The organism is Streptomyces sp. GL_140, assembly GCF_057834465.1.
The window spans coordinates 172,685-390,140 of record NZ_JBYQMJ010000002.1; the positions used below are offsets into that span (position 1 = coordinate 172,685).

Here is a 217,456-nt window from a genome sequence, read left to right on the forward strand (position 1 = left end):
GGTGGGCCGGTGCGGGAGGGGGAGGCCGAGGGCCTCGGAGTGTTCGAGGCTCGGCGTGCGCAGGGGTGCGCCGTGGCCGGAGTGCGACGCGGCAGCTCGTACCGCCTTGGCCGGGGCCGGGACGGCCTGTCCGTCCGTGGTCCCCTGCACCGGCGGGCCCGTGTGGGAGCTCTGCGCTGCTGGGAGCTCTGTGCTCACCGCAGCGCTTCGGGGTGCCATGGGGCGTGCCGAAGGCTGGGTGGGCTCGGCCGTCACCGCTGCTGCCGCGCCGGTGGTGGCATGGGGCGGCGCAGCTGCTGATGGTGTCGCGGCGTCGTACGCGGGCCCGTGATCGGAGGCGGCGTCCACGTCGGCCGGGACATTCCGGGGCCGTGTCGTCGGTGCCCCGGTGGGCGGGCGCGTAGCGGGGCGGCGGGTGTCGACGGCTGCGTGGGCCGGGTCGGGCCGGACATCTGATGGAGTCGTGGCTGCGGTTCGGGGTGCGGCGGTAGCAGTGTCCGCTCCCTGCGGGGGGCGGGCGTCCGCGGCAGCGGTGGAGTGTCGGGCGGTGGCCGTCGGTGCGGTCAGGCGTTGCGTGGGTGTCCGGGTGGGCGGCTGCGGGTTTGCGCGGGAGGTGTGCACGTCGGCGAGGGCGCTGGCGCGGTCCAGGTCGGGCGTAGCCTCCAGGCCGTCTCGTTCGGATCCTGCCGGGTCGTCGGCCGGGACATTCCGGGGCCGTGTCGTCGGTGCCCCGGTGGGCGGGCGCGTAGCGGGGCGACGGGTGTCGACGGCTGCGTGGGCCGGGTTGGGCCGGACATCTGATGGGGTCGTGGCTGCGGTTCGGGGTGCGGCGGTAGTGGTGTCCGGTTGCTGCTGGGGGCGGGCGTTCGCTGTAGCGGCGGAGTGCCGGGCGGGGGTCGCCGGGAGGGTCAGGTGTTGCGCGGGTGTCCGGGTGGGCGGCTGCGGGTCGGCGCCGGAGGGGTTCGCGTCGGCGCTGGCGTGGGCCGGGTTGGGCGCGGCCTTCAGGCCGTCTCGTTCGGATCCTGCCGGGTCGTCGGCCGTGATGCGGTCCGGGGTACGCGGTTCGTGGCGCGGCGTGAGCGGGAGGTGCTCCGTAGCGTGCGCGGGGCGCGCCGGGGAGCGGTGGGACGGGACGGACGCGGACGTGAGCGCCGCGCGGAGCCATCGGGGGAGGCGGCGGCCGGGGGCGTCGGGCTGCCCCTGCGGTGTCGGGTGAGCCGTCTCGCAGGGCTTCGCCGCCAGGGCATGGGGTACGTGCCTCCCGGAACGGAGGGCTCGTGCAGCGTCGGCCGGTGTGCCGGCCGCGCTGTCGACCGGTGTGTCGGCCGACAGCGAGGCACGGCCCTGTCGCCGCCGCGGCCGCGCATCCGTCTGCGGCCCGGTGTCCGACGGCTGCTCGGACCGGCCGCGCTCCGAAGCGGGGGCGGTATCCGCGCCCGCCGTCGGCCGCCAGTACAGCTGCGCCGCAGGCCGGTACGTCAGCGACGCGTCCCACTGCCCCGCCCGCGCGCGGAACACCAGCGGAGGCTCACGGTCCATCACCGTTCGTAGCTCACCGGAGAGTCGGTGGTCCTGGAAGGCCGCCAGCCGTTCGGTCACCCACCGTGCGTCCGTGACCGGCCGCACGCCGTCGGCCGTCACCGCACGGACGGCCCGCGCCAGTACCGCGGGGACGCGTTCCACTGCCGGGACCGCGGCATCCACGGTGTCCACGGCGTCGGTCGGCGCCGCCCCCCGGCGGCCCGCGCGGCGGCCGCCACCGGTGATCCGCTGCAGCATGTCAGTGAGTCCCGTCTGCAAGACGCTGGTTGATGTGGGTGATCTGGCGGATGTAGGCGAGGCGCTGGATGTGGTCGAGGTCCAGGAGCTCGCCGTGCGGCCAGTGGAAGTGGTACGCGATGTACGCGATCTCGGAGCGCAGGTCCTCGGCCGCGTACACCTTCATTCCCCCAGGCGGCTGCCCATGTCCACGTCGAACTCGTGGTGGCAGCCGGGGCACACGGTCGAGGCGAGTGAGGTGCCGTCGGTGTTGATCTTCTCGTAGAACCGCTGGAGGAAGGCGAGGTCGGCGGCGAACAGTTGCTCCACCGTCTCCGCATCGACGTCCGTCAGCGTGCCGAGCCGCGTGATGAGCCGGCCGAGCAGCACCACCGAGAGGTAGGCGGGGTTCTCCCGCACCCGCATGTCGGTGAGCGGGAGAAGCTCGTCGCGGGCGGTGGCCAGGCGCATCACGCCTTCCCGGTGCACCGTGCCCTGCCGGTCCACGTAGCCGCGCGGCAGCGTGAAGGGGAACTCGGTGCGCAGCACCGCAGACCCGCCGTGCGGGCCTGCGGCACTCTCACGGGAAGGAGCGGGCGCGGCGGCCGGTGCCGGCACCCCGGTGAAGGGGAGCCCCGCCTCGGTTACGCGCCCTCGCCTCACTTGAACTCGATGGTGTCACACTGGAGTACGACGGTCTCGTCGACCTCGGACGACTGGCCGGCGCCGAGGTCGCTGACGCTCCAGTTGCTCACCCATACCCCACCGAGCGTGGCCGTGCGCTTCTCCTTCTTCTCGCTGTCCTCGAAGACGATGGTGACGTTCTTCTTCGCCTCGCTGATCGTCTCCGCGCGGGACTTGGAGATCCAGTCGGTGAGGGCCTGGTTCTTGTCCAGCCCACGGACGATCGTGATGCTGGGAACGTTCTTCTTGCCGGGCACCTTCTTGGTGAAGTGCGACCCGTTGCTCTCGGCGACGCTCTCGCTCACGACCACGTCGACGTCCAGGCTCAGGCCGCTGACGCTCTTGAGCGATTCCAGCTTGATGCCGTCGATCTGGATGGTGAAGGTGTTGGCCAGGAAGAGAGCACCGGTGGAGGTGTTCTCAGACATGACAGGCTCCTATCGTTCGGGTCGTGCGAAAGGGATGTGCGGGCGGGCGGTGGCGAAGCTGCCGGGTCACCGGGTCACCGGGTCACTCGCCCGCTCCGGCACCGGAAAGGGACTCCTGCGAGATCCGGAAGACGACGAACTCCGCCGGCTTCACCGGGGCCACGCCGATCTCGCAGATGACCTGGCCGGACTCGATGACCTCCGGCGGGTTGGTCTCCGCGTCGCACTTGACGTAGAAGGCCTCCTCCGGCGAGCTGCCGAAGAGGGCGCCGCTGCGCCACTCATTGGTGAGGAACGCGGCGATGTTGCGCCGGATGGTGGCCCACAGGCGCTCGTTGTTGGGCTCGAAGACCACCCACTGCGAGCCCAGGTAGACCGACTCCTCCAGGTAGTTGAAGAGGCGTCGGACATTCAGGTAGCGCCAGGCCGGGTCGCTGGAGAGGGTGCGCGCACCCCACACGCGGATGCCGCGGCCGGGGAAGCTGCGGATGCAGTTGACGCCCGCCGGGTTGAGCTGCTCCTGCTCACCCTTGGTGACCTGGATGCCGAGGTCGAGCGCGCCCCGCAGGACCTCGTTGGCCGGGGCCTTGTGCACGCCGCGGGCCTCGTCGTTACGGGCCCACAGGCCAGCCACGTGGCCGGACGGCGGCATCAGGAAGCCCTTGCCGGAGGACGGGTCGGCGACCTGGATCCACGGGTAGTACAGGGCGGCGTACTTGGAGTCGAAACCCGCCTCGTTCTGGCGCCACTCGTAGACCTCGGTGGGGCCCATGTCCGGCAGCGGGTCGAGGACGGCCATGCGGTTGGCCATGTTCTCGCAGTGGTTGATCATGGCCATCTGGACGGCCTTGACCTGCTCGCGGCTGAGGTCGCCCCGTTCGTACGCGGCCATCAGGTCGGGGGCGACGACCATGGTGACGTCGTCGATGGCCTCCAGGCCCGACAGGCCGGAACGGTCGCTGACCTTGCCGACGTAGCGGCCGACGACATCCTTGGCGGCGACCTGCGCGCCGGTGGCGCCGGGCGCCGGGGCGGCGGGCAGCGCCAACGTGGAGGAGTCGGGCAGTGCGAGCGCGGCACCGGTCGTGGCGGGGGCCTCCTCCACCATGACGAACCGGGAGCGCTCCTTGACCTGCGTCACCACGTACGCGGGCGAGGACTTTTCCGCGCAGACGTCGAAGCTCTCGGCGGCGGAGCCGTCGACCTTGACGGTGAAGGTGAAGATGTCGCCGCCACCGTCAGCGCCGTCGTCGGTCTCGGGCGCGTCGCCTTCCTTGGCCGTCTTCGCCTTGTCCGAGGCGGAGGCGGAGGCGGAGGCGGAAGTGGCACCGGCCGCGGGGCGCTTGGCCTTGGGGTCGGCCGGCTTCTTCTTCACGTCGACCGAGATGTCACGGCCGGCGGCAGCAGCCAGGGCGGCGACGCGGAAGCCGCCGAGCGGCTGCGCCGGGGCAGCGCCCAGGGCCCGGGCACCCTCGGCGGCGTCACCGGCCGCCGAACTCCCGCCGACACGGACCACGTAGCAGGTGCCGCCGCCGTTGGCGAAGTAGCCGTAGACGGAGTGCGCGAGGTAGGAGTCGTCGATGAAGTCACCGAAGGTCCTGCTGAACTGGCCCCAGTTGGTTATGCGGACCGGCTCGTTGAGGGGCCCCTGCTCGGCGAAGCCGACGAACGCGGCTACAGCCGTGCCCACGCCCTCCACTGGTCGGGAGCCGCCCGCGCTCTCCTCTACGAACACGCCGGGAGACAGGTAGGTAGGCATCCAGCCCTCCTTCTTCGAGTTTTCCCGCGGGGGAAGCCGTTTCACGGACCGCTCTTCTCCTGTGGGGAGGGGAAGAGCACACCAACCGTCGGGCCTGAACATGTTTCTCTGGCCGTGCATCTGACGTATTGCCAGCATTCGACTGTGGATTCTGGCTGGATCATGTTCAAGCCGTCGGCTCCGTGTCAAACGAATGCAGGGATTCTGGGAGTTCGCCACAGAATTTGTCATCCAAGGCTTCGACCGGATCATCCTTTGGCCTACGGCGGCGGGCCTCCGAGGCTCGAATCGATTGAATGGGCGACGATCAACTTCAGGATGAATTCGTCAACCTTCGATACGGCCGAGCCTCCGGGAGATTCGGCGCACGAGCAGTACGGCCGTCACCGCGAGGCCCGGAGCCGTGGCCCGGGGCGTCTGCGGATCACCTCATGGAGAATCCGGCAGGATGATGCGTTCCACGTGCTGGCAGGAGCCGTCCGGGTGGCCGCGGGGGTTCATGCAGTGACTGTGGCGGGGCAGACGCACCGGCCGGCGGTACACCCAGTGCGGCGCTCGGCGCCCGGACGATGTGGCAGCGTCCTTAGTCGCGTGCGCGGTCGGAGTGGGCCGCGGGGACAGTTGCTCGGTCTCGGTCTCGGCCAACCGGTTGCCGCCTTGGCTGATCAATCGCCAGGCCGTTGCCAGTTCGCCGGCCCGTCCGGCCCAGTGCCTGCGCGGCCTCGCGAGTCCCGAGGTGCTCGTACACCAGAGACTGCCACTGCGGCAGCGCGTTCGGCTCCGGCGGTAGCCAAGGCGGAGGCTCGATGGAGCGCATCGCAGATTCGCCGGTACTCAGCAGCCTGCTTCCGAACTGCCTGCAGCCGCACTCAACCACTTGACTGGCGGCGGCTGATAGGCCGCCATCTGATCCAGGAGGTCTTCGGGATCAGAAGAAATCAAGACCATGTCCCGGTAGGGCGCGGCGAGGAAACCCTCCTTGGACATGTGGTCGATGAAAGCGACGAAAGGATCGTAGTAGCCGGCGACGTTCAGCAGACCGCACGGTTTACCGTGCAGGCCGAGCTGCCCCCAAGTCCATACCTCGGCCAACTCCTCCAAGGTCCCGGAACCGCCGGGCAGCGCCACGAAGCCGTCGGAAAGCTTCTCCATCTGCGCCTTCCGTTGATGCATGTCCTGGACCACGTAGAGCGGCGAAACCTCCAAGTGGGCGAGTTCCCGGTCCACGAGGCCCTGGGGTATCACCCCGGCCACTCTGCCCTTCTGCGCGAGAACCGTATCGGCAATCACGCCCATGAGGCCGGAGCGTGCGCCTCCAAAGACCAGGCCGATTTGGCGAGCAGCCAACGCGCGGCCAAAATCTTCCGCCGCCTGCATGTATTGCCGGCCCTGCCCAGAAGCCGATCCACAGAACACGCAGATGGTCAGGCCACCGCTCGACTCCACTGCACCGCCGAGGCGCCTTACTGAGATGCCCGATGGTTCACGGCTGAACTCGCCCAAGGGAATTGGCACCTGATCTCCTGGCCGCTCTATGTCCATGGACTGCCGATCTGATGCCAGAGTGGCGAGAGTCGCCTCCTACGGCTTGCCGGGTCACGGACGGCTCGTTTTCAACGCACTCAAGCATCCAGCGACCCGTCAAGGAAGAGGATGGGGGACGCCATTGGGTTGCACATGTTTCAATATTGTGAACATGTGAATATTTCGCCGAACGGGTCTGCAAACAGGACTGCTTGTGGCGAACAGCCGAGTGCGAGGTTTGGCCATGCCTGAGTTCGAGACCCCACCGAAGAAGACCGTGTCCGCCCGCGCCGGTGTTCCGCAGCGGCGTGCCGAGGTCACTGCTGGGCACTCGGCAGCACTGCTCGTCCAGGGAACTGCCTCTGCCGGAGCGGCCACCGCCTTCCTCGGCGGAGCGTCACCGGACCCGGCGCTCCAGAGTCTCAGGGCGGCCCTCGACGAATGGGGCCGCGGCCCCGCGGCCCCCGCACCGGCCCCTGGTGGCGTCGCCGCCGCTGTTCAGAGCGAGGCGCAGCGCCAAGCCGACCTGCGCGGATTCCGGGCCGGTCTCTGGGGCCTTTCCCTCCCCGGCCACCATGAGCTGATGGCGGACCTGCGTACGAGGCCGGACGACACGGCCCGGAGGAAGCTGGCCGTCGTCGAGCAGAGTGAACTGCTGCACCGGATCGCCGCCGGCGACCCCAATGCCCATGTACTCGGCCTCGGCGAGAGGATCCTGGAGACCAGGCGGCGAAGGCTCCAGCTGGAGGAGGACAAGAACTCGTTCGGGCTCCAGGTTCAGGCAACGGTCGGCTCGCACGCCAAGGAGCGCCGCAGCCGGCTGAGGGCCATGGCCGCGGACCTCGCCGCACTGGAACGGTCCGACACCGCGCGGCTCGACATGATCCGGGAGAACTCCCGCGAACTCGCCAGGCTCTATTCGCTCCTGCACTGGGTGGCCGGCGAGGACGCGACCGCCCTCCAGGGGGCGAACTCCGTTGATCTGGCGAAGACGGCGGAGTTCCTCAGGGAGGAGATCGCCGCCGCCCGCGGCCGTTACGCCACCGAGCGCCTGGAGGTCTTCCTCGCCAGGATCGACCGCGAGCCCCTTGCGCGCGAGACGATGCGGGCGATCATCGCGGGCGGCGGAGAGGTGTTCCATCGGATGCGGGCGGCGCACGATGTCAGGATCGCGGGACACGAAGCCGTTCTGGCCGGGCTGCGCAAGCACCGACGGGGGGCGTTCATCCTGAGTCTGGCCTGCTGCGTGCCACGGCCGGCCGCCGGAATCGACGGCGCGTACGAGCGCGGCGCGGCCCTCCTCGCCCAGATGAAGGCACATCAGGCGGACGTCCTCCGGTACGTCGAGATCTGTGAGTCACCGGAGTACGCCGCCCGAGTGGCCGTTGCGTCCCACATCTACGACTGGCGCAGCAGGCACGGGACGGGTGCTGTGAGGTAGTTGACGGGTGGGGCGGGGCGTTCCCCTGACCCGACGGCCTTCGAATCCGCTGCCCCGGGGAAGCAGTGGCAGCCCGTCGGGGTCGCCGGGGTCAGGGGAGTTTGGCGGTCCGGGGAGTTGCCGGGCACTGCTTCCAGGCGAAGTGGTACACGGTGTTGATGTTGCCGTCGGTGGAGTCCATCGTGATGAAGCTGCCGGCGTCCGCGGAGTGCGGTGGCCGGTTCACCCGGAGCTCGGTGTTGATGTTCAGGTAGCGCTGCTCACCGCAAGGGGCGTAGACGAGCGCCGCGACATCGGTGGAGTCACTGGCCTGCCAGTTGTCCTCGAAGGGCCCGGCGAATGGGTGGCTCGCGCGAGCCGTCTGCTGCATGCCCTGGAAGTAGTAGCTGGCCTGCTGCAGGGCTGTCGTGCCCCTCCCGATGGACGCGAAGCCGCGGTAGTCGGCCGAAGCGACTGCGTAGGTGACACCTTGCGGCACATGGACGTTCAGGCCGATCTGGCAGTTCTTGCGGAAGTCGGTGGGGCCGGCTCCGCCGCCCGCCTTCGCCATGTAGTTGCTGTAGGTGACGGTGAACGCGGTCTTGTCCGGAGAGACCGAGATGACCGCGCTGCCGGGCAGACAGCCCGAGCCGATGATGCTCACGATGTCGATCGTGATCCTCCCCGGGGGCGGAACGTCCCCGGCCGGCCCCGCTGCTGGGGTGAGGGGTGAGGCCATGAGCACGGCCGCCGCACTGCTGATGGCCAGGGTGTTGAACACGATGCGCCTCCGGTCATGCCACGAGTCGCCTTCTCGGCAGAGTTGTAGTGCCCATGACAGCAAGCGGGGGGTAACGGTGTACAGGAGCGAATCGGCCAGGAAAGCGGAACCGGCGACTCGCACTCGACGCGGCGCCCGGTTCCGTCGCCTAGGCGGGGGCGTCGTAGGCGTAGTGCCGGGTGTGGTCGAGCATGTCGGCCGGGGTGACGTTGTTCCAGGGGCGCATGGTGTCGTGCAGGCTCACAACGTTCGGTGTGGGAACGGCCGGGAGGTAGGGGGAGTCGGGATTGAGCTGCTGCCACTGCGACCAGAGTTTGTCGATGAAGGCGTGGTGCAGCCAGAACACCGGGTCGTTCGGGGAGGCGCCGGTGGCCATGTTGCCACCGACCCAGACGTGGATCCGGTTGTGCAGGCCGAGACCACGGAAACCGCGCCACCCCTCGAGACGGTTGCGGAAGCCGTCCTTGGAGGCGCTGTTCCACGGCTGGGTGTCATAGACGGGAATGGCCAGGGCCGAGTCGACTTCCTCGCGGGCCGGCAGCGACACGCCGAGGTCGCCGAGGTTGCGCCGCAGGTACTTCCGGTCGTCGACGCCGACGTTGATGGTCCAGGAGCCGGTGGAAGCGGCGAAGGGGCCATCCATCACCTGTCTGTCCCTCTCGCGGCCCGTGCCGCCGAGGAAGTCCGGTGCCCAGAGGGAGGAGGCGGCGGTGTTGTCGGCCGTCCAGTCCCAGTAGGGGAGTGTGACGGAGGGGTCCACGGACTGGAGGGCCTGTTCGAACTCCATGAGGAACTTGCGATGCCAAGGCAGGAAGGACGGCGAGCGGTGGCCCACCCGCTCACCGGCATCCGTATCGCTCATGATGAAGGAGTCATGGGTGGCGACGAAGGTGTCGTACGTTCCGTTGCGCTTCAGGGCGAGGACGGCGTCGACGAACCGCCGCTTCTCGCCGGAGGTGAGCCGGGCCTGGTTCTGGCGTACGGGCATGTGATGGCGCTCCGGATCAGGAATGGTGAACGGGGAAAGTGCGGGTAACCGCTGGTCACCATGCCTACAGGCCGTGCCCGGGGAGCCGGAATTCCACCTCGGGTGGTTGACTCATAATCGAACAAACTGGACAGGGTCCAGACTGGGTGCGCAATGCGCGATCTTCCGCCCTGATGCCCCGATTCCGTCCGGAGTGTGCAAACTTTTCGGCCGATCCGCCTGGTTGGCGAAGAATCTCCAGGGGTGGATGGTTCTGCTGCGCCCCCTTCACGCGGGAAAGTTGTCCGAAAATATGCCCCTGTCATATTCAAGACTGAGGGAGCGGGTGGCGCGGCCCCCGAGAGCGACGTGCAGCTGTCCCTCCTGCAGCCGCTCACCCGCCCGCTCGACCCGCTCGACAGGCGCGGTGGCCGGAACGACGCGATGTTTGTTATCGGAACATCCATGCAAGGTACGACGCGTACCCGGAAACAAGGCCGAATGTGGCGATGACTGCCACGTTGCGTGGATTCCATTTCAGTGAAAGCGACGGGAAAAGTAGAACGAAAACCGTGCCAATCGTATCGGCAATGTACAGACCTATCGGCAGGGATCTCTGATTTGTGGATTCTCCATCGGCCCAGTCGATCACCACCAGGAATCCAGTGAGCAGGATCCAGCAGCTGCATATCCAGCCGCCGATGGCGTCAATGCCGGATTCGGTGTCGTCTTGGAATCCCTGTAGCACGTATAGTCCGATCACGGCAACCAGTGCGCCCGAAATGGCTGAAATAATGGAAAGCATCGCTCAATCCTCACGTGTGGCGGGATTTCCGCCACTGGGAGTCATGGCGGACAATAGGATGGCTGGGATGATGGCAATCACAAAGAAAATGCTCAGCAAAGCTCCGGCAGGTGAGATTCCCAGGGAATGCAGGGGCGTGGTGTTCCCTGGGACGACTGTCAGGCTGACTGTCGTTCCAGTGCTGAGCCGGGGCGTGGCAGTGGGGGTGCCGAAGTCCAGCCGTGAGACATCCCGATCGACGGGCACGGCTCGGAGGCACTCCTCGAGAACACTTCGTGTGCCGGGCATCTTGTCCTCCAACCCCTCGGGCAGGCCGGGCGACATCCAGGTGCCGAGCGGTCCGCAGTGCAGGGCCCCCGCACGGTGGGCATGCCATCGAAAACGGCGAGCCGTACGGAAGTCCTGCCTTCAAGCCGTGACCACGGCTTGCTAGTGCTTGACCTTGAAGGTGAGGCTGTTCGTTCCGGTGATGGGGGCACCGCCCCGGCGGACGCATACCTCGATGCTGTGCCAGCCCTCGGTCCAGGGTCCGAGCGAACCCGGGCGGCTGAAGCCCCACTCTCCCTTCGCGTCGACGGCGCCATCGAGCGCGAGGACGGCGCCCGTCTCGTCAACGGCGTGGACCGTGGTGCCCGTCGCGAGCGATACGGGCACGTTGCCGGTGAACCAGGGCGTGGCGCCCGTGGTCGCGTATCCCTTGGGGGTGAGGAAGTTGGGGCCGGGGACGGCGAGGCCGCGGGTGGCGAAGGTCACGGTGGCGGCCGCGACATCCTTGCCGTCCTTGCGGATGGACACCGTCACGGGGTGGTTGCCCGGCACCCAGGGGCCGGCCTCGGCGCGGCGGACGAAGTCCCATTTCCCGTCCGCACTGATGGGCACCCCGTCCGCGATGACGGTGTCCGCCTCGCGGGCGTGGATGGTGTAGCCGCCGCCGGCCGGGACCTTCGCGGTACCGGTGAAGTACGGCGTGGGGCCGGTCTCGTGCCCATTTACAGGAGCGGTGATCACCGGAGCTGCGCCGCCGTCCTGGGTGGGGTTGTCGACTTCCTTGACCGTCCAGATCTGGCCGCCGCTGTTCGTGATGTAGGCGACACCCTCCTTGTCGATCTTGACGTCGGTGGCATTGCCGAGGTTGTAGACGGCCAGATCGCGGTCGCGCGACACCGTCATGCCCCCAACCGCGGCGCCGGCCACCGTCTGGCCCTCCACCGGGATTCGCCACAAATCACCGTTGCCGCAGATGACGTAGGCGTAGGTGTAAGCGTTCTCGGCGCCTGAATTGTGTCGCAAGAACACGTGGTAGGGGCTGGTCATACCCTTGGCGAACACGACCTTTTCGCCCGTCTCCGTCGAGACCTTCCACAGCACTCCGGCGGCCTGATCGACGACGTAGGCGTTCGGGCGGTGCACGTTGTCCAGGGCGACGCTCATCGAGGTTCCCAGCCCCGTGACAACCGGTGCGCTGCCCGGATATCCCGTCTCCAGATCCATCCAGAACAGCTGCCCGTCCCTGTTCGTCACCGCCGCGTTCAGACCGTCAGTGGTCACTGACACACAGGTGGCGTTGTGCAAGGTGGCGATGGAGCGCGCTTCAGTATTGGTTTCCTGGTCCAGCGGAAGGCGCCAGACCTTGTCGGTCTGGTAATCAGCCATGTAGAGAACCGGAATGCGGCCCGTGTCTCCACCGCCATCCCGAACCATTGACCAAATGTATGTGGGGTTAGCGCCCAGTGAGGTCCGCTGTGACCCGTCCTTGGGGAAGCGGGAGACACCGTACCCTTGCGTTCCTCCATAGAAGAAGTCCCTGTCCGACAGCTCCAGAGAGTACAAGGGATAGCCAGTGGAAATGGATGTGGCCAATCCGGACGAGGAGGCATCGATCGGAGTCCTCGCCATTTCCTCATTGGGGTGGATCGACGGTCCGGAGTGATCTGACTCGGTCATCACGAGCTTCCTTCTGTTGATGGCGGGAAGTTTGTCCTTGCTTGTCTGCCTTCTGCTTGGCTTGTAGGTCCACTCCGGCCCGGTCCCCCTGACGCCAAATGGGTTAAGTTGCCGGTTCGCGATCCCGACGGGCGCGTGTGGGCAGAACCAGGGCCGCCGGGGTCAACGCAGGGCGGCGGCGAGTTCCGGGAGGTAGCCGGCCAGGAAGCCCAGGTCGGTGGCTCGGGCGAAGTCGGGGTGGTTGCGGTACTGGGGCAGGCGGGCCAACGCCTTGCGGCCGTAGTAACCACCGCTGTCGGTGCTGTGCGTGCTGTCGGGCCGGAGGGGTCCACCGGCCCACGCGGGGTCGGCCGCCACGAGGGGGAGCGTGCGCTCGAACAGCCGGTGGCAGGTCTGGAGTCCGCGGCGCAGTACGACGTGGTACGGCTCGTCCGGGCCGATCGGATAGCGCTCGGCGGCCAGAACGCGTCCGGTGTCGATGCCCTCGTCGACCTGGTGGAGCGTCGCGGCGAACTCCCGCTCGCCGCGCAGCATCGCGTACACCAGGGCCACCTCGGGCAGTCCCCGGTACGCGGGCAGCGGGCCGTGGTGGATGTTGAGGATGCGCAGGCCCGCCGACAGCAGCGGCGTCCGGAAGATCATCCGGTTGTTGACCGACCAGACGACACCGTCCGTGCTGGCGGCGGCCAGCTCGGCGGTGAGGACATTGACGTCCGCCACCACCCGGACGGGAACCTCCGGCCGGGCGTGGAGCGCGGCAGCGGGGGAGGAGCTGCACACCATGTCCACCGCCAGATCGCTGTCGAGGGTGCGCTGCACGGCCCGCCAGAGCAGTGCGCCCTCTCCGACGAAGATCATGAGGCGCACCGCAGCGCCTCGACGGTGTCGACGACCCGGCCGAGCGTCAGCCTCTCGCTCAAGGACCCCAGCCGGGCCAGGAACTGCTGCTCCGCGTCCTGCCCCAGCAGCTCGTCGCCGAGTGCGGACAGCATCTCCAGGACGGCGAGCGAGTCGCCGCCCAGCGCGTGGAAGTCGGACGAGGAATTGAGGTCCGTGGTCTCGCAGTTCAGGACACGGGCCCAGATCCCGGCCGTCACCGTTGCCACCTGTCCCCCGGCGGGCAGGTCCGGGGCGGCCGTGCTCCGCGATGGTGGCGCCGCCGAGTCGTCGAACGGGTTCGGCAACGCGTTGCGATCCGTCTTGCCGCTGGCCGTCTCCGGCAGCCCGGGGAGCGTGCGCATCACGGAAGGCACCAGGTGGGACGGCAGCGATTGCTCCAGATCCGCCCGTAGGGCCGCCGCGTCGAAGGCAGCCCCGTCCTCGGCAGGCACCACGAAGGCACACAGCGCCTGCGCGCCGGTGTCGGGCCTGCGACGGGCGACCACCGCGGCTTGGGCGATGCCGGGCAGAGCGGCCAGGGCCGCCTCCACCTCACCGGGCTCGACCCGGTGGCCGCGGATCTTCACCTGTGCGTCGATCCGGCCCGCGTACTCCAACTGCCCGTCGGGCAGGCGCAGCACGAGATCGCCCGTCCGGTAGGCCCTCCTGCCGTCGGGGAGGTAGACGAACCGCTCGGCGGTCAGGTCGGGGCGGCCGAGGTAGCCGCGCGCCAGCTGGACGCCGGTGACGTGGAGTTCGCCCAGCTCGCCGTCCGGGACTTCGTGCGTGTGGGTGTGCGTGTCCAGTACGGCCACGGACGTGCGGTGCACCGGCATTCCGATCGGCGCGGATCCGCGTTCGCCGTCGTCGCCGATCACGGCGACGGTACAGGCCACCGTCGCCTCGGTGGGACCGTAGACGTTGACGAAGAGACAGTCGGGCCCGAAGGAGGCGCGCGCCTGGCGGCCGGCGGCCGCCGTCAGGTTCTCACCGCCGACCTGGAGGGCCCGGATGCCGGTGGGACGGATGCCGAGGCGTGCGGCGAGGTCGAGGTGGGTGGGCGTCATCCCGAGGGTGTTGGCCCGCCGTCCGGAGAACATCTCGCGCAGCTTGACGTGGTCCAGCTCGCCCGGCACCGGTACGACGGCGCCGCCGTGCAACAGCGGCGGGAAGATCTGCATCAGGGAGAGGTCGAAGCCGGGCGAGAAGGAGTACGCGGCCCGGGTCTCCTCGTCGCACCGCATGAAGGGGGACAGCCATCCGACGACGTTGACCAGGCTGCGGTGCTCGACCTGCACCCCCTTGGGCCTGCCGGTGGAACCCGAGGTGTAGATGACGTACGCCAGATCGTCCGGGCCGGGAGCGGCGGCGGTCAGAGCCGCCCGGTGTTCCCGGCCGATCGCCGCGGCGCCGCCCGCCGTCTCCTCGAGGAGGATCGTCGTGCAGTTGTCCTGCCCCGCCTTGACCGCCGAGACCGTCTCCGCGAGGCAGAAGCGGGCCTGCGCGTCGTGCAGCAGCTCCTCGACCCGGCGCGCGGGATTGCGTACGTCGATCGGCAGGAAGGCCGCACCCGCTTTGAGGACGCCCCAGACTCCGGCCAGACCGAGTGCCGAACGGTCCGCGAGGACACCGACGACCTCTCCCGACCTGACCCCGCGGGTGAGCAGTTCGGCCGCGATGGCATCCGAGCGGCGGTCCAGATCCGCGTACGACCACTCCAGGTCGTCACCGAGCACGGCGGGTGCGTCCGGACGGCGGGCGACCTGCTCCCGGAACAGGTCCACGACCGTGCGCTCCAGCGACGGCAGGCCCTCGGGGCCGGGCGCGAGCAGCAGTTCGGCCGCGCCGGGCTCCGCCGCCCGTGCCACGGGCGGTGCGTACGGTGAGGCCGCACCGCCGAGTGCGGCCTCGATGCGGTCCAGGAGCGCCTCGCGGCGCGCGCCGCCGTCTGCCGCCCCGCGGGTGGAGACCACCAGTTCGACGTGCTCGGGCAGTTCCAGCATCGCGATGCTGACCGGCACCAGAGGAGCATGCACCGGCAGGGCGTACACGGTCGTCGCGGTGAACTCCCCGGCGCTGAAGTCCGCCGGCGCCAGGCGGCCGACGTTCGACACGATGGCCGACGCCAGATACCGGTGCCGTGCGAAGGCCGCGGCCCGCGAAGTGGCCACCAACGCCGCTGCCGCGGGAAGCGGCAGTCGGCCCAGGGCCGCTTCCGGCCCGGACGCAAGTTCCTTGCGGGCGGCCAGCGCGTTGAGCAGCCGCCGGTGCACTACGTCCGCGCCCTGTCCGGCCGGGATGTCGAGGAACACCGGCAGGGCCAGGTTGGCCGTGGACGCCACGCCGGGCGCATGGCGCCGCAGATCCACCGGGACCATGATCCGGGATGCGGCGCCCGGTACGGCTCCGGCCACCGCGGCCGCCACCTTCGCGGCCAGCGCCGCATGCCGGCCCGGCACCGTACGCCGCCCCCAACCGGCGTCGCTCCCCGGCCGGCCGGCCAGTGGCGAACGCTGGTCGAGGCCGAGGCGGGGCCGCTGCCCGGTCCTGCCGAGCGAGTCCAGCAACGCGTAGTCGGCCAGCACGTCGGCGGCGCCGACCGGCGGCTCACCGCGCAGGGCGCGGAACACGTCCGCGGCCCACATCGACGCGCCCTTCATGTCCATCACCGCGTGCGAGGCCCGGAAGACCACGGTGCCCGGTTCGCCGGTGAGCAGCAGGACCTCACACCCCGGGCGGCCCTGCGACTCGGCCAGCGGTCCGGTGAGTTCCGGCAGACCCGTGAGGGTCGTACGGTCCAGGCCCCTTCCCTCGGTGACCACGACCCGGGGCGGACGCCCGCTGTCGACCCACATCCTGCCCCGGCGCACCAGACGCGAGCCCGGGCAGGACGCCGAGGCCTCGGCCACCGCCCGGCTCAGGGCCAGGGCGTCGATCTGCCCCGTGCCCTCGACAACCAGCTGGAGCACCAGCAGCTCACCCAGCCGGGCAGCCGCGAGATAGGACCACTCCGTCGCCGAGACAGGTCGTCGGAAGGGCCCCGACGCCGGGCCGGCCGCCCGGCCGCCCGGAGCCCTTCCGGATCGGGCGCCCGTGGCGGCATGCTGCACGGTCATGATCACTGCACCTTTCTGATGAACTCGCTGACGCCGCCGATGCTGTCGATCCAGCCCTCCAGCCTGGCCATCCCCGTCTCGTGGTCCACCCTGGGCGGGACCAGATCCCGCTGCGCCGCCGACGTGTCGTACGTGGCCGAACGGGTCAGTAGAGCGAGCGTGTACCGGGACAGGGGCGGCGAGGAGCGCTTCGCCAGCGGCGGCAGCTTCCACACCATGTCCGAGGCGAAGGCGAGCGCGCGAAGCAGGCCGGGGGAGACCTCCCCGGTCGGCGGCCGGCCGCCGAACCGCTGGGCCAGCAGGGCGAGCATGCTCCAGATCTCCACCGGCTCCCGGTCGGCGATGAAGTACGCCTTGCCGCCCACACCATCGGCGCGTGCCGCCCGCACACAGGCATCGGCGGCGTTCTCGCAGTAGCACAGGGAGGCGTACACCCGCCTGCCTCCGGAGAGGTCGGGCAGGCGCCCCGTCATCATCTTCGCGATCAGCCGGGGCATGAAGCCGAAGTGGTCGCGCGGGCCCCAGACCGCGCGCGGACGCAGCGCGACGGTGGTGAAGCCGTCCCGGTCCGAGGCCAGCACCAGGCGCTCGGCGGCGGCCTTGGTGGCGGAGTAGAGGTTGAGGTGGCGCGCCGGGAAGGGCTCGCTCTCGTCGATGCCGAGCCGGTCCCCACCGCGTACGGCCATCAGCGCGCTGGGGCTGCTGATGAACACGAAGCGCCGTGCCCCGGCCAGCCGGGCCGCCGTCAGCAGACGCAGGGTGCCGCCGAAGTTCTCGTCCCAGAACTGGGCGCGGGTACCTCTGTCGGTGACCCGGGCCGCACTGTGGTGCACGACGTCGATGCCGTCCACCGCCCTGCGTACGGAGGCGGCGTCGCGCAGGTCTCCGACCGCGAACTCGATGCCGGGAACCGTGCGCAGATGGCTCAGGTCGCTCTGTTCGCGCACGAGGACGCGCACCTCGTCCCCGGCGCGTACGCAGGCGTCGACGATGTGGCTCCCCAGGAACCCGGACGCGCCCGTCACCAGTACCTTCACGCGGCAACCCCCTTGGCCCCGGTCCTGCGCCGGCGCCACCACGTCGCGCCGAACAGCATCGTGAGCGCGGCCGTCGCCCACGGCCTGCGCCCGGTGGCCCGTTCCTGCTCCGCGCGCAGCGCGGCCGGAATCTGGACCGCGTGGACGACGATGCTCAAGAAGGCGTCGGTCCACCACAGGCAGGTCAGCGCCACATGATCCCAAGGCAGCACCGGCCAGGCCGCCAGGTAGGCCCACCCCAGCAGCGGTACGGCGCGCAGGGCCAGGTCGGCGGTGGTCGGACGGCGGCTTCCGGTGAGGCGGTCCGCCGCCCAGCCGGCCAGCAGCTCGCGACGGATCTTGGCGTTGTGGCGGATGTCGACGGGGAACGCGGGGTGCGGCAGGAAGTCGTCGATCACCTTGGTCACCGGATTGTTCGCACCCAGCGCGCGCAGCTCGCCCTCGATCCGGGGCCATTGCTCCCGCGCGGTACCGGGGGCGAGCTCCACGCACAGCACCGGCCGCTGCCCACGGTGCGGTCCGAAGCCCACCAGTGCGGTGCGCCTCACCTGCGGGTGTGCGTTGAAGACACCCTCGCAGCGCACCGTGTGCAGGTCGCCGACGGCTGTCCGCACGCGGTGGCTCTTGCGTCCGCAGAACCAGATGCGCCCCGCGCCGTCGATCCATCCGACGTCACCGGTACGGTGCCAACGACGCCCGCCTTCCTGGATCTTGTGCTCGGCGTCCGCCCGGGGCGACTCGAAATAGCCCGCACTGACCGCCCGGCCGCTGACCACGATCTCGCCGACATCCCCGTCCGCCACCGGCAGGCCCTGGGTCCACAGGGGTACCGGACCGTCGCTGACCTCGATGACCTGGACCGAGATGCCGGGTGCGGGCCGCCCCACACAGACACCCAGACCCTCAGCCGGTCCGTCGGCCGGGCCGGCCAGTGCCTCCCGGCTCTCGACGACCGCCATCGGCAGCGCCTCGGTCGACCCGTAGGTGCTGAACACGCGCGCCTCGCGGGGCAGTACGGCGCGCAGCGCGCCCATCAGTCCGGGGCTCACCGGAGCACCGCCGGACACGACCAGGCGCAGCGAGGGCACCCGCGCCCCGGACGCCTCCAGGTGGTCCGAGAGCGGGCCCAGCAGCGCGGGTGAGGCGAACATGGCATCCACACCGAAGCGTTGGATCGCATCGGTCAGCAGCGCGGGATCCGCGGCGCCGACCCGGCCCATGTTCATCCTCGGCACCACCACCGTGCGGCCGGCCACGAGATCGAACACACCCATCAGTGGCATCGTCACCAGAGTGCTGGTCATGTCGGCGGTGAAATGGCAGGCCTCGACGCCGTGCGCCATTCCCTGCAGCATGCCGACGGTGATCTCCACCGGCTTGGCGGGGCCCGTACTGCCCGTCGTGTATCCGATCAGTGCGAGGTCCTGCGGTGCGGACCGCAGCGGCGGCAGTGGCGGCAAGGACGCACCGAGCGCGGTCAGCTCCCCCAGCCCGTCGCCGGTCCCACGGCCCACCTTGATCACACTCTGCACCCCGGCGAAGGCACGCGGGCGCAGGCGCCGCAGGACGTGCGCGGCAGGCATGCCGATGAAGGCCTGGACCCCCACCCGGTGGATGCAGTCCAGCATGCGGCCCAGCCCCATACCGGGATCGACCACCACCGGAACCGCGCCGACGTGCATGAGGGCGAAGACCAGGGTGAGCAGGTCGACGCCGGGGGTCACGAGCAGGGCCGTACGGGTGCCACGGCCGATGCCGTGCGCCTTGAGGGCACCGGCGCACGAGCTGACGTGGGCGGCGAACTCGGCGTAGCCGACCGAGGTGTAGCCGGGCCCGCGGGAAGCCTGTCCGGCGGCCGGATGAATGACGGCTGCCCGGTCGGGCGTGCGGTCGGCATGCCAGGCCAGCAGCTCGGCAAAGGAAGCGTCCTGGCGCAGTCCGCGCGTCTCGCCGGGCATCAGGACGCGGCCTCCTCGGCGTCGTCGGCCAGGCGGTAGAACGAGGCCGCAGAGCTCAGGCCCGCTCCGACGGCGAGGAAGAGGATCCGGTCGTGGCCCGCGAGCCTGCCCGCGTCCTGTGCCTGCCGGAAGCCGTAGGTGAGCGCCGAGCTGTGCGGGTCGCCCCTGAGGCCTTCGACGGCGACCGCGCCGTCGGAAGCCAGGTCCAGCCGCTTGGCCAGGCGGGACGCGAAGTCGGGGGACGGCTGGGAGGTGATCAGCAGCGTACGGTCGAGGGCGGTCGGCGTCGCGACGGCGTCCGCGCCGTACTCGGCCGCCAGCGCGCCGTGCACCGAGTCGACGGCGAGATCGAGCATGCGCTCCAGCACGTCGGCGTCGCGGTCGACGGCGATGGTGTTGCGGCCTTCGGAGCCGGACTCGGCCAGCGGAATGTATCCGTTGACGCCGAGCGCGCCCGGCAGCGAACGGTGGTGCGTCCGGCCGAAGCCGCGGGCACCGTCGACGCGTTCCAGCAGCATGGCCGCACCGGTGCTCGCGTACGGGAACTCGGCCGTGCCGGCCCTGGCCGGATCCATCGAGGGGTGGGTGTCGGCGGAGACCACCAGGACCCGGCGGGCGCTGCCGGCCGCCAGCAGCGCACCGGCGGCCTGAACGGCGTTGAGAACTCCGCAGGCACCGTTCATCAGGTCGAACGAGAACGCGGCACGCCGGTCGGCGGCGTGCAGGTAGTCGAGGTTGATGCCGATGCGCTTCTGGATGAGCGCGGCCACGGACGGCTCGGAGATGTTGGAGTCGCGGTACACGCCGACGTTGATCAGAACGTCGACGTCGGCGGGCGTGAGCCCGGCCTGCCGCAGACAGGCGCTGCCCGCCGAGGCCGCGTACCCGATCGAGCTGCCGGTGTCGTCGGTGGGGCTGAGGGCGGTGGAGGTGATGACGGTCGCCATGTCACGCCTCCAGGGAGGAGACGGTCGCGGACAGGAAACCGGTCACCACACCCGAGGCGGCGGGCACCAGGAGGATCTTGGACCCCTTGGGTATTCGGCGTTCCGCGAGCGCCTGGTGCAGCACCAGGTAGTGGGAAGTGGTCGCGGTGTTGGCGTACTTCTCGACGACCGAGAGCGAGGCGGGCATCGATGCCTCGAAGACCTGCTCGCCCACGCTGTTCATGAAGTCGATGAAGCGGCTGCCGACCTGGTGCTGGACGACGAAGTCGTATCCCTCGTCGGCGAACCGGCGACCGTCGGCGGCCAGCGTGTCGCGGTGGAAGGTCGGCCACAGTGCCAGACGGTCCTCGGCGTGCATCTCTTTGTTGTTCGTGTACATGGCCAGGTCACCGGTCTTGTCACTGGGCATGCCCAGGCACAGGTGGGAGTACTCCGAGCAGGTCATCATCTCGATGTCGTGGATGACGTCCGCATCGTCGGTGGAACGGTCGACGACCACGGCGACGGCCGAGTCCCCGACGGACAGGGACGCGAACTGCGGGTCGCGGCTGTCCTCCATCTCACGTGCGGCGGTGAAAGCGATAGGGGTGATGTGCTCCCCGCTGACCACCAGACCCGTACGCGCCTCACCCGACCGGATCATCCGGTCGAGCAGGTAGACGCCCGTCATCATGCCCGCGCAGGCATTGGAGACGTCGAAGGCAACGGCCCCGACCGCGCCGAGCTCCTGCGCGATCCGATGGGCGAGCGACGGCTCGAATTGGTGGCGCCGACCGTCCGTCGTGCGGCTGATGGAGCAGGAGATGACGACGTCGATCTCGTCGGGCGCGTGGCGTGAACGGTCCAAGCACTCCCGGGCCGCCGACACCGCCATGCTGAGGCAGTCCTCGGGGACGTCGGCCGTGTCGTCCGCGACACGGCGCTCGGCCATACCGGTAATTTTGAAGAGGTCGAATTCCGGCGCTTTCTCCATGCGTCCGAGGAGTTCCGGAGTAGTCATGACCGCCGGGGGAAGATACGCCCCGATAGACTCTAAGCGACTGTTGTACACGAACCTCTCCTGATGATTTCTCGCAGCAGGCCGGCGCAGTGAAAAATGAAAAGAGCGTCGGCTGGGATCTGTTCATGGCGTGTTCTTCGAAGCGGCGATGCTTTCAATAAAGCCTGGATACACCACTTTCCGGACCCGATCCCGCTTCATGGAACCTCGACACTGGTGCTCTGCGATGACGCACCCTACCGCCGCCAGGCCTGCCACCTTGAGTTCCTCTGTCCGACGGCCGCCCATCGTCGACGGATAGTCGACCTGCGGCATGGCGAAAACCAGCGGCTGGATCTGACACCAGGGGGTCGATGTGTATACGACTCCGGCGGGGCTGCGAAGAATCTGAATACCCAATGGATCACGACTTTTGGCGCCTCGAACGCCACGGGTCGACATTGTTCAACCAGCCTTACCAGGAGTTCGCTGTGGCAAGAAAGCGGTCACGGATGGTGGGGATGAGACATCGTCGGAGCGACATCTCTGTCCGAATTTCGCCCCATCAATTGCCCGGCCCCGTGGCCAGGGTCGGGTCGGATCTGCCGTGCACGGCCGCGGGGCCCGTCGGGCCCCTGGCCGTGGCCCGACAGGCCCCTGGTCAGGGTGCTACCACCCTGCTACCTTGCCGGTATGGCCAGTATGAAGAAGCAGACGCAGTTGCGGCTCGAGCCGGACCTCCTCGCCGCCGGGAAGGAGGCCGCGGCGGCCCGCGGTCTCGACTTCAACCAGTACGTGCAACGCCTCATCGCCGAAGACACGACAGGTGTCCGCGCGGCGGCCATGGCCGCCGCCCAGAAGGTCATCGACACGCACGGAGACTTCCTCCGGGACCTCGAGGACGACCTGGACGGGCGGCACGCGCTTCCTTCGCACCAGCAGGGCGCCGCTGCGTGAGCATGTCCCTGCACGTCGATCTGTCCTGGATCCTCGAAGTGGCCGAACGCGCCGGCCATCGGGACCCCACCCCGGACGATCTCGGCGTCCCCATCGCCGCGGTCGCCCGCCACCAGGCCGAACTCCTGGACCAGCCCGTTTACGGCGGCCCCTACGCACGGGCCGCCGCCCTCGTCCACACCCTCGGCCGCTGCCGCTGGCTGGAGCGCTCCAACCTCACCGTCGCCTGCGCCACGGCAGTGATGTATCTGACCGCCAGCGGCATCCATGCCGACCCTACCCGGGAGCAACTCGCCGCCCTGGCCCGCGAACTGTACGACCCCCGCACCAGCGCCGCCCGCATCGCCGAGCTGCTGCGCACCTGGGCCTGAGGCCGACCGCCGCGCCTTCGGTCCGACTTTCCGGCATTCCGTTCCTCCGTGAAGCAGAACGGAGGAGACGGTCGGGTCAATCAACCTTCGGGTACAAACAGTCGGATAACTCGGGCAAGCTGCCGGATCGTGTGGAAATCATGATCACGATCCCCGCCGGGATGTCGAAATCCGATGGCGGTCAAAGAACTGCGGCAATGCGTACGGGTGCTGACTGTCCGCCATGCGAATCCCTCGCCTTGTGCGCCTGTTTCTGCGAAGTCGTCCTCCTTTAAGCGGTGCTCGGAGCGTCCGTTAGGGTGCAGGCGGTAAGTGCCGCTGTCTGCTCCTTCATGTGTATATGGATGGGCGAGAGCGGCATGTCATTTTTCTGATCATTTAAGGAACATGCGCATGCGTCGAATAACCACTGCTCTGACCACGCTCACCGCGGCCGCCGCGGTGTCCTTAGGCCTGCCGATCTCCGCCCACGCGGTGACGATCGGAGAATCCGGCCACATCGCAGCGCTGGGCGCGCCCCAGGACCACGCCGGTATCCGTCAGCCGGTCATTGACTCGCCGCGGAACCAGGGGACCACGGGTCTGACTCCGTACTTCGAGGGTTCTGTGCCTGGTGTGGTTCCTGCGGGTACGACGTTGAAGGCGATGGAGGGTGGGAAGGTTGTTGCGGACAATGTGAAGGTCGACCCGGTGACGGGGGCTTGGAACTTCGTCCGTGACGCGAAGGCCGGTGACTGGTCTGTCGGTGTCCACACGGTGACCGTCACCGCTTCCTTCGGGCAGCATGTCTCGGCTCCCGTCAGTGTCACTTTCACCGTTGCCGGTATCCGTCAGCCGGTCATTGACTCGCCGCGGAACCAGGGGACCACGGGTCTGACTCCGTACTTCGAGGGTTCTGTGCCTGGTGTGGTTCCTGCGGGTACGACGTTGAAGGCGATGGAGGGTGGGAAGGTTGTTGCGGACAATGTGAAGGTCGACCCGGTGACGGGGGCTTGGAACTTCGTCCGTGACGCGAAGGCCGGTGACTGGTCCGTCGGTGTCCACACGGTGACCGTCACCGCTTCCTTCGGGCCGAACACCTCCACCCCCGCCACGGTCACCTTCACTGTCCAGCGCTGATCCTCCACGACCTCCACTCCGATTCCCGGAGAGGCGTCGAATCAACGCCAAGGGCCTTGCCGGGCCGCGAAGCCCGGCAGGGCCCTTGGCGTTGGCTTCGGCAGGCGCAGGAGACGGGTCGTGGCAGCCCCGGTGGTGGATCGCTTTTCGGTCTTCGCCGACATGCCGCCTTGTCCGTGCGGTGCGACACATGCCAAGGTCACGAGCCGAAGACGGGGGCGCAGAATCGTTCCTCCTTCCGTATCGGGAAGGAGCTCCACCCTGCCGCCCCTTCCGGGCGCCGGGTCCGCGCACACCAGGGAGACCGAATGGCACGACAGTGGCTCACTTCCCTTTTTTCGCGGCGCACCCTGGTCACCGCCCTCGCGGCGATCGGCCTGACCGCCGCCCTGACCGCGGCCGCACCGGCGCCCGCCTTCGCGGCGCCGGACGCAAAGGCGGCCGTGATCCCGGGCTCGGTCCTGATCGCGAGCGCCGCGTTCCCGGGCAAGATCCTCTGCGCCAGTCCGACCGATCGGTCCGTCTGGCTGCAGACGGTCGACACCAACAACCCCTACTGCCAGTGGCTCTACTTCGGATCGCTGTTCAACCCGGCCACGGGTCAAGTGATGACCTACACCGGCGGCAACGAAGGAGCCGTCGTCATGGCCGCCTATTCCCCCGGGCGCAGCGACCAGCAGTGGAACTGGGGTGGAGGGGAGGACTGGGGCGGCCGGGCCCTGCAGTCCGGACTGGACAGCGGACAGAACGTGGACGCCAAGTCCCCCAGCGATGACGGTCCGCGCACCGACGCGGTGCACACCCGCGGATGGCGTCATGGCCACCAGCGCGAACTGACCTGGAACATGATCCCCCTCTCCTGAACCGTCCGCGCCGGCTCAGGCCGACGTCGGACAGCGCTTCGCCCCCTCCTTGATGTGCAGGAGGGGGCGAAGTCATGGGGTGGGGTCGTAGTGGGCGTCATGCTGCATCCACTGAGACCACAACTGCCTCATGAATCACGTGAATTGACAAATTCTGGCTGAAAGTATGGCTTGTGTGTAGATGGGTAAGGGACTCCGAGCGAAGAGCGATTGGAGAATCTTACATTGCAAACAAGCCAGATAGTGATTCCAGATGCCGCAGGGCTGCGCTCGGCAACCGCCCTGCTGCAAGACGAAAAGGTGTGTGCCTTTCCTACTGAGACCGTCTACGGCCTGGGTGCGAACGCCCTCTCGGAAGCGGCGATCTCGGCGGTGTACCGGTTGAAGGGGCGTCCGGTCTGGAATCCGCTGATCGTGCATGCCAGGGATGCCGAAATGGCACGGTCCCTCGCAGAGGTGTGGCCTGATATCGCGGACGACCTGGCGCGGCGGTTCTGGCCCGGCCCCTTGACGCTGGTGGTGGAGCGTGCGCGGCACGTTCCGGCATACGTCAGTGCGGGGGCGTCCACGGTGGCGATCCGGGTGCCGGCGCATCCGGTGGCACTGGCGCTGCTGGAAGCGTGTGACCTGCCGTTGGCGGCCCCCAGCGCGAACCGTTCCGAGGGCGTGTCTCCCACCAGTGCCGAGCACGTGGTGCGGAGTCTGCCGGAGGTTCCGCTGGTCCTGGACGGTGGACCATGCCGGCTGGGTCTCGAATCGACCGTGGTGGATGTCACCGGTCGCACACCTCGGCTGCTTCGTCCGGGTGCTCTAGCGCTGGCAGACGTCCGTAGCGTGGTGGGCTTCGTGGAGATGCCCGGTGGGGAGGTTCCGCATCCGGGGGCGGTCCGATCGCCGGGTATGGGGAAGCGGCACTACGCACCGCGGGCCCGAACCGTGCTGCTGGCGGACTTCGACGAGGCGGCGCTGGGGCAGCTGCATGCACCGGTGGGCATCCTCACCTACCGTCCGTCGGATGCCGACTTGGCTGGACGGGTTGCGCAGGTGGAGCTGCTGCCGGCCGATCCTCAAGGATTCGGGGCGGACCTGTATGCCGCACTGCACCGTCTCGATGAAGGCGGTGTCAATACGATCGCGGTCCTGGCCCCGCCCGAGGGCGAGGACTGGATGGCGGTCCGTGACCGTCTCGCCCGGGCTGCGGCATGACGGGGGTCCAGGGGCTGGTGCTCGGGGTCGAAGTCACCTTCAACAACTGCTGCGTGAGTCTGCTGACACCCGACCGGCGAGTGCTCTACGAAACGAATCAGGTGTTCCGTCCCACCTCAGGCGTCGTTCAGGACACCCCTGGATGGTCGGACGAGTTGGCCGCCTTCCACGCCCGGACCCTGCCGCGGATCATGACCGAGGCACTGGCAGTCGCACCCGACAACATTCCACTTGAGCTCTGCTGCCTTTCAGTGGTGTCCGGGAAGCACAACCGCAACGTGGAGCTCGCCCGCCCCATCGTGGAGGAGACGGCCCTGCGCCACGGGGCCACACTGGTCGAAGTCGATCATCATGAGGCTCACCTGCTGATCGCCCTGCTGTACCACCCCGACCTGCGGTTCCCGTACATCGGTCTCACCGTCGCGGGCGGTCATTGCCGCCTCTCGTTGGTTCGTGGCATGGGCGACTACGAGCTGCTCGGCAGCCACGACGCCGCACCGCGCAACCGCTTCGGCCACGGCCGGGCACCCGGCGCCGTGCTCGACCGGTGTGCGGAACTTCTGGGCCTGGTGGCGCCGGGACAGCCCGATGGCGCGATCGCGATCGACATGGTGTCCCAGCAAGCGACGGCCCCGCCGCCTTCAGACGGGTTCGAGATCACCGCACGTGCGAATTCCGCCAACGGATACGACTTCGACTTCCACGCCCTGTACGAGGAAGTGGCGCACGCACAGGACGAGCCTGGCGCCGACCCCCACGAACTCGCCGCCGCCGTCCAGGAACAGGTGATGACCGTCCTGGTCGACAAGACCTTCGCGGCCACTGCCCAATGGGCGGCTCACGGGGTGTGCCTGGGCGGTGGAGTCGCGGCGAACAGCCGGCTGCGAGCGCTGGCCCGCGACCGGGCGGCTCGTGACGGGCGATGGATATGCATCCCCCCGCAGGAGGTTTGTGTGGACAACGCACGGATGATCGCCTTCGCAGGGATGCTGCGGGCGAATGACACCGTAACGGGGGGCCCGTCATGAGGATTCTGATGACCTCCTGCCCCCAGTACGGCCATTTCTACCCGATGGTCCCGCTGGGATGGGCGCTGCGCGGGGCCGGGCACCAGGTGCGGGTCGCCGTTCCGGAGAACTTTGTCGCCGCCGTCGCGCAGAGCGGTCTGCCGGCGGTGCCGGTGGGCGGTGTGGTGCGCACCCGGGACATCATGGGCGGTGGCGACGGGAACCTGCTCGACGCCTGGGCGTCCGATCCGGTCGGCATGCATGTGCAGGCGCTGCGGCTGGTCAGCCGGTTCGCCCTGCACCTGGCCGAGCCGATCATCACATTCTGCCGGCAGACATGGGCCCCCGACCTGGTGGTCCATCCGACGCTGGACTTCTCCGGCCCGCTGATCGCACACGCGCTCGGGGTGCCGGCGGTGAGTCTGTCTCCCGGCCTTCCGATCGCAGAGGCGGCGGTGGCCGCCGCACACGACGAACTCGCCGATCTGTACGGCGAGTGGGGCTATCGGCCCGACGCCGCACCGGCGGCCGTCCGGTTGCAGACATGGCCGGCGAGTCTGCTCGCGAACCCCGGGCAGTCGATGCGGTACGTGCCTTACAACGGGCCCGAGACCCTTCCGACGTGGCTGCTCGGCCCCGCGCCCACGTCGAAGGCATGCCTGACGCTCGGCTCCATCCTGCCCAAGACGGGCGGCCTGGAAGTACTTCCCGGGCTCATCACCGCCCTGCACGACCTCGTTGAACAAGTCGTCGTAGTGCTCCCGCACGAGGCCGCGGAAGCCCTCGCCGACATCATGGTCCTCCCGTCCGGCGTCCGCATCGCCGACACCGTCACCGGTCCGTGGCTGGCCTTGAACATGGCCATGGAGGGATCCGCTCTGGTGGTGCACCACGGCGGTGCCGGTACGACCCAGACCGCGTTCAGCATGGGGATTCCCCAACTGGTGGTCCCCAGAATGGCCGACCAGTTCGACATCGCCGACGCCGTCGTCCGATCCGGCGCAGGCCTCGCCCTTCGGCCCTCCGAGCTCACCCCCGAGACAGCACGCGGGACGGTTGCCGAGCTCATCGGCGACACCGGATACGGACGGGGCGCCGCAGCGGTCCGGCACGAGATGGCCGCACAACCTCATCCGGGCCGGATCGCGGCCATGCTGGAAGACCTCGTCGCCCATCCGCAGCCTGCCCGGAGCCGACCGTGCGGATAGGTCTGTTCTGCGGCGGGTCGGCCGGGAACCACCCCCAGTTCGCCACAGCGGCACGCGATCTGTCCCTGGAACTCGTCCGCCGCCGGATAGGCATCGTGTTCGGCGGCGCACGCATCGGCCTCATGGGAGTGCTCGCCGACAGCGCCCTGGCCGCCGGCGGAGACGTCGTCGGAGTGATACCGCGCTGGCTCGGCGACCGAGAAATCGTTCATGCCCAGGTGTCCCAGCTGCATTACGTGGATGACCTGTCCGAGCGAAAGCGGGTGATGGCTCAGCTCAGCGACGCCTTCCTGGTCCTGCCGGGTGGCGTCGGCACCATGGACGAACTGTTCGAGATGTTGACCTGGAACAAGCTCGGCTTGCAGCACAAACCCTGCGGCCTGCTCAACGTCGACGGCTTCTACGATCACCTCGCCGCCTTCCTCACCCGCGTACACACAGCCGGCTTCCTACCGCCGGAGGCGGGCGACCTCGTGACGGTTTCGGCCGACATCGGCCGGCTGATCGACACGCTCGTCGAGAACGCCGCGCCGGAACCCGGCCCTCAGCCTCCGCCGCCTCCGGAAGCCGATCCCGTCGGATGACCCGTTGGCCTGTTGGCCTGTTGACCTGTCAGGAGGGGCGATGGCGCAGACCACCACTGTCCTCGTGGGCACCACCAACCCCGACAAGGAACGACGCTGGCGTCGCCTCCTGCCGATGGGAACCGAGGTGCTGTTCCCCCGTGACCTCGGCCTGCACCTCATCATTCCCGAGCCGTCCACCTCCACCCTCGTCAACGCCCGACTCAAGGCGAAGACCTGGTCCGATGCCACTGGCCGGGCGTGCTTCGCCGACGATCTCGGCCTGTACATCGATGAGTTGGACGGCGCACCCGGCGCCGCGATGAAGACCTGGGGCGGGCGGGTGGCCGAAGAGGCCGGCGAGGCCGAGCGCCGCGCGGTACTGGCCGCTGCCATCGCTCCACTGGCCCACACCCGCTGCCGCCTGGACACGGCGATCGCTCTCGCACGGCCCGACGGCAGCTCCTGGTCCGCCGTGCACCACACCTACGGACACCTCGACAAGGAGCACGCCCACAGACCGCACCGGGCAGGGGCGCTCCTCGAAGACATCCTCGTCATCGCCCCCTTCGGCAAGACCTTCACCGAGATGACGCCCACCGAACGGCAGCTGGAGGAGGCCGGACTGCGCCGCATCGTCGCCCACGCTCTCAGTCGGCCCGGGGTAACCGCAGACAGGCACGAGCCTTCGTGACCGGGGCCTCCGCCGAAGTGACTGGACCTTGTTGAGCGCACAGCGATTCTCCGGGACGTCATTCCGCGACCGCAGATCACGACGGCGCCAACATGCGCAGGCGTCGGTGCATCGGCGATATCTGCCGGAAAGTCTCGGCCTTGCCGCCGAAATGATGTGCGGAGTATTGACTGCCCTCGGGTAAGAGCGTCTGAAGCTCATCAAGACTCGACGTGGCAGGACCTCTTTTGGCCTAGCCGGTCCGTGTCGTGCGCCTGTTCTCGGGTTCGGGCTGTTCTATCTGACTGTCCCTTTTTCTCGTATGGCTCTCGGAAGGAATTGGTGGTCCGGTGCGCGGGTTTACGAAGCGGCATGGTATGTCAATGGCAGTCTTAGGGGCGGTGAGCTTAAACCTGACTTGCCAGTTATTCGGTTCGATGGGGGTGGGCGGGGTAGCGGCTGCCGCCGAGCTGCACCCGGCGCTGGCGCAGACGAAGCAGGATGCGGCTCCGTTGGTGAGCGGCAAGGTCTTGGCGAAAATCGGCCAGCACATTCGCAAGGGTCCAACGACTGCTTCGGCCAAGGTTGGCGCGTACGGGTTCGGGCAGATGGTCGGAATTCAGTGCAAGGTGACCGGTCAAATGGTTGCCGGAAATAATATCTGGTACCAGGTCGCGCCCAAGTCTCCCAAGCCGGCAGGTTGGATGGCTGCCAAGTACATTCAAACGTCTGGTGCCGTCGCCACATGCCCGCCGCCTCCGATTGTGACGGGACCGACTGGTCCTACCGGACCCGCAGGTTCGACGGGTCCTGCTGGGGCGACGGGTGCGCAGGGTTCAACCGGGGCGACCGGGTCGACGGGTTTGACGGGTCCTGCCGGGCCGACGGGTGCGCAAGGTTCGACCGGGGCAACGGGGGCAACGGGGGCAACTGGGGCAACTGGGGCGACCGGGTAGACGGGTGCGCAGGGTCCGATCGGGGCGACCAGGGCGACCGGGGCTTCCGGGGCTTCGGGGGCCACGGGGGCGCAGGGTCCCACCGGGCCTGTCGGTCCCACCGGCCCCGCGAGCGGGTCCGGTGCGCTCACCGGGTCTGTTGAGTTCGTCGACACCGACGAGACCGACGGGTTCGTCGGCGCCTCCGGCCGGCACGGCCTCGGCTCCTCGGCCGACGCCGTCGGCACGCCCCTACCGGTCCCCGGCAGCATCAGTACCCTCCGCGTGAAGGTGGCCGGCTCGGTCCAGGGCGTCACCGCCACTGTGCTCCGCAACGGCACGTCGACCGGACTCGGTTGCACCACCGACGCCACGGGCATGTGCACGGCGACCGCGGTCACTCCTATCGCTTTCGCCGCGGGCGACGTAGTTGCCGTCCGGATCCAGCACGCCGCGGGCCAACTGAACGACGTCCGCTGGTCCACGGACCTGAAGGGGGCCTGAGAATGGAGGTCCTGACCAGACGGACAACGCTCCTGTACGGGACCGCGTTCGCCTCCGCGTTCCTCATGCCCGCCGGCGCCAGCGCCACCGCCGTCGCCGGCGCCGGCGGCGGCCACGGACCGGTCTTCTCCCTCGCCGCCTGGCAGGAGCGCGTCGGCTCGACCGTACGAGTCGCGAGCCGGCCCGGCGCGGTGATCAAGGTGGCCGAGGTGCTGGACCGCTCGGCCGTCACCCGCAACAACACCGACCCGGGCTACGGAGATGTGTTCACCATTCGCTTCACGGGGCACTCGGGCCCAGCACTGGACGAGGGCATCCACACACTCGACGAGCCTGCTCTTGGCTCCCCGGCGATCTTCCTCAGTCCCGCTCGCCCCGGGCTGGACTACCTGGCCGTGGTCAACACATGGTTGCCGGACACGGCAGCGGAAGGGCGGTAAGCGATGGCGGAACCGTTCATCGGCCAGATCCTCATGGTGGGCTTCAACTTCGCCCCACGAGGCTGGGCCTTGTGCGACGGCCAGTTGCTGCCGATCGCCCAGAACACGGCCCTGTTCTCCCGCCTCGGCACCACCTACGGAGGCAACGGCCAGAGCACCTTCGCCCTGCCCGACCTGCGCGGCCGCGTGCCGATCCACCAGGGGCAGGGACCCGGCCTCTCCCCGCGCCTGATCGGCGAGGTCGCGGGGACTGAGGCGGTCACCCTGACGACGGCACAGATTCCGGCGCACCGGCACAGCCTGACCGGCTCGTCCGTGCGCCAGGACACCAACCACGCCGCTGGGGCAACTCTGGCCAAGGGCGGCATCTACACCACCGAGACGCCCGCTGTCCCCATGCACCCGGAAGCCATCGCCGCGGCCGGGGGCGGCCAGGCGCACCCCAACCTCCAGCCTTTGCTGTGCGTGAACTTCATCATCGCCGTCGAAGGCATCTTCCCGTCGCGGTCATGAGGCCCCCCTCCTTCACCCTCCGGCCGCAGGAGGGCACGGACGACGCCTTCCTGCGCCGGCTCTTCGCCGCCGGGCTGGATGCCTCGCTGGGCCTGCACCTCTGGCCCGAGCCGCAGCGCGAGCTGATGCTCCGATGGCAGTACGAGGCCCGCGAACGCGACTGGAACGAGCGGTATCCACCGGGGAGCCTGGAGGTCATCGAGGTGGACGGCGTACCCGCGGGCCGGATCCGGCTCTCCCGCCCGGACCTGGACGACTGCCGTCAGGTGGTCGACCTCGCAGTCGCTCCGGAGTACCGGCGGCGCGGGGTGGCGACGGCGGCTCTGGCCCGCTGCCCGGGTCCGCTGGCGCTACGGGTCGCCCGCGACAACCTCCCGGCCCGACGGCTCTACGACCGCCTGGGCTTCACCCTCCGGGACGCCGACGCACTCCATCTCTCCCTGCGCGGTCCCACGAATACGGTGGGATCGACTCGATCACCCCGGACGCCGTCAGGAAGCTGAGCTCCGAGAACCTCAAGCAGTGGTCGGGCGGGTGGCAGCGCTGTGCGGCTGCTCGCCTCGGCCCATGGGTGAGGGGTCGGCGGGGACTGCGAGGGACTGGGGGCCGCAGCGCAGGCCCCAGCCCTTGCCCATGTCCTGCTTGTTGTAGGCAGCGTTGTTCTCGAAGACCTGGACGACGACCTCGTCCGGCGGGGTGTCGTCCATGGTTTTGGCGTGGGCGAGGGTGCACACCATCTGGCTGAGCACGATGTTGTCGAGCTCGCCGGTGGCGACCGAGAGCGGTAGGTAGAGGTCGACGGTGCCGCGTCCGGCGAAGGCCGAGGGCTTGCGGGGCAGCGGTGGGATGTGGTTGCTCAGTCCCCGGGCGCGCTCGTCCGCGGTGGGACCCTCCAGGAGGAGGTCGAGCGCCTGCTGCGCGGTGGTCGTCCCGACGGCGGGGCGGGAGACCTGGCGGATGCCGTAGGCGCTGGCGAAGTACAGCTGCGTGGTGCCGACGCCGCCCGCCCGCTGGGGTACGCCGGTGGCGGGGCCGCCCGCGCGCACCGGGCCGGTCGGGCTGATTCCGCAGCCCCCGACTGTCAGGACGGCCCCGGCGGCCAGGACGGCCGCGACGGCGTTCAGGGGGCGGGGGGTGCGGCGGTTCATACGGACTCCTCGGCCACCGGTGCGTCGTCGGACAGGGGCAGGGTGAGGGTGAACACGGCTCCGGCGCCATGGGTGTTGGCGGCCGTCAGCGAGCCCCCGTGCAGGCGGATGTTCTCGGCGGCGATGGCCAGGCCCAGGCCGCTGCCCTCGGACCGGGGGCGGGCGGAGTCCGCTTTGAAGAAGCGGTCGAAGACGTGTGGGAGCGCCGCGGCGGGGATGCCGGGGCCGGCGTCGGTGATGGTGAGTACGGCAGTGGCGTGCCGGGGGCAGGTCCGGCCGCGGACGGTGACCGGTGGGTGGCCGTGGTGGAGGGCGTTGGCGATGAGGTTGGCGAGGACGACGTCCAGGCGGCGGGTGTCGATGTGCACGGGGAGTGCGTGAGGGATGTCCAGGGTGATGCGTGGGTCTGCCGCCCAGCCGCGCAGGCGCAGGGTGGTGGCGAGGGTGGTGCGCAGGTCGGTTTCCTCGGAGTGGAGTTCGGCGCGGCCGGAGTCGAAGCGGGCGACTTCCATGAGGTCTTCGACGGTGCGGGTCAGGCGCCGGGTTTCGGAGGCGACGAGGGAGACGGCCTCTGCGGTGTCCGGCGGCAGGACGCCGGAGGCGGCGTCTTCGTCGAGTACGTCGGTGACGGCGCTCATCGCGGCGAGCGGGGTGCGCAGTTCGTGGGCGACGTCGGCGGCGAAGCGGCGGGCGTTCTCCTCCAGGCGGCGCAGTTCGGTGTCGTCGTGCTGGAGTTTGGCGGCCATGGTGTTGAAGGTGGTGGTGAGGTGGGCCAGTTCGTCGTTGCCGGTGACGTCGAGGCGGGTGTCGAGGTGTCCGGCCGCCACCTGTTGCGCTCCGTGGTGCAGGCGGCGTACGGGGCGCAGGACGCGGCGGGCCGCGAGCAGGGCCGGTACGAGGGCCAGGGCGAGGGCCGGTGCGATGCCGACCTGTGCCGCCTTGACCAGGGCGGCGATGTCGGCGGCCTCCTTGTCCAGGGCGAAGACCGCGTACACGCGCAGGCCGGTGGGGTACGGGTGGCCGCCGACGGTGGCCTGGAGGGGGACGCCGACGGCGAGCCAGGGCTGCCCGTGATCCTCGAAGCGCTGGTAGGCGGCGTCGGCCCCGTCACGTACGGAGTCCCACAGCGCGTCGGGGACGGCGGGTGCGCCCCGGCCGAAAGTCACGGGGGCGGCGTCGCCGATGGCGGCGGTCGTCGTCCAGTCGCGCGAGCCGCCGGCCAGGTCGAGCTGCTGGGTGAGGGTGCGCAGGTCGGCGGCGCTCGGCGGCCACTTCAGGTCGGGGGCGAGGGAGTCCAGCTGACTGCGCAGGTCGCGTACGGCGGCGTTCTGGGTGCGTTGCAGGGTGCTCTCGCGGGCCTCGCGGAAGGTGAGGGTCGCGGTGAGCAGCGAGCCGAAGGCGGTAGCGAGGAGGAAGGCCACGACCAGGCGGGCCCGCAGACCGCTGCTCCAGGCCGTGCGGCGCGGGCGGGGCCGGTTCACAGGGGGCCGAAGCGGTAGCCGAAGCCCCGTACGGTCTGGATGAACACCGGCCGGCGGGGGTCGTCCTCGATGCGGCCGCGCAGCCGCAGGACGCAGGCGTCGATGAGGCGGACGTCGCCGTGGAAGGTGTACTCCCAGACCCGTTCGAGGAGCTGCTGGCGGGTGTAGACCTGGCCGGGGCTGTCCGCGAGGAACATCAGGAGCTTCAGTTCGGTGGGGGCCAGTCCCACTTCGGTACCGTTCTTGAAGACCATGAGGGAGGACCGGTCGATGGTCAGCGCGCCGTGGGTCTCGGGGCCTTCCTGGGTGCGGCGGGGAGCGGCTCGGTCGGGGTCGTCGGGTGCCGTGCGCCGCAGGACGGCCCGCATCCGGGCCTCCAGGAGTTCGCCGCTGGCGGGCTTGACGAGGTAGTCGTCGGCTCCGGCCTCCAGGCCGACGATCATGTCGATTTCCTCGCCCCGGGCGGACAGGATGACGATCGGGACCCGGGAGGCGGCACGGAGCCGACGGCACACCTCCAGACCGCTGATGCCGGGCAGCATCAGGTCCAGCAGGACGAGATCGGGGCCGAAGTCCTCGAAGGCGTCCAGTCCCTGCTCGCCGGTGGCGGCGGTGGCGGTCTCGTGGCCACGGCGGCGCAGCGCCAGTACGACGCCCCTGCGGACCGCGGGGTCGTCCTCAATGAGTAAAACGCGAGCCATGGAACCTTCCAGGCATTTCAGGATGGGTCGCACCATTCTTACTGATCATCTTGTCGGCAGGCGTGACGGCGCTGCTCGTGGTCCATGACGGGACGATGACGAGCCCCGGAATGCCGCCCGACGGCTGTTTGAGTGCTCCACATGAACGACACCACGCACCCCTCCACGACGACCCCCGGCGCCGACGGGACCTCCGCTTTCCGCCGCGGTCCGGTCCGGGCCGTCGTCCTTTCGGCCATCGCGCTCACCACGGTCCTCACCCTCACCTCCTGCGGCTCCACCACGCAGGACAACACCTCCCAGGCCTCCTCCGACCAGGGCGGACAGGCGTCCGCGTCGGCCGGTTCCGAGGGCAGGAAGCCCTCGAAGGTGCTGTGGATGGGCGACTCGGTCGCCGTCGGCGAGGCCCTGCCGCTGGCCGCCTCCCTCAAAGCCTCCGGCATTGGCTTCACCTCCATGGCCGCCGACGGCGGAGGCGGCGTTCTCGGCCCGAAGATGATCACCGACAGCACGTGGAAGGAACTCGACAAGCGACTGGCCGCCGAAAAGCCCGACGCGGTCGCCTACCAGATCACCACCTACGACTGGGGCACCGCCGCCGAGCAGCAGGCCGCGTACGAGAAGCTCATCACCACCGCCAAGGCCGCCGGCGCCCGGGCGCTGATCGTCTCCTCCCCGCCCTTCGACGTGGACTCCGAGTTCTACGCGAAGAAGAAGGCCGACATCGCGAGCGCCCCGAAGGCCGCGCAGGCCGCGGTGGCCGCCCACCCCGACGATGCCTCGTTCCTCGACGCGTCCGCCCTGTGGGGCACCGACTACAAGGGGGAGAAGGCGCAGCGAGCCTCCGACAAGATCCACTCCTGTCAGCAGGGCAGCGCCTCCTTCGCGCAGTGGTTCACGGGCGAGCTCGGCAGGATGGGCAACTTCAAGATCGCCGACGCGAAGACCTGGACGGACGGCGACTGGACCAAGTCCGACGTGTTCTCCGCGCTGAACTGCGCCTGACATGAGCCCCATGCCCACCACCCGGAGCGCGCCGCCGCCGGTGACTTCGCGCAGTCGCCGGCGGCCGGCCGGCGCCGCTGGCCCCGCCGAGGCCCGTCGTACGCACGTCGCGCCGCTGGACGGCCTGCGCGGCCTGGCCGTCCTGGGGGTCTTCCTCTTCCACACGGACGTCTTCCCCGGCGGCTTCCTCGGCGTCGACCTGTTCTTCGTCCTGTCCGGCTTCCTCATCACCGGACTCCTGGTGCGCGAGGCCGCGGGCAACGACGGCCGGATCGACCTGGCGGCGTTCTGGGGCCGCCGGGCCCGCCGCCTGGCCCCCGCCCTCTTCGCCTGCCTCGGCGGGACCATGGTGCTGGCGGCCTTCCTCGGCACCCCGGCCATGGGGCGCTTCGCTCACCAGGACGCCCCCTGGGTCCTGGCGAACCTGGCCAACTGGCACTTCATCACCGAGCAGGTCGGCTACTTCCAGGCCACCCCCACCCGGGTCCTGACCCACATGTGGAGCATCGCGGTCGAGGAACAGTTCTACCTGCTCTGGCCGCCGCTGGTCCTGCTGCTCCTGCGCCGCCGGCGCGGCGACTCCGGTTCCGCCTCCGGCCGCACCCTGGCCGTCACCGCCCTGCTCGGCGCCCTCGCCTCGGCGGCCCTGATGGCCTGGCTGGCCGCCCCCGTGGACACGACCCGCGTCTACGAGGGCACCGACACCCGCGCCTTTGCCCTCCTCCTCGGCGCACTCGCCGCCTCGCCCCCCGTCCAGCGCTGGACGGCCGGTCTCCCGGTCCGCGCCGCGGGGTTCCTCGCCCTGATACCCGGGACCCTGCTGGCCGGCGGCTGGGCACTGGCCTCCGGTACCGGGCAGCCGTTCCTCTTCCGGGGCAGCCTGCTCCTGCACTCCGCGGCCGCGGCCGCCCTCATCGCCCTGCTCGCCCACGCCCCGCGCGGACCGCTCGGCCGGGTCCTGGGCTGCCGTCCGGCAGCGTCACTGGGCGGGCTCTCGTACGGCTTCTACCTCTGGCACTGGCCGCTCATCCTGCTCCTCGACATCTCCGGCCCCACCCTGCACGGCTGGGCCCGGACCGCCTGGCTCGGCGCCCTCTCCCTGACTGCGGCCGTCCTGTCGAAGAAGCTCGTCGAAGACCCCGTGCGCTACAAGGCCCGCTGGGCACACGGCCGTTCGGGCGCCCTCGCGCTCCTGGCCGCCGTTGCGGTGCTCGGCGCCCTGTGGCTGGCACTGCCCCTCCTGCTGCCCGACAGCACCCCCGTCGTCGACGTGACCCGCCTGCCCACACCCTGAGGCGAGTGTCCCCACTTCGACGTGCGTCGCCGGCTCCCGTCCGTATTAGTCCGTTCAGGTGCGCTTTTTGTACATCGCTTGCCTGGAACGAGGGTGTACCGGGAGCAGGTGACTTAGGAGAAGCAGAAGGCAGCCTCGGAGTTGCCGAGTGCATTTCCTATCCAGAAGTGGTGGTTTCCATGTCTCAGGAAGATGGCTCCGGGAACGGGGAAGGCCTCGATTTCTCCAGTGAGGCTGCGGCCCGCACTCCGATCGATGTATTGAATGCACCTCAGCTGGCCCGGAAGCTCAACACGACACTCACGGGCGCCTATGGGCTGGCCATGGATGGCGGTGCCTTCTACGTCGGCCTCCAGGACGGCGAGATCTACAAGTGCTCCTTGGACGGAGCCGAGAAGAACCTGCTGGCCACGATTCCCGGGGGGCACCCGGTGATCCAGAGCATGGTGCTTGGAAGCGGCACGGGATCAGGGGGTGTCCCCTCGCTCTACGTGACGGATCAGCAGTCGACCCTCTGGTGTGTACCCGTCGCCGGGGACGGCGCATTTCATCCCCGAGAGGCTGCTACTGTTCCGGGTATTCGCGGTGTGGCGGTAAGCCCTGATCAGACGTTTGCCGTCGTGGGCGACACCGCTGGCGCCCTTCACCGGATCGACCTGCAAACGGGATACAAGGGCCCGACGCTCGCGACTGGCCTGTCCGCGCCCATCGCGATGGCATTCGCCCCTGGTGACCCCACGGCTGTCTACGTGGCCGACTACAACAGTGGCGATCTGTGGAAGGTCATGATTGACGGGAGCACCGGTAAATCTCTCATTGCGACCGGTCTCGATTCGGCGTACGGCATGACGGTGGTCACCCACTCCGGCCCCAACCACAGTACGTTCGACATTGCTTACGTTGCTTGCTGCAACAGTGATGATTTGTGGCGCGTTCCTCTCATGGGGAACGTACCGACCCCGGTCTCGCGGGAGTTGAACCTGGCGGCCTTCCACTTCAGTGACGGAGGCGATTTGAATTCGACCCCGCAGTTCGACCTCGAGGGCACTGCTTACATCACAACCCGTACCGGGGTGCTGTGGCGGGTTGAGCAGGTGGCGGATCCCGCCAGGCCGGCCAAGCCCGTGATCAATGCGCCCCGGAACAACGGCACCACCGGGAACCGTCCGGACTTCTCCGGTAAAGTGTCTCCGATTCCCCCGGTGGGCACGACCATTCATGCTACCGAGGGTCGTGCCGTAATTGCCGATGGAGTCCAAATCCATCCGGATGGTTCTTGGGCCTTTGATGCAGGCGTCCCGTGGGTCGCCGGGCACCACACCGTAGTGGTGACTGCCCGAATCGGCACGCAGGAATCGGATGCTGCCACTGTGGCTTTCACCGTGTCCTAAGAGTTCTCCGCAATCGGGCTGAGGAAGTCGGAACTGAGCTTTTTTCAGCCCGTACTGAGGCATCGTGAAGGACGAGGATCTCCTTCACGGTGCCTCTTCTTTGACGGGTGCCGCGTCGATGCCGTCCAGCTGGAGCTCTGCCACTGCGTACCCGCTCGGAGTCCTCGGACGCATCGCGGAAAGCACTGTCCTCGGCTGGTACATGCCACGCCTGATCAGATCCCGCAACGCCTATCTGGCCACGACCCTCTGACCCTTGCGAGGGGGATCGGCGACGGCCTGACATACAAGCGTGGCATGTAGCTGCGACGGTGTCAGTCCGTGTGGGCGAATCGATGTCCACCTGGCGCTGCCGTCTTCGACGGAAGGAACGGCGTCATGTCTCCTGGTACGGACAGCTTTGCGGGGGGTCCGGGGAATTCTCTGGATGCGCGGAACTCTTCTCGAGTCACCCCGAGGCCTTGGTTCGCCCATACGTCCGGCATCGTCATCCTGGGGGACACGGGGTATTTCTGTCGCGAAGGTTCGTTTATCGAAGAGGCGAGCATTCATCAGGTGAATCTTCGCGATCCACGGTTGTCGCCGGTCAAGGTTGCCAGTGTCGACAGCGTCGCGGTCGCATTCGGGGTGCTCAGCGGGTCCGATACGGTCCCGGTCACCGCATACGTCGCCGAGGGGGTCGACGACGAAAGGCTGTGGCACGTTCCGCTGACGGGCCTGGAGCAGGATGCTCCCCGCGTCATCGTCGCCGAGGTCGCCACGGAAAGCGGCATGGCGCTGGACGGGAACGGCCATGGCTACGGCGTATGCGCCGGGCGCGTCTGGCGTGTCGATCTCGAGTCAGGTGCAGTGCACACGGTCGTCGACCAGCTCGGGGGCGCGGGGAACTACTTCGGAATGGCTTACAGCCCGGCGCGCTCCTGCCTCTATGTCGTCGAGGCGACCGGGACGCTGTGGCGCGTTCCGCTGGACGGGCAGCAGCCGTCGCAAGTCGCCACCGGGATGGGGCCGGTCGCTTACGGTGTGGCGCTGCAGGAGGAGGTGGATGCGTCCGGTGGCACCTCCCTGTGGGCCTACGTCGTCGGGTGCGGGAAGGTGTGGCGGGTGAACGCCGACAGCCCGGTTGCGATCCCGGTCTCCGAGGACGTCAACCTTGCCGTCCACAACCTCGGCGACGACACGACGACCATCGGCTTCGACTCCGAAGGCAACGCCTGGATCACTCAGTACTCCCTGGCAGTGCTGTGGAAGATCTCGGGGTTGTCCCGGCCGGCTTCGCGGCGGCTGGTCATCAGGACTCCGGCTCAGGGCGGTGTCACGGGTCTTGTGCCGGACTGATCGCCACGAACATCAAGGTGGACCAGGCCACCGGGTGCTGGCTCTTCGACCGTGACCAGAAGGCCGGCCCCTGGACCACGGGCGACCACAGGGTGACGGTCTCCACGAGCCCGGACACCGCCTCCTGCGGTCCCGCGACGGTGGACTTCACCGTCAAACCGGGCCTGGTCGTCACCACGCCCCGGGGCCGAAGTCACGGGAGTCAACAGCGTCACCTTCTACGTCGAACAACCCTGATCGAGCTCCCGCCACCCCTCGGCTCGATGTGGTGCGAGGGGAGACGGGCAGAGTGCGACATAAAGAGGTGATGAGGGCCGACATACCCGTCGAGTGACCGGCTTCCTGAAATTTTCCGGTTGGTGCGTCGGCGCGTTCGCGCCACGGAGTGAAGGCCGTAGTACAACGGATTCGGCGATGCCGGATGAAGGCAGTGGGACGACGGGAATCCGGGGCATGGCTGAAGTCGATCAGTCCCGCACTGTGCCCCACCAATAGAAGTTTGCCGGTACGTGAAAGGAGCCCCTTCAATGAAGGACGTTGTCGTAAAAGGGCATCGCCAGTCCATCAGTGTCGCCCGCGCGGACGGGCGCGGAGCGATCCCTGAGGCGCAATGGTTCGTGTGGAGAGTTCTCTGCAGATGGTTATCCCGGGTGGGCGTCGCCCTCGCCGTGTTGGCCATTTCGGTTGGTGGCGTGACCACAGCACAAGCCGCCGGCTGTCCCCCGAGCACCCCCTACCCGCCCACTCAGTGCGGCATCGAGGTGAGTACCACGACCCCCTTCGCGGGGGGACCCCTGACCATTTCGGCCTCGGGGTTCGCGCCGGGCACGCCGGTGAGCATCGACCTGTTCAGTGTGGTGGTCAACCTGGGGACCGGGACCACGGACGGCAGTGGCAAGCTGACGATGAAGGTGACCATCCCGGCAGACATCGAGAGGGGGAACCACACCATCAAGGCGTCCGGTAAAGGGTCGGACGGCTCGTCCCTCGTCCTCGAGGTGAAGGTCACCGTGATCGAACCCGGGTCGGGTGGGGAAGTGCCGGGCGGCGAACTGCCCGGCACCGGTGTCTCGCAGCTGGCGCTGATCGGTGCGCTCGGCGGGATCCTGGTCGCCACCGGAGTATTGACCTGGCTGCTGGTCCAACGTCACCGGCGGGGCAATGCCCGCTAAGCTTTGCGCACGCCGGTCGTGCCGCCGGATTGTCCTCGGCGCGGGATTGGTCTGTGTGCCGCTCGCGGCGCTGGCCGGTTGGTTACTGGTCCAGGCCCGAACGGCCCAGGCTGATCTGACCGCTGCTCAGGTGGCGGTCGAACGGCTCAGAACCGACCTCGTCGGCGGAGGCCGGCCTTCGGGCCAGGTCCTGAGCGAGATCCGGGAGCACACCCGGGCGGCCCGGCAGGCGACCTCCGGTCCGGTGTGGTCGGCGGTCGCCCACCTGCCCTTGGCCGGCCGGCCGTTCCGCACCGCGCAGGGGATGAGCACAGCCGTCGACCGGATGGCCGCCGATGTGCTGCCCGACGTGATGCGGCTGCGCCAGATGGCCGAGCCGGGAAAGGTACTGCGCGACGACGGCGCGGTGGACCTGGACGGGCTCGCCCAGGCCGACCCCGTGTTGGCGCGCATTCAGCAGAACCTCCACCTGATCCAGGTCGGCCTGAGGGGACTGCCCAGCTCCACGGGTGTCGACCGCCTCGACACCGCGCACAGGCAGCTGACCGGCCAGGTGACGCGCCTGGCAGCGTCGGCGAAGACCGCTGGGACGACGGCGCGACTGCTTGTGCCGGCCCTCGGCGCATCCGGCCCGCGCTCGTACTTCTTGGCGTTCCAGACCAATGCCGAGGCCCGCGGCACCGGGGGCTTGGTCGGCGCCTTCGGCATCCTGACCGCTGATCACGGTCGGATCACCTTCCACGACGTGTCCTCCAACGACGCGATGACAGCCGCCCCTGCCCCGGTCGCCGACTTCGGCCCGGACTTCGAGCGCCGGTACGCGGCCGCCCAGAGCACTCGTCTGCTGGCCAACTCCAATCTGTCCGCACACTTCCCCTTCGCGGCGCAGGTATGGGTCGGCCTGTGGCGGCAGCGCACCGGTCAACAGCTGGACGGAGCGATCGCGACCGACCCGGTGGGGCTGGGCCGCCTGCTGGAAGCCATCGGCCCGGTTGCGCTGCCCGGCGGCGAACAGCTGACCGCCGCGAATGCCGTCGCCCTCACCGAGAGCACCTCCTACGCCCGCTACACCGACCCGCCGGCCCGCAAGCGCTTCTTCGTGCAAGTCGCGCGAGCCGTCGGCGACGCGTTGCTGCACGGCCGCCACGACTCCGCGGCCCTCCTCCAAGCATTGGGACACAATGCCCGCGACGGGCGACTGCGCATGTGGAGCAACGATGGCGCCGCACAGACGGTCCTGGAGCAGAGTGCGCTGGCCGGCAGCGTTTCGCAGGACCCCGGCCCGTTCAGTGCCCTCGTGGTCAACAACTCCGCGGGCACCAAGCTCGACTACTACCTGGATCGCTCCCTCACCTACGAACTGGGACCCTGCCGGAGTGGGAGCCGAACCAGCACGGTCCGGATCAAGCTCGCGAACCGCGCTCCGGCCGGGGGCCTACCCGCCTACGTCACGTACCGCACCGACGAACCGGTGTCGCCACACCCGCTCGGGTCCACCCGGGCCTGGGTCTCGTTGTACGCGAGCGTGGGCGCGCAGCTCAGCCATGCCTCGATGGGAGGGCAACCGCTGCTGATGTCGGCGAGCGTGGAGCGCAAGCATCTCGTACTGACCAGTGAGGTGGAGCTGCCGCCCGGACAGGTGCAGGAGATCGAAATCCAACTGAGTGAGCCTGCCTCGGATCGCGCACCAGTGGTGCCGGTACAGCCCTTGGCCCGGCCGCAGACCACGCGGCTGGTCACCGCATCCTGCCGGGAAGCCGGCTGAGTCCTTGTCTTGACCTGAATTGCGATGGATCCACTTCTGGTGGAGCGGCTTGCGGAGGGGGCAGGCCGCTCCACCAGAAGTCTCAAAGATTTAGTAGGTGGAACCGAAGGCCATGAGGAGCTACATCGCTCATGGCCTTCGGTCATGTCGCGCACGCCGCGGGGGGCGCGGCGCCTGCACCTGGACGCGACATAGGGAGAAACGATTCAGCGTCTAAGTGGTCACGCACCTTCACCGGCTCGCCGCGCACGGCGTGCGAAGATTCCGAGGGCCGCGGCCCCTGCCGCCATGCCTGCGATGGTCCACCACAGGGCAGGATGCTGATCAGTGTTCGCGGACAGTTCGGGGGCCGGCGACTGCGGTGATGGCGAGGAGTACGTGCCGGTCCGGGGCGCCGGGGTGCCGGCGGCCGGCGCCGGGTCCACCACGGGCACGTCGATGTCGAGCGAACCGTGCCCCAGGGCGGGGAAACCCACGTCGACGGAGACCGTCCACGACCCGGGCGGCAGCGCCTCGGCCGTGGTCCAGCCGGAGCGCGCCGAGCCGGGATCACGGACCAGACGCCAGGGTCCCAGTGTGCGGGAGCCGTCCGCGTTGGCCACGTTGACGGTGCCGGCGACGGCTTCGTCGACGACGTCCCCGTCGTTCTCCCAGGTGATGTCGGCGGTTATGTGGCCTTCTCGGTGCCCGGTCACCACCACCTCCAAGGGGCTCCCGTGGGCGTGCGCCGCGTCGGGGGACAGGGAGATCAGGCCGAGTGCGGTCAGGACGGCGGCCGGAAAGGCGATTCGCATGCGCATCGTGGAAGTACTCCGGGTGGGGCGAGGGAACCGGTGGACGACCGCGGAGAGCGGTCGTCCACCGGGGAGGGTTCTCGGACTTGGGAAGGCGGTCCGATCGGTCAGTCGGCCTTCTGCAGGGTCCAGGCCTGCGCCGCGCGGCCGTCCGCGCGCTGGAGGTCGAGCAGCCAGGTCCCGTAGTACGGGCGGTTGCTCACCGTGAGGGCGAAGCCGCCGCTCGGGTCCGTGACGGTCACCGCGCCGCCGCGGGCGGTCAGCCGCCAGGACTGAGCACCGTTGCCGCTGTCGCAGGGCTGCTGTGCGATCCACATGCCGGCGGTGGGGGCGCCGCCCGGCTGCAGGCACTTGCCGGAGGCCGCGGAGCGGATGCGGATCCGACCGTTGCCCGCGTCGTCGAAGTGCCACTGCTGCTGTGCGTAGCCGTTGGCCCGGCCGCCGACGAGGACCGTGCCGTCGGCCGTGCGGCCGCCCCATACTTCGGCGGCCGTGTTGGTGCTGCCGTTGCTGAGGAGGTAGCGGGCGTCCGGGGTGGTCGTGCCCCCGGTGGTGTCCTTTGCCGTCCGGAAGGACGTGGCCTTGCCGGGCCCGCTGTCACGGCCCGAGGCGTCGCGGACGGAGACGGCGACCTTGTACGAGCTGTCGGGATGCAGGTTGTAGATGCGCATCACCGGGGACTTGACCCAGTTCAGGTGCTTGCCGTTGAGCAGGACCTGGTACCAGTCGGCGCCCTCCACCTTGGGCCAGCTCACCGAGGCGGAATCCGACCGGATTTCACCGGCTGTGACGTCAGGTCCGCCAGTGGGAGACTTGGTCGGCTTCGGGGTGGGGTCCGGGTCCGGACTCGGCTTGGTGCCGCCTCCGCCCCCGTCCCCGCCTCCGCCGTTCCCGCCGTTCCCCTTGTTCCGCATCAGGAACTGGTTGTCGGCGATGTTCCAGTGCGTGGCCAGGTAGCTGCCGGGCTTCGGGCTGGTGTGGAAGTAGTCGTCGTGGTTGCAGTCCAGGATGTTCTCGGCCGCCTGGTTGGTGCAGACGTTGCGCATCTGCGGGTAGTACGGGGTGTCCGAGTAGCACATGACGTCGAACTCGTCGGTGCAGTGGGCGCCGTGGCTGGTGTTGGGGGCGCTGTTGTTGACCGCGCCGAGGTTGTGGCCGAGTTCGTGCGCGGCGGTGTGGCCGCCCCAGCAGCCGGAGTCGGTACGGCCGTAGGAGGGGCCGAAGTTGCTCTGGTTGTTCTGGCCGGGCCGCTCGTCGCCGTTGAAGGTGCCGATGCCGCAGTAGACCTGGGTGTCGGCGAAGAGCATGTACTTGCGGTCCCGGCGGTCCAGGCCCTTCGCGGCGAGAGCGGCGTTGGTGGCGCTGAAGTCGGCCAGTGCCGAGTCCGGGAGCTCGATGTTGAGCACGGCCGGGGTGCAGTCGGCGGCCGTCACGTAGCGGATGTGCCTTACTCCGCCGGTCTCCTGGGCGCTCGTCGAGTAGATGAGGTCGGCGTCGGCCGCCCATTTGTGGAACGAGGCCACGTACTCGGAGTAGCGGTCCCGGCCGGGGCCGTGGATGTATGCGACCTGGACGCGGTTTCCGGTGCTGCCGTCGCTGTCGCACTGGACGGTCTGGCCCGCGGGTCCCGTGGCGACGGCCTGACCGGCGGCCGAGGCCGACGGTGCGGGCGCGGCGGACTCGTCGGCGGTGCGGTCGGCGTCGGCGGCGGGCGCGTCCTGAGGACGCCCGCCGCCTTCGCCGGGCACCGGGTCATCGGCGGCGGGGCGGGCCGGATCGGCCGCCGCAGCCGTTGTCTTGACGGCGGGAGCGACGTCCTTCGCAATGTCGACGCCCGTGGGCGGTGCGTCGGGGCCGTGGGTGCACTGGCCACCCCTGGTGCGATAGACCCCGACACAGCGGTCGCCCTTGGGTGCGGGCTCGAGGCCGTCGTAGACCATGCCGCGCGCGCTCTCGTTGGCGGGCGCGCTCGCGAGGGGTTCCGGGTCATGGTCCCGGGTGGGCTCGGCAGCCGGTTCGGCCGCATTTGCAGAGGCCGTCGGGGCTTTCGTGGAGGCCTGGGTGCCATCACCCAGTGCGGAGTAGGCGATACCGCCGGCTATCACCGCCGCCGTGGTCATGGCGGCGGTGAGCAGTATCAACCGCCGGGGTTTCTGGGGGGTTTCGTACCTTCGCCGCCCTGTCATGAGCACCTCATATCCATTGGGATCGGTGGGTGCGCGGAAGCCTGGCAGATGTATAGGGCAGGCATTTTGGGTGTGGGGTGCGGGCTTCGAAAAACCGCTCCACCGGACCACTTGGGGGTTTGGTCCGACGGGGACTCAACTACCAGTGAATAAGCGGATGTTGTCCGTCCAGCAGCTCGCAGCGGTGGACTGTTCGGGGGGTGGCGTTACCGTAGGTAAAGGCTTGATCTGTCGGTTTTGGTGGTGTTGATAGGCGTTCTCGGTACGCGGCGTACGGATGTGTGGTACAGGGTTTGCGGCGTAGGGGGTCCCGGGGACCCCGGGACCCACCCTGCGCTCCCCGTGTCACGCTCGGACGGTCAGGAGAGCCCTGCGCAGAGGTCGCTGTCGGCGGGGCGTGCCTGGCTGGCGAGGCTGGAGGGCTGTGGGGAGGGGGCCGAGGAGGGGGTGGGGGAGGAGGGGGCCGAGGAGGGGGCGGGGGCTCTGGCGTAGTCCCCTCCGGCGATGAGGGTGAGCGGGGTACCCGGGCCGGGTTCGAGGCGGGCACCGGGGAAGAGCCGTGCCAGTGCCTGGGCTTGGGGCTCTTGGCCGGTCCCGTACCGGATCACGGTCTGGGGATGGTCCGAGCGGCTGTCGTTTCCTGTGCGGGTGACGGTGAACCGGTGGGCGCGCAGCAGGTCCGATGCACGCGCTGCGAGGCCTGGGACGGTGGTCCCGTTGTAGACGGTGACCGCGGCGCCCTCCCCGGTTGAGGTAGACGGTGACTCGGTGGGGGCGCTGCTGGTCCGAGTCGGGCTGATGTTCGACGCTTCGATGGTGCGGTCGGTCTTCAGGGCGTCCCACAGGGCGTCGATGTCAGGGTGGACGAGGTCCACGCGCGATCCGTCGTAACGCCAAGGGGCGGTCAGGAACCGGATGTCCGCGAGGTTGATGTCCTTCATCGTCATGGCGAAGGAGAGGAGTTTGTCGGCGGAGCCGAGACCGGGGTCGACGGTGATGGACCGGGTTGCCGCGGTGGCCAGCGGGATCAGGGTCGTGGGCGTGTAGCCCCGCTCCTTGACGGTTCTGATGAGGCTTGAGAGAAAAGCCTGCTGGCGTTTGGTACGGCCGATGTCGGATCCGTCGCCGATGCCGTGGCGCAGTCGCACGTAGTCCACGGCGGCCTTCCCCGAGACCTTCTGTTCACCCTGGTGGTAGAGAAGGGATCCACGGGTGCGGCGGCCGGGGTCGAGGTCCTTCTGGTAGATGTCCTTGGGCAGGCAGACCGGCACTCCGCCGACCACGTCCGTCATGGCGGCGAAGCCCTGGAAGTCGACGACGATGGTGTGGTCCATGCGCAGGCCGGTCAGGGTTTCGACGGTGTTCTGCGTGCAGGCGGGGTTGCCGGACTTGGCTTCGCCGACGGAGAACGCCGAGTTGAACATGGCGTGCCGGCGGGTAGGGGTCCATGTGCCGTCGGGTAACAGGCAGGGCGGGATGTCGACCAGGGCGTCGCGCGGGATGGAGACGCCGACGGCGCGGTGCCGGTCTCCGTAGACGTGGAGCAGGATGGCCGTGTCGGAGCGGCCGATGGAGTCCTGGCGGCCGCCGCCGAATTTGGGGTTGGAACCGGTGCGGGTGTCGGAGCCGATGAGCAGGATGTTCCTTGCGGCCCCGCGGGTGGCCGCCGGCCGGTCGTCACTCAGGCCGCTGCTGTCGATGATGCTCACGCTGCCGCTGAGCTTCAAGTAGAGCGAGCCGACCCCCGCGATGGCGAGCACGGTCACCGCTGTGACGACGGCTGTGATGAGCCGCGTCCGGCTGCGGCCGTGGCGCCTTCTGCCGGACGGGGAGGGGACCCGGAGAGCCAAAGGCTTCCGACGGCTCTGCGCCGAAGTACGGCGGGGTCGAGGGATCGGAGTGAGCGACATGGTGGTTGCGAGGGCATCCGATGAGGACTCTTGGGTCCGACTGGTCATGGGGTACGCAATCGTCCGGGCACCCTGGGGAGGGGGGCGGGGGCCGCACCGGGCGTGAAGGCGCAGGAGTGGCGCGCCGACGAGGAGCGGGTGACGTCGTCCGGCTTGTCCTGCGGACAGCGAGGTCTTCGCGTCACCGCTGATGTCCGAGGCTGTCGTGGGGTGGGGTGCGGGACGTTGTGCGGCAGGCCGAGGGCGCGCGAACGGAGCCGCAGGGCGCCTTGGGCGGACGTCGTCTCGTGCATGACGGTTTAACGATTCTGCGATCACGCGCGTAGCGGTGCGTGATCGATTCGTCACCTGTGGTGCGTTGGGCGCCCGGAAACCGGGCAAGAGGTTTGAACAGCCGTAGAAAAAGGCGATAAACGATGGAAGAAACGATTTTTATCGCACCGGGCACGGTCGGACGAAACGAAGGAAGGACGCTGCGCCGACAGGGGCGGGCCGCTTCTGTTCCGCTGGCCGCGTGGATCCCGATGGAGTGGCGGTGGCCCGATGGACAAGCGCTGTACCGGGTTCATCCTGTCCTACAACCGGCAGGCTGGTCACGGTTTCCTCATTCCCCTGGGCCACGAAGAGCCGCTCTACTTCGAACGGGCGGACATCCACGCTGACTGCCAAGGCCTTTCGGTCGACCAGCAGGTCACCTTCGTCTTCGCTCTCGGCAACGGCCGTTTCGTGGCCAAGGACATACGTCCCTGAGGGGTCAGGGGAGCAGCTGCACCAATTCGGAAAGGTCGTCCTGCCGGGCGCACTCGATGTAGGGGTTGGTGCCGCCCTCCTTGCCGCCGCAGATCCAGTCGGCGCTGTCCACCGTCACTGTCAACGGTAGTTGGAACTGGGATTCGAGGGCCTCTCCCATCGTCGACGTCACGCGATGGGCCATGGCACAGGCCTCCTCGCCACGGGAGGTGACAGCAACGACCCCCAGGCCGTGCCATCCCTGCCCGCAGACGAGGTGCTCGACCGGCGCGGCGGAGGCGTGGCCGGTCGGAGCCTGGGCAGTGCAGGCGAAGAGCAGGACGGCGCCGACTCCGAGAGCGGCGGCCACGGGCATGATGGGCGTGGCGGGGACCCCGGTTCTCGTGCGAAGCCCTCGGGCATTCCATCGGCGCGGCTTCCCGCCGGGCCGCGGCGTTGCCGGCGACCGGACCGGCCACCACCTTCCCACGACGATCCGGGGGTGCCCCGCTCCTCGCCCCAGACCTTCCGATGCCTCTGGTGGATCCACTACCGACATGTCGCACGCCCCGTCATCCCGTGAGTCCGAGTCAGCCGAGCCGGTCCAACACCGGCCCACAGGGTTATAGGTCACCGCTTTCACAGGGCCCCTCGCCCCGGCGGCGACTTTTTCTGACTCTCGAGAGGCCGTAGAGCGCCGTTCCAGGAATTCACGAGGGGAACGAGACAGCCTCTGACTTAGAAGCTTTGCAGACAGCGATGGGCAGTGCCTGTCCCTTGCAGGCGCTTTCCCGCGACGGAAGCCTCTGACGCCATGTCACCGGGAACGGAACTCGTCGGTCCGGCTTGCTGCGCGAACCCTGCCGGTGACGGAGGTGGAGAGACTGATGCTGCCCAGCAAGGTGCCAGTGTTCGCACTGGATCAGGTCACGGTGCGGCGCGGCGGCGCCCTGTTGCTCGACACGCTGAGCTGCTCCGTCGGCGGCGGTGTGTGCACCGCCTTGGTCGGGCCGTCAGGCGCGGGCAAGTCCACGGTGCTGCGGCTGCTCAACCGCCTGGAAGAACCCAGCTCGGGGACCGTGCGAGTCCACGGCAGACCGCTCACCGAGGTCGACGCCCCTGTCCTGCGCCGCAGGATTCAGCTGGTCGGTCAGCAGCCGGTGCTGCTCACCGGCCACGTCCTCGACGACCTACGAGTCGGCCGGCCGGATCTGGACGAACGCCAAGCAGCCGTTCTCCTCGCCCGCGTGGGTCTCCGCCCGACGATGATCGACCGCCCCACGGCCGGACTGTCGGGCGGTGAAGCCCAACGCGTCTGCCTGGCCCGGGCCCTCGCCCTCGACCCGGAGGTGCTGCTCCTCGACGAACCCACGTCCGCCCTCGACGCCGTCGGGGTGCGGGCGGTCGAAGAGACCGTACGGGACCTCGTGTCCGCCGGCCTGACCGTCGTGCTGGTCAGTCACAACACGCCGCAGACCCGGCGCGTTGCCGACCAGGTGCTCGTCCTTCGCGATGGACGGCTGGCCGACTCCGGCCCCGTCCAACAGGTCACCTATCTGAAGGAGGGGACATGACCCCCGCCGTCCCCACCTGGGCCGGAGTCACCGCCTCCCTGGCACTGGTCGCCCTCGCAGTGGCCGTGACCCGGCACCAGTGTCTGGACCTGGGCCGGGAGATCGCCATGGCGGCCCTTCGCGCCGGAGTCCAGCTCATCGGTGTCGGTGCCGTCCTGCTGCTGGTCTTCCGCCACATCGGACCAGCTGGAGCCGTTGGCTGGCTCGCCGTGATGGTGCTCATCGCCGGCCGGGTCGCCTCCCACCGCGCCGCAGGCCTTCCCCACGTACTGGCCATCGCCACGGCCGCTGCCGCAGTCGGTACGGCAGCGACACTGGGTCCGCTCCTCGCGTTCGGCGTGATCGGCACCCAGGCGCGCGTGCTCATACCCGTCGGAGGCATGGTCGTCTCGGGCACCATGCAGACCACAGCGCTGGTCCTCATACGCCTGCGGGACGAGGCCCGCACCGCACGCCCCGCCATCGAAGCACGCCTCGCCCTCGGCCTGTCCGCCGGGGACGCCTTCGCACCGCACCTGCGGGGCACCGTGCGCAACGCACTGATCCATATCGTGGACTCGACCAAGACCACCGGTCTGATCGGCCTTCCCGGCGCTCTGACCGGCCTGCTCCTCGCAGGAGTCGCCCCCCTCACCGCGATCCGCTACCAGATCGTCGTGATGTACATGCTGCTCGCTGCGGCAGCCATCGCCGCGCTCACTGCCGCCCGCCTCGCCGAACACGCCCTCTTCGACGAGGCCCACCGTCTGTGTCCCCTGCCCCCCGACCGCGGGCAGGCCGGCGGGTGACCCCGGCCTGCCCGGGAACAGAGTGTGCGGCAGGATCCGAAAGAGACGGCCTAGTAGGCCACGACCTTGCCGACGCCGCCCGGGACCTGGGTGGCACGCTGGTTGATCTGCCACAGCTGGCCTTCACGATTGCTGACGTAGATCCAGCCGTTGACGGTGTCCAGCGCGAGGCCCTCGCACGTCCCGAGACCGGTGGCCACCACGCGCTGGGCGCCGTCCGCGAGGGTGACCTCGTACAGGCGCCCGTTCAGGTGGTCGATGGTGTACGCCCGGCCGGCGCCGTCCAGGGCCACGCGGATGGTGCTCGCTCCGGGGACGTTGGTCAGGACGCGGTACGTGCGGGCGGCCAGGTCGACCTCGTACAGGTGGCCGCCGCCGTCCTTCCGGCCGATGTAGGCCTTGCCCCGTCCGTCCAGCGCCACTCCGCCGATGCCCTGCCCCAGGCCGGCGACGATCGTGCGCTTCTGTCCGCCCGGCAGGTCGACGGCGATCAACTGCCCGTCGAGCCAGCTGGCGACGTAGGCCTTGCCCGCCGCGTCGAGCGCGACGCCGTACGCGCCCGAGACGTCGGCGATCTTGCGGGACGAGCCGTCCGCCAGGTCCACCGCGAGCAGGCGCCCACCGCCGTAGTCGGTGGTGTAGGCCTTGCCCTGGCCGTCCGACTGGACCTCGCCGATGTCGCCCAGGGCGCTCGCGGCCGTGAGCTGCGCGCCGGTGTCCAGCTTCACCGCGGACAGCTTCACGCCACCCCGATCGCCGACGTACGCCGTGTTCAGCGACGGGTCGACCGCGAGGCCCTCGGACGTTCCCAGACCCGTCGTGATGAGGGTGTAGCCCCTCCTGTTGTTGATGAGCTTCGACAGGTCTTCGAGCTTCGGCATGTCTTCGTCGCCGATGCTCACCTTCGGAGGGCCGAACGCCTTCTTGGTCGCCGCGGCCATACCGGACGCGGAACCAGGGTCCTCGGAGACCTGGCGCTGCGCGGCGGCCACGCCCTGGGTGTTCTGGAAGAGCGGGCCCAGGAAGCCCATGACGTCGAACGCCCCGTGCGCGGTCTGGCGCACGAGCCACGGGTCGCGCTCGCTCTCCAGCTTGCGCACGGCCTCCGAGACGTCACCGGCTCCCGGGGTGTCTTTGTTGAGCGCCTCGGCGGACTTGTCGGCGGAACCGGCTTCGTTTCCGCCGTTGTCGAAGATGTTCTTGAAGGACATGGGCTTCCCTCCCGACCCCTAGAGGGGCTGCTTCTGGTTCTGGTAGTCGAGTACTTCCGGCTGGAAAACCCGGTGTTCTCCGGTACGGACAGCGACGATTTCGGCCGTCCCCTTCTGCATGAACCGCTTTCCTTCGTCGGCCAGGTCGAAGTGGCCGGAGTTGAGGGAGGCCTCGCCGAGCTTCCACGCGATGACCCGGGAGTACTTCGGATCGGCGGCCTGCGGCGGAGTCTCCTTGATCGCCACCGGCTCGGGGTAGTACAAGGCGACCCAGCCGCCGAAGGTGACGGGGAATTCATAGTCGAACTGGCGAATCTGACGCCGCGTCGTGGCCATGACGTCAGCCCGGCTGCTGATTTCGAAGCTGACCGACGACTGATGCTTCCATTCGGTGGTCAGTGAACCGCTGACGGAACCGGTGATCCCAAGCAGGAGCTCTCCCCACAACTCCCCGGTGCCGGTGACGGAGCTGGTGGCCGTGCTGTTGCTCGTCGCCTCCGTCTGGGACTCCGTGTTGACGCCCTGGTTGTCCTTGCTGTTGAGCAGGGTGGTCTTCTGGTACTGCTTCATCTCCATGCTCTTCTGGAGCTGCTGCTGGAGCGATGCGATCGACTTCGCCCCGAAGGTGAGCTTGACCTCCCCTTGGAGCGACCAGCTGATCGTGTTCGAGATGGAGAAGTCGACCGTGTCCGTCACCGTTATTTTGATCGGGTCGGTGCCATTGATGTAGGTCTGCTTGGAGATCATGTCGGGAGGGGGCTGCTGAATGTCACTCCGCTCTTCGACAACCGGTACGCCGACATTCATATAGGCGCGCCACCCGCGCTCGTGTGCGGTCATTTCTTCCGTTGGGAAACCGCCGTATCGCACCTTGTTCAGGGAGAACCCGATCGGGTCGATCTGCTTACCCCCTGACTGCGGGGTCCGCTTGAGTACGTTGCGCAACTGGTTCCGCTGCAGTACGCCGGCGGCCTTGGCCGCGATTTCGAGTTCCTCTTGATTCCGTGTGGTCAGCGGATGGCGCATGAATACGTCATTGATGTAGGCCGTTCCCACATCGTTCCTCGCGCTGCTGTTTCCCATGCCCTTCAGACCTCCCTGCGTCGCAGACCGGTGACCCTACGCATCCGGCGGAAGATGATCATCAAGCGGTTCCCGCCACGGGGCGAGAACCGGACAGACCTCGCTGACCAGGTATTTCGCTGCATGCGGACGGGCGCCTCGCCGGATCTTCCCGGCGCGCGCGGGGCGTCGGTCCTTGATCTTGGGGCCAAGATCCACAAGGGCGGTGTCGCGGCTGTCGCCAGAGTCGGCGCGCAAGAATGTCCGGATCTGCGGTCCCGGGCCCGTCGGCGCTGCCGGGCCGGCCTCATCCGGCTCGATCTGACCTCAGTCAAGAGCTCGACGGCCCGACGCGGGTACTTCTGGACACACCGGATCTTGATGAAGACCTCGTCGAGATGTCAGGCGTCACCGGGCTACATGGACTCCGCGACGCCGTTCACGCCGGTCAGCCGCTTGATCTGTGGCTTCGGCTCCGTGGTGCGATGAGGAACGTGGGCACATCGACCGCAAGGTTCGCGCCGAATCTCTCCTGTTCTTGGACTCGGCTGATCGTCGACCTGCATGTTCAATGAGGGTGAACATTGAGCATGGAGCCGACTTCCGACTTCCGACTTCCGACTTCTCTTCGGAACGGAAGGCCGTGACCGTCTCCGGCGGTGCAAGCCCTCGGCCGAGCGCTGCACATTTCGATGAACCAGCTTGATGTGCAAGAAATTTGGCACCTCTGCTTCGCTGGGCAGTCAAGCAGGTGCCGAACCTTCCCAAGGCCTTTTTCCTGGCAATGGCAAGCCGACCCGGTTGGGTGACATGGCAAAGCCTCCGTCGTGGGTGTGGTGATCTCGCTCGTCACATCGACGCCGGGGGCTTCGCGGTTTGTAAGTCACAGTCGACGGGGGACCCCCCCTGGGTTTCACGCGCGGCGCAGCACCGTGTAGCCGCCGGCAGTACCGAGCTCGGTGTATGTGGCGGCTGGGTGGAGCTGGCGGGCGTAGGAGAGGGGATCCCCGGCCCAGCCTGACGTGTTGTCGATGGCGATGTAGTCGGGGTCGATGCCCCGGGTGTCGCCGATCCAGAAGACGCGGCACCGGTTGGTCAGGCGGCTGATGGGGCCGATGTCGGCCTCGACGCCGGCGCCGTCGGGTATCTGCTCCAGGAGCTGCTCGACGGCTCGGGTGCGGCTGTCGACCCGGTGGGTGACAGCGTGGGTCAGGTCGGCCAAGGGCAGGTTGGTGCTCAGTGCGAGGGCCGTGGCCGCGACTGCCGTGGGGAGGTGGGTGGCGTAGGAGTACAGCCAGGCGCGGGAGGTGCGGCGCGTGGTCACGATGGCGTCGACCAGCGCGAGGATGACGATCGGCATCAGCACGGCGTTGTAGTGCCAGTCCAGGCCCCAGTAGTGGTCGTTGTTGGACAGCAAGCGCCAGCCGATCGTGGGCAGGGCGGCAAGCAGCAGTGGGGAGCGCAGCGCGAGCAGTCCGGTGGTCGGCAGCAGGATCCACAGCAGGGTGCGCAGGGCGGTATCCGGCGGAATGGATTGGGCCGCCTGGCCGGTGGTTTCACCGATCTTGTTCCAGTAGTCGTACCCGCGGGCCGTGTTGAAGGCGGGGATCACGAGGGCGACCGTGAGGACAGTTGCGGTGAGGCCAAAGCCGATGGTGGCCAGCGCGTACGGCTTCATACGGGGTTCCGTGCGCCGCGCGCGCAGAAGGACGATCAGTCCGATGGCGGCTACGGTGGCTCCCAGATCTTCCTTGACCAGAACCAGTGGCAGCGCCCAGCACAAGGCGGTGCGGAACCTTTTGCGCAGCAGGGCTTCCAAGGAGAAGGCGAGCAAGGGCATGGCGAAGGCGATCGCGTGGAAGTCGAAGTCGACGGCTCGCTGAACGCCCCAGGCCAGTCCGTAGGCGAGGCCGATGGCAAGTCCTTGGCGACGGCCCAGTAAGTGGGCGGCGACCCGGGTGATGGGGACGGCGGCGACTGCGAAGAGCAGGGCCTGGGCCATCAGGAGGGTGACGGGGGTGGGGAACACGCGGTAGAAGGGCGCGATCACCGCGATGATCGGACTGAAGTGGTCACCGAGGATGTTGGTGCCCGGCCCCTTCAAGTCAACGATCGGTGCCTGCAGGTGGGCGTAACCGCGAATTGCTTGTTCGAAGATGCCCAGGTCCCACGACATGGTGGCCATGCGACGGAAACGGCAGACGGACAGCAAGGCGTAGCCGATGAACAGGGAGCCCGCCAAGTAATAGGGGTCCCGGCGTGAACTGGTCCACGCACTGAGGGCATCCGTCGGGGCACGCTTCGGGTTCTCCTCGATACCGCCGGTCGTACGGCCCGGCCGCGGGTGGGGCGACGTGCGGTGGGTGTCGAGGCTGGACATGTGGGAACTCCTGACGCGGCACGGCGGCCGCCCCGGTTGGGAGGCACTGCTCCAGCCAGACGATGGTTTCCGATCACCAGTTCCTAAATGTGATGAAAGCCTCCCAGATCGGTCGCAGGGAGAGAGGCTCAATTGGTCCATTTCGCCTCCCCGCTTTCGCTGCCTACTGCGGTTTTGGGGTTGCCTTCGTCCGGTGGGAGTCTTCCGCTTGGTCTGCAGCGCGGAAAAGTCTTCGTGCGCCGCGGCAGGCGTGTTGGCGGGTGGGGGAGAGGGCCGGTTCCAGAGGGTGTCTGTTCATCAGGTCGGCGTCCCGGGCCTTGCGCGGCTAGGGTTGTGATCAGTCCGCACCAACATGGGTGTGCGGGTCAGGTCCGGCGCCCAGGCGCTCTGGGGGCAGTCGGACCGAAAACCAGCCCCGGTATTCCGTCGTCGGAAGGCCGGGGCTTTATGTTTTCCGTGCGCATCGGATCTTGTCGTGGCTCCTGTTGTGCCGTCGCTTCCAGCGCTTGAGCCGACGGCCCCGGAAGGGGATTCGGATGTGCGGGCCAGCACCTTGGTACGCCTTGTCCGCCCAGCACTTCACTCCCGAGGTGGCGAGCGCGTCGACGATCCCGTGCCTCGGCCAGGGTCGGTCGAGACCCCGTCTACCAGGAGCTTCGCCGGTACGTACAGCCTTGATCCTGCACAAGCGGACGTCGCTGTCAGGAAGGGGCAAGGGTCCGCGAATTCGCGCGGCCCAAGTTCCTCCCGGGTACTTCGGCTGGAACTGGGACGCCCTGACCGACTGCCGAACCTCCTCAGGCAAGTACCTGTGCCGCCGATGACGCGCACAGGGACCCGGCTGGTCTTCCCGTCGAGCCGGTCGGCCGCCCTGCGCTCGGACAGGGTGCGGCTCCGCGATGCCGGCCTCCGCCGGTGCGTGATGCCAGGCCGAGGACAACGTGCCACCTACGCGGCGGCGGGCGCCGCCGACGCAGTGTGTCGGCGTAGGCCTGACCGAAGTTCAGACACCTTCACCGGACCAACGCGGCAGCGCCACTTTGAGACATCAAGTCGACGAGTGGCGCACCTCGTAGTCAACTCATCCGAAGCGGGCTGTTACACACAGCTACTTCAAGCCGATTCGGACCGCTCACCAACCAACCAATATGAACATATTGGACGATTCCAGGCTTTCAGTGGTGATGGCCTGATATCTACCCCTTCATAGGGGTCGGATGCAACGATTTCGATTCCATATGGCAGTTAAATGGAAGTAAAAGGAATCACCATGCGCACGTCTCTCAAGTTCGTAGTCGTTCCACTCCTTGCGGCCTCCTTGGCCAGCATCTCCTCGGCCGCCGTGGCGGATTCCCAGACCCAGGCTGAGGAGAAGATATTCACGGCCTCTGGATGGACGCAGGCCAAGTCGCTCGAAAAGGCTCGTATGGCCATTCAGGAATTCGAGCAGGCCGGTTCCGTGCAGTGCACCGAGATGTACAGCCGGTCGCGCATGCGCCTGCGCCTGACGGCCAACGTGTGGATCGCCCAGATCAAGGCTTCGTGCGTGGCGGAAGAAAAGTAATGACTGACCCTGCAGGCCTGTGGCGTGGGCGCTGAGTCAAGGGCTTGACCGGGGCGGAGCGGGTTGCGGTGGACGGCGCGTGCGCCCGGGGCTCGCGCACTAGGACCGCTCCCGGTCCAACCCGCTCCGCCCCTGCCCGCATGAGCGAGCTGGTTCCATCTGCAACATTCGATACTGGCCGGAGCGATGAGTGTCTCCTTTCCCTGAAAAATTCAAGCATGGCTCGTGTGCTCAAAAGGTCAGAGCCCGTTCGTTTACGCCAGCCGCTGTCGCGATTGGCGTGCTGCTCACCTTGTTCGCGCCTGGCCAGGGGTACGCGGCAGTGGACAACCCTCCAGAAGACCCTGAAGTGGTGAGTCTTCCCAACGGAGGGAAACTTGTACTCCCCTACAGCAAAATGCCGACATACGCAGGTGTGGATGGGTTTCCGGGTCAGAGTGTCGAGTTGAACGTGCACTGGCGGGACGCTCTGAAGGCCCTCAGTCAGGACCATCCGGTCGAAGTTTCCGATGGGGAAAAAGCCGTCGACGACCCTTCGGCCGGACTCATGGAGGGGATACGGGAGGCCCAAAAATTGAGGGATGCGTTACAGCAACGCGTCCACGAGTTGTTTCCGGCAAAAGAGGAAGATCTGCTTCCTCGGCTTTTCGATATCGAAGTCCGCGATGTGGCGAGTATTCAGCGGGATTGGGTGGACCGTAAGGTTTCCTATCTGTGCTCCCAAGGAGACGCGGCATGTGTTTTCGTTGGAGGGATCACCCAAAGGGCCCCACTCATCAATGCGTCCGGGTTCATCTCGGGCCCCGCAACATTCACAAAGACAATCACTTCCACCACGACGTCTTCCAAAACCAAGCATAAAGGGTGGAGTCTGGGAGGGGCTGTGAATGTCGGCATCTCGGCTTCCCCTCCTGGCGTAAACGCCGCGGGGCTGTCGTTCGAGTATTCGAACAGCGTGTCGGATTATGCTTCTTACGCCAAGACCACAAGTGTGACAATTTCTCGCGAAATACCGGGCGGGTGGTGGGGGTATGAGCAGGTCAGGAAATCCGCCGGGGAGTACACGGGGTTCTTCCTGATCAGCGCGAAGAGCACTGCGACCAAAGAGGCAGCCAGCCTTGACCCTGGAGACAATCCGCTGGTCCTGGCAATCCCGGCAAAAGTAACCGTAAAAGCGAGTGGTGATGTTTCTCCGGTCGTCATGACGATGGTGCGACTGAAGGACGAGAACTGATCTCCTACGGAATGTGGGAGGTCGGTGGCGGAGGCTGCGGCGTCGCCGGAGTTCAGGTGGGCTAGGGCCTGTGTGATGTCGTGATCAGTTGGCGGCTTTGAGGAGGTCGTCGATCCAGATCATGGCGGCGCGGAGGTGGAGGCCGGCGAGGTAGCTGTCTGGGGTTTTGTCGTAGCGGGTGGCGATCCCTCGCCAGGCTTTCAGCTTGTTGATCAGGCGTTCGACGGTGTTCCGTTCCTTGTAGAGGTCGGCGTCGTGGACGATGGGCCGGCCGCCCCGGCAGCCCTTCTTCTTGCGGTTGGCGGCCTGGTCTCGTTTCTCCGGGATGACGGCCTTGATTCCGCGTTTGCGCAGGTAGGCGCGATTGCCACGGGACGAGTACGCCTTGTCCGCGGCGACCGCACCAGGTGTCGTGCGGGGGCGGCCGACCGGCAGGCGGACTCTGACCTTCGCGAGTACGGGGACGAACTGCGGACTGTCCCCGGCCTGCCCGGCGGTCAGGACCAGCGCGAGCGGACGGCACCTGCGGTCCGCGGCGAGATGAATCTTGCTGGTGAGGCCGCCGCGGGACCTGCCGAGCAGGGCTTCCTTCAGTCGGAGCCTGTGTCTGCGCCGGATGCGTCGGCGTTCGTCCTGTCCGTTCTGTTCCTCCGTGCTGCCCCCTTTTGCCGGGCTGTCTCCTGCTCCTGCACGGCGTCTTCCAGGGCCTTCATGAGGTGCTTGCTGACGCGGAGCCCTGCGGCGTCGTGGTGGGCGCGGACCGTGGTGGAGTCCACGCTGACCAGCGACAAGTCCGTCCTGCCCACCCGGGCACCCTCGGCGATCAGGCCTTCCAGCAGGGCCGTGAACACCCCGGCGTCCCGCCACACGCGAAAGCGCCCGTAGACAGTGGCCCAGGGGCCGAACTCGGCAGGCATCTCCCGCCACTGCCCACTGGAACGGAACCGCCAGATCACACCCTCGAACTGCTCCCGCAACCGCTCCGGATACGGCCCGTACCTACCGATCGGCAGATACGGCTCGATGAACTTCCACTGGGCATGGGTGAGTTGCCTACGCGTCACAACCCCAGTCCTACCTGATTCCACCCCTCAAACAGGCCAGAACCCAGCAGTTGATCACGACATCACACAGGCCCTAGGGCGTGTCGTCAAAGTGCCGTCGTCGCCCGAGGGGCGGCCCCGCGGCCTGGGTGAGGGTCGGTGACGCCCGAGGCCCTGCGTACCTGGATTCGGCAGGCCGAGGCGGACGCCGACGAGCGTGATGACCGGCCCACCACCGCCGAGCGCGAGGAGCTCGCGGCCCTGCGCAAGGAGAACGCCCAGCTCAAGCGGGCGAACGAGATCCTGCGGACCGCCTCGGCTCTTTTCGCCGCACGGCTCGACCCGACCCGGCACAGGTGACGGCGCTCTTCACCGAGCACCCGCACCTGGAGGTCGAGCCCACCCTCCGGGAACTGCACATCGCCTCCTCCACCTACTACCGCTGGCGCCAAGCGGAGAAGGGGCCCTGCGAACAGCGGCGGCAGGACGCGGAGCTGACCGAGCAGATTACCCGGATCCACACCGAATCCGGCGGCATCTACGGCTCCCCACGCGTCCCACGCCGTCCTCAAACGCGAGGGCGTCCACTTCGGCCGCAAGCGCGTCGAGCGAGTGATGCGCGAGGCCGATCTCGCGGGCGTCAGCCCCCGCCGCACGGGCTTCACGCGCCGGGGCCCGAAAGGCCACCCTGGCCCCGGACCTGGTCGAGCGCGACTTCACCGCCCCCGCGCCGCACCGGTTTGGGTCACCGACCTGACGATGATCTCGACCGGAGGGGCCGCAGTGGCTCTCCGCGATCCGCGACACGTTCTCCCACCGGGTGGTGGCCTGGGAGACCTCCGCCCGCGCGGACGCCGAGCTGGTCCTTTCCTTGCTGGGGTACGCGCTGGCCAGCCGGGCGTCCATGGGCTCAGTCGGCGAGAGTCGCGCCAACCGAGCGACGGCCGAACAAGCGAATCTGAACATCCGTCGCCCTGTCCTGACCAGCTGATCAGCACATCCCGCACACCGGGGGAGCCTCAGCGCGGGATGCCCACCGGCGGGAACCACAAGTCGCACTGGGCCAGCTCGCCGGGCCGACTTCGTCCGGGCCGCTCGCGGATCGGGTACCGCCAGGTCGGAGCCGCGGTCGGACCCCGTGGGGATACCGCGGATGACGAGGCGCTTGAGCGATTCGCGGGCGATGTGGAGGCGTTCCAGAGAAAGTTCGGCTTGGTGGGCGAGGGGAGGAAGGCGAGGCATGACATATGACCACTGTCATCCACTCGATTGTCCGGCCTTCACCCATAGGTGGGCCGCGCACAGAAGGAGTAGTCCCCATGACATCAGGGGCTGAAGCAAACGCGATCGATTATTCGAGGGTAGGCCGGCCGGTGATCAGGACGCCGCTACAGGGTGGTGTTCTAGGTGGGCAGCCTGATTTCACCGGTACGGTAAGTTCTCCGGTGCCTCCCAATACGACCATTCACGCGGTCGAAGGGACCACAGTGATCGCTGACGGTATCCGGATCGATCCAGTGACCACGGACTGGATCTTCGACCGGCAACCGTGGGGGGTTCCTTGGCCTTCGGGCGAGCACACGGTGACCGTGACCGCGCGGTGCGGGGAGGCCGTCTCGGAGCCGGTGACGGTCACGTTCACCGTTGATGCGGGCTCGGTGAACGTGACGCCTGGCGGGCCGCCGAGTGTGAAGCTGGTGAGCGGCGGCGCAACGGGCTATCCGGGCGTGCACATGCAGAACAACGGACATGGCGCGGTTCTCCCGCAAGACGTCACGGTGGTACTGCCGACGGGCAAGCGCCTGCGGTTCGTGCCCGAGGCAGGTCCTGACTACCAGCTGACCGTCATGGCGGATGGGAAGACGAAGTACTACATCGGGGTCTTGTCACCGGATAGGCAGACTCTTACCTTCCCGAAGGTTGATCTGGCCCCTCCGGCTGCGGGTGCGACCTCGGTGGCGTGGGTGGCGGTGACGGCCGGCAACGATGCTCCCCCCGGCGACACTGCGCTGGCCTTCACGATCGGCCGTCAGACGTCGGATTCCACTCCCGTCGTTGTCGCAGACGGCGCGTTCTCGGTAAAAACCGGTGGGCCGCCTGATGTGCACCTGGTGGCTGGCGGCATGCCCGGCTATCCGGGAGTGCACCTGCGCAACGAGGGAGGGGAACCGGCCGCGCTGCAAGATGTCATGGTGCTGCTACCCAGGGGCAAACACCTGAGCTTCGTGCCTCAGGACGGAGTCCAGTACGAGCTGACGGTGATGGGCGACAACGGTGCCAGGTACCACCACATCGGGCTGATATCCAGCGATAAACAGAGCCTTTCATTCCGTCGGGTCAACGTTGCCCTGTCCCGCAGAGGTTCAACGTCAATAGCATGGCTGGCAGTGCAGGCAGACGCCGATGCGGTCATGGCGGACACGGTCCTGGAATTCTCCGTAGGAAACCATCGGATGGTATCGAACCGCATCCACATCACGTCGAATTGACCCGGTTCTAGAAAACTGCCCCAGAGTAAATCCGGATATTCTGCGCTGGATCATGACACAGCATCAGGCATGATGCTGTCCGGTTTCATGAGGGGAACTCCTGGCAGGGCGGCGGCTGTCTGCACCGGCCTCTCTGCCAGGAGTCCCGTGCGCCATCCGCTCCCCATGCGTGGGGTCCGTGTGAGGCGCCCCGAAATTTCCGGACACCGACCCGATAGGGTTGCTGCGAACTGGAAACGAGGAAGTGCAAGTGGCGCCAGCGAAGCCGGGAAATCGCGCTGTTGCGGGCAATCGGTGCGTCGCGCCGGCAGGTGGTGCGGTCCGTGCTCATCGAGGCGGCCCTGCTGGGGTTCGCCTCGTCCAGCACAGGCTTCCTCCTCGGCATCGGCGTCGCGGTGGCCCTACGACCGCTCCTGAATGCCTCCGGCGCGGACCTGCCCGCCGGCGGGCTCGTCGTCAGCCCCACCACAGTCATGGCGGCCCTGATCACCGGTGTCCTGGTGACCGTGCTGGCCGCCTGGCCGCCGTCCCGCAAGGCCGCAAAGATCGCCCCGGTCGAGGCGCTGAATTCCATTGACGCGGCCCCTGCTCCGCGGAGTCTGCTGATCCGTAACGCTCTCGGCGCAGCCGTCACTGCTCTCGGCGCCGCCATGCGCAATCCGCGCCGGACCGCTGCCACGGCCTCGGCCCTGATGATCGGTGTCACTCTGATCACCGGTATGACGGTGGTGGGGCATTCGACGCAGATCGGCATGGACAAGATGGCGATCAAGGATCTGCGTGCGGACTACAAGGTCACAAACTCCCAGAATCTCGGCCTCCCCGTCGGCATGACGGAAGAGATCGCCGCCGCGCGGTGTGGAGGCGGCCGTACCCATCCGTATGGCCGGCTTCGAGGCAGGCGACAGCGTCCTCGGCATCGCTGCGACGGACCTCAGCACACTCGACACGGTCACCAGCCTCAGGTTCACCCAGGGTTCGGCCGACGAACTGCGACCCGGCGCCATAGCAGTGTCCCGGACCATGGCGCGGAAGGCCGACAACCAGGTCGTCGGCAATGCGCTGGGCACAGCCGACACCGTTGACCCGCACCTCGAACCGCTCAGGAACAGCGAGGTGCTGGTCAAGTCCGACGGCAGCAAATTCTGGAGGCAATCGGCGCCCAGTAGGACCGCCAGGACGGGCCCTGCCACGTTGCCGGTCCGGGGCCGGTCCAGGGCAGTCATCCGAAGGAGCCGACGGCCTACTACCGGACCATCACGGCTGTTCCTGGACGCCATCCGTCGGGTACGGCGGGGCGGGTTCCACCACCTCGTGGTATGCCTTCCAGATCAGGGGAGGGAGGGTGCTGCCCCGCTCGGTGTCGGGGCCGCCCACGCCCTGCATGGGCAGCAGCTGCGTGACGTCGGGCTTCGTGCGGAACATCGTGACCGAGGTGCTCAGTTCCGGCGTCGTGCCGATGAACCAGGCGGAGTTCATGCGGTCGTTGGGACCGGTCTTGCCCGCCCAGGACGGGACGTAGGTCCGCTGGTCCTTCGGAGGTCCGACCGCGGCCCACCCCACGTGGCGCAGCGCCGCGCCCACGATCGCGGCCGTGTCGGGGCTCATGGCCTGCCGCGGTTTGGGCCGGCTGAGGCTGTACACCGCTGTGCCGTGCCGGTCGACCTTGGTCACCGAGTAGGGCTCGGTGGCCTGGCCCTTGTTGATGAAGGTCGCGTAGGCGCTGGCCAGCCGCACCGCGCTGGGGGTGGAGGTGCCGATGGAGAAGGTCGGCTCCAGCTTGGCCATGCTCTCCTCGCGCAGTCCCGACGCGACCGCGAGGTCCTTGACCTTCTCCAGCCCGATCTTCTTGCCGGCTTCCACGAACGGTATGTGCTCGGATTCCACCAGGGCCGAGCGCAGGTGCGCGGATGCCGTGGGCGTCACCGACGCCCTGGGTTTCACGGGCTCCGGGCCAGGGGTCGCGGCCGGGGGCTTCATGCCTTCGAACTCCTGCTCCAGAGCGGCGGCGTAGACGAAGGGCTTGAATGCCGAGGCCGCGGGCACGCCGGAGGTGTCCGCGTTGTTGGTGAAGTGCTCGATCGCGTCGGAGCCGCCGTACACCGCGACGATCGCACCGTCCTCGGGGCGGATCGAGGCGGCGCCGACCTGCACGTACTCGTCCTCCACACGCTTCTTCGGGTCCAGCCGGTCCGCGCGCACCTGCTCGACGGCCTTGGTCAGCGCGGACTCCTTGTCCTTCTCGAAGGTGGTGTGGACGCTGTAGCCGCCACGGGCCAGGTCCTTGTCCGTGATCCCGCTGCGGCTCTTGAGGTACTTGTTGGCGATATCGACGAGGTAGCCGGTCTGCCCGGCCTGGCTGGTCGGCTTGACGGGAGGTTTCGGCTCGGGGAAGTCCGTGTACTTGGCGCGTTCCTCGGCGCTCATCGAACCCGTCTTGACCTGACGGTCCAGAATCCAGCTCCAGCGGTCCTCGGCGCGCTGATGGTTGCCGGCGCTGAGGGACGGGTCGAAGCTCTCCGCGCCCTTGAGGACAGCGGCCAGCAGGGCGCCCTGACTGGGGTTCAGCTCCTTGGCGGGGATGCCGTAGTACGCGTACGAGGCCGCCTGCACGCCGTACGAGTCGCGGCCGAACCAGGAGGTGTTGAGGTACCCCTCGAGGATCTCGGTCTTGGTCCGCTGGTTGCTGATCTTCAGGGAGAGGAAGAGCTCCTTGATCTTTCGCTGGGCGGTCTGGTCCTGGCTCAGATAGGTGTTCTTCACGTACTGCTGGGTGAGCGTCGAGCCGCCCTGGGTCTCCTTGCCCTTGACGATGTTGACGGCGGCGCGGCCGATGCCCGTCACCGAGACGCCGGAGTCGCTGTAGAAGTCCTCGTTCTCCGCGGCGATGACAGCGTGCTGGACGGAATCGGGCACCTGGGAGAGCTTCACGTCCTGCCGGTTCACATCGCCCACGCTCACCAGCCGGCTGCCGTCCGCCCAGTAGTACACGGTGGCCTGCCGGCGAGCGGAGTCGTGCGGATCCGGGATCTCCACCTGTGTGTAGACGGCTACGAAGAGGCCGGCGAGGGCGCCGACGAAGAGCAGGAACAGCCCGGAGACCAGCTTCCAGGAGGGCATCCAGCGCCGCCAGCCCCGGCGGCCGCGCCTGGGCAGGTCGATGCGGAGGCGACGGGCCTTCCGGCCGGCGTTCTCGCGGCTCCTCGCCCGGCCCGTAGGGCGCCGCGTGCGCTCCGGGCCCTCCGTCCGCTCCGGGCCTCCGGTCTTGTCCGTACCACCGGTGCGGTCCACGCGGCGTTTTCGGGGCAGCCTCATAGGGGGTGCGGGCCTCCTTGATCGCGAGCCGTCACGTCGGGGGCGGTGACGGACTCGGCAAGGAGGATGATCAAATTGCCTTCCTGGTTGGGTCGTTCGCGAAATATTCACGCGCAGCACAGGACGCAGGGCGTGCACAGCGGGCTCCTGGTCGGAGTCGGCCTTCGACCCGGCTGCTCCGTGATGATGCGAGGCGGACCGTGCCGTGCGCGTGGCGATTCGGCACGGGCCACCTGTCCGAACAAGCCGGAGGAGTTCCGCCCATGCACGATCCCGCGTCGTTCACCGACGATGAGAACTGGTCCGGCGGGTTCTACGAACTGGCCATCGAGATCGGTGACAGGAGCGACGAGCTGCTCCAGCTCGGGCTCTGCGCCCTGTGGCGGGCCGCTGCCATCGACGGCTGCTACGGCAGACGCGATCGCGAGCCCGGCGAGCAGGATGAGGCTGCCTGCACCGTGTCCTCACTGGCCGAGTTCGGTCATCTGCAGGGGACCGTCACGCTCCCGAGCGGCCACCGGGTCGTCTGCGGCTGCCTGGCCATCCGCGACGACGACGGCACGGACTGGCTCGAGTTCTACCTGCCCGTCGGTGCCTTGTCGCGTGTCGACGCGAAGCTCGGCGGGTTCCCGTTCGGTCAGGACGGCGGAGCGGAATCCCTCGACTGGCGGCACACCCTCGACAACTGGCTCGCCGCCATCGGGGCGGACATCTTTCAGGAGGTTCCGTTCCGGCTCGGCCTGATCGGCTTCGAGCTCTCCGGCGAAACCTGCGCCGAGCAGCTCAACGGCCGCGCCCCCGAGGAGCGCTGGGACGGGTACCTCCTGCCTGCCGGCGGACGACTCAGGTTCGACCCCGCCAACCGATGACACCGGATCCATCGCGATGGTGACACGTCGCCTGTCCGGCCGCCGGAGCGGGCCTTCGCCCGGACGGGTGCGCCGGTCAGGGAGCGGGGACGGGGCCGCCGGGCCGGAATCGCTCCACCCCTACGATGTGCCGCACCTTGACCGGGCGCACGATCACGGAGACCCGCTGCTCTCCCGGCATGATCCACTCGTAGCGCTCCGTGCCGAGGTACTTGCGGGCCAGCCGGTCCATCCGGTCGTGCGCCTCCTCGCCCTGGATGAAGCGGGCCACCACACCACTGATCTGCACTCGGTCGAAGGGATCGGTGGCGTCCGCGTGCGAGAGATAGACGCGGGGGTCGAGGCGAAGGTTCTCCTCCTTCACCCGACCCACCGAGGTGGTGAACGTCAGCTCCCCCTCTCCCTCCAGATCCACCCACATGGGGCTGACCTGCGGTGCTCCGTCGGCGAACACGGTGCCGACGTACCAGATGTTGGGGGCTCGCAGCCGGGCGCGGACAGCATCGTCGAATGTCGCAGCAGTCATCCTGCGAAGCTACCAACCACGCACGTCCGGACGGCTGAAACGGAAATACTCAACCCTGCCAAGCCTCGCGCTCATGCGCCCCGCCGGCACAGCAGCTACCCGGGCAGACTCTTGCTCAGCCGGATGCGTCGGCTACCTGGCAGCGCTGCCGGCGCGGGTACCGAAGGTCACGTCCTGGACGGTGACCTTCTTCCTGGGGGCGCCGTCGCGGTAGCCGTTGGCGTTGTCCGTACCGGCCCGTGCGACGTTCTCCAGGATGTCCATGCCGCTGGTGATCCTGCCGAAGACGGTGTAGCCGGGGCGCAGCTGCGAGTCGCCGTAGACCATGAAGAACTGGCTTCCGTTGGTGCCCGGGCCGGCGTTGGCCATGGCCAGGGTGCCCTTGGTGTAGGTGGCGTACGAGTTCCCCGGTGCGGTCGAGATCATGGAAGTCCAATCGCAGATGGGCGCCCGCTCGCGGACGTCATGGGGCGGGCTGCTTCAGCCGCTTCGTCAGCTGCTGAAGCAGCCCGCCGCTCGCTCATCAGCGGCGTCCCTTCGGGTGGGTGGCCGGGTGGTCGGTCGGGCTGTCGGCCGGCGGAACGAGGCGATCACCCGAGGGGGTTCCTGGTCCACGCCTGTCAACGGAATCCGCCAGAAATTACCGTTCGTTGAAAGGCCGGCGTACGCGGTAGTCGGAGTTGTTGCGGTCCCGCTGAGCACCCCCAGCCTTTCCAGATTGTCGCCGATACCGGAAACTGCTTCGCTCATCTGCAACTGCGGGTCGCGCAGATTTACCTGACAGACCTTCCCGCCTTCGACGACGATGTACCCCACATCGTCCACGACAACGATTTCCGGAATACCGCGATCGAAGCCGAGTAAATGCTTCGAAGCAAGGGCGGAATTCTCCGCATCCACGGGATTGCAGGACCGCCCGCAAAATTATCCGCATCATCCGAAGACATGTCATCAACCTCTTCATGAGAGACAGCGCCCGTCGGACAGAGACAGATCCATCCACACGGCCAGCGCTGTCGTACCTGCCGACGCCGCTTGTAGGTCGCCATCGCCCGACCCCCTCGGTTTCCAAACCGACTCCTGAATCTCGCCGAGGGCCGGTCGCTCAACGGCGGCCTCCGTGGACGCCGCGACGGGCGGCCCTGCTCGAACAGCACGCGGCAGATCGGCGTGCGGTCCGGCCGCGGACAGGGCCCGGCCCACCAGGCGTGCTCGGCGCACAAATGAGGCTCGTGGCCGAGAGGGGCAACGCGCCAGCGGCGACATAGGACGCCCACAGACTCAACATTCCAGCCATTGGTCCCCAAAACCGATGGCCGCTGTCGCCCACCACGTGCAGCACTGCCCGCGGGATTGTATCGGCGCTTCACGGAAGAGGTGGCTCGGTGGGGAGACGGTGGATCACTTCCTGACCGTCCAGGAGAGGAAGCGAAGCGGCCTGATTCCGGGCCCTGATGTTTGGGAGAGACAAAGTGGCAGGGAAAGACATGACAACGAATTCGGCCGGAGACGCTGGACGAGCGGACGGGGGATCCGGTGGCCAGTTCGGGGTCACCTGGCTGGACGTCGGGAAGAAGATCGGACCCCTGACGGTCGATCGAATCGGGTTGTCCTTCGAGTCCCCTGACGACGTTTGGCTCTGGATCGACGCCGGGATGTCGGCGGCAGGCCTGACCCTTGACGTAGAAGGCCTGGGACTGGGCGTCTCACTCTCCAACCTCTCTCCCGAGTTGGCGCTGCGGGGCCTCGGCGTGGACTTCAACCGTCCTCCCGTCCGCCTCGCGGGTGCCTTCGCGTACTTCCCGAAGGCTGACGCGAATTACCAGTGGCACTTCGAGGGAGCCGCGGTTCTGGCGACTCCGGCTGTGAGCGCCGAGGCGATGGGCCTCTACGGAAAGATCGCTCAGCCACCGAACCTCACCACGATGTTCGCGTTCCTCAAGGTGATGGGCAAGGACGGCAAGGGTCTGGGTCCGCCGCAGCTCCAAATCACCGGGTTCTCGGCCGGATTCGGCTACAACAGTGCTTTGAGGATGCCGTCTGCCGAAGACGTGTGGACCTTCCCCTTCATGCAGGACATCAAAGACCCGGATTCGCAGCAGAGCCCTCTCCAGGCCCTGGAGGCGCTCACCTCCGGTTCCAACCCCTGGGTGAAGCCGCAGGACGAGACCTACTGGGGTTCGATCGGCCTGACGGCGAATTCCTGCAGGCTGGTCGACATCAGCGCGGCGGCGGTCCTGGAATTCGGTCCGGAGCAGTGGGCACTTGGCCTGCTGGGACTGGCCGGCGCCAAGTTCCCCCCGGAGGGACCGGAGACGTTCGCCCGTGTCGAACTGCAGCTGGCCGCGGAATACTCCTCAGCCACGGGTCTCCTGGCGATCGGCGCCTCGCTGACGAAGAACTCCTTCCTCATCGACCCCGGCTGCCGCCTCACCGGTGGCATGGCCTTCTACCTGTGGCTGGCCGGCCAGCATCACGGTGACTTCGTGTTCACCCTGGGCGGCTACGGGCCCCATGCCAACGAGATGCCTGCCCACTACCCCAAGGACATCCAGCCCATCGGCTACGCCTGGTCCGTTTCAAGCGCGGTCCAGGCGAGCGGCGGGGCCTACTGCGTACTCCGCCCGTCGATGTTCATCATCGGCGGGGCGCTCTCCGTCGATGTGCGCGGTGACTTCGGACCGGCCTCGGTTCACGCATGGCTCAAAGCCACTTTCGACACGAAGATCGAATGGAATCCCTTCCATTTCTACCTGACCATCAGTCTCTCGGTCGGTTTCCGGGTGAAGGTGTGGATCTTCTCCGCTTCCGGGGAGGTCAACGTATCCCTGGGCCTGTGGGGACCTGCGTTCGGCGGCAGCGCCACCGTGAGCCTGCCCCTCGGCGCGCACATCTCCATTCCCTTCGGCGCCGACAGGCAGAGCGCGCCGCCTCGGCCGGCGGACTGGAAGTCCTTCGCCGATCAGCATCTGCCGAAGGAAGCGTCCAGCCGCATGCAGCTCACCGCCCTGGGCGGCGTCGAGCCTCGGCAGGGTGGTCAGACCAGGGGCGTGGACGATTCGTGGATCGTCGGCTCCCACGGATTCTCCTTCGGGTTCACCACCCCCGTCCCGCTCACCAAGATCACGGTCAATACGACCGACCTGGTCAACAATGGGGCAGCGCTCAACATCCGGCCCATGGGCAAGACGGGGCTGACGTCCCACGCGACGATCACCGTGCGGGACACCACCGCACACGGGCCTCTTGACCTGAGCCGATGGAATGTGGCGCCCCAATTTGCCAACACCCCGAAGGCGCTGTGGGGCCCGGCCTTCAACTCCGGCGCCGAATCCGGGGACGCCGGTGTCCTGAACACCCCGGTGGGGGCGCTTCTCACGGTTCCCGTGCCCAGCCAGCCGGCGGGTTACGGCCCGTACGCGGCGAAGAACCTCAGGGAGTCCGCTCCTCTCGCGGGGCGCATGCCGATCCACGGCAACCCTGCGCCGAGCGGCGCCGTGCCGACGCCCGGAAGCCAGGGGGTCATCGGAAGCATCGCCTCATCAGTCAGTGGTTCTGCCCGAGCCGCCCTCAACAGTCGGCTCGGTTCCGACTACCAGGTTCACGAAGAGGGCGACGGATCGCTGTACGAGAACGAAGTGAGCAGGGGGCTCTTCCTCGACTACCCCATGGCTGTCGGCCCCGAGCCCAACTAGTGCGGGAAATCAGTCATGAGCCATGTCGACATCGCACCCCACTACATCAGGACCAGGTGACCCCATGACCTCGCCCACCATCCGGGACGAAAGTTCCGACGACGCCTCGGTGACTTTCATCGATCGGAGCATGCCCGACCTCAAAGGCGGCAACTACGTCATCACCATCGACCACGAAGTCAGTGGAAACGGAGTAGCGAGCGATACGAGCAGCCTCCCGCCCACGGTCAGGGAGTTCAACGTACGGGCCCCCAGGTTCTCCCTGGACTCCAAGCTGGTCCACTCGGCGCTCCCGCCCGGCGGCTCCATCAGCGACTGCCGACTGATCCTGCCCCACCTGAGCATGACCCAGAAGACGCTGCCCTGGGCCCAGCACCTGATGGACAGCCAGCACGGCCAGAACAGCGTGGACGGGGGCCGGACGAATCCGTGGCTGGCCCTGCTCATGTTCCGAGCGGGGGAGCTGCCGGACGACCCCGGAGCGACGGGCGCCACCAAGGTCCGCAAAGTCAGCGATGTACTGGACAGCCACGCATGGGGCGGCGAGGCCGTCGGGCCGCTGATCGACTCGACCGCCGTGGCCACCGACATCCTCGGCGGCGATTGCCGGACCGTGGACGTCCCGGCCGACATCTTCTACGCGGTGGCTCCCCAGCTCTCCGAGGTGGGCTTCCTGTCACACGTGCGAGTTGTGCGCAAGGGGCAGGGCGTCCGATCCCAGCACGGCAGGGACGTGGTCGACGAGGCGGGCGAGTACAGCGTGGTGATCGGCAATCGGCTGCCCACCGACTGGGGCACCTACGTCTGCCACCTGGTGTCGTTGGAAGGCCATGTCGGGCACCTGACGCCGGGCAGCGTCGAGCTGCCACTGCGGCTGGTCTCCCTGTACGCGTGGTCGTTCGCCTGCGCCGGCGACGGGGGCACGTCGTTCAAGGAACGGGTTGAGGCACTGGCCAAGCCCGGAGAGTCGGCCGGGGCCCTCGACCTGGCGCTCAAGCTGCCGTTCACCAAGCAGGGAAGCAGCGCGGCCGACAACGAGGCAGGCGCGCGCATGGGTCTCGGATACGTCCCGATCCTCTACTCCGTGGACACGGGGGAGAAGCTCCTGTCCTGGTACCGGGGGCCGCTGACCCCGCAGGCGCCCCAGGACGTGAGCCCGTTGGACGGCGCCCAGGGAGGTTCGAAGACCTCCGCGGAGAGCCTGCTCATCTACAACCAGGACCACGCGGTGTTCGACGTGTCCTACAGCGCCGCCTGGACTCTAGGACGGTTGCTCGGGATTTCCCGGAGCACGGGTCGAAACGCGCTCTCGGGTCTGTACGAGGGAGCTCGCAGGACGATGAACGAGGTGGTGGCTCGGCTCAGTACGTCGGCTGAGATCACCGGCCTGGACTCCCGCACGATGACGACCCCGGAGGCACTGGCCGACGCGACACCCGCCCGATCCCGGCTCTTGCGGCAGCTGGCCGAGCACTACGGCACCTCCCCGGTTCGGGAAGACACCACCGGCCCGGCCGAGCTCCTGCCCCCGGGTGCGGCCGGGGTGGCAGCGGCCCTTGAACGCGACGAGGTCAGAAATTTGCTCAGGGAACGCGTCTCGCGTGCCGCGGAGAGCACCGCGGACTTCTTCGACGCGCTGCGCCTGCTCAGGGGCGTTCCCTTCAATTACCTGGTCCCGGACAGCAGGCTCATCCCGCAGGAAAGCATCCGCTTCTTCTACATCGACAAGTACTGGATCAGGGCGCTGCTGGACGGCGCGCTGCACACCGGCATCAGCACGGACCAGGACAGGGAAGTGGTCGAGTTCCTCAGGGAATGTGTCATGGACAAGCTGGAGGCCAAGTACGGCGCGCAGCCGGCAGCCGGCAGCCTCATCAGATCGCGGTTGGTGACCGATTATCCGGGACTTGTCGTGCAGGGCCGGACCGCGAACAACACCCTGGTGCCGCTGACCCGTCAGGAAGTCATCGCGCCCGGATTGATGCTGGTTCTGCACGAGGGTATTCCAGCAACGCTGGCCCTGCGAGTCCCTCCTCAGAGCCTGACGGTCGGATTCACCAGCGACATCCCGCCCTTCGAACACAACCGGACCCTTCAGAAGCGCTACGTGACGGACCAGGACGCGGCCCCGCACCACAAAGAAGGCGGCGAGATCATCGATGGCGGTGCCATCAACGCCGATCTGTACATCAACAAGCGGGCCGGCCTCTCGGCGGACGTCGTCGACATCTCCCGGCTGGCCGCCGCGGCATCCGGCGCCGCTTATGGAGCATCTTCCGCCGTACTCGCCATGCAGCTGTGTGCCGAGCCGCCTTTCGAGATCGATTTCACACCGCCTGCGGCCCGGATCTCCGGCGAGGGCGAAAGGAGCCAGTCGTGACCTCCAACACCCCGGTGATCGTGCCCGTCAAGATCAGCGCATTTGCGATCAACGCGGCAGTGCAGCAGGCCGATGATCCCGATTCGGTCGGGACCACGATGCCCCTCGATTTCACCAAGCCGGCCTTCGACTACCCGGAAAAGATTCCTTTCGGCGGTGGGAAGCCCGATCTGGGCGTGCGCGTCCACTGGCAGCTTCCGCTGGCGCACCTGCACGGCGTACAGGAAGCCGGTGGCGTGGTCTTCCCGGAGGCTCCCAACAGATGGCTCGTCACCCGGATCCTGCGAGAGGGCGACCCGAGGCCCGGAGGCGGAGTGACGACGGGCACCGAGGTCAAGAAGAAGTACTTTCTCATTCAGAGCGACTATCTCGACGCCACCGGAGAGAACTTCTGGTCCAGCTCGTACGGTGTCATGAATCCGCAGACCCACGCTCTTACGCCCACCACCGTGACTCAGGGAACCGACCAGACGCAGGCCGGCAAGGTGTGGCACCTGGAGGACTGGAACAGTGCCACGGCCGATCAGCGGGGTCCCGTACTTCCCTCGCTGACAGCGGTCGGGCCGGGAATCGCGAGCTTCCATGCCTACCAGCCGTTCAACACCGCGATCTTCTCCTTCGTCGACTTCTACGTGTCCGCCGACAACAGCGACAACGACACCGACGCGACGGCAGTCGACCGCGGTGTGGTGTCCTACGAGGTGGTCGGCTGGTATTCGGATCCGACCAAGGACATCCTGAACAACGACCAGAACAGGGGCAAGGACCTTTCGCAACTCCTTGACGAGCTCGGATGGACCCTGCAGAACGGCGTCGGCGCCGATGTGATGCGAAGGTCCCTCTATTTCGGTACGGCCATCGGCGTGCGATGGGACCGGAACTCGGCCAGCGGTCAATCCGACCAGCACGACAAGAGGCCCGGCAATGCCGAAGAGGTCAGCATCGCCGTGGGCAGCAGCACCGCGGAGGCCATGACCGCGCTCCCTCAGAGCGACGACGGAGACATCATCTCCGCACGTCTCTTCGAGGCCTTCATCGCCGGTGAACTCGACCAGCTGGACGCGGACCCGGGCGGCTTCGACGAAACGATCCACGCCTCCTGGTTCAGCCGTCGGGACTCCGACTACATCTTTGAGATCAGTGACAAGAAGGATGCGGACAACCCGCACCAGACCCCCGACGCGGAGCTGCAGAAGGAGCAGCAGTGGCTTGCCGATCTCAACCGGAAACAGCGTCTCTTCGACGTCGGAGTACACCAGCTGCAATCACTGCGCCAGCGCCTGTACGACATCTGGTGGCTGACCATTCCGGACCCGGACCCGAACCTGGAGAACCCCGGCAACCACCGGCCCCCGCCGCCCGGTGACGCGGACAGCTACCAGCGACAGCTCGACCCGAACACCGCGGGCACGGTGGCCAACCAGGTGCGGCGCCTGCGCGACTACCTCTACGGTCCGAACGGCCACGCCGGTCTGCACCTCCAGCTCCCGCACGGTGACACCGCGATCGACCTGGAGAAGAGCATCGCCGACTACGCCAAGTCGAAGGACCTCGTGGAGTGGCGCGAACTCAAGCGGCTCCCCCGGGCCCCCTTCTACGCCCCCATGGACCCCGTCATCGTGCTCAAGGGGACCGGGACGCTCGACAACACCGACGTCGAGCAGCCGGACACAGCCCTCGTCTGCCGCCGGACCACGGATCTGATCGCCAGCTACCAGGTGAACAACGCCCCCTACACGGAGAGCGGTGTACAGGCCGAGGAATGCGCGGAGTTCGATCCGGCGCTCCGCGACGCGCTCGCGGCCGCGAATCTGGAGGCCCTGCTTCTCGCCCGCGCCGCCGTGGACGGCAGCGCGCTGGAGGACAACCTCGCGCACCAGGACTTCAAGACGGCGAGCAGCCAGACGGCGCACCCGGACCAGTTCACCGTCCGCTGGCACCAGCCGTGGCGGCCGGCCTTCATCCTCTGGGAGCTCATGTACTACCCGCTGCCCTTCGACAAGCCGGCGGAGTGCTCATGGGTGTTCGACGCGGCCTCGGGCCGGTACCGGCTGCACCCGCCCGCCAGCGGGTTCCAGTCCCAGGAACACCGGGGTATCACCGTCAGGGGAAAGTCCGAGCTGGGCCCGCTGCCGGACGTCCTCGGCGCAGGCCGGGCACGGCAACTCATCCAGATCCACGACGACGCGTCCGAGGAAGTGCTGGAAGCCCTCGCCCAGTTCGGCGTCGAGGTGGGCAAGGGGTTCCTGTCCCAGGCCACCGAAGGACTCACCGAGCGTGCGATGCTTCAGCGCTCTCCGGGGGTGGCCATGTTCCCGGATCCGGCTCATGATCCATATGACCTCATCAACCTGATCGGGCAGCCCCAGTCCTCCTCCGTCCCCTGGCCCGGCATGAACGACCAGGGCTTCGAGCGGGTCATGCCGTTCGACCCGTTCAGGGGCGGCCAGTTCGTCCTCAGCCGACTGGCCGTCATCGACACCATGGGCCGGGCCCTGAACGTCTCGTCCGCCGACACCGCAGCCGTCAACTACTGGCACCGCAAGGCTCTCTACCGGGCTCCGAGCGTCACCCCCGACAGCGCCGCCGCGACACTTCCGCTCCCGCCGGACAACGAGCACCACGACGTGCCGCAGGATCTGATCATGCAGCTGACGCCACGGCTGGCCCAGCCCACACGGCTGGAGTTCGACTTCGTGGACGCCGTCGACGACACGATCGTGGTGGACGACCCGCCCACGGTCATCACGGCGGAACACCCCGGACCCAACCCCGTGGTCGGCTGGCTCATCGGCAACGACGCGGCCAAGACCCTCATGGTCTACGACCCCGAAGGCACCCCTTGCGTTCACGCGCGTCTGGGCCGGGGCCCCCATGGGGACGCCGCCTACTGGCAGGTGGTCCCGGGCTACCCCCTCAGTCTCTCCGACGTCCTCGACGAGAACAGCACCTGGAGCCGGGCCCATCCCCAACTACAGGGCTTCTTGGCACCCTGGTTCAAGGCAAACGATTCGGATTGGCAGCTCAAGGCCTTCCACGACCTGCTCGGTACCATCAACAGCTACCAGAGCAGCCACATGGCCAACACGGAGAACGTCCCCCTCAAAGGCCAGGCCGGACGCCCCGTCGCCCTGCTGCGGGCCCGGCTCTCCCTCGGCATCGACGGGGTGCCGTTCATCGACCCGGGCTGGGGCAACTACATCACCCCTCCGGCCCTCGGCTATCTGGACCCCGCGCAGCGGGACAAATGGCGGTGGAACCTTCGGCTCGGTGGTGCCCAGCACTACAGCACCGACGGCCTCGTCGGATACTTCACCCACGGCCTGGACGCCGGCCAGCGCATCGACCCCAGCCTCAAGGCCGACTACCGGTCGCTGCGCACGGCGCCGGGCATCCCGGCCGGCCAGGTGTACACCACGCCGATCGACGCGAAGGAGCTCGCGCTTCCCGTCAACACCGCACCGACGCTCGACACCAGTGGAGCCGGTCAGGTCCAGGCGCCGAACGCTCCCGTCGCGGGCTTCGTGACCATCCTGGCGGACCCCTGGCGCTCCTTCCGCGCGGTGAGTGATGTCTTACCGGTCACCACGCTTCGGGCCCTCCCGGAGGTATTCATGCGAGATCTCCACAAGGCGGCGCTGACCATCCCCGTCGGTCCCGTCATCACCGGCTTGCGCAAGCGGACCGACCAGCCCGAACAGGGGGATCACACGGATCCCGACAAGTCGATCCTGATGCCCGTTCCCTCTCCGTGGACCGGGGTCTGGGACTGGCTGGAGGCGGTGCCCGGTGGCCATGACGCGGGCGCGTGGAAGTGGTACAGCATCTCGTCCCCCGACGTTGCTCCCCACCTGGACGTTCCCCCGCCGTTGTGTGCCCGCACCGGCTATTTGTACCTGTCCAAGCCGACCGGCGGTCTGTCGCGCGGAGCCAGGACGGAGACCGCTGACAGTGGCACTTCGTCCATCTCACAGGAGGAGCCCAAGAAATGATCAGTGTATTCACGAGCAGTTCGGGACTTCGGTACTCGGTGAGCACCACGCCCGAGTTCCTTGCCGCGGGCGGTACGGCAACCGTCACGGTAGAGGTCTCGAACCCTACGCAGTCATCGATTCTCTGTCCGGGCCTGACGGTTCGGTTTCCGGAGGAGGGCATGACCACCGTGCCGGAGGCGGTTCTGCCGTCCATCAGCGATGACTGGGAGGTCACGAGCTCGCGGGAGAACGCACCGGATTTCACCTTCGCTCCACCGTCCCCCGACACCCTGGTCGAAGCCGGCGAGGAAATCACGATCAGACTCGACGGGATCCTGCTCAGTCAGACCGTCGGGCGTGTGAGGCTCACCATCGCAGAGGGGGCGGAGGAGCATCACGTCCCGCTGAGCAAAATGCCTCCGCAATTCAAACTCGAAGACTTCGCCCCGTCGAGCTCTGCCGTCCGGAGCGGGGAGAAGGTCACGCTCTCCTGGGTCTGTTATGCCGGAGCGTTTGTCGCGTACACTCTCACCTTTTGGTCGGGTCAGTCCCAGAAATCCTACGGCGACAATCAACTTCGACACCAGGTCGGCTGGCAACTCCGCGGCGATGGCAGCGGCTTGGCCGATGTGACGTTCACACCGGATGAGCCGGTCACGGATGTGGTCACGGCTTTCCTTCTCACGGCGAATACGAAGGAAACCAATCCGGACTTCGTGAGCCAGTCCACTGTCGTCATTGTCACCGGGGGCAACCTTCGTGCCGGAAACCTGGCGGCAAACGGCAGTGTCGACATGATCGGTGCCGCATCCGGAACCGTCCCCAGCATCGCCCCCACGGACGGATTCCTTCAGGCCAGCACCTCGGGCACGAAGACGGTCAGTGTGACTCTCACCCCTCCCTCGGGCCAACCGGCCGACCCCGGCTCGCCCTACACCGTCAAAGGTCAGGACACGACCAATGGCCAGTACAACGAGACACTCCTCATCCCCGTCCGAAATGGCAGCGGCATCGGTCTCGGGGGTGATGGGCAGGCCACCTGGATCCCGATGGCCACTGGCCGTCACGTCAAGGAAGACGACCCGGCAGCCGCCGAGAACATTCCGTCAACATTTTCCCACCCGGAGGTCCGGTCATGACCGTACATACCCTGACCAGCCGCGCGGGTCTGGAGTACACCGTGAGCACCGATCCCGAAATGATCGCTGCTCAAGCTGACACCACCGTCATCATCACCATTACCAACCCCACGTCGGAGCCGATCCCGTGCGAACGTGTCGCGCTCGGGCCGGCTGCGACCAGAGGTCTGGTTCTCGACCACGAGACCGTTGTTCCCCTGGTGAGCAACAACTGGAAGGTCGGTACCGAACGCAACGCCTTCGTCTTCTCGGCACCGGGTATGTCGCTCGAACCCGGTCGACAAGTCACCGCCAGGCTGGAGCACGTCCGGATTCCCGAACCTGGAGAAACCGAACTGGCACTCACCCTGGATGGGGTCGAATCGCACGGCATCACGCTCGCGTCAATGCCTGGCGGATACAGCCTCGGCCTTCTCTCGCTCAGCGCATCACAGGTCAACCGCCTCCAGCCGGTAACGGTGTCGTGGGAGTGCGCCTGGGACGGTGCCAACAAACTTGTCATCTACGACCTGTACTACAGCGCCGACGGTCAGACCACCATTCGGAACACGATCGACAACAGCGACACCGGACCTGGCGGCAGCATTGTTGTGAGTGCTGACGGGAAAACTGCAACCATCACAGTGCATTCGGAGCCCCTCACCGGCATCGCGACCGGTTTTCTCCTCTTCGCGCATTTCCAGGACGCCGCAAGCAGCCGGACGGGAGTGGTGTCGGTCAGCGGCGGAGACGTCGTCGCGGGAACTCTCGAAGTCGACACGGCGACTTCAATGCTCGGTACACCGCTCAAGGTGGACCTGCCCCATGTGAGCAGCTATTTCACGGCGATGACCGACGGTTTTCTCACCTGTGCGGTCGAGGAAACGAACAATGACGCACACAGGATGAGTGTCTACGTCACCCCGCGGGCCCCGTTGTCCCATCAGCGCAAGTACATGATCGAGGCGCACAGAATGGGATCTGCGGCTGACCCCACACGCAAGAATATTTTCATCCCAGTGGAGAAGGATTCGGACGTGTACTTCTTCTGCCCGCCGGGCGACTTCAGATTGGCCACAGTTGTCTGGCATCCGCTCGGGGCAATGGCCAACTCATTCTTGTACGTCAATCCAGAGGAGTGATTTCTATGTCTTCCGTGGGTCGGGATGAAGATGTTCTGCTCAGCTATGAGATCTCAAGTCTGCCTGAGGCGTCCATCAATGCGACGGTCACGCTGCACGTCAAGGTGAAGAACGAGCAGTCGAAGACGGTCAGGCTCAACAAGATCCTCATCGGTATTCCCGTAGGAGTCGGAGAAGAGCACTCCCTTACCGATAAACCGGACAGCATCAACCCGACCACCGGATCCGGGTTCGGCGGGTGGTCGACCGCAACGGATCGGAGCAAGCACCAATATGGCGTCGGGACGCTTGTTCACAAACTCTGGCCGTTCCCCTCGAAGAGGGGTGAGCGCGAGTTCCTGATCAATACGGTTCAAGTCAACGGCGAGCCCGGTGTTGTCACCCTCACCATCTCGGAGACGAGCACTCTTGCCGCGAGCGGTGATCCGACTCTTCGATCCAGGACAGTTGATTTTCTCAAAACAGGCGCGAACGACCGCTTCCAGAATTTTATGCCCGCTCCGATTCAGAACATGCTGGTGAAGGCCGGTCAGAACGTCAAGCTGACCTGGGACGATGCATTTACTGATTACCACTACAGCGTGAACCCCATTCAGGGGCAGAAGACGTTCAACCTGTCCCTGGATTACGACCAGCTGAGTTCACCCACGGTATTCGATTCCGACCGGGTGACCGCAGATTCTGCTCCACTTCACCACACCACCATGTTCGCCCTCCGGGCCAACCTCACCCAAGAGGATGGAAAGACCTTCCACAAGCCGCTTTACCTTCTGGTTTCCGTGGCCGATCCGGACCTTCGGCTCGGTAATCTCGCCCTCGACATCGGATCCTCGCTGCTGAAATCGACGTATTCCGGTCAGCTCGCGCTGAACGAGACGCATACGACCACGACCAGCGGATTTCTGATGTGTACGGCCACGAACGCAAGAGGATACTCCTCGAGTTTCGAGCCGTATATTCTCGAAGCGGTGGTGGATTCGAGCACGACGTGGCGGATCATGTCTGATGACCACTACGAGATGGACCACAACACTCAGATGTGCATTCCCCTGGGAAAGGGCCAGCGGGTGAAGCTCTCGCAGACCGGATCCGGCACCTACACCACCACGTGGCACTCTCTCGGAAACGGCGTCGTGACCCTCTGACCGCCGATGTCCGGTGACCGGTGGTCTCGGCCGGCGGGGATCCGTCCGAGGCCACCGGGTACACGACGAGCACCGACGGGGGGACCGGGGTTCGACTCGGCCCCAGTCCCCTGAATCCGGGGTGCGGGAGGCTAATCGACCGTGAAGGTGGTGATGGAAGTCGACCGGCGTGATGATGCCCACTGAAACGGGGCCGGTCCTGCTGGCGTTACTCGTCGTAGCCGAGTTGGCGTCGTAGTCAGTGATGAACGCATTGCCCTGAGAGTCCAGTGCCACGGCCGAGAGCGAACCAGTCCCCGCAGAAACGATCAAGCCCGGTTCGGGAGGGACAACGGCCGAGCCTGGACATAGAAGGAGGCACGCAAGCACCGGTGAAGGGGATCCGGCCGCCTGTATCCCTGGTATGGCTCGAGAGGATGACTGAAATGTCCCAGACGGTTGACACCCCGACTTCTGCGTTGCCCGTCCTCCAGGGCGTGTCACTGCGCCCGATCGACGCCGCACGGTCCCCTCTGGTTCATCAACTCGGCACGGGACTGGGCGATGCGAGCGGCGTGGCTCTGAACGACAAGATCTACGTCAGCACGAAGAACGACGGGATCTGCCGTCTTCCGCTGGCGGGGGGTGCCAAGGAACAGCTGACCGCTTCCGCCGCCGGCGGCATGGCTCTGGACGCCGGCTACCAGTCGGGGACCCCCGCGCTCTACTACTCGGACTTCTGGGATGGATCGGTGCAGAGTGTCCCCCTGGTGGAGGGCGTGCGGCCCGTTTCGATCGTGGGCCTGAGCGGTCCTTGTGGCCTTGCCCTGAGCGACAACGGCAGGCGCCTGGCCGTATGCACGGTGGACGGCGACCTGTTCTGCGCGGATCTGGCCCAGAACGATCCGGGCGCCCCACTCGCGTCGAACCTGGGGACCCACAACCTCGGTGTCGCGCTCGACCAGGGCAACACGCCGCGGAACGCGTACGTCTGCAGCCGATACGGCGGGCAGCTGTGGCAGGTGGCGCTGGACGGAAGCGGCAGGACCCTCCTGGCCGTCGGCATGGACTCACCGTGCAGCGTCGCCGTGTACTCCGACGGGGTGCGGACCCCCTCCGCTTACGTGGCCTGCGAGAACGGTGACTTGTGGTGCGTTCCGCTGGGCGGCTCACAGCCACTGCGGATGGAGCGGGAGCAGCATCTGGTGGCGTTCAACCTGGGTACAGCACGTGCCGTCGAGCTCGACGCGGAGGGCAATGCCTACGTGGCGAACGCCGAGGGGACGCTGTTGCAGATCCGGGACGCGGTCTCAAGTGGAGACGACCCCGATCCCTCCGGCGCTCCGAGCACGCCGGTCATCACGACCCCGCGCAGCGGGGCGATCACGGGCATCAGGCCGGACTTCAGCGGCACCGTGCCCGGACCTTTGGCCGCGGGCACCACAGTGCGGGCGAGGGAAGGGGCGACGACCATCGCCGAAAACGTCCCGGTCGACGAGGCCACTGGGCAGTGGATCTTCGACCGTGACCCTGCGGTGGGCCCGTGGACGATGGGCGAACACACGGTGAGCGTGGTCGCCGAGCACGGCGGTAGGACCTCTGATCCCGCGACGGTCACCTTCTCCGTCATCGACCCCCGTCAGCCGGTCGTCACCAGTCCGTACAACGGGTCCACCACCGGTCTCACCCCCTACTTCGAGGGCATCGTGCCCCGTCCCGTGGAGCCGGGCACCTATGTCCGCGCCACCGATTCCGTCGGCGACAGGACCATTGCCGACAGGGTCCGGGTCGACCCGGCCACTGGGGCCTGGAACTTCGTCCGTGATCCCGCGGCGGGCACCTGGGCCGTCGGCCCGCACACGGTGACCGTGACCGCCGTCGACGGCGCCGACGTCTCCGTGCCGGCCGGTGTTGAGTTCACTGTCGATGGTCTCCAGCAGCCGGTGATCGTGACGCCGAGGAATGAGGCGACGACGGGCCTGGCGCCGTATTTCACAGGGAACCTGCCTGGTCGGATGCCTGTGGGTACGACGGTGTGGGCGGTGGAGGAGGGCACGGGCAAGGTCATTGCCGAGGGTGTGCGTGTCGATCCGGTTTCGGGAGCCTGGGACTTCGTGCGCAGGGCCGAGGCGGGTGCGTGGACTCCTGGTGTGAAGACGGTGACGGTGACCGCGGTGTACCGAGGGGTCAGCTCCCCGCCCGCCACCGTGGTGTTCACCGTCCGGGACTGATGCCCCGCCCCGAGCGAACAGAGATTTCAAAAAATTCTGCGCGAGGCGAGGGGGGAAAGTGAGAGGGCGACATAGAAGGCTGTGACACCGCACACCACCTGTGCCGCTCGACCCCGCCGATCGGCGGCAGTCGAGCGGCCGACCGGCGGCAGTTCCGACACCATCGTCGGCCCCGCCAGGCAGGGCCCGTGGGCAGCGCTGCAGGAACGCACTACCTGCACCCCACGGGCCCTGCCCCTGTCACGGCCCCGTTCCGCCGGCCCGGAGGCATGGGCACTCGGCCGGGCACGGATTCCCGGGGCCGGGGTCAGCTCTTGGCGCCGGCCGGACACTGCTTCCAGGCGAACTGGTAGATGGTGTTGATGCTGCCGTCGGTGGAGTCCATGGTCATGAAGTTGGTGGTGTTGGGGGAGGCGGATCCCTGGTTGACACGGAGCTCAGTGTTGATGTTGAGGAAGCGCTGTGCCCCGCAGGGGGCGTAGACGAGGGCGGAGACGGGGGTGCTGTCATTGGCAAACCAGCTGTCACCCAACGGCCCCCTGAAGTTGTGGGTCGATTGAGCTGTCTGCGACATGCCCGCGAAGTAGTAGTTGGCCCGCTGCATGGCTGTTGCCCCGCGGTTGAGGGAGGCGAAGCCGCGGTAGTCGGCCGATGCGATCGCGTAGGTGTAGCCCTGCGGGACATGGACGTTCAGCGCGATCTGACAGTTCTTGCGGAAATCGAGGGGGTTGCTACCGCCTCCGGTGCGCGCCGTGTATTCACTGTAGGTAACGGTGAACGCGGTCTTGTCCGGAGTGACAGCGACGGCCGCGCTTCCCGGCTTGCACCCCGTACCATTGACGCTCGCGATGTCGATCGTGATCTTGCCCGGAGGGGTGGTGAGCGGGCCTGGCGCCGCTGCGGGGGTGAATGGTGTGGCCATGAGCACGGCCGCCGCACCGCTGATGGCCAGGGCATTGAACATAGTGCTCCTCCGATCATGCCGCGAGCGATTCCGCGGCAAGAAATTGTTGCGTCCATGACAGCAGGATGGTTGTGGCGGTGTACAGGTGCGAACTGGCCAGGCCAACGGAACCGCTGCTTCCACGCCAACTCGGGCACTCCCGGCCGGAGGCCGGCCGGACGCCGAAAGGGGCCCGAAGATCAGGCATCCGGGCCTCGACCCGAAGTCAAGGGCTTGCCAATGGGCCGTCCAGAAGATGAGGTTGAGAAGTAGCCATCGGGGTGCGCATGACAGAACCGGTACGCGCCATCTCAATGCCCTTACGAATCACGCAGTTGCACCCCCTGATCACGAGTTCCCAGACGCGAAGAGAGGCCATCCGTATGGCGGAGTCACAGCAGGCGACCACCGGGCTCAAGGCACAGTACGCGGCACAGGTGACCGCCGACTTGGACCGCAGCGCCAAGGAGCAGGAACGCATCGTGGCCGAGTTGGCCACCCTTCAGGAGCGGCTGATCGAGCTGCGAAACGACCATGCCCTGCTCCTGAACATGCACCGGACCCTGAGCGGCGACAGCCGCACGGCAACCGAACGTGCTCCGGAGTCGGGTGAAGCGGCGGTGGCTCGTGTGCCCCGCCAGGTTCAGGCCGAGCCGGCGCCGAAGAAGGCCAGGATTCAGCCCGAGAGCGCTGAGGCGGACAAGGCGGCTGCAGCGACCTGGAGCACGCTCGTCGATCTCGTGCGCAACCATCTCGGCGAGCAGTCCGAACCCTGCTCCGCGGCCGAGATCACCGCCGCACTCACGCAGGCCCACCCCGACCGCCGGATCAAGGACGCCGTAGTGCGCACCACGGCGGAGGGGCTGGTGGCCAAGGGCCTGGTCGACCGCACCAAGCAAGGAAAGTCCGTCTTCTACACCGCGGCGACCGACCACGGCACGACGGGCTGAAAAAGTCCGCCGAGGCGTGACTCACCCCTGTGGAGGCTGCTCTGACCCAAGAGCAGCGTCCAGCAGGTGGTCGTCGAGATCCACCACGAACTTCTCGGACCGCCAGGGGGCGAGTGCCTTGCGAGCCCAGCGCAGCCTCACCGCCGGAATCCGGCCGCCCATGTACGACAGGTCGATGCACTCATGGAGCAGCTCGGCCGCGGCCCGAGGATCTCCCGAGTCCACCCTCGCGAGCGCCAGGTCGGCGACGATAATCGCGCGGTGCGCGAGCGGCAGGTCGGACGGGGACGCCTGGAGCGTTCGGCCGAGGAGGTCGTGCGCGGTGTCGACGTCTCCGATGAACAGCGCGCACACACCTTCGGAACAGTGCAGATGCCAGGGGCCGAAGGTGTGCCCGGACGGGTCGTCGAACGGTGCGCGGTCCATGCCGTAGGCGGCCAGGGCCAACGCATGCTGTGCGAGCCGCCGCTCTCCCGAGCGGGCCGCCACGATCGCCTGCCAAGCATGGGAAAGGGACCGGACCGCTGTGTACGGGCCCTTGTTCGTGTCGCGAACCGCCGCGTCCGCCAACCGTCGCGTACGGTCCAGGCCGTGGGCACCATGCAGGGCCACGAGAGCATGGTCCAGGTGCACGGCGGCCCGTCGCCAGGGTTCCTCCAGCAGTTCGGCCTCACGAGCCGCAGCCGAGTACAGGGCTTGCGAAGCCACATCGTCGTGCAATTCGAATGCCAGCCGCCCCGCCAGAACATACGCCGACGTGACGGCGGACCGCAGACTCGGCAGGACGGGTTCCGGCACGGGCATCGCCAGCAACCGTCGGCCCGCTTCGACGACGGGAGCCAGCATCAACTGCAGGCGCAGGAAAGGGAGGCTGTCCAGTTGGCCTTCGATCTCCGCCACCGCCGCCTGCAGGCCCGCGGCCAGCTGCTCGTCCGCTTGCTCGGGGTGGGCCGGCACGGTGGCCAGAATGGAGGACATCTCAGGTGCCCCGAGAGTGATGAGGCCTACGCCCTTGTCCGTGAGGGTGCGTGCGACCGTGCTGCGCAGCGCTTCCACCTCGGCTCGGCTCACACCCATGTGTTCAAGAGCGTTGAGGGCTTCGGCGAAGTCAGAGCCCGGTCCGAGCGCGATGTCGCCGGCGGTTGTGCGTGCGTAGAGACGGCAGAGCAGTAGCCGATGTCTCTCGTCGGGCAGCGTGGGCGAGGTCGCGCTCTCCCAGCGCGATACGGACCGCTGCAGCCCCGTGATGGTGGGTGCGGCGCCTGCGGAATGGCCCAACGCGGCGGCCTGCTCCCGCAGGGCACGCGAGCAGTCGGACAGCGACATGCCTCTGCTGCGGCGCAGAGCCTTGAGAGCCGCGGCCCCTTTTGCTCTGTCGTCAGAAGTCATCTCATCCAATATGGCACGAACAAGTTCCGTGTGGGGTATGCCGATTGCTCTGTGGCCTGCAGTGGCCGCACCGCTCCGGCCGAGACCGGATGCTCATCGCCGGGCAGACCCACGCAGAGGCAGCGGGCCGTCCGTCTGACGTGACCGTTTTCCGGCGGAGTGTGAAGGAACGCAGACCGTCAGGCCGGGCCTTGATACGTGTTCACAAGCGCGCAGGATGGCTGCACTCGCAACACATCGGCTCGTTGACGCCTGTTGCCGGGTCTGACAGGGAATGGTCGACTTGTAGCACCTCGCTGCTGTGCCTCTGGGGAGCACGCTTCGGAGGTGGGCCAGTCACCGCTGGTGAAGCGTTTTGACTCAGCAAGCCCGTCATGGCGACATGCCATCGATCTGTGAGGAAAGCCATGTACAAGCGTTTTCGACGCATTCTTGCGGGCATCGGCGGACTCGTTCTTGCGGTGGGAACGCCGATGATGGCGACCCCTGCTCATGCCGCCGCCCCGTCAATATCGTGCAGCGGTCCTATGACTGAGACGTGGGACCCGGGCCTGTTGCTGCTGACCGTCAGGCCGGTGCACTACACGGCCCAGATCGACTACACATGCACGTCCTCCGACAGCACGATCCATTCAGGACAAATCAATGTGGATGCCACGTACGCCAACAGTTGCGCCGTCAATGCCGGGGCCGTTGTCGCAACGATCACCTGGAACGGCGGGGGCAAGGGGGCGCCACGGAGCACCCTGAGCTTCCCGATCGCCACAGGCGTCAATGTTCTCGGCGCGCTCCAGGCCTACCTCGCGACGGGTACCGTGACCGACGGTGTGTCCGCGGGCAGTACAGCCACCATGCTCAACGCGTTCACCGGCCAGGGCGGTTCGTGTCTGAGCCCTTCCGGGCTCACGAGCCTGACGGGGACCAGCACCCTGACCATTCTGTGAAATCGAGTGATTGACCTGGTGCTCCTCGCGCGGTCGAAGATCCAGGTCAGGTCCGGGACAGTGGCCATCTCCTCGACACTTTCCGGATGTTCCAGCGTCCGCACCGCGCGTGGCGGGAGTTCGGCCCGGCGGAAATCACGTCGGTGCGCGTGTGCCCCGGGTGCCGCCGGGGGTGCTTACGGCGTAAGCAGAGCCGGGGCAGCCGCCGTGCCGGACCTTCCCCTACGCGCCCCGGCGATCGGACGAACGCGTGCCATGGCGGTTCACGACGAGGGGAGCGCACGGACCGGCGACTACAAGAGGGGGTGACGACGATGCTGCCCCTGCCGCCGCCCGGCCGCAGTGAACCGAGGAGGCACAGCCATGGGATGGCAACATTTTGAAGCAGCGTTCACCATCGGTGACAAGGGGTACTTCCTCCACAAGGGGATGTATCTCGAATATCAATGGGGTGCGGGCGACATGGCGCGGGCGGCGGGTCAGCGGGGGAGGGTGGATTATGTTCGAGATCTCATGCCGGGCTTGCCGTATGACTTTCAGTTCGGAGTGGTCGCGGCCTTGGGTTCGGATCCTTCGCACATCTATCTGGTCAAGGGCGGGAACTATGTCGTCTATGACATCTCCCGGAGAGAATTAGAGAAGCAGCCGCAGCCGCTCTGTGGCCCGGATGGACTGTTCTCCGACGTTCCTGCCGACACGATCGTCACAGGTGGGGCGAGTTTCCAGCTCGGAGGCGACCGGAACTGCTACCTGTTCACCGCGGACGGCAAGGTGTACCAGGGCGACCTCGACAGCGGTTCGGTCGAAGGTCCTGAAGCCATCACCCAACGCTGGCCCCTGCTGGGCAGCAACTTCGGCGACACCGTTGAATGTGCGATTCCGTCGCCCGGCGGCGAGGTCCTGTACGTGTTCAACGGCGAAATGTATGCGGAGATCGACCCCATTCACAACGGTGACGATGCCGGGGCCGGGGGCAACAAGAACCGGGCCCCGGCCTCCTACCAGGAGGAGGACTGGCCCGGCATGCGCCGGATGGTCTTCGACCGGCCCGGCGGCACCAGGTTCCCGGCGTTCTGGGGGGACGCAGCGCGCCCGACGTTCCATGTTTGGGGTGCCGGCGGCGGGGGCGGCGCTGCGGGAGGTTCTTCCGCGGGAGGGCATGGCGGCGGTGGCGCCTACCTTCGGGCCGACCTCGCCTACTACTGGACGGCCCCGTGGAACGAATTGTGGACAGAAGTGGAGGTGACCGTCGGCAGCGGCGGAACAGGCGCGGCGGACGGCTCGTCCGGCGGCGCGGGCGGACAGCACTCCTTGATCACCGTGAACGACCCTTCGTACAGCGACTCATGGGTGGAGGTCGGCGGCGGAGGCGGGGGCGGCAGTGCTCAGGGCGGCCGCGGTGGGGACGGCGGCGCGGGCGGGTCCAGCGGCTCTCGTTCCCACGACCCCAACGGAGGTGGCGGGGGCGGCTCGCTCCAGGCCAATGACCTGGGCGCGGCTCCGGAGAACGGCGGCGACGGGACCGGGGCCGGAGCCGGTTCCGGCGGAAACGCGGGCGGCAACGGAGGTGCCGGGGGCGGCCAGGCCTCACCCGGTCAGAGCGGGCCCGCCGGTGGAGGCGGCGGACAAGGCGCATCGCAAGGCAGCGCCGGTGGAGGCGGCGGCCGGGGCATCTCCACAGGTGGTGGCGGAGGAGGCTCGGAGAGCACCGGCGGCGGAGGCGGCGGAGCCGGCGGCAGCAGCGCGGTGACGGCCGAGACGAATCCGCCTCATGGGCCGTGGGCATGGGTCACCGGCTTGGGTGCCAGTGGTCAGCTGCCCAACGCCCGGAATGAGGCGGGCTACGAGAGCGGGGCCGGCTGTGGTGGCGACGGTGCGGCCGGCGCGGGCAGCGGCCGCGATGGTGGCAGTGGGCTCGTCATCATCACGTGGTGACACGGCCGAACGATGACGTGGTGGTGTCGCGCGACGTCGAGGACGAAACACGACGACGCGTGAACGTCGGCGGTGAGCCCGCAGAACACGGCCCCTGCGACGCCAACGGCCGCAGCGGCCGTGCCCTTGACCGGATCGATCGGCCGCGTCGAGAGGGGTGGTGCGGCAGTCGCGACTTAGAAGGGCAGCAAGGATCGGTAAGGGACGGTGGCGACGATGTGCCACATCGGATCATTGGCGAATGTTCGCCAAGGGCAGGGAGAAACCGTGGCGGCAGATGGAATGATATTCGATTTAAATTTCCAACAGGTCGGCCAGAATGTTGACTTTACGGCTACTTGGTCGGCCCAGGGCTCGGATTCGGTGAGTCTCGGTGGGCTTTTTTCGGCACTCGGCTGCGATATCACCCAAATACCGCCCGGCTTCCGCGGTCCGAAACTCGTCAGTGCAGGGTTGAGTTGCAATAGGATTGGCGGGAATCGCGTACTCGTCGTGTATGCAAAAACTGCCGACCCGCACGCTCTCGATATCGTATTCGCCCACCTGGGGCTGGGGTCCGATGCGCCCTCCGTGTATGCTGGTCAGGCGGCAATCGAGATCGGAATCGGACTGGCCGAAAACCTTCCCCTCGTTGGTGGCGTTCTGGCGGGCGAGGACTTGAAGCTGGACTACCTGGGACTTGCGTTCCTGTCCGGTGCTCTCAAGAAAGAGCAGATCCAATTGCTCAACCAGGCCATCGGCACGGTAAATCCCAGCCTGCCTCGGTTCAACGAGCACGACTACAGCGGAGGCCATCCCATGGTCTTTGTGGGAGTGAACCTCCCAGGTGAATCGAAGAGGACGATTCTGGAAGCCGGCAGTTTTGTTGCCTAGGCCGCCTCTTCCGGATCTTGTCGGTCCCGTCCGCGTCGTCCGGCGCGGACCCCGACAAGATCCGAAAGAGACGGCCTGGCGCTGTGGCCGGCAAACCCCCTGCCGCTCACAGCGACGGCAGGAACGCGGAACGCCCCGGGGGTCCCGGCACCGCGCACGGCGCGCGGAGAGCCTCGGCAACTGAGGTGGAGACCTGCGTGGCCGCCATTCCAGGCGCGGTGGAGGGTGTCTACTCTGACCATTACGCCCAATAATGTCCAGATCGCATAGTGTGACAGGCGTTGTTGTGTGCCGTGCTCTGCCGACTGGGGGATCTCCGTGGTGCTGGTGAACAAAGCGGTCATCATGGCGGCAGGAGTGGGCACCCGGTTGGGACTTCGGGGCCGTCCGAAGGCGATGACGCCGGTCAACGGCGTCCCCATCCTGCACCGCGCACTGCGCGAGCTGTCGGCGGTCGGCGTCCGCGAGGCCGTGGTCGTCGTCGGCCACCTGGCCGACGACATCATCAACAGCGTGGGAACGCACTTCTGCGGCATTCGGATCGACTACGTCCGCACATCCGCCTTCGCCCACACCAACAACGCCTTCTCCCTCTGGCTGGCGCGCCACCACCTGGATCGGGATGTCTTCCTCCTCGACGGCGATGTGCTCTTCGACGAGGCCCTGCTGCTCCGCGTGGCCAAGGCCGAAACAGAGCTGGCGATCGCGGTGGCTCCCTGGGAGCCAGGGATGAACGGCACCCGGGTCGAGCTCCAGGGGAACAAGGTCACCCGAATCCATCTCGCTCACCACCAGGACCAGGACCAGGACCAGGACCAGGACCAGGACCAGGAGCGGGGAGGACCCCTCGCCGCATCGTTCAAGACGGTCAACGTCCATTTGCTCCGCTCCGGGTACCTGGCAACTGAGTTCCTCCCCCGCCTGGAGAGACTCATCAGCGGCGAAGGCGGAACCCATGCCTTCTACGACGTGGTGATCGCCGAAAGCGTCCACCTGGGGCGGACCGCCGCCCAGGGCATCGACTGCGCGGACCTGCGGTGGCAGGAGGTCGACGACGACGGCGACCTCGCCCGCGCACAGTACGGCTTCGCGTCCTTAGAGGAGCGCCTGGAGCTGATCCGGGGGCAGCACGGCGCGTATTGGCAGTACCCGGTGACGGACCACAGCCTCCTCCACAACCTGCATTTCCCCTCGGAGGAGCTGTGGCAGGCCCTGACCGCCGCCCTGCGCGTCGCCGTGGCCCACTACCCGGTGGGTCAGGACGCGGTACGGGAACTCCTCGGCGCCGCGATCGGTCAGCCCATGCGGCATCTGGCCGTGGCGAACGGGGCGTCGGAGCTGATCAGGATCCTTCCCCGCCTCTTCGACCGGGTCGTGCTCACCGTGCCCGGCTTCAACGAGTACGAGGCCGTGTTCGACCCGGCGCACACGAACCTGATCGAACTGCCGGCCCCTGACTTCGAACTCGATCCCGAGCAGATCCAACGGGCGGTGTCCGACTCAGGCGCTCAGGCCGTCATCGTCACCTCACCCAACAACCCGACAGGGCGGGCGGCGCCACAACAACAACTGCTCACCCTGACGCGGCTGCTCGCGGAATCCGGGGCACGGCTCGTGGTCGACGAATCCTTCGTGGATTTCTGCGCCGAGCCGCGCAGCCTCGAACCGCACCTCGGCGAACACCCCAACCTGGTGATCGTCAAGAGCATGAGCAAGGCGTACGGAGTGGCCGGCCTGCGCCTGGGCTACCTCGCCTCCTCCGACACCGACTTCACCTCAAGAACGCGCCGGCAACTGCCCATCTGGAACATCAACGGTCTTGCCGAAACCTTCCTGCGCCTCCTGCCCCGGTTCGGCGAAGAGTTCCGTCACAGCATCGAGCGGGTCCGCGGCGAGCGGGCGGAGCTGTGCCGAGGCCTGGCGGCCATCGACGGGCTCGACGTGCTCCCGTCGGACGCCAACTTCGTCCTGGTGCGCCTGCCATGGCCGTGGACCGGCCCCGCGGTGGTGCGCGCGCTGTTGGAGCGGCACCAGATCCTGGTCAAGGACTGTGCCGGGAAGTCCATGAAGGACGGCGAGCGGTACGTGCGCATCGCCAGCCGCACCGAGGCGGACAACCATGCCCTCGTGGCGGCGCTCGGCGCCGTCCTGGACCGCGCTCCCGCATGACGGCGACGCAGCGAAACCTTCCGGCACATCTGCCAGATGTGCCGGAAGGTTTCAGTTGGCCGTATCGAAGGATTCACCCCAGCTGGCTGTGTACGCGTTGGTCCCTCCCCAGTGCAGGAAGGCAGGCACCTTGGGTGCCGGTGTCATCGACTCCACGGCAATGAAGGCCTCGGGGGAGACGTAGTAAATAATCGCCCACCTTCCACATCCATTAAAACCTGAGAGTGACAGGAACAGAGAGAGGAGAGGTGCCTTTTGCGGTATCTGATCGATCTCTCCGGCCCACGTCACGGTGGGTGCTGTGCTCGGTTGCTGAGATGTGAGTCCTTGTAGCTTGAACGGCTTTCCCGGGCGGACGAACGTGGCCCCTTCCAGTGCGACAGCCCCGAAGACTTCCCGTCCGGCAGGAAGCTCGGCCCAGACTTGCAACTGTTTCGCAAGGCCCGGCTCGGTTGTTGAATGTTGGGGAGGCCAGGATTCCAAGGTGGCTACGGACGTCCCACTGCGAGGAATGTACTGGAAGAGCGGCCCGAAGAACTCCGACAGCTGACTGTTCGTGTCAGTCGTCGAGTCGTCGATGAAGAACATTTCCAGGCGAGGGGTGGCGGGGAATCCACCCTTGTAGTAGAAGCATCCCCATCCGAGGAAATGGTTGTGAATTTGCGAGCTGCCGTCCAGTCGGATACAGAAGAGCGGGTCACCTGACGGTGTACCGCTCACCCAGTCGACGTGTATGTCCGGTACGGCCAGATCGCGCAGAATGAAGCTCTGACCCGGAGCCATTTCCTGAGCCATTTCTACGTGAAAGCAGGTGCGATCTGAAGGAAGCTTCGCCAAGCGATTGAGCTGATCTTTTAGTGAAGCCAGATCGTCGGAGCGTTCCGGAAGGAAGGAAATGGGTTCGAAGGCGCCATCGGACTTAAGGTCGAGAACCGGTCCGGAATAATTGCGCATCTGCTCTTCCGGTAGTGGGAAGAAGTCGAGTCGCGGAGCTCCCGGAAGGCCTCCTGAGTAGTAGAAGCATCCCCACTCGTCTCCGCCGAGCTGCCATCCGGTGTTGGCGCAAAAAAGAGGATCGCCATGTGGCCTACTTGTTACCCACGACACCTCGGTCACGCTATTGGTCAGACCTTCGAGCTGGTAGGTCCCCCCGGGTCGCCACTGGAGGTACGGTGATCGGAAGAGAAAACGTCCGAGCGGGAGAGCGGCCCATCGAGTCAGTTGCGATCCAAGCCCCGCTACCGTCTCCCTCCGTTCGGCAGGCCCGCCTCGCACATTCTTCGCGTACGCCATGGTCCAGTCGCTGTAAAGCAAAGGCGTTTCAAAGCATGGCCCGACGTAGGTGTTCAGTTCCGATTGCTCGGCGGGAAACATATCGAACATCGGGGCCGAACCGTACGGATTGGAATAATAGAAGAAGAACCAGTGGCTCGTCGGTGGTGGAACGATGTCATCGATGTGCCTGAGCATGGCCAGGGCGAATACGGGAGAGCCGCTGGGCTTACTCGCAGGCCACCTTGCCCTGATGGTTCGGTAAGGCTCATTCACATCGATTCCAATGGTGAATTCCATTCCCGGGCGGTATTCGCTCGGCGATGTGACACTGGTCCACATTGCAGACGATCGCGATCGCAGACTCAACTGCCCGAGCAAGGATCGAATCCCGCTGTCAACGGCCGGTGTGGAGACTGTCCCTTTTTCCCTGCGTGACATGTTGACGCTCCCTGTGAAGGTAATACCGCTTTTCCTTGGTCCCTTCCCGTGGCATCGTTCTATGTCATTGATGCGGCTTTCCCCCTCGCCCAGGGCAGCGCACGTGCGTCCAGTGCTTTTTGCCTTGCCGGCCTCCAAGGCCGGGCCTCGGCATCCGGCACGCCGCGGTGGGCCCTGAGCCGTGCTGGAGGTGTGAGGACTACCAGGTCACGACAACGAGGCCGGGACCTCCCGGCTCCCCGGGGGAACCGGGCCCGCCTGCGGCACCGCCCACGCCGACCCCGTGCACGTAGTCCGGGTAGTTCGCGCACGCGGGCACCCGGCCCTGCCCTTCATAGGCCGTGATCTTGCCGGTCCAGGCGAAGAGGGTGCCTCCTCCTGCTCCCCCTCCTCCGCCACCGCTCCCCGATCCGTTGCTGTTCTGGCCGCCGGCCGTCCCGCCGCCGCCGTGGCAAAAGCCATCGCCGCCCCAGCCGCCACCGCCGCCGGTCTGGCCGGCCGACGCGTCCTGCCCTGTGCTGGAGGGGTCGGAGTAGTCCGCTCCTCGACCTCCGGTACCGGGGTGCTCTCCCGTACCGTCGCTGCCCTTCTTGGCCAGTTCGGGTCCGACAGGGGGGATGAAACCACCGGGCGCGCCATCGCCCCCGGTGCCCGCGCCCGGACGGGAACCGCCTTGGCCTCCGCCTCCGCCGCTCCCTGCGTAGATACTGGGCCCGGAGTGGGAGTCGTCGTCCAGGGAGAAGACGGAGGTCGGGCTTCCACCTGTGCCGCCCTGGAGCCCGGCGTGTCCTCCTTGACCGACCACGACGTCCAGCTTGGTCGCCGTCCTGTACTCGACGGGGCCCGCGATGTACGAGCCCCCGCCGCCATTCCCACCCACACCGCCGCCGCTGCCGCCGTTTCCACCGGCTCCTCCCGCGCCCCAGAGTTGAACGGAGGGGCGCATGTTGCCGTGCATGAAGAACGTCGTGGAGCGGGTGGCGGTCAGTTTGCGCATGCCGGGCCAGGCGCCGTTGTTGAACGGCGTGGCAGGCAGGTTGCGGTTACCTGAGGCTCCCGCTTGCGACCCGTTCTTGACCGGGTCGGTCTCCGCGTAGGTGTCCGAACTGCCGTTGTTGCCGAAGAGGTAGAGGGTGCTGGAGTCGGGGTTGGGCAGGGCGTAGTCGACTCGTCCGCCGAAGCCGCTTCGGCTGAGCATGGGCCAGAGGTCGGCGATGTCGTACGGGCCGTCGGCGCTGCCGTCGTCGAAGGTGCAGCGGTAGACCTGCCGGCCGCCGAAGAGGTAGCACCGCTGTTGGTTGCCGCTCTCGCCCAGGCTGGAGAAGGCGACGGAGGCAGTGACGGCGAAGGCGGCGGGGACGCCGGTGAACAGGCCGTCCGGGCCGCACAGCAGCTGGGGATCGGACTGCTCCAGCACTTTGCGCTCGAAGTCGTAGATGATGTAGTTGCCGTCCTTCACCAGGTAGATGTGAGCCGGGTCGGAACCGCAGGCCGCATCCAGGTCCTGCGCGTAATCCTCCGGCAGTCCCGGCATGACGTCGTCGATCCGGCCGAAGGCTGTCTTCTGCCCTTCCGGCCGTGCTTTGGCGGGATCACCGGTGCCCCACTGGTAGCGCACGTAGTACGCGTCCGACAGGAAATATCCGGACGACCCGTGTCCGTCCGCATCGCGGATCGTGAAGGCCGTGTCAAACAATGCCCGAGATGTCATCGAAGGTTCTCCTGATTCGTCGAATCAATGCCGTACCAACGCAGACGGATGGAGGTCCTGCTAGCCCATCAGGGTGAGTTTTCCGGTGAAGTTCGTCGCGCCATTTCGGATTTGCGCATCCAGTGACAGATCGGCAGTGGTGGTGTTGCTGATGGGGAAGGATCCGGAGCTGCTGACCGATCCTGACCAGCCTGTTGAATGGCTCAGGGATACCGATACCCGGTCGATGTCGAGTCCCGCTATGCCGTTCGGAAGGGGGGTTCCGAAGGTCGTGTTGAACCAGGTTGCGAAGTCGGCGAGCTTGATGTCGAAGCCCGACCCGGAGGCGGTCCAGGCGCTGCCCGATTTTGTGCCCGCAACGATCAGTGAAGAATGTCCGAGTGACATCCTGCCGGCCAGCTCGACCGTCGCGAGGGGCTGGCCGCTCTGGCCTGATAGGCGCATCTCGACATCGGTCATCTCCACGCCGCCGCCAAGGTCCCAGTTCGTCTGCAGTCCCAAAGCCAGGGTGTACGCGCTGGGTGTGTTGGCGTCGCAGGTGATGTGGACAAAATTGACGTGTGCCGAAGACGAAACTCCGGTCCCGTCCAGTGCTCCTCCGGGGATGAGGGCATTGGCGTTCGACGGGTTCCACAGGACCGCCGACATCTGTCGTTCGGGCATGGAGAGCTGAGCATCGAGCTCCATGCCGCCGAACGTGCAACGCGCACCCACGGTGCATCCCACGCGCCATGTGGTGCCGCTCTGATCACGCGAGGCCCCGAACCGCAGCGGGGTGATGGTGTCCAGCGCGAAAACATTCGGAATGATCTGATAGTGGAGCCCATTTCGCAGGCCCAGCGAAACCGAGACCTCGTCCCAGCGGTCCAGTCCCGGATCATAAAGCGCGGACACCTGCGTCAGCATGACAGTGTCCAGTATGCCGGAAATCACTCCGGAAAATGCCGAGAGTACGCCGTCGACGATGCTCGGGTCTTTTGCGAGGAACGGAAGCGCCCGAACTGCACCCTCGTTTGCCAGCTGAAGACCGGCGGGGAAGTATCCAGACATTCCGATTCGCGTGGATCCCGGATTCTGCAGCCATACGACCGGGGGAGTTCCCGACCCTCCGGTCGTTGCGAAGGCCAGGCCGGCCGAAAATCCTGAATCCCGTTCTCCGTCTGCTCTCGGCACGGAGGAGAACCGCATCATCAGGAGCGTGAATCCCTGTCCGTGCAGTTTCGTCAGGTCCGCCGACAGGAAGGGTGTGTTAATTTTCCACGAGTTCTGACTCGCGAAGGCGTAGCCCGCCTCTATTCGGCATCCGGTGATGTACTGCTTCTGTGCGTCTGCAGTGAAACTCACCGTCACGGGAGCCTGTGGGTCGAAATGACTGATGGTGATTTTTCCGGTGAGCTGCAGACCCGTGGAGTCGAATTTCGGCTGAGTGGTGACAGTCAGACTGTCGGTTCCCAGGTACGCGGAGAACATGGCGCTCACGTCAGGAATGCCCACGTCACTCGCTCGGATCGTGACGGACCCGCTGGACAACTGGTTCGTGATCAACTTGCCCAGCTGGTCGACAGTGATTGCCATGACGCACGCTCCAATGGTTTCCAGGGTCAGTGCCGACCCGCGGATCAAAGATCCACACGGCAGGACGCGCCGGCGCCGCCTTCTGGAGGCATCCCCGCGTCACCCAGGCCCTCATATGTCGCGCTCGACCGGATGCCCCTCGCGTCCCCCTCCGTCTTTGGGGAGACACCGCGCGCCGTGTGCCCCGGCAGCGGTCGGATGCGAGGGAATCGGTCGGCCTCGGCGCCGGTGGCCTCTGTCCCTTCACCCGCACGGGCATGGGGCCCGCTGGAGAGGAAGGGGAGGAGTGGCGGCTCCCCGCTGTGCCAGGCCCGGCGGACCGCCGGTTCCCCCTCCTCCAGTCGCCCGCCGGCCTGGTGCGCTCACGCCCTCCGGGGCCCAACGGGGGTGCTGCCTAAGCGTCTATCGGCGCACAGGTGGCATAGATGTAGGCGGTCCACAGGTGGGACATGGGAATCTCGATGGCCCAGCTGGATGTCTTCGTGCAATTCACCGAGTGGGTCTGCTCAAACTCTCGCATCTTCTTACGGGCGTCCAGAGCGGACTCCACAGACGTCCACGAATTGCCCATGAACACCTGCTCGCTGCTGGGCTGAGATGCCGCCATGGCATGTGAGGAAATACCGGTCAGAGCGACTGCGAGAAGGGGAATAGCGGCAAACTTAAGGGACTTGCGCATGTAGATTCCTTTTTGCTATTCGGCGGGTTGCGGAATCGGAATCGTTGCATGCGCTCCCTGCGGGTGGGGAACATCGGGCCATTGATGGCAATGCAAGCCAAATAGCTGAGTATGTGTGGATCTACCCCTTTGGTGAAGTCCGATTGATCGTGGATCGTCACTGTCTGCAACGCCTCCCCGGAATCAAGTGACCACGGGGCGCCCGGTCCCCGAACTGACACGTCTCAAAAGTGATCTCGGAGGGGAAGCGGGCGGCCTTCGGCCGGATCGCCGACCTGATGCCGGGGCTGCCGGACGACTACTCCCGTGATCTCGACGCCGGGAGGTGGCTGGGACGGCGGCGGACTGGGTGGTACTGGAGCGACAAGACCCCACCGGCGTCCGCCAGGAGCTCTACGCCCACCTACTGGTGCACCACGCACCACGCCCCGCGCGCTGATGGCCGCAGCGGCCGCCGGCAGTCCCGAGCACGTCGACTGCGACCGGCTCTCCTCCACCACCGCCCTGCGGGCGGCCCGTCGGCTGTCCCAGAGACTCGACGAGCTACGCGCGCCCCGATACGGTCGCGTCATCGCTGCCGGGACCGCCCCTGACCGGTACCGCCCGGGGCCGTGCCGTTCCCCGGTTCCGGGTGTCCGGTGATGTTGCTCGCGATGAAGTTGGTGCCTCCCGCACCGCCTCCACTGCCGCCGGTGGCGCGCTGCCGAACGCAACCAGAACGCAGGCCGGCCGACGCTGAGGGACAGCCTCCGCGATGCTCTGGCCCTGGCCGCTGAATCATGCTGGCCGTGCCATCAGCGGGTGGAGCAGGCCGAACACAGCTGCCCCGAATGGATGAGCCCGAACGCACCAACGCCGTCGTACGCGCTCTGGGCCGTATGCACCCAGGGGTCCCGGTGCTCGGTATGGTGCTGGGCCACCGCACCATGGACTGGCACCGTCATCCGTACAGCCTCGGTGCCTTCGACGGTGACTGGATGCCCGACTCCAGCGCTGACCGCACCGCGGGGCCGTCTGCAGCGGCCGGGATGCAGCCCGTTCGCTCTTGGACCGCATTGGCCCCACGGGGCTGTGCAGAGAATGATCTCGAACTGATCGCGGAGGCTCTGCCGAAAAGCCGCGACGATCCCGCTGCTCGGCCCGGAAGCAATGGCCGCCAGCGGCGACACGGACTGGGTCACTGACCACCTGTCACGCGTGGGCAAGCTGGACGCGGGCTGATTCATAACCTGATTGATCATGTTGCGTCGCAGGCCAGGGGCAGCCCGAAGAGCGCGAGCGGGAGGATGAACGGCGAGCCGCCCCTTCAGACAGAACCGCGCGTACGGCACTCCTCGGACTCGGAGCCATGAAATCCGCACAGGAGCGAGGGGGCTTCTTGAGGAACGGACATAGGAACAGGCAGACCTGCGGGCACACGTCATCCAGCAAGAGAATCGGAGCAAGCCATGAAGGAAATACTGGTCGGCCAGCGCCACTCTTCCATCTCCACGGTGGCGGGAAATGGGAAGGCCGACTACTCCGGCGATGGTTGCTGCGCGTCCACGACTGGTCTCAACCGGCCCCGAGGCGTCGCGGTAGACGCGCACGACAACGTCCGCAGCGTGGCGCCGGGGCTGCAGAAATCACTTCTCCTCAATCCATCTCTCACCATCCCTGGAGTAATCGTGCACACCACCTGGCTACAGGCATGAAGACTCGAAGCCTTTCCATCGCGGCCAGGGTGTACGGCTACCCGCCGACCCACAATGCGGGATCGGAGTGGATGCTCCACTCGATGCTGCGCCCGCTGATCGAGCGCGGCCATCGGGCGACGGTATGGCTGTCGCATCCCGGCGAGCTGTCGAAGAGCTACGAAATCGACGGAGTGAAGGTCGTCCCCTATCAGCAAGGTATCGACTTTGCTTCCGAGATCCAGAAATCAGACGTCCTCCTGTCGCACTTCGAGAACGTCCCCATCGTGTCCGCGCTCTCCAAGTCGTACGACATCCCCGTGGTCGCCATCTGCCACGACAACTTCCCCACCAGCTTTCACAATGCGGCCGGGGCAGATCTGGTCGTGTACAACAGCGAATGGATCAGGAGGGACGGCGAGATCTTCTACTCGCGCTACCCGCGGGAGTTCCTGCCCAAGCAGACCGTCGTCGTCCGCCCGCCGGTCTTTGCGGAGGACTACCGCACCGAGCCGGGCGATTGCGTGACCCTGGTCAACCTCAACTCCGACAAGGGCGGTGGCCTCTTCTGGCAGATTGCCGCATGGATGCCGGAGTTGCATTTCCTGGGTGTCTGCGGGGCATACGGCGAACAGGTCAAGCCACCCATGCGCCTGTCGAACTGTGAAGTGATCAGCGGCGTGACGGGGAAGGACATGAGCGCGCGCGTCTACAACAGGTCGCGGATCATTCTGATGCCGAGCCTCTACGAGTCGTGGGGCCGCGTGGCGATCGAAGCGTGTGCGTCCGGCATCCCGGTGGTCGCCCACCCGACTCCCGGGCTGGTGGAATCCCTCGGAAGCGCGGGGATCTTCGCCTACCGCGATGACCTCAACGCATGGGTGCACGCCGTGGAGTCCTTGCGGGACCCGGAAAACTGGGAACGGGCTTCCCGTCGGGCCAGGCAGCGGTCCGACCAGCTGAACCCTGACTCCGACCTCGAAGTCTGGTGCGATGCCATCGAAGAACTGTGCAGCACGAGTATCGGCGGCCGCGGCGCCAACCTCAGTCGATCGGGCACGATCTCACAGGCTCTGTCGAACGCGAGGTGAGCCGCGCGATAAGTACTTCAGCAGGTTCTTGATGTCTGACCTGCGGGTTTCGCTGGGCGGCTGGAGTGCAGCGGGTTGCGGTGCGGTCAGGCGTGGTATTCGTCGGGCCGCCCGCCGACCGTTCGGGGCCGAAGGGGCGGGGCAGGGCGGTCAGCCCTGACCCTGCCACAGCGCCCGACAGGGCGACACAAGGGGCTCGCCCGGAGCCCCCTTCCACAACGGCGGGCAGCGCCACCGTCCCCGCCCCCGTAAGGACCGGTGCAAGAGGCCACTCGGACAGGGAAAACGCAACTTCGACATGGCCCGCAGAGGCAGCTACCTTCACCTCGTCTTCGGCGATCGCCCACGGTCGCACAGAAGTTCCATCGGGCTGAGCCACCCGCGACGCGATGAGTTGGTCACGCCCCACGAACCCTCGCCCCCATGCCTGAGCCACCGAACCGGGTCCATACAAGGCACCCCCAACCAGGGAGAGACGCATGCCCCATCTCGCGCTGTACACATTCGGCGTCCTGAAGTCGCCTCTCGCCGATCCCGCACCTCTCACGTGCGAACTCCACGACAGCGGTAAGGCCATCTACCCGGAGATCAGCCAGCACCCCGGGTACCTCGCTCATGCTGAAGCGGCAGACGGCGACCGGGGCACATACTTCGACTTGGACTGGGGTGCATGGGGAGAGTTCGCCGTACCGACCTGGTACGACAAGGGTCGTACGGTGGAAACCACCGCCCTGGCCGCGACCCTCTCACTCTGAACCGACCTGCGCCCCGCCTTCGACGCCATCTACACCGGTCTGCACCGTGAGGCGCTGAACAGGCGTTACGACTGGTTCGAGAGGACAGGACATCCGGCTTACGTGTTCTGGTGGATCTCCGACGGTGTGATACCCGTCTGGCAGGACGGGATTTCCAGGCTGGAGCACCTCCACGCCCACGGCTCGGCACCGCACGCCTTCACCTTCCGCCACCCGTTCGCCCCGGACGGAACTCCGACCAGGTTCGCTGACAAGGAGGCCTGAGCGACTGGGTTCGAACGAGGCGGCTTCGGGACGTCCTCCTTGGCTTCCTCAGCGCCGCCGGCCCAGGCATGCCCTGCACCCGCGGCGCGCCCATCCGTCCGTCGCCGCTGCGGGGCAGCCGGCGAGGGGTATCGGCGGCGGAGCGACCTACAAGGACTCCGAAGGGTGTGGGGGCGGGGGCAGCCCTGATTCCACCAGCTACCAGGAAGGATGACCGTGATGTCTGAGACCGACGGCAACACCGCCGCGAGTCCCTCGTTCCAAGAGGACGCTGCCAAGACTCCCATCGATGCCGCATGTTCGGCCCTGGCGACGAAGCTCAACACTTCCATGGGCGGTCAGACGCTCGTCATGTGTGGGGAGTCCTTGTACGCAGACATCCAAGGGCAGATCTTCCAGTACGCGCTGGACGGCACCAAACAGAAGCCGTTGGCACAGGTCCCCGGCCAGATCTGGACCATGATCGTGGATGACGGTTCGCGATCCGGAGGAACGGCGACGCTGTACGCGGTGGCCGCCGACCGCGTCTGGCGTGTGCCGCTGGCCGGGGCCGACGCGGGAACGGCCAGGGCCGTTGCCACCCTCAACGGCGGGTTCGGTATCGCGGTGAGCCCGGACGGGACGTACGCGGCGGTGACCACCGCCAACGGGCTGCTGTTCCGCGTGGACCTCCAGACGGGCTACCACGGTGAGCCGATCGCGACCCAATTGGGGGCCGCGTACGCCGTGGCCTTCGACCTGGAGGACGACCCCACGTTCGTGTACGTCGCGCAACACGGAACTTCCAGCGGCAGTTCCAACGTGCTGTGGCGAGTACCCCTGGACGGCAACGGTGACAAGACGGCGGTGGCCCAGGGATTCGGCTACATGTACGGCCTCAAGGTCATGCCCCACCAGGGCCCGGGTGGCAGCGTCACCTCCGTGGTCTACGTCTCCTCCCAGGCTGGGGACCTGTGGCGGGTGCCGCTGGGCGGCAGCTCGACCGTGACCGTGTCCCGGGACCAGCACCTCGCGGTCTACAACCTCGGTGACGGGCGTGCGCCGGTGCAGTTCGACGCCCAGGGCGTGGCGTACGCCGTGGCCGGCCGGCTGCTGTGGCGCATCGAACAGGTTGAGGACCCGGCGGCGCCCCCGAAGCCGAAGGTCGGCATGCCAGTGATCAGGACACCGCGCGATGGCGGTGTGACGGGTCCCCGCCCTGACTTCTCCGGCACCGTGCTTCCGCCGGTACCCGCCGGCACCACCATCCACGCCACTGACGGGACCACCGTGATTGCCGACGGTGTCCCGGTCGACCCCGTGACCACGCACTGGCTCTTCGACCGGCTTCCGTGGGCGGAGGGTTGGCCGGCGGGCCAGCACACGGTGACCGTGACCGCTCGGTGCGACGGAGCGACCTCCGACCCGGCCACGGTCACCTTCACCGTCGATCCGGGTTCCTTCGACGTGACCCCTGGGGGACCGCCCGGTGTGCACCTGGTCCGCGGCGGCGCGCCGGGATATCCGGGTGTCCACTTGCACAACGGTGGGCAGGGGGCGGTTGCGCTGCAGGACGTCACTGTGGTCCTGCCGTCCGGCAAGCGCCTCCGGTTCGAGTCCGAGGCGGGTACGGACTACCAGCTGAGCGTCATGGATTCGCAATTCAACGTGAGCAACCACATCGGAGCGCTGTCGGTCGACGGACAGAGTCTTGTGTTCCGGCAGGTGGATCTGGCTCTTCCAGTGGCAGGTGCGGTCTCGGCGGCGTGGGTGTCGGTGACGGCCGCGAACGACGCTCCCGTAGGCCCGACGGCGCTCGCCTTCACTGTGGCCCGCAAGCAATCGGTCTCCACGTCCATCGTCGTGAAGGGCGGCGGGTTCTCACTGTCGCCGGGCGGGCCGCCGGATGTGCATCTGGAGCGCGGCGGTGCGACGGGCTATCCGGGAGTGCACCTGCGCAACGAAGGCGAAGGCCCGGTCGACCCGCAGGACATCGCGGTGAGCCTGCCGGTAGGCAAGAACCTCAACTTCGTACCGGAAAAAGGGGTCCAGTACCTGCTGACGGTGATGGATGCCAACGGGACCCTGACCCAGCACATCGGCCTCGCGTCCGCGGACGGACACAGCCTTTCATTCCCCCAGATCGATCTCGCCCTGCCCGGCAAGGGGTCGACGTCAGTGGCGTGGATCTCGGTGGCCGCAGCTCCCGACGCGCCTGTGGGAGACACGGCTCTGGACTTCTCGGTCGGTGGAGAGGGATCGGCGTCCACCCCCATCAAAGTCGGCTGAACGCCTTCTGGAATCCGTCCCGGACCCGAGGGGCTTCTAGAGGGTGGCTATGCGGAGCGGTTGCCGCTAGAGACGGCGACCGTACCAGGCGTGCCTTCAGCGCCATGATGAACGCCGTGCAGTCGGCCTCGGACGCTGAATGCGTTCTGGCAGGGCCCCGGTTGGCAGCGCTGCTTCCGGCCTTCCCGCCCACCGGCCCGCGGCCGACGCTGGCGATGGCGGCCGGCTTCTGCGTCGAGCGCGGTGCCGATCCGGCGGCCTGCGCCGAGCCGATCCTCGGCGGCGTCCACCAGGACCTGCTCGACGCTCTGGAGTTCGCACGCCGCTGGACCTCCACCGGCGCAGCCGAGAACGAGCTACCAGAGCCGGACGAGAAGATCATTGACGACGGACTGCTGGCGCGCCTCGGCGGCGACCGGCACGAGGCCGCGCGGCTGGCGCTGGCCTGGTGCTCGGTCGAGGAGTGGCAGCCACCTTCGCTGGCCGTGCTGTGTCGCAGCACCGAGGTGCGCCGTCGGCATGCATCCGAGGTCCTCCCCACCTGCCGCGACCTGGCGGCCCTGGCGCGGCACGACCTCAAATGCCTGGCCCATGCCTTGGCAGTCTTGGACGACGAGCCCCTCATGGTGTTGCACAAGCCGACCGGGACCGGATTCGAGGTGAGCATCGGCGGCATCGGGGACAACTTTCAATTGCACACGCTGCTTGCCCACGTCCTCGTCGGCGGCGGGCAGGTGCCTGGCACTGCTCCTTCCGCAGCCGGCGTTCGCCCGGCCACCGACCCCCGGCCCGCCCAGGGGCGCACCCAGACCATCACGACCGGCACCTTCGAGCTCCTCACCGGGGACGGAGAGCGGATCTGGAACGAAGGACTCCCTGACGACATCCCGGTAGTGGAGGGACGCCGCCTGCTCGTGCTCGACGAGCCTACATACCGGCGCAGCTGGAACGCCGACCGCTTCTTCCCGCATCTCCCGGGCACGGCCGAACTGACCCGCGTCCTGACCGCAGACGAGACGCGGGCGTGGTTCGCCCACACATCGCTCGGCAATGGGATCCCCGGGCCTTCCTGACTCGGTGGGCCGGGCCGTCACTGCTCCAGGCCTGGCGGGTGGGGCCAGAAGCCGGGCCCCGGGACTGGTCCCCACACCGGCCGTGCGGACGGTGCGGGATGGGTCGTGGACTTCACCCGCATCACCGTCGTTGCCGGCGTCGTCTACGTCGCGTTCGTCGTCGGCACGGGAGATGGCTTTGTGGCGACGCGACCGGGAAGGCCGCCCGCACACCCCCGGAGCTGGTTCATCACGTTCAAGCTTGCCGAACACCTCGATACGGCCGGCATCGTGGCCCCGATCGGATCCGTCGGCGACGCATACGACAACGCCCTGATGGAGTCCACGACCGGCCTGGATAGGACCGAACTGATCAGCCCTCCAGCCACGCTGGAATCGGCAGCAGTGGACGGATGGCCGCCCACTCCGCGTCCGAGATGTCTGACGGATAGCGGGCAACCCGCCAGCCGTGATCGACGGCATTCCCGTACGCGTGCGCGATGCAGTCACACGATGGAATGGCGGGGTTGGACGCCCTGCGCCCCGGGCCTGCGGACGACGCCACGCTCGTGACCGCCGCCCAGCTGCGGGAGGTCGTGAAACGACTGGTCAGCGCCGGGCACTGGAAGCCGGGCGATCCCGAGATCCTGATCGTGATGGACTCCGGCTACGACGTCGCCCACCTCTCCCACGCTTTGAGGAATCCGCCCGTTGTGCTGCTCGGACGACTGCGCTCGGACCGGGTGATGCTCCGCGACCCCGGTCCCACCCGCTCAGGGCCGAAGGGCGGACGGCCCCGCGGCACGGCGGCGTCCTGTCCTTCGCCAAGCCCGACACCTGGCACGAGCCCGGCGTCACCACCGCCACGGACATCACCCGCTACGGCAAGGCGGAGGCCATGGCACGGGACCGGATGCATCCCAGGCTCACCCACCGCGGCCCCTGGCTGGAGCACGCGGAAAGAACTACCCGTCCTGCACGGCACGTTGGTGCGGCTCAAGGTTGACTACCTGCCCGGCGCCCTTGGGAACGTCCCTCCGAACCCTGCCGGCTCACCCCCGCCCGGGTGAGGCGGGGGTTTCGCAACGTCCGAGCGACCGCGGCCCGCCCTGCAGCCGCACCGAAACCGTCCCGCCCGGGCCCTGGACGACCTCTGGGCTCGAAGAACGAACACAGGGCCAGGCACCACGACGTCGGCAAGACGGTCAAACGCGCCGAGTCGATCAAGGAACACCGAGCCAGCCGACGTTAAACGTCAAGCTCAGATAGTGAGGGGGTTGGTGGTGTAGAGGCCTTGGGTGATGCGGGTCTGGAAGTGGGTGAGTGTGTTGTTGGTGTGGGGGCTGTAGTCCTGTGTGCCTGCGGTGAGGGTTTTGCTGTTTTGCAGGGCTGTGTCGAGGCGGTGTCGGGCTGCTGCGCTTGTGGTGGTGATGGTGGTGGTGATGGTGGAGATGGCGTTGGGGTTGGTGGTGGGGTTGGGTTGGTCGGCGGGGGTGGTGGCTGTGGGGCTGATGGGCAGGTCGCTGTCGTTGGGGACTGTTTCGTAGCCGAGGCTGGTGTTTACGTTGATGGGGGGGATGTCGTGGCCGAGTTTGGCGTCGGGGACTGTGACGCGGACGCCGGTGTAGGCGTCGAGGAGGCCGCCGGATGTGAGGTCGGGTTTTTCGTCGAGGCCCAGGGATGTGCCCCAGAGGGCTTCCGGTACGCCTTCGGAGACGGGTTGGACGCTCCAGCCGTCCTTGGCGAGGTCGACGGTGCCCACGCCTACGTGTGTGATGGTGACGACGTGGTTGGAGGTGAGGCCTTTGGCGTCGGGTCCCATGGGCCGGACGTGGAGGGCCCGGGAGTGGTCCATGGTGCCTTTGCCGTTGATCGGCAGTTGGTCCGAGCCGTTGACGGTGATGTCGGTGGAGGGAACCACGCAGTGCGTCGAGAAAGTGAACCCGTGGATGGAGACGTTCCACGTGTCTGTGGAGTCGGAGCCCTTCACGGCGAGGGTTTTCTGTCCGGAGTCCGGAGTTCTCGGGACGGGCAGCATGCCCGACTCGACCTTCGCGAGCATCCGCCCGTCACTCGGGAGCATCTTTGTCACAAACGTGTCCCACGAGAGCCAATCCGGACGCTGCGGACGATCTTCACCGAAGGGGAAGGACGGACGAATATCAAACGGCAGCTTCACCGTTGCGATACCACCGAAATGCGGCAGCCACACGGAGCACGTGGCGGACACCTCCACGCTTTTACTGAATATCCAGAATTTAATCTTCCCGCCGAATTTTGCCTGGAGGGACAGTTCGACATGGAAAGGAGACCACTGGACGGCGAAGTCGAGAGACAGCGAGAAGTACAGCTTTATCTCGAATTTCCACAATTTTCCAGTCAGGCTGATGTCCCATCTACCGCCGACTGCTATGCCGGCGTTGGAGAACATCAGGTACTCTTGGGTAGAAGCCTCAAAAACAACTAATCCGAGTATGTTTGCCCTGCTGGTGATTCCGATTCTCGGCGGAGCTGGCGGATAATGAACAGGCACTTTGAAGTTGCTCGGATATCCACCTGCGGTGAGCACCCACTGGCCCCTGTAAGTTCCGCCGATGTACGCGTAGAAGTATATACCGCCGTTGAGAGCGAACCAGTTCTCATTGATCAGATAACTACCGTGGGCGAGTGTGGCACCGAAAGCTACCAGCTCGGCTGATATCTCCGCTTCGACGGCAGCCTTGATGGCGAAGATATTCTTGAATTCCGCCATTTCCAGTGTGCCGATCAGGGCCGCAGCCCAGTTTCCGCCCTGCGGGATAGAGACGACGAGAAGCCCCCAAATATTGAAGGCTTCGACGATATTTGCCTCGATCCCGGCCGTGAGCCAAAATCCACCGTCCTGCGGCGTTACCCACGCGACATTGTCACCGTGAGCGGGCACGGTGAGATGGCGCACCAGCTCCAACGGGCCCATCGTGGTGCCGGACATGAGCGAGGACACGAGCGGGAAATTCAGCACGGTGGCAGGATCCGGCACGCGCAGCTGGCTGTTGACTCCGAGGCCGAAACAGAGCCCCGTCAGCATCACCCCCGGGAAGACCTCTATTCCTTCCGGCGGAGCATCTCCCGTTTCGGAAGTGAGCTGAAGCTGCATAAAGACGAACATGGAAGTAATCGCTGGATCGATGAGGCGTATGTATTCACCGAAGGCTTGTGCGCTGAATGAAGGCGTCGAGAGAACGATGCCGCCTTCTACCTGCAATTGGTAGTTTGGGTCTGTTGGTGGCTCGTGATTGACGAAAGCGCCGGCGAGCTGTACCGGAGGGCGATCAAAGTCGATTCCCAGGCCCTGAAGTTCCACCGTGGGTTTAAAGGTGCCGAGTGGGATGCCGACACCGAGCCCGTCTACCTCGACGTTAAGACCTGAAGTCGACAGAGTCGCATCCAGCAAGAGCCTTATATCGCTGGAAGAACCTTCGTAAGACAGGCCGATGCGTTGGATAGCTAAGGGTCCTAGCTGCTTGGAATAATCTATCCAGACAACGCCAGATCCGGTAGAAGTCCGCTGCACCGGAGAATCAATATTTTCATCGGAGGCTCGGGCTGACAAGTCAGCCCCAGGACTCATTTTAGCTGTGTCATCCATCTTTTACTCTCACCTACCCGTATCCTTATTTACTCCAAGAACAATCGGTCTCTGAAGGCCGCCTGGCCAGCAGCTCGACCCTGCGATACAAAAGATGCCGCTTCAAGTGCGATGGGCCCGTATCACCCTTCTCTCCCTCGCTGGTACTTCAGCCTCGTTGTTTCACGGCTGCAACCGGTTGAGATTTCCGCTTTTGTGGTGGCGTGTTTTTAGGTGGTGGGCTTGAGGGTCCCGGTTCCGAACGGGTACCAGGCGGCGCGGTAGGTGCCTATGCTGCCGGGCCAGCTGATGTTGATGTCGCTCTTTTGGGGGATGGGGAGGAGGATTCGGTTGCCGGTGAAGGAGCCGCTGGGTTCCTGGTGGCGATAAAGGGAGTTTTTGATTTGGTAGGTGGTTTGTGTTCCGCCGGGCGGGGTGACTTTGATGACGAGTGCGGAGTTGCTGCCCTGGGCGGTGCAGAGGAGGAGTCCGTCGGTCATGGCGGTGTGGTTACCGAAGGTGGTGATGAGATGCGGGTTTCGGAGGATGTTGACGGTGTAGTCAACGGTGAGCTTTCCGAGATCGACATCGCTGTTCTGGACGGTGACGAGTGCAGTTTGGGTGTGGGCGCTCGATGTTTGTCCGGTTTTATCCCAGAGAGTGAGGATGAGTTTGAAGATAGTGGTGTGGGAGAGGGCGAGGTCGTTTCCGCCGCCGGGGCCTGTGTATGTGCCTCCACCGGCGGTGTTGAGCGCGGTGATGTCAAGTGGTTTACCGTTGAGTTGGTCGTAATCAATTTCGAGGGTGTAGTAGGCCTTGCCTGAGGTCTTGCCACGTTCGAATCCGACGGGGTTGCACCTCCAGCTGAGCTGGGTCTGCTGTCCTTGTTTGACGAGGACGTGAGCGGGGGCGAAGCTGTTGAATTCGGTTGCTGGTGCAGTTTTAGCGAGAGGGATGTCTTGATGGACTCCGTCATCCGTTTTCGAATTATATTCGGTGATGGTGATGGCGGTCTGCGTGAGGTCGTCTACATTTAATGCAGCGCTGACGTTGACGTTGACTGCGAAAACGAGTGAGCTTTTGGCTTTGAGATATTTGTTGCCGCCTTTCGGGGTGAGTTTGACGATGGGTTTTTTGTTCTCGTCCCTGACGACGGCGACTTTCCAGTCTTTGTTGGGGTTGGGCGGGGTGACTGTGGCAGCCATGGCATCTTTGTCGGTGCAGAGGTTTTGTGGTCCGTCGCCGGGGTTGAGGCTGATGTCGATTTCGTAGCAGGGGATGTTTTGATTTGTGTCGTTGGCGAGAGTGAAGTTGAGAGTAAGGTATTTGCCGGCTTGGACGGGGTCGGGGTTCGTGGAGAAATCGGTGAGAGGGATGTAGAGTTTGGGGTCGTCGGTGATGTGCATGGTGTGTCCTCCGTGGTGTTCTCTTATGCAAGGTTTCCTGTGCCGAGGGAGTGCCAGATGATTTTGTAGCCGGTGGGTGGTACGCCGGGGAGGCTGAAGGTTATCTTGCTGGATTTCCTCACAGGGACGGTGAAGTTTTTATTGTCTGCGCTGGTGTAATCGAAGCTGTTGGAGCTGATGGCGACTTTGATCTCGGGCTCGCCGCTGGGTGTGATGCGGGCGAGGAGCGCTCCGTTTTGGACGGAGCCGAAGAGGAATCCGTCCGTGGGTGCTGTGTATGAGGTGTTGGGCTTGAGAGGGGTTTGGGGGTTTTGGTTGGTGAGAAGCATTTTGGTGGAGCCGCTGACACTGATGTGCCCGACTTCGATGTCGCCACCGGTGACGACGGCTGCGGTGGTGAAGTCGGAGTAGAGGGGACCGCCTTGGTCTGGTTGGTAGGTGGCGGTGAGGTGGAATCCGATGCCGACGCCGTTGAGGGGTTGGGTGGGGACTACGTAGTAGGCGAGTTTCTTGTTGTTGGGGTCGGGTGTTTGGCACTTCTGAAGGTCGTCGTTGTTGAGGGTGACGGGCTGTGTTTGGGCGCCGGAGTTGATGCTGTAGGTGAGGGTGTAGCTGAAGGGGGTGCCGGAGTCGTTCTTGGGGCCGTGCCAGCGGAGGTTGGTGGTGTGGCCGGCCGGCACAGTGAGGGCGTCGGGGTAGAAATCTTCGACGATTTGGTCACTGGGCCATCCGGCTACGGATTTTTGGGTGCCGAATTGAGGGGCAGCGTGAAGATATGAGACCAGGTCTTCGGTGAGATTTCCTGTGCCGTTCGGTTGGCTGCCGAGCGGCTGCCAGGTCAGGGTGCAGTCCTGGCTGGGGAAACCGAATTGGAGGGTGCTGTCTTTCCCGACGGGGATGGTGAAGTTCCGGTTGAATGTGCCCTCGCGCTTGTCGGGGGAGGTTTCGGGGAGCACCAGGTGGAACATGGAGGGCATGCTGGGATGTCCCCCTTGGCCGTCGCTGGGTGGGTTGATTGTTGCCCAGAGTTGGTCGGTGGAGGCGGAGACGATGGAGCCGTAGAGGATGCCATCGGTGGGTGCGACGTACTGGGTGTTGTTAGAGAATCCTTGCTGGCCTGGGGTGAGGATCTGTGCGGGGCCGGCCACGCTGTTGATGGAGCCGGCTTCGAGGTCTCCGCGCTGGACGAAGCTGGCCGTGGTGAGGACCTTTTTTGCCTCGTCGCCGGCGTTCTTGTAGACGGCCCCGAGTTGGTAGCCGACGACCAGACCGTCGAGTGCCTGGGTGGGGTAGGTGTAATCGTTCAGATTCTTGTCACTGGTATCTGTGACGGCGTACTGCTTGAGATCGTCGTTGTTCAAATGCACGTCTTGGGCGTCGACACCGCCGGTGTTGTAGGTGAGGGAATACTGAATGAGATCATTCTTCGCGGCTACCCAGTGGAGGGTGGCTTTCCCCCCTCTTTCGACGGCGGTGGTATCTGCATAGAAACCGGTGAAGGTGCCGTCGTCACCATCCGGCCAGAATCGGACGGGGATGAGGACGGAGGGGCCGCCGATGGCGGCGGGTGTGACGGTGATCTTGAGGCTGGAGGCGGCGCCGCCGGCGGCGCGCCGGATGCCGGCCAGGGTGAAGGTGACGCGCGCGCCGGCCGGGACGGTCGAACCGGTGGGGGTGGCGCGGTAGGTGCCGGGCTTGGTGGGAGTGATGCTCCAGCCGGGACTGGCGGTGGCGGTGATGGTTTCGGGATGGGTAGTGAGGGCGTTCGCGCGGGCCGAGGTGGTCACGGGGAACGCGAGGGTGATGCCGGTGCAGGCGATGGGAGCCGGCGTGGGGTTGGTGACGTGCAGGGTGAGGGTGACCTGGTCCTGCTGCGGGCTGGGTTCGCTGGTGGTGAGGCGGTAACACAGTCCGCTGGCGCTCGTGAAAGTTTGACTGATCATGATTCGCACTCCGGGTGGGTCTCGATGGTCGGTGCGTTGTCCTGGGCGCGCTGGTATTGCTCTGCGGGGGGCGGTGTTTCGCCCAGCGCGGTGGCCAGCGTGAGGTAGCCGGTACGGGCTACGGGGTTGCCCTGGTCAAAGTGGGCGAGGGTGTCGGGGGGCGTGATGGGGTAGTGGTCCCACGCCAGGGCTGCTTCTTTTTCTTTGCTTCCGACGTCGGGGGTGTGGACCTGGGACCAGTCCCAGGTGCCGGACCAGTTTTCTGGGCGGGGCATGACGACAGCAGTCGCTTGCTTGATGTCGCCGTTGGCGTCGCTTTGGCCGGTGGGAACGGGTCGGGTCGCGGCCAGGATCGGGCCCATCCGGCAGGGGATGCGCAGGCGGGAGAGAGGGGTGCGGACGTCTTCGTCGGGCAGGCGCAGGGTGGCGGTGGGAAGGATGTCGCTGACTGCGTTGATCTCCCCCCAGGGGTGGACCAGCATGGTGACGTAGGCGACGACCGGGTTGGTGGGGTCGGGGTCCGTCCCGTGCTTGTTGGGGTTTTCCGGCATGGGCGCGAGGTTGACCGGCAGGGCAAGGTCCTGCGCGGTGATCTTCTGGGCGTAGCCGGAGTCCTGTCCGTCCGCGGTGCGGAAGACGGTGTAGTCGGTGGGTTGGTCGGTTTGGACGTGGCCGTCGGAGCCGGTCTTGTGGGTGAAGTAGCCGATCAGGCCGTCGGTGGTTTCGAGAGCGCCCTGGGTGTTCCTCTGCTGCCCGCCGAGGCGGATATTCCACTTCCACGCCTCTTTGAGGTAGTCGGGGGTGGGGAAGTCCAGCACCGGAAACGGCGATGTGCCCCAACTGGGATCGGTGATGGGAAGGGAGGCACTATCCAGCATCAGGCGCGCCCGGAGAAGGGCAACGGGTGTGCCGACCAGGGGGGCGACCATGCTGCTGGTGTTTGGCGTGGGTGGAGCGGTGAGGGCACTGTCGCCGATGCACTGCACGAGGGAGTCGAAGGCTGCGGTGCCGCCGTTGCGTAGGCCGGTGAGGAAGCCGAACAGCTCAGGGCATTTCTGTGCGAAGTCACCATTCTTGTCGGTCGGGTCGTCTCGGTAGGGATAGTAAGGAAGGCTGGCCCAGTCGATTGCGGGTGTCTCGACCGAGTTGTTGGTGCCGATGCCTTTGCGGCCTTCCATGATCCCGACGCCATCGCTGTTGTGGACCAGGAGTGCACCGGTGAGCTGGTTCACCAACAGCCAGCCCACCACGGGGGAAGGCGCGGGGGTTTTCGCCGTGGCCACGACCGGGGGGTCGTTGATGACCACACCGGATTGGGTGTGGGAGGTGTTCGGGGAGACGAAGTCGAACCGCAGTCGGCTGGGCTCCGCAATCCGGGGCCCTACCTGCACGTAGATCGGCCCAGCCCCGACATCGCTCGTGTTCACGTAGATCGGCAGCTTGTCGGTACCGAGGGAGGGCTTGAGGGTGCAGGCGATCGAGGGGATCCGCTGATTGGGCTTGAGGTCACTGCCTTCTTCTGCACCGGAGTTGATGAACTGGAAGTTGCGGCCCATGCTGTCCACGACGCAGGCGAAGGTGAAGGCGAACTGTGCTCCGCCCGCCGGCGTGAACTTCATCGCCGCGGTGATCATCTCGTCGGGGTCGGGCAGGGGGAAGCCGCTGTCGGGATAGTCATAGGAGGCGAGCAGGTCACTCACACGACCTGAGGAGGTGGTGTCGGAGGGATCATTCGGGTTGGGTTTGACACCCGCGCCACCCATCCGCTGTTCCAGATTCTGGAGAAAACCATCCATCATCTGAGAGATCGCACCCTTCAGCACCTCCGGCAGCTCCTCCAGCGCTTCGGCGGGGGCATCGTCGTAGAGGCGAACATGGCGGGCCACCGCACCCTGGGCCAACTGGTACGGCAGGTCGGTCAGAGCCGAGCGCCCCAGGAAGATCAAGGGAGCGATGTCGCCGGGAGAGCCCTGCTTCGCCAGTTCGTACCGGCCACGGTTCGCATCGAACACCCAGTGGAAGCCATCGCTGGTATTCATGGGGACCGGGAAGTATTCGATCCTCCACAGCAGGTAGACCGGCTCCCACGGCTGGTGCCACATGCCGGCGAAGAATCCGGGGCCGGTGTCGTGCCCGTTCGCGTCCTTGAACTTATCGGAGACGCCGTTCGAAATTGTGGCGAGGTCGGTGAGGAGGTCATTGTTCGTGGCCGTGCCGTGCGCAGCGGCCCGGGACAGGAGAGTGAATTCCAGGAACAGGCCGGCGAAAGCATCCTGCACCTGGGGGGGAAGCTGGCGATGCCAGTCAGGTACCGAGGGCGCCGCGGGAGGCGGCTGCAGGTTTCCATTGATGCTCATCTGAGCCGTCAGTTGGTCACGGGAACGGCACGGCAGCACGTCCGGGTATTCGACTCCCTTGTCGGCGTTCACACCGTCCATAAGAACCACAGGGTCATAGGGGGTGTAGAAGGGGGGGAGGGAAATTCGTTTGAGAACGCGGTGGACTCCGTTCTTATTCTCGCAATTCGGGTCCAGCCCATGAGCCTTCTCGTACTGCAGAACACTTGCCTGGAATGCATCCTCCGTCGCCCCGTACGGGATCGCCGCCGTACCTGTGATGAGCGAATTCATCTGGTCGTTCACGCTCTTCAGGCTTTGCGCAAGCTTTTCGATTTCGGGTTTGGCTTCTTCTGCGAAGCCAGGAGGCTTTCCGTACTCGGTGCCGCGGCCCTTGTCAGGCATCTGGCTTAGGCGCCACGTGTTATACAGCCGGTCCTGCAGTCCCGTCTTATTCCGGGCCAGCAGATTGTACTTGTACTGGTTCGTGTTGAGCTCGGCGAGCCAAACCCGCTCTTTCTCCAGTTCATCGTCGTTCGTATTCGGCTCGCACTCCGGCGCATCGATGATCGTCCAGGCGTAGTCCGTGCCTTCCGGCGTGAACCACGTACTGTGCACGGTGTCGTCGAACTCCTGCGGATTCTCATCCAGGGCCGTCATACGGTCGGCAAGAAACGCATGGAACAGCCGGTCTTCCGCACAATTTTGGCCCATCTCGGCGGAGCCCGCCTCCGATGTGTCATGTCCGACCGCGAGCTGGGCCTCCGTCGCTGAATCAGGCAAGTTACCCTGCAGATACGTTCCCGATGTCCACGGCAGGCGCAGCGATGTTCCGGCATACACCGACAACGTGTCCGTCCCGCTGCGGCCGGGAGCCCAACCCAGCTGCTGCAGGAGCGCCCCCAGATCTGTTGCACCAGCAAGAAGGTCCTTGGAGGGGTCTGAATACCAGCCCATCACCAGATAGTCGAGGGTCGACTGGTCGGCCACACCACTGAGGTCGTCATAGAAGGAAAAAACTCCCTTGTGGTAGGGCTGGAACCCGCAGAACGCTAAATGCCCGGGCCCTAACGCGGTGAGGAAAAGAGCATCAGACTTCTTCTCGCTCCACCCCGCTACGTCGAACGGCCGCCCAATGTGACCCTCTTTCACATCGCCCACATTGTAATGACCGTCGCTGTAATCGTATCCATTCTTCACCGTAAACGGATAAGAGGAGCAGTTGTCCTCCGACCACGGATATTCACCAAAATTACTATCGTTGAAGTTGGGGTCATCGGAGTCGATGAGATAGTCACTCTCCACCACCCACGCCTTAAATGATGGATCGGAATCCCACACCCCGGCCAGGCTGGACCGGACCACGAGCCACCGGTTAGGAACCAGCGGGAAATCCTCCAGGTTCGACTCCTGAGGTGTGCGCAGCGCATGCGGCAACGCCCAGTGCAGGTACGTTCCCTGGGCAGGGTTGAGGTACGAGCTCACGTCCGGGTACGGCTCGGGCGGGGTTCCCAGGTCCTCAGGGCGGGAAAAGTCGAGTTCCCAGTGCCCGAAGCTACCTTCACGATCACTTGTTGTATCGTTGACCAGGTATGCCTTGACTTCGACAGGAACGATCAATGGATTACTAGTCACAATAAGCTCCGAATGGTAAGAGGGTGCGCCTGTGTTTACGGCTGGATAAATTTTTGGCGGCTCGGCGTCTGAATCAGCTCCACCGCGAAGCCGGCTGGCGTGAGAGTTTCCCCACTGTTGAGCTGGCCATATCCCTGCAACGTATGGGACAAGTCCGGGATCACGCGGTGAACATCAAGCGTCCCCGCCGCAGAATTTCCTGTACGAAGATAATCGAGGAGGCCTTTCGAGTTTTGATTGTAAGGCGGAAATGTGTCATTGTCTCCAACCGTGCCACCCGTCTTGTCGCCCGGCAGGAGCACTCTCACGTCCAACCAGAGACTGTCGACACCGTCGTGTTCCTCTGGCTGTGCGCCCAGATAAAGGTCCTGGTGCGGTTCGCTGAACATCACCGTGTCCGGTACATCCTCGAAAAGAACCAGCAGGAGATCGGGGGCCAGGTATTCGTGGCGCACAATTTGGACCGTATTCCCGCCCTTGTCTCCTTCGATGAGCATCCCGGGCCAGTCGCTGGCGAGCCGGGATCGCAGCAGCAGACCGGCCTTCGGCCAGTCCACCGTGTTGGCCTCAACTTGAAGCCGGGAAAGGATGGTCTCCTGCAGGGCTTTATCGGAATCAGATTGGGCGCCGGCGCTGACGAACCCATCGAACAGTGCAGTAATCCAGGTGGAGTCGACGTAGAAGAAGCGCACGCTCTCCTTGGGAAGCATCCTCTGATCGGCCACCAGGTGATCGAAGGGGACGAGATCCAAAGCGCCCAGAGAGTTCAGGACGTCCCCGACCTGATCCATCTCGCCCTGGAGCGCGTTCGTCACCATCTCACGGACTTCATTTCGGGCAAGAAGAGCACGCAACTGCTCACCTCGTGACGGCGCTGCCCCAGCATCAGAGGCAGAGGCAGAGGCAGAGGCAGAGGCAGAGGCAGAGGCAGGCTGCCGGTGATTCCGGGTCAGACGCTGGGCCAGGCCGCCCTCAACCAGCGTGTGCCACCGGTGGGTGGCGGGCGAGTGGCGGGACAAGGCCTCTGCAGTGGTCAGCGTGTCCGGATCCAGACCGCTCACCTCGGGGGGAGTCGTCAAACGACGCACGGCCAGCGCAGCAGCCCTGCGTGCCTTACTCCAGAACGCTTTCTGTGCGGTCCGTGCCTGTGCGTGCGACAGCGCCAGCTGCCAGCCCGTCATCCACGCCACTGCATACGACAGATCAAACACACCCCAGTTTTGGATGTAGACCAGAAGCCCATCCGTCGTGCTGGGGTTGGCGACATCGTCCTGAGCGGACTGTGCCTGTGGGTCACGCGCCAGCGAGGGCGGGACGAGACCGGGGGGAAGCTGGGTCTGCGGTACCGGGGTCAGCGGCCCTCGGTACCAGGCAAAGGTCTCCTCTCCCTCAGCGGTGAGATAGGACAGCGGAACATAACCCCACTCAATCCGCTGCTTCGCCTCGCGCTCCTCAGGAGTGTCTTGGGCGGTGGGAGGCGGCAACCGCAGAGCAAGGGCATGCTGCGCATCCGGGTTCGGGCTCTCACCCGGCAGCGCCAGCTCGTGGACCACCTCAGAAAAGTGCCCCCCGTCCACCTTTTGCGAGGTGAAAGACCACGACACCAGCGACACAAGGCGCACCGTCGTGGCAGTATCGGGCAGCACCTGAGGTCCACCTGCGGGCGTCAGACAGTCGACGAAGCCTTCCAACGACACCAAATGGGCAGCATAGTTCCCCGTCGTCCGCGGGAACCGGTTTGCCACGATGACGCTGAACTGGCCCAGATCCGTCATTTCATCCAGCTGCATCCTGGCCTTCGCCAAGGTTGTGGGCGTGTCGGTCACGTTACGCACATGCGCCAGATACGGCAGTTCGTCATACCGAGGAACAACACCCGCAAACACCTTCGCCGGCACGTCGATCGTGCGGCACGTGCCCTTCAAGACGTCATCGATTACTGAGTCGGTCAGGATATTCGGAACGCGGATGGTCTTGTCCTTCAGTGACAGCAGCTGCTCGACCGTATAGGTCGTATCGACGAGGCCCTGCGCGTGGGGGTCATTCGGCAGCTCGTTCTCGGCGAAGACAAGCAGCGCCAGCCACGGAACGCCCTCCCCGCCCTCCTGCAGCATGACCTCCCAGGGCAGGATGATCCGGTTCAGGCTCACGTGTGCCAGTTCGTTGTCGAATTGGCCGGTAGCCCCGGACGGCGGGTGGGTTGCATGCACAAAACTGGGATCGAAAGTGAACCGTGGGCCGTGAATGGAGAATGGCTGCGTGACCATAGGGAACTGGTCGACGCCATTTTCTCCGAAATGGCTGATGGATTGTCCGTCTTTTTGCACCTCTTGGTGAATGTCGATCTTATAGTTGCCTACCGTCAGGGACGGGACATAGGAATCGTAGAAATGAATGGTGCGTGGTGTCGCCATGATGGATTCTCCCGCGTCCGTGGTGTTTAGACAGTGAGGGGGTTGGTGGTGTAGAGGCCTTGGGTGATGCGGGTCTGGAAGTGGGTGAGTGTGTTGTTGGTGTGGGGGCTGTAGTCCTGTGTGCCTGCGGTGAGGGTTTTGCTGTTTTGCAGGGCTGTGTCGAGGCGGTGTCGGGCTGCTGCGCTTGTGGTGGTGATGGTGGTGGTGATGGTGGAGATGGCGTTGGGGTTGGTGGTGGGGTTGGGTTGGTCGGTGGGGGTGGTGGCTGTGGGGCTGATGGGCAGGTCGCTGTCGTTGGGGACTGTTTCGTAGCCGAGGCTGGTGTTTACGTTGATGGGGGGGATGTCGTGGCCGAGTTTGGCGTCGGGGACTGTGACGCGGACGCCGGTGTAGGCGTCGAGGAGGCCGCCGGATGTGAGGTCGGGTTTTTCGTCGAGGCCCAGGGATGTGCCCCAGAGGGCTTCCGGTACGCCTTCGGAGACGGGTTGGACGCTCCAGCCGTCCTTGGCGAGGTCGACGGGGCCCACGCCTACGTGTGTGATGGTGACGACGTGGTTGGAGGTGAGGCCTTTGGCGTCGGGTCCCATGGGCCGGACGTGGAGGGCCCGGGAGTGGTCCATGGTGCCTTTGCCGTTGATCGGCAGTTGGTCCGAGCCGTTGACGGTGATGTCGGTGGAGGGAACCACGCAGTGCGTCGAGAAAGTGAACCCGTGGATGGAGACGTTCCACGTGTCTGTGGAGTCGGAGCCCTTCACGGCGAGGGTTTTCTGTCCGGAGTCCGGAGTTCTCGGGACGGGCAGCATGCCCGACTCGACCTTCGCGAGCATCCGCCCGTCACTCGGGAGCATCTTTGTCACAAACTGGTCCCACGAGAGCCAATCGGATGACAGTGGTTGGCTGCCGAACGGGATTGACGGGTGGATACCGAACGGCAGATCCAGCCTTACCTTTCCACCGAAGGGAGGCATCCACACGGTGCCCTTGATGGACACTTCGAAACGTTTGCTTAATATGTAGAGCTTTATGTAGATTCCGAGTTTTACTGACACGTCGATGCTGGCATGGAAGGGGGACCATTGGACTTGGAAGTCCATCCCAATCGAGAAGTACAGTTTGAGTTTGATTTTCCATACTTTTCCAGAAAGGCTGAAGTCCAAGCTGGCGCCGGCTGCCAGGCCGACGTTGGAGATCATCAGATATCCCCTGGCTGCCACCTCGAAGTCGACTTTTCCGTTGAGCACCTTCAGCGAGTAGCTGGCTCCGATTCTCGGCGGAGCTAACGGGTAGCTTCCCGGCACGTTGAGCGTTGGGGGGTACCCGCCTGCGGTCAGCACCCACTGACCCTTGTTTGTCCCGCCAATGTATACATAAAGATCTATTCCGCCGGTGGCGGTCACAAAGTCGTCACTGAACAGGTAACTACCGGGGGCGAGCGTGGCGCCGACGGCCACCAGCTGGGACGATATCTCGGCCTCCACAGCAGCCTTTACCTTGAAGATGCCCTTGAACGACACCATGTCTAGAGTGCCGATCAAGGCGGCGCTCCAGTCGCCGCCCTGCGGGATGGAGACGACGACAAGTCCCCAGATGTTGAAAACTTCGACAATATTCGCCGCGAGTCCGGCCGCAAGCCAGAAGCCACCGTCCTGCGGTGTAACCCACGTCAGATGCAGATCCTGGTCGGGCATCGTGAGGTTGTTCACGACCTCCAGCGGGCTGTTGGGTATCTGGCCGCCGGCCATGAGCGGGGTCACGAGCGGGAACTTCAGCACCTTGGCAGGATCTGGCACGTGAAGCTGGCAGTTCATCCCACCGCCGAAGCAGAACCCCGTCAGCATCACACCAGGAAAGACCTCGATTCCATCCGGCGGGGCCCCCTGCGTTGTGGACGCCAGCTGCATCAGTAAGTAGAAGAACACCAACGGGTAATCGGCCAGGTTTTCCCCAGATTTCGCCCGCGCATAGGCGCCAAGAATCTCAAAGTTCAACCCTGGGATGGAGAGGGCCAGGCCACCCTCGGCAAGGAAATCGTATTCTCCCCTGTCGTGGATGACGGCAAAACCGCCCCCAATCTGCACCGGGCCTTTCACATAATTCAGGCCGAGCCCGTCCGGCCAGCCCCCAGCAAATGACCAAGAATAGTCAGGATTAGTCGTAATACCGAGATGGAAGTCCAGCAGCTCAAATGTGACCCCATCGCCTTCGACGTTGCCCTTATCGTCTGGCTTCCCCCCAAACGAGTACGTGCCGTCCAGCCACACGACGAACTGGAAGGCTCCGGCAATCGTCTTGTAGGTGATCCCGATGCGACGCAGGTAGAGACCTTTTAGCGAAACTCCAAGATCTGTCCATGAGGGCTCGGAGTCCACACCTAGATAGGGAATCAAGATCGTCGAGTCAACGGATCCGTGGGCCGACCCAATTCTAAGGCCCGCTCCAAACGTAAGGGTGAGAAAGGCGAACCCTGGAGTTTCTTTGAGCTGACGGTCACCTGGAGTGCCCTCTATCCCTTTTCCAGGGAAGCTGATCGGGCAATTCGGCGCGAGTTTCTTGAGATTCTCGTTCAATGCATCAAGGTTGGCTTCGCTGAATGTTCCCGTGGCTAGCCCTGTGCCGACGTAATCCAGGCCGATATCGTATTCTACCCCCACGCCGCCTCCGATAAGGGCGAGAAGCGACAAGTAGGCCTGGGGGACAGCATTTGGGTCGTGTTTACTGGCGGAAATCACAGCGTAGGCGGTGAGTTGCGTAAGCGGGTCCTTGATGCCGCCGAGGACAAAGATGAATTGCTTGTCGCTTGATTCTCCGTAAACCAGTAGGGGTTCATCTGGATTGTTGACGCTCCCTGTCTGCTGCGTACTTACCGAGGGTTCGAGAGAAACCTTCGGCATGGATGCAGGAGTAGTGCCGACGGAAATCTTGTAGCTTGCCAAAATTTCCGCGACGGTTTGTTGGCTCGCTTTGATGTTGGTCATGCCGTACCTCCGGACAACATGCCGTGCGCCGCCGCTACGGGTATAGGAACGGTCTCCCATCTTTCAAGGCCCGCGTGGATTCACGAGTCTGTCCATCCCTATGGATCACAGACTCGCGTTTCTCCCCAGGCTCAGGAAGACGGATGTCGGACGCTGTAGTTCTGTAGTGGGTAGTGGGTCATGCCGATGAACACTGCGTTTGTTAACCGACCTCTTGTATGTGCTGGTCCGCTTGCTTCCCCTCGCCTCTCACGGAAAAAACCTCATCCTGGCGTCGCGGGTACAGCTGACCGGTCCGGCGCTCGACGCGCGAGGAGGGCGCCGTCACGTTGTCGGCGGGGTGGGAAAATCTTCAGGTTGGCTGTGTCCGGGAGGGGCCCGACCGTGTCGTCCACGCCGCCGGCGTCACCGTCGTACAAGGACAGGCCTACGCCAACGGTCTACGCCGGCGGTGCACCCGACCCGGGGACAAATGGCACCTCGACGAGGCGTTCATCAAGATCAACGGTGAGTGGAAATACCTGTGCGGCCCGTCGAAACCGAAGGCAACGTCCTCGACATCCTCGTCCAGAACCACCGGAGCAAGGCCGCAGCCAGGCGTTTCTTCCGCCGGTTCCTCAGGACGACCGGAACAGCGCCCAGGGTGATCGTCACGGACAAGCTCCGTGCCAACGTGCCGCCCAGCGCGAGGTGATGCCCTCGGTGGAGCACCGCTCCCACAAAAGGATCAACAACCCGGCGGAGAACTCCTTCCACCACCAGGAGCTACAGGGTGGGGACGCGATATGGATCACCGTGATCTCGTGGGCCAGGGCCTCATCCGCCCGTTGGAATCGGGCAACCTACACGTGTCCCGCCCTCTTACAGCACCGTGAGTACCGGCGTCGCTGCATCGATGTCTGAACCCTCGATGTAGTTCAGTCATGGCTGACTCCCTTCATTCATGTCCAGCACGCACTTCTATGTACTGCGACAAACAATCTCCCTCGCCGCAATGTGAGGTGATGAGCCCTCCGTGGAGCACCGCTCGCACGATGTCGAAGGCGTTCATCGCGTCCTTCCAGCGGTTGGACCAGCGTTGGCATCGCGTTGGTGGTCGAGATGATCTTCTCGCAGAAGTCGGCCAGCTTCTCGAGGGCCTGGGCCTCATCCGCGGCGGTGTAGACGGGCTTCAGGTCGCGGGCGACGGCGTCCCAGTCCGCGCGGGCGGCGTAACGCAGAGTGGTGCGGATGAGGTGGACGAAGCAGGTTTGGACCACGGTGGCGGGGAAGACGGCACTGACCGCCTCGGGCAGGCCCTTCACGCCGTCGCAGACGAGCATCATCACGTCGCGGACGCCGCGGTTTTGCAGCTCGGCCAGCACGGTCTGCCAGAACTTGGCGCCCTCGCCGCCGTCACCGGCCCACGGTCCGAGGATTTCGCGCATTCCGTCGCAGGTCACTGCGAGGACGACGTGGATCGGACGGTTCGCGACCGCACCGTCTCCTTCGACGTCTCCATCCCATAGACCTCGGCGAGGTGGGCGACGCTCTCCCCGGAGGTGAGGCCTTTCGCGGTCAGCGGCAGGACCATCTCCTCAATGCAGCCGGTCCCGGGGCACCTGCACCGTCATGGCGCAGACCTCCGTCATCACCTTCCTCGGCCGGTAGCCGTTGCGGGCATTGCCCCCCCGGACCGGGGGGCGCGGCCGCCGGTGCGGCCGGCCTCCTCGGCCAGATGCAGGTCCATCTTCGCCTCAAGGGCGGCCTGCATCAGGTGCCGGGTCAGCTCGGACAGCAGCCCGCCCTCGCCCATCAGCCCGAGCCCGCCGTCCCGGACCGGGTCCGCGGCCAGGTCTGCCAGCTCGTCCAGCAGTTGCGGCCCAGCCCCGGGCCGGCCCCCGTTGGTCTCACGGTGCTTCGTCGTCGTCCGTGCCACATCGGCACTGTCAACGCTCCAGCCCGGCACCGCAAAGCGACTTGCCGTCAGCGTCCTCGATCAGGTGGCCCGTCTTCGCGTCCATCAGGTGTCCCTTCAGAGCGGGTGCCCACCTGATTCATGACCCTCCCCGCCTCGACGTGAGGTTGGAAAACCCTCAAAGGTTCCGAGGGGGATGGCGTGGGTGGTGACATACGAGGGGGGTGAGGAAGTTGTGCCCGGTTGTTGTTTCTTGTGGGAGGAGCCGGGGTCCATTTCGCATAGACAGGGAGTGAAGGATATGACGAGCGACATCGGTGGGCCGGTTTCCCAGGGGCAGGTGCCTGAATGGGCCTTGAGGAGTCCGATGGCTGACCTGATCTCTCAGGCTGCTTCCGTGGCACAGGGCACGACGGGTAACTCCTCGCCGTCGGATGGATTCGACAGGTGCCATCGGTACGAGGCTACCGGCGCGCAGGACTCGTTTATTGTCCCGGCGGGTGTCACCAGTGTGGACGTCCGTATGTGGGGTGCCGGTGGCGGGTGGAGCGCAAAGCATCAAGGCCAGCCTGGGGCGGGGGGATATACCCGCGGCACGGTTGCCGTCACACCGGGAGAAACCCTTTCCCTGGCTGTGGGTAAAGCCGCCTCGGGCGTCACCGGTGGTTTCCCCGGCGCTGGCCAAGGTGGTCCCAAAGGCGGCCAGTACGCAGGTGGTGGCGGGGGCGGCATGAGTGCCGTGTGGCACGACGAGAAGCCCAGTACTCCTACCCTTATCGCCGGTGGTGGTGGCGGCGAAGACTATTGGAGCTTCCAGTTCGGTGGTGGTGGCGGCGGCGTGAGAGGCGGCGACGGTGCCGGAGCCGCCCCAGGTCATGGCGGTGGTGGTGGCATTGGTGGCTCGGGAGACGGGGGATCAGTGTCCAACGCCGGTGATGTCATTGTCGGTGGTGGGCAACGAGGAGGGAACAGCCGGCTCAATGGTGGTGGGGGATCTGGCTGGGGAGGAGGCGGCGGCGGCACCGGCAATTACACCAACGGCGATGGTGGTGGTGGCGGTGGCGGTGGCGGTTATTGTTCGGGTTCTACGGTAACCAATGGCATCACCATCGCCGGCCTGTCCGGCAGTGGAAGTAATTCGAATAATGCCCCTAAGCAGGATGACCCGCAGTATACGGGCACTGTGGGTATGGGTGGCAGTGATGGTCTGGTGGTAATTCAGTGGAATGACTTTTCGGTGGTTGCGGGTGGCCCGCCGGATGTGACGCTTGTGCCTGCCGGGGCGTCCGGGTATCCGGGTGTCCATGTGGTTCATGAGGGGGATGGGCAGGTCCCGCCGCTGGATGTGACGGTGAAGCTCCCGGCGGGTGCGCTTCTCAAGTTCCAGCCGCAGCCGACATATTTGGTTTCGGTGATGAATTCAGTCACCGGCGTAATCACCAACTATGACGCCACCGTGTCTGGCGACGGGCAGACGCTGACCGCTCCCCAGGTCGATCTGACGCACGCGGGACTCGGTGGGAACGGGACGTACGTCGCAGTGTGGCTGGCGGTGACGGCTGATGGGAAGGCGCCGGCGGGCACGTCACAGCTGGGCTTCACCATCGGCAATGTGGCCTCCCAGTCCACCCCCGTCAACGTCACCTGACCACCGAGTTCACCGTGGCGCCGACAGCCTCCGATGTGACACTCGCTCGCGGTAAGGGTCTGTCAGGGAGAAGTGCGCGGCTTCCCCATGTCCCGAGGGGAAGGCGTCCGGGCGGGGACTACAACCCGGACAGGCGGAGGGCGCCCGTCCCCCGCTTCGTGGCCTCCCCCCGGGGCGTCACGGACGCACTGGCCGAATAGGGCCGATTACCAAAGGAATGTTGCTCATGAAATCCTACTTAGCGGCTTTCTCCGCCCCTATTGTCGATACCCCGTACGCCGGCGGCAAGCGCTGGCTGCCGAGTCTGTACTGCCTGTACGGGCAAGGCAACGGTGAACAGGTCATGTGTGACCGCTACGAGTGGGACTCGGCCAAGGGGAAGCCCTGGCAGGGCGATCAGCCCGCCGACACACACTCCCTGGATGCCCTGGACGATGGCTACAACCTGTTCAGCGACGACGGCACTGGCAACCTCCTCAACGCCGGCAAGCCCGTCGACGCCGCCCTCTGCCTGGGAGATACGAGCACCGTCTATCTCTTCCAGGGCGGGAACTGCATCACCTTCTCCATCAACAGGCCCACGGGAAGCCGGCGAGACACCCAGGGCTTCACCCAGTCAATCGCACAAGTGTTCGGCTACCCCTTCGATAACAAAGCAAAAGTCTTCCCCTTCGACGGGGTCGACGCCGCACTCTACTCACCCGCGGACAATAAAATCTGGTTCTTCCGGGGCACCCAGTGCGAGTCCTTCGACGGCGACACCTACCAGCCGGACCACTGGGATCCGTCCAACGGCAACGGCGGCTGGGGCGACTACGACCCCGCGATCAACTCCACCTGGGCCAACAATCCCGGCGACTTCAGCAACGGCATTACCTGGGCCGCCGCCTCGAACCTCGTCACCGACCCAACAAACCATCCAGAAGGCAGCTACCAAGACCGGGGCTACCTCGTCAAAGACACCGATTGGTGTCCCGTAACCCCCAGCACCCCCACCGGCTTTCTTCCCGGCATCATCAAGCCCGGCGACCAGGCCCTCGCCATCCCCGACGGCGTCAAAATGGTCATCCTCGAACTCTGGGGACCCGGAGGAGGGGGTGGCGCTGGTGGGGCTGGCGACAACGGCGGCAAGGGCGGCAACGGCGGCGCCGGTGCCTACATCAGGCAAATCATCAGCCTGGCACCAGGCCAGAAGGTGCACATCGGTAAACCAGGTGAATCCACCTACTACCCTGCCGACGGCGCCCCCGTCCTCCTCGCCGCCGGCGGGCGGGGGCGGGGGCGGGGGCGGAGGCTTCAAGGTCAGCAGCGGCAGAGTCCCCTTCGGCCTAGGCGGAGACGGAGGCCATGGAGGCGGCGGCGATGACAGCGCCGGAGGCAACGCCTTCCCCGGCGCCGGCGGCGGAGGCCGCGGAGGCCTCGGCCGCGGCGGCGGCGGAGGCGTTGGAGGCAGCGATGGCAGCGGCCGCGGCGGCAGCGGCGGCAGCGCCGACAACAACAACGGCGGCGGAGGCCAAGGCGGTGCCGGCGGCAGTGGCCACGCCATCAAGGGCAACAGCGGCAAGGGCAACAGCGGCACCGACGGCGACAACGGCGACGGTGACTGCAAGGCGGCGGCGGCGGCGGCGGCGGCGCCCAGGGCCTGAGCCTTTATCCCACCCAGGCCGATTTCAAACCATCTGCGGAAGGAGACCCGCGTACCCCTTATAGGACGCTCAGTAACAGTAACAGCGCGGGATTCGGCGGCATCGGCGGTGGGGCAAACGCCCAGGGCAGTCCTGGCGGCAATGGCGCTGCCCGTATCACCTGGTAGACCCCTTGGCAGAGACGGGCAGTCCGTTCCCCGACCGCACTGAGCGGTCGGGGAACGCCGACTGCCACGTCTCAACAGCAGAAGACTGCTCGATGTGCCTGCCATCCCTCAACGCCCACCTCGGGTATTCAGCTGAATTGGGCGATCTGACGGCCCGGTAGCAGGAAAGGTGCCCTGGCCTGCAAGGATGCGAGTGAGCTATGCCGCTTGGGCCAGGGTCGTTGCTGTGGGTTGGAAGTCGTTCTCGTAGGCGATCGGAGATCGCTGGCCGAGGCGGGAGTGGCGGCGTCAGGTGTTGTATCGGGTCAGCCAGGGGAAGGCCTCCAGACGCGCTTCACGCTCGTTCGCCCAGCCTTTGCGGCCCTTGAGAGTCTCCCTCTTGAAGGTCGCGTTGAAGCTTTCAGCGGCGGCGTTGTCCGCGCTGGACCCGATCGCGCCCATGCCGTGCCGCACCCATGCTGACCTGCAGATTTCAGCGAAAGCCCGACGCGTATATTGCGTTCCGTGGCCGGTGTGCATCACCGCTCCGGTCAGGCTCCCGCGGGTCCGCTCGGCTGCCGCGAGGGCGTCGGTGACGAGCTGGGTTCGCATGTGATCGGAGATCGCCCACCCGGTCCCCGCCGTGGAACATCTCGACCTGCTCCAGAACCTCGATCAGTCCGGTCGTGTCGTAGCTTCCGGGCTTGAGGTGGAAGCACAGGCGGGCCAGCCCCTCGACCGGGGTCGGTGGTGTGGTATCCCAGGGCGGCCATCGAAACCATGGGCTGGGCACCCCGCTCCAACGCGGCCCGGATCGTCTCGGCCTGGGCGTCGTCCAGCATGGGCGGGCGACCGGTGGCCGCACGCCGACGCAGACCCGAAGCGCCGCCTTCCTCGCACACGCGCCGCCACCGCCGCCCGCTTTCGGCGCACACCCTCCCCGCCCGCGCGATCTCAGCATTCGAGGTGCCCTCCTCGAACAACTCGACCGCCCGAACACGACGCGCCTCCGCCAACTGCGGCCGTGACAAAGGGGGAACAGAGGAATCAGTCACAGAGGATGAAGGTCGATAGGCCACCCCGACAGCCAAAATGGTACGCCAGCGAACTGGCGTACCCGTCACGAAAGATCGACGTTAAAGGCAAAGCATTCCGCGAATGGCCACCCAATAGTCGGGAATATCCATCGGGATGTTAATCATGTCAAGCACATTCATACCTTTCTCCGCAATTTGAAACTGCTCGCTAATTGCGGAATATACTATCCGTGGCCGGGTCGCGAGGTCTTCCCCCGGAGGGGTTTAGCTCAAGATCACGCAGCAGCGTTGCATCTAAAGGATCACCATAAACGCCACATATCCAGATTCGAAATCTCCATGGGTTCATTCATCATGCCAATCACGCTTCACCCCATCACGATAGATGTGCAAATTTTGACTACCCACCAGCAAGGCGAAAGCGGCGAACTGCAAGCCGCGACGCCATTGGATGGTCGACCGTGCCGCAGGCTCGATCGAGGTCGACGGTGCTGAGATTACCAAACTTCCCAGGGTGCATCGGACGCCAAATTTTCACGTAATTGGTAGAATGCTCAACCGGACTTCAAGAGTTGCCGTACGGCGACGGCCCTTGGAATCAGTCGAATCACCTCGTGAGGCTTGTGAATAGCTCTCCCGGCGTGCATCACGCCTATTGTTCAAATGTGTTCCAGAGTTCTTTCGAGCTAAGAGAAGTGTAAATACCTGGCTCCTCCTGGGTAGCGCAATTTTCCCCGCCTCGGGAGACGATGCCGATCTGGATCGGTACCTCACGCCCCGGGATCTTCCTGAAAAGCGGTCCTCCGCTGTCGCCACGACATGAGCCCTTACCGGCGACTCCGGCACATATGTCGATCTCAGGGTTGAATTCGTCGGATCCGTAACTCGCTTGACATTCAGCCTGGGACAAGATCGGTACCGTAACCTGCTGCATCCGATCAGGAGAATGCTCGAGAACGTCGTCGGTCAGACCCCAACCTGCAACGACAGCCTGTGCACCGGGGCGAATAAGGGCATCAGTCCCTGGGGTTGGCATTTGAACGGGCGTGATTCCCTCAACGGGTTTGTCGAGTTCGATGAGCGCCATGTCATATGACTCTTCGCTACGGGGGTCACTCTGGTCGTAACGGGGATGTATTTTGAAACTGACCGCGGCGCGCACTTGTCCCTGCTGGGTGTTGGAAAGGACGGTACGCCCCACGGCTACACTTACACCATCGGGGTCTCTGCCTGTCACGCAGTGTGCTGCAGTCAGGATGACATTCGGTTTATAGAGGGTTCCGGCACAAAATTGCATTCCGCTTTCTGGGCCGCTGTTGATGAGCAGAGCAGCCATGGAAGGGTACTGGTCATTTTTAACCCCGGTTCCACCTATGATAGGCCGGATAAGCCGGATAGGTTGAGCTGAGCTGCGCTGCTTGCGAGTAACTTCCAGGAAGCGTCCCTGGGAAGGTTCGCTCGTTGAATTCTGTGCCCCGCCGGGCTGGTAGGCAGAAATGCTGCCCCTCTCGGCGGCGCTGGAGGCGGGGGCAGTTAATCCGAGCGTCGGAAAAGCTACGGCGACTGCCACTCCGAGGCGCGCCCAACTTGACTTCATATCAATCCTTCTATGGGCCTACGGAACAGAAGCCGATGAGCCATCGGCATCCGCAGGCAATCACACACTGGCTCACCTATCATCGACGCATCCGATGGCCGATCAGTCAAACTCAGGTCGCATCTTGTAATCAGACTCAGGTCTCACCTCACGATGCGCCGGGTGTGTCAAGTCAACGGCTCTGACAATATTTTCGTAGGCGTTGATCGCTCGCTGGGGTGGATCAGTTGAGCAGGATGCGGTGGCGGAGGAGGTGGAAGCCGGCTCGGCCGTACATCTAACGCTTGATCAGTTTCGTCCTGGTGTTGACTCCTTCGGCTCCGCCGTTGTGGAACGGCTTCACAGCTGCGATGCCCCGACCTGCTGGACCTCGATGACCGCGGTGAGCATGGCCAAGAGCGCTCGGGGAGACCGAAAGCGGGCGCGAATCCCGAGTGGCGGGCCGCGCGGAGGGCATGTAGTGCGGAGAAGCCGGGTGTCGGCGGGCGCAGGTTCCCTAAGGTCTGTCGTCAAGGCTCTTGTGGTCGATCGTTGCGATCATTCCTGGACGGGTCCGAGCCTCGGTTGTGAGAGCGGGCCGTGTTCTGTCACGGTCGAGGGGCTGTAGACCTTGATCGAGCGGGTCGCCGCCGACCATCCCACCGTCCGCAAGGCCTGGGTCGACGGCGGCTACCGCCAACGCCTCGTCGAGCACGCCGCAAATCTCGGCGTCGACATGCACATCGTCTGCCGCGACCCCACCGCCAGGGGATTTTCCGCCCTGCCACGAAGGTGGACCGTCGAGAGAACCCTCGGCTGGCTCATGAACCGCCGCCGCCTGGCCCGTGACTACGAAGCCCATCCCGGCCACCGGTCCCGCCTAATCTACCGGCCGTGCCGGGACGACGGCCGCCGCGACGGCCGCAAGAGGCCCCCTGATGATCCGCGATGTTTTTACGTGAGGTTCAGTAGGTTTTGTCAGTGTCTAGGGTGGTATTTCTTCAAGTGGGAGTGAGTGTCGTTGCTGATATGGGGTACCGATGTGGTGCCGTCATGTTTGCTGTCCGGGCCGGTCGTTTTGGTACTGATCGGGTTGGCGTGCGCCAGGGTCGCTGGAGTCGCTGCTTTGCTCCTGGCATGTCCTGAATTTGTGACCATGCAAGCATCAACCCGTGTTTAAAAGGTGCTTGCCCCTGGTTCATCCAGGAATATGTTTCCGCCGTGCCCTCCCACAGAGCCCACGAGCCCACCCTATTGCGCTTCCTGCGTGGCAGCATGCCCCAAGCACGGCCCCCTGCCACGCTATCAAACCCGGGACTCTAAAGGATTGAAAGCGGCCCTAGCGACCCAAACGACACCGACAGGATCACGAGACGCGGAACCGGAAGGAATCCTGCAATGGCAAGTGACATCGTATTCGATAAATCGGGCGACAACTTCAAAATCCACCTCAACCGGGCGGCGGTCCAGAAACTCGAATCCGCGCAATCCGACTTCAATGACGATCTGATTGCGGCCGCCCAGCAATACCTGGACATAGCAAGCGTCATCTCTGAAATTAAGTGGGACATGACAGGATTGACTGCCGAAATCGTTGGAATGTCGAATACTGATTCGACAGGACGGGTCAGCGTTCATGGAACCCTGCCCAAGGGACACCTTGCCGGATACTCTTCCGACGACAGCTATCCAGGCTTTTCGGTGGTTGCGGGTGGTCCGCCGAATGTAACGCTTGCGCCTGCCGGGGCACCCGGATATCCGGGTGTACATGTGGCTGGGCAGGTCCTGCCGCTGGATGTGACGGTGAAGCTTCCGGCGGGTGCGCTTCTCAAGTTCCAGCCGCAGCCTACATATTTGGTTTCGGTGATGAATCCGCAGACCGGTTTGGTTACTAACTTTGACGCCACCGTGTCTGGCGACGGGCAGACGCTGACCGCTTCCCAGGTCGATCTGACGCAGGCGGGGCTCGGTGGGAACGGGACGTACGTCCCGCTGTGGGTGGCGGTGACGGCTGATGCGACGGCGCCGGCGGGGACGACACAGCTGGCCTTCACCATCGGCAGTGTGACCTCCGAGTCCACCCCCGTCAACGTCACCTGACCACCCTTGTTCACCTTGGTGCTGCGGGGTGCGCTGGTGCGGCCGTGACTAGGTCGGTGCGTGGATGGAGGCCGGAGCGTCCGGAGCATCGTGCCTGGTCAGGCCCGAGGGGCAAGCCTGATCGCCACGGCGACACCTCTTTCTCCGCGATAGCCGGAGGAAGAGGTCTGCTTTCTTTTCAGGGCCGGGCCGGCCTTCACCACCACCGTCCAGCCCAGCTCAGTCCAGCGCGGACCGGCCCCGCCGGAAGGTGTTCCCCCGACACCTGCCGCCTTGTCCCAGCCGGGCTACGCGTACGCGATCCGCATGTCGGTGGTGGTGAGGATGGCGGGTCGGACGGTGCCGGGTCCGTAGCGGGCGCGGTCGGTGACGGTTCGATGGCCGGGGCCCGGGTGTGTGCGGTGGGTTCGATCAGGGTGCGGCTGCGTCTGCTGGCGGTGCGGTCGGCGTACCGGACGGTCAGCGTGAGGTTCCCGGCCGTCTGGCGTTCGTCGCGCAGCGGGGCGCCGGGGCGCTTTCGGGGAGCTCGGTGGGGTAGAGCTGGTCCATGCTGCCCTCAGGCAGGTAGCGGCGGGAAGGCGATCCTCTCGTCGTGGAGCTCGAAGAGCACGGCGGTGACCAGCCGCAGGAGCGCGTCGTCGTTCGGGAAGACAAAGACCGTACGGATCGTCGCGGGTCACCATCTCCGCCGCTTCCTTGTTGATCACGCCGAACACATTGCGCAGGAAGTGAACCCTGCAGAGCTGGGCTCAGCGACCGCAGCCCCTTCTGCTGTTGAGACGTGGCAGTCGGCCTTCCCCGACCGTTGGGTGCGGTCTGGTGGCGGACTGCCCGTCTCTGCCAAGGGGTTACCAGGTGATGCGGGCGGCGCCGTTGCCTCCAGGACTGCCCTGGGCGTTTGCTCCACCGCCGTTGCCGCCGCATCCCGTGCTGCCGCTGAGTGTCCGATAGGGGGTACACGGGTCTCCGTCCGCAGACGCCCCGAAAAGGGCCTGGGCGGGATGGAGGCTGGGGCCTTGGGCGCCGCCTCCGCCTCCGCCTCCGCTGTAGCCCATGCCGGCGTCGTTTCCGTCGGCGCCGTCGGCACCGTTGCCGCCGACCCCGCTGCCGCCGCCGCCCGCCTTGCCACCGCCGCCGCTGACGCTGCCGCTGCCGCCGGCCCCGCCGACCCCGCTGCCGCTACCGTGGCTGCCGTTGCCACCATGGCCGCCGTCGCCGCCGCCAGCGGCTGAACTGCCGTGGCCGCCGTTGCCGTGGCCGCCGTTGCCGCCGCCTCCGCCGAGCTTGCCCCCTCCGCCTCCGCCTCCGCCGCCGCCTCCGCCGCCGGCGAGGAGGGTGGGGGTGTCGGCGGGATAGCTGGAAGAGTCACCCGGCTTGCCGATGTGGAACGCAAGCGAGGTGGTCTTCGGCGGGACGGTGACGGTGTCGCGGAGGTAGGCGCCGGCTCCGCCGCTGCCCCCGCTGCCACCCCTGCTGGACTTGCCCCCGCTGCCTCCGCCACCGCCGGGCCCCCAGAGTTCAATCACCACCGTTGTGATGCCCTCGGGGATGGGGAGGGTATGGTCGCCGGGAGTAGTGAAAACCCTAGCGGTTGTCGTGCTGGGGGTGACGGGACACCAGTCAGTGTCTTTGACGAGGTAGCCGCTGTCCTGGTGGGTGCCTTCGGGCTCGGTTACCGGATCGGTGACGAGGTCCGAGGCGGCGGCCCAAGTGATGCCGCTGCCGAAGTCGGCGGGGAGGCCGGTCCAGGCGGAACCGATCGCGGGGCTGTAGTCGCCCCAGCCGCCGTTGTCGTTGGACGGATCCCAGTGGTCCGGCTGGTAGTTGTCGCCGTCGAAGGACTCGCACTGGGTGCCCCGGAAGAACCAGACCTTGTTGTCCGCGGCTGAATAGAGTGCGGCGTCGACCCCGTCGAAGGGGAAGACCTTCCCCTTTTTGTCACCGAAGTCATAGCCGAACACTTGTGCGATTGACTTGGTGAAACCCTGGGTGTCAGGCCGGGTTCCCGTGGGCCTGTTGATGGAGAAGGTGATGCAGTTCCCGCCCTGGAAGAGATAGACGGTGCTCGTATCGCCCAGGCAGAGGGCGGCGTCGACGGGCTTGCCGGCGTCGAGGAGGTTGCCAGTGCCGCCGTCGCTGAACAGCTTGTAGCCACCGTCCAGGGCATCCAGGGAGTGTGTGTCGGCGGGCTGATCGCCCCACCAGGGCTTCCCCTTGGCCGGGTCCCATTCGTAGCGGTCACACATGACCTGTTGACTGTGGCCCGTCCCGTGCAGGCAGTACAGACTCGGCAACCAGCGCTTGCCGCCGGCGTACGGGGTATCGACAATAGGGGCGGAGAAAGCCGCTAAGTAGGATTTCATGAGCAACATTCCTTTGGTAATCGGCCCTATTCGGCCAGTGCGTCCGTGACGCCCCGGGGGGCCACGAAGCGGGGGACGGGCGCCCTCCGCCTGTCCGGGTTGTAGTCCCCGCCCGGACGCCTTCCCCTCGGGACATGGGGAAGCTGTGCACTTCTCCCTGACAGCCCCTTACCGCCGTTCGTACCAGGTGTGCCGGTATGGGTGGGGGGCTCCGCGCACCACGGCCATCAGCCGGCCCTCGGTGCCGGAGGTCCAGCCAGTAGGGCGGGTGTCGGAGCTCCGTATGCGGGCCACTGAAGGCCTCGTTCGCCCGTTGCGGCGGCGGTCGGCCACGCGGTGCAGAGGCGGACGGCCCCTGGGGGCATCGACCGCGTGGCGGGCCGGGCCGCCGGGCCGGGGGTAGCAGAGGGTCAAGCCGTCGGGAGTGGCACGGCGGCTTCGGGTGTGCGTGAAGTCGGCCCATCAGCGGCACCAGTTGTGGCGGGACGGCGGTGTTCAGGCTCTTGCCTCCCGAGGTCCGAGCGGGAGCCGGTGCCGGCTGTCCCCGTGGTGTCCGGAGAAGCTGGCCGGGTATCCGGAGCAGGGGCGGCCGCGCACGGTTGGGTGGAGGACCAGGGTGTGGACTGCATCGAGGGTGGCCACACTGATCGGCCGGAAGTGCCACGTCTCCTACAGCGTGTCGGGCGCGGGGGCTACGTCTGCTTCGAGGACGAAGCGGGCTTCATCCGACGGCCGCCCAAAGGACGGACCTGGGGCCGCCGCGGCCGCACCCCGGTCGCGACGGTCAGCGGACGACGCTCGGGACGGCTGTCGGTGGCCGGGCCGATCGCCATGCGGCCCGGCTCCCGCACTCGGCTGTGCCACCGCCTTCGCACCCACCCGGCTGGCAAAGGCGCACGTCGCAGCATGGGCGAGCGGGACTTCATCTCGCTGGTCGACGGCGTCCACCAGCTTGTCAGAGCACCGATCGTGCTGGTCTGGGACCGCCTGAACACCCACGTCTCCCGCAGAATGCGGGACCTCGTCGCCGAGCGGGCGTGGCTGACGCGGTGCTGCTGCTGGCCCACTCACCCGATCTCAACCCTGCCGAGGGTGTGTGGGCGCACATCGAACGCAGCCTGGTCAACCTCGCAGTCATGGCCCTCGACCGCCTGGAAGCACTCGTCCGCAACCGACTCAAACGCCTCCAGTACCGGCCCGACACCCTCAACGGCTTCAAAGCCGGCACCGGCCTCACCCTCGAGACCCCATCGTCACCTTGAAAAGCCGAAGTCAGTAACGTCGCACTCCTCGTCTGTCCTCCATTGGCAACACGGTCGTCCGAATGAGGACTGTGCCATGGGCGACGGGAACGGATAGTAGTTCTCATGAGTATTATCCGAAGTTGGGCTGCTGTGCTTGTCCTGACCGGTGCCGGAGCAGCCGCCCTCGTGGCCTGCGGCTCCTCCCAGAATGCGAGCACCGGCCCTACCCGGTCGAGCACAGCGACGGCCGAGCAGGCACTGGGAACGATCGCGCGGCTCGCCGGTGAACGCGTGATGACCGCGGACACGGTAGCCGCGGCGAAATGGGGAACCACCCAGCCCATCGACGACCCGGCACGCGAGAAGACGGTCCTGGACGGTGCCGCTTCCCAGGCCGCGAAACTCGGGATCGACCAGGCCACCGTCCAGCGGATCTTCAAGGACCAGATGGCGGCGAACAAGGACGTTCAGCGCGAGCTCTACGCGCAGTGGCAGGCACAGCCCGCCGAGCAGCCGACCCACCGCCCCGACCTTGCCATCCAGGTCCGCCCGGTCCTGGACCGCATCGGTAGCCAGCTGCTCACTGCCATCCAGGCTGCCCAGCCCCTGCTGTCCAGCCCCGACTGCAGCGCACTGCTGGAACGGGAGAAGACGACGACCTCCCGGACCATGGGCCTGGACGCCATCCACAGGGCTGGCCTCGACCGGGCTCTCGCCCACACGTGTCAGAGCCGATGAGGACGCAGCCACCGCCAGTGGTGACGACTCCCATCGAATCCGCAATCGGTGGAAGCCGTGGAGCCACGCGATGGTCCGCTCCACGACCCCACTGATGGATGCCGAGGCGGGCATCCGAACCGAAAATCACATGATCAACGGCTTCCGTTGAGATCTTTTAGGGGGCCGTGCACCGGGAGGTGACGCCGTCGGCGGAACGCCGTCCCCATAAAGATCTGAACAACCGTGTGGAGAGCTCGCACCAGCCCACCCGCCAGCGTGAACGCGCCGAACCAGATGACGGGCACTGCTGGCATGCCCGTCACAGCCTGAACCCCATGCCACTTCCGGCCGCGACGCACCACGACGCACCAACACTGGTCGCCTCCGCTGGGCGGAAACCTGCGTGCGCGGCCTGTACGGCATCCGGGCGTCACTTTACGGTGAGCTTGACCGTAGCCGAGTGAGCACCTGCAGCAGTGACACGCAACTGCTGCACTCCCTTTTCCCGGAAAATCTCGGAAAGAGAATAACTGGAGTCGCCTTTGACTTTGGCAGTAGAGTGCAAATTAGTCCACTTATCCCCCTTCTTGTGCTGTAAAGTTACTTCTTTCCCTACCAGCGTGCAGAGGAATGCATGGCCGGTAAATGTGACCTTCTCTCCGGATTTTATGGAGGAATGCTGTGCCTTGATTGTCAGGGTTTCTTCAGCCTGGGAGGTGGATGGAGCCGGGTGCGGAACGGCTAGTGCTGCCGGGCTGGAGATTGCAAGGGTCAGGGGCAGGGCAATGACTGCGAGAGCCATGGCTAAACGGTTTGGTATGACGGTCATGGTGAACTCCGGTTAAGGTGAATTCCGACTTTTCTGGCGGCATTTCCATGCTCCCGCACCCCGGCTGGCCGGGCTGTCGGAGCAGGGGCGGTGTCTCCGTCCCTCCCGCACAGGGCTACGGAGAGCTCATCAGCTGCTGCGCCGACGGCACCTGGTCTTTTACTGGTGCTCCGGCGTGCGCCCCTGCGTCCTTAACCTTGTCGATAATGCCCTGGTACTGCTGGGCCGCTGCGTCAGAGTCGCCGCTCTTACTACTGTGGAACTTGTGGGGTAGGTCTTTCAGGCCCTCGATGCCCGATCCGAGCGGAGCGAGCAGCTTGGACAGTGCCGGGTCAGCCGCGGCGTTGCGCTTTGCCGCCTTGAGGCGGTCGTATGCGAACACGCCCGCAATCCCGGCTTTCACCAGAGCCGTGGTCCGGCCGGGGTGGCCCTTCTTGAACTTTCCTGCCTTGTAAGGTTCCACGATAAATTTGTAGGTCGCACCCGCAGCCAGGCCCGCGTCAACCGCGAAACGAGTTTTAGCCAGATGCCGTTCCTCTTCGGTGGGCTTGGGCGAAGGTTGGGAGTTGGTTAAGACCCCGTGGGGAGCGCTGCCCAGGCTGTCGGCGAAGGCCGCCGAGCTGCTGCCGGCCAGCGTGCAGCAGAGAGCAAGTGCGAGAGTTAAGCGCCGTATCGAAGCCATTAAAGTCTCCTCACAGAACGGCTCCGGGGACAGTCGCGTAGAACAGTCCCCGGAAATATGGCTTACAGCTTCACCCACAGACCACAACTCCGCCATTCGAAACGGACTCACCAGCGCTTTTTCCGTCTGGGGCCGGGGTTGGAGGCAGCGGATGCACGGCGTTTTCACGTGCTGTCACGTTGTCGGTCCGGGTGGGGTGCCGGTGGTGCTGCATGTGCCGTCGTCGTACCGGGGTCACTGGTGTCCGATGGAGGTCATCGCGCACCTGCGTGTGGCTGTGCGTCCGCTTCCCGCTGAGCTTCCGTGAGTTCGAGGAGCTCATGCTCGAACGCGGGGTGATCGTCTCCTACGGGACCATCCGCCGTTGGTGCCGGAAGTTCGGGCAGGCCCACGCCAACTCACTGCGCGGACGACGACCGAAGCCCGGTGGTAAGTGGCATCTGGACGAGATGTCCATCAGGATTGACGGGGTGTGGAAGTACCTGTGGCGGGCCGTCGACGGCGACGTCCTCGACATCCTCGACATCCTCGTCCAGAACTACCGGGACAAGGCCGCGGCCGGGCGGCATCCCACCCCACTTACGGTCCCACCGGCATCTGATGCCGACCGACCGCTTGGGCGGGGGCGGGCTGTGTCAGGTCGCCGTGCATCTCAGCTATGCGAGCGATGCCGGTGCGCGTTGATCGACCGGGCTCTGTACCTGTCCCGGGACTGGGACTTCGACGACGAACGTCGCGTCCTGGCAGGTTTCCCGGACGAGGTGGCCTTCGCGGCCAAACCGCAGCAGGCCGCCATCCTCATTACCCGAGCCCGGGCGCAGGGCTTCCCGGCCCGTTGGGTGGCCGGTGACGAGGTCTATGGAGGCCGTGCCCTGTGCTTATCCATGGGTGAGCTCGGGTTCAAGCCGTTTCGAGAGCGCCGCGGTGTCGGCGAGGCGGCCCCGCCGGGCCTGGCAGCCGCCGCGGACCGGATACGGCGCGGTAGGGGACCGGCATTACCACTGGGCGATGATTGAAGTCATCGGCGACGACACCCTGCACCGCCTCGCCGGTCGATCTCGTGCTGAGACGCCCAGCGCCGCACAGACTCACGCGAGACGCCGAGCGATTCGGCGACCTCGGTGGATAGATCCGAGCGGTGCTGTGTCATTACTGAGGTTTTCAGGGTGGGGTCGGTGGGTTGATGGCCAGGCCGGTGGCGGTGAGGCAGCCGTCGATAAGGTGGGGTCGGAGCTGGATTCTGCGTAACTCGCGGCGGAGTTTGCGGTCGAGGTCGTCTGGGGTTCCGAAGGCGGTGTTGGCCGTGGCTCTGCGCACGAGGGACCAGACGGCTTCGACCGGGTTCAGGTCTGGTGCGTATGCCGGGAGGCGGATGGTGGTGAGCCAGTCGTGTTCGGCTTCGTAGCGTTTCAGCCCGGCGGTCAGATGGGTGTTGAGATTGTCCCAAATCACCACGATGGGTCCGCCGAGCTGGATATGTGCCCGTACCAGCAGGTCGCGGTAGTCCTGCCAGGAGAAGCTCTTGCGGGCGCCCTTGAGCAGGAGATGGTTGCGGGGCCGGTGGATGAGGCGGCTCGGCTCGCCGGGTTTGTAGCAGCACAGGGCGGCGACCGAGGTCCGGCGGCGGGAGCGGCCGCGGACGCGGATGACGGGGGTGTGTCCGCGCCGGCCCCAGGTGTGGGCACGCGGCGGAGTCATGGAGAAGCCGGCTTCGTCCTCGAAGACGAGCCATGCCCCGGACGCCGCCGCGAGGCTTTTACCTGCGGCCAGACCTCCTTCTTCCACAGCTCGATCGCGTGCTCGTCGCGCTCGAGTGCTCTGCGGGCGGGCGCCTGCCAGGACCAGCCGTGCCGTTTCAGCAGCCGCCACACCGTCGCGACCGACAGCGTCAGCCGCAGCCGGCGACGGATCACCGTCTGGACCCGGACCAAGGTCCAGCGTTCATCCTCGAAGCCGTGCGCTGAGGGGCCCTTGCCGAGTTCCTCCTCGAGCACGGCGAACTGGGTATTGGTGACGGTCGGGGAGTTTGCCGGGCCCGTCGAGCGCAGGGCCTCGATGCCGCCCTCGCGCCAGGCACGACGCCAGCGTTCCACCGACCGCACACTCACCCGCAGTTCCTTCGCGATCACGGCGGTCTTCTCACCCGCCACGAACCGCTCGCCGGCCTGAAGCCGGATCCCCTCACGAAACGCCCGACGCTCAGCAGTCAGGCCCCCACCCTCCGGATAACGCATACCACCTGCATACCGCAAGGATCATGAACCGTCACCACCCGACGACAACCCGAAATCCTCAGTAGATGTGCAGCCTGGCCACGAAGTGCGGGGTCAATCCAGGGCGTCTCAACAAGATCCTGTTACGAGCTCTTAGGGCGTGCAGATCTTTAACTCGTCGTTTTGACCTTGGTCTGGGTGGAGTCGGGAGCGAGGAACGTTGCGACGTCGGCTGGTGTGCGAAGGCGGGCGGTAGAGGGGGTGATGTGGTGACCGTGTGCTTCCAGGAGTGGTCGGACCTCCTGTTTCGCGCGGCTGATGGTCATGGCGGTGACGTCGAAGAGTTGGCCGAGTAGGTCCATGGTCGCGAGTTTCCGCAGGTGGAGCACGGTGGCCAGGACCCGGTCGGCTGGGGTGAGCTTGGCTTTGGCACCTGCGCCAGGGGCCATCAGACGCTCGTGACCGCGACGTGTTCGGAGCACTTGCTCGCGTTGAAGTTCCAGCGCTGGAGTCAGCGTGGCGATGAGCTCGCTGAGTTGTTGGCGGGTCATCCCGGTCAGTTCTGGGTCCTGCAGTGAACACCGTGTGAGGCGAGGCGGTCTGTTCGCCGGGGCCTGGACTGACGTGTTCTCGGTCGTCGCCGCGTCCATCGGATGCTGGGGGTGGAGGGTGTAGTTCCAGTCGCCGTGGAAGCGGTGCCGGGTGATCGGCAGGGCGGCGATCTCGTCGTCGCTGACCTGGATGCCGGTGGGGTAGGGGTTGGTGTCGAGTTCGGCGTGCACGGTCAGGCCGGTTTTGGTCGTGGTCGCCGCGATGCTCTCGACGATGACTTCGTGGCTGGTCAGCGGCCTTCCACGCCAGTTCATGGTGATGTGGGAGAACAGCCGGTGAACCTTCCCCTTGATCGTGGACACCTGGAGACTGGGACCCGAGGTTCCAGAGGAAGTAGCACCAGGTGGGAAGCAAGTACACGAAGCGGTACACCGAGGAGTTCAAACGGGACGCGATCGCGCTCGTCGACTCCACGGGTAAGACGGTCACCGCCGTCGCCCGGGACCTGGGCATCAGCTCGGAGTCCCTGCGCGGCTGGTACCGCCAGGCCAAGACGGACCGGGGCGAGGGACGGCCCGGTGAGCTCACCATGGCCGAGAGGGAGGAGCTCAAGCGGCTGCGCAAGCTCGCCGCCGAGCAGGCCAAGACCATCGAGGTACTGCGAAAAGCCGCGGTCTTCTTCGCGAAGGAGAGCGATCGGTGAACGACACGTACGCGTTCATCGAGGCGGAGAAGACCACCCACGGCGTCGCTTTCCTCTGCAGGCTGCTGAAGGTGGCCCGCTCCTCTTTCTACGCCTGGCTCGCCGCGGCGAAGTCCCGGGCCTCCCGCCTGGCAGCCGACGAGGCCCTGGTGCACGAGATCGCCGTCATCCACGTCGCCTCCCGCCAGACCTACGGTGTCCCGCGCATCCACGCCGAACTGCGGCGGCTGGGACGGTGCGTGAACCGCAAGCGCATCGCCCGTCTGATGCGCGAGCACGGCATCCAGGGCGCCCACCGTCGCAAGAGACGATCGCTGACCCGGCCTGACAGGAAGGCGAAGCCGGCACCGGACCTGATCAGCCGCGACTTCCACGCCGAGATCCCCGGCGCGAAGCTGGTCGGCGACATCACCGCCCTGCCCACCGGCGAGGGCTGGCTCTACCTCGCCTGCTGGCTGGACCTGGCCACCCGCGAGGTCGTCGGCTACTCCATGGCCGACCACCACCGCGCCACCCTCGTCGTCGACGCGTTGAAGATGGCTGCCGGCCGCGGCCGCCTCAGGCCCGGCTGCATAGTGCATTCGGACCGCGGTAGCGAATACACCAGCAACCAATTCCGGTGTGAAATAGCCGAGTTGGGCCTCCGCCAGAGCTGCGGACGCACCGGATCCTGCTTCGATAACGCCGCCGCGGAGAGCTTCTGGGCCCTACTCAAAGAAGAGATCGGCACTCGCGTCTGGCCCGACCGGGCCACCGCCCGTGCCGAGGTCTTCGACTTCATCGAGACCTTCTATAACCGCCGCCGGCTCCGCAAGCACAAGGTCTTCGGCTACCTCACCCCAGCCGAGACCCGACAGCGGCAACAGCACACCCTCGCCGCGTAACGAACGAGTGTCCGAGATCACGGGGAAACTTCACGGTGCTCGATCCGGTTCCACTTGGAAGTGCCGGGAGGCAGGTGGCAGACGGTGACCGTCATGCCGGCCTCGGCAGCAAACCTGGCAAGTTCGGTCTTCCAGGTGCGGGTGCGATAGCCGTTGGAGCCGCCCGCGTCGGCGGTGATCAGCAGTCGGCCGGCCGTCGGGTAGGTGGCCCGTCCGGTGGCGTTCCACCAACGGCGGATCGATTCGACGGCGAACGCGGCGGTGTCGTGGTCGGTGCCCACGTTGACCCAGCCGGTGTTCGCGGCGACGTCGTAGATGCCGTAGGGCACTGCTCTGCCCAGCTCGCGGTCGGGGAAGTCGTGGGTGTCGACTCGCACCGGCTCGCCTCTCGGCTCCCACTCACGGCCGTTGTTCTTGAATGGGCCGACCAGTTCCTTCTTCTTCGTGTCCACGCTGATCACAGGAGCCCCGCAGTCCTGATGGCCGCGGGCCTGCTCGTTGAGGTACTGGAACTGTGCGTCCCGGTCGGGGTGCTGCTTGCCTTCCAGCGTCTTGGCGTTGCTCTGCAGGCTGAAGCCCTCCTCGCGCAGGAGGTCGCCCACCGTGTCCGCGGAGATCCTGTGGCCCTGTCGGGTCAGCTGCTCAGCGAGCTTGCGCGTGGATTTGGTAGTCCAGCGCAGCGGCGACATGGGATCTCCGCGGACGTCGGGCTCGACCAGCGCAAGAAGTGCCTCCCGAACAGCCGGGTTCCGCTCGGCGACGCGTTTGCGTCCGGCACCGGGCCGGCGGACGCGTCCCAAGGGGGCCTCTCCGGAGCCGAGTTCCCGTACTCCGGCAGACACCGTGGCCTCACGGACACTGGCGGCACGAGCGACCGCTCGGATCCCGCCATGGCCGAGAGACTGGGCCTCCGCCCCTATCAGCAGGCGACGCTGCCGCTCATCCAGATGCGGCAAAATCACCGCGAACTTGGCTGCCAGCACGGCCCGTTGCCCTTTCAACCCGCTCATGCCAGACCAACGAACCACCGAGTGGAAAGCTACGAGTTAAAGATCTGCACGCCCTTAGCGTTGCGCCTCTGGCTTACATACCCAGCACGAGGGCCAGGACCGCCAGATGTAGCAACATAAGTCGGCCTTTTTCACAACCTTTGCCAGTGTGCTTGGGTCAGGAGTAAAGGTGGAAATATCGGTCGTTCCGGTAGCCTTCTCAACTACCGAGACCGCCTGGTCGGGCATGCCGTCAGAGGGCGGGATCGCGGCATTGGCCGGGACGGCTGAGCCGATGAGTACCACTCCTGCAATGGCGGACATCGCGGCAATGGTGAACCTGCTGGTACGGCGGCGAGTTGTAATGGCTTGCACCTCTCATATTCTTATTCAGATTTGCGGTTCGGGAGCGGCAGGCAACCGTTATTTGGCTCCCTGGAACACCGTGTTGCGCGGGCTTGTGACGCCGAACGCCCAGCTGATCCGTATGAGTTCGGCGCATCCGTCACGAGCGTAGAACAGCCTTCCCCCTCCGCGTCATCTTCCCTCCCCCGTAGGCCTCCCCGTGCCCGATCACCGCTGAAGATCATCTTTGCGGCCGATCTACATGCGTGCCATGGTCTTTAGTCTCAGAAGGCTTGGGTCTTCCGACCTGCAGGGAGCCCGTCGGGGGCCGGCGCAACGCCTCCAGCAGGACCGCGGCTGGTGCGGTGGTCGACCAGCCCGCACAGAACCTGCTTGCGGTGGGCGAGCCTCATCCGCTGCACCCCAGCGCGGTGAGCTCGGCGGCTTTGGCCTGCTCCCGCTCGGTCAGCGTCCACCGGCCCGGGTCGTACTGGAACCCCGCGGCCTTGATGCGGTGTTCGGAGCTCGGCGGGCCCGGTCGTCACACTCGGCGAGGAGGAGTTCGGCGAGGAATCCGAGGTAGGACATCTGCTCTTGTTTGGCCTTCTCTGCGAGCTCGGGGAACTGGGACCGGATGGTGGGCAGCCGCGCCATCCTGCATGCCTGGTCGACGGCGGTGGTGGCGGCCTGCTCGGCGAGTCCTCGCCGGCGGTGAAGGGGCACGGCGTTCTCCTCAAGTGGTGGGGCGGTCGGATCGGCGGAGCCGCAAGAGCCGGTTGTAGTGGGCGACGGAAGGCAGCGGGCGTGTGTCAGGCGGCAGACGGGCCCGAACAGCAGCGGGCAGCGGAGCGATACCGGGCGGACTTCCAGGGACGGGCGGCTGCGCGGGCTCCTCAGGCTCGGCGTCGGCCGCCTCGCGGGCCTCCAGGTAGTGGTCGGGTTCGAGGCGGGTAGCGCCGCGGTCGATGAGCCGTTCATGCCGGGCGACTTCCTCACGGCCGACGTAGACCACCATTCCTCCGGCAGGGTCGCCAGCAGCGGCTGCTCGGCCGCGAAGTACTCGCCGATGGTGCGGGGTCGGGAGGGGATGCATCGGACGTCTTCCTCCTGGTCCCACCGGTCGATCATCGCGTTGAGCTCGGCGAGCGTGTCGACTTCGGGGACGGGGACGAGGTGGTTGCGGCGGAACCAGCCGATCCGGCCCTCGACTCCGCCCTACTCGTAAGCTCCGCGGATGCCGGGCGTGGTGATGTCCCAGGTGAACACCTGCGACGGTGCGGTGGCGACCAGCTCGGGCACGGCCTTCGCCGGGTGGGTGGCCTGGCGGCGGCGTTCGCCGCACTGGCTCCGCTCCCGCCGGATCCGGTACATCGTCGGGACGGAGCAGTGGCAGCGGCCGGCGTCCAGCTCGCGGGCCCAGATCTGGGCCGGTGGCAGCTCTGCGTACTCGGGCGAGTTCATCAGCTCCAGCACCGCGGCCCGCTCGTCCGCGTCCAGCGCTGAGGGCGGCGTCGGCCTCGGCGCGTGCTCGCGCACCGGTGAGGGCTTGAGGCTGCGGTCATGGGTCGCCCGTGAGCGGCCGGTCAGCCGACACGCGGCCGTGACGCCCAGCTCGCCCTCGATCCCGCTGAACGCGGCGGTGGACCAGATTCTCCAGGGCCCCCGCATCACGTGCGGCCCGCCACTCGGTGACGTGCGAGTGGTACAGACGCTCGCGGCGCAGGACCGGGCTCTTCTCGTTCTTGGGTGCGGCGTCGTACTCGGCCACGATCCGCAGCTTGCACTTGGGAGAGAAGGTGCGACGCTTCGGCCTCGGCGCTGGATCTATGCCGGGGTGTTCTTGCTGGTCATGAGGGGTGGTAAAGAACCAGCCTGACCCGGCAGCCCGGCGGTCCTCCGCGACCACCGGGCACCTGGCCATGCCATCACCCACCCTGACCTGCTGTTATTTACGCGTCAGAGTCAAGTTAGCGTTGGAGTGGGAGCGCCAGCGAATCAGACACGTCGTTGTCTTTAATGCTTGCCGTAAGGTAAATCGCAGATCCCGAGAATGAATCGCCCTCGGGCGGATACGGGAAGCGTGGAAGACTATCATCAATTGACAGTAGTTCGGTATTGATTTGAACTACCTGATCCTTCGTTAGTCCGCTACTCACCCAAAGTAACCCGATGCCATTCAGCACTGCATCGTATTTCGGCGGGACGCCTCCGCCGACGAGGGGGAGGAGGTCTGACAGTGCAATATCGAGCGTCACTCCGCCTTCGACCGCCCATACCCCTGAATCCAGTTTTACGATAGCGCCTTGAAAATGAGATGTCCGGAAAGTTACCGCCATCACATTCTTTGCACCTGACTGGTATACGAAGCTGGCCTCACTGAGCTCCGGGAGGAGCTGTTTGAGATCATCTGGAACAGCTGCCATATCAATGCCGAATGCACTTGCTATATCGGTGAGTTTCAGGGGGTCTTCTGGCGAATTCAATGACGCGCTTAGTCGCCACCCATCGCTGGACTTGGTGAAGCTTCCATCGAAGTAGACGGGGTCACTGTCGCTCTCTTGATTACAGAAACCAAGGTTGGCGCTCAGAGAGAACTCGTCGTCAAGGTTTTCTATCTCAAGGTTGATATCAACCAGGGAGCCGGCAAAGCTGGTTTGCAGCGCTGCAGAGAATCTCCAGTAGGTTTCTACCGCGGGCCCGTATACGTGCTCAACCCGCAGGCCGACGGCTTTGAGACTGCTCAGGTAATCCGGGATCTGCAGATTCTTGCCCGGCCATTGTTGCGTCAGGTATTGAAGAAGCGCACCGACCGAAATATTGGCTGCTTGTCCGATGAAGCCCTTCGTTCCGTCGTCTGTCGTGAATGTAAGATCGAGGCATATACTTTGCCCGTCGATGGTAATGCAGTTACCATCGTCCAGCTGTACATGCTTGCTGCGGTTAGGTGCGGCCGACTCGCTTGGCAGCTGGAGCTCGACTTTCCTCCTTGACGCCGCCTGGCGCAACGGGTAATTAAGTTTATTTTTCGGCCAGCCACCGGCGGGCGGGGTGGGCGGGTTGGGCGAGTTGAGGAGATCATATGTAATACCGGGAATATACAACTCCTGTGGTTCGATGGTAGACCACGCAGCATTCGTGACTGCCTGAGGGTAAAATGTTCCACTCCGGCATAGGCTTCTGTATTTATCCCAGAATGTGCGCAAGTATTTTCTGTTTCTCTCCGCCGCCTTCGAGGGCGAGGTTTGAGTGGTGGGAGGAAGGTATACTGTCCACGCTTCCTGCATCGCAATTATTTGCCCCATATTGTGATGGTTCGTCATGCTTCTGATGAGATGCTTCTCGAAATGGTCTTCTGGGTCGTCCACTCGGAACGCCTGGAGATCTTCATGATCCTTGTTTGGCCCTATTATCAGGTTCGCTGGGAGCCAGCAAATTATGCCTGCGAATTCTTCCTTCAGGGCATTGTAGTCAGTATTTCCGCTGTTTCCGTCGTGGTATATGCCCCCGTTCTTCAGTAAGTCGATAAAGGCCTTCAGGTCATCCTTATTAGCGATGCGCTGCAGCGGATACTCGTCAATGACGTATTTGATCGCATCGAAACCTCCAGCCACCTCCTTGTCCAGCTTGACATCGGGGGTGCAATAGTATTCATATACTGTAGAGTTCCAGAACGGTCTCAGAGTGGTTGCCCAAGGCAGCATGTGATGCCGCTCCAGTGCAACGAAAGGGCTGTTTGGCTTCCTCGCTGCCTGGAGATCTTTGGCATCGCGCTGCGCCATGGGCTCCACCGCTTCCTGCCCGCTCCCATCCTCGAACACCGAATTTGGTCGGTACTTGCCCTCGGTGAAAAGGAGATTTATTCCTACCATCTCATTTGTTCCTTCCCTGGTGTTTCGAAGGTTCCTCGGGTGAGAAACCTCTGTTGAGGTTATGCGGTGAAGAATCGTGTCCTTATATGTGCGCGGCGGAGTGGCATCCCTCGCCGATGTCTCCTTACCCACTCCTCAGGCAGCAGGCGCTCCCGCTCGGCCCAAGGGGAAAACGCCTCCCGAGCAGTCATCACTGCCGCCTGACCGAGGACAGTCGACCGACTGCCCTGCGAGAAGGCATCACGCCAGGAAGGCATCGGAATCTCCAAAGCCGGCCACTCAAGCCCGTTCCAGGCTTGAGCCCACCTGCATGCTGCACACCAATCCATGGTGTTACTCAGGTTCAACCCGACCAGGAAATGCGGGCGGCGCCGTTCCCCCCGGGGCTGCCCGTGCCGCTAGGGCTGGAAAGACCGCCTGCGCCGATGCCGTCGCCGAGCTGGTTGTAGGGCAGGCGGGAATCGCTGTCCGAGCACGGTTCGTAGACGGCCCCGTCGGGATAAAGGCTCGCGCCCTGAGCGCCGCCGCCGCCGCCACCACCACCACCGCAGGCGGCGGCAGTGGCGCCGTCGCCGCCGCCGTTGCCGTCGTTGCCGCTGGCCCCGCCCGAGACGCCGGGGATGCCGGTGGCGCCGGCGCCGCCCTTGCCACCGGTGCCGCCGTTGCCGCCGCCGCCGGTGCCGGCGCTGGCGCGGGCTCCGGTGCCGGGGCCGTTGGGGCCGCCACCAATGCCGCCGCCGGTGCCGCCGGCGCCACCGGCCCCGCCATTAATCCCGCCGCCGGTGCCGTTGCCGCCGGAGGAGCCGGCGTAGAAGCCGCCGTTGCCACCGCCGTTGCCGCCGTTGCCGCCGGCCCCGCCAGTGCCGCCGCCTAAGCCGAAGTAGGTGCCGCCGGCGCCGCCGTTGCCGCCGTTGCCGCCTGCTCCGGCGATGAGGTTGAAGGCGTTGCTGTAGTAGTAGGTGCAGTCGCCCGGGGCGCCGACGTGGACGCCGCTGGGGCCTGGTGATGCGGTGGTGGTCTGTTTGATGTAGGCACCGGGGCCGCCGTTGCCGCCGGTGCCGCCGTTGCCACCCGTGCCGGCGCCGGCGGCGCCGTTGCTGCCGTTGTTGCCGCCGTTGCCACCGGGTCCCCAGAGTTCGAGGGTGATCTGCCTGGCGTTGTTGGGGATGGTGAATCTGGGGTCGCCCGGGTCGGTGCACAGGGCTCCGCCACTACCCGTGGCGCCGGCCGCGCTGGGGGTGACAGCGCACCAGTTGTTGTCTTTGGCGAAGTAGCCGCTGTCCTGGTACACGCCGTCCGGGTCCTCGTCGGCGACGATTGTGGTGGCGGCCCAGGCGATGCCGTTGGTGAAGTCGGCAGTGAGGCCGGTCCAGGCGGTGCTGATCGGGGCGGGGTACTGGTTGCTGTCCCACTGGTAGTCATCGTCGGCGACGGGTACGCATTGGGAGCCATTGAAGAACCAAATTTTGTGGTCGTTCGGGGAGTAAAGGGCGGCGTCGACCGAGCCGAACGCAAACACCTTCCCGCTACCGGAGTCGTAGCCGAAAACGTCCTGGATGGAGCGGGCGCTGGTGTCAGTGTTTAGTTCTGATCCGGTGTCCTTTTCGATGGATACCCGGAAGCACTGGCTTCCCTGGAAGAGCCAGATCTGCGACGCTACACCCAGACAGAGAGCGGCATCCAGCTCCTTCGACCCGTCAAGGCCGGCAGGGTTGTCGGGTGTAAAGATGCGCTGGTTGATCAGGTCGGAGAGATTTCCGGTGTCGGCGGGCGTGTCGCCCCACCAGGGCTTTCCCTTGGCCGGGTCCCATTCGTAGCGGTCGTAGGAGGCCTGGCTGCCTGTTCCGTAAATGCAGTACATGCTCGGCATAACCGCGGCATTATTGGCATTCGAATCCGCGCCCGGCCAAGGATTATGCTTACGCGCGGAGAATGCTGCGCTATAGGATTTCACATCAAACTCCTTTACCATTTTTACGCCGAAATTTCCTTAAGGGGCTGGGTCGGCGGGGATGATGCACCGGACGCGACGCGTGGAGCGACACGCGGTAGCGGAGCCCCAGACGCCCGAGAGCTGGACGCCAGCCCCTGACACGCTTCAGTTTTCACACTTGTATGTGCGGCCGACGTCGCTACCCCTCGCACGGGCATCGTCAACTTGGCGGTCGGGGTCCGTGAGGTGAGCCGCGGGTGGTGCCGACGCGATGAGATAGCGTCCCGGCACATGACGGCCGAAGACAACGAAGTGAAGTCTTCCCGTGATCTCGGGCACGCTGCCGTTACGCCGCGAGGGCCTGGTCTTGTCGGTAGCGCAGGCGTGTCTCGTGGGGTATGAGGTAGCGCCATTGGATGTGCTTGCGCAGGCGGCGTCTGTTGCAGAAGCTCTCGACGAAGTCGAAGATGTCGGCGCGGGCGGTGGCCCGGTCGGGCCAGAAGCGGGTGCCGATCTCCTCTTCGAGTACGCCCAGAATCTCTCCGCGGCGGCGTTGCCGAAGCAGCTCCCGGTCCGGCCCACGCTCTGCCATTGTTCCAACTCGCTGATTCTGTCGCGGAGTTGACAGAGGCGTATTCCGATCCGCAGTCGCTGTGGATCACGCAGCCGGGCTCCGGACGGCCCAGCGCATAGGCCATGTCCAGGGCGTCGACGACGAGGCCGGCGCGGTGGTGGTCGGCCATCGAGCACCCGATCACCTCGTGTGTGGCCAGGTCCAGCCACGAGGCCGGGTAGAGCCGGCCTTCGGCGGTGGGGACGTACGTGATGTCCCCGCCGATCTTCGTTCCGGGGGGCGGGCGGCGGTGAAGTCCCGGCCGATCAGGTCCGGCGACGGGGCGGCCTTGGTGTCGGCCTTGGTCAGGCTGCGGCGTCCGGTGCGCCGGCTGTGCCCGGCGATGCCGTGTTCCCGCATGACCCGGGCCACCCGCTTGCGGTTGACTTCTCCGCGTGGATGAACCGGCACACCGTGCTCACTGGTCGCTCTCCTTCGCGAAGAAGGCCGTCTTAGATTCAACCGGTCAAGGCAACGCTCTCGGCTGGTGTCCGGAATCCCAGGCGCTTTCGCGGACGGTTGTTGAGCTTCGTCGCTATGGCGTCGAGGTCGTCCTGGCTGAAGGCCGACAGGTTCGTCCCCTTGGGCAGGTACTGGCGGAGCGGCTTGTTGGTGTTCTCGTTGGTGCCTCGTTGCCAGGGGTTCCGTGGTGCCGCGAAGAAAACGTCGATACCGGTGTCGGCGCTGAGGCGCTTATGAGCTGCCGGTTCCATGCCGCGATCCCAGGTCAGCGTGCCGTGCAGGTGGGAATCCATGCGTGCGTAGGCTTCGGCCAGCGCGGGAACGACCACGGCGGTGTGGCGGCTGAGGCACGCCCCAGGCGAGCGGCGATCGCCCGGTAGGAATCGCCGGCATACAGCCTGCGGGAGACATCTCGTCCGACATCCCCGGTCGACCCAGTCTCGCCACTTGTACGGCCGGGTAATGCTTCCCCACGGGGACTCCGTTCTCCTGGACCATCAAGATCCAAGTCTCTCCGGTGTCCAGAACCCGGGGTCAAGGCCCGACCACCGACGACGCCCCCCCGAGCGAAGAGCTGCGTACACACGGTGCCAAACGCCGTCGTTACTGAGGTTTTCAGGGTGGGGTCGGTGGGTTGATGGCCAGGCCGGTGGCGGTGAGGCAGCCGTCGATAAGGTGGGGTCGGAGCTGGATTCTGCGTAACTCGCGGCGGAGTTTGCGGTCGAGGTCGTCTGGGGTTCCGAAGGCGGTGTTGGCCGTGGCTCTGCGCACGAGGGACCAGACGGCTTCGACCGGGTTCAGGTCTGGTGCGTATGCCGGGAGGCGGATGGTGGTGAGCCAGTCGTGTTCGGCTTCGTAGCGTTTCAGCCCGGCGGCCAGATGGGTGTTGAGATTGTCCCAAATCACCACGATGGGTCCGCCGAGCTGGATATGTGCCCGTACCAGCAGGTCGCGGTAGTCCTGCCAGGAGAAGCTCTTGCGGGCGCCCTTGAGCAGGAGATGGTTGCGGGGCCGGTGGATGAGGCGGCTCGGCTCGCCGGGTTTGTAGCAGCACAGGGCGGCGACCGAGGTCCGGCGGCGGGAGCGGCCGCGGACGCGGATGACGGGGGTGTGTCCGCGCCGGCCCCAGGTGTGGGCACGCGGCGGAGTCATGGAGAAGCCGGCTTCGTCCTCGAAGACGAGCCATGCCCCGGACGCCGCCGCGAGGCTTTTACCTGCGGCCAGACCTCCTTCTTCCACAGCTCGATCGCGTGCTCGTCGCGCTCGAGTGCTCTGCGGGCGGGCGCCTGCCAGGACCAGCCGTGCCGTTTCAGCAGCCGCCACACCGTCGCGACCGACAGCGTCAGCCGCAGCCGGCGACGGATCACCGTCTGGACCCGGACCAAGGTCCAGCGTTCATCCTCGAAGCCGTGCGCTGAGGGGCCCTTGCCGAGTTCCTCCTCGAGCACGGCGAACTGGGTATTGGTGACGGTCGGGGAGTTTGCCGGGCCCGTCGAGCGCAGGGCCTCGATGCCGCCCTCGCGCCAGGCACGACGCCAGCGTTCCACCGACCGCACACTCACCCGCAGTTCCTTCGCGATCACGGCGGTCTTCTCACCCGCCACGAACCGCTCGCCGGCCTGAAGCCGGATCCCCTCACGAAACGCCCGACGCTCAGCAGTCAGGCCCCCACCCTCCGGATAACGCATACCACCTGCATACCGCAAGGATCATGAACCGTCACCACCCGACGACAACCCGAAATCCTCAGTAGACGGTGCCGACGAAGCGAACACACAAGCGCACAGGGTTGCAAGGCGTGCACCACGTTATCCGCCTGGCTCCTCTTCCTAAAGCCGACCCTGGGCATTCCAATGGAGGTGCCAACCCAGGCTTCTTGGCCAGATGCCCGTAAATGGCCGAGAAGCGGGGAGTGTTGGGGAGCAGATGCCGGGCGGCGCCATGGTGGCGAGCCTGGCGTCTGCGGCGATCCTTCCCGGGACGTTGTCCACGGCTGTCACCTTGCGAGGAACCCTCCAGATGGGGCCTGCACATCTCCGTCCACTTCTGCCGCTTCGGGTACATCGCCCCACGGAAAGAGCAATATGAAGAGTCACGCCATGAGTGCAGCGCGTCCCTTAGCAGGTGCCGACCGTCTGGCGGCACCGATCGACTGTTCACGCAACGAATTTCTCCATCCGCATCCGATCGCCGGTACGCGGCGTTGGCCTCGGCTGCGTGCCGGTGACATCTGCCGGTACCAGTCCAACCCGCAGCTGCTCACGCACCTCTCCAAGCGGTTTGGGTGCGAACCGGAGCAGCTCCGCCTGCACCATGGCGCCGAGGCTGCACTCAAGGCCATCTTCGCCGCGATTGCCCGCATCCCCGATGCCACGCTGTTGTTGCCCGAGCCGGGCTGGGATTACCACAACACGCTCGCCCGCCGGTATGGGATCCGCACCCAGCAGTACCGCTATCTGGAACAGGGAGACCGGTACGTCCTCGACCTGTCCGACCTGCTACGGCAGATCGAGCAGCTCGCCTGCCCGGTGCCGCTGATCGTCTCCCCGTCGAACCCGCTCGGCTGCAGGCTCCCGGACGAAGAGCTGATGGCATTGGCGGAAAGCGTCGCTGGCGCCGGATACTGCATCGTCGATCAGGCGTACGCCGGGTTCGGAGCGGTGCCAAACCTGGACTGGTCGATCGGGCAGCTCCTGGCCGGCATGCCCTCGACCGTGCTGGTGCGCACCATGTCGAAGTACTACGGAATCCCCGGCCTGCGTGTCGGGTTCACCGCCGCCGATCCGCGCACCCACGAGATGCTGGGCCTGGACCCGGACTACCTCGGCTTCAGTGCCTTCTCCGACAGGTACGCGGTGCGCTGCCTGGAGGCCCATGACGACTTTGCGCGTATCGCCGACGCGACAGTGGAGCAGCGGCACGCGCTGGAGGCGGGCCTGACGGCGATTCCCGGGTTTGCCGCCTACCGATCGGACGCCAACTTCGTGTTGGTGCGCACGCCGGGCCCCGCCTACGCGCGGTGGCTGGACAGTTGGGGAGTCAAGGTCCGGACGTTCAGTTCACCCTTGGCCGACCGGGTCCGGATCACTGTTCCACCGGAAGCCCACGTTCGGTCGATCCTTGCCGCCACCGAATCGTTTTCCCACCACGCCCCCATCGCTTCCACCACGACGCCGAGCGGGTGATGACGCCATGCAAGCACAGCTCAGCCTCAGCCAGCTGCAAGACCTTGCCAAGGCCGGAGCGGTCGACACCGTCGTCGTGGCACTGACCGACATGCAGGGCCGGTTGCAGGGCAAGCGCTACCACGTCCAGCACTTCCTCGACGAGATCGCCGACTCCGGCGCAGAAGCCTGCGCCTACCTGTTGGCCACCGATGTGGAGATGCGGCCCATCCCCAACTATGAGCTCAACTCGTGGGAAACCGGCTTCGGTGACTTCGTGCTCCGGCCGGACCTGGCCACCCTTCGCATCGTGCCCTGGCAACCCCGGACAGCACTGGTGCTCTGCGACGCGAGGTGGCAGGACGGCGAGCCCGTGCAGGCGTCACCACGCCAGATCCTGCAGCGCCAGCTCGATCGGCTCGCCGAGCGAGGCCTCCTCGCCTACGTGGGCACCGAGCTGGAGTTCATCGCGTTCCACGAGTCGTATCAGGAGGCGCGCCGCCGCCGCTATCACGGCCTCACCGCCACGAGCGACTACAACGTGGACTACTCGGTGCTGGGGACGGCCGGCATGGAGCCGCTCCTGCGACGCCTCCGTGGCGAACTGGTGGCCGCAGGACTGCTGGTTGAATCCGCCAAGGGGGAGTGCAACCTCGGCCAGTACGAGGTGGTGTTCCGCTACCAGGATGCGCTGACCACGGCCGACCATCACGCCATCTACAAGAACGCCGCCAAGGAGATCGCCGCACAGGAGGGCATGAGCCTCACCTTCATGGCGAAGGCGAACGAACGCGAGGGCAACTCCTGCCACGTGCACTTCAGCCTCCGTTCGACCCAAGGCGAACCGGTGTTCGCAGCCGGCTCCCACGGCTCGGAGATGTCCCCGCTCATGCGGCACTTCCTGGCCGGCCAGATGGTCGGTCTCGGCGACCTCACGCTGCTCTACGCACCCAACGTCAATTCCTACAAGCGGTTCACTGAAGGCAGCTTCGCGCCGTCCCGTATGACGTGGGGCCGGGACAACCGTACGTGCGCGCTGCGGGTGGTGGGGCACGGCCCGTCGCTGCGGGTGGAGAACCGAGTGCCGGGCGCCGACGCCAATCCGTACCTCGCCCTGGCCGGGATGATCGCCGCCGGTCTGTATGGCATCGACGCGGAGCTGGCACCCCCGGACATGGTTGCCGGCAATGCCTATGAGTCCGACCGGCCCAAGCTTCCGGCGAACCTGCGTGAGGCCGCGGAACGCTTCGACGGATCGGTCCTGGCCCGTCAGGCCTTCGGCGACGAGGTGGTGGACCACTACGTCAACGCCGCCCGAGTGGAGATCACCGCCTCTGAGACAGCCGTCACCGACTGGGAGCTGATCCGCGGCTTCGAGCGACTGTGACCGAAGTCGGACCGCGTCGTCGGCCATCCATAGAGAGTGAGACGCCCCATGTCTGCGACTTCCGCTCCCCGACCCAGGACCGGTCCTGACCGGTTGGCCGTCTTGCCGCCTGCCCCGGTGGCGCTGTTTGTGTACGGCACGCTCACCTTCCCCGACGTCCTGCGTGCACTGCTCGGGCGAGTGCCGGCGACTGAGGAGGCGAGCATCGAGGGCTGGCGGGCAGTGGCGGTCCCGGACCGCAGCTATCCCGTGCTGGTGCCGGGTACGGGGTGGACCCACGGCCTCGTGCTGCTCGATCTCCAACGGCCGGAATGGCAGATCGTCGACGCCTACGAGGACAGCATCTACCAGCTGTGCAGGCTCCAGTTGACCCCTGCCCGCCACCAAGCCGTCGGCTACGTCAGCCGGACCGGGCCGGCCACTGACCCCCAGGCCTGGGATCGAGACCGCTTCGCGGCCGAGGATCTCGGCACCTACCTGGTGGGATGCCGTCGGTGGCGCCTGCGCGAGTTTCCGACTCTCTGAGGCGGGGCCTGAACGGCGGACCTGGCGGTGGCGTTGAGATTACTCGCTTAATGTACACACTAGTTCAAGGAGACGATCTTGCTGTCCCCTGATAGTCACGTCCACAGTGAATGGTCTTGGGATGCTCACCGGGGATCGATGGAATTAACCTGTGCCCGCGCGGTGGAATTGGGCCTGCCTTCGATCGCCTTTACCGAGCATGCGGATCTGGGGCCGCAATTAATCCCACCGGGGACTGTCATCCCTGATGAACTTAAAGATTTTTTGGCAGATGGCTTTCTGATCGCGCCGCAGTTCGATCTCGACGGATACTTTGAGTGCCTGGAGCGGTGCAGGCACATGTTCCCTGAACTTCGTATCCTTTCAGGCGTCGAGCTGGGGGATCCGCACTGGCACGTCGAGCGTGCAAGGGACCTGTTGCGACGCGGGAGGTTTGAACGCGTACTCGGATCGATGCATTCATTTCGGTTCGGTGGAGGTTCCAGCGACTTTTGCTGGGGGTACAGCGAGGTTCCGCCAGGCGACGGACTCCGCAGCTACCTGGAGGAAGTCATCATCATGATCAGAGAGTTTGACGACATGGAGGTTCTGGCGCATGTCGACTATCCCGTACGGTACTGGCCAAGTGGCGGCATTCCCTATGACGTATCGCACTTTGAAGAAGAATACCGGGCGGTGCTCCGGGAGCTTGCGAAAAGCGAAAGGATACTCGAAGTGAATACGCGAGTCCCTATGGATTCTTGCATCGTCCGCTGGTGGTACGAAGAGAAGGGCGCCGGAATTTCGTTTGCCAGCGACGCGCATGACCCGGACTCGCTCGCATTCGGATTCACGCAGGCGGCATTGATGGCTCAAGCGAATGGATTCAAGCCGGGTCGCAGGGCCGATGAATTCTGGCGACGCACTTGATTCTGGCATACGGGTACATCCACCAAGGGATCACGGCGGCACCGTCAGGGCTGATTCAGAGTCGGGCGCTGCCGGTATCGCTGCCGGCCACGAGCTCGGACCTCTACGTCGTACAGGAAATCACCGTTGTCCGATGGAGGTGATCTCGCACTGCGTGCGGCTGTACTTCCGCTTTCCCCTCAGCTTCCGTGAGGTGGAGCCCTGTACCCCCGATGCCTGGCGATCCATCTACACCTCCGCGCTGTTCAGCATCCGACGGTCCGAAGAGTCCCGCCGGTTCTACGACCGCAAACGCGCCGAGGGTAAGCGCCACACCCAAGCCGTCCTCGCCCTCGCCCGCCGCCGCGTCAACGTCCTCTGGGCCCTTCTGCGCGACGGACGGTGCTACGAGCTCACGCCGCCGACCGCCCTCGCGGCTTGACAGACAGCATTAGGAATCACTGAGATCTGTCGAACTCTGCTGCTCGGTCTGCTGGGGTCGTCACTCGTTGGTGGGATGCGGTCCGGCGTGTCGGAGTGGGGTGCGTGGCCGTGGACAGCGATGGTCGCGGTGAACTCGGTTCTGCACATGCGCGGTTGGCTGCTTCGGCTTTGGGTGTGTCCGAGCGGACGGTGTCGAGCTGGCTGTCGGTGGCCCGGCGTGAGGGGCGCCTGTCGGCCCGGAAGCCCGCGCGGACTGGTGTGAGCGCGGCATGTCCATGCGTGTTGGGAGGGTGATCACAAGCGGATCCCGGTACGCGTGGGTCTCGAAGGTTCTGCGGCCTGTCCGTGGGTGACGTGGTTCATCGATGTCGCGACGAAGGAGATCGTGGGGGTGGCGGTTACCCCGCACCAGCCGGCGAGAGACGCGGTCCTGCAGTCCCGGCCTGTCATCGCCGTCACCAGTGGCGAGGGCCTGGCACTTTTCTGAGGACGACCTCCCGGCTGAAGGCCGCCAGGAATCTCTACACCGTACCGACGGCCCGGAAGTGTCAATCCCCTTGTTGGCATCCGTGAGATGACGGATGCATAGAGGACGCCGCCGCTCCGCGACTTCGCTGCAAGGACTCTCCCCTGCAAAGTCAAGCACAGGCGGCCCTGCTGTTCTTGAGGGGCAGCTGTGAACCCGCAGGCCTTCGCCTGGTCTCAGGTTGGGAGGGCCCCCAGGCGCTGCAGTGGCGGGTATTTCCGGCACAGGCTTAGGATGATGCATGACATGGCTGATTTGTGACGGTATGTGCGTTTTGAGCGCTAGTCACATCAGCCGCCCTCACCTCTTGAGAGGAGCTTGAAATGGGCGCGTTAGACAAGTTCAAGGATCAGGCGCAAAACAAGGCCAAGGACGTCACCGGGAGTGTCGGTGACGAGGTTGACGAGAAGACCGGCGGCAAGTACGAGGAGCAGGTCGGCAATGCCCAGGGCAAGGCGCAAGACGCCCTGGGCATCGATGATGAGCAGCAGGAACAGGAGTAGCTCCTGACGTGCGGCTGCGGGTCCGGGGGTACTTCCCGAACCCGCAGCCCCCTCAGTGCTCTGCGCAACGCCGCTTCCGACGGGCCTGCCCTGATGCGTACTTGTTCGACCACGAGGCGCTCGACGAGCGCGGCGAGCTGATCGTCGTGCACAAGCTGCCCTACAGCGATGTCACGCAGTGCTCCGCCGAGGAACGCGCCACGAAGTTCGGCGCGGATGCCCCTCAAACGCGGCGCGCGATCACCTCCATGCACACGCGGTAACGCTCGCTGACCGAGTACCGCAGGGGCTGGAAACCGTGCTCTTCCAGCAGGTCGCAGAGACGCTGACGGCTGAAGTTGTGGAAGTGCTCCAGCTCACCCCAGTACGGGTTGACGTTGCCCGCGTCGAGCAGCCGCCAGGCCGCACAGTTGTAGTTGGGCATCGACGCGAAGATCACGCCGTCCTCCCGCAGTAACCGGTGCGCGGCGGCCAGGCCCTCACCGGGGTAAGGCATGTGCTCCAAGACGTCCGCCAGACTGATGACGGAGTACCGGCCGGGCTCATCGAGCGTCGTAAGGTCGGCGCAGCGGGCCTCGACGCCGAGCTGTCGGATCCCCTCGGTGGTCGACGGCCGCAGATCGAGTCCCTGAGGCTCAAAACCCCATTCCTCCGCCGTGAACAGGAGTGACCCGTTGCCGAAGCCGACATCGAGCCAACGGCCGTCCGCGACGTACTGCGCCACCCGCTCCACGATGCGCGCCGATACGTAGCGGTTCTGCTCGAACGACGCGCCCGGCTGCTGGTTCGGGTTGGTCGAGGAGAAGACCTCCGCACAGACCTCGTCCGAGAAGTAGCCGTTGGTGAAGACGTGTGCGCAGCCGGTGCAGCGCATCCACGTCATGACTGGCTCGACCACCGGCTTGTACAACAGGTGTTGTGAGCAGTCCCCCGTCCGAAGCGTGGAGATGCCCGGGTCGGAGCAGAGGGGACAGGCGTCGTACATGACTCGCGGCTTGGGCGTGGTCGATGCTAAGGCAGGGAGGGATGCGATCACTTGATTGGCGAGCATGCCCGAAAGGTAGTGATTATCCCGCTGGGTGGCATGCCGACGCGCCCTCCTCCCCACGAGTGTTCCGCTCGCGCCGGACCCGGATCGCCCGCGAGGCTGCCCGTGGCGTGCGTCATTTCCTGGAGGAAGCAGTTCCCAGTAGTGAGCAAGAAGCGCAATACGAGCAAGCGGTACACGCCCTGGCGACGGTCGTCGACGTGGCTACCCCGCGAGGTGATCGGGTACGCGATGGCGGACCACCACCGCGTCGAGCTCGTCGCTGGTGCGCTGAAAATGGCCGCCGGCCGCGGGGGCCGTCTTCTCGTGAGGCCGGCCGCGCGGCAGCTTCCCGTCGTGCCCGCATGCGGTCACCCGGATGGTGCCTTCCACCGGTAGAGGTGCTCCGGCCGCCCGGCGGTGCCGTACCGCAGCTCCACCCGTACCGTGCCGTCGGCGGACAGGTCGGCGAGGTAACGCTGTGCCGTCGTACGGGACAGGCCGAGGCTGAGGGCGATCTCGCTCGCGGTGACCGGGGCGTCGGCCTCACAGACCGCCGTCGCGACCAGTTCGGCGGTGGGCGAGCGACGTTTGCGACGTCCACCAGAGACACGGTCCGTGCCGCACAACGACCGCAGGGCGCGGTCGACTTGCTCCTGGTTCAAGGTCCGGCTGCCCAGGAGCTGCGCTCGGTAGCGGGCATACGACTCAAGGCGCCTCGCCAGTGTGCTCGCATCGAACGGTTTGATCAGGTATCCCACCGCGCCGCGACCCAGCGCCAGCCGGATCTGCGGCGCGTCCGCGGCGGCCGTCACCATGATGACGTCGGCGCGCAGTGCCGGCAGCAGGGAGCTTCCCAACTGGTCCGGCAGGTACTGGTCCAGCAGGACGAGGTCGGGGCGCAGACGCTCGTCGAGCTCGGCCGCCTGCCGGGCGGTGCGCGCGGTGTCGACCACTTCGAATCCCGCCACCCCGGTGACGTAGCGCGTGTGTAAGTCGGCCACGCGGTAGTCGTCGTCGACGACGAGTACTCGGATCATTGCTCGGCTCCTCGGAAGGGTGTTCCGGTCACGGCCTCCACGAACCCGTCTGGGCTTCCTGGTGGCTCCACCACCTCCGGGACGCGGGCGATGAAGACGGCCCCGTGGTCGGGGCCGCTGCGCCGCTCCAGCTTCAGCTCACCGTCGTGCTTGGCGACGAGCTGGCGGGCAAGCGGCAGTCCCAGCCCGTGCCCCGCACGTTCGCTGTCCGGCCGGGTGGTGAAACCGTAGGCGAACAACTGGTCAGCGACGTCGGCCGGTACGCCGTCTCCGCTGTCGACCACGGCCACGTGCAGCGTGTCTTCCTCGGCCAGCACGTCGAGCTCCACCCAGGCTGGTACGCGGGAGCCCTCGGCGGCGGCCCGTGTGGCGTTGTCCAGCAGGTTCCCCACCAGGGTGACCACACTCAGCGGATCGGTGAGCCTGCGCGGCAGATGGGACCCGGGCATCAGCCGCAGCTCGATGCCCCGCTCCGAGGCCACGGCCGTCTTGGCCGCCAGCAGACCGCGCAGGTAGGGGTCGACGATCCGCCCGCCGTCACGGCTTTCGGTGGCCAGCGGCGAGGCCGACAGCTCGCGCAGGTGGATCTCGGCCTCCTCGTAGGCACCCATGGCCAGCAGGCCGGAGAGGGTGTGGAGCCGGTTGGTGTACTCATGGGCCTGCGCGCGCAGGGCGTCCGACAGTGCTCGCAGCCCTGCCAGCTCCCGTTCCAGCTCGTCCATCTCCGTGCGGTCACGCAGGGTGAGGACGTGGCCGAGGTCCTGGTCTCCGCGGCGTACGGGCTGCGCCGTCACGACGAGCAGCCGGTCACCGACTGCCAGCAGGCTCTGGCGCAGCTCCTGACGGGACGAGAGCACCCGGAGCAGAGCCGTGGGGATCCCGGCTTCGGCCATGGGTGTTCCGGGTGACGGTGTCCCGCCGAGCAGCCGCGACGCCTCCGCGTTGCACACGGTGACGTTCCCGCAGTCGTCGACCGCCAGCACTCCGTCGCCGACTCCCCCGATGACCGCCTCGTGCTTGCGGAGCAGATTGGCCAGATCCGCCGGTTCCAGACCGAGGGTCTGCCGCTTCAGCCACCGGGCCAGTCGTACGGCTGCTGCGGTCCCCAGCAGCAGCACGCCGCAGGCGAACAACGCGGCGGCCCAGACCTTGGGTGCCGCCGCCGAGTCCGCGGTCCGCAGCTGGATGCCGACGGCGACCTCGCCGATCACCCTGCCGTTGGCGCCTGTCACCGGCACCTTCGCGCTGGCCTCGTCGAGGCCGCCTTCCTGCACCCAAACCGACTCCTGGTCGCTGAGCGTGGAAGAGCCGGTGCTCACCGGTTTGCCGACCTGGGAGGGGTTGGGGTCGGAGTACCGGATGCCGTGCGCATCGGTGACGACGATGTAATGCATGCCCGTGCGTCGGCGGATGTGCTCGACTTCCTGCTGCACGGAGCCCTCGGGGTCCTTGCCCGATTCGATCCGGTCGATGACCAGCCAGGTATCGGCGGTGGTACGCCCGACGGCTAACGCCCGCTGGATGTACTGCCGCTCCGCCTGGTCACGTAAGAGCACGGCAGTCAGGGCGAACCCCGCGCCGAGCACGAGCAGCAAGACCACGACCTGTGCGAAGAGCATTCGGGTGGTGATGCGCGGTGTGGTCCGGCGACTGAGATAAAGCATATTTTCAGACTACGTGACCGATTTGCTGCCCCGTGCGCACCCCCGCCCACCGCCACACCCGGAGGCTGTGGCGGCCCGGGCCGGTCAAACGGTGGGTCCCTCCGCGGCGCGGACGCTCAGCCGGAACTCCAGGCGCGCCACCGCCTCTTGGGCCGCCGCCACGGCCTTGTCCGCGGTCGGCCCGAGCGCGCGTGCCCTGGCCACGCGTGACTTGGACGTCGTGAGGACACCGATCTTCGAACCGAGGGGGACGAGGAGGCCCACCTCGCTCACACCGGGCACCGCCCGGGCCCGGTCCGCCCCGGCGACCTCTTCGAGCAGGCCGGAGGTCTCCAGCCCCGCGAACCAGATCGCCGAGCTGGGAAGCGTGCGCACCTCGGCGAGCGTAGCGCGGATCCCCGGCAGCACCTTCTCCCCGAGGGTCTGCCGCACGGCGCAGTCGTCGAGGTCGACACCGGTCGCGTCGAGGGTCAGGGACGGAATCTCGTCGCCTCCCGTGCGGACGTGCGTCTCGATGACCCGTGGGCCCGCAGCGGTGAGGATGATCTCGGTGTGGGTGGGGCCCGACTCGATGTCCAGGGCGTTCAGCATGCGCTCCACACAGGCCTGGACCTCCTGCCGCTGCCTGGCCGGCAGCTCGGCCGGCGAGACATGGCCCAGCTCGACGAAGGTCACCGGGTCCGAGTACTTGCGGGTGATGCCGACCACCTGGTGCTCGCCGTTCTCCGAGAACGCCTCGACGCTGAACTGCGGGCCCTCGTGGTACTGCTCGACCAGCACGCCTGTGTTCGGCAGGCCCAGGTAGCTGCCGCCGGCCCGGTCGAAAGCCGTGGCCAGCTCGCCCTCGTGCGCCACCTTGGAGACGCCTGCACTGCCAGCACCCGATATGGGCTTCACCACACACGGCATCCCGTGTTCCCGTACGAAGGCGCGCAACTCCTCCAGATCCGCGACCCGCGCGTGGGCGGTGGGATCGACACCCGCTTCGCGCAGCCGTGAGCGCATGGCCTCCTTGTCGTGGACCAGGGCCACCGTCTGCGGAGAGTGGGTGGACAGACCGAGCGCCTGGCCGATCGCCGCGCAGCGGTCCTGGTTGCGCTCACCGAAGGCGGCGATCCGGGTGAAGGGCTGCAGGGCGTGCGCGGCCGCGGCCAGATCGATCCAGTCCTGGTCGGGTGCATCGCCCCGGATGCCGATCACCCGGGTGTTGCCGCCCGGTTCGCGGACGTTGCCGACGTACTCCAGCTGGACGATCACCGTGGTCTCGGCGCCGGGCATGGCCCGGCGTATCCGGGCCGGAAAGTCGCGGCCGGGGCCGACGACCAGAACGTGTTCAGTCATGACGACTCATCTCTGTGATCCGTGGGGAGTGTGCGCGATACGGGCTAGGGGCGCCAGGCCGTGTTGGTGTGCCACCAGTCCGTGAGCTCGTCCAGGCGTGCGCGGACCTGTTCGGCGCCCTCCGCCTGGATGAAGGCGTGCGCCGCCGCGTCGGCCACGTGCTCGACGCCCTGTCGCGGTGTCCCGGCCTCCAGCAGGAGCTCAAGATCGATGCCCGGCACGGGACAGGGCTCTGCGGGCGGTACGAACCTGCCGTGCCCGGGCGCCAGGAGAAGCCAGCCGATGGCCGCGGAGGGAGCGGTCGGCTGGCACTCCAGCGCGAGGGGGGAGCCGCATTGGGCCCTCAGCCCTTCCCTGGCCAGCTGGATGCCGAGCCCGCGCTCGTAGGTCTCGGCGATCAGTGCGCCGCCCGCCCGGCTGGCGATCTCGCACAGGACGGGTACGCCATCCTCTCCGATCCATGCTTCGAGGTGGAAGGCGAGGCCCAGCGGGGAGCCGGGAAGGGCGGCGATCACCTCCTCCGTCATGCCCAGCAGTGCGGGGACGCGGCTGTCGTCGGGGTCCAGCAGGACGCTGCCCACGTGCGTCTCGTCACGGATGCGCTCCGCGAGCCCGCCGGTATACCGGGAGGGCCAGGCGTGGACGGTCCGGCCGTCGCGCATGATGCCGTCGACGTGGAAGAAGTCGCCGTGCGCGAAGCTCTCGGCCATCCACTGGCCCGGCAGGAAGGGGACCGAGTCGGGCTCACGGCCGAGGAAGGCGGTCAGGTCCGCCGGGGTGCGCAGGATCGCGACACCCACCGACCGGGCCCCGGAGCGCGGTTTGACCACGACGGGAAATCCCTCCGCGTCGATGAAGTCGAGCAGGTCCATCGGGTCATCGATCGGAGCGAAGGCCGGCACGCGGACACCGGCCGCCCGGGCCAGCTGCTTCATGACCACCTTGTCGCGGTAGGCGGTGGCGGACGCGGTGCTCTGACCGGTCAGCCCCAGCCGGGCCCGCAGCCGGGCGGCGCGCAGTACGTCGCCCTCGCTGGTGCTCGCGACGAGGTCGACCCCGTACTCCCGGGCCGCCTCCTCGGCGGCCTGTTCGGTGGCCCAGGAGTCGTAGTCGGGGACGAGCCGGTGATGCGGGAAGTGCTCGGCCAGGATGTCCTCCGCGCCGGCCACGGCCTCGGGGGTGGTGACCAGGACGATGTCCTGCGCGGTGTTGTCCAGCCACTCGTGGAGCGGACGTTCGGTCAGCGGCTGACGGGAGAGCAGCAGCACTTTGGGCATGGTTCAGTTCCTTGGCGCGGAGGCGGACGTGACGGGCTGCAGGTTCCCCTGGACGTGCACCAGGCTGGCCCCGGGTGTTCCTGTCTCTACGTGCTCCACGGCGCCCACCACCAGATGGTGGTCGCCGAGCGTGATCTGGTGGTGCTTGGAGCAGACCAGCCAGCACAGGCAGTCGTCGAGGAGCGGCACACCGTGCGGGCCGGTGCGCCAGTTGGTGGGCGGTGCGAAGCGGTCGGTGCCAGAGGTGGCGAAACGTTTCGCTATGTCGGACTGGTGGGCACCCAGGAGCTGCACCGCGAACCAGTCGGAATCCTTGATCAGGTCCCATGTGCTTGAGGTGTCGGCCAGTGCGAAGGACACGAGGGCCGGCTCGGCACTGATGGACGTGAACGAAGTGATGGTCACCCCCGCCGGCCCGGCGCAACCATCCGCGGTGAGGACCGCGACCCCGGACGCGTGCGACCGCAGTACCGAGCGCAGATCCGCTGCCTCGACGGTCACAGCAGACCTCCGGAAGTGGTGAAGGAGGGACGCGGCAGTCCGAGGTTCTCCCGGAGCGTGCTGCCTTCGTACGAGGTGCGCACCAGCCCGCGCCGCTGGAGCTCGGGCACGAGCAGCTCGACGATGGCGTCCAGACCACCGGGGTGGTAGTCGGGCATGATGTTGAAGCCGTCGGCACCCCCTCCGACGAACCATTCCTCCAGCTCGTCCGCGATCGACTCGGGTGTGCCGAGCAGGAAGCAGTGGCCGCGCCCGGCTGCCACCGACAGGTAGAGCTCGCGGATGGTGAGTCCCTCGCGCCGCGCCTTCTCGTAGATCATCTGCTGCTTACCGGCGCTGCCCTCGGTACTCGGCAGCTCAGGCAGCGGACCGTCGAGCGGATAACCGGAGAGGTCGACCATGCCGAGCTGGTACGAGAGCATGCCCAGGCCGACGACCGGGTCGACGAGCTCCTGCAGCGTGGCGTACTTGTCCTCGGCCTCGGCCTGCGTACGGCCCACCACGATGAACGCTCCCGGCATGATCTTCACGTGGTCGGGGTCGCGGCCGTAGGCGGCCACCTGCCTCTTCAGCCCACGGTAGTAGTCCTGCGCCTGCTCCAGGGTCTGTTGCACCGTGAAGACGACCTCGGCCCACCGGGCCGCGAAGTCCTGGCCGTCGGGGGAGGAGCCGGCCTGCACGATGACGGGGTGGCCCTGGGGCGGGCGGCTGACGTTGAGCGGTCCCTGGACCGAGAAGTGCTCGCCCCTGTGGCCGAGTATGTGGAGCTTCTCGGGGTCGAAGAAGCGCCCGGATTCCTTGTCGTAGAGGAAGGCGTCGTCCTCCCAGCTGTCCCACAGCCCGGTGACAACCTGCATGAACTCGCGGGCCCGCTGGTAGCGCGCCGCGTGTTCCGGCTGCTTGTCCAGGTTGAAGTTGCGGGCTTCCGCATCGGTGGCGGAGGTGACGACGTTCCAGCCGGCCCGGCCCGCGCTGAGGTGGTCGAGCGAGGCGAACTGGCGGGCCACGGTGAACGGCGCGTTGTACGTCGTGGAGGACGTGGCCGTCAGACCGATGTGACGGGTGTGCACGGCGAGCGCGGACAGCAGCGTCATCGGCTCGAAGTGCACCATCCGGCCCTGACGGCTCAACTCGTCGGCATCCGCGTACTTGGTGCGCACTCCCGCACCGTCGGACAGGAACACCATGTCGAACATCCCCCGCTCCGCGGTCTGCACCAGCGAGCGGTAGTAGTCGAAGTCGAGGCCGCCGTCGGGGCGGGCGTCAGGATGTCGCCAGGCGGCGACGTGGTGCCCCGGTGCGGGCAGGAACGCGCCGAGCTTCATCATGCGACGGTGAGGGCTCACGTGGATCTCCAGAGGGACAGAGGTACGGGCTGGTGGTGTGCCTGCGTCAGCCGAGGCGGCGCAGGGGACTGCCGTCGAGGAACGCCTGGATGTCCTCCACGGCCTGGCCGTAGTAGGTCCGGTAGTTGGCCTGGGACACATAGCCGAGGTGAGGGGTGGCCAGGAGGCGCGGCGCCGTCCGCAGGGGATGGTCCGCGGGCAGCGGCTCGACGTCGAAGACATCCAGTGCCGCGCCGGCGATCCGACCTTCGCGCAGGGCGGCCAGCAGGGCCTCCTGGTCGATGATGGCCGCGCGGGAGGTGTTGACGAGGTACGCGGAGGGCTTGAGCAGGGCGAGCTCGCGAGCGCCGAGCAAGCCGCGGGTGCGCTCGCCCAGGGCCAGGTGTACGGAGACGAAGTCACTCGTGGAGAGCAGCTGCTCCTTGGAACCGGCCAGCCGGACGCCGACCTCGTCGCAGCGCGCCTGGGTGAGGTTCTGGCTCCAGGCCGTCACCTCCATGCCGAAGGCGCGAGCGACCTGGGCGACCCGGCTGCCGATCTTCCCCAGGCCCAGCAGGCCGAGGCGGCTGCCGTGGAGGTCGGCGCCGACGGTCGACTGCCAACGGCCCCCGCTGCGCAAGGCGTTGCTCTCGGGTACGACTCCCCGGGCGAGCCCGAGGAGCAGGGCCCAGGTGAGCTCGACCGGCGGGGTGGAGGAGCTGGCGGTACCGCACACGGTGACGCCGTTGCGTTCCGCTGCCGCGAAGTCGATCACGGAGTTGCGCATCCCGGATGCGACGAGGAGCCTCAGCCGGGGCAGCCGATCCAGCAGGGAAGCCGGGAAGGCGACGCGTTCGCGCAGGGTGACGACGATGTCATAGCCGGCGAGCGCGGCCGCCAGGTCCTCCTCAGTGGTGAAGTGCTCGGTGAAGCCGACGACCTCCACCCGATCCTGGAGAGGGCTCCAGTCGGCGATGGTCGTGGCGACGTCCTGGAAGTCGTCGAGTACGGCACAACGCAGGCGCATGTCAATTCTCTCCCTTGGGTTTCGTACGCGCGCCGATTCCCGGCGCCAGGGGCACGACGAGGGACCCGCGGTCGATGCGGATGCCGTCGAACGGGTCGCCGACGAGCCCGAGGTGACCGTCGAGGTCCAGGTGATCGGCCAGGCCCGCCAGCTGCGCCATGGCGGTCACGCCGAGCGCGCTCTCCACCTTGCAGCCGAGCATGACCTCAAGACCGCACTGCCGGGCCAGCGCGATCATCTCGCGGGCCGCCAGAAGGCCGCCGCACTTGAGCAGTTTGATGTTGATGCCGCTCGCCCGGCCGCGCAGCCGCAGGACGTCGCCGGGGCCCACGCAGTCCTCGTCGGCGAAGACCGGTACGGGCGAACGCTCGTGTACGTACGCCAGAGCCTCGTCCGGGGGTCCCGCGGCGACGGGCTGCTCCAGCAGCTCGACCCCGTGCCGGTGCAGTTCCTCGGCGACCCGCACGGCCTGCTCGGGCGTCCAGGACCCGTTGCCGTCGACCAGGATCCGGCCCCCGTAGACCGAGCGCAGCACACCGGCCCGGCTGCCGTCGTCCTGTGGGGTGAGCTTCAGCTTGACGACCGGCCACTCGGCCAGTTCCTTCCCCCGGGCGAGAAGCTCCTCGGCCGGGCCCGCGCCGATGGACACGGCCGTCGGCGGGGTGGCCAGCCCGGCCAGCCCGAGCAGCCGCCGAAGCGGCTGGCCGCACGCCTTGCCGAGCAGGTCGTGCAGAGCCATGTCCACGGCGGACCTCGCCGCGGGCGTCACCCCGGCCGCCGTCAGCCGCCCGAGGACACGGTGCAGCTCGTACGGGGAGAGACCCTTCACCAGGGGGGCGCAGGCGGCGATCTCCCCCGCGTCGGCCCCACGCGCCGTGCCGTAGCCGGTCAAGTCCTGGAAGGACAGCTCGACCACCACCTGGCGCACCTCGGTCGTGACGCCGGTGTTGCTGGCGAACGGCTCCGCGAGGGGGACGGACACGGTCCGGTGGGCCAGCCTCATCCCAGGGCCTCCTCGAAAGCCGCGACGACACTGCATGCCTGACGGAATGTCAGATCACGGAAGCCCTCGGGCTCCACCGGCACGCCCGGATCCCGGGGCGTGCCACCCACCCGCACCCCGCTGTCGGCCTTGAACCGCCCCCGCAGATAATCCGAGAGCCGCTCACCGTGCGAGGACAGCCAGCCCAGCGACGTGTCGTAGGCACGGTCAGGGCCGCCCGCCAGGACATCCTTGAACAGCCCCGCGAGGAGCTCGGGGTCTCCCGGCGAGGTACTGGACGGGCAGAGCATGAAGGCCTGGGCCGGCAGCAACACGAAGGCCAGCGGATTCGCCTCATCGAAGTGCTCGACCAGCGGCGTCGTGATGGCCCGCAGCGACCTGACCGTCGACTTGCGCACCAGATACCCGCCGCGCCGGGGCGGGCAGCCCGCCATGGCACGGGCACCCCAGTGCAGATGGGTGACGAACGGGCTCTCCGGCGCGGAGCCGGCCGGACGATCCGGGTGGTGCGTGTCCAACAGCCCCCACAGCACCGTGCTCAACTGCAACGACATCACCGGAAGGACCGGCGGCAGCTCACGTATCTGACCGAAGAACCAGCGGGGCTCCGCCAACGCCCGCACGGTCAGCAGTACGGCCTCGGCGAGCGCACGCGCCGACGGGAACCGGTGCCCGTCGATCACGAATCCCGCGCCGTCCCGTACCACCTCACAGCGGCCCACCTCACCGTCCAGCCGCACCGACTGCCGGATCAGCTCCTGCAGCCGGGTGCCCTTCCGGGCCGTGGGGTCGGCCTGGTCGATCAGCAGGGTGAGCATGTCGACGACCAGCGGGCCGTTGTCGACCAGCGTGGTGGCCCACTGCCTGAAGGGGTAACCCGGGATCGCGAGCATCCGGCGCCAGTGCACTTCGACCAGCGGAACGAGCTCCCCGTCCACCTCCGTCTGGGTCAGCGGGCAGAACAACGGGCGGCTGCGGTCACGACGGGCGAAGCCCTGACCGTCCCACGTGTACAGCGGCAGGGGGCGCCGCCGCCCCTGATCGATCAGCGAACCCGGCTGGTACGTCTCGTCCCCGCCCTCGGTATCGGCCTCCGTACGAGTGAACCCGTAGATGAGGGGGTAGCCGTAACCGCTGCCGCAGATCGCGGTGTTGAAGTCCATCGGGCCGGAACGCCCGAGGGCGATGTCCTCCCAGTTGCCCAGGTGCCCGGTGCGCGGCGGCAGCAGCTCTTCATGCCGGTCCAGCAGGTCCAGCAGCGTGCCGATGCGCAGGTCGTGCGTACCCGCGTGCACCGGAACGAAGCTCTTCGCACCGGCCGCCAGCTCGTCGGAGTGCGCCGCTGTGCTCAGACCCAGCTCGCCGAGAATGTCCGTCGTGATCACGCCGCAGTACCCTTCCGTAGCCGTTCGAGCAGATGCGGCAAGGTGCCGCCCGCCAGCAGGACGTCCCACTCACCCGACGAGCGCACGTCGGCGCGCACGGTGAAGCGGACCTGACCTGCGGTGACCTGCGCCTCGCCGGATTCCCGGACCGTGTCCAGCGCCAGATCGAACTCCTCTCGGCCGGTCAGGCCGAGCTCCGCCCAACTGCGGCCCTCGGGAAGCAGCAGGGGAAGGATCCCCATCGCGCAGAGGTTCGCGCGGTGGATGCGTTCGAAACTCTCGGCGAGAACCGCCCTCACCCCGAGGAGCCAAGGGCCCTTCGCCGCCCAGTCCCGGGACGAGCCCATGCCGTAGCTGCGCCCCGCGAGCACGATCAGCGCCGTCCCCTCGTCGGCGTACCGCTGTGCGGCGTCGAAGACGGGCAGCTTCTCCCCGCTCGGAACATGCAGCGTCATGCCACCCGCATCGCCCTCGCCGACCAGCCGGTTGCGCAGGCGCGGATTGCTGAACGTACCGCGCGCCATCACCTCGTGATTGCCGCGCCGAGAGCCGTAGGAGTTGAAGTCCCGCACCCCCCGCTCCCGCAGATGGATCCCGGCCGGCGAACCGGGCGGGATCGCCCCGACCGGTGAGATGTGGTCCGTGCTGACGTCGTCACCCAGCACGAGCAGCGCCCGGGCACCCTCCAGCGCTCCGGAACGCCCCGTCGCGTCCACATAGGCGGGCGGCCGGACATAAGTGGAGTCCTCGTCCCAGCCGAACACGTCCGACACGGGCGCGGGGATGGCATCCCACGCGGCCTGCGGCGCGCCGTCCTGCGCGAACACCTCCGGCGTGACGTACGCCGACTCCAGCGCGTCCAGCTCTTCGGCCTCCGGCCACAGGTCACGCAGGTACACCGGTTCACCGTCGCGGCCGGTGCCCAGCGGCTCGGTCTCCAGGTCGACACGCAGGTGACCCACCAGGGCCAGCGCCACCACCAGGGCCGGTGAGGCGAGGTAGTTGGCCTGTACGTCCGCGTGGATGCGCGATGCGAAGTTGCGATTGCCGCTGAGGACCGAGGCCACCGTCAGCCCTTCACGTCCGACCGCCTCACCGATGCCCTCGCGCAGCGGACCGCTGCCGCCGTTGCAGGTCATGCAGCCGTACCCGGCGACGTGGAACCCCAGCGCCTCCAGATCGGTGAGCAGCCCCGCGTCCCGCAAGTACCGGGTCACCGCCCGGGAGCCGGGCGACAGGCTGGTCTTCACGTGGCCCGGAACGGTCAGGCCGCGCTCGACGGCCCGCCGGGCGAGCACCCCGGCCGCCAGCATGGCCTTCGGGTTCGAGGTGCTCGTGCACGAGGTGATGGAGGCGATGACGATGTCGCCGTCGGTGAGCCCGCCGACGGTCCGCGGCTCGGGATGCAGCGCGGCGAAGGAACCGGGCAGCTCACCGAGGGAGATCCGCTGGTCCGGACGGCTCGGCCCGGCCAGGTTCGGCCCCACCTCGCCGAGGTCGAACTCGATGACACGGCCGAACCGGGGCTCCTCCTCCCCCTCGTTCAGCAGCCGCTGATGACGGTGGTACTCCTCCGCGAGCGCGACCTGAGACGCGGGGCGGCCGGTGCGCCGCAGATAGTCCAGCACCTCCGCGTCCACCGGGAAGAAGGCGGTCATCGCACCGTACTCGGGCGCCATGTTGGCGATCGTGCAGCGGTCGGGAGCCGACAGGGCTGCGACGCCGGGACCAGTGAACTCCAGCATCAGGCCGCGCACGTCCTGCGCGCGCAGCCGCTGCGTCAGAGCGAGGACCACATCGGTCGGCGAGGTACCGGCGCGCACGGCCCCGGTGAGCCGGACCCCGACCACCTCGGGGACCTGGATCGGCTGGGCCATCCCCAGCATCAGGGCCTCGGCCTCCAGACCGCCGACGCCCCAGCCGAGCACACCCAGACCGTTCACCATCGTGGTGTGGCTGTCCGTGCCGATCACGGAGTCCGGGAACAGCACACCGCCGGGCCCCCGCGCCACCGAGGTCGTCAGGTGCTCCAGATTGACCTGGTGCACGATGCCGCGGCCCGGCGGGATGACCCGTAGCCGGTCGAACGCGCCCTCGGCCCACTTCAGGAACGCGTACCGCTCCTCGTTGCGCTCCATCTCGCGCGCCTCGTTGCGGGCCAGCGCATCCGCGCTCCCCGACCAGTCCGTCTGCACCGAGTGATCGACGACGACGTCCACCGGAAGCCGGGGGTTGACCCGGCCCGGATCCGTCACCCGGTCCCGCAGTGCGGCGAGATCCACCAGCAGCGGAATGCCCGTGTAGTCCTGGACGAGGATGCGAGCCGGCCTGAACTCCATCTCCAGATCGGGACGGTCGCCCGCCGCCAGCCGCCTGCCCAGTACCGCGGCCTTGCCACGCTCCCCGGACCGCAACAGCGACTCCAGCAGGACCCGCCCCGAGAACGGCACGGAGCCGAGATGAAATCCGCTCTCCGCGGCGAACGGGGCCAGGCTGAAGACCTCGGCCTCCTGCCCGGCAAGACGAGTCCGGCTGATCATGGGGAACCTGTTTCCTCTCTCTCGCACGGCGCTCAGTGGGCCGAGGCCGGGAACTGGCGCCCGTGCGGCCCCACGTAGTCCAGGAGCGGCCGGATGAGCACGTTGTTCGACTGCTGCTCCAACGCCTGTGCCACCCAGCCCGCGGTCCGGCCGACGACGAACAGCGCGACCGCCAGATCGTCGGGCAGCCCGAGCAGCCGGTAGGCCAGACCCGCGTACAGGTCCACGTTCGGCGCGACACCGTGCCGGTTCAGCGGCCGCATCGCCGCCGCCACCGCGTCCAGGATGTCCAGACCACGGGAGTCGCCGCGCTCCTCGCTCAGCTCCAGCACGGTGGCGCGCAGGTGACGCACCCGCGGGTCCTCCGTACGGTAGACCCGGTGGCCGAACCCCATCACCGGCTTGCCCTGCCGCTGCAGCTCGGCGACGTGCTCGCCCGCCCGGTCGGGGGAGCCCACCTCGTCGATGAGGCCCACGACCCGCTCCGCCGCACCCCCGTGCACGGAGCCCGCGAACGCCGCGACGGCGGCGGTGATGGCCGCCGTCATCCCGGCCCGGCAGCCGATGGCGACACGGGCCGTGAACGCCGAGGCGTTCGAGCTGTGGTCGGCGTGGACGATCAGCCCCTTGTTGATGAACCGCGCCGCGGCGGGACTCGGCCGCTCGCCGAGCAGAGCCGTGAGGAAGGCCTCCGCATGCGACGCCTCCGCCGGGGGCACGACCGGCTCACGTCCGTTGCGGAACGCGTGGTGCGCCGCGACGATCATTGGTATCTGGGCGATCAGCGCGATACCGGCGTCACGGGCCTGCTCGTACGTCTCATCGGTGCCGTGGTCGCGCTGCGGACCGAACGCCCCGAGCGCGGACACACAGGTACGCAGCGCCTCCATCGGATGGGCATGGGCCATCGAACGGGCCAGGTCCAGGATCGGCCGGGGCAGCACGCGGGCGGCACGCAGCTCCCGTTCGAAACCCTCAAGCTCGGCCGCGTCCGGCAGCTCACCGTGAACCAGCAGGTACGCCGCCTCCTCGAAGGAGGCACGTTCGGCCAGGTCGTGGATGCTGTAGCCGCGGTACTCCAGAACTCCCGCGGCACCGTCGATGTGCGTGATCGTGGTGTGGTCGAAGCTGACGCCCTCCAGACCACGGCGCACGCAGGAGCGCTCGCCGGCAGCAGAGGAGGTAGCCGCGCTCGGGGCACGGCCCTCGGCGAACTCGCGGATCGCCGGGACCGAGCGCAGCGCGAGGATGAGCTCGTCATCGACGGGAACGCCGTACTTGTCTTCCAGGGCCACCATCAGCGAGACATGGCCGAGTGAGTCCCACTCCCGGATCGACTGGTACTCAAGGTGGTCGGTGACCCGCTCCTCGGCGATGCCCAAGGTGTAGGCGATCAGGTGGTCAACGCTGCTCATGATTTCCCTTCCGGGGATGGACGGTGTTCCGGGGTCATATGCGGGCCAGTCGCCCGTCGAGCCACGTGCGCAGCGCCGAGCGGTCCACCTTGCCGTTGCCGTTCACCGGCATGTCGTCGATGGCGTGCACGGACCGCGGCACCATGTAGGCGGGCAGGCTGGAGGCGCACGCATCGGCCAAGCAGGTCGTCTCCTCGACCCCCGACACCACCGCAGTGATCGTTTCCGTGTCGGGCCACAACAGGCACACGGCCTCCACGGCCCCGGCGCGGCGCAGTGCGGCCTCGATCTCGCCCAGCTCGATCCGGTGGCCGCCGACCTTGACCTGCTGGTCGTTGCGGCCCACACAGACGAACTGGCCGTCCCGCTCGCGCACCAGGTCACCGGTGCGGTAGTAGGTCAGGCCACCGCGCTCGAAGTAGCGCTGCGCGGTCAACTCGGGCGCCTGCCAGTAACCGGGCGTGGTCTGCGGCCCGGCCATGCACAGCTCACCCGTCGCACCCTCCGGGACGGGCCTCAGCTGATCGTCGACGACGAGTGCCCGCAGCCCGTCGTACGACTGTCCGATGGGCACGTTGTCGTGGACGCACTCCGCCGGGCTGGTGCGCGGATCCCAGCGGTAGGCCGTGCAGGCGATGGTGAGTTCCGTCGGCCCGTACAGGTTCTCCACGGTCGACGACGGCGCCGCGGCCTGCCACGCCTCTGCCGTGGCCCTGGGCAGCGGCTCGCCGCAGAACAGGCTCCAGCGGAGCGTGGGCAACGTTCCGGGGCCCAGCACCCCGCGTTTGCGCAGTACGGCGGCGAGCGACGGCACCGAGAACCAGACGGTGATCCCGTTGCGCTCCAGGTACTTGAACGGGGCGAGGAGCTCGATGGACTCCATCGAGCACACCCGGGCCCCGTTCTCCCATGCCATGAACAGATCGAAGACCGAAAGGTCGAAGGTCTGGTCGAAGGTCTGGGTGAGCCGGTCCTGCGGGGTCAACCGGTAACGCGCCTGGTTCGAGTCGAGGAACGCCCGTACGTTGCCGTGCGTCACCGGCACCCCCTTGGGCACACCGGTGCTGCCCGAGGTGAACAGCAGGTACGCGGGGTCGTCGGGCGACACTTCGGGCAGCCGCTCCAGCGGGTCGGCCGCAGCCAGGTCCACGGCATCCAGAACAGTGCCCGCACCGAGGCCGACGGCATCGGCCCGAAGGGTGTCCGGAAGCAGGATCACCGGCTGCCGGGGCAACCCACGTATCAGGTCGTGGAGTTGAGGAAGCGAGGCCGCGTCGACGATCAGCGCGTCGACATCCGCGCGCTCCAGCATGGTGCGCGTCCGCGACAGCGGGAACTTCCGGTTCATCGGCACGAAGGCGGCACCCGCGCACAGCGCGGCGGCAACTCCCAGATAGGAAGCCTCACTGCGGTACGCGAACACCCCCACCCGACGAGGCCGGCCACCGGTCGCCTCGACGAGCCGGGCAGCCCATCGCAGGGCCGTGCTCGCGGCCTCCTCGTAGGTGTAGTCACGGCGCCCGATGGTCAGCGCCACATGGCCGGGCCGGACCCGCGCGTGGTGGAGGAGGCCACTGCCCAAGCGTGGGTCGAGCACTGCATTCATGTCGGGATCGCCGGCCACGTCAGTCATGTGATTACAGTCCATTCTTCACCCCGTCCATATTCATGCGCCGTTCGGCTCGCTGGCTCGATGGGGAGTACGGGACGAGACGTTAGTTGGGCCTGCGAGAGGTCGGCGCAGTTGAGCGCGCAGTTCTGGTTAACCTCCTTAATCGAGAAAATCCCGTTCTGTGCACGGATCCTGCGCCCGTGCTCCCCGGAAGAGCACCGCACGGCACCGTGGGATTTACGGGAAGAACGGGTTTTCCGCAGTCAACTCACATTGCGCTCGCAACACGAAACGAGTTGCCGCGGTGTCCTAGCCTCGCCGGTAGATCAGAGCGAGAAGAGCCCTCAATGAAACCCATCCCTGTCGGCCGACGGATTCCGGCCGACGCCGACCGTCACGGCACGGCCGCCACCACGACCTCCACGAAGCGGCAGGGGGCCCGGTCGTGCTGACGCGACTGCTCCTCCCGGCCGGACCCGCGCGGCTCCTCACCGTCATCACCATGGTGATGAGCCTCGGCCAAGGTGTCTGGGGCGCGATCAGCGCCATCTACGCGGTCACCATGCTGCACCTGACACCGGGCCAGCTCGGCATCAGCGTCAGCGTGGCAGCCGTGATCGTCCTGGTCTCCAGCATCCCCCTGGGCCACCTGGCCGACCGAGCCGGCCCCCGGACCGTCCAGATGTGGAGCTTCCTGGCGCTGGCGCCCCTGACGGCCGCACTCCTGCTCGTCAACGGCTTCTGGGGCTACCTCATCGCCACCTCCGCCCAGGCCATCGCCTACCGGGCCGGCAACAACGCCCGCAAGGCCATGATCGCCGGACTGGTCCCCTCCACCGACCGGGTGCGCGTCCTGGCCCACATCCGCTCAGCCATCAACGTCAGCCTCTCGATCGGCGCCTGCCTCGCCGGTCTCGTCATCGCGACCGGCGCCAGGCCCGCCTACCAGGGAGCAGTCGTCTTCGCCGCCGTCGCCTTCCTCCTCACCGGCCTGCTCACGGCGAAGGAACGCCCGGTGCCCCCCGTGCCGGCAGCAGCCGGGCCCGCCCTCGCCGTTCTCCGGGACAAGCCCTTCCTCACGTTCAGCATCCTCGACGGACTGCTGACCACGCATGCGCTCCTGCTGGACGTCGTACTGCCGCTGTGGGTCATCACGCACACCGGCGCCCCCCGCTTTATGAGCGCGGCCATCCTCCTGGTCAACACGGCCTTCGTCGTCGGCTTCCAGAACTGGGCGGCCCGCGGCACCGACGGGCTGAAGGCCGCCGCGAGGGCCAGCCTGCAAGGAGGCGCCTGCGTGGCCGCCGCCTGCGCCGTCTTCGCCCTGAGCAGCGGAGCCTCCCTGATCCCCGCATGCCTGCTTCTCGTCGCCGGAGCCCTCATCCACGCCCTCGGCGAGGTGAGGCAATCGGCGGGCAGCTGGACCATCGCGTACGACCTGGCCCCCGACCACGCCCAGGGCCAGTACCAGGGCACGTACAAGATGGGCGCCGACATCGGCAGGATGTTCGCTCCCGCGATCTTCACCTGGCTGGTGCTGGAGCACGGGGCCCTCGGCTGGATCGTCCTGGCCGCCGCCTTCATCGCGCTGGGCACCACGATGCCGGTCGTCGTGGGCCGCGTGCTGAACAAGCGACCCTCCGCGCGGGAACCGGCCCCGACCGGCTGATCGCCGCACAAGAATGCGCGGCCGCCCACCGTAAATCGATACACGAAATACGAGGATCAATCGATGATGTGCAACATTGCCCCGCGGAGCATGAACCTCCAGGGAGTCTGCCTGGTGGACAACTCCACCGGATGGGCCGTCGGAGACGGTGGCGTGATCTTCGCAACGCGCGACGGCGGAATTACCTGGACCTCCCAGGGAGACACCGACAAAGACCTGCGCATGGTGTCCTTCTGCGATACCGAAACGGGATGGATCGCCGGCCGTGACGGAATAATCCTGCACACCACGGACGGCGGAACCCACTGGGAAGAGCGCGAGACCGGCACCAAACGCAATCTCTACGGGATCTCGTTCGACCGGTCCGGCCGCACGGGCTGGGCCGTCGGTGACGGTGGCGTGATCCTTGCCTCCTGCGACGGCGGTGTCACGTGGCAGCCGCAGGAAGCCCCCGACGGCACCCATTACACCCGCTGCTTCGCTTTGGACGAGCGCGTGGCGTGGGTCATCGGCAAGAAGGGGACGATCATCGCGACGACCGACGGCGGTGCGACGTGGATCAACCAGCCGACCCCCACCGACGTCGACCTGCGCGGCATCTACGCCTCTTCCCCCGACCTGTGCTGGGCGGCCGGGCGCGGCGGCACCCTACTGCGTTCCACCGACGGCGGAACCACCTGGAACCACGCCGACAGCGGAACCCCCCTCGACCTCTACGGCCTGTGGGCGGCGCCCGACGGGCTCCATGTCAGGACCTCGGGTGATGACGGGATCATCCGCGGCTCCGACGACGGGGGCAGGACCTGGTCGCCGCAGACCAGCGGCACCCTGAAGGACATCGTGTCCCTGTCCTTCGCGCCGGACCTCAGCCACGGCTGGGGCGTCGGTGACGGCGGCATCATCCTGACTTCCCCGGACGGAGGCCGGTCCTGGAAGCGGCAGCTGGACGGCGTCCACAAGGATCTCGTGGCGGTCCACGGCGCAGGTTCCTCCCGCTGGGCGGTTGGTGAGGACGGCGGCGTCGTGGTCACGCACGACGCGGGAACGACCTGGCACGGTGGCACGACCGGCTCCGACGAGGTGCTCTGGAGCGTCCACTGCCTGGACGACGAGCAGCACGGCTGGGCGGTCGGCGGTGCCGGAACCATCGTGGCGACGCAGGATGGTGGCGCGACCTGGACCGGGCAGGACAGCTCGGTGGAAGAGCCCTTGTTCGGCGTGCACTTCGCCGACGGCGGCCGTCACGGCTGGGCGGTCGGCAGTGCCGGAACCATCGTGGCGACGCAGGATGGTGGCGCGACCTGGACCGGGCAGGACAGCTCGGTGGAAGAGCCCTTGTTCGGCGTGCACTTCGCCGACGGCGGCCGTCACGGCTGGGCGGTCGGCAGTGCCGGAACCATCGTGGCGACGGACGACGGTGGCGCGACCTGGACCAGCCAGGACTCCACCGTGACCGCCCACCTGACGGCCGTACACGCCGTCGACGACACCACGGCGTGGGCCGTCGGCCGCTCCGGCACCCTCTTGGCGACGCAGGACGGCGGCGCGACCTGGAACCGTCGGACCACCGGAACGGACGTCGCACTGTGGGACATCGCGTTCTCCTCCTCCGGTAGCGACGGATGGGCCGTCGGAGACACCGGCACCGTGCTCTCCACCTCGGACGCGGGCGACCGGTGGAGCACCCAGGACTCCCGGGTCATCGACAACCTCAAGGGCGTGTGGGCAGCGCCCGGCGGCAAGTGCGCCCATGCCGCTGGCGACGGCAGCGTGCTCGTCTCCACCGAGGACGGCGGCGCCAGCTGGCAGGCGAACATCGCCAGCACGGGCCGCAACCTGTACGGCGTCTACCTCTTCCCCGGTGGACGCGACGGCTGGGTGGTCGGCGACGGCGGCACCGTCGTGGCCATGCGCGACCGGCAGCGCTGGACCCCCCGCCGCAGCGGCACGGCCGCCAACCTCTACTCCGTCGCCGCACCCGACACCCGGTCCGCGTGGGTAGCGGGCCGCGGTGGAACCATCATGGTCACGCACGACTCCGGCGCCACCTGGCAGCGCCAGGAGACCGGGACCATCAACGACCTGCTCGGGGTGTACATGTGCCCCGACGGCCTGACCGGCTGGGCGGCGGGCGACCGGGGAACGGTCATCGGCACGCGGGACGGCGGCGCCACCTGGTTCCCCCAGACCAACCCCCGGCCCAAGAGCTCCTACTGGAGCCTGGACTTCGGCGATGCCCGAACCGGCTGGGCCGTGGGCACCAGCGGTGCCATCGTCGCCACGCGCGACGGCGGGCAGACATGGGAAGCACAGGACAGTGGCACCATGGACGACTTGATCGACGTCCACGCCGTCGACCCGCTGACCTGCTGGGCCATCGGCCACTGCGGCATCATCGTGGGGACCCGGGACGGCGGCCGCACCTGGCGGCGCCACACCAGCAACACGACACAGAACCTCACCGCGGTGAGCTTCTCGGCCGACGGCCGCACCGGATGTGCGGTCGGCCGCAGCGACACCGTCCTGACCTCCCACGACAGCGGAGAGACCTGGCAGGTGCGGACCCCCGGGTCCGGCATGTCACTGTGGGACGCCCACGTCACCTCAGCTCAGGAATCCTGGATCGTGGGTGACGAGGGGACCGTGCTGGTCACCTCCGACGCTGGACAGACCTGGGTCCAGCACTTCTACAGCCCTGAAAAGGACTCAGCCGCCTGAGGCAGCCCGAGCAAAGGATTCCCAATGAAGTTGTCAAGCTCGCCCGGTGGCGCACTGTGAGCGTTTCATCCCAGCGTGACAGGGCTGGGCGGTGCGGTGATCTCGAAGGCTCGGCCGTCGCGTATGAGGGCCCACAGAACGTTCAATCGGCGCCGTGCGAGGGCGATGACAGCCTGCCTGTGGTTCTTGCCCTCGGCTCGTTTGCGCGTGTAGAACGCTTTCGAGGTGGGGCAGCATCGGGCGGCGACCTGGGCGGACATGTAGAAGACCCGCAGCAGGCGGCGGCAGTACCGCCGTGGCCTGCGCATATTGCCGGTGATCCGTCCGGAGTCCCTGGGGACGGGTGCCAGGCCGGAAACGCCGGCGAGACGGTCGGGACTGCCGAAGACGCTCATGTCGCCACCGGTGTGTGCGATGAACTCCGCAGCCAGGACCGGGCCGATGCCGGGCATGCTCAGGATGACTTCGGCGTGTGGGTGGTCGCGAAACCGGCCCTCGATCAGGGCATCGGTCTCAGCGATCTCCTCATCGAGGGCCATCACCTCCCTCGCGAGCTTGGCGACGACGACTGCGGCCAGCTTCTCCCCGGCGACAGCGGTGTGCTGGGCTTCGGCGGCCTCGATCGCGGTGTCCGCGACGAGTTTGTAGTTGCGGACCTTGCGGTTCTTCAGCCATTCGGCGAGACGGTTCTTTCCGATGCGTCGCAGGGCCGCGGGGGTCTGGTAGCCGGTCAGCAGCACGAGGGATGCCTTCGAGGTGCTGTAGTCGAAGGCCCGCTCCAGGGCGGGGAAGTACTCCAGCATCTGGGCCCGCATCCGGTTGATCGTCCTGGTGCGGTCGGCGGCCAGGTCCAGGCGTCGCGAGGTGAGGATCCGCAGGTCCACGGCGATGTCGTCGCCGCGGTGCATGGTCTGCAGGTCGCGGCGCATACGCGCCTGGTCCGCGATGACGAAGGCGTCCTTCGCGTCCGTCTTGCCGTCGCCGCGGTAGGACCCGGAGGCGTGGTGGACGGTGCGGCCGGGGATGTAGAGGACCCGCTGTCCGTTGTCGGTCAGCAGGGCGATCATCAATGCGGCACCGCCGGCATTGAGGTCGATCGCCCAGGTGACCGGCTCACCCTGGCTCAGCTCCAGTACGTCGGCGAGCAGTTTGAGCAGTGTGGTCTCGTCATTGGCGACCCGTCGCGACAGCTTCCGCTGGCCGTCGGTGTCGATCACCACGCAGTGATGCTCGGCTTTGCCCGCGTCTGTTCCGGCCCACAGTTCGGGCACGGTCACCTCCGAAGTCGTTCCAGTACCGGTCCCAGCAGACGACCTCGCCAGCGTGTCCTTACCAAGCGATCTTGTCGCGCGCATCCCAATGAGTGGTCGAGTCGTCGCGGGATGCCGGGCGGCCAATCCTTTGAAGCCACCACTGGGCTGGAGAACCACAGCCACACCCGACATCCCCGGGTCTTCCGATCCTACGAGTGACCGGAATCAACCCACCAACAACGTAAGGAAGAACATGAACGACAGCAGCGCATTCAAGGACGTTCCGCCGACCACCCTCGCGGACGTGCTGAGCCGTGAACAGGTCATGGACATCGGCATCCGCCCCCTGTGGTCCGCCACCCCGCGCGTGGCCGGCCCCGCCTTCACAGTACGGTGCCCCCCGGGCGACAACCTCATGCTGCACACGGCCATCTACCAGGCCGAACCCGGCTCGGTCATCGTCGTCGAATCCGGCGACCTCGACTACGCGCTGGCCGGCGGCAACGTCTGTGCTGTCGCCCAGCGCCGGGGCATCGCCGCCTTCGTCCTCGACGGAGTCATCCGTGACCTCGCCGAGGTCCGCGAGATGGGCTTCCCCGTCTTCGCCCGAGGCGTCATTCCCATCCCGGGCACCAAGAAGGCGGTCCAGCCCCTGAACGAACCGGTGCGGTGCGGCGGCGTGACGGTGCACCCCGGCGACATCGTGGTGGCCGACGAGGAAGGCGTCGTGGTCGTCCCGGACGCCCGCCAGGACGAAGTGCTCCTCGCCGCCCAGGCCAAACTGGCCAAGGAAGCCGAAGAGTCCCTCGACGACTGGGAGCAGACGCACCGCGCCCGCATCAACAAGGCCCTCGGCACATCGGGAATCCAGGTCTGAGGAACGGCCACGGCCGGTCCGCCTCGCGGGGAGGCGGACCGGCCCGGCACCCGCTGGAGGGACTGCATGAAGCTGCTGGCGTTCTTCGACACCTGGGACGGCAGCGATTCGAAGGCCCTCGACCGGATGCCCCTGTGGACCCACGCGGCATGGGCGGCGGCGGTGACCGCCGCCGGCGTCACCGCTGGCTGGGCCGCCGCCCGGATCCGCCTGGGTCCCACCAACATAGGCGTCCCACCCGCCGCCCCGGGCCCTTCCTGGCCCTACCTCACCGCCTGGGCCCTGGCGGGCCTGATCGCGGCCACTCTCCTCCGCGCTGCCGCCACCAAGGTCCGCGTACCAGGACCGGGCGAACTGTGTACCCTGTTGCTCTGCCTGGGCACCTCGACCACCCTGGCCGGGCGCCCGTCCGCCCCGACGATGTGGGTGGCGACCGCCACGCTGATACTTATCGCGGCAGCCTGGTCCGCCCGCTCTCTCCGCTGCCCCGCCGGGACGCCGCTCAGGTGGTCGTGGGCGTGCAGTTGGCGAAGAACAAGGTCATCCACAGGCTGTACATCGGAACCCTGGTGACCCAGTCGGATGTCTTCACGCACTCCACCGAGTTCGCCTCCTCGAACTTCCGCAGCCGCTGCTCGGCGTCCATCTGCGACTTCACGGGCGTCCACCCGCGGCCCAGGAACGACTGCACGCCGCTGGCGTCCTGAGACGCCGCCATGGCATTCGACGAAACGCCGGCCAGGGAGAGCGCGAGAAGCGGAACGGCCACAAACGTAAGGGACTTGCGCATATTGATTCCTTTGGTGCTATTTGTCGTACACAGAACGCCGGAATCGTCGCACGCAGCCCTCACGGGAGGCATACATCAGGCCATACCCGCTATTCATCTCGATGTCTCAAAATGTGCCAATCTGCCCGTTTAGTGACGCATAAGCACCTCGGCCCGTCACGGTATGCAGCACGCATTCGGCGCTGCGTAGCGCATCACCCCCCGTCCCGCCGCCCGGCATGTCTCAAAAATGACCGGGCCCATGCTGATCACTTGTCTTCCGCCACGCACGTAGCCCGCACGTGGGCGAACCGCATATGGGCCATGAGGTTCAGCTTGGACCGGCTGGACGTCACGGTGCACTGCACGGAATTGCTCAGCTCGAACTCACGCGTCTCCTCGGCCGTGGCCCGGGACTCCGCCGCGGCGGTCGAAGAAATGTGCCGGCCAGGGGCGCTGTCACGTTGTCGGGGGAGAAGTGCGCAGCTCCTCGTGTACCGAGGGGGGAGCGCCCGGGCGGGACTACAACCCGGATGGGCGGTGGCGCTCGGCCCCCGCTTCGTGGCCTCTCTTCCCGGGGTGTCACGGACGCACTGGCCGCATAGAGCCGGTCACCAAAGGAGTGTTGCTCGTGAAAGCTTATTTGGCGGCTTTCTCCGCCCCTCTTGTCGATACCCCGTTCGCCGGCGGCGAGCGCTGGCTGCCGAGTCTGTACTGCCTGTACGGAACGGGCCACAGTCAACAGGTCATGTGCGACCGCTACGAGTGGGACCCGGCGTCCGGGAAGCCCTGGTGGGGCGATCGGCCCGCCGACACGCACTCGCTGTATGCCCTGGTCGGGGGCTACGACCTGTTCACCGACGGCGGCACTGGCAACCTCCTGGACGCAGGCAAGCCCGTCGACGCCGCCCTGTGCCTGGGAGATGTGAGCACCGTCTACCTCTTCCAGGGCGGGAACTGCATCACCTTCTCCATCAACAGGCCCTCGGGAAGCCGGCTAAACACCCAGGGTTTCACCAGCTCCATCAAGGATGTCTTCGGCTACGACTCCGGTGATGGAAAGGGGAAGGTGTTTGCGTTCGGTTCGGTCGATGCTGCCCTGTACTCCCCGAATGATCACAAAATCTGGTTTTTCGATGGTTCCCAATGCGTACCGGTCGCTGACGACAATTACCAGTGGGACAAAAGCCAGTATCCCGTCCCTATCAGCACTGCGTGGAGCGGTCTTACTGCCGACTTCAGCAACGGCATCGCCTGGGCTGCCACCACAAACCTTGCCAACGAGAACCCAGATGGGGTGTACCAGGACAGTGGCTACTTCGTCGAGAACGACAACTGGTGCGCTGTCACCCCCAGCACGACCACCGCCACGGGTAGTGGCGGGGCCCTGTGCACCGATCCGGGCGACCCCAGGTTCACCATCCCCGGCAACGCCAAACAGATCACCCTCGAACTCTGGGGACCTGGTGGTCACGGCGGCAACGGTGGCTGGAACGGCCAGGACAACTTTGGCGGCGACGGCGGCCCCGGCGGCAATGGTGGCAATGGCGGCCCCGGCGCCTACATCAAACAGATCACCACTGCATCACCGGGTCCCAGCGGCGTCCATATCGGCGCCCCGGGCGACTGCACCTACTTTTACAGCAACGCCTGCAACCTCATCGCGGGCGCTGGCGGCGACGGCGGCGACGGCGGCCACGGCGGCATCGCCGGCAGTTATGCACCCTCGGGTGGCGGGGCGGGCGGCCACGGCGGCAACGGCGGCGGCTACGCCGGCTCCTACGCCGCTTCCTCCGGCAGCAGCGGCACCGTTGGCGTCGGCGGCGACGCGCCCGTCGGCGCCGGCGGCGTCGGCGGCGGTATTGGTGGCGGCCCCAACGGCCCCGCCACCAGCTGCGGGGGCCCCGCCGCCGGCGCTGCCGGAAGCGCCGGCGGCCACGGCACCCTCGGCGGCGGTTGGGGCGGCAACAGCGGCCAGGGCGGCGCCGGCGCCGCCGGCATCCCCGGCGTCCGGGGCGGGGCCGGTGGCGCCCCCGGCTCCGGCGGCGGCAGCATCGGCGGCCAGGACAGCGAAAGCATTGGCTCCGGCGGCGGCGGCGGTGGTGGCGGCGGCGCTCAGGGCGCGAGTCTTTATCCCGAGGGGGCGGTCTACAAGCCGTGCTCGGACGGCGATTCCAGCCTGCCCTACAACCAGCTGGGCGATGGTATCGGTGCAGGCGGCCAGGGCGGCGCCGGCGGCCAGGGCGGCGCCGGCAGTCCCGGGGGGAACGGCGCCGCCCGCATTTCCTGGTCGGGTTGAACCTGAGTACCACCACGCCAGGTGTGCAGCATGCAGGTGGGTTCCAAGCCGGGAACGGGCTTGGGTGGCTGATTGTCGTTGCCGTGCCCGGCTGGTTCGGTCTCACAGGGTTCGGGAGTCCGGAAATGTGAGGTTCGGTCGTGATGGCACTGGGGCGAACCATTGACCTGGTCAGCAATCCAGCCCGGCTGATGAATCGAGGTCAAGGAGTTGTGCTCCGCCGGCGGAGTGGAATCGTTTCATCGCGTGTTCGCGTTGCCCGTGACGCGGGGCCCTTGTCGAGGTGACAGGGGCCCTTCACCGGTGGAGGGGATGTCTCGGGGCGGCTGAGTGACAGGCTGTGGGCAGTGCTGGCGGAGGAGGGGGAACGTCTCGGCCTTGTACCGGAGGTTGGACCGGGCCCGCGCGGATGGCCTGCTTGAGGATCTGGGCGTGGGGCGTGTTCCCTCAGCTTCGACACTGCAGCGTGTGGTGCGCCTTGACCTGCAGGCCGGGCGGGTGCTGGAGGAGGCGCGGCCGGCGTGGGGTCGGGCTGTCGCGGAGCCGGGGGTGGGGGAAGACGGTGGTGGGGATGAAGCCGGGCCTGCCGCAGATGGGCGCTTCGCTGCTGGACGCGTTGGGGCTGTCGGCGGGGTCTCTGTCGCACCGTGCGCAGCCGGCGGACCGCGCGCTGGGGGAGGCGTTGCGCCGGCCCGGAGTGCTGTTCCTCCATGACGCGCAGCGTCTGTCTCCGCCGCTGCGGGACTATCCGGCTGCTGTGGGACGAGCCGGGTACGGCAGCGGCGTTGCTGTTGTGCGGGGCGGGCGCGTAGCGGGTGATCGCTCGGGCGCCGGCGTTGCGGTCGCGGGTGTTGACCTGGCACCAGGTCCCCGGCCTGGACCAGGAGCGGCTCGGGGAGACGTTGGCGATAGGGATGTGCGCCGGTGCTTCACGGTCCGGCGCTCGCCGCGCTGCGCGGACCGGCGGTTCAGCAGCTGTAATCGGCTGCGGGCTCAGAGGCGGCTTTCGCGGGGGGAGTGCCTGGGCAGCTGCACACCCGCTCGGACCTGCCCTTCAACGACCTCGCCCGATGGATCACCCCCGTAGTGGCGGGCTGGATCAACTACTACGGCCGCTTCCGGCCGTGGGAACTGCATCCCTTCGTGATGCGCATCAACGCCTACCTGGTGCGCTGGATCCGCCAGAAACAAAAGCGGCTCAAGGCCAAACGCAAGGCCCTCGCGAAGATGCGGGAGACCGCCCGGCGATACCCCCGCATGCTACTCGGCAGTGGGCGTGTGGCATGTGCAAGGGCTGCTACGGGCGTTGCCAGGTGTTGGCGTTTTGGGCGCTGAGGGTGTGTCAGGTCATGGTGGGGCCGGTGGCGGTGCGGTGTTCAGGCTGTGGTGGACGCGCCGGTGATCTGGTTCCAGATGGTGAAGCGGATGGTCATCTCAAAGCGGTGGTCGGGCGCGGTCATCAGGTGGCGGCGGGGGCGGAAATGGGGTGAGATGCCGCTGAACGCGGCCAGGAACCGTTGCGCCCCGCCGGTTTGGCAGGAGGATGTCGAGGACGTTGCCGTCGGTGTCCACGGCCCGCCACAGGTACTTCTGCACCCCGTTGATCTTCACGAAGACCTCGTCGATGTGCCACTTGTCGCCCGGCTGCGGACGGCGCCGAAGAGAGCTCCCGCTCAACCTGACGACGCCAGACGACGCCTTGTCCAGTCCTGTCGTAACGCCCCCAGCTCAACGGCCCTGCCCCGTAGTGATCTGATGTCGTCGGAAACATCATGCTACGGAGCAGGGCCGTCTTCAGGATCAAGGAAATCGGGCTATGAACCCATGTGCATAAGCCTCCAGGATGCGGGTCAAGTTAGCATCGTGGGTGTGACCATCCGCCGCCCATGCAGGCGTCCATGGCCTGCCATCCGTACCACCACGAGTTTGAGCCAGGCTTATCGGATGGACACATCATCCAGTTGTAGACATATGGGGACTGGGCTCCTTCGGCATTCATCACCAACGTGTCCTGGAATACGAAGAGCATTGCTCCGTGCCCCTTGTAGCCCATCCCGCTCCCAGGGGTCACCCGGCAAAGCGCCTGCAGTTTCCTGTTTTCTTGGATGTAGGGGGAAAGTTTGGCATCTGAGAGTCCCGGCCACATATCGGAGATGGCCCCAGGACGCGTAATTCCGGGAATATCTGTTGGAAAGTGCAGGAAATCATAGCCATTTTTTGGATCAAGGGCCGCTAGTCTGTTGTTTCCTGCGACCAGGGTGAGGAAGCCATTTTCGTCTATGGTGGCGCAAGAGATTCCGTATTTCCAGTTGCGTTTCTCGTCCTCGCCGAATTCTCCGTTCATGATTCTGTTAATGCCGGTGAAGGAGGTGGTGAAATTCGCAGGTCCTGTGATGAGCTGGTCTCTGCCAGGGCTCACCACAGCGTAATTGACACCGTTAAATGCTAACCAATTGCCATTAACGGGGTTGCGGGCGCAGGTGTCTAGCGTGTCAGGGAATTCCGGGTGTCCCGCGAGGGCCCGGAATCCGTACCAGCTACTGTTGACAAACTCGGGGGCTATCTGGAAGGTGTTTCCGTCGGGTGGCGTTGAGAACAGGAATGTCGGGGATCCCCAACTCAGGTTGACGTTGGTGGCGGTAAAAAACCATTCATTGCCCTGTATGTTGATTGAATTTACGGTAAATCCCTCGTAGTTGTTCTGCCGAGGCGGAGGGTTCCAGCCGTCGGGCGGGGTGTAGCTCGCGTCCGTTGATGCCCCCACGGGTGGCAGGGGGATAACGCCTGATACCTTGACCTGCCCGTTCGAGGACTGGTCCGACATTGCTGTAATCACAATCATTTCAGAGTCGCAGTAAGCGTCTATGAGTGTGGCCAGCGGATCAAGTTCTTCGAACGCGTCGGTGGCAATCTTTAAAGTCCGGCCGAAAAGTTCTCGCGCAGATTTCAGGTAGCCAACGGCCGTTCTGTCCATGTGGATGGTGTAATTAAGGCCGTGCACTTCGGCGACGATGTGGTTGGCGCTTCCTGCGTACGATCCGGAGGTCGGGGTAAAGGGTTTGCCGCACTTGCCCACGGCAGGCAGATCATTGCGGTCTGGCATGATTATCTCCTTGAATCTGCGAGTGTCTAGAGACGGCATTGCATGTTAAGGTGCTGGCTGGTTCAGGGTTTAACCCTGCCCGGATTTGGATTGCTGAAGGCTCTAATTCGTTTTCAGTTTGTCAATTTATCGACCCCCTCGAATTCAGCCTGAGCGAACAACGTGACAGCGCCCTGCCGCATGTTGCGCTCCGGTTCCAGCCCTTCCCTACCTGGACGGTGGAGTGGTCAGCGCCGGACGGGAGCCGGCCTCCCCGTGCCGTGTGGCCACGACGACGGATGGTTGTCCTTGCGGCAGCGTCCGCCGCAAGGATCGTTGGAATCCGGCAGCCTGCACGTGTCCCGCCCTCCCACAGCGCCGTGAGTACCGGCGTCGCTGCATCGATGCTTCTGAACCCTCGATGCAGTTCACTCATGGCTGACCCCCTTCATTCATGTCCAGCACACACTTGTATGTACTGCGACAAGCAATCCCCCTCGCCACAATGAAGAGGCTTTCGACGGGGACCCGGTGGTGCCGGGCCGGGGGCGGCCGATTCTGTACTGCCCGTACGGGGCGGGCGACAGGAGAGGAGGCAGCGGCCTGCTGCGCCTGGCCCGTTGCACCGCCGTCCCGGAGGTCCATGCCATGGCCCACAAGGCGGAGTGGTTCATGGATCACCGCAACGCGGACGGCTCGCTGGGTGCGATGTATGGCCACGGGGTGCGTGTCCTGGCCCGCCACCTCGCTGCCATCGGCCGCCGCCAGGCGGCCCCCTCACCCTCGCCACTTGCGCCGGGGCACGCCACCTTCACGTTCCCGCCGGACCGGATGCCCACCAGGGTGATGTCAGCGTTGCCATGGGCATCCTGGTCCTTCCCGGACCGGAGCGGATCACCATGACCGTCGGCGCGCGATGCTGGCGCGCCCTCCACCTCGAGTCGGCAACCCGCACGCCGTGGTCTTCGTGGACGACCTCGACCACGCTGGCACTCTGGCCACCGTCCCTGCCGTGGCACCGGAGAGCGCCGACCCGCGTGGCGTGACCATCGAGTTCGTGCGCAGCCTCGGTTCCAACCAATTGGTGCTCCACGTTCACGAACGCGGGTCTCGGAGTTAGAGGTCCTGACAAAGGCGTTGGATGTGTCGGTGGGGGATGAGGCAGGTGGTGGGGCCGAGGAAGGCTTCGTGGATGTCGTCGCGTCGTTCCCACCGGATCCGGAGCTGGCGGAAGCCGTGGAGCGAGGCGATGGTCCGTTCGATAGCCCGGCGCTGGATTCCGAGGCCGGCTCCGTGTGGGATACCGCGGCGGGTCGATCACTGGTTTGATGCCGTGCGCCCGGACCGGGCGGTGGTATTTGTCGTGGTCGTAGCCGCGGTTGTCGAGGAGCGTGCCCGAGGACGCCCCTCCGCCTGTTTCGGCGCCGGCCCGGGCAGCAACGGTGCGATGAGCGACCACAGTTCATCCGACACGGTCCACGGTCGCGACTGACGTTTCCCCACGGCCAGACCAACAACCACCCGGACCGAAAGTCACATAATCAACGGCTTCTGTTAGGACCTCTCAGGGCCGGACCTGACCACCCGCGAGATCATCGGGTACCTGATGTCCGATCACCACCGCGCCCACCTCGTCGTCGACGCCCCCGACATGACTGCCGAGCCCAGCCACTTCGCGCCCGACACAATGATCCACAGCAATCACGGATCTGAAAACACCTCCGATCAGCCCCGAACCAAAATAAGTGAGCCGGGACACCGGCAAACACAGGCCGGACCGGAAACCGCTTCGACAACACCGCCACGGAGAGCTTCTGAGCAGTCCTGAAAGAACAGACCGACACCCGCCTCCGACCCGACCGGGCCACCACACACCCCACGAAACACACCCGGAGGCGAGGTCGGTGACCAGCCGGGTGGCGGTCGCCGACTCCCTCAGATAGAGCAGTGTCCGGCGGGAGTTGAAGTTCAGTAGCGTGTCCACGATCTTGTCGAGTTCGGGTCGGGCGATGTCATCCCGGCTGGCGGAGACCGCCCCCGACGTGGCCGCCGCATCCGGACCCGTTCGCCTCTGCACCGTGTGGCCGACCGCCGCCGCAACGGGCGAACGAGGCCTTCAGCGGCCCGCATACGGAGCTCCGACACCCGCCCTACTGGGCTGGGCTGACCGAGGCCCCACCCGGCTCCTCAGCAGCGAACGCGACTGCCACGATGGCCAGGACGGTGCGGAGGCAGACGGGTGAAGGGCGCCGGCCACGAGGATCCCCCGCTGGTTGGCCGACTCCTCCGCGCCATGGCCTCCGGCACCGAGGGCCGGCTGATGGGTGGTGCGCGGAGCCCCCACCCATACCGGCACACCTCGTACGAACGGCTCGGGTACATCCGCTCCACGGCTGGCGGAGTGGAGCTGGCAACTGCCCTGGTCAACGTTGAGCCCTTCGGTGCCTCCTGAGCTTCTGAAAGTCTCACAGCCTGTTCCGAGGGGGATGGCGTGGGTGGTGACATATGAGGGGGTGAAGAAGTTGTGCCCGGTTGTTGTTTCCTGTGGGCGGAGCCGGGGTCCATTTCGCATAGATAGGGAGTGAAGGATATGAGGAGCGACATCGGTGGGCCGGTTTCCCAGGGGCAGGTGCCTGAATGGGCGTTGAGGAGTCCGTTGGCTGGCCCGACTTCTCAGGGTGGTTCCGTGGCACAGGGTACGACGGGTAACTCGTCGCCGTCGGATGGATTCGACAGGTGCCATCGATTTGAGGCTACCGGTGCGCAGGACTCGTTTATTGTCCCGGCTGGTGTCACCAGTGTGGACGTCCGCATGTGGGGTGCCGGCGGCGGGCTGCCCGGAAAACATGAAAGCCAGGCTGGGGCGGGTGGCTATACCCGCGGCACGGTTGCCGTCACAACAGGAGAAACGCTTTCTCTGGTTGTGGGTAAAACCGGCTCGGTCGCTACCGGTGGTTTCCCCGGTGGTGGCCAAGGTGGTCCCCAAGGCCACTCGTACGCAGGTGGTGGCGGGGGCGGCATGAGCGCCTTGTGGCACGACGCGAAGCCCAGTACTCCTACCCTTATCGCCGGTGGTGGTGGCGGCAGCGACGATGCGAGCCTCCTATTTGGTGGTGGTGGCGGTGGCGTGAAAGGCGGCGACGGCGCCGGGCCCAATGCAGGTCACGGCGGTGGTGGTGGCATTGGAGGCTCGTGGGACGGGGGATCAGCCTCCAACGCCGGTGATGTCATTGTCGGTGGTGGGCAACGAGGAGGGAACAGCCCGGGCGCTGGCGGTGGGGGATCTGGCTGGGGAGGAGGAGGTGGCGGCACCATGGTTTCGGGCAATTCTCATGGTGGCGGCGGTGGTGGCGGCGGTTACTGTTCGGGCCCTACGGTAACCAATGGCATCACCATTGCCGGCCTGCCCGGCAGCGCGAGCAATTCGAACAATGCCCCTAAGCAGGATGACCCGCAGTATACGGGCACTGTGGGTATGGGCGGCAGTGATGGTCTGGTGGTAGTTCAGTGGAATGATTTTTCGGTGGTTGCGGGTGGTCCGCCGGATGTGACGCTTGTGCCTGCCGGGGCGTCCGGGTATCCGGGTGTCCAGGTGATTCATGAGGGGGCTGGGCAGGTCCCGCCGCTGGATGTGACGGTGAAGCTCCCGGCGGGTGCGCTTCTCAAGTTCCAGCCGCAGCCTACGTATTTGGTTTCGGTGATGAATCCGCAGACCGGTTTAGTTACCAACTTTGACGCCACCGTGTCTGGCGACGGGCAGACGCTGACCGCTTCCCAGGTCGATCTGACGCAGGCGGGGCTCGGTGGGAGCGGGACGTACGTCCCGGTGTGGGTGGCGGTGACGGCTGATGCGACGGCGCCGGTGGGGACGTCACAGCTGGCCTTCACCATCGGCAATGTGGCCTCCCCGTCCACCCCCGTCAACGTCATTGCCAGCAGCAGTCTGCCCCAGACCCCGGTCATCACCTCCCCGAAGAACGGCAGCACCACCGGTGACCGGCCCGACTTCACCGGCACCGTCCCCGCCCCCGTCGAGCAGGGCACCTACATCCGCGCCACCGAAGGATCGACGGTCATCGCCGACAACATCCCGATCAAGGCCGACCGGACCTGGATCTTCGACCGCGCTGCCCAAGCCGGACCCTGGACCCCCGGCACCCACACCGTCACCGTCACCGCCGTCCACGGCGCCGACACCTCGGCCCCGGCCACGGTGACGTTCACCGTCGTCGACCCCCGGACCCCGGTCATCACCACCCCGAAGAACGGCGGCACCACCGGTGTCCGGCCCGACTTCACCGGCACCGTCCCCGCCCCCGTGGACCAGGGCACCTACATCCGCGCCACCGAAGGGTCAACGGTCATCGCCGACAACATCCCGATCAAGGCCGACCGGACCTGGATCTTCGACCGCGCTGCCCAAGCCGGACCCTGGACCCCCGGCAGCCACACCGTCACCGTCACCGCCGTCCACGGCACCAACATCTCCGCCCCAGCCACCGTCACCTTCACCGTCGCTCAGGGCTGATTCATAGTCGTGGTGATCATTTGGCTGTGCAGGTCAGGCCGTGCGAGGCGGCGGGCGGATGGTCAAGGTCCTGCCGCGAATGTCTCCTTCACCGGCTGAGCCCCGGAGCGCAAGCGGATCATTCTGGCCTGAAATATGACATGTCATCAGATTTGCTGGTGTTAGGTTCATAAAAGAACTCCTGGTGGAGCGGCGGGTACACCAGTCGCCCTGCCAGGAGTTCTCTGTGCCGACTCGCCCGCCGTGTCGTGCGATTGCCTCGCGCACATGGACGGCAACGCCGCCGATCATCCCGACCGGCAGCGCCCGTATCCGTCGGACATGACGGACACGGAGTGGGCGGCTTTGCGGCCCTTGCTGCCGACGCCATCCCTGACTGGAGGGCACTGTCACGTTGTCGGTCCTGCGGTCACCGGCTGGTGGTAGGAATTCTTCACCGCCGAGCGCCGCTACACCTCGTGGGTCGGTCTCCACGGCAGCAACCCCGCAGCCCAGATCACCCTGATCCAGGAGAGCGAGGGCGGGGACCGGGTGCTCAGGAGGTGGCCACCACCGGCAGAGCAACACCCTGGTCGGTAGGTGGGCTGTGCGGCGGTCGCGCGGATGAGTTCTCTGACGTCGCTCACGTGGTGATGCTTGGCGTCGGACTATTTGTGCCCCTTGAGGGAAGGAGCCTGCCAGGATGGTGGAAACTGTCTGTCCCTCTTTCGAGGAGGCCGAGTTGACCAGTTCCGAGGCTAAGGGGCCCAAGTTGCCGCCGACCTACCCGCCGAAGACACCTCCGCCCCAGAAGAAGCCGGCGGAGGCTCCGCGGCCTCAGCCCTCGACGAAGTCAAAGACGGAGGCGGAGGTTGCGGTACGGCGGCCGCGCATGATCGTGCGGAATCGGCGAACAGCTGCGTTTACGTTTAGGGCTGACGAGTGGGCGGCGAAGAAGGCCGCACGCCAGGCCGTGGAGACCGTACGCGGTTGGGACTATCCGGCCTTGAATGAGAGCGACCTCGAAGTCGCCGTGCAGCGGCTGGTTACGGCCGCTGTTGCGGACGGTGGGAAGCGGCTCAGCGTGCACCTCGGAGACCAGGATGAGAAGGTCCTTGTTGCCGTGCTCAGCCACGTAGCCGGGACGCCCGACGACGGCATGCTCGGCGAGGTCGCGGCGCTGGCTACAGTCGACTCGGCCGGTACGGACTCCGGGCCGGATGGCCGACGGATGTGGGCCGTACTGGACGCGACGCTCCAGCGCCCGCGGGCTGGGAAGACAGCAGCGTGAAGGCCGGGAACACCTGGTGGCCCGCCTTCTGACTCGCCCCTCCAGCCTCTGTCCCGAACGGCGGCTGGCGTCTGTCAGTGCCGTCCGGCGCTGGTCGGGCGGGGCCTCCTCGTGCCAAGAATTCAGGGGTCTCGTGAACGGCGAGAGCGCCCTGGGCAAAGTGCTCGAAGCGGCGCTCGTACTGCTTGACGATGCGTTCCTCGCGGCGTACGTACCGGCAGCGCCGTCGGCTCCGCCGCTCTGTCCTTGAGGAAGCGCCCGTACTCCCTCAGGTCTGGACTGATGTGCTGGTACGTCGGGGCCCCCAGGCCGTTGGCGAAGCCGGCACGCAGCAGGCGCCGCGCGGTGGACAGCCCGGCCGGGTACTCCAGAAGAGCGGGACCGTCCGTGTCCAGGCACTGCTCTTCCCGTACCAACCAGTGCCGCGATTGGGCGACCAGCTTCAAGGCATCGAACTGGGAGTCGATCAACCTGGGGACGCTGGACTCGGCGGAAGCCGAGACGGCACTGGCCCAGTTCTCCGACCGCTCATGAACACGCCATCCGGGCACGCCTACGCCGGACCCGAAAGGAGGCTCGACGGGGCCTTCGTCTTGCAAAACACACAGGGATGCGTACAGTTCCGGCCTATCTCCAGGGGCTATCAGGCTCCGCGGCGCCTATTCCGGCCGCAGGGACGGCGGCCTGGCCGTGCGTTGTCCACGAACGTTCGCCGGGTCGGGTGACAGGGGCGGTTGGAGTTCGCGGTAGGGCCGAGGAGAAGACCGGACCGGCTGCCGACCACCTACCACCGCACCCATGGCATCCGCTATTCCACGGCTGCTGTTCCATCGGAGACGACCAGCTGCGGGGTGTGACCCGGCGCCGCAAGGGCGGCGACCACAGCCTCGCGGCACTGGAGTCGATCCGTGCCGCCCGGCCCGACGGCGCCCCCATCTACGTGATCATGGACAACCTCTCGGCAAACAAGACGCCGGCCATCCGGACCTGGGCGGGCAAGAACAAGGTCGAGTTGTGCCCGACACGACCAGCGCGTCGTGGGCCAACCCGATCGAGGCCCAGTTCGGGCCCTTACGGAACTTCGTCATGGGCGGTTCCAACCACCCCAACCACCCGGCGCTGGCCCGGAAGCTTCAGGACTACCTGCGGTGGCGCAACGCGAATGCCCGCCACCCCGACGTCCTGGCCGCCCAACGCCGCGAACGTGCCAAGGTCCGCAGCGAACGCCGGCGGCGCTGGGGACGACCACGGCCTCAAGCCGCCTGATCAACCCCGGCGAACGTTCGTGGACAACCTAGCGGTGTCACCGGAGGCTTGCTGCGCAAGATTCCCGTTGGCGAAGTACTCTCCGCCGTCCGCTTGAATGCAACTTGGGAGACAGCGCGCCGCGAAGGCACACGGGTAGTTCCGGGCCAGCAACCCCGTTGATCATGCTGCCCCGCCGGGGATCCTCAAGATCCCCGGCAGAGTCAAGCTAAGGCTCCCCGCGCGTGCCGCCGAAGATCCACTGACACCATGAATCGGGCCGGGATGCCGATGGCCCCGGCACGTGCGGCTGCTGTCCTTGAACCGGGCGTCACGCGACCATGCCGAAGCCCTGGGGAGCGCCCTGTACCACGCGGACCCGTTTACCGGTCAGCCGAGCATCGCTGGGACGGCAGGGGGGGAGAGATGGGCAGCGCTCCAAGAAAGGGTGGTTCAGCCTCCGAAGCGGATGCGGTAAGCCCACTTCTCGTTCGTGGCAGGCAGCGCTTCAAAACACATGCCTTCTTGCCCGGTGGCAACGGTGTCTCCAGCCGCCTTCCAACAATTCCGGCCGCCACTATCACAGCACACGATTTCGCGTGGCAGGGCATCGCTGGCGTGGCTGGTCACGGCCGAGCTGCCTATCAGGCCGACGGACATGAGCGTGAGCACGAAGAATCTTTTCCACATAGCATTCGTTCCTTCAGAGTCGTCGTTGGCGCGGGCAGCCCAGTAGACTGCACTATTTCTTTCCGGTGGCTGACCAATACTAGGACGCACCTGACGAGTGATCAAAATTGTGCACCTTGAGGGCCCTTAGAGGTCCTGACAAAGGCGTTGGACGTGTCGGTGGGGGATGAGGCAGGTGGTGGGGCCGAGGAAGGCTTCGTGGATGTCGTCGCGTCGCTCCCATCGGATCCGGAGTCGGCGGGCCGGCGACGGACGGGATCTTCTTCAGCAGCACCAGGTGCAGTTGGTCCCACACGCCGGCGTCGTTCCGGGCGGCCGGGCGCCGCCAGCAGGTCATGCCCGATTCGAAGCCCAGCTCCTGTGGCAGGTACTCCCACTGGATTCCGGCATGGAGCACGAACAGGATCCCGCACAGGGCCTGCCGGTCCGGGACCCGAGGACGCCCTTCCGCCTCTTTCGGCGCCGGCGGGGGTCGGTTCCGCATGGGATGTCGAAGCCGCTCCTGGAAGGAGCTCGGCGGGGCGTCTGTGGCTTCAAGCGTAGGCGCCGGCTGCTCGGTGCGCGGCGAGTTCGACGCGAAGGTCGGCCACAGGGGGCCCTTTCCGTAGTCACCACTGCAGAGGTTGTTGAGTGGTGAAGTGACTTGTCGGTCAGTTACCGGTTGGGTCACGGACAGGGCAAGGGCTCGGCCGGCTCCTCGTTGTCGGTGGTCGATCTTGGTGTCGGCTCGTCTGTGCGGCACGGGTGCCAGGTCCGGGGCGCGCCCGGGAGGTCGACGGCGGCTGTCAGCCGTGGCGGCGTAGACAGCCCGGATCCCGGGCCAGCACGGTGCGTGTCACTCACTACCGCGCGTCAATTGGACGTCTATTGCCGTGGGGGAGGCCTTGGCGGCCGGTCCGCACGTGGTGGTGCGGGATCCGCTCACGCAGTGCCCGCGTCACGCAGGGCCGCCAGCCCTCACTGCCTTCCGGGAAGTTGTCACGTCTGCGGTACGCCGGGCTGGCAGAGCGTTTGGGGTGTTCGAAGGAGTGCGCCGCAGCGACTGTCGCCGGGTTCCGGGGCCAGGGCGGCGGTGTACACATCGGGGGAAGTAAGGGGGGAAGTATCGAGGGAAATATGAGGGGACGTATCAGGGGAAATATGGGGGGAGGGTTCAGCGCCGTCGGGTTGGTGTTCTGCCTGTTCAGCTCCCGGTTTTTGGCCGGTGAGTGCGCGGACTTTCTTTGTGTGGGTGTGGGGAGTCGTTGGAGGGTCGAGAGGAGCGAGGCTGCCGGGTCGGCGCTGCGCGTAGCTCTTGAACGGGTTCCGTGGCTGGGGCAGGTCCGGCGTGTGATGGAAGTGCTGGGGCTATTTGAGGGGAGCTCGTGCTGAGGTCTTGATGGGGGCGTTGTCGGGGTTGCATTGGTTGGCGGGTTCTCGCACGGTGTTGTTCTGCTGACCTGTTCGCAGCGCTTCCGATAGGGCTTCAGCCAGTCAGGCCTGTCATCGGCGTTCCGCCGTAGCGGTTGTGTGCTGGCACTGGTTGAAGTCTCTGCTCTGGCGCGGGGCGTCCTTGCTGTCTCGGCCACCGTCGCGTACGCGTGAACGGTGTCGGCCCCTGGGTGATTTCATCCGGAGCCGGTTCACAGCAGCTGAGCTGCTTGCGATCTTGCTCCCGACCCGCGTGGTCTTCCGGGGCGGTGGTGTCGTCGGAGCCAGCTGTGTCTATTCGCTGGTGGTGCCGCCCGCGCCGAGGGCCCGGCGCCTCGGCCTCGGGGCGGTCTCTGGGGCCTGTTCCCAGGCAGGAGCCATGGGATCGGGCCAAGGGCGGCGAATCCGGCCGCCAGGCGGCCGTGTCGGGTCGGCCTTTCCGGGCCGGAGTCTGTCAAGCGGGTCCGGAGCCGAACGGGCTACTGCGTCAGTACTTCCCGAAGGGCACTGATCTCCCACGCTGGTCGTCCACGGACCTCGAAGCCGTCGCCATGACGATCAACAACCGGCTCCGCAAGATCCTCGGCTGGCGGACACCGGCCGAGGTCTTCGAGGAACAGCTACGCTCGCTGCAACAGCCCGGTGTTGCAACGACTGGTTGAACTCGCCGAATGCACTCCGCCGCCTACAACAGCCTCTGCGACCGGCTCGGCGTGGTCCAGTCCATGGGGCGAGTGGGGTCCTGTTTCGACAACGCCGCCGCCGAGGCGTTCAAGTCGACGATCAAGGTCGAGTACGTCCACCGGCACAGGTTCACCACCCGCGCCGAAGCCCGGATCAAGATCGCCACCTGGATCGCCGACTTCTACAACACCAGACGCCGCCACACCCGTGCCGGCGGACTCCCGCCCACGGAGTTCGAGGAGAAGATCAGCCAGCAACGCGGCCAAGCCCACCAGAGGGCCGAAGCGGCATGGACGAGGGCTCTACGTTTCCTGGGGATTGACAGAACCCCCCACCCCTGCGCGCGCCGACCGGAGTGCACGCATGCCCCCCCGAGCAGGGGCAGCTATCCAGCCACCGCTGATGAAGCTCACTGGGTCCTCGTGTCCATCAAACTCGGGGCTCATCCGCGGCCTGCTTCCCGGTCTCGGCCCTGGTGCGGCTGACCGCGTGCCAGCTGACACCGGCAAGGAGGCCACCGAGGAGAGGGAACACGACGAATGCCCATAGCTGGTTGAGGGCCCAGCCGTGCTGGAAGACGGCGGTGGCGAGTGAGCGGGCGGGGTTCACGGAGGCGTTGCTGACGGGGATCGTGATCAGGTGCACCAGGGTCAGGCCGACGCCGGCCACCAAGCCGCCCACCGCCACGGGGAAGCCGCGGGCGGTCGTGGCAAGCACGATGAGCACGAACACGGCGGTGGCCACGACCTCGGCCAGGATGACGGCGCCGAGGTTGTAGTGGTCGGGGGAGTGGACGCCGAAGCCGTTGGACGCGAACCCTGCCTCGCTGACGGAGACGATGGTGGGCTTGCCGTTTTGGTCCTTGGCGGTGAAGCCGGCCTTGCCCTGGCCGATTGACCAGATCAGCAGCGCTCCGAACAGGGCTCCTGTAACTTGCCCACCCAGATAGGCGGGCAGCAGCCGGACGTCGGTCTTGCGGATCGCGACCATCGCCGCGGTGATGGCGGGGTTGATGTGGCAGCCAGAGATTGGACCGATCAGGTATGCCGCTGCCAGCAGACTGAGCCCGAAAGCGATCGCGACGCCGAGCACGCCGGCGCGCTCGGCGTCGAAGACTGCAGTCCCCACCCCGCCGACGATCAGGATCGCGGTGCCGAGGGCTTCGGCGAGGAAGATACGTAAGGGTGGCATGAGTGCCTCCTGGTCTGGGTTGCGAGGCATGATCACCTCAGGTTCCCCGACCGTAGGCACAGGTGTCGCCGCGACGCCCGTCGGCGGACCCGTCCGGGGGAACACCCGTCATCACCGGGGAGCGGTACCGTCCAGCCGGTCCGCAGCTCAGTGACGATCCGTCATGTGGACTGTGGGCGGAAGAACGTCGGGTCTGTGCCGGAATCGGTTGAGCCGGTTTCGGGCGACGGCTTCGAGCCGGTCGAGGGCGACGGTGGCAAGGCTGGTGAGGCGTTTGACGTGGACCCACAGGAACTCGACCGCGTTGAGCTCGGGTGTACGAGGGCAGGACGAACACCGTCAGCCAGTCCCGGGCCGCGATCAGCTCGCGAATGACGTACGGGACATGGGTGTCGAGCCTGTCCCAGCCGAAGGGCCGACCCAGCCTCCGCGAGGCGTTCGCCTGCGGTTCCAGATCGGCCACCAGGACCCGGTGCCCCTGCGCGGCGAGCGCGCCCGCCATGTTCACCACCCACGCGGTCTTGCCCACGCCGCGGTTGTGGTTCCCCGCCGCGACCCGCCTACTTGACAAACACACAGGCATCCCGAGGCGCGGCAATGCCGGTATCACGACCTGGCCAAGGCCCTGCTGCCACACCGACTGCTGCTACCACGATGAACCTCCAACGCCTCAACACCTGGTGGACCCAGGCCCCGCGGGCCCGCACTCGACTAGCACACCCGGCAGCCCTGCGGCCCATCGCATAGAGCTCGATGGGCCGAATTCACCAACGGTGTAGTCATAGCTGGCGGGGCCTTCTCCGCGTTCCGGCCTGGCCTGCGTCAGCGGACATCACATCGGGGGCCGCGGGCGCCACGGTGAACTCGGTGGTCAGGTGACGTTGACGGGGGTGGACTGGGAGGCCATGTTGCCGATGGTGAAGGTCAGCTGTGTCGTCCCCGCCGGCGCCTTCGCATCGGCCGTCACCGCCAGCCACACTGGGACGTACGTCCCGTTCCCACCGAGTCCCGCGTGCGTCAGATCGACCTGGGGAGCGGTCAGCGTTTGCCCGTCGGCAGATACGGTGGCGTCATAGTTGGTGATTACGCCGGTGACTGAATTCATCACCGAAACCAAATATGTGGGCTGCGGCTGGAACTTGAGAAGTGCACCCGCCGGGAGCTTCACCGTCACATCCAGCGGCGGGACCTGCCCATCCCCCTTATGAATCACATGTACACCCGGATATCCGGGTGTCCCGGCAGGCGCAAGTGTGACATTCGGCGGGCCACCCGGAACCACCGCCACCGAAAGATCATTCCACTGGATTACCACCAGACCATCACTGCCGCCCATACCCACAGTGCCCGTGTACTGCGGGTCGTCCCGCTTAGGGGCATTATTCATTTGGCCGGCAATGGTGATGCCATTAGTTACCGTAGGGCCCGAACAATAACCGCCGCCGCCGCCGCCGCCGCCACCACGACCATCGCCGCCGCAGCCTCCTCCTCCCCAGCCAGATCCCCCACCGGCAGCGAGCGAAGTATCCCCTCCTCCTCCTCGTTGTCCACCACCGACAGTGGCATCACTGGCGTTGGAGGCTGATCCCCCGTACCACGAACCTCCAATGCCACCACCACCGCCAGAACCTGGGATTACTCCGGCGCCGTCGCCACCTTTCACGCCGCCACCAGCACCACCAAAATTGGAGTTATCCGTGTCTTCGCCGCCACCACCACCGGCGATAAGGGTAGGCGTAGTGGGCTTCTCTTCGTGCCACAAGGCGCTCATTCCGCCCCCGCCACCAGCTTGGTACGCACCGTAATTGGGACCACCTTGGCCACCACCGGGGAAACCACCGGTAATACCCGAGCCAGTTTTGCCCACAGCCAGAGAAAGCGTTTCTCCCGGTGTGACGGCAACCGTGCCGCGGGTATAGCCACCCGCCCCAGGCTGTTGTGATCGATGCAGTGTGCTTAACCCGCCACCGGCGCCCCACATGCGGACGTCCACACTTGTTACACCCGCCGGGACAATAAACGAGTCTTGTGCACCTGTAGCCTCATACCGATGACACCTGTTGAATCCATCCGACGGTGAGGAGTTACCCGTCGTGCCCTGTGCCACGGAAGCAGCCTGAAAAATCAGGCCGGCCAACGGACTCCTCAACGCCCATTCGGGCACCTGACCCTGGGAAACCGGCCCACCAATGTCGCTCGTCATATCTGCACTCCCTGCTTGTGCGTAAGAGACCCCGGCTCCGCTCACAAGAAGCAACTACCGGGCACAACTTCTTCACCCACTCGTATGTCACCACCCGCGCCATCCCCCTCGGAACCTTTGGAGGGTTTTCCAACCTCACGTCGAGGCGTGGTGAAGGACGACTAACGGCCTTGACGATCTGGGTGATCCGGTCGGTTCTTGCGGTTGGCGGCCGGCCCGGCGGTCAGCACTGGTCCCGCAGCCGCTCGGGGTACGGCCCGAACCCGCCGATCGGCATTGCAGGCCCCACACCCTCACGGACACAGAACCGAAGACGATCACAACCCCACGCAGTCCCTGGTTACACGATCAGCACCCTGCTGGACGCCCACCCTCTTCACCCGGTCCTGACCTCGATGCCCGGAGTCGGATTCAGGACCGCCACCGTCCTCCTGGTCACCGTCGGAGACGGCACCAGCTTTCCCAACGCCGCCCACCTCGCCTCCTACGCCGGCCTCGCCCCGACGACGAAGTCGTCGGGGACCTCGATGCACGGCGAACAGACACCCAGAGGCGGAAACCGGCAGATCAAACGCGCCATGCTCCGCGACGGCTAAGAGCCCCGAACACCCACCATCACCCTCGCCGCATGACCACCCCGAACAGCCTCATGCCCGGCACCATGTCCTTGACAAAGGGCATAGAGACACCCCCCGGCTCACACTCACTCGTTTGGTGGCGAGGGGGCTTCCGATTCGTAGGACGTAGAAGCCGCCAGGTCGTTGGACCGGGCTTGGCTGCTGACCTGCACCATAAACTGAGAAAGGAGTGTCGCAATGTTGGATCTGGGTTACCTTAATGGGACCGCACCCGGAGCTGAAAAATCCGCTCTTGCAACGCATTCAAACGAGCTGATGGCTCGAAGCGCAATCGATGCTTCACAATCCCCACTTGCATCCAAGGTTACCGGTCCCCGCAATGGCACTGGCATCGCATTTTCAGGCGTGGATTTCTTGCACGTTGGTTCCACAAGTGACGGAATCAACAAGATTCCAAAGGGTGAGGCGCAGGTAAGCGAGTCAAGTGCGGACGCAAACTGCTATGCCATGGATCTTGATGGCGGTGGAACCACGGGGCGCATTGCAGACCTTTATGTAGCAGATTACCAACGCAGTAAGATCTGGCTTCTCCCTCTGGATCAAGGGATCGAGGCAGCACCCCGCTCCATCACCACCGTAAGGGATGCGTGCGGCATTTCAGTGACTGCTGACGGCCGGAATGCAGCCGTAACCAACCGAAGTGGTGAACTGTACTGGGTCGACCTTGAAACGGGATATACGGGGTTCCCCATCGCCACGGGGCTGGGGTCCTGGTGCCGTGTCGCCCTCGATGAAACAGGAAACGGTACGGCTTACGTTTCCGACAGTTCCGGGGGTGTGCTCTGGAAGGTTCCCATGGCTGGCGGGGACAAAGCAGTCGTCGCGACCGGGATGTCTCGGCCGCAGAATTTGTTTCTGCGACACAATTCCGGCCCCGGTAATGCGTTCACGTATGCCTATATCGTGACGGCGAGTGGGGACATGTGGCGTATTCCAGTCGGTGGCGCACCGGTTGCGGGCGATGGTTTTTCAGGGTACCAAGTGTCACGCGACAGGGATTTAGCAGTCTTTAATCTCGGTAATGCGGGTGCCGTAACAATCGATGCCGAAGGTGTGGCGTATATCGCGTCCGACGGCATGGTGTGGACCGTCAAGGAAGTCGACGATCCACTCCCGGAGAACGGCGCTACGGGAGAATTCTCGGTGTCATCATCGGGAGACACCACTATCTCCCAAGGGGGTGGGCCCGGGTATTCGGGTGTTGCGTTGCAGAACACGGGTACTGCACCGGTATCCCCAAGGGATGTGACCGTGACCCTCCGCTCTGATAGGGGACTACGGTTTGAGAAGCCGGGCGGCACGGATTTTCTGCTGACCGTGATGGGTTCCAACGGAACACTGGAGAATTATGCCGGGACCACGTCCACCAACGAGCAGACGGTCACCTTCCAGCAGGTTGATCTGGCGCTTCCGACGGCGGGTGCGACTTCCGCCGCTTGGGTAGTAGTCGCGGCATCCCCGGGTGCCCCGGTAGGCGTGACGGATCTCAATTTCTCGGTCGGCGAGCAGCGCTCTCCTTCAGGGGCGATCCACGTCGTTAGCGGACAAGGCCTGTTCGATGTATCGCCCAGCGGTCCGCCCAACGCCGTGCTCACACGGGGTCATGGTGCTGGATATCCGGGGGTTACGCTCCGCGGCCAGGGCACGGAACCCATCCCCCCGCAGGACATCACGGTCACGCTGCCGCCAGGCATGGGGTTACGGTTCGTGCCCGAAGGCAACCCCAGTTACGTCCTCACCGTCAAGTCTGGTGACCATTCAACATTTCACGCCGGGATGCTCGGGCACGACGGTCAGACTCTCACCTTCCCTCAGGTCGAATTGGGGCTCCTTGGCCAAGGTTCCGAGTCCAGGGCCTGGCTGGCTGCAGCTGCCCTCAGCGATGCCCCGTTCGGGGTAACGAGTTTGTCCTTCACTGTAGGCAGCCGGAGTTCTCTGTCCACTCCCGTTCAGGTCGCCTAATCCGATCTCTCTATTCTTTGCAGCATCCACTTCAGACGCAGGCGTCACAAAAGCCCACTTCGTAGCACCCAAGAGCCATCTGGAAGTTTCACCATTATCGCTAATCGTGCACAATGGATCGCCAAATAGTGCAACACTCCGCAGAATTTTCCACCCCGTCCCTAAATTTCAATTAGATATTCCTCTTGACCGGAAAACGAGGTAATCGGAATGACCGAGGTAGCCTTCAAGCCCTTTTTAAGGGATGACGTTCCCGCCGTTCCCTGTGAAATCAGTTCAGAAATCCAGGGTCTGCCACCCACTATGACCGACATCCTCTGCCAAGAGTTGTCTCACATGCGAAGCGTGTGCGATCGGGACGGCTTGGACGTACTGGAGACCGGTTGCATCAGGAACTCCGCGCCGGGTCACCACCTCGCGGATGGTTGGTCTACATTGGCCTTTGCTCAGCATGTTCGGGACTATCAAGGGCGTCTAACCTCTGTCGATTTAGATACATCGGAGGCGCGTCAAGTCCTGGCGACCTCAGGGTTGTCACACAAGGCTAACTTGATTTCTGGAGATTCCGTCACGCATCTTCAAAAGCTTTACGAGCAAGGGCGAAGCTTCGACTTCATCCTGCTGGATTCCGGCAACGACCCCGACCTAATTTTCTCCGAATATCAAATCGCGGTGAATCTGGTGCGCCACCCCGGCTTGATCGCTATTGATGACGTGCAGTATTATCCGGATTCTCACGGGACCAAGGGGGCGCTTGTCGTCCCTTACCTGGAGAGGCGGAAAATTCCATTTCGCGTCAAGCGTCGATGGGGCGGCATTGGGTGGATTGACGTTGTTATCATTGATATTCCGTAAACGCCTTCGGTCTGTGGACCAGGGAGGCGCGTACGACTGCAGGATTTAAATTGAACGGGCAGATTTTGGACGTTCGACCTGGGCTGAGTCGGGCGGTGTGGTCGGCTGATGATCCGCTTCACCATCTGCAACCACACCACCGGCCTGCCCGCCACCGGTTGAACCGCGAGCCACTCCCGCCCCTGGCGCACCCTGACGCATTATCAGCCGACCACAGCGCCTGACAACGCGACAACGCCCCTTCACCCAATCTCAGCACAGGAGCCGGATTCCCCATTAGTCTCGTGCAGAAGGATAGGCAGAAGGATAGGGAGAGTCGATGACTAATAGTCCAGCAGAAATCCAGAAGCGGCTGGCCGCCATGGTTCCAGGTGGCACCCAGCACGTCGAAGCCCGCAGCCGGTCCGCGTTCATGCTCGATGCCCTGTTCTACGACCTGATGGTCCTGTTGAAGCCGTCTCTGTTCGTGGAAGCGGGTGCCTTCGAAGCCCATGCCTCAATGCATGTGGCCGCTCTCTTGCCGGAGTGTCAAGTGGTCGCCTTCGAGGCGAATCCATATGTATACAAGGGATTCTCGGAATCGAAGGATTACTCGGCAGCACGTGTGGATTATCGCCACCAAGCACTCGTCGACTCAACGGGAAGCAACAGGGTCTCATTCTTCGTTATCACCTCCAGTTCAAGCGGGCACGACGACCGGATGGAGAGCTACAACTCGCTGCTCAAGCGGACGAGCAACAATTGGCTCGGGGTCAATGCATACGAAGAAGTCTCCGTCCCAGCGACAACTCTTGACCATGAGTTCGGAAACAAGACCGGCCATTTCGCCATGTGGATGGATGTCGAGGGAGCGTCGAAGGAGGTCTTGTCGGGCGCGCATCGATTTCTTGACCGTTGTGACATCGCGAAGATCGAGGTGGAAGAGCACTTATTTTGGGAGAGTCAATGGCTTGTCGGCGACGTCGTGGCTGAGATGGCTCGCCACGGGATGGAGCCACTGGCGCGGGACATCGAGGGGGAGGGGGGGAGACAGTACAATATGCTCTTCGGAAGCCGGCGGTTTTTGTCACGCTCAGACACGCAGAACTGTATCTCTTACTATATGGCCGAGGGTGGCAGGGGCGGAGTGACAGGTCATCACTAAAAGTGTGACCCGCCAGTTGTTCTCAATCCAAGGAACTCAAGGACAAGATCGGAATCGCGGCCGCGTGCCGCGTCATGAACGTCCCGCGCCAGTCCTTCCACCGCCGCCGCATCACGCCGGCCTCGCCGAAGCCGGCCCCGGTGCCGCATGCGGAGCGCGTCCAGCCCCAGGTCCTGACCGAGGCCGAGCGGGCCGAGGTGCTCGCGGTGCTGGCCTCGGACCGGTTCGCCGACGCCGCCCCGGCCCACGTGTATTCCACGTTGCTGGACGAGGACCGCTACCTGTGCTCGACGACCACGATGTACCGGCTGATCCGGCACAAGTGCGGACACGCCACCGACCGCCGTGACCAGGCCGTCCACCCGGCCCGAGCCAAGCCCGAACTCGCCGCCAACGGCCCGCTTGAAGTCTGGAGTTGGGGCATGACGAAACTGAAGGGCTCGAGGGTTGTACACCAGCTTGTGCTAATAGGGGATGATTGCTCCTGTCTGGTCCGATCCCTGCCCTGAATGGAAAGTGACGCATAGCGATATCGAGGCAGGGCACTGAGGCACCCGGACTCCCTCGCGTCGGCGATCAGCGCGTCGATCGGTGCTGTCAACTTGCACTATTCATGGGTGAGTTAGGGTATGTGAGAGGCGCTCGTGTCGCCGGGTTGCGGTGCTTCGAGGGGCGGTGCTCCACCGAGGGCATCACCTCGCGGCGGGCGGCTCCGTAGGAACGCAGCTTGTCCGTCACGATCGCGCGGGGCACGTACTCGCAGTCCTTGAGGAGACGGCGGAAGAACCGCTTCGCCGCCTGCGCGTTCCGCTTGTTCTGGACGAGGATGTCGAGGACGTTGCCGTCCTGGTCGACGGCCCGCCACAGGTAGTGGATCTTCCCGTTGATCTTGATGAGCACCTCGTCCGGGTGCCACTTGTCACCCGGCTGCGGGCGCCGCCGGCGCAACGCGTTGGCACAGGCCTGGCCGAACTTCAGACACCAGCGCCGAACGGTCTCGTAGGAGACGACCACGCCCCGCTCCAGCATCAGCTCCTCGACCTCGCGGAAGCTGAGGGGGAAGCGGAAGTACAACCACGCGCAGTGCGAGATGATCTCCACCGGGTACCGGTGGTTCCTGCAGGTCGGAAGACCCAGGCCTTCCGGGACTAAAGGCCATGGCACCTATGCGGATCGACCGAAAAGATGATCATCGACACTGATCGTGCAGGGGGGCCTACGGGGAGCAGGGGAGGCTATGGCAAGGAAGATGAAGACTGTGCGAGATTCAAGTCTTCACCCTCCTTGAATCGAGAGCTGGAGGGCGAACTGGGCTTACTCTGCTAAAGGTCGAGATTTACGCAGCAGTGGCAGCTGAAGATGCGGTTACGCTCGACTGTATCCCTCCAGGGGTTTGATGGGGGAACGATTCTGCGTGGAGCTACAGACTCTCCAGAATCGTGGATGGAGTTTGTGCTCGTGATGGATGCGCCGAACTCATATGAATCGGCTAGGCGTTCAGTGTTCGACACTGCGGGTCTACGCAACACGGTAGTCAAACGGCCATGTGCACGTTGAGCGCCGGGTTGGATGCGCCTTCCCGATCTCGGTCATAGCGGCAAGGATGTGTACCCCGCTGCATGTGAAGAGGGTCTCTGGAGCTTCCACTCCTCCAGGGATCGTCGCCCATACACGGCTGAGCGGGGACCTTCGGCAAGCCATCCGTTCGGGGCGCCTATTTGACCAAGGAGGCCGCTGTGAACGGCAGTCCAGAGTTCGGACGCGAAGCGGCTGGTGGCGTACTGCGGGCGCTATGAGCAATACCTGGCCCTGGATGAGACACGCCGACAGGCCGACTTGGACGTTCCGGTCTTCCGCTGGAACTACAGCACGATGATCGCCGAATAGTGAACGGGAGAGGATGCCTTGTGGAGCAGGTGATGCATGTGGTCGCCGACCGTTTCGCCACCTTCGCTGACAATGACGCAGTCATGGCGTTGGGCGCGGTACGGCAGGCCGTACGGACCGGAGTGCTGCCCTTTCCCGTTCCCGCCGTACTGGCCCCGGGGCAGGGCATTGACGCAGACCAGTGGGCCCATCTCGGGGAGGAGATCGCCCGCAGCGGGCTGCCCGAGCCGCCCAGCCTGGCCCCCGGCCCCGCCGCACTCACCGCGCCCGCCCAGGTGCTCAAACTGCGGCAGCCCAATGTCCTGCTGTCGGACCTGCGGGAGTGCGGCCCCTTGAGCTATGCGGCGGATCTGGTCGTCACCGACGGCACCGAAATGATCCTCGACCACACCGCTGACCGGCAGCACATCCCCGGCCTGCTGCTGATGGAAGCCTGCTGCCAGATGATCATCGCGGTGACGCGGCGGTTCTTCGCCGCCCACGGGCACGAGCACTACGCGGTCATGCAGCATTTCGACATCGACTTCCAGCGCTTCGTCTTTCCCCTGCCCGCCGAACTCGTGCTCTCCATCAACACGCACGGCGACGGCACCGACAGCTGCGACCGGATGCCGTTCGCCGTAACGATCGACATCCTCCAGGGCGGACAGGCATGCGCCCGGGCGCACTGGAACTACCGCGCCTTCCGGCCGGCGACGGTCTTCGCCGCCGAAGCAGGCCAAGCCGTCAAGGCCCTGGCCGCGGCTGAGGCCCGCGTCCCGAGCCCCGCATCACAGAGAGCCAAGCCATGACGAATCTCCTGCCTTTCGGTATCACCGGGACCGGGTCCTACCTGCCCGCGCAGACACTCACCAACGACGAGGTCGCCGCCCATTTCGAGAAGCCCGGCCAGTGGATCCAGGAAAAGACGGGCATCACCAGCCGCCGTGTCGCCACAGAGGGCGAAACCGTGACCCACATGGCCGCCGCGGCAGCCGGCAAGGCACTGGCCGCCGCGGACGTTCCCGCCGCCCGGGTGACGCTGATCGTGGCTGCCTCCTCCACTCCCGGTCAATTCGTCCCCGGGATCGCCTGCGGCGTCCAAGGCAGCCTCGGCGCACACCGGGCCACCGCCCTGGACGTGAACGCCGCCTGCGCGGGCTTCTCCACCGCCGTACACACCGCACTGGCCTTTCTGACCGCCGGCCTGACCACCGGACCGGTCCTGGTCATCGGATCCGAGCGATACTCACCGCACCTGGATCGCACAGACCGCCGTACCGCGGCGCTCTTCGGGGACGGTGCCGGCGCGGTGGTCATCGACGCCGTCCCCGCCCCCTACGGATTCCTGCACTCCACCATCGGCTCGGACGGCAACAAGGCGGACTACGTCCAGATCATCCTGGACGGCCGCCGCTCCCGTGATCCCTACACCCTGGTCATGGACGGCCGCTCCACCCGGGCCTTCATCGAGGACCGGCTGCCGCGCGCCCTGGACGAAGCCCTGGACGCCACCGGGATGTTGCTGACCGACCTCGACCTCGTTATCCCGCACCAGGCCAATGTCCACCTGGTGAACCAGGTCCTGGCCAAGGCAGGCGCCGCCCCCCAGCAGGTCTTCATGACCGGCCAGGACTACGGGAACACCGGAGCCGCGTCGGTCCCGATCACCCTGGACGCCGCCCAGGCAGCGGGCCGGCTCCACGACGGCGCGCACATCCTGCTGACCTCGATCGGCGCGGGAATGACCTGGGGCACCGCCATCCTGCGCTGGCAGACCATTCCCGGCTCCCCCTCCGGCCGGTGAGCACCCGATGGCCCGCATCCCCTACCCGGCACGGCCCGCCACCCCCCTCGACCGGCTGCCCGCGCCGCTGAACGCCTTTCGCATGCTCTCCCACGCCGAGGCCCTGACCGGCCCGGCCATCGACCTCGGCCTGGCCCTCCTCGGCTCCACCGCCCTCACCCCTCAGCTCCGGGAGATGGTCATCCTGGCCGTCGCCGCCCGTACCCGGTGCCACTACGAGATCCTCCAGCACACCCCGATCGCGCTGGACGCCGGAGTAACCCCCGTGCAGCTCGCCACTCTCACGGCCCTGCGCCCCTGCCACCCGCCGCAGTTCACCGACGCGGAAGCTGCCGCCCTGTCGGCAGCCGCGGAACTCACGGCCAACCGGACCCTGGCCCCGCCCGCCCTCAGCGCCCTGCAGCGCCACTACACCAACCGGGAAATCGTCGAGCTCACCATCACCGTCGGCTACTACGCCATGCTGGCCGGGCTGATGAACGGACTCGACGTGGACCTCGATCCCGCAGGTGAACACTTCCTGCCCCTGGCCAACCACCGAGAGGGGAACACAGGGGGGCCAAAAGGATCCCTGACGGCCACTCACTGACCCCTTTTCATCCCGGCTCCTGGAGGGTGAAAGGGCAGGTCAAGTGGGGTGGAGGTGACGTGGCAGGGCCCCTGGTCGTTGGCGTGCTGACTTCACTCATCACACCGGCGTCCGAGGGGCCCCTGTTGGTTGCGCTTCTTCCACGCTCGACGTCCCCTCAGCTTCTGTGAGGTGGAGGAAATGATGCTGGAGCGGGGCGTGGTCGTCTCCTATGAGACCGTTCGGCGCTGGTGTCTGAAGTTCGGCCAGGCCTATGCCAACGCGTTGCGCCGGCGGCGCCCACAGCCGGGTGACAAGTAGCACCCGGACGAGGTGTCCATCAAGATCAACGGGGTGTGGAAGTACCTGTGGCGGGCCATTGATGCCGACGGGCAACGTCCTCGACATCCTGGTCCAGAACCGTCGTGACAAGGCTGCGGCCAGGCGTTTCTTCCGCCGGCTCCTCACTGTCACCGGACAGGTACCAAAGGTGATCGTCGCGGACAAGCTCCGCTCCTACGGGGCCGCGCACCGGGAGCTGATGCCCTCGGCCGAGCACCGCTCCCACGAGGGGATCAACAACCGGGCGGAGAACTCCCACCAGCCCACCCGGCAGCGGGAACGCGCGATGAAGGGCTTCCGCAGTCCAGGCGGGGCGCAGCGGTTCCTGTCCGCGTTCACTGGGATCTCACCCCACTTCCGGCCAGACGCACCATCAAACGAACAGCCGCCGACAATGTGACAACCCCGACGGCCCCCCTCCCCGGACACGGACCAACCCGAAGACCGTCCCAGATCACCGAACAAGGTGACAACGCCTGATCAGCACCATCTGGCGATGCCCCGCGTGCCACCGCTTCCGCGAAGACGCATTCGGTCAAGGACCAAGACCGAGCTCTGTTCCAGGGGATTGACATGACCCCGGATTCCAGGCCTGGTGCTGTCGATTCCACGCTCGGTCAGTCGCGTGCACTGAGGTCCTCCCGAGATGCGGGGAAGGTACGCCGACGGGCGAGGGGCAGTGACGGTGGCTGCACATACAAGGGTGAGGACTGAAGTGTGTCTGGGGGCTGGCATCCGGCTCTCAGACATCTGGGGGTCCGCTGGGGCGTGTCGCTCTATGCGTGGCGTCCGGTGCGTGATCTCCGCGGCCCAGTCCTTAAGAATATTCCGGGGTTAAAGAGGTAAAGGGAGTTTTGATATGAAAGCCTACAATGCGGTGTTTTCTGCGCGCAAGCATAATCCTTGGCGGGGCGCGGATTCGAATGCCCATGGTGCTGCGGTTATGCCGAGCATGTACTGCATTTACGGAACAGGTAGCCAGGCTTCCTATGACCGTTACGAGTGGGACCCGGCCAAGGGAAAGCCCTGGTGGGGTGACACACCCGCCGATACCGGAAATCTCTCCGACCTGATCGACCAGCAAATTTTTACACCTGACAACCCTGCCGGTCTGGATGGGTCGAAGGAGCTGGATGCTGCGCTCTGTCTGGGTAAGTCGTCGGATGTCTGGCTGTTCCAGGGAAGTCAGTGCTTCCGGGTCTCCATCGAAAAGGACACCGGATCAGAACGAAACACCGATACCAGCGCCCGCCCCATCAAGGACGTTTTCGGCTGCGACTTCGGTGACGGGAAGGTGTTTGCGTTCGGTTCGGTCGACGCTGCCCTGTACTCCCAGAACGACCACAAAATCTGGTTCTTCAATGGCTCCCAATGTGTACCCGTCGCCGACGATGACTATCATTGGGACAACAGTCAGTATCCCGTCCCTATCAGTTCCGCCTGGACCGGCCTCCCCGCCGACTTCAGCAACGGCATCACCTGGGCCACTACCAAAATCGTCGCCACCAAAGAGGACGTAGACGGCGTGTACAAGGACAGCGGATGTCTCGTCAAAGGCACCGACTGGTGTCCCGTCACCCCCAGCACCACAACCTTGGCGATGTCCCTCTTCACCGACCCCGGCGACCACACCCTCGCCATCCCCGAGGGCGTCACATCAGTCACTCTCGAACTCTTGGGACCCGGAGGAGGAGGTGGCACCCGCGGCAGTGGAAATAGGGGTGGCGGCGGTGGCAACGGCGGCGCCGGTGCCTACGTCAGGTACGTCATCACCCCGAAGCCAGGCCAGAAGGTCCACGTCGGCGCCCAAGGCGACTCCACCTACTATCCCACCGGCAACACCCCCATCGTCCTCGCTGGCGGTGGCGGTGGTGGTGGCGCCGGCAGCGGCGGGGGCGGCTTCGGCGCCCAGGCCACCAACGGCCAATCCGGTGGTGGCGGCGGCGGCGGCAACGGCAAGGACGGCGCAAGCAACACCGGCTACGGCAGCGGTAGAGGCGGGAGCGGCACCGGCGGGAGCGGCACCGGCAGCGGCGGCAGCAGCGACGCTGGCGGCGGCTACGGCGGCAGCGGCCACGGCAGCGGCGGCGGCGACGGCGGCGGCGGCAGCTACGGTGGCGCCGGCGGGGGCGGTGCCCAGGGCCCGAGCCTTTATCCCACCCAGGCCGTTTTCAAGGCGTCTGCCGAGGGAGACCCGCGTACTCCCTATCAGGCGCTCAGTGGCAGGGCGGGATTCGGCGGCGACAGCGGGGGAAGCGGGGTACAGGGCAGTCCTGGAGGTAACGGCGCCGCTCGCATCAGCTGGTAGACCCCTGGCTGAGACGTGGCAGTCCGCCACCAGACCGCACTGAGTGGTCGGGGAAGGTCGGCTGCCATGTCTCAGTAGCAAGATGGGTGTTCGACGTGCACTGCAGCGGGTATGTCACGTGTGTGCCGGAATAAGTGGGAACTTTCGGGAAGCTGTGGTGGTCGGCGGCGTGGCTGGCGGACGCTGCCAAGGACAGGGAGTAGTGGGGACCGAGGCCCCACGATGCGGTGGAATAGCCGCTGACCGGCTGTAACGCAACGGAACCAGGCACTGCCCCGAACGCCGCTAACCACCCACCCCCACACACGCGACAGCAGACCTTTAGCGGGAAACGACACCGGCCTTCAGCAGAAGAACGACACCCCGCAACCCGCCCACCAGCAAAAACACCTACTGAAAGCTCTGTCGCCAACCACTGAAAATCACACGTCGCGCATCACGCGACCTCCTCGTGGCCAGCCTCTGTGAGTTGTGAATCTGCAGTGAGTTGTCAGCGGGGAGCCGTCTGTTGTCACTGGCCGTGGAGCGCTGTTCATGCTGGTGGCGAGCTCGATGTGGCGGGTCCGTGACAGGCTCCTGCGCAGTTTCACGGGACGGGTCGCTGAAGTCTTGAGGCACTGTCACCTTGTCCGACGGTCTGGGATGATCTTTTTGTCGTCCGGGTCTGGGGAGGTGGGCGGTCGTGTCGTCCGTGGTGCCGTCGTACAGGAACCACCGCTACCCGGTCGAGGTCATCTCGCACTGCGTGTGGCTGTACTTCCGTTTCCCCCTCAGCTGCCGCGAGGTCGAGGAGCTGATGCTGGAGCGCGGCATCGTCGTCTCCTACGAGACCATCCGGCGGTGGTGCAGGAAGTTCGGCCAGACCTACGCCAACGCGCTGCGCCGCAGGCGCCCGCGCCCCAGTGGCAAATGGCACCTGGACGAGGTGTTCGTCAAGATCAACGGCGAGCGGAAGTACTTGTGGCGGGCCGTCGACGCGGACGGCAACGTCCTGGACATCCTCGTGCAGGGACGTCGGGACAAGGCCGCGGCCAGGCGTTTCCTCCGGAAATTGATCAAGATCAGCAGCGCGGTGCCGCGGGTGATCGTGACGGACAAGCTCGCCTCCTACGGGGCCGCACACCGGGAGGTGATGCCCTCAGTGGAGCACCGCTCGCACAAGGGGTTGAACAACCGGGCGGAGAACTCCCACCAGCCCACGAGGCAGCGGGAACGCACGATGAAAGGCTTTCCGCAGCCCCGGCGGAGTACAGCGGTTCCTGTCCGCATTCACCGGGATCTCACCCCACTTCCGCCCCCACCGGCACCTGATGCCAACCGGCCGCTACCGACTCGAAATGATGATCCGCTTCACCCTCTGGAACCACATCACCGGCCTCGCCGGCCTGCCCGCGACAGCCTGAACCAGAACAGCTCCAGGGCCCCGCACGCCCCCAGCCGTTCACGCCCCCGGCAAGGTGACAGTGCACGCTTCTGACGGCCCATCGCACGTGAGGTGACCCCCGGAATGTGGACACAGGGGTCATGCTGCGAGTGAGAGTTTAACTGTCTTGTGGTGCTGCTGTTCGAACTCCATTGGGGAGAGGTAGTCCAGCGCGCTGTGGCGTCGGCGGGCGTTGTAGTAGGTGAGCCACTGGAAGATCTCCAGCCTCGCCTGACGGAACGTCGAGAACAGCTTCCGGTGCATCGTTTCTCGTTTCAGGCCCTGCCAGAAGCTCTCGGCCAGGGCATTGTCGTAACTGGAGCCGACCCGGCCCATGCTCCTGCGGATGCCGTACCGATCGCAGACCTGGGCGAACGCGGCCGAGGTGTATTGCGATCCGCGGTCCGCGTGGAAGATCACTCCGGTGACGTCGCCGCCGCGGGTCGCGACCGCGGCCTGGAGTGCGTCGATGACGAGCTCGGCCCGCATGTGCGGGGCCATCGACCATCCGAGTACCCGGCGGGATCGGATGTCGATGACGCAAGCGAGGTAGAGCCATGCGGTTCCGACCTGCACGTATGTGATGTCGCCGCACCACTTCTCGTCCAGCGTGCCGGCGGTGAAGTCCCGCTGGAGCAGGTCTGGCACCGGCGGCGCCAGGCGGTCCGGGATCGTGGTGCGCTTCTTTTTCCGCAGGTGGCGGCCGACGATGCCGTGCTTGCGCATCAGCCTGGCCACGCGCTTGCGGTTGACCGTGTACCCAAAGCCCCGCAGTTGGGCATGGACTCGGAGCGCGCCGTAGTTTCCGCGGTGTTCGGCATGGATTTCGCGGATCTCGGCGACCAGGGCGTCCTCGGTTCCCTGCCGCTCGGCCCGCGCCTGGGCGCCGGCGATCCACCGGTAGTAGCCCGAGCGGGAAACTTCCAGTACCCGGCATATCCGCTTGATGCCGTACATCTCGGCGTGGGCGGAGACGAAGTCCCAAGCGGCGGTCCTCACTTCATCTCCCGCGCGAAATAGGCGGCTGCCCGTCGCAGGATCTCCCGCTCGAGCTGCCATTCCTTCTCCGCCTTGGCCAGCCTGGCGTTTTCCGCCCGCAGCCGGGCCAGCTCGGCCTCGGTGTCCTGCGACGCGCCGGAGGCGACCGGACGGTCTTCGGCGTCACGCACCCAGGTCCGCAGCGTCTCGGGGTTGACGTTCAGATCGGCCGCGACGTCCCGAAACGTCCGCCTGCCGGCCGAGGCCCGCCACAACGCGACCGCGTCGGACCGGAACTCCGCACTGTACTTCGAGGGCCTTGCCACGTGGATTTACACCTTCCAGGATCAACAAGATCCATTGTCAGGTGTGTCCACACCACGGGGATCACCTCAGGACTTCCCCGATGGGGGAAGTCCCGTGCTTTTTGGTGGCGTCAGCTTCGCGTCCAGGTGTAGATCCGTCTGATGTCCCATCGGGTTTGGGGGCTGTTGGTGGTATTCGGCTGAACGTTCCATATTTGAGGACCTGGGCATTGACGGGTGGCGTGAGCAGTCTCCGCTTGCGCTGTGGGGGTGGTTTGCCTCGGCGACTGTTGACAGAGACCCCGGGACGTCTTGGCGGAGGTGCGGGGTCTCTGTCGTGCCGCTTCGAGGAACGGCGCCCGCATGCCGGATTCCCACGGTCGGGCCCTCTTCGCGGGGGCCGTCCCTGGCGGGGTGATTCCTTGGCTCCGGTCTGCTTTCCTCCAAGATCTGGGTATCGAGTGTAGTGGCGTTGGGGCCGGTTGTGTCCCTGGCATATGAACGTGGCTCAAATCCTCATGTGGTGGCGGAAAGCTGAATCGGTCATGCGTGTGGACTGGGCAGGGGTGAGTGCCGTGTCCTCAGCGGGGGCGTCGGCCTTGGCGGTGCGGGTGGTTCGTTTGGGTGGGTTGGCTGGTGTGGTGCGGTTCCTGGGGGTGGTGGGGCTCGTTGTTGTCGCTCGGAGGCCAGTGAGTGTGGAGGGATTTTGTGGTGGACCTGGGTGCGGTGGGGGATGGGCGGGGCGGTCTGGGGTGTGGGGCGGTCGGTGGTGCGGGGGAGGTGCCGGGCTGGTTTGCTGAAGGGGTTTCGTGGCGGTGGGAAGCGTGGCAGCAAGCGGTCGGGGCGGGCCTGTTGGGCGAGGGGGCGCTGGTGCGGTTCCATTTCGCGTCGGACGGTTCGATGTTCTCCGTCGCGGCAGGCGCGGGCGGCCGGGTACTGGTTGACGGCGAGGAGCTGACACCGTCGATGGCCGTCCGCTTACGGGCCCAGACGCCATTACTGGAAGGCCTGGTCCGGTACTACGAGAACAGCCAGACCGCCGGGCACGGCATCGAGGACGGCCCCCCGGACGGTGTGACCTGGATCGAACGGGCTGCTCGCCGGCCTGGACGGAAGGTCCGGTACGGGGCGGCAGCGCCGGCTGTCCGGCTTGGTGTCCGATGCCGGTGATCTGTTTCCGGGTGCTATCAACTTGTGGTGTTCATCGGTGAGTTCGGGTGTGTGGGAGGTGCTCGTGTCGCCGGGTCGCGGTCAGGATGCTGCTGTGCAGCCGGTGGTCTGCTTCCAGGTGATGAATCGTTCGGTCATTTCGTGTCGCCAGGGGGCGGGCGGCGAGGAGGTGGCGTCCAGGCCTGGATCACCGCACGCGGAGAGAAGGTCGCGATCCAGACCGGCGGACGCTGGGTCGTCGAGCGCACGAACTCCTGGATGAACAACTTCGGAAAACTCCGCCGCTGCACCGAACGACGCAAGGCCACGATCGAGTTCTACATCGCTCTGGCCAGCATTTTCGTCACCGTCCGCCACCTCATCCGCCGGGCCTGGACCCACTACCGATGGGACACACGACCCCGCACCTCACGCATCCGATGACCTACTGGCGGACGGTCTTAGCAGACCCGTAACTTCATGGATTTGGCTTTTTAAGAACGAGCTGGAGGGTGCTCTCGGGCTTGATCTTGTAGTAGGCCACGGTGTGCGCGTCCTCCAGCACCTTGCCCTGGAAGGTCAGAAGCTGCTGGTCCGACGGGATCCCTTCCTTGTCCTGAATCTTGGCCTTGACGTCTTTGATCTTGTCCTTTCCTACGACCTCGAGCGTGATGGTCTTCCCGGTCAGCTCCTGGACGAAGATCTCGAAGGGTGTCTTCTTCGGGGGAGTGCCCACGCCGCTGCCGCTCAGGACGACGCAGCCGTTGTTGCCGTTGTTGCCGGCGCCGTTGCCGCCGTCGCCGCCCTGTCCGGTGCCGGCGGGGCAGGCGCTCGGTACCTTCGCACCGGGTGCGCCTCCGGCGGCGCCGGTAGAGCCTCCGCTGCCGGGGTTCCCGTTGTGGAGTTTGGCGTGGGTCCCCTTGCCGCAGCGCACGGCGGTGCCACCGGTTCCTCCACCGGCTCCTAGGCCGCCGGCCTTGCCGCCTACGCCGCCGTTGGCCTGAGCCTTGATGTCCTTGCCGACGGTGATCTGGGAGGTATCCCCGTTCTCCCCGTTCTCTTCGCTTGGACCGCCGGCCCCGCCGGCCCCAACATGAATGAGCAGGCGTTCGCCGGGTTGAACATTCAGGGTGCAGTGGACGGTGGCGCCTCCGCCTCCACCGCCTCCGGAGCCGCCGAACTCGCCTCCGCCGCCTCCGCCGCCTCCGCCGGCGCCGGTGACGGAGGTGGTGATACGGGTGACACCGGGCGGCACATCGAATTCGTGGTCGCCCGGCGTGCTGTACAACACCTTGCCGGCCGGCGCTGCGGAACTGGAGCTGCCTGGCGTGGTGTACGGCGCCTGGGCCGCATGGACAGGAGCAGCTACGACCGCAGGCAGCAGGACACCGACCGTGGCCGTGACCCCGGCCAAAACCCGCCGGGCACGAAGACCTGAAAAACAAAAGGCAGAAGGCATAAGCGTTCCCCAAAGGTCAGGACAGACCGTTGACGCCGAGGCGCGTCGTTCCCCCAACTGTCTTGCTCCCGTAGTGAGAAGGGCCAGAGTTGCGGTGGGGGCGTGTGGGGGCGTAACCGCGTGTTCTTCCGTGCGCGGGCGCCGGTCACAAGGGGGGCGCAATCCGCCAACGGTCCACTTTTCACCCGCCACCGACAAGGACCGGGTCAGGTTCTGGCGGGCGATCGCGCGGGGGGTGAGCTCGGTGGACGCCGCGGCTGTTATCGAGGTCTCGCCTGCGGTGGGTTCGAGGTGGTTTCGGCATGCTGGCGGGGTGAATCCGTGCCTTGGTCCGATCGTCTCCGGCCGGTACCTGTCGTTCGCCGAGCGGGAGGAGATCGCGCTGCTGCGGGCCCGGAATATCGGGGTCCGTGCCATTGCACGGTGTCTGGGTCGTTCGCCGTCCACGATCTCGCGGGAGCTGCGGCGCAATGCCTTCACGCGGAGCTACCACCTGGAGTACCGGGCCTCGCTGGCGCAGTGGCATGCCGAGCGGCGGGCTCAGCGGCCGAAGACGGCGAAGCTGGTGGCCGACGAGCGCCTGCGCGAGTACGTGCAGGACCGGCTGGCCGGGCACGTCGTCCACGGCCTGGACGGCCGGGTCGTCGAGGGACCGCAGGTGCCGCCGTGGCAGGGCAGGAACAAGCCCCGCCGTCAGGACCGGCGCTGGGCGACCTCCTGGAGTCCAGAGCAGATATCGCAGCGGCTGAAGGTGGACTTCCCTGAAGATGAGTCCATGCGGATCTCCCCGGAAGCGATCTACCAGGCCCTTTACGTCCAGGGACGCGGGGCTCTCAAGCGCGAGCTGGTCGCCTGTCTTCGTACCGGACGCTCACTGCGGGTCCCTCGGGAGCGCACCAGGCAGAGTGTCCGCGGGCACGTCACCGCTGACGTGCTGATCAGCGAGCGGCCGACCGAGGCCGAGGACCGAGCTGTCCCGGGGCACTGGGAGGGCGATCTCATCATCGGCACCGGCCGGTCGGCGATCGGCGCGCTGGTCGAGCGCAGTACGCGGTTCACCATGCTGCTGCATCTGCCCCGGATGGAAGGCTTCGGCCTCGAACCGCGCACCAAGAACGGGCCGGCGCTGGCCGGCCGCGGTGCCGAGGCCGTGAAAGGCGCGATCACCGCCACCATCACGACGCTGCCCGAGCAACTACGCAGGTCGCTGACGTGGGACCGGGGCACGGAACTGGCCCAGCACGCCCAGCTTCGCGTCGATGCCGGGCTCCGGGTCTACTTCGCCGACCCCCACAGTCCCTGGCAGCGGGGTACCAACGAGAACACGAACGGTCTGCTGCGGCAGTACTTTCCGAAGGGGCCGGACCTGTCGCGCTGGGGTGTCGAAGAGCTCCAGGCCGTCGCCTTCACCCTCAACAGCCGACCCCGCAAGACCCTCGGC

156 protein-coding genes and 31 pseudogenes are annotated in these 217,456 nt (G+C 66.4%); 98 read left to right on the top strand and 89 right to left on the bottom strand.

Annotated features, from left to right (window positions below; translation table 11 throughout):
• Positions 1–1,780: 1,780 nt before the first annotated feature.
• The 5 genes from AC3IYJ_RS40440 to AC3IYJ_RS40460 all read right to left on the bottom strand — a co-directional run bounded on the left by AC3IYJ_RS40440 (position 1,781) and on the right by AC3IYJ_RS40460 (position 6,057).
• The gene (locus tag AC3IYJ_RS40440; protein ID WP_489403209.1) at positions 1,781–1,945 is read right to left on the bottom strand and encodes a DUF6760 family protein; all 165 of its coding nucleotides are present in this window, start codon (positions 1,943–1,945) and stop codon (positions 1,781–1,783) included.
• On the bottom strand, positions 1,942–2,421 hold the full coding sequence (locus AC3IYJ_RS40445) for a hypothetical protein (protein ID WP_489403210.1): 480 nt from the start codon (positions 2,419–2,421) through the stop codon (positions 1,942–1,944). Before AC3IYJ_RS40445 ends, AC3IYJ_RS40440 begins: the two co-directional genes overlap by 4 nt.
• Positions 2,418–2,870: a phage tail protein gene (locus AC3IYJ_RS40450; protein WP_489403211.1), complete on the bottom strand. Its 453-nt coding sequence runs from the start codon at positions 2,868–2,870 to the stop codon at positions 2,418–2,420. The genes AC3IYJ_RS40445 and AC3IYJ_RS40450 overlap by 4 nt, the downstream gene beginning before the upstream one ends.
• A gap of 82 nt (positions 2,871–2,952) precedes the next feature.
• Positions 2,953–4,629: a phage tail sheath family protein gene (locus tag AC3IYJ_RS40455; RefSeq protein ID WP_489403212.1), complete on the bottom strand. Its 1,677-nt coding sequence runs from the start codon at positions 4,627–4,629 to the stop codon at positions 2,953–2,955.
• Positions 4,630–5,463: 834 nt separating this feature from the next.
• Entirely contained in the window at positions 5,464–6,057 is a 594-nt protein-coding gene (locus tag AC3IYJ_RS40460) for an LOG family protein (protein ID WP_489403351.1), read from the bottom strand.
• A gap of 340 nt (positions 6,058–6,397) precedes the next feature.
• On the opposite strand from AC3IYJ_RS40460, the gene AC3IYJ_RS40465 reads away from it, so the two are divergent.
• On the top strand, positions 6,398–7,594 hold the full coding sequence (locus AC3IYJ_RS40465) for a hypothetical protein (protein ID WP_489403213.1): 1,197 nt from the start codon (positions 6,398–6,400) through the stop codon (positions 7,592–7,594).
• Positions 7,595–7,685: 91 nt separating this feature from the next.
• Here the strand turns inward: AC3IYJ_RS40465 and AC3IYJ_RS40470 are convergent, their stop codons facing one another.
• The 10 genes from AC3IYJ_RS40470 to AC3IYJ_RS40515 all read right to left on the bottom strand — a co-directional run bounded on the left by AC3IYJ_RS40470 (position 7,686) and on the right by AC3IYJ_RS40515 (position 20,938).
• Positions 7,686–8,354, bottom strand: a complete 669-nt coding sequence (locus AC3IYJ_RS40470) for a DUF4360 domain-containing protein (RefSeq protein ID WP_489403214.1) — start codon at positions 8,352–8,354, stop codon at positions 7,686–7,688.
• A gap of 148 nt (positions 8,355–8,502) precedes the next feature.
• Positions 8,503–9,342, bottom strand: coding sequence for a tyrosinase MelC2 (gene melC2 / locus AC3IYJ_RS40475; RefSeq protein WP_489403215.1), 840 nt, complete (start codon positions 9,340–9,342; stop codon positions 8,503–8,505).
• A gap of 430 nt (positions 9,343–9,772) precedes the next feature.
• The gene (locus tag AC3IYJ_RS40480; RefSeq protein WP_489403216.1) at positions 9,773–10,126 is read right to left on the bottom strand and encodes a hypothetical protein; all 354 of its coding nucleotides are present in this window, start codon (positions 10,124–10,126) and stop codon (positions 9,773–9,775) included.
• Between the two features lie 429 nt (positions 10,127–10,555).
• Positions 10,556–12,070: a hypothetical protein gene (locus tag AC3IYJ_RS40485; protein ID WP_489403217.1), complete on the bottom strand. Its 1,515-nt coding sequence runs from the start codon at positions 12,068–12,070 to the stop codon at positions 10,556–10,558.
• A 162-nt stretch (positions 12,071–12,232) separates the two neighbouring features.
• On the bottom strand, positions 12,233–12,928 hold the full coding sequence (locus tag AC3IYJ_RS40490; RefSeq protein WP_489403218.1) for a formyltransferase family protein: 696 nt from the start codon (positions 12,926–12,928) through the stop codon (positions 12,233–12,235).
• Entirely contained in the window at positions 12,925–16,065 is a 3,141-nt protein-coding gene (locus tag AC3IYJ_RS40495) for a non-ribosomal peptide synthetase (RefSeq protein ID WP_489403219.1), read from the bottom strand. Before AC3IYJ_RS40495 ends, AC3IYJ_RS40490 begins: the two co-directional genes overlap by 4 nt.
• A 2-nt stretch (positions 16,066–16,067) precedes the next feature.
• Positions 16,068–17,102: an NAD-dependent epimerase/dehydratase family protein gene (locus AC3IYJ_RS40500; RefSeq protein WP_489403220.1), complete on the bottom strand. Its 1,035-nt coding sequence runs from the start codon at positions 17,100–17,102 to the stop codon at positions 16,068–16,070.
• On the bottom strand, positions 17,099–19,060 hold the full coding sequence (locus AC3IYJ_RS40505; protein WP_489403221.1) for a fatty acid CoA ligase family protein: 1,962 nt from the start codon (positions 19,058–19,060) through the stop codon (positions 17,099–17,101). The genes AC3IYJ_RS40500 and AC3IYJ_RS40505 overlap by 4 nt, the downstream gene beginning before the upstream one ends.
• Positions 19,060–20,007 (bottom strand): hypothetical protein, encoded by a 948-nt coding sequence (locus tag AC3IYJ_RS40510; RefSeq protein ID WP_489403222.1) that lies wholly within the window; start codon positions 20,005–20,007, stop codon positions 19,060–19,062. Before AC3IYJ_RS40510 ends, AC3IYJ_RS40505 begins: the two co-directional genes overlap by 1 nt.
• Position 20,008: 1 nt before the next feature.
• Positions 20,009–20,938: a 3-oxoacyl-ACP synthase III family protein gene (locus tag AC3IYJ_RS40515; protein WP_489403223.1), complete on the bottom strand. Its 930-nt coding sequence runs from the start codon at positions 20,936–20,938 to the stop codon at positions 20,009–20,011.
• Between the two features lie 741 nt (positions 20,939–21,679).
• Between AC3IYJ_RS40515 and AC3IYJ_RS40520 the strand changes: the two genes are divergently transcribed.
• The 13 genes from AC3IYJ_RS40520 to AC3IYJ_RS40580 all read left to right on the top strand — a co-directional run bounded on the left by AC3IYJ_RS40520 (position 21,680) and on the right by AC3IYJ_RS40580 (position 31,848).
• A complete protein-coding gene (locus tag AC3IYJ_RS40520; protein WP_489403224.1) occupies positions 21,680–21,943 on the top strand; it encodes a hypothetical protein in 264 nt (87 codons plus the stop codon).
• Between the two features lie 2 nt (positions 21,944–21,945).
• Positions 21,946–22,314, top strand: coding sequence for a fic family toxin-antitoxin system, toxin component (locus AC3IYJ_RS40525; protein ID WP_489403352.1), 369 nt, complete (start codon positions 21,946–21,948; stop codon positions 22,312–22,314).
• A 393-nt stretch (positions 22,315–22,707) separates the two neighbouring features.
• Positions 22,708–23,433, top strand: a complete 726-nt coding sequence (locus tag AC3IYJ_RS40530; RefSeq protein WP_489403225.1) for a hypothetical protein — start codon at positions 22,708–22,710, stop codon at positions 23,431–23,433.
• A gap of 308 nt (positions 23,434–23,741) precedes the next feature.
• A complete protein-coding gene (locus tag AC3IYJ_RS40535; RefSeq protein ID WP_489403226.1) occupies positions 23,742–24,296 on the top strand; it encodes an RICIN domain-containing protein in 555 nt (184 codons plus the stop codon).
• Between the two features lie 225 nt (positions 24,297–24,521).
• A complete protein-coding gene (locus tag AC3IYJ_RS40540; RefSeq protein WP_489403227.1) occupies positions 24,522–25,502 on the top strand; it encodes an L-threonylcarbamoyladenylate synthase in 981 nt (326 codons plus the stop codon).
• Positions 25,499–26,530 (top strand): Kae1-like domain-containing protein, encoded by a 1,032-nt coding sequence (locus tag AC3IYJ_RS40545; protein ID WP_489403228.1) that lies wholly within the window; start codon positions 25,499–25,501, stop codon positions 26,528–26,530. Before AC3IYJ_RS40540 ends, AC3IYJ_RS40545 begins: the two co-directional genes overlap by 4 nt.
• Complete coding sequence (locus AC3IYJ_RS40550; RefSeq protein WP_489403229.1) at positions 26,527–27,717, top strand: nucleotide disphospho-sugar-binding domain-containing protein; 1,191 nt, start codon at positions 26,527–26,529, stop codon at positions 27,715–27,717. The genes AC3IYJ_RS40545 and AC3IYJ_RS40550 overlap by 4 nt, the downstream gene beginning before the upstream one ends.
• Positions 27,708–28,301, top strand: coding sequence for an LOG family protein (locus AC3IYJ_RS40555; protein WP_489403230.1), 594 nt, complete (start codon positions 27,708–27,710; stop codon positions 28,299–28,301). Before AC3IYJ_RS40550 ends, AC3IYJ_RS40555 begins: the two co-directional genes overlap by 10 nt.
• A gap of 40 nt (positions 28,302–28,341) precedes the next feature.
• Complete coding sequence (locus AC3IYJ_RS40560) at positions 28,342–28,974, top strand: non-canonical purine NTP pyrophosphatase (protein WP_489403231.1); 633 nt, start codon at positions 28,342–28,344, stop codon at positions 28,972–28,974.
• A 1,199-nt stretch (positions 28,975–30,173) separates the two neighbouring features.
• Positions 30,174–30,392: a hypothetical protein gene (locus tag AC3IYJ_RS40565; protein ID WP_489403232.1), complete on the top strand. Its 219-nt coding sequence runs from the start codon at positions 30,174–30,176 to the stop codon at positions 30,390–30,392.
• A 2-nt stretch (positions 30,393–30,394) separates the two neighbouring features.
• A complete protein-coding gene (locus AC3IYJ_RS40570) occupies positions 30,395–30,832 on the top strand; it encodes a DUF6916 family protein (RefSeq protein ID WP_489403233.1) in 438 nt (145 codons plus the stop codon).
• Positions 30,833–30,835: 3 nt separating this feature from the next.
• Positions 30,836–31,345 (top strand): phage tail protein, encoded by a 510-nt coding sequence (locus tag AC3IYJ_RS40575; RefSeq protein ID WP_489403234.1) that lies wholly within the window; start codon positions 30,836–30,838, stop codon positions 31,343–31,345.
• A complete protein-coding gene (locus tag AC3IYJ_RS40580) occupies positions 31,342–31,848 on the top strand; it encodes a GNAT family N-acetyltransferase (RefSeq protein ID WP_489403235.1) in 507 nt (168 codons plus the stop codon). Before AC3IYJ_RS40575 ends, AC3IYJ_RS40580 begins: the two co-directional genes overlap by 4 nt.
• A 12-nt stretch (positions 31,849–31,860) precedes the next feature.
• Here the strand turns inward: AC3IYJ_RS40580 and AC3IYJ_RS40585 are convergent, their stop codons facing one another.
• From AC3IYJ_RS40585 to AC3IYJ_RS40595, 3 genes are read right to left on the bottom strand one after another with little or no spacing between them, the layout of a single operon-like run.
• A complete protein-coding gene (locus tag AC3IYJ_RS40585) occupies positions 31,861–32,493 on the bottom strand; it encodes a GerMN domain-containing protein (protein WP_489403236.1) in 633 nt (210 codons plus the stop codon).
• Complete coding sequence (locus AC3IYJ_RS40590; RefSeq protein ID WP_489403237.1) at positions 32,490–33,974, bottom strand: sensor histidine kinase; 1,485 nt, start codon at positions 33,972–33,974, stop codon at positions 32,490–32,492. The genes AC3IYJ_RS40585 and AC3IYJ_RS40590 overlap by 4 nt, the downstream gene beginning before the upstream one ends.
• Positions 33,971–34,675 carry a response regulator gene (locus AC3IYJ_RS40595; RefSeq protein ID WP_489403238.1) on the bottom strand — a complete coding sequence of 235 codons (705 nt, stop codon included), beginning with the start codon at positions 34,673–34,675 and terminating at the stop codon, positions 33,971–33,973. Before AC3IYJ_RS40595 ends, AC3IYJ_RS40590 begins: the two co-directional genes overlap by 4 nt.
• A 141-nt stretch (positions 34,676–34,816) precedes the next feature.
• On the opposite strand from AC3IYJ_RS40595, the gene AC3IYJ_RS40600 reads away from it, so the two are divergent.
• From AC3IYJ_RS40600 to AC3IYJ_RS40615, 4 genes are all read left to right on the top strand, one after another.
• Entirely contained in the window at positions 34,817–35,680 is an 864-nt protein-coding gene (locus tag AC3IYJ_RS40600) for an SGNH/GDSL hydrolase family protein (protein WP_489403239.1), read from the top strand.
• Positions 35,681–35,690: 10 nt separating this feature from the next.
• Positions 35,691–36,974 carry an acyltransferase family protein gene (locus tag AC3IYJ_RS40605; RefSeq protein WP_489403240.1) on the top strand — a complete coding sequence of 428 codons (1,284 nt, stop codon included), beginning with the start codon at positions 35,691–35,693 and terminating at the stop codon, positions 36,972–36,974.
• A gap of 179 nt (positions 36,975–37,153) precedes the next feature.
• Positions 37,154–38,365, top strand: a complete 1,212-nt coding sequence (locus tag AC3IYJ_RS40610) for a hypothetical protein (protein WP_489403241.1) — start codon at positions 37,154–37,156, stop codon at positions 38,363–38,365.
• A 555-nt stretch (positions 38,366–38,920) separates the two neighbouring features.
• Positions 38,921–39,703 carry an SMP-30/gluconolactonase/LRE family protein gene (locus AC3IYJ_RS40615; protein WP_489403242.1) on the top strand — a complete coding sequence of 261 codons (783 nt, stop codon included), beginning with the start codon at positions 38,921–38,923 and terminating at the stop codon, positions 39,701–39,703.
• Here AC3IYJ_RS40615 and AC3IYJ_RS40620 read toward each other — a convergent pair.
• A complete protein-coding gene (locus AC3IYJ_RS40620) occupies positions 39,681–39,854 on the bottom strand; it encodes a hypothetical protein (RefSeq protein ID WP_489403243.1) in 174 nt (57 codons plus the stop codon). The two genes, AC3IYJ_RS40615 and AC3IYJ_RS40620, sit on opposite strands and share 23 nt — an antisense overlap.
• Before the next feature lie 376 nt (positions 39,855–40,230).
• Between AC3IYJ_RS40620 and AC3IYJ_RS40625 the strand changes: the two genes are divergently transcribed.
• Together AC3IYJ_RS40625 and AC3IYJ_RS40630 are read left to right on the top strand one after the other, a co-directional pair.
• Positions 40,231–40,875, top strand: a complete 645-nt coding sequence (locus tag AC3IYJ_RS40625) for an ML domain-containing protein (RefSeq protein WP_489403244.1) — start codon at positions 40,231–40,233, stop codon at positions 40,873–40,875.
• Positions 40,876–40,930: 55 nt separating this feature from the next.
• Positions 40,931–42,640: a DUF4012 domain-containing protein gene (locus AC3IYJ_RS40630; protein WP_489403245.1), complete on the top strand. Its 1,710-nt coding sequence runs from the start codon at positions 40,931–40,933 to the stop codon at positions 42,638–42,640.
• 221 nt (positions 42,641–42,861) lie between these two features.
• Here the strand turns inward: AC3IYJ_RS40630 and AC3IYJ_RS40635 are convergent, their stop codons facing one another.
• From AC3IYJ_RS40635 to AC3IYJ_RS40645, 3 genes are all read right to left on the bottom strand, one after another.
• Positions 42,862–43,434, bottom strand: coding sequence for a hypothetical protein (locus AC3IYJ_RS40635; protein ID WP_489403246.1), 573 nt, complete (start codon positions 43,432–43,434; stop codon positions 42,862–42,864).
• 107 nt (positions 43,435–43,541) lie between these two features.
• Positions 43,542–45,575 carry an RICIN domain-containing protein gene (locus AC3IYJ_RS40640; RefSeq protein WP_489403247.1) on the bottom strand — a complete coding sequence of 678 codons (2,034 nt, stop codon included), beginning with the start codon at positions 45,573–45,575 and terminating at the stop codon, positions 43,542–43,544.
• Positions 45,576–45,979: 404 nt separating this feature from the next.
• Complete coding sequence (locus tag AC3IYJ_RS40645; RefSeq protein WP_489403248.1) at positions 45,980–47,386, bottom strand: LCP family protein; 1,407 nt, start codon at positions 47,384–47,386, stop codon at positions 45,980–45,982.
• A gap of 687 nt (positions 47,387–48,073) precedes the next feature.
• On the opposite strand from AC3IYJ_RS40645, the gene AC3IYJ_RS40650 reads away from it, so the two are divergent.
• Positions 48,074–48,280: a cold-shock protein gene (locus AC3IYJ_RS40650; protein ID WP_489403249.1), complete on the top strand. Its 207-nt coding sequence runs from the start codon at positions 48,074–48,076 to the stop codon at positions 48,278–48,280.
• 4 nt (positions 48,281–48,284) lie between these two features.
• Here the strand turns inward: AC3IYJ_RS40650 and AC3IYJ_RS40655 are convergent, their stop codons facing one another.
• Positions 48,285–48,629 carry a hypothetical protein gene (locus AC3IYJ_RS40655; protein ID WP_489403250.1) on the bottom strand — a complete coding sequence of 115 codons (345 nt, stop codon included), beginning with the start codon at positions 48,627–48,629 and terminating at the stop codon, positions 48,285–48,287.
• A gap of 517 nt (positions 48,630–49,146) precedes the next feature.
• Here AC3IYJ_RS40655 and AC3IYJ_RS40660 point away from each other — a divergent pair.
• Positions 49,147–49,833, top strand: a complete 687-nt coding sequence (locus AC3IYJ_RS40660; protein ID WP_489403251.1) for an ABC transporter ATP-binding protein — start codon at positions 49,147–49,149, stop codon at positions 49,831–49,833.
• Complete coding sequence (locus AC3IYJ_RS40665; protein WP_489403252.1) at positions 49,830–50,621, top strand: ABC transporter permease; 792 nt, start codon at positions 49,830–49,832, stop codon at positions 50,619–50,621. The genes AC3IYJ_RS40660 and AC3IYJ_RS40665 overlap by 4 nt, the downstream gene beginning before the upstream one ends.
• A 50-nt stretch (positions 50,622–50,671) precedes the next feature.
• On the opposite strand, the gene AC3IYJ_RS40670 is transcribed toward AC3IYJ_RS40665, so the two are convergent.
• Both AC3IYJ_RS40670 and AC3IYJ_RS40675 read right to left on the bottom strand, forming a co-directional pair.
• Complete coding sequence (locus tag AC3IYJ_RS40670) at positions 50,672–51,832, bottom strand: NHL repeat-containing protein (RefSeq protein WP_489403253.1); 1,161 nt, start codon at positions 51,830–51,832, stop codon at positions 50,672–50,674.
• A gap of 18 nt (positions 51,833–51,850) precedes the next feature.
• Entirely contained in the window at positions 51,851–52,915 is a 1,065-nt protein-coding gene (locus AC3IYJ_RS40675; protein ID WP_489403254.1) for a gluconolaconase, read from the bottom strand.
• Between the two features lie 54 nt (positions 52,916–52,969).
• On the opposite strand from AC3IYJ_RS40675, the gene AC3IYJ_RS40680 reads away from it, so the two are divergent.
• The gene (locus AC3IYJ_RS40680) at positions 52,970–53,383 is read left to right on the top strand and encodes a hypothetical protein (RefSeq protein WP_489403255.1); all 414 of its coding nucleotides are present in this window, start codon (positions 52,970–52,972) and stop codon (positions 53,381–53,383) included.
• A 424-nt stretch (positions 53,384–53,807) separates the two neighbouring features.
• Here the strand turns inward: AC3IYJ_RS40680 and AC3IYJ_RS40685 are convergent, their stop codons facing one another.
• Together AC3IYJ_RS40685 and AC3IYJ_RS40690 are read right to left on the bottom strand one after the other, a co-directional pair.
• A complete protein-coding gene (locus tag AC3IYJ_RS40685; RefSeq protein ID WP_489403256.1) occupies positions 53,808–55,274 on the bottom strand; it encodes a DUF2079 domain-containing protein in 1,467 nt (488 codons plus the stop codon).
• A gap of 463 nt (positions 55,275–55,737) precedes the next feature.
• Positions 55,738–55,890 (bottom strand): annotated as a pseudogene (locus AC3IYJ_RS40690) (IS5/IS1182 family transposase); the annotation flags it as partial.
• Between the two features lie 654 nt (positions 55,891–56,544).
• Between AC3IYJ_RS40690 and AC3IYJ_RS40695 the strand changes: the two are divergent.
• Both AC3IYJ_RS40695 and AC3IYJ_RS40700 read left to right on the top strand, forming a co-directional pair.
• Positions 56,545–56,838 (top strand): hypothetical protein, encoded by a 294-nt coding sequence (locus tag AC3IYJ_RS40695; RefSeq protein ID WP_489403257.1) that lies wholly within the window; start codon positions 56,545–56,547, stop codon positions 56,836–56,838.
• 190 nt (positions 56,839–57,028) lie between these two features.
• Complete coding sequence (locus AC3IYJ_RS40700) at positions 57,029–58,072, top strand: hypothetical protein (RefSeq protein ID WP_489403258.1); 1,044 nt, start codon at positions 57,029–57,031, stop codon at positions 58,070–58,072.
• 84 nt (positions 58,073–58,156) lie between these two features.
• On the opposite strand, the pseudogene AC3IYJ_RS40705 reads toward AC3IYJ_RS40700, so the two are convergent.
• Positions 58,157–59,136 (bottom strand): annotated as a pseudogene (locus AC3IYJ_RS40705) (IS5 family transposase).
• Between the two features lie 138 nt (positions 59,137–59,274).
• Between AC3IYJ_RS40705 and AC3IYJ_RS40710 the strand changes: the two are divergent.
• The 4 genes and pseudogenes from AC3IYJ_RS40710 to AC3IYJ_RS40725 all read left to right on the top strand — a co-directional run bounded on the left by AC3IYJ_RS40710 (position 59,275) and on the right by AC3IYJ_RS40725 (position 62,689).
• A complete protein-coding gene (locus tag AC3IYJ_RS40710) occupies positions 59,275–59,475 on the top strand; it encodes a transposase (protein ID WP_489403259.1) in 201 nt (66 codons plus the stop codon).
• A 210-nt stretch (positions 59,476–59,685) separates the two neighbouring features.
• A pseudogene (locus AC3IYJ_RS40715) lies at positions 59,686–60,366 on the top strand (hypothetical protein); the annotation flags it as partial.
• A gap of 68 nt (positions 60,367–60,434) precedes the next feature.
• Positions 60,435–61,604, top strand: a complete 1,170-nt coding sequence (locus tag AC3IYJ_RS40720) for a hypothetical protein (protein ID WP_489403260.1) — start codon at positions 60,435–60,437, stop codon at positions 61,602–61,604.
• A gap of 314 nt (positions 61,605–61,918) precedes the next feature.
• Positions 61,919–62,689, top strand: a complete 771-nt coding sequence (locus AC3IYJ_RS40725; protein WP_489403353.1) for an FtsX-like permease family protein — start codon at positions 61,919–61,921, stop codon at positions 62,687–62,689.
• 172 nt (positions 62,690–62,861) lie between these two features.
• On the opposite strand, the gene AC3IYJ_RS40730 is transcribed toward AC3IYJ_RS40725, so the two are convergent.
• The gene (locus AC3IYJ_RS40730; RefSeq protein WP_489403261.1) at positions 62,862–64,919 is read right to left on the bottom strand and encodes a transglycosylase domain-containing protein; all 2,058 of its coding nucleotides are present in this window, start codon (positions 64,917–64,919) and stop codon (positions 62,862–62,864) included.
• A gap of 263 nt (positions 64,920–65,182) precedes the next feature.
• Between AC3IYJ_RS40730 and AC3IYJ_RS40735 the strand changes: the two genes are divergently transcribed.
• On the top strand, positions 65,183–65,788 hold the full coding sequence (locus AC3IYJ_RS40735; protein ID WP_489403262.1) for a hypothetical protein: 606 nt from the start codon (positions 65,183–65,185) through the stop codon (positions 65,786–65,788).
• 76 nt (positions 65,789–65,864) lie between these two features.
• Here AC3IYJ_RS40735 and AC3IYJ_RS40740 read toward each other — a convergent pair whose 3' ends face one another.
• The 3 genes and pseudogenes from AC3IYJ_RS40740 to AC3IYJ_RS40750 all read right to left on the bottom strand — a co-directional run bounded on the left by AC3IYJ_RS40740 (position 65,865) and on the right by AC3IYJ_RS40750 (position 67,214).
• Positions 65,865–66,314, bottom strand: coding sequence for a TIGR03618 family F420-dependent PPOX class oxidoreductase (locus AC3IYJ_RS40740; protein ID WP_489403263.1), 450 nt, complete (start codon positions 66,312–66,314; stop codon positions 65,865–65,867).
• A gap of 132 nt (positions 66,315–66,446) precedes the next feature.
• Positions 66,447–66,788, bottom strand: a pseudogene (locus AC3IYJ_RS40745) (peptidylprolyl isomerase); the annotation flags it as partial.
• Positions 66,789–66,806: 18 nt separating this feature from the next.
• Positions 66,807–67,214, bottom strand: a complete 408-nt coding sequence (locus AC3IYJ_RS40750) for a hypothetical protein (protein ID WP_489403264.1) — start codon at positions 67,212–67,214, stop codon at positions 66,807–66,809.
• A 572-nt stretch (positions 67,215–67,786) separates the two neighbouring features.
• Between AC3IYJ_RS40750 and AC3IYJ_RS40755 the strand changes: the two genes are divergently transcribed.
• The 7 genes from AC3IYJ_RS40755 (at position 67,787) to AC3IYJ_RS40785 (ending at position 81,978) form a co-directional block, all read left to right on the top strand.
• The gene (locus AC3IYJ_RS40755) at positions 67,787–70,009 is read left to right on the top strand and encodes a DUF6603 domain-containing protein (RefSeq protein ID WP_489403265.1); all 2,223 of its coding nucleotides are present in this window, start codon (positions 67,787–67,789) and stop codon (positions 70,007–70,009) included.
• Positions 70,010–70,073: 64 nt separating this feature from the next.
• Positions 70,074–72,389, top strand: coding sequence for a hypothetical protein (locus AC3IYJ_RS40760; protein ID WP_489403266.1), 2,316 nt, complete (start codon positions 70,074–70,076; stop codon positions 72,387–72,389).
• Positions 72,386–76,381 (top strand): hypothetical protein, encoded by a 3,996-nt coding sequence (locus AC3IYJ_RS40765; RefSeq protein ID WP_489403267.1) that lies wholly within the window; start codon positions 72,386–72,388, stop codon positions 76,379–76,381. The genes AC3IYJ_RS40760 and AC3IYJ_RS40765 overlap by 4 nt, the downstream gene beginning before the upstream one ends.
• Positions 76,378–77,502, top strand: coding sequence for a hypothetical protein (locus AC3IYJ_RS40770; protein ID WP_489403268.1), 1,125 nt, complete (start codon positions 76,378–76,380; stop codon positions 77,500–77,502). Before AC3IYJ_RS40765 ends, AC3IYJ_RS40770 begins: the two co-directional genes overlap by 4 nt.
• A complete protein-coding gene (locus tag AC3IYJ_RS40775; protein WP_489403269.1) occupies positions 77,499–78,623 on the top strand; it encodes a hypothetical protein in 1,125 nt (374 codons plus the stop codon). The genes AC3IYJ_RS40770 and AC3IYJ_RS40775 overlap by 4 nt, the downstream gene beginning before the upstream one ends.
• A gap of 5 nt (positions 78,624–78,628) precedes the next feature.
• Positions 78,629–79,768, top strand: coding sequence for a hypothetical protein (locus tag AC3IYJ_RS40780; RefSeq protein WP_489403270.1), 1,140 nt, complete (start codon positions 78,629–78,631; stop codon positions 79,766–79,768).
• 554 nt (positions 79,769–80,322) lie between these two features.
• On the top strand, positions 80,323–81,978 hold the full coding sequence (locus AC3IYJ_RS40785) for a hypothetical protein (protein WP_489403271.1): 1,656 nt from the start codon (positions 80,323–80,325) through the stop codon (positions 81,976–81,978).
• 307 nt (positions 81,979–82,285) lie between these two features.
• Here the strand turns inward: AC3IYJ_RS40785 and AC3IYJ_RS40790 are convergent, their stop codons facing one another.
• Positions 82,286–82,942: a DUF4360 domain-containing protein gene (locus AC3IYJ_RS40790; protein WP_489403272.1), complete on the bottom strand. Its 657-nt coding sequence runs from the start codon at positions 82,940–82,942 to the stop codon at positions 82,286–82,288.
• Positions 82,943–83,304: 362 nt separating this feature from the next.
• Between AC3IYJ_RS40790 and AC3IYJ_RS40795 the strand changes: the two genes are divergently transcribed.
• Positions 83,305–83,871, top strand: a complete 567-nt coding sequence (locus tag AC3IYJ_RS40795; RefSeq protein WP_489403273.1) for a BlaI/MecI/CopY family transcriptional regulator — start codon at positions 83,305–83,307, stop codon at positions 83,869–83,871.
• Positions 83,872–83,892: 21 nt separating this feature from the next.
• Here AC3IYJ_RS40795 and AC3IYJ_RS40800 read toward each other — a convergent pair whose 3' ends face one another.
• Positions 83,893–85,260 carry an NsdA family TPR-like regulatory protein gene (locus AC3IYJ_RS40800; protein WP_489403274.1) on the bottom strand — a complete coding sequence of 456 codons (1,368 nt, stop codon included), beginning with the start codon at positions 85,258–85,260 and terminating at the stop codon, positions 83,893–83,895.
• Positions 85,261–85,667: 407 nt separating this feature from the next.
• Here AC3IYJ_RS40800 and AC3IYJ_RS40805 point away from each other — a divergent pair, with 407 nt between their 5' ends.
• From AC3IYJ_RS40805 to AC3IYJ_RS40820, 4 genes are all read left to right on the top strand, one after another.
• Entirely contained in the window at positions 85,668–86,204 is a 537-nt protein-coding gene (locus tag AC3IYJ_RS40805) for a hypothetical protein (protein ID WP_489403275.1), read from the top strand.
• A gap of 363 nt (positions 86,205–86,567) precedes the next feature.
• The gene (locus AC3IYJ_RS40810) at positions 86,568–88,139 is read left to right on the top strand and encodes a hypothetical protein (protein WP_489403276.1); all 1,572 of its coding nucleotides are present in this window, start codon (positions 86,568–86,570) and stop codon (positions 88,137–88,139) included.
• A gap of 207 nt (positions 88,140–88,346) precedes the next feature.
• A complete protein-coding gene (locus AC3IYJ_RS40815) occupies positions 88,347–89,012 on the top strand; it encodes a hypothetical protein (RefSeq protein WP_489403277.1) in 666 nt (221 codons plus the stop codon).
• Between the two features lie 318 nt (positions 89,013–89,330).
• Positions 89,331–91,181 (top strand): aminotransferase class I/II-fold pyridoxal phosphate-dependent enzyme, encoded by a 1,851-nt coding sequence (locus tag AC3IYJ_RS40820; protein ID WP_489403278.1) that lies wholly within the window; start codon positions 89,331–89,333, stop codon positions 91,179–91,181.
• Between the two features lie 51 nt (positions 91,182–91,232).
• Here AC3IYJ_RS40820 and AC3IYJ_RS40825 read toward each other — a convergent pair whose 3' ends face one another.
• The 4 genes from AC3IYJ_RS40825 to AC3IYJ_RS40840 all read right to left on the bottom strand — a co-directional run bounded on the left by AC3IYJ_RS40825 (position 91,233) and on the right by AC3IYJ_RS40840 (position 96,859).
• Positions 91,233–92,753: a hypothetical protein gene (locus AC3IYJ_RS40825; protein WP_489403279.1), complete on the bottom strand. Its 1,521-nt coding sequence runs from the start codon at positions 92,751–92,753 to the stop codon at positions 91,233–91,235.
• A 340-nt stretch (positions 92,754–93,093) separates the two neighbouring features.
• Complete coding sequence (locus tag AC3IYJ_RS40830; protein ID WP_489403280.1) at positions 93,094–94,605, bottom strand: hypothetical protein; 1,512 nt, start codon at positions 94,603–94,605, stop codon at positions 93,094–93,096.
• A gap of 60 nt (positions 94,606–94,665) precedes the next feature.
• Complete coding sequence (locus AC3IYJ_RS40835; protein ID WP_489403281.1) at positions 94,666–96,180, bottom strand: hypothetical protein; 1,515 nt, start codon at positions 96,178–96,180, stop codon at positions 94,666–94,668.
• Between the two features lie 394 nt (positions 96,181–96,574).
• Positions 96,575–96,859: a hypothetical protein gene (locus tag AC3IYJ_RS40840; RefSeq protein ID WP_489403282.1), complete on the bottom strand. Its 285-nt coding sequence runs from the start codon at positions 96,857–96,859 to the stop codon at positions 96,575–96,577.
• 1,448 nt (positions 96,860–98,307) lie between these two features.
• Here AC3IYJ_RS40840 and AC3IYJ_RS40845 point away from each other — a divergent pair.
• The 8 genes and pseudogenes from AC3IYJ_RS40845 to AC3IYJ_RS40880 form a co-directional block, all read left to right on the top strand.
• Positions 98,308–98,553, top strand: a complete 246-nt coding sequence (locus AC3IYJ_RS40845; RefSeq protein WP_489403283.1) for a hypothetical protein — start codon at positions 98,308–98,310, stop codon at positions 98,551–98,553.
• On the top strand, positions 98,550–99,623 hold the full coding sequence (locus AC3IYJ_RS40850; protein WP_489403284.1) for a glycosyltransferase family 4 protein: 1,074 nt from the start codon (positions 98,550–98,552) through the stop codon (positions 99,621–99,623). Before AC3IYJ_RS40845 ends, AC3IYJ_RS40850 begins: the two co-directional genes overlap by 4 nt.
• Before the next feature lie 479 nt (positions 99,624–100,102).
• A pseudogene (locus AC3IYJ_RS40855) lies at positions 100,103–100,642 on the top strand (DUF3291 domain-containing protein).
• 219 nt (positions 100,643–100,861) lie between these two features.
• Complete coding sequence (locus AC3IYJ_RS40860; RefSeq protein WP_489403285.1) at positions 100,862–102,910, top strand: hypothetical protein; 2,049 nt, start codon at positions 100,862–100,864, stop codon at positions 102,908–102,910.
• A gap of 104 nt (positions 102,911–103,014) precedes the next feature.
• Positions 103,015–103,983 carry a hypothetical protein gene (locus tag AC3IYJ_RS40865; protein WP_489403286.1) on the top strand — a complete coding sequence of 323 codons (969 nt, stop codon included), beginning with the start codon at positions 103,015–103,017 and terminating at the stop codon, positions 103,981–103,983.
• Positions 103,984–104,088: 105 nt separating this feature from the next.
• Positions 104,089–104,535 (top strand): hypothetical protein, encoded by a 447-nt coding sequence (locus tag AC3IYJ_RS40870; protein WP_489403360.1) that lies wholly within the window; start codon positions 104,089–104,091, stop codon positions 104,533–104,535.
• Entirely contained in the window at positions 104,481–105,032 is a 552-nt protein-coding gene (locus tag AC3IYJ_RS40875) for a transposase (RefSeq protein ID WP_489403354.1), read from the top strand. Before AC3IYJ_RS40870 ends, AC3IYJ_RS40875 begins: the two co-directional genes overlap by 55 nt.
• Positions 104,978–105,214 (top strand): annotated as a pseudogene (locus AC3IYJ_RS40880) (NF041680 family putative transposase); the annotation flags it as partial. The gene AC3IYJ_RS40875 and the pseudogene AC3IYJ_RS40880, both read left to right, overlap by 55 nt.
• A 9-nt stretch (positions 105,215–105,223) precedes the next feature.
• Here AC3IYJ_RS40880 and AC3IYJ_RS40885 read toward each other — a convergent pair.
• From AC3IYJ_RS40885 to AC3IYJ_RS40910, 6 genes are all read right to left on the bottom strand, one after another.
• Positions 105,224–107,590, bottom strand: coding sequence for a DUF6603 domain-containing protein (locus tag AC3IYJ_RS40885; RefSeq protein WP_489403287.1), 2,367 nt, complete (start codon positions 107,588–107,590; stop codon positions 105,224–105,226).
• Positions 107,591–107,799: 209 nt separating this feature from the next.
• Positions 107,800–108,975, bottom strand: coding sequence for a hypothetical protein (locus tag AC3IYJ_RS40890; protein ID WP_489403288.1), 1,176 nt, complete (start codon positions 108,973–108,975; stop codon positions 107,800–107,802).
• A gap of 23 nt (positions 108,976–108,998) precedes the next feature.
• Entirely contained in the window at positions 108,999–110,918 is a 1,920-nt protein-coding gene (locus AC3IYJ_RS40895; RefSeq protein WP_489403289.1) for a hypothetical protein, read from the bottom strand.
• Positions 110,915–114,874 (bottom strand): hypothetical protein, encoded by a 3,960-nt coding sequence (locus AC3IYJ_RS40900; protein ID WP_489403290.1) that lies wholly within the window; start codon positions 114,872–114,874, stop codon positions 110,915–110,917. The genes AC3IYJ_RS40895 and AC3IYJ_RS40900 overlap by 4 nt, the downstream gene beginning before the upstream one ends.
• A gap of 50 nt (positions 114,875–114,924) precedes the next feature.
• Positions 114,925–117,303 carry a hypothetical protein gene (locus AC3IYJ_RS40905; RefSeq protein WP_489403291.1) on the bottom strand — a complete coding sequence of 793 codons (2,379 nt, stop codon included), beginning with the start codon at positions 117,301–117,303 and terminating at the stop codon, positions 114,925–114,927.
• A 26-nt stretch (positions 117,304–117,329) separates the two neighbouring features.
• The gene (locus tag AC3IYJ_RS40910; RefSeq protein ID WP_489403292.1) at positions 117,330–120,278 is read right to left on the bottom strand and encodes a DUF6603 domain-containing protein; all 2,949 of its coding nucleotides are present in this window, start codon (positions 120,276–120,278) and stop codon (positions 117,330–117,332) included.
• 419 nt (positions 120,279–120,697) lie between these two features.
• On the opposite strand from AC3IYJ_RS40910, the pseudogene AC3IYJ_RS40915 reads away from it, so the two are divergent.
• A pseudogene (locus AC3IYJ_RS40915) lies at positions 120,698–121,028 on the top strand (DDE-type integrase/transposase/recombinase); the annotation flags it as partial.
• A 298-nt stretch (positions 121,029–121,326) separates the two neighbouring features.
• Here AC3IYJ_RS40915 and AC3IYJ_RS40920 read toward each other — a convergent pair.
• A pseudogene (locus AC3IYJ_RS40920) lies at positions 121,327–122,196 on the bottom strand (transposase); the annotation flags it as partial.
• Between the two features lie 346 nt (positions 122,197–122,542).
• On the opposite strand from AC3IYJ_RS40920, the gene AC3IYJ_RS40925 reads away from it, so the two are divergent.
• Both AC3IYJ_RS40925 and AC3IYJ_RS40930 read left to right on the top strand, forming a co-directional pair.
• Positions 122,543–123,823, top strand: coding sequence for a hypothetical protein (locus AC3IYJ_RS40925; protein WP_489403293.1), 1,281 nt, complete (start codon positions 122,543–122,545; stop codon positions 123,821–123,823).
• Between the two features lie 226 nt (positions 123,824–124,049).
• Positions 124,050–125,189 (top strand): hypothetical protein, encoded by a 1,140-nt coding sequence (locus AC3IYJ_RS40930; protein WP_489403294.1) that lies wholly within the window; start codon positions 124,050–124,052, stop codon positions 125,187–125,189.
• Here the strand turns inward: AC3IYJ_RS40930 and AC3IYJ_RS40935 are convergent.
• From AC3IYJ_RS40935 to AC3IYJ_RS40945, 3 genes are all read right to left on the bottom strand, one after another.
• Positions 125,152–125,364, bottom strand: a complete 213-nt coding sequence (locus AC3IYJ_RS40935) for a hypothetical protein (protein WP_489403295.1) — start codon at positions 125,362–125,364, stop codon at positions 125,152–125,154. The two genes, AC3IYJ_RS40930 and AC3IYJ_RS40935, sit on opposite strands and share 38 nt — an antisense overlap.
• Positions 125,365–125,924: 560 nt before the next feature.
• Positions 125,925–126,227, bottom strand: coding sequence for an integrase core domain-containing protein (locus AC3IYJ_RS40940; protein WP_489403296.1), 303 nt, complete (start codon positions 126,225–126,227; stop codon positions 125,925–125,927).
• A 1,077-nt stretch (positions 126,228–127,304) separates the two neighbouring features.
• Positions 127,305–127,988 carry a S1 family peptidase gene (locus AC3IYJ_RS40945; RefSeq protein WP_489403297.1) on the bottom strand — a complete coding sequence of 228 codons (684 nt, stop codon included), beginning with the start codon at positions 127,986–127,988 and terminating at the stop codon, positions 127,305–127,307.
• Between the two features lie 868 nt (positions 127,989–128,856).
• On the opposite strand from AC3IYJ_RS40945, the pseudogene AC3IYJ_RS40950 reads away from it, so the two are divergent.
• Positions 128,857–129,105 (top strand): annotated as a pseudogene (locus AC3IYJ_RS40950) (transposase); the annotation flags it as partial.
• A gap of 521 nt (positions 129,106–129,626) precedes the next feature.
• A complete protein-coding gene (locus AC3IYJ_RS40955) occupies positions 129,627–130,328 on the top strand; it encodes a hypothetical protein (RefSeq protein ID WP_489403298.1) in 702 nt (233 codons plus the stop codon).
• Positions 130,329–130,524: 196 nt separating this feature from the next.
• Here the strand turns inward: AC3IYJ_RS40955 and AC3IYJ_RS40960 are convergent, their stop codons facing one another.
• Positions 130,525–130,827 carry a DinB/UmuC family translesion DNA polymerase gene (locus AC3IYJ_RS40960; protein ID WP_489403355.1) on the bottom strand — a complete coding sequence of 101 codons (303 nt, stop codon included), beginning with the start codon at positions 130,825–130,827 and terminating at the stop codon, positions 130,525–130,527.
• A 349-nt stretch (positions 130,828–131,176) separates the two neighbouring features.
• Positions 131,177–132,691 carry a hypothetical protein gene (locus AC3IYJ_RS40965; RefSeq protein ID WP_489403299.1) on the bottom strand — a complete coding sequence of 505 codons (1,515 nt, stop codon included), beginning with the start codon at positions 132,689–132,691 and terminating at the stop codon, positions 131,177–131,179.
• Positions 132,692–133,094: 403 nt separating this feature from the next.
• Between AC3IYJ_RS40965 and AC3IYJ_RS40970 the strand changes: the two are divergent.
• Both AC3IYJ_RS40970 and AC3IYJ_RS40975 read left to right on the top strand, forming a co-directional pair.
• A pseudogene (locus AC3IYJ_RS40970) lies at positions 133,095–133,953 on the top strand (transposase); the annotation flags it as partial.
• A gap of 105 nt (positions 133,954–134,058) precedes the next feature.
• The gene (locus AC3IYJ_RS40975) at positions 134,059–134,673 is read left to right on the top strand and encodes a chorismate mutase (RefSeq protein ID WP_489403300.1); all 615 of its coding nucleotides are present in this window, start codon (positions 134,059–134,061) and stop codon (positions 134,671–134,673) included.
• 27 nt (positions 134,674–134,700) lie between these two features.
• Here the strand turns inward: AC3IYJ_RS40975 and AC3IYJ_RS40980 are convergent.
• A pseudogene (locus tag AC3IYJ_RS40980) lies at positions 134,701–134,785 on the bottom strand (IS5/IS1182 family transposase); the annotation flags it as partial.
• Positions 134,786–134,834: 49 nt separating this feature from the next.
• Here AC3IYJ_RS40980 and AC3IYJ_RS40985 point away from each other — a divergent pair.
• Positions 134,835–134,942 (top strand): annotated as a pseudogene (locus AC3IYJ_RS40985) (IS6 family transposase); the annotation flags it as partial.
• Between the two features lie 143 nt (positions 134,943–135,085).
• On the opposite strand, the gene AC3IYJ_RS40990 reads toward AC3IYJ_RS40985, so the two are convergent.
• Entirely contained in the window at positions 135,086–135,484 is a 399-nt protein-coding gene (locus AC3IYJ_RS40990) for a hypothetical protein (RefSeq protein ID WP_489403301.1), read from the bottom strand.
• A gap of 115 nt (positions 135,485–135,599) precedes the next feature.
• A complete protein-coding gene (locus AC3IYJ_RS40995) occupies positions 135,600–136,166 on the bottom strand; it encodes a hypothetical protein (RefSeq protein ID WP_489403302.1) in 567 nt (188 codons plus the stop codon).
• A gap of 247 nt (positions 136,167–136,413) precedes the next feature.
• Here AC3IYJ_RS40995 and AC3IYJ_RS41000 point away from each other — a divergent pair.
• Together AC3IYJ_RS41000 and AC3IYJ_RS41005 are read left to right on the top strand one after the other, a co-directional pair.
• A pseudogene (locus AC3IYJ_RS41000) lies at positions 136,414–136,732 on the top strand (IS6 family transposase); the annotation flags it as partial.
• A 66-nt stretch (positions 136,733–136,798) separates the two neighbouring features.
• Entirely contained in the window at positions 136,799–137,182 is a 384-nt protein-coding gene (locus tag AC3IYJ_RS41005; RefSeq protein WP_489403356.1) for a transposase, read from the top strand.
• Between the two features lie 145 nt (positions 137,183–137,327).
• On the opposite strand, the gene AC3IYJ_RS41010 is transcribed toward AC3IYJ_RS41005, so the two are convergent.
• Positions 137,328–138,400 (bottom strand): IS630 family transposase gene (locus tag AC3IYJ_RS41010; RefSeq protein ID WP_489399231.1). Its coding sequence is split into 2 segments (ribosomal slippage): positions 137,328–137,890 and positions 137,890–138,400, totalling 1,074 coding nucleotides; the frame shifts between segments, so codons are not numbered across the junction.
• A gap of 149 nt (positions 138,401–138,549) precedes the next feature.
• Positions 138,550–139,269, bottom strand: a pseudogene (locus tag AC3IYJ_RS41015) (helix-turn-helix domain-containing protein); the annotation flags it as partial.
• A 65-nt stretch (positions 139,270–139,334) separates the two neighbouring features.
• On the opposite strand from AC3IYJ_RS41015, the gene AC3IYJ_RS41020 reads away from it, so the two are divergent.
• Positions 139,335–139,634 (top strand): transposase, encoded by a 300-nt coding sequence (locus AC3IYJ_RS41020; RefSeq protein ID WP_489396335.1) that lies wholly within the window; start codon positions 139,335–139,337, stop codon positions 139,632–139,634.
• A complete protein-coding gene (locus AC3IYJ_RS41025) occupies positions 139,631–140,518 on the top strand; it encodes an IS3 family transposase (protein ID WP_489396336.1) in 888 nt (295 codons plus the stop codon). The genes AC3IYJ_RS41020 and AC3IYJ_RS41025 overlap by 4 nt, the downstream gene beginning before the upstream one ends.
• A gap of 32 nt (positions 140,519–140,550) precedes the next feature.
• Here the strand turns inward: AC3IYJ_RS41025 and AC3IYJ_RS41030 are convergent.
• A pseudogene (locus AC3IYJ_RS41030) lies at positions 140,551–141,528 on the bottom strand (ISAzo13 family transposase); the annotation flags it as partial.
• 169 nt (positions 141,529–141,697) lie between these two features.
• On the opposite strand from AC3IYJ_RS41030, the gene AC3IYJ_RS41035 reads away from it, so the two are divergent.
• Positions 141,698–142,024 carry a hypothetical protein gene (locus AC3IYJ_RS41035; protein ID WP_489403303.1) on the top strand — a complete coding sequence of 109 codons (327 nt, stop codon included), beginning with the start codon at positions 141,698–141,700 and terminating at the stop codon, positions 142,022–142,024.
• A gap of 321 nt (positions 142,025–142,345) precedes the next feature.
• Here AC3IYJ_RS41035 and AC3IYJ_RS41040 read toward each other — a convergent pair.
• The 8 genes and pseudogenes from AC3IYJ_RS41040 to AC3IYJ_RS41075 form a co-directional block, all read right to left on the bottom strand.
• Positions 142,346–142,575 (bottom strand): annotated as a pseudogene (locus tag AC3IYJ_RS41040) (IS21-like element helper ATPase IstB); the annotation flags it as partial.
• Between the two features lie 492 nt (positions 142,576–143,067).
• A complete protein-coding gene (locus AC3IYJ_RS41045; protein ID WP_489403304.1) occupies positions 143,068–143,520 on the bottom strand; it encodes a hypothetical protein in 453 nt (150 codons plus the stop codon).
• A 299-nt stretch (positions 143,521–143,819) separates the two neighbouring features.
• A complete protein-coding gene (locus AC3IYJ_RS41050; RefSeq protein WP_489403305.1) occupies positions 143,820–145,853 on the bottom strand; it encodes a hypothetical protein in 2,034 nt (677 codons plus the stop codon).
• Between the two features lie 211 nt (positions 145,854–146,064).
• The gene (locus tag AC3IYJ_RS41055) at positions 146,065–147,591 is read right to left on the bottom strand and encodes a hypothetical protein (protein WP_489403306.1); all 1,527 of its coding nucleotides are present in this window, start codon (positions 147,589–147,591) and stop codon (positions 146,065–146,067) included.
• Positions 147,592–148,000: 409 nt separating this feature from the next.
• On the bottom strand, positions 148,001–148,246 hold the full coding sequence (locus tag AC3IYJ_RS41060; protein WP_489403307.1) for a hypothetical protein: 246 nt from the start codon (positions 148,244–148,246) through the stop codon (positions 148,001–148,003).
• Between the two features lie 40 nt (positions 148,247–148,286).
• Positions 148,287–148,493: pseudogene (locus AC3IYJ_RS41065) on the bottom strand (DDE-type integrase/transposase/recombinase); the annotation flags it as partial.
• Positions 148,494–148,725: 232 nt separating this feature from the next.
• A pseudogene (locus AC3IYJ_RS41070) lies at positions 148,726–149,073 on the bottom strand (IS30 family transposase); the annotation flags it as partial.
• Positions 149,074–149,344: 271 nt separating this feature from the next.
• Positions 149,345–150,417 (bottom strand): IS630 family transposase gene (locus AC3IYJ_RS41075; protein ID WP_489399405.1). Its coding sequence is split into 2 segments (ribosomal slippage): positions 149,345–149,907 and positions 149,907–150,417, totalling 1,074 coding nucleotides; the frame shifts between segments, so codons are not numbered across the junction.
• A 411-nt stretch (positions 150,418–150,828) separates the two neighbouring features.
• Between AC3IYJ_RS41075 and AC3IYJ_RS41080 the strand changes: the two genes are divergently transcribed.
• From AC3IYJ_RS41080 to AC3IYJ_RS41110, 7 genes and pseudogenes are all read left to right on the top strand, one after another.
• Positions 150,829–151,914 carry an aminotransferase class I/II-fold pyridoxal phosphate-dependent enzyme gene (locus tag AC3IYJ_RS41080; protein WP_489403308.1) on the top strand — a complete coding sequence of 362 codons (1,086 nt, stop codon included), beginning with the start codon at positions 150,829–150,831 and terminating at the stop codon, positions 151,912–151,914.
• Between the two features lie 7 nt (positions 151,915–151,921).
• Complete coding sequence (locus tag AC3IYJ_RS41085) at positions 151,922–153,280, top strand: glutamine synthetase family protein (protein ID WP_489403309.1); 1,359 nt, start codon at positions 151,922–151,924, stop codon at positions 153,278–153,280.
• Between the two features lie 117 nt (positions 153,281–153,397).
• On the top strand, positions 153,398–153,805 hold the full coding sequence (locus AC3IYJ_RS41090) for a gamma-glutamylcyclotransferase family protein (RefSeq protein WP_489403310.1): 408 nt from the start codon (positions 153,398–153,400) through the stop codon (positions 153,803–153,805).
• 78 nt (positions 153,806–153,883) lie between these two features.
• A complete protein-coding gene (locus AC3IYJ_RS41095; RefSeq protein ID WP_489403311.1) occupies positions 153,884–154,714 on the top strand; it encodes a PHP domain-containing protein in 831 nt (276 codons plus the stop codon).
• 220 nt (positions 154,715–154,934) lie between these two features.
• A pseudogene (locus AC3IYJ_RS41100) lies at positions 154,935–155,135 on the top strand (IS110 family transposase); the annotation flags it as partial.
• An 851-nt stretch (positions 155,136–155,986) separates the two neighbouring features.
• A complete protein-coding gene (locus AC3IYJ_RS41105; RefSeq protein ID WP_489403312.1) occupies positions 155,987–156,166 on the top strand; it encodes an Rv0909 family putative TA system antitoxin in 180 nt (59 codons plus the stop codon).
• A gap of 89 nt (positions 156,167–156,255) precedes the next feature.
• A pseudogene (locus tag AC3IYJ_RS41110) lies at positions 156,256–156,387 on the top strand (SAM-dependent methyltransferase); the annotation flags it as partial.
• Between the two features lie 2 nt (positions 156,388–156,389).
• On the opposite strand, the gene AC3IYJ_RS41115 reads toward AC3IYJ_RS41110, so the two are convergent.
• From AC3IYJ_RS41115 to AC3IYJ_RS41175, 13 genes are all read right to left on the bottom strand, one after another.
• Positions 156,390–157,217 (bottom strand): class I SAM-dependent methyltransferase, encoded by an 828-nt coding sequence (locus tag AC3IYJ_RS41115; protein WP_489403313.1) that lies wholly within the window; start codon positions 157,215–157,217, stop codon positions 156,390–156,392.
• Between the two features lie 347 nt (positions 157,218–157,564).
• Positions 157,565–158,233: a response regulator gene (locus AC3IYJ_RS41120; protein WP_489403314.1), complete on the bottom strand. Its 669-nt coding sequence runs from the start codon at positions 158,231–158,233 to the stop codon at positions 157,565–157,567.
• On the bottom strand, positions 158,230–159,897 hold the full coding sequence (locus tag AC3IYJ_RS41125) for a sensor histidine kinase (RefSeq protein ID WP_489403315.1): 1,668 nt from the start codon (positions 159,895–159,897) through the stop codon (positions 158,230–158,232). The genes AC3IYJ_RS41120 and AC3IYJ_RS41125 overlap by 4 nt, the downstream gene beginning before the upstream one ends.
• A gap of 84 nt (positions 159,898–159,981) precedes the next feature.
• Positions 159,982–161,238 carry an ATP-grasp domain-containing protein gene (locus AC3IYJ_RS41130; protein ID WP_489403316.1) on the bottom strand — a complete coding sequence of 419 codons (1,257 nt, stop codon included), beginning with the start codon at positions 161,236–161,238 and terminating at the stop codon, positions 159,982–159,984.
• 44 nt (positions 161,239–161,282) lie between these two features.
• Positions 161,283–162,515: an ATP-grasp domain-containing protein gene (locus tag AC3IYJ_RS41135; RefSeq protein WP_489403317.1), complete on the bottom strand. Its 1,233-nt coding sequence runs from the start codon at positions 162,513–162,515 to the stop codon at positions 161,283–161,285.
• Positions 162,516–162,518: 3 nt separating this feature from the next.
• Positions 162,519–163,016 (bottom strand): flavin reductase family protein, encoded by a 498-nt coding sequence (locus tag AC3IYJ_RS41140; protein ID WP_489403318.1) that lies wholly within the window; start codon positions 163,014–163,016, stop codon positions 162,519–162,521.
• Positions 163,013–164,344, bottom strand: coding sequence for an LLM class flavin-dependent oxidoreductase (locus AC3IYJ_RS41145; protein ID WP_489403357.1), 1,332 nt, complete (start codon positions 164,342–164,344; stop codon positions 163,013–163,015). Before AC3IYJ_RS41145 ends, AC3IYJ_RS41140 begins: the two co-directional genes overlap by 4 nt.
• Positions 164,345–164,408: 64 nt before the next feature.
• The gene (locus AC3IYJ_RS41150) at positions 164,409–165,368 is read right to left on the bottom strand and encodes a D-2-hydroxyacid dehydrogenase family protein (protein ID WP_489403319.1); all 960 of its coding nucleotides are present in this window, start codon (positions 165,366–165,368) and stop codon (positions 164,409–164,411) included.
• A 1-nt stretch (position 165,369) separates the two neighbouring features.
• Positions 165,370–166,371: a dipeptide epimerase gene (locus tag AC3IYJ_RS41155; protein ID WP_489403320.1), complete on the bottom strand. Its 1,002-nt coding sequence runs from the start codon at positions 166,369–166,371 to the stop codon at positions 165,370–165,372.
• A complete protein-coding gene (locus AC3IYJ_RS41160; RefSeq protein WP_489403321.1) occupies positions 166,368–167,756 on the bottom strand; it encodes a DUF6025 family protein in 1,389 nt (462 codons plus the stop codon). Before AC3IYJ_RS41160 ends, AC3IYJ_RS41155 begins: the two co-directional genes overlap by 4 nt.
• Complete coding sequence (gene acnA / locus AC3IYJ_RS41165) at positions 167,753–170,296, bottom strand: aconitate hydratase AcnA (RefSeq protein ID WP_489403322.1); 2,544 nt, start codon at positions 170,294–170,296, stop codon at positions 167,753–167,755. The genes AC3IYJ_RS41160 and acnA overlap by 4 nt, the downstream gene beginning before the upstream one ends.
• Positions 170,297–170,328: 32 nt before the next feature.
• Complete coding sequence (locus tag AC3IYJ_RS41170) at positions 170,329–171,711, bottom strand: citrate/2-methylcitrate synthase (RefSeq protein WP_489403323.1); 1,383 nt, start codon at positions 171,709–171,711, stop codon at positions 170,329–170,331.
• A 34-nt stretch (positions 171,712–171,745) separates the two neighbouring features.
• A complete protein-coding gene (locus AC3IYJ_RS41175; protein WP_489403324.1) occupies positions 171,746–173,344 on the bottom strand; it encodes an amino acid adenylation domain-containing protein in 1,599 nt (532 codons plus the stop codon).
• A 424-nt stretch (positions 173,345–173,768) separates the two neighbouring features.
• Between AC3IYJ_RS41175 and AC3IYJ_RS41180 the strand changes: the two genes are divergently transcribed.
• Together AC3IYJ_RS41180 and AC3IYJ_RS41185 are read left to right on the top strand one after the other, a co-directional pair.
• On the top strand, positions 173,769–174,992 hold the full coding sequence (locus AC3IYJ_RS41180; protein WP_489403325.1) for an MFS transporter: 1,224 nt from the start codon (positions 173,769–173,771) through the stop codon (positions 174,990–174,992).
• Positions 174,993–175,082: 90 nt separating this feature from the next.
• Positions 175,083–177,710, top strand: a complete 2,628-nt coding sequence (locus AC3IYJ_RS41185) for a WD40/YVTN/BNR-like repeat-containing protein (RefSeq protein WP_489403326.1) — start codon at positions 175,083–175,085, stop codon at positions 177,708–177,710.
• Between the two features lie 65 nt (positions 177,711–177,775).
• On the opposite strand, the gene AC3IYJ_RS41190 is transcribed toward AC3IYJ_RS41185, so the two are convergent.
• The gene (locus AC3IYJ_RS41190; protein WP_489399227.1) at positions 177,776–178,981 is read right to left on the bottom strand and encodes an IS110 family RNA-guided transposase; all 1,206 of its coding nucleotides are present in this window, start codon (positions 178,979–178,981) and stop codon (positions 177,776–177,778) included.
• Between the two features lie 235 nt (positions 178,982–179,216).
• Between AC3IYJ_RS41190 and AC3IYJ_RS41195 the strand changes: the two genes are divergently transcribed.
• Positions 179,217–179,840: an RraA family protein gene (locus AC3IYJ_RS41195; protein WP_489403327.1), complete on the top strand. Its 624-nt coding sequence runs from the start codon at positions 179,217–179,219 to the stop codon at positions 179,838–179,840.
• 502 nt (positions 179,841–180,342) lie between these two features.
• On the opposite strand, the gene AC3IYJ_RS41200 is transcribed toward AC3IYJ_RS41195, so the two are convergent.
• A complete protein-coding gene (locus AC3IYJ_RS41200; RefSeq protein ID WP_489403328.1) occupies positions 180,343–180,630 on the bottom strand; it encodes a hypothetical protein in 288 nt (95 codons plus the stop codon).
• A 610-nt stretch (positions 180,631–181,240) separates the two neighbouring features.
• Between AC3IYJ_RS41200 and AC3IYJ_RS41205 the strand changes: the two genes are divergently transcribed.
• Both AC3IYJ_RS41205 and AC3IYJ_RS41210 read left to right on the top strand, forming a co-directional pair.
• On the top strand, positions 181,241–182,908 hold the full coding sequence (locus AC3IYJ_RS41205; RefSeq protein ID WP_489403329.1) for a hypothetical protein: 1,668 nt from the start codon (positions 181,241–181,243) through the stop codon (positions 182,906–182,908).
• 1,017 nt (positions 182,909–183,925) lie between these two features.
• Complete coding sequence (locus AC3IYJ_RS41210; protein WP_489403330.1) at positions 183,926–184,243, top strand: group II intron maturase-specific domain-containing protein; 318 nt, start codon at positions 183,926–183,928, stop codon at positions 184,241–184,243.
• 41 nt (positions 184,244–184,284) lie between these two features.
• On the opposite strand, the pseudogene AC3IYJ_RS41215 reads toward AC3IYJ_RS41210, so the two are convergent.
• Together AC3IYJ_RS41215 and AC3IYJ_RS41220 are read right to left on the bottom strand one after the other, a co-directional pair.
• Positions 184,285–184,576 (bottom strand): annotated as a pseudogene (locus AC3IYJ_RS41215) (DDE-type integrase/transposase/recombinase); the annotation flags it as partial.
• A gap of 187 nt (positions 184,577–184,763) precedes the next feature.
• Complete coding sequence (locus AC3IYJ_RS41220) at positions 184,764–186,011, bottom strand: hypothetical protein (RefSeq protein ID WP_489403331.1); 1,248 nt, start codon at positions 186,009–186,011, stop codon at positions 184,764–184,766.
• 2,791 nt (positions 186,012–188,802) lie between these two features.
• Here AC3IYJ_RS41220 and AC3IYJ_RS41225 point away from each other — a divergent pair.
• The 5 genes and pseudogenes from AC3IYJ_RS41225 to AC3IYJ_RS41245 form a co-directional block, all read left to right on the top strand.
• Positions 188,803–189,393, top strand: a pseudogene (locus AC3IYJ_RS41225) (glycine-rich protein); the annotation flags it as partial.
• 297 nt (positions 189,394–189,690) lie between these two features.
• Positions 189,691–190,518 carry a hypothetical protein gene (locus AC3IYJ_RS41230; protein ID WP_489403361.1) on the top strand — a complete coding sequence of 276 codons (828 nt, stop codon included), beginning with the start codon at positions 189,691–189,693 and terminating at the stop codon, positions 190,516–190,518.
• Between the two features lie 682 nt (positions 190,519–191,200).
• Positions 191,201–191,788 (top strand): hypothetical protein, encoded by a 588-nt coding sequence (locus AC3IYJ_RS41235; protein WP_489403332.1) that lies wholly within the window; start codon positions 191,201–191,203, stop codon positions 191,786–191,788.
• A 387-nt stretch (positions 191,789–192,175) separates the two neighbouring features.
• A complete protein-coding gene (locus AC3IYJ_RS41240; protein WP_489403333.1) occupies positions 192,176–192,322 on the top strand; it encodes a hypothetical protein in 147 nt (48 codons plus the stop codon).
• A gap of 218 nt (positions 192,323–192,540) precedes the next feature.
• Positions 192,541–193,054: pseudogene (locus tag AC3IYJ_RS41245) on the top strand (IS630 family transposase); the annotation flags it as partial.
• Positions 193,055–193,486: 432 nt separating this feature from the next.
• Here the strand turns inward: AC3IYJ_RS41245 and AC3IYJ_RS41250 are convergent.
• Positions 193,487–193,828, bottom strand: coding sequence for a hypothetical protein (locus tag AC3IYJ_RS41250; RefSeq protein ID WP_489403362.1), 342 nt, complete (start codon positions 193,826–193,828; stop codon positions 193,487–193,489).
• Between the two features lie 160 nt (positions 193,829–193,988).
• Positions 193,989–194,216 (bottom strand): annotated as a pseudogene (locus AC3IYJ_RS41255) (transposase); the annotation flags it as partial.
• Positions 194,217–195,606: 1,390 nt separating this feature from the next.
• Between AC3IYJ_RS41255 and AC3IYJ_RS41260 the strand changes: the two are divergent.
• Together AC3IYJ_RS41260 and AC3IYJ_RS41265 are read left to right on the top strand one after the other, a co-directional pair.
• Positions 195,607–195,795: pseudogene (locus AC3IYJ_RS41260) on the top strand (IS30 family transposase); the annotation flags it as partial.
• 9 nt (positions 195,796–195,804) lie between these two features.
• Positions 195,805–196,302 carry an integrase core domain-containing protein gene (locus AC3IYJ_RS41265; RefSeq protein ID WP_489403334.1) on the top strand — a complete coding sequence of 166 codons (498 nt, stop codon included), beginning with the start codon at positions 195,805–195,807 and terminating at the stop codon, positions 196,300–196,302.
• Here the strand turns inward: AC3IYJ_RS41265 and AC3IYJ_RS41270 are convergent.
• The 3 genes from AC3IYJ_RS41270 to AC3IYJ_RS41280 form a co-directional block, all read right to left on the bottom strand.
• Complete coding sequence (locus AC3IYJ_RS41270) at positions 196,247–197,008, bottom strand: aquaporin (RefSeq protein ID WP_489403335.1); 762 nt, start codon at positions 197,006–197,008, stop codon at positions 196,247–196,249. The two genes, AC3IYJ_RS41265 and AC3IYJ_RS41270, sit on opposite strands and share 56 nt — an antisense overlap.
• Before the next feature lie 37 nt (positions 197,009–197,045).
• Positions 197,046–197,591 carry a ParA family protein gene (locus tag AC3IYJ_RS41275; protein WP_489403358.1) on the bottom strand — a complete coding sequence of 182 codons (546 nt, stop codon included), beginning with the start codon at positions 197,589–197,591 and terminating at the stop codon, positions 197,046–197,048.
• 288 nt (positions 197,592–197,879) lie between these two features.
• Positions 197,880–199,211, bottom strand: coding sequence for a glycine-rich protein (locus tag AC3IYJ_RS41280; RefSeq protein ID WP_489403336.1), 1,332 nt, complete (start codon positions 199,209–199,211; stop codon positions 197,880–197,882).
• 347 nt (positions 199,212–199,558) lie between these two features.
• Here AC3IYJ_RS41280 and AC3IYJ_RS41285 point away from each other — a divergent pair.
• The 5 genes and pseudogenes from AC3IYJ_RS41285 to AC3IYJ_RS41305 all read left to right on the top strand — a co-directional run.
• Positions 199,559–199,792, top strand: a pseudogene (locus AC3IYJ_RS41285) (transposase); the annotation flags it as partial.
• Positions 199,793–200,026: 234 nt separating this feature from the next.
• On the top strand, positions 200,027–201,811 hold the full coding sequence (locus tag AC3IYJ_RS41290) for a COG1361 family protein (RefSeq protein ID WP_489403337.1): 1,785 nt from the start codon (positions 200,027–200,029) through the stop codon (positions 201,809–201,811).
• A 210-nt stretch (positions 201,812–202,021) separates the two neighbouring features.
• Positions 202,022–202,666, top strand: coding sequence for an O-methyltransferase (locus AC3IYJ_RS41295; RefSeq protein WP_489403338.1), 645 nt, complete (start codon positions 202,022–202,024; stop codon positions 202,664–202,666).
• A 319-nt stretch (positions 202,667–202,985) separates the two neighbouring features.
• Positions 202,986–203,810 carry an FkbM family methyltransferase gene (locus AC3IYJ_RS41300; protein WP_489403339.1) on the top strand — a complete coding sequence of 275 codons (825 nt, stop codon included), beginning with the start codon at positions 202,986–202,988 and terminating at the stop codon, positions 203,808–203,810.
• Between the two features lie 74 nt (positions 203,811–203,884).
• Positions 203,885–204,319, top strand: a complete 435-nt coding sequence (locus AC3IYJ_RS41305; RefSeq protein ID WP_489403340.1) for a hypothetical protein — start codon at positions 203,885–203,887, stop codon at positions 204,317–204,319.
• Positions 204,320–204,464: 145 nt separating this feature from the next.
• On the opposite strand, the pseudogene AC3IYJ_RS41310 reads toward AC3IYJ_RS41305, so the two are convergent.
• Positions 204,465–204,974: pseudogene (locus AC3IYJ_RS41310) on the bottom strand (IS6 family transposase); the annotation flags it as partial.
• 597 nt (positions 204,975–205,571) lie between these two features.
• Here AC3IYJ_RS41310 and AC3IYJ_RS41315 point away from each other — a divergent pair.
• From AC3IYJ_RS41315 to AC3IYJ_RS41345, 7 genes and pseudogenes are all read left to right on the top strand, one after another.
• Positions 205,572–205,697 (top strand): annotated as a pseudogene (locus AC3IYJ_RS41315) (DUF5988 family protein); the annotation flags it as partial.
• Between the two features lie 83 nt (positions 205,698–205,780).
• The gene (locus tag AC3IYJ_RS41320; protein WP_489403341.1) at positions 205,781–206,488 is read left to right on the top strand and encodes an AfsA-related hotdog domain-containing protein; all 708 of its coding nucleotides are present in this window, start codon (positions 205,781–205,783) and stop codon (positions 206,486–206,488) included.
• A complete protein-coding gene (locus AC3IYJ_RS41325) occupies positions 206,485–207,483 on the top strand; it encodes a 3-oxoacyl-ACP synthase III family protein (protein ID WP_489403342.1) in 999 nt (332 codons plus the stop codon). Before AC3IYJ_RS41320 ends, AC3IYJ_RS41325 begins: the two co-directional genes overlap by 4 nt.
• A gap of 7 nt (positions 207,484–207,490) precedes the next feature.
• Complete coding sequence (locus AC3IYJ_RS41330; RefSeq protein ID WP_489403343.1) at positions 207,491–208,072, top strand: carboxymuconolactone decarboxylase family protein; 582 nt, start codon at positions 207,491–207,493, stop codon at positions 208,070–208,072.
• A gap of 129 nt (positions 208,073–208,201) precedes the next feature.
• Positions 208,202–208,772: pseudogene (locus AC3IYJ_RS41335) on the top strand (IS6 family transposase); the annotation flags it as partial.
• 480 nt (positions 208,773–209,252) lie between these two features.
• Entirely contained in the window at positions 209,253–210,701 is a 1,449-nt protein-coding gene (locus AC3IYJ_RS41340; protein ID WP_489403344.1) for a hypothetical protein, read from the top strand.
• Between the two features lie 682 nt (positions 210,702–211,383).
• Positions 211,384–212,104 (top strand): annotated as a pseudogene (locus AC3IYJ_RS41345) (IS6 family transposase).
• 119 nt (positions 212,105–212,223) lie between these two features.
• Here the strand turns inward: AC3IYJ_RS41345 and AC3IYJ_RS41350 are convergent.
• Positions 212,224–213,428, bottom strand: a protein-coding gene (locus AC3IYJ_RS41350; RefSeq protein WP_489399112.1) for an IS3 family transposase whose coding sequence is annotated in 2 segments (ribosomal slippage) — positions 212,224–213,188 and positions 213,188–213,428 — 1,206 coding nt in all. Because the reading frame shifts where the segments join, the coding sequence is not laid out codon by codon here.
• A 690-nt stretch (positions 213,429–214,118) separates the two neighbouring features.
• Here AC3IYJ_RS41350 and AC3IYJ_RS41355 point away from each other — a divergent pair.
• Both AC3IYJ_RS41355 and AC3IYJ_RS41360 read left to right on the top strand, forming a co-directional pair.
• Positions 214,119–214,577: a hypothetical protein gene (locus tag AC3IYJ_RS41355; RefSeq protein WP_489399270.1), complete on the top strand. Its 459-nt coding sequence runs from the start codon at positions 214,119–214,121 to the stop codon at positions 214,575–214,577.
• 186 nt (positions 214,578–214,763) lie between these two features.
• Positions 214,764–215,000: pseudogene (locus AC3IYJ_RS41360) on the top strand (IS5/IS1182 family transposase); the annotation flags it as partial.
• Between the two features lie 34 nt (positions 215,001–215,034).
• Here the strand turns inward: AC3IYJ_RS41360 and AC3IYJ_RS41365 are convergent.
• Entirely contained in the window at positions 215,035–215,844 is an 810-nt protein-coding gene (locus AC3IYJ_RS41365) for a ubiquitin-like protein (RefSeq protein WP_489399271.1), read from the bottom strand.
• 301 nt (positions 215,845–216,145) lie between these two features.
• Here AC3IYJ_RS41365 and AC3IYJ_RS41370 point away from each other — a divergent pair.
• On the top strand, positions 216,146–217,456 hold a 1,311-nt coding region (locus AC3IYJ_RS41370; RefSeq protein WP_489403345.1), incomplete at its 3' end, for an IS30 family transposase.

Bases quoted from the DNA above. Each gene is read 5' to 3' on its own strand.
- AC3IYJ_RS40550 (WP_489403229.1), top strand. From the start codon at position 26,527: ATGAGGATTCTGATGACCTCCTGCCCCCAGTACGGCCATTTCTACCCG.
- AC3IYJ_RS41150 (WP_489403319.1), bottom strand. From the start codon at position 165,368: ATGCGCCTGCGTTGTGCCGTACTCGACGACTTCCAGGACGTCGCCACG.
- AC3IYJ_RS41235 (WP_489403332.1), top strand. From the start codon at position 191,201: ATGGTGGAAACTGTCTGTCCCTCTTTCGAGGAGGCCGAGTTGACCAGT.
- AC3IYJ_RS40450 (WP_489403211.1), bottom strand. From the start codon at position 2,870: ATGTCTGAGAACACCTCCACCGGTGCTCTCTTCCTGGCCAACACCTTC.
- AC3IYJ_RS40760 (WP_489403266.1), top strand. From the start codon at position 70,074: ATGACCTCGCCCACCATCCGGGACGAAAGTTCCGACGACGCCTCGGTG.
- AC3IYJ_RS41280 (WP_489403336.1), bottom strand. From the start codon at position 199,211: ATGACGAGCGACATTGGTGGGCCGGTTTCCCAGGGTCAGGTGCCCGAA.
- AC3IYJ_RS40775 (WP_489403269.1), top strand. From the start codon at position 77,499: ATGACCGTACATACCCTGACCAGCCGCGCGGGTCTGGAGTACACCGTG.
- AC3IYJ_RS40520 (WP_489403224.1), top strand. From the start codon at position 21,680: ATGGCCAGTATGAAGAAGCAGACGCAGTTGCGGCTCGAGCCGGACCTC.
- AC3IYJ_RS41055 (WP_489403306.1), bottom strand. From the start codon at position 147,591: ATGCCGAGCATGTACTGCATTTACGGAACAGGCAGCCAGGCCTCCTAC.
- AC3IYJ_RS40925 (WP_489403293.1), top strand. From the start codon at position 122,543: ATGGCTGACCTGATCTCTCAGGCTGCTTCCGTGGCACAGGGCACGACG.
- AC3IYJ_RS40600 (WP_489403239.1), top strand. From the start codon at position 34,817: ATGAACGACACCACGCACCCCTCCACGACGACCCCCGGCGCCGACGGG.
- AC3IYJ_RS41120 (WP_489403314.1), bottom strand. From the start codon at position 158,233: ATGATCCGAGTACTCGTCGTCGACGACGACTACCGCGTGGCCGACTTA.
- AC3IYJ_RS40535 (WP_489403226.1), top strand. From the start codon at position 23,742: ATGGCACGACAGTGGCTCACTTCCCTTTTTTCGCGGCGCACCCTGGTC.
- AC3IYJ_RS41135 (WP_489403317.1), bottom strand. From the start codon at position 162,515: ATGCCCAAAGTGCTGCTGCTCTCCCGTCAGCCGCTGACCGAACGTCCG.
- AC3IYJ_RS41325 (WP_489403342.1), top strand. From the start codon at position 206,485: ATGACGAATCTCCTGCCTTTCGGTATCACCGGGACCGGGTCCTACCTG.
- AC3IYJ_RS40680 (WP_489403255.1), top strand. From the start codon at position 52,970: ATGATCATCAAGCGGTTCCCGCCACGGGGCGAGAACCGGACAGACCTC.
- AC3IYJ_RS40605 (WP_489403240.1), top strand. From the start codon at position 35,691: ATGCCCACCACCCGGAGCGCGCCGCCGCCGGTGACTTCGCGCAGTCGC.
- AC3IYJ_RS41200 (WP_489403328.1), bottom strand. From the start codon at position 180,630: ATGCGCAAGTCCCTTACGTTTGTGGCCGTTCCGCTTCTCGCGCTCTCC.
- AC3IYJ_RS41105 (WP_489403312.1), top strand. From the start codon at position 155,987: ATGGGCGCGTTAGACAAGTTCAAGGATCAGGCGCAAAACAAGGCCAAG.
- AC3IYJ_RS41265 (WP_489403334.1), top strand. From the start codon at position 195,805: ATGCACTCCGCCGCCTACAACAGCCTCTGCGACCGGCTCGGCGTGGTC.
- AC3IYJ_RS40825 (WP_489403279.1), bottom strand. From the start codon at position 92,753: ATGGAATTCACCATTGGAATCGATGTGAATGAGCCTTACCGAACCATC.
- AC3IYJ_RS40495 (WP_489403219.1), bottom strand. From the start codon at position 16,065: ATGACCGTGCAGCATGCCGCCACGGGCGCCCGATCCGGAAGGGCTCCG.
- AC3IYJ_RS41270 (WP_489403335.1), bottom strand. From the start codon at position 197,008: ATGCCACCCTTACGTATCTTCCTCGCCGAAGCCCTCGGCACCGCGATC.
- AC3IYJ_RS41115 (WP_489403313.1), bottom strand. From the start codon at position 157,217: ATGCTCGCCAATCAAGTGATCGCATCCCTCCCTGCCTTAGCATCGACC.
- AC3IYJ_RS40515 (WP_489403223.1), bottom strand. From the start codon at position 20,938: ATGGCCGAGCGCCGTGTCGCGGACGACACGGCCGACGTCCCCGAGGAC.
- AC3IYJ_RS41170 (WP_489403323.1), bottom strand. From the start codon at position 171,711: ATGAGCAGCGTTGACCACCTGATCGCCTACACCTTGGGCATCGCCGAG.
- melC2 (WP_489403215.1), bottom strand. From the start codon at position 9,342: ATGCCCGTACGCCAGAACCAGGCCCGGCTCACCTCCGGCGAGAAGCGG.
- AC3IYJ_RS40805 (WP_489403275.1), top strand. From the start codon at position 85,668: ATGTACAAGCGTTTTCGACGCATTCTTGCGGGCATCGGCGGACTCGTT.
- AC3IYJ_RS40975 (WP_489403300.1), top strand. From the start codon at position 134,059: ATGAGTATTATCCGAAGTTGGGCTGCTGTGCTTGTCCTGACCGGTGCC.
- AC3IYJ_RS40575 (WP_489403234.1), top strand. From the start codon at position 30,836: ATGGCGGAACCGTTCATCGGCCAGATCCTCATGGTGGGCTTCAACTTC.
- AC3IYJ_RS40955 (WP_489403298.1), top strand. From the start codon at position 129,627: ATGGCAAGTGACATCGTATTCGATAAATCGGGCGACAACTTCAAAATC.
- AC3IYJ_RS40670 (WP_489403253.1), bottom strand. From the start codon at position 51,832: ATGTCCTTCAAGAACATCTTCGACAACGGCGGAAACGAAGCCGGTTCC.
- AC3IYJ_RS40905 (WP_489403291.1), bottom strand. From the start codon at position 117,303: ATGGCGACACCACGCACCATTCATTTCTACGATTCCTATGTCCCGTCC.
- AC3IYJ_RS40465 (WP_489403213.1), top strand. From the start codon at position 6,398: ATGCCTGAGTTCGAGACCCCACCGAAGAAGACCGTGTCCGCCCGCGCC.
- AC3IYJ_RS41085 (WP_489403309.1), top strand. From the start codon at position 151,922: ATGCAAGCACAGCTCAGCCTCAGCCAGCTGCAAGACCTTGCCAAGGCC.
- AC3IYJ_RS40480 (WP_489403216.1), bottom strand. From the start codon at position 10,126: ATGCTTTCCATTATTTCAGCCATTTCGGGCGCACTGGTTGCCGTGATC.
- AC3IYJ_RS41295 (WP_489403338.1), top strand. From the start codon at position 202,022: ATGACCGAGGTAGCCTTCAAGCCCTTTTTAAGGGATGACGTTCCCGCC.
- AC3IYJ_RS41300 (WP_489403339.1), top strand. From the start codon at position 202,986: ATGACTAATAGTCCAGCAGAAATCCAGAAGCGGCTGGCCGCCATGGTT.
- AC3IYJ_RS41220 (WP_489403331.1), bottom strand. From the start codon at position 186,011: ATGCCAGACCGCAATGATCTGCCTGCCGTGGGCAAGTGCGGCAAACCC.
- AC3IYJ_RS40610 (WP_489403241.1), top strand. From the start codon at position 37,154: ATGTCTCAGGAAGATGGCTCCGGGAACGGGGAAGGCCTCGATTTCTCC.
- AC3IYJ_RS40795 (WP_489403273.1), top strand. From the start codon at position 83,305: ATGGCGGAGTCACAGCAGGCGACCACCGGGCTCAAGGCACAGTACGCG.
- AC3IYJ_RS40890 (WP_489403288.1), bottom strand. From the start codon at position 108,975: ATGCACATCACCGACGACCCCAAACTCTACATCCCTCTCACCGATTTC.
- AC3IYJ_RS41330 (WP_489403343.1), top strand. From the start codon at position 207,491: ATGGCCCGCATCCCCTACCCGGCACGGCCCGCCACCCCCCTCGACCGG.
- acnA (WP_489403322.1), bottom strand. From the start codon at position 170,296: ATGATCAGCCGGACTCGTCTTGCCGGGCAGGAGGCCGAGGTCTTCAGC.
- AC3IYJ_RS40840 (WP_489403282.1), bottom strand. From the start codon at position 96,859: ATGCGCAAGTCCCTTAAGTTTGCCGCTATTCCCCTTCTCGCAGTCGCT.
- AC3IYJ_RS40510 (WP_489403222.1), bottom strand. From the start codon at position 20,007: ATGGCGACCGTCATCACCTCCACCGCCCTCAGCCCCACCGACGACACC.
- AC3IYJ_RS40570 (WP_489403233.1), top strand. From the start codon at position 30,395: ATGGAGGTCCTGACCAGACGGACAACGCTCCTGTACGGGACCGCGTTC.
- AC3IYJ_RS40835 (WP_489403281.1), bottom strand. From the start codon at position 96,180: ATGGCAATCACTGTCGACCAGCTGGGCAAGTTGATCACGAACCAGTTG.
- AC3IYJ_RS40455 (WP_489403212.1), bottom strand. From the start codon at position 4,629: ATGCCTACCTACCTGTCTCCCGGCGTGTTCGTAGAGGAGAGCGCGGGC.
- AC3IYJ_RS40790 (WP_489403272.1), bottom strand. From the start codon at position 82,942: ATGTTCAATGCCCTGGCCATCAGCGGTGCGGCGGCCGTGCTCATGGCC.
- AC3IYJ_RS40995 (WP_489403302.1), bottom strand. From the start codon at position 136,166: ATGGCTTCGATACGGCGCTTAACTCTCGCACTTGCTCTCTGCTGCACG.
- AC3IYJ_RS40695 (WP_489403257.1), top strand. From the start codon at position 56,545: ATGCGCACGTCTCTCAAGTTCGTAGTCGTTCCACTCCTTGCGGCCTCC.
- AC3IYJ_RS41175 (WP_489403324.1), bottom strand. From the start codon at position 173,344: ATGACTGACGTGGCCGGCGATCCCGACATGAATGCAGTGCTCGACCCA.
- AC3IYJ_RS41155 (WP_489403320.1), bottom strand. From the start codon at position 166,371: ATGAGGCTGGCCCACCGGACCGTGTCCGTCCCCCTCGCGGAGCCGTTC.
- AC3IYJ_RS40660 (WP_489403251.1), top strand. From the start codon at position 49,147: ATGCTGCCCAGCAAGGTGCCAGTGTTCGCACTGGATCAGGTCACGGTG.
- AC3IYJ_RS40875 (WP_489403354.1), top strand. From the start codon at position 104,481: ATGGCGGGGTTGGACGCCCTGCGCCCCGGGCCTGCGGACGACGCCACG.
- AC3IYJ_RS40685 (WP_489403256.1), bottom strand. From the start codon at position 55,274: ATGTCCAGCCTCGACACCCACCGCACGTCGCCCCACCCGCGGCCGGGC.
- AC3IYJ_RS40595 (WP_489403238.1), bottom strand. From the start codon at position 34,675: ATGGCTCGCGTTTTACTCATTGAGGACGACCCCGCGGTCCGCAGGGGC.
- AC3IYJ_RS41045 (WP_489403304.1), bottom strand. From the start codon at position 143,520: ATGCGGGGGCCCTGGAGAATCTGGTCCACCGCCGCGTTCAGCGGGATC.
- AC3IYJ_RS40720 (WP_489403260.1), top strand. From the start codon at position 60,435: ATGACATCAGGGGCTGAAGCAAACGCGATCGATTATTCGAGGGTAGGC.
- AC3IYJ_RS40490 (WP_489403218.1), bottom strand. From the start codon at position 12,928: ATGATCTTCGTCGGAGAGGGCGCACTGCTCTGGCGGGCCGTGCAGCGC.
- AC3IYJ_RS40440 (WP_489403209.1), bottom strand. From the start codon at position 1,945: ATGAAGGTGTACGCGGCCGAGGACCTGCGCTCCGAGATCGCGTACATC.
- AC3IYJ_RS40965 (WP_489403299.1), bottom strand. From the start codon at position 132,691: ATGAAATCCTACTTAGCGGCTTTCTCCGCCCCTATTGTCGATACCCCG.
- AC3IYJ_RS40865 (WP_489403286.1), top strand. From the start codon at position 103,015: ATGATGAACGCCGTGCAGTCGGCCTCGGACGCTGAATGCGTTCTGGCA.
- AC3IYJ_RS41145 (WP_489403357.1), bottom strand. From the start codon at position 164,344: ATGATGAAGCTCGGCGCGTTCCTGCCCGCACCGGGGCACCACGTCGCC.
- AC3IYJ_RS40560 (WP_489403231.1), top strand. From the start codon at position 28,342: ATGGCGCAGACCACCACTGTCCTCGTGGGCACCACCAACCCCGACAAG.
- AC3IYJ_RS40730 (WP_489403261.1), bottom strand. From the start codon at position 64,919: ATGAGGCTGCCCCGAAAACGCCGCGTGGACCGCACCGGTGGTACGGAC.
- AC3IYJ_RS40530 (WP_489403225.1), top strand. From the start codon at position 22,708: ATGCGTCGAATAACCACTGCTCTGACCACGCTCACCGCGGCCGCCGCG.
- AC3IYJ_RS40810 (WP_489403276.1), top strand. From the start codon at position 86,568: ATGGGATGGCAACATTTTGAAGCAGCGTTCACCATCGGTGACAAGGGG.
- AC3IYJ_RS41290 (WP_489403337.1), top strand. From the start codon at position 200,027: ATGTTGGATCTGGGTTACCTTAATGGGACCGCACCCGGAGCTGAAAAA.
- AC3IYJ_RS40635 (WP_489403246.1), bottom strand. From the start codon at position 43,434: ATGCGAATCGCCTTTCCGGCCGCCGTCCTGACCGCACTCGGCCTGATC.
- AC3IYJ_RS40910 (WP_489403292.1), bottom strand. From the start codon at position 120,278: ATGACCAACATCAAAGCGAGCCAACAAACCGTCGCGGAAATTTTGGCA.
- AC3IYJ_RS40895 (WP_489403289.1), bottom strand. From the start codon at position 110,918: ATGATCAGTCAAACTTTCACGAGCGCCAGCGGACTGTGTTACCGCCTC.
- AC3IYJ_RS40665 (WP_489403252.1), top strand. From the start codon at position 49,830: ATGACCCCCGCCGTCCCCACCTGGGCCGGAGTCACCGCCTCCCTGGCA.
- AC3IYJ_RS41125 (WP_489403315.1), bottom strand. From the start codon at position 159,897: ATGCTTTATCTCAGTCGCCGGACCACACCGCGCATCACCACCCGAATG.
- AC3IYJ_RS41185 (WP_489403326.1), top strand. From the start codon at position 175,083: ATGAACCTCCAGGGAGTCTGCCTGGTGGACAACTCCACCGGATGGGCC.
- AC3IYJ_RS40930 (WP_489403294.1), top strand. From the start codon at position 124,050: ATGAAATCCTACTTAGCGGCTTTCTCCGCCCCTATTGTCGATACCCCG.
- AC3IYJ_RS41080 (WP_489403308.1), top strand. From the start codon at position 150,829: ATGAGTGCAGCGCGTCCCTTAGCAGGTGCCGACCGTCTGGCGGCACCG.
- AC3IYJ_RS40525 (WP_489403352.1), top strand. From the start codon at position 21,946: ATGTCCCTGCACGTCGATCTGTCCTGGATCCTCGAAGTGGCCGAACGC.
- AC3IYJ_RS40505 (WP_489403221.1), bottom strand. From the start codon at position 19,060: ATGCCCGGCGAGACGCGCGGACTGCGCCAGGACGCTTCCTTTGCCGAG.
- AC3IYJ_RS40800 (WP_489403274.1), bottom strand. From the start codon at position 85,260: ATGACTTCTGACGACAGAGCAAAAGGGGCCGCGGCTCTCAAGGCTCTG.
- AC3IYJ_RS40990 (WP_489403301.1), bottom strand. From the start codon at position 135,484: ATGACCGTCATACCAAACCGTTTAGCCATGGCTCTCGCAGTCATTGCC.
- AC3IYJ_RS41195 (WP_489403327.1), top strand. From the start codon at position 179,217: ATGAACGACAGCAGCGCATTCAAGGACGTTCCGCCGACCACCCTCGCG.
- AC3IYJ_RS40940 (WP_489403296.1), bottom strand. From the start codon at position 126,227: ATGCGAACCCAGCTCGTCACCGACGCCCTCGCGGCAGCCGAGCGGACC.
- AC3IYJ_RS40845 (WP_489403283.1), top strand. From the start codon at position 98,308: ATGAAGGAAATACTGGTCGGCCAGCGCCACTCTTCCATCTCCACGGTG.
- AC3IYJ_RS40585 (WP_489403236.1), bottom strand. From the start codon at position 32,493: ATGAACCGCCGCACCCCCCGCCCCCTGAACGCCGTCGCGGCCGTCCTG.
- AC3IYJ_RS41230 (WP_489403361.1), top strand. From the start codon at position 189,691: ATGAATCCGCAGACCGGTTTAGTTACCAACTTTGACGCCACCGTGTCT.
- AC3IYJ_RS41060 (WP_489403307.1), bottom strand. From the start codon at position 148,246: ATGGCAGAGCGTGGGCCGGACCGGGAGCTGCTTCGGCAACGCCGCCGC.
- AC3IYJ_RS40770 (WP_489403268.1), top strand. From the start codon at position 76,378: ATGATCAGTGTATTCACGAGCAGTTCGGGACTTCGGTACTCGGTGAGC.
- AC3IYJ_RS40735 (WP_489403262.1), top strand. From the start codon at position 65,183: ATGCACGATCCCGCGTCGTTCACCGACGATGAGAACTGGTCCGGCGGG.
- AC3IYJ_RS40485 (WP_489403217.1), bottom strand. From the start codon at position 12,070: ATGACCGAGTCAGATCACTCCGGACCGTCGATCCACCCCAATGAGGAA.
- AC3IYJ_RS40780 (WP_489403270.1), top strand. From the start codon at position 78,629: ATGTCTTCCGTGGGTCGGGATGAAGATGTTCTGCTCAGCTATGAGATC.
- AC3IYJ_RS41130 (WP_489403316.1), bottom strand. From the start codon at position 161,238: ATGACTGAACACGTTCTGGTCGTCGGCCCCGGCCGCGACTTTCCGGCC.
- AC3IYJ_RS40850 (WP_489403284.1), top strand. From the start codon at position 98,550: ATGAAGACTCGAAGCCTTTCCATCGCGGCCAGGGTGTACGGCTACCCG.
- AC3IYJ_RS40860 (WP_489403285.1), top strand. From the start codon at position 100,862: ATGTCTGAGACCGACGGCAACACCGCCGCGAGTCCCTCGTTCCAAGAG.
- AC3IYJ_RS41305 (WP_489403340.1), top strand. From the start codon at position 203,885: ATGAACGTCCCGCGCCAGTCCTTCCACCGCCGCCGCATCACGCCGGCC.
- AC3IYJ_RS41275 (WP_489403358.1), bottom strand. From the start codon at position 197,591: ATGCCTGTGTGTTTGTCAAGTAGGCGGGTCGCGGCGGGGAACCACAAC.
- AC3IYJ_RS41340 (WP_489403344.1), top strand. From the start codon at position 209,253: ATGAAAGCCTACAATGCGGTGTTTTCTGCGCGCAAGCATAATCCTTGG.
- AC3IYJ_RS40545 (WP_489403228.1), top strand. From the start codon at position 25,499: ATGACGGGGGTCCAGGGGCTGGTGCTCGGGGTCGAAGTCACCTTCAAC.
- AC3IYJ_RS40675 (WP_489403254.1), bottom strand. From the start codon at position 52,915: ATGGGAAACAGCAGCGCGAGGAACGATGTGGGAACGGCCTACATCAAT.
- AC3IYJ_RS40945 (WP_489403297.1), bottom strand. From the start codon at position 127,988: ATGGCTGCTCTGCTCATCAACAGCGGCCCAGAAAGCGGAATGCAATTT.
- AC3IYJ_RS40650 (WP_489403249.1), top strand. From the start codon at position 48,074: ATGGACAAGCGCTGTACCGGGTTCATCCTGTCCTACAACCGGCAGGCT.
- AC3IYJ_RS41320 (WP_489403341.1), top strand. From the start codon at position 205,781: ATGGCGTTGGGCGCGGTACGGCAGGCCGTACGGACCGGAGTGCTGCCC.
- AC3IYJ_RS40625 (WP_489403244.1), top strand. From the start codon at position 40,231: ATGAAGGACGTTGTCGTAAAAGGGCATCGCCAGTCCATCAGTGTCGCC.
- AC3IYJ_RS40830 (WP_489403280.1), bottom strand. From the start codon at position 94,605: ATGACATCTCGGGCATTGTTTGACACGGCCTTCACGATCCGCGATGCG.
- AC3IYJ_RS40740 (WP_489403263.1), bottom strand. From the start codon at position 66,314: ATGACTGCTGCGACATTCGACGATGCTGTCCGCGCCCGGCTGCGAGCC.
- AC3IYJ_RS40580 (WP_489403235.1), top strand. From the start codon at position 31,342: ATGAGGCCCCCCTCCTTCACCCTCCGGCCGCAGGAGGGCACGGACGAC.
- AC3IYJ_RS40885 (WP_489403287.1), bottom strand. From the start codon at position 107,590: ATGGATGACACAGCTAAAATGAGTCCTGGGGCTGACTTGTCAGCCCGA.